This window comes from Kribbella aluminosa, assembly GCF_017876295.1.
Classification (GTDB): Bacteria; Actinomycetota; Actinomycetes; order Propionibacteriales; family Kribbellaceae; genus Kribbella; species Kribbella aluminosa.
Map to the genome: position 1 here is coordinate 849049 of NZ_JAGINT010000001.1, position 225861 is coordinate 1074909.

Sequence of the window (225861 nt, forward strand, 5' to 3'; positions counted from 1 at the left end):
GGAGTCACCTCCCGCGACGGCTGCAGCATGTGGCCCATTGTTCCCATCGGCGGGGGATGCACCCACATCGGGCGGGCGTGGCCTTGGTCTCAGCTGCGGCACAGTGTCTCAGCTACGGTACGGTCTCGAAACTTTCGGTCACCGTCCCGTGACCGGCTGATATGTAAGCATCATCCGCGATGAGCGATCTGGCTTGGCTGGCCACCCAGCGGCTGCCCGAGGTGACCGTGCACGCCTCCGGTGTGCTGGCCCAGACGATCCGGGCCGAGCTGCGGCAGACCCGGCGGTTCCGGACCGACGTGCAGGTGGCGATCTGCACGACGAGCCGGGTCCGCGAGACCACCCTGTGGCCGGAGGTCGAGGCCGCGCTGCCCGAGCACGGGCTCGGCGTCGAGGGCTTCTTGGTGGTGCGACGAGGCAACGACCTGGTGGTCGCGGCCGAGGGCGGGCACGGCCTGCTGTACGGGTACTTCTACCTGCTGCGGTACTTCGAGTGGATGGGCGGCGACTTCACCGTCGTCGAGCGGCCCGCGATACCGATCCGGATGCTGGACCACTGGGACGAGCCGTCCGGTACGGTCCGCCGCGGCTACTCGGGTGGCTCGATGTTCTTCCGCGACGGCGCGGTGCTGCCGGACCTGAGCCGGGTCCGGGCGTACGCGCGGCTGCTGGCCTCGATCGGGATCAACGCGGTCGCCTTCGCGAACGCGGAACTTCCGGACGTCGCGCGGCTGGCCGGCGTGTTCCGGGAGTACGGGATCGCGGTCAGCCTGGCGATCGACTTCATCGACGACCCGCGGGACGAGCGGGTGGCCCGCTGGTGGTCGACGGCGATCTCCCGGGTGTACGACGTGGTGCCGGACCTCGGCGGTCTGGTGGTCCGCTCGGCGGGCGACGTCGAGGGCGCGAACCTGCTCGCCCGGGCGATGGCGCCGTACGGCGGAACCGTTTTCTGGCGGGTTTCCGGCGCGGAACCGGACCGGGACTGGCGGGACCGGCGGGCGGACCGCGCGCGGGCGGCGTACGACGAGTTCATCCCGCTGGACGGGCGGTTCGAGGAGAACGTGGTGCTGCAGGTCCGGCACGGGCCGCTGGACTTCCAGGTCCGGGAGCCGGTCGCGCCGCTGCTCGGGGAACTCCAGGAAACCGTTTCCGGAATCGAGTTGCAGGTCACGCAGGAGTTTTCCGGGCAGCAGCAGGACCTCTGCTACCTCGGGCCGTGGTGGCGGGAGATCCTGCAGTTCGACACCACCGGCAGTGCCGGTCACGGTGCGGCGACGGTTGCCGACCGCATCGGTGCGATCGTTGCCGTGTCCAACGTCGGCGACGACCCGAACTGGACCGGGCACAAGCTTGCGCAGAGCAACCTCTACGCGTTCGGCCGGCTCGCCTGGGATCCGGCGGCGGATCCGGTCAGCCTGCTGCACGAATGGGCGGCCGCGACGTTCGCGATGGACGACCGGACCCGGGGTGAGCTGGTCACGATCCTGGCCGGCTCGTGGCGGACGTACGAGCGGTACACCGCACCGCTCGGCGTCGGGTACATGGTCTCGCCGGAGACGCACTACGGCCCGAACGTCAACGGGTACGAGTACTCCGGGCGTGGGACGTACCACTATGCGGACCGGTACGGCGTCGGGGTGGACCGGACCGTGAAGACCGGATCCGGGTTCACCGGGCAGTACCCGGAGCCGCTGGCGAGCGTGTACGAGGACGTCTACACGTGTCCGGACGAACTGCTGCTGTTCTTCCACCACGTCCCGTACGACCACGTGCTGCAGAGCGGGAGCACTGTGCTGCAGCACATCTACGACACGCACTTCCAGGGGTACGCCGAGGTGGAGGCGATGGTCGCGCGCTGGCGGGTGATCGCCGAGCGCTTCGAGCCCGCCGTACGGGAGAACGTGACGGCACGGTTCGACGGCCAGCTGGCCAACGCCCGCGAGTGGCGCGACCAGGTGAACACCTACTTCTTCCGGCTGAGCGGCGTACCGGACGCCCACGGAAGAACCATCCACGGCTAGGCTGGTCCGAAAGTTTCGGGCTGGGAGGTGTGGTGGGCGAGCGGCCGACGATTGCGAAAATTGCGGAGCAGGCCGGGGTCTCGGTGCCGACCGTGTCCAAGGTGCTGAACGGGCGCTCGGACGTGGCCGCGGCCACCCGGGCGCGGATCGAGAGCCTGATCCAGGAGCACGGGTACCGGCGGCGGAGTGCGAGTACGGCGGCCGGGCCGATGATCGACCTGGTGTTCAACCAGCTCGGCGGCGAGTGGGCGATGGAGATGATCCGCGGCGTCGAGGAGGTCGCCCGGTCCGAGGGCGTCGAACTGGTGCTGTCCGAGTGCGGCGGCGCGCTGCGACCGCGGCAGCAGTGGATCGAGTCGGTGCTGAACCGGCGGCCGGTCGGCGTGATCATGGTGTTCTCGGACCTGGACGCCGACCAGCGGGCGCAGCTGGAGACGCGGCGGATCCCGTTCGTGGTGGTGGATCCGGTCGGCGACGTCGGCGACGACGTACCGTCGATCGGCTCCGCGAACTGGAACGGCGGCCGGCTGGCGACCACGCACCTGCGCACCCTCGGGCACGAGCGGATCGCGATGATCGGCGGCCCGATCGGCACCCTGTGCTCCCGGCAACGCGTCGACGGCTACACCGACGCGCTGCGCTCGAGCGGGGTGGAGGTCGCACCGGAGCTGATCCGCTGGGCGGACTTCGAGGTCGGTGGCGGCTACCGCGAGGCGCTCGCGCTGCTCCGGCTGCCCGACCCGCCCACCGCGATCTTCGCCGGCAGCGACATGCAGGCCCTCGGCGTCTACCAGGCGGCTCGCGAACTGGGCCTCGACATCCCCCGCGACCTGTCGGTCGTCGGCTACGACGACCTCCCCGTCGCCCAGTGGGTCACCCCGGCGCTCACCACAGTCCACCAGCCCCTCCACCAGATGGCGGAACTGGCAGCCCGGGTGGTCCTCGACCTTTCCCGAGGCAAGACCCCCACCGCGCTCCGCCTGGACCTGGCCGTCGACATGCAGGTCCGCCAGTCGACCGCGCAGCCGGGGTAGCCCTGCAGCTCGACAGAACATCTACGCCCACGGCCGCCGGCACCACGTCTGAGCACACGAGGGAGTCGGCGCGATCGGGCCAGACCTCCTAGTCGAGCTGCAGGCCTCCGTTAGTCTTGCTCACATGATCGTCGGCGTGGGTATCGATGTGGTCGACGTGGATCGGTTCATGCGGACGCTGGAGCGGACGCCGGGGTTGCGGGATCGGGTGTTCACGGAGCTGGAGGCGGTGAAGCCGGCGGCTTCGTTGGCGGCTCGGTTCGCGGCCAAGGAGGCGTTGGCGAAGGCGTTGGGGGCGCCGGCGGGGATGCACTGGCACGACGCCGAGGTGCAGACCGACGAGACCGGGCGGCCCTGGCTGGAGATCAGCGGGACGGTCGCGGCGCAGGCGGCCAAGCTCGGCGTACAGAGTCTGCACCTGTCGCTCAGCCACGACGCCGGCATCGCCTCCGCGGTCGTCGTCCTGGAAGGCTGACCGTGCCCGGGGAGGTTTGAGTATGCGCGCGGCGCACACAGTCGAGCAGGTCCGCACAGCCGAGGCCGAGTTGATGGCCAAGCTCCCCGAGGGCACGCTGATGCAGCGCGCGGCGACCGGACTAGCGGTTGCTATCGGCAACTTTCTTGGCGGCACGTACGGCGCGCGCGTGGTGCTGCTGATCGGGTCCGGCGACAACGGCGGTGACGCCCTGTACGCCGGCGCCCGCCTGGCCCGACGCGGTGCCCAGGTCACCGCCGTGCTCCTGTCCCCCAAGTTCCATCCTGCAGGTCTCGAAGCACTGCGGGCGTCCGGTGGCCGGGTCGGCTCAACAGACGAGATCCGGACCGCCGATGTCGTGGTTGACGGCATCGTCGGCATCGGTGGTCGCCCGGGGCTCCGGCCCGACGCGCTTGCGGCAGTGCGGCTGGCCGAGGAGTACGGCGTACCGATCGTCGCTGTCGACACCCCGTCCGGCGTGGACGTCGACACCGGCGAGACGCCCGAGCCGCACGTCCGGGCCGCGCTGACCGTCACGTTCGGCACGCACAAGGTCTGCCACCTGGTCGACCCCGCCGCGTCCGCGTGCGGCCCGGTCCACCTCGTCGACATCGGCCTCGACCTCTCACCCGCCGAGGTCCGATCCCTCCAGGCCGCCGACGTACGCGCCCTCTACCCCGTCCCGCACGGCGAGTCCGACAAGTACTCGCGCGGCGTCCTCGGCCTGATGGTCGGCTCCGCGCAGTACCCGGGAGCCGCCGTGATCGCCACCTCCGGCGCGCTCGCCGGTCCGGTCGGCATGGTCCGGTACGTCGGCCCGGACCCGGTCGCCCACGCCGTACTCGCCGTCCATCCGGAGGTCGTCGTCGGCGAGGGCCGTGTGCAGGCGTGGGCCGTCGGCTCGGGTACGTCGACGGACAACGTCGACCTGGAGCGGTTCCACCGCATCACGCAACAGCAGGACGTCCCGGTGGTCGTCGACGCCGGAGCGATCGCGGCGCTCGACCACGACCGGGCGGGACGGGTCGTCATCACGCCGCACGCCGGCGAGCTGTCGCAGTTGATCGGCGTACGGCGTGAGGAGATCGAGGCGCGCCGGCTGCACTACGCGCGTCTGGTGGCTGTGGATCGGCAACTCGTCGTACTGCTGAAGGGCGCTACCACGATCGTCGCGGCACCCGACGGCGCCGCCCTCGTCAACCCGATCGCCAGTCCGTGGCTCGCCACCGCCGGCTCCGGCGACGTGCTGGCCGGCATCTGCGGCTCGCTGCTAGCGGGCGGCCTGCCGGAGTTCGAGGCCGCCGCGGTCGCCGCCTACCTCCACGCCGCGGCCGGCACCCTGGCCGCGTCTGCCGGCCCGATCACCGCGATGTCCGTCGCGCGCGCACTCCCCGAGGCCACCCGGCTACTCCTCGGCTGATCCGCGCAGGCGCGCGGTCTGGTGCTGCCCACCCGTCACTCGCGTCAGCGTCGCGCGGTGAAGTCCAGCCCGCCGCTCGCTGACCGGAGGCTGAGAACCGAGCCGTCGATCTTGTAGGTCAGGTCGCCCTTCAAGCCGTTCAGCAGCAGGGATTCCAGCTTCGCGGCGTCGCCGGTGCAGGCGCGCCGGGTGGTGGCCAGTTCGCCGAACGTGAGCTTGCCGGTGCCGTTCGCGACCACGCCCTGGAACTCGTTGCAACCGGTCGAGCCGGTCACCCGATCGCCGTTCAGCGTCAGCCACGCCTTTTCGGCCCCGGCCGGATGCGACGCGGTCTGGCCGGCGACGATCGTGGACAGTGCCCACTTCGTGCCGTCCAGCGCGGCGGCGGGCTGGGCGGTCTGCTTGTCGACGAGCGAGATCGTCGTACTGTCCGTGCTGACGACGAGCTTGTCACCGTCGAGCTTCCAGGTCGGCTTCGCGGTGAGGACGCCGCCGATCCACTTGTCCGCACCGGCCGCGTGGCCGAGGCATCCCATCGCCGTGGACGTGATCTCGCTGCCCAGGACCAGACGGTTGCCGGCTGTCGACACCGAGGTCTCGGAGGAGTTGCAGCCGGCGTTCCACGACAGGCGACCGTTGGTGGTGAACTGCAGCCGGACCTCGCTGGGCGGCGTCCGGGGCTTGCCGTTCTCGACGACCGAGGTGGACAGGAACGTCCGCCCGCTCAGGTCCGCGCCGGGCTGCGCCCCAGGGGCGGGCCCGTTGCCACAGGCGGTCAGGGCGAGCAGCCCCGTCCCGACGAGAGCGATCATCCGTGTCTTCACACTCTCAGGACGCCGGTGCTGGCGCTCGCGTTGCAGTTCGAGGCATGGTTTCTTCGGGGAAAGTTATTGGGGGGAACCATGGCTGTCCGATTTCCGCGCCGACGGCTGCTGCTCGTCGCGGCCGCCGTACTGATGGTCGGCGCACTCGTCGCGGTGCCGATCGTCCGCACGAACCAGCACTCACCGGCCGAGACGGCGATCGCCGCCACCGGTCCGAGCAGCAGCTGCCCGAATCCGTCCTTCGTCACCACGTCCCGCGACAACCAGGGCGCGGGCCAGGACTTCGGGCCGTACTACCTGCACAACAACATGTGGAACAACCACAACGGCGTGTACACGATGTCGGTCTGCGACTACGGCAACTGGTACGAGGACGTCACGCAGCCGAAGCCGGGCGACAACGGCGTACAGGCGTATCCGAACGTGCACAAGGACTACGACAACGTCCCGCTGACCAGGATCAGGTCGGCGACCTTCGCCGCGACCACGCCCGGGGACTGCCCGGGCTGTGTCTACGACGTGGCGTTCGACGTGTGGATCGGGGACGGGCTGGACAACGAGCTGATGATCTGGACCGACAACTCGGGACAGGTCCCGGGCGGGGACAAGGTCGGGACGGTCAGCTTCGGCGGATTCACGTACGACGTGTGGCACCAGGACGGGTACACCGCGTACGTCTCCCAGGTCACGCAGAAGTCCGGGACGATGCCGCTGGCCGACTTCTTCACCGACGTGGTCAACCGCGGGTGGGCCCCGAAGGCGACCACCTGGCAGGTCGACTACGGCGTCGAGATCGTCTCCACCGCCGGCCACACCCGCCGCTTCACCTTCACCGACTTCGCCATCCAGGAGGGCTGACACCTAGGGTTCGGGGTGTGATGGGACTGGTGATCTTCGACAACGACGGCGTGCTGGTGGATTCCGAGCGGCTCGCGAACACGATTCTCTCCGAGTTGCTGACCGAGGCCGGGTTGCCGTACACGTTCGAGGAGACGGTGCGGGACTTCATGGGCGGGTCGATGGCGTCGATGCGGCAGAAGACCGAGGCACAGCTCGGGCGGGCCGCTGCCGGCGGATCTCGAGGACCGGTACCACCAGCGGCTGTTCGACGGGTTCGCCCACCTGCAGGCGGTCGACGGTGTGGAGGCTGTCCTCGACCACCTGGACGCGCGCGGCATCACGTACTGCCTGGCGTCCTCGGGCACCCATCGGCGGATCCGTACGGCGCTGACCGCGGTCGGCTTCCTGGACCGGTTCGAGGGGCGGATCTTCAGCGCCGAGGACGTCGCGCACGGCAAGCCCGCGCCGGACCTGTTCCTGCACGCGGCCGCGACCATGGAGGTCAAGCCGGCCGACTGCCTGGTGATCGAGGACAGCCCGCTCGGCGTCGCCGCAGCGGTCGCCGCCGGCATGACGGTCTTCGGGTACGCCGGCATGACCGACCCCGCGAAACTTTCCGATGCGGACAAGGTTTTCCACAACATGGCGGCCCTGACCGATCTGATCGACGCCACCTGAGACACTGGAAAGACCATGTCTACTGTTCAGTCACACCCGGTCCGCGCTGAGGCGGTCGTCGATCTGGCGGCGATCCGCCACAATGTGAGCACGCTGCGTGATCGCGCAGTGGGGGCGCAGCTGATGGCCGTGGTGAAGGCCGACGGGTACGGGCACGGGATGGTGCCGGTGGCGCGCGCCGCTCGCGAGGCCGGGGCCGACTGGATCGGGGCCGCGGTGCTCGAGGAGGCGCTCGGGTTGCGCGCGGCCGGTGACACCGGGCCGATCTTCTGCTGGCTGACCACACCGGGCGAGCCGCTGGCCGACGCGATCGACGCCGGGATCGACCTGTCCGCGGGCGCCCCGTGGGAGATCGACGAGCTGGCCGCCGCGGTGCAGGACCGGCCCGCGCGGGTGCATCTGAAGATCGACACCGGGATGTCGCGCGGCGGCGCCGTACCGGAGGAGTGGCCGGCGCTGATCCGCGCCGCGCTCCGCGAGCAGGCCGCCGGGCGGATCGAGGTCAAGGGCATCTGGTCGCACCTGGCGTCCTCGGACGAGCCGAAGAGCGCGGTCAACGAGACCCAGCTGGCCACGTTCACCGAGGCGATCGACGTGGCGGCCGCGTTCGGGATCGACGCCGAGTTCAAGCACCTGGCGAACTCCGGGGCCACGCTCGCGCTGCCCGGGACACACTTCAACCTGGTCCGGCCCGGCGTCGCGACGTACGGGCTCTCGCCGTTCGGGCACGCGCTGCCGTCGGCCGAGCTCGGGCTGCGGCCGGCGATGACGCTGAAGGCGCGGCTCGCGATGGTGAAGCGAGTGCCGGCCGGCGCGGGCGTCTCGTACGGGCTGACCTGGACCGCGCCGCGGCCGTCGACACTCGGCCTGGTCCCGCTCGGGTACGGCGACGGGCTGCCCCGGCACGCCTCGAACGGCGGCCCGGTCCAGGTCGGCGGCAAGCGCCGTAGGATCGTCGGCCGGATCTGCATGGACCAGTGCGTGGTCGACCTCGAGGACGACCGGGCCGCGGCCGGCGACGAGGTCGTGCTGTTCGGCCCCGGTACGTCGGGCGAGCCGACCGCGGACGACTGGGCCGACGCGGCCGGCACCATCAACTACGAGATCGTCACCCGCCTGGGCGCACGGATTCCGCGCAGGTACGTCGACAGCGAAAGGTAGATCAGCATGTCCAGAGCAGGGCGGACTGCTGGTCTGATCGGGGCCGCGGTCGGAGTGCTGGCCGCGGGTGCCGCGGCCGGGGTCGCGGTCGAGCGCCAGGTGATCGGCCGCCGCTCCGGGCTGCGCAAACAGCTGGCGGCGGAGCCGTTCGGCACGCAGCGGGGCACGCCGTACATCTTCACCGCCGACGACGGCGTCGAGCTGTACGTCGAGGTGGACGAGCTGAAGCGGTCCCGCCGGCCGGCCCCGCCGCCGAAGCGGAGACTGGGCCGGAAGCTTCCCGTGCCGCCCGAGGACCTGACGGTGATCTTCGTCCACGGCTACGGGCTGAACCTGGACCTCTGGCACTTCGAGCGCCGCGATCTGGCCGGGATCGGCACGATGGTGTTCTACGACCAGCGCTCGCACGGGCGGTCCGGCCGGTCGCCGAAGGAAGGCGTCAGCATCGACCAGCTCGGCAAGGACCTGTACGGGATCATCGAGCGGTTCGCGCCGACCGGTCCGGTGGTCCTGGTCGGGCACTCGATGGGCGGCATGACGATCATGGCGCTCGCCGAGCAGCACCCGGAGCTGTTCGGCGACCGGGTGATCGGTGTCGGGCTCTGCTCGACCAGCGCGGGCGGTCTGGACCAGGTGCCGATCGTGTTCCCGGGCAAGGCCGGCATGCTGGCCCGGACGCTGGCGAACCCGGCGGTGGCCGCGCTGGCCCGGATCCCGGAGGTGGTCGAGCACAGCCGGAAGGCCGGGTCGGACCTGATCTACCTGCTGACCCGGAAGTACGCGTTCGGTTCCGAGGTGCCGCCGGCGTTCACCGAGTTCGCGAACGAGATGATCGCGGCGACGCCGATCGAGGTGATCGCGGACTTCTACCCGATCTTCGCGCTGCACGACAAGTTCGACGCCCTGGAGCCGCTGCAGAAGGTCGAGTGCGTGGTGATCGGCGGCGACAAGGACCAGCTGACGCCGTTCTCGCACGCCGAGGAGATCGTCCGCCGGGTGCCCGGCGCCGAGCTGGTCGAGGTGCAGAACTGCGGGCACCTGGGCCTGATCGAGCACCACCGTGAGTTCACCGCGGCGCTGCTTGGGATGATCGAGCGAGCCGAACAGTCCCTGGCACCGTCCTGAATTTGCCTGAACCCTGCGAGATGACCCCCGAGATGACTGCATGACCGACCTGCGCGTCGTGGACGCGACTCCCGAGCACGCCGCGGCGATCGTCGCGGTGATCCACCACGCGTTCGCCGCGCGCCGGGTGCTCGACCCGCCGTCGACGCAGCTGTCCGAGAACGTCGCCACGGTGACCGCGGCGATCGAGCGGCACGGCGGCCTGCTGGTGCTGACCGACGGGACTCCGGCCGGGGCGATGCTGTTCGAGCAGACCGGCGACGTCCTGAACCTGCGCCGCGTCTCGGTCGACCCGCGGAACCAGTCCCGCGGCGTCGCGTCCGCGATGGTCGGCTGCGCCGAGGAGGTCGCCGTACGGCGTGGTCTGAGCCGGGTGAATCTGATCGCGCGCATCGAGCTGCCGGACACCGTGGAGTTCTGGCGCCGCCGGGGGTACTCCGTCGTCGACCGGCAGGCGCACAACCTGATCTACGCGAAGGCGATGCCGGTCGAGCTGACGGTGCCGACCGCCGACGACATGCAGGCGATCGGCGAGGAGCTGGCGGGCCAGCTGCGCGCAGGCGACGTACTCGTGCTGTCCGGCGATCTCGGCGCCGGGAAGACCACGTTCACGCAGGGTCTCGGCGCCGGGTTGAAGGTCCGGGGTGCGATCACGTCGCCGACGTTCGTGATCTCGCGGGTGCATCCGTCGCTCGTCGGCGGTCCGGCACTGGTGCATGTGGACGCGTACCGGGTCGGCGGGTTCGCGGAGCTGGACGATCTCGACCTGGACGCGAGCCTGGAGGACGCGGTCACGGTGGTCGAGTGGGGTCACGGGCTGGCCGAAGGGCTGGCGCCCGACCGGCTCGACATCGTGGTGACGCGCGGCGACGACGACTCCGACGAGACCCGCTCGCTCCGGATCACCCCGGTGGGCCCGCGCTGGGCGGCCTCCGGCGTACGGGTGTCTGCCTTGGAGAAGAACTGACATGTTGCTTGCCTTCGACACCTCGAGTGCTGCTGTCACCGTTGCGCTGGCCACGCCGGACGGGGAGATCGTCGAGTCGTCGACGACCGTGGACGCGTTGCGTCACGGCGAGCTGCTTGCGCCTGCCATCGCGGCTGCGTTGGAGAGTGCCGGCGTGACGCCGCGCGATCTGACCGGGATCGCGGTGGGCGTCGGTCCTGGTCCGTTCACGGGGCTGCGGGTCGGGTTGGTGACCGCGCGGACGATGGGCGAAGTACTCGGGATCTCGGTTGCCGGGGTGTGCAGTCTCGACATTCTTGCGCGGCAGTCGGCGTTGACGCTGCCGGTCGCGGTCGCCACGGATGCGCGGCGCAAGGAGATCTACTGGGCGCTGTACGACGGTCCGGCCGCGGACGGGAGTCGTCGACGGCTGGAGGGACCGGCGGTGGACAAGCCTGCCGAGGTGGCCCACGTACTGTCCGGGCTGCCCGTGATCGGGCGTGGTGCGGTGCTGTACGGCGAGGTGCTGGGCGTGCCGGGTGACGATGTCCTGGAGTACCCGTCGGCCGAGGTACTGGCGACCGGCGTGGCCACTCGCACCCTCGAGGTCGTGGCGCCGGAGCCGCTGTACCTGCGGCGGCCGGATGTGACCATGTCCAGCGGGCCGAAGAGCGTCCTGTGAGACCAGCTGTCCGGGCGGCTGTCGCCGACGACCTGCCGGCGCTCGTGGCGCTGGACGAGGTGTGCTTCGGGTCGGGCGCGTGGGGCGAGGTGGCCTGGGCGGACGAGTTCGAGCGGTTGTCCGAGGACCGGGTGGTGCTGGTTGCGGACGAGGACTCGGTTGTTGCCGGGTACGTCGTACTGCTGCTGCCTCCGGTGGTCGAGGATGTGGTCGAGGTACTGCGGATCGCGGTGGCGCCGGCGGAGCGGCGTACGGGTGTCGGTGGGCAGTTGCTGACGATCGCCCTGGGACGGTGTGCCGGCCGGACCGTACTCCTGGAAGTTGCTGCGGGCAACGAGTCGGCGATCGGGCTGTACGCCGGGTTCGGGTTCGAGGAGATCAGCCGGCGGCGCGGATACTACGCGGGTGGCGAGGATGCGGTGATCATGCGGTGGCGGGAGGAACAATGAACGAGCCTCTGATCCTCGGGATCGAGACGTCGTGCGACGAGACCGGGGTCGGGATCGTGCGGGGGCGGACGTTGCTCGCGGATGCGGTCGCGTCCAGCGTCGAGGAGCATGCCCGGTTCGGCGGCGTCGTACCCGAGGTGGCCAGTCGTGCGCATCTCGAGGCGATGGTGCCGACGATCCGCCGCGCCTGCGAGACGGCCGGGATCACACCGGCCGACGTGGACGCGGTCGCCGTGACCAGCGGACCCGGTCTGGCCGGCGCGCTGCTGGTCGGCGTCGCCGCCGCGAAGGGCCTCGCGCTCTCGCTGGACAAGCCGATCTACGGCGTCAACCACCTGGCCGCGCACGTCGCCGTGGACACGCTGGAGCACGGCGAGCTGCCGAAGGGCTGCGTCGCGATGCTCGTCTCCGGCGGGCATTCCGCACTGCTCGCGGTCCATGACATTACCGACGGCGTCGTACCGATGGGCAGCACCATCGACGACGCCGCGGGCGAGGCGTTCGACAAGGTCGCGCGCGTGCTCGGGCTGCCGTTCCCGGGTGGTCCGTGGATCGACAAGGCGGCGCGGGACGGCGACCGGCTGTACGTGCGGTTCCCGCGCGGGCTGACGTCCCAGCGCGACCTCGAGCGGCACCGGTTCGACTTCTCGTTCTCCGGGTTGAAGACCGCGGTCGCGCGCTGGGTCGAGGCCAAGCGGCGCGACGGCGAGGACGTACCGGTGAACCACGTCGCCGCGGCCTTCCAGGAGGCGGTCTGCGACGTACTGACGCGGAAGGCGATCGACGCCTGCAAGGACCGCGGGTTCGAGCACCTGCTGATCGGCGGCGGCGTCGCGGCGAACTCGCGGCTCCGGGCGATGGCCGAGGAACGCGCGGCCGCGGCCGGGATCACCGTCCGGGTGCCGCGCCCCGGCCTGTGCACGGACAACGGCGCGATGGTCGCCGCCCTCGGCTCCGAACTCGTCCGCGCCGGCCGTGCTCCGTCGCCGCTGGACCTTCCCGCCGACTCGTCGATGCCGATCACGGAGGTACTCAACAGATGAAGTGGACCGGGCCGGAGGGTTTCGAGGCCGACGACGACGCCGAGCGCATCGACCCCGCCGTCGTCCAGGGATTCCTGAGTACGTCGTACTGGGCGGAGGGGATCCCGCGCGAGGTGGTGGAGCGCGCGATCGCGGGCTCTCTGAATCTCGGGGTGTACGACGCGACCGGCGCGATGGTCGGGTACGCGAGGATGGTGACGGACCGGGCCACGTTCGCGTGGCTGGCCGATGTGTTCGTCCTGGAGTCCCACCGCGGCCACGGGCTCGGGCGGTTCGTCGTGTCGACGCTGCTGGAGCATCCGGACCTGAAGGGCCTGCGGCAGATCCTGCTGGCGACTGCCGACGCACACGAGCTGTACCGCTCGTACGGCTTCACCGAGACGCCGCCCGGCCGGATGATGGCGATCCGTAAGAAGTCGGCCGAGCTCTACGCGCAGCCGTGAGGCGTCCGGGTGTCGACCTCGTCCGGCACCCGGCGGGGGCGACTGAGCTCGTGCTGCTGGCGCACGGCGGCGAGGAACGCTCGAAGGCCGACCCACACCTGTGGCGCCCGGCGCTGCTCCGCATGTGGCCGTTCGCCATGGCGGCGCGGTGGGCCGCACCGGACGCCGCGATCGGGTTCGCCCGCTACCGCTTCCGGGGCTGGAACGACGCCGGCGACCCGGCCGTCGACCTGCGCGCGGTCCTGGACGAACTGCCGTACGAGCGGGTGTTGCTGATCGGGCACTCGATGGGCGGCCGCGCGGTGGTTGCCGTCGGCGACCATCCACGGGTGGCGGGAGTACTCGCGCTGGCGCCGTGGCTCCCACCCGGCGAGCCCCTCGTCGCGCTCCGCCCACCCGTCACCTTCGTCCACGGCGCCGACGACACGATGACCGATCCGGCGGCCACGGCGGCGTACGCGGCCCGTCTGCGAGCGGCCGGCGTGCTGGTGACGACGTACGCGCTGGCCGGCGAAGGCCACGCGATGCTGAAACGCCCGAAGGACTGGAACCGCCTGGTGACCGAGTTCGTCCGCGGCGACGCGACCGGAGGCGGCGACGAGCACCTGCCGGCGGCGGGCGCGCAGGTGGTGTCGGCCGTGGCCGAGATCGCGACCACCCGCTTCCGGCTGCCGGTGAAGGAGCGGTTTCGGGCAGAGGCCTGGGGGTGAGGCGCACCGCTTGCTCCCCAGGCGAACGGTCAGCGGCCAACCGGTTCCGGTCCCAGCCTGACCAACGCAGATGAACGTGCGGTGACGGTTTAGTGGCGGGTCTCCGGGGAGCGCAGCAACGGACGCAGCACCTCGTCCGTCGGCAAGTCGCCCGGAGACCCGCACGCAGGGTCGATCATATGTTCGAATGTAGCTCAAGCGCAAGTGTTGCCTACCAGGTGGTGCTGACCCTGCGGCAGGAGTATGCGACCGCGTCGCGGCCGATGCGTGTGACGATCAGCGTCGCCGCCGCGGACCCCTTCGGCGCGAGCTTCTTCCGCAGGTGGGCCGGGTCCAGATCGACGCCGCGCTTCTTGATCTCCAGCGTGCCGATGCCCTGACCACGGACCCACGCACGGAGGGCCTTCTCCTTGTAGGGCAGCTCTTCCAGGACTTCGTACGCCGACGCGAGCGGAGTGCCGACGTACTGCGGTGCCGTGACGTAGGCGATGCGCGGATCCAGCAGCCACCCGTCGACGGCGGCGGCCACCGCGGTGACCAGGCCGGCCCGGACGACGGCGCCGTCGGGTTCGTAGATGTACTGCCCGACCGGACCCGCGTCCGCCTCCGGTGCGTGCGTGACGGTCGCACCGCCCGGTAGGAGCGTCGCGCGGCGCGGCGTACCGCCGTACAGCTCGCCGGACCAGAGTGCGGCCTCCTTCACCTCGCCGGCGTCACTGATCCACTCGGCCTCCACGCCGTCCGGGATCGCGTCGTGCGGGATGCCGGGCGCGACCTTCACGCACGCGGTCCGCTCCAGCAGGCCGGTCACGAACGACCACGGCGGCGAGTAGGCGTTGTGGTCGAACACGCGCCGCCCGTCAGCACGTCGCGCGGGGTCCGCGAAGATCACGTCGTACGGCGTGGGGTCGGTGGACTCGGCGTCGCCCACCAGTACGTCGCCTGGCAGGTCCAGCGCGGCCAGGTTGGCGCGGGCGGTGGCTGCTGTCTCCGGGTCGCGTTCTACGCCGGTGACTCGTAGTCCGGCGCGCGCGGCGGTGATGAGGTCGCCGCCGATACCGCATCCCAGATCGACGACTGTGGCGCCGGGCACAGCTGTTGCCAGGCGTTCGGCGCGGTGGGTGCCCACCGTGGTGCGGGTGGCCTGCTCCAAGCCGTCCGGTGTGAAGTACATGCGTTCCGCATCGGGGCCGAACTTGGCGACGGCACGGCGGCGCAGGGCGGCTTGGGTGACCGCAGCCGTGACAAGTGCCGCGTCGTACCGGCGTCTGAGCTTCTCCACCAGTTGCAGCTCGCCGCCGGGGCGGAACTCGGCGCACGCGGCGGCCAGTACCTCACCGCCCGGCCCGTCGAGCAACGCAGAAACAGTCACTCCGGCAACTCTAGAGGGACCTGCTCCGACTGCGGGTTATGCCTCAGACTGAGATTCGTTTGGCACTCGAGTTGACCGAGTGCTAATCGCGGCCTAGATTCGGTGTTGGCACTCTCCGTGGGAGGGTGCCAGCGGTCCGGCCTCTGACCCCCGCGACGGCAGGGGAGCGCGACCACATGCCACAGACAAGCGAATTCGACCGTGGAGGTCAGCAAGTGTCGGTCACGATCAAGCCGCTCGAGGACCGTGTCCTCGTCGCGCCGCTCGAAGCCGAGCAGACCACGAAGTCCGGCCTGGTGATCCCGGACACCGCCAAGGAGAAGCCGCAGGAGGGCGAGATCCTCGCCGTCGGCCCGGGCCGGATCGACGACAACGGAAACCGCGTCCCGCTGGACGTCGCTGTCGGCGACAAGGTCATCTACTCCAAGTACGGCGGCACCGAGGTCAAGTACGACGGTCAGGACTACCTGATCCTGGGCGCCCGCGACATCCTCGCAGTCGTCAGCAAGTGACGAACGCCCGCTGTTCCTGACTGACACCGCCCCGGGGCCTCTGGCGCCGGGGCGGAGTGGGTCCGGCACCCGATCGGGGTGGTGGGGCGGGGGAGTTGGACACAGGGCTCGAGCCTGCAACGAGACATACGGAAAAGGACTGGTTTTCTTCATGCCGAAGATCCTCGAGTTCGACGAGCACGCGCGGCGCGCGCTGGAGCGTGGCGTCGACAAGCTCGCGAACACGGTGAAGGTGACGCTGGGCCCGAAGGGCCGCTACGTCGTCCTGGACAAGAAGTGGGGCGCCCCGACCATCACCAACGACGGTGTCACCGTCGCCCGTGAGGTCGAGCTGGACGACCCGTTCGAGAACCTTGGCGCGCAGTTGGCCAAGGAGGTCGCCACCAAGACCAACGACATCGCCGGTGACGGCACCACCACCGCGACGGTGCTGGCGCAGGCGCTGGTGCACGAGGGCCTGCGCGCGGTCGCCGCGGGCGTCAACCCGATGGGCCTGAAGCGCGGCATCGAGGCGGCCGTCGAGGCCGTGTCGGCCAAGCTGGTCGAGACCGCGCGTCCGGTCGACGACAAGGGCGACATGGCCCACGTCGCGACCATCTCCGCCCGGGACGCCGAGATCGGCGCCCTGATCGCGGACGCGTTCGACAAGGTCGGCAAGGACGGTGTGATCACCGTCGAGGAGTCGAACACCTTCGGTACCGAGCTCGAGTTCACCGAGGGTATGCAGTTCGACAAGGGCTACATCTCGCCGTACTTCATCACCGACGCCGAGGCCGGCGAAGCGGTGCTGGAGGACCCGTACATCCTGATCCACCAGGGCAAGATCTCCGCGATCGCGGACCTGCTGCCGCTGCTGGAGAAGGTCGTGCAGTCCGGCAAGACGCTGCTGATCATCGCCGAGGACGTCGAGGCCGAGGCCCTGTCGACCCTGGTGGTCAACAAGATCCGTGGCAACTTCACCTCGGTCGCCGTCAAGGCGCCGGGCTTCGGTGACCGCCGCAAGGCGATGCTGGAGGACCTGGCCGCGCTCACCGGCGCGCAGGTCGTCGCCCCCGAGGTCGGGCTGAAGCTCGACCAGGTCGGCCTCGAGGTGCTCGGTTCGGCTCGCCGGATCGTGGTCTCGAAGGACAACACGACCGTCGTCGAGGGTTCCGGCAAGGCCGAGGACATCGAGGGCCGGGTCAGCCAGATCAAGTCCGAGATCGAGCGCACCGACTCCGACTGGGACCGCGAGAAGCTGCAGGAGCGGCTGGCCAAGCTGGCCGGTGGCGTCTGCGTGATCAAGGTCGGCGCGGCCACCGAGGTCGAGCTGAAGGAGAAGAAGCACCGGATCGAGGACGCGGTGTCCGCGACCCGGGCCGCGATCGAGGAGGGCATCGTCGCCGGCGGCGGCTCCGCCCTCGTGCACGCGGCCACCGTGCTGGACAACGGCCTGGACCTCGACGGTGACGAGCTCGCCGGCGTCCGGATCGTCCGCAAGGCGATCGTCGAGCCGCTGCGCTGGATCGCCGAGAACGGTGGCTACGAGGGCTACGTCGTGACCGCCAAGGTCGCGGAGCTGGAGGTCGGCAGCGGGTTCAACGCCGCCACCGGCGAGTACGGCGACCTGCTGGCCCAGGGCGTGCTGGACCCGGTCAAGGTGACCCGGTCCGCGCTCGCCAACGCCGGCTCGATCGCGGCGCTCCTGCTGACCACCGAGACACTGGTGGTCGACAAGCCCGAGGAAGAGGAAGCCCCGGCGGCCGGCCACGGTCACGGCCACTGATCCTCAGGTCGTAGTTCGACAGCACAGCACACACAGCACCGCCCGGCAGCCCCGCTGCCGGGCGGTGCTCTGCTGTACGGCGACCTGTTGGCGGGCGGGTAGGCCGCCGCGGCTGGGGTCCGGAGACAGGTAATGGTGTCTGGAGACAGGCAATAACCTGTTTCCAGACCCCGGTGCTTGTCGTCAGCCGCCGTTGGCGGCGGGTCGGTCGGCGTCTGGTGGAATGGGCGGGTGCTGATTCGTGAGCGGCGTGACGAGGACCTGTCGGTGTGTGTCGAACTGTTGCGTGCTGTGCACGAACAAGCCGGGTATCCGGTCAACTGGCCCGCGGATCCGGGGCTGTGGCTGACGCCGGAGGCCGCGCTGGGATGTTGGGTCGCGGTGGACGGCGAGCGGGTTGTCGGGCATGTCGTGCTGACGGGCGTGGACGAGCCGGCCGGCGTGGGGATGGGCGGGGACGAGCGGGCCGGCGTGGAGCTGGGCGGGGACGAGCGGGCCGGTGTGGGGATGGGCGGGGCCCGGCGGGCCGAGGTGGAGCGGTTGTTCGTGGATCCGGCGGCGACCGGGCGGGGGACCGGGCGGCAGCTGCTCGACCATTGTGTGACCGTGGCCGCCGGGCTCGGGCGGGAGCTGTCGCTGGAGGTCGTGGACAACCGCGGCGCCGCCGAACGCCTGTACCGCCGGGCCGGCTGGACCGAGACGGGCCGCACTCCGATCGACTGGGGCGGCGTACACGCCACCGAACTGATCCGCTTCAGCGCACCCGGGTCCCGCGCGTGACGCTCGGCTGACCGGGAACCGGATCGCGGAGATCGGGCGGACGTGACGTCGTCGTCGCCGGCCACCACGGCCCCGGACTGCGTGCCGGCGACATCTCCACCTCGTACGCCGTCAGCACCCGCATTACCGCGACGCAGCCCGCGGTGAGGTAGCCAACCCGCCAGTAGTGACAGATTGTGATCAAAACAAGGGCTTGACCTTGAGTTGACACTAGGCAACCAGAGATGAGGGCCGTAGCATCTTCCAGGCTGACCGGTCTGAAATCACGAGGGGGCGAGGGGTGACAGAGGTCAAAGTGCCTGACACCCACGACCGGGTCGAGCTCAGGGATCTTGCCGCGCTGGCCGGCGACGGGGACCGTACAGCTCTCAATGACCTGCTGACCAGGGTGCGCGCTGTGGCGCACCGTTACGTACGGTCCCGTCTGTGGACCTATCCGGGCGGCGCCGACATGGTCGACGACGTCGCTCAAGAGGTTTGTGTCGCGGTATTCGGCGCGCTGGGCCGGTACCGCGACGAGGGGAGGCCTTTCGAGGCTTTCGTCTACGGCATCGCCGCCCGCAAGGTCGCCGATGCCCAGCGCGCGTTCGCGGTCGCCGACGTTTCGACGCCGGACCTGCCGGACGGCGCGGACGAGTCACCGACGCCTGAGGAGCGTGCGGTCCGGCACTCGGAGATCCAGCATGCCATCGGCCTGCTGGACCGGTTGCCGGTGAAGCTGCGCGAGATCCTCCGTCTGCGCGTCGTTGCGGGGATGTCAGCCGAGGAGACCGGCCGGGCACTGGGAATGACACCGGGGGCGGTGAGGGTCGCACAGCATCGGGCGTTGATCGCGCTCAGGGGGTTTGTGGGGCATGAAACACAGCTGGAACGAGGAAGAGCAGGGGAGGGGCATCATGGCTGACCGGTTCAACCTGGACGCGATCGAGGCCGATGACGCGCTGCTCGATCTGCTTGCCGCTGGTGGGGAGACGGCCCGTGCCGCGGGTGCGGACGACCCGGCCGTCGCGCTGCTGGCCGAACTGCGGCTGGCCGTGGAGGTCGAGGACGAGCTCCCCGTGGAGACCATCGACGACCCGGAGAGCTTCCTGGCGCGTTGCGCCGCGCTGAACCCGATCACCGACCCGCTGGCCCGCAAGGTGGCCACCCGGGGTCTGGTGTTCGGTGTCGCCGCGGTGGCCGCGCTGTCGGTGTCCGGGGTGGCCGCGGCGGTCACCGGGGACCCGTTGTCGCCGTACGAGAAGGTCATCGAGAAGATGGTCGACGCGGTCCGCCCGCAGACCAGCTTCCCGAAGCAGGACCTGGACGGCCTGCCAGTAATGGACCGGCAGAAGATCGTCAAGGTCGGCAAGGACTTCCAGGCCAAGGTCAGGGTGGAGCACGCCGGCTCGAACGGGACCGGCGACAACTCCGGCAACGACACCCCGCAGGCGCGGGGCAACGTCACGCTTCCGCCGTTGCCGCTGGTGGAGAAGCCGATGGTGATTCCGCTGCCGCCTGAGCAGCAGAAGCCGCAGGACCTGGTCACCGACAACGGCGGCATCAAGACCACGCCGGAGCCGTCCGGGACCAAGACGACGACGCCGTCGGACACCAAGACCGACACGCCGACCAGCGAGCCGACCGGTACGCCGACGGACAAACCGACCGGTACGCCGACGGATCCGCCGTCGACACCGACCGACACCACCGGTACGCCGACGCCGACCCCGACGGACACCACCACCACGACGCCACCGGCGAACGTGGACAACGGGTCCACCGGCACCGGCGGCACGGGTACGACGGACCCGACCACCGCGCCGACCGGCGACTCCGGCACGGGTCAGCCCGCGGCCGGCGCGACGGACGGCACCGGCACGACCGGCGGGACCGGGACCAGCGGCGGCACCGGGACCACCACGCCGCCGGCCGGTGACACGAGCGGTACGGGCGGCACCGGCTCCACCGGGACAGGTTCGACCGGGACCGGGACGACCACCCCGGGTGACGGCGCGACGACAGTCCCGAACGTGCTCGGCGACGTGCTCGACATCACGCTCGGCGCCGTGCCCGTCGACGTACTGCCGACGCCGACCGGCCAGCCGCCCACGCTGGACAGCGCCCAGCAGTACTTCGGCCAGTCGGACGCGACCGCCAAGTCGGCGGCCGCCGGCAAGCCCGCGCCTGCGAAGACCGCGAAGGGCAGGGCGAAGGCCAAGTCGGCCGCCGGGACCAAGGCCGCGAAGCACTCCAGCGGCAAGGTCAGCACCGGCTCGGTCCGGAAGGCCTACGCCAAGGGCAAGCACTCCACCGGTGACTATCCCGAGGGCAAGCACGCCGCGATCGCCCAGACGCACGGCTCCACCGACGAGACCGTGCTGCTGACGATCCTCGGCATCGTGAACACGCCGCTGCTCGAGAACAAGTAACCGGCCGCTCGCCGACCGCCCGCCGCGAATCGTGGCGGGCGGTGGCCTGTGGACGGCGGATTCGGGGCTCTGTTGCGGCGCGGATAGGATGGGGTTCCGTTCTCGCCGTACAAAGGTGCACGTTTTCCCCATGGACATCACCCCCGCTGGAGTTCCCGACAAGTTCGCCGTCCTCGGCCTCACCTTCGACGACGTACTGCTGCAGCCGAACGAGTCCGACGTCATCCCGTCCGAGGCGATCACCCGGTCTCGGGTGAGCCGCAACGTCTGGGTGAACATCCCGCTGGTGTCGAGCGCGATGGACACCGTGACCGAGGCCCGGATGGCGATCGCCATGGCCCGGCAGGGCGGCCTCGGCGTCCTGCACCGCAACCTCTCGATCGAGGACCAGGCCCAGCAGGTCGATCTGGTCAAGCGCTCCGAGTCCGGGATGATCGCGCAGCCGATCACGATCGGCCCGGAGGCGAGCATCGGCGAGGCCGACGCGCTCTGTGCGCAGTACCGGATCTCCGGCGTCCCGGTGGTGGACGACGCCGGCGTCCTGGTCGGCATCGTCACCAACCGCGACATGCGCTTCGAGACCGACCTGTCCCGGCCGGTCCGCGAGGTGATGACCAGGCAGCCGCTGATCACCGGCAAGCAGGGCATCGCCGCGGACGACGCGATGGCGCTGCTCAGCAAGCACAAGGTGGAGAAGCTGCCGCTGGTCGACGAGGCCGGCAAGCTCACCGGCCTGATCACGCTCAAGGACTTCGTCAAGCGCGACAAGTTCCCGCTGTCCACCAAGGACGCCTCCGGCCGGCTGATGGTCGGCGCCGCGATCGGCTTCTTCGGCGAGGCGTACAAGCGCGCCATGACACTGGTCGAGGCCGGCGTCGACGTGCTGGTCGTGGACACCGCGCACGGGCACTCGAAGGCGCAGATCGAGATCATCCGCAAGCTCAAGGCCGACCCGGCGACCCGCGGCGTGGACGTCGTCGGCGGCAACGTCGGCACCCGGATGGGTGCCCAGGCGCTGGTCGACGCGGGCGCGGACGGTGTCAAGGTCGGCGTCGGACCGGGCTCGATCTGTACGACGCGCGTCGTGTCCGGTGTCGGCGTACCACAGGTGACCGCGATCTACGAGGCGTCGCTGGCCTGCAAGCCGGCCGGTGTCCCGGTGATCGGCGACGGCGGCCTGCAGTACTCGGGCGACATCGCGAAGGCCCTGGTCGCGGGCGCGGACACCGTCATGCTCGGCTCGCTGCTGGCCGGCTGCGAGGAGTCGCCCGGCGACCTGGTGTTCATCAACGGCAAGCAGTTCAAGGCGTACCGCGGGATGGGTTCGCTCGGCGCGATGTCGTCCGGCGGCCTCCGCAAGTCGTACTCGAAGGACCGCTACTTCCAGCACGACGGCTCCTCCGACGAGAAGCTGATCGCCGAGGGCGTCGAGGGCCAGGTGCCGTACCGCGGCCCGCTGTCCGCGGTCGCCCACCAGCTGATCGGCGGCCTCCGCCAGTCGATGTGGTACACCGGCGCCCGCACCGTCCCGGAGCTCCAGGACAACGGCCGCTTCGTCCGCATCACCTCCGCCGGCCTGCAGGAATCCCACCCCCACGACATCCAAATGACAGTCGAGGCCCCGAACTACTCCGGCCGCTGACCGCCCGACTGCCTGACCGAAGGAATCACCAGATGACCGAGATCGAGATCGGCCGTGCCAAGCGGGGGCGGCAGGCGTACGCGTTCGACGACATTGCGATCGTGCCGTCGCGGCGGACGCGGGATCCTGAGGAGGTTTCGGTCGCCTGGCAGATCGACGCGTACCGGTTCGAGCTGCCGATCCTGGCGGCGCCGATGGACTCGGTGATGTCGCCGCGGACCGCGATCGCGATCGGGAAGGCCGGCGGGCTCGGCGTCCTCAACCTCGAGGGGCTGTGGACGCGCTACGAGGACCCGTCGGACCTGCTCGCCGAGATCACCGAGCTGGACGCGCAGCAGGCGACGCACCGGCTGCAGGAGATCTACTCGGCGCCGATCAAGCCCGAGCTGATCTCGCAGCGCGTGCAGGAGATCCGCGCCTCGGGGGTGACCGTGGCGGGAGCGCTGTCGCCGCAGCGCACCAAGCAGTTCGCGAAGCATGTCGTGGACGCGGGCGTCGACCTGTTCGTCATCCGCGGTACGACGGTGTCCGCCGAGCACGTGTCCGGCCAGGCGGAGCCGCTGAACCTGAAGCAGTTCATCTACGATCTCGACGTCCCGGTGATCGTCGGTGGCTGCGCGACCCACCAGGCTGCGCTGCACCTGATGCGCACCGGTGCGGCCGGCGTGCTGGTCGGCTTCGGCGGCGGCGCCGCACACACGACCCGCAAGGTGCTCGGTGTCGCGGTGCCGATGGCGTCCGCGGTGGCCGACGTGGCGGCGGCGCGGCGGGACTACATGGACGAGTCCGGCGGGCGGTACGTGCACGTCATCGCGGACGGTTCGGTCGGGCGCTCCGGTGACGTGGCCAAGGCGATCGCCTGCGGGGCGGACGCGGTGATGGTTGGTTCGCCGCTGGCCCGCGCGAGCGACGCCCCCGGCGGCGGGTACCACTGGGGCGCCGAGGCCTGGCACCAGGACCTGCCCCGCGGCGAGCGGGTCGAGGTCGGCGTCACCGGCACGATGGAGCAGATCCTGTTCGGCCCGTCCTGGGTCCCGGACGGCACGATGAACCTGGTCGGCGCCCTCAAGCGCGCCATGGCCACCACGGGCTACACGGAGCTCAAGGAGTTCCAGCGAGTCGAGGTAGTCGTCGGTTGAGTGAGGGCGTACTGCTCCTGCACGGTTCGAGCGGTACGCCGGACCTTGAGCGTGCTCGCCTGCTCGAGGCCGAGGGGTACGACGTGGTCGTGCCGCAGTGGCCGGTGACGTACGAGGTGCCGCTGGAGTCGTTCCCGCTGGACGAGTTGGCGCACCACGATCGGCTGATCGTGATGGGCAGCTCGTGGGGTGCGGAGGCGGCGCTGCTGCTCGGTGCACTCGACGAGCGGGTCGAGTCGGTGATCGCGTTCGCCCCGAGCGCGTACGTCTGGGGCCGGAACGTGGCCGACGGCAGCCAACGGTCCGCATGGACGTGGCGGGGCGAGCCGCTGCCGTTCGTGCCGTTCGACCGGGACTGGCAGCCCGGCACCGACCCGCCGAGCTTCACCGGGCTGTACCGGCAGAGCCTGCGGGTTGCGACGGAGCAGATGCGGATCCCCGTGGAGCGGATCCGCGGCGAGGTCCTGCTGGTTGCCGGTGGCGACGACCAGGTGTGGCCCGCGGTCGAGTTCGCGGACGAGATCGTCCGGCGGCGCGGCGACCGCCCGACCCACGTCGTCACGGTCGCCGCGGCCGGGCATCGCGCCGTACTGCCGGGCGAGGAGCCGAAGACCGCCGGGCAGCGGATGGCACGCGGTGGGGTGGAGGCCGCGGACCGGGAACTCGGCGCACTGGCCTGGGCGGAGGTGCTGCGGGTGCTTGCCGGGAGCTGACGGGCCGGCCTGGGCGGACTGGGTGCTCGCCGCGAGGCGAGAAGTGCCCGCATGCTGGGCGACTTGCTGGTGGCGCTCGCGGTTTTGTGGGTTCTGGAAGGATTGCGGCATGGGATGGTTCAGCCGACGAAGCAGCCAGGACACGGACAACGTTGCCCTTGCCGTAGGGCGGGCGCGGCTGTCCCCGGACGATGTCGACCAGGTGCGGTTCCTGATCACCACGAAGAAGCTGGTGAACGCGGTCAAGCTGGTCCGTGAGCGGACCGGTCTCGGACTGGTGCACGCGAAGGAGCTGGTGGACGAGATCCGGCTCGGGCGGTACGTGCCGCCGACGACCGGGACCCCGGTGGTCCGCCGCCCGAACACCAACCTCGCCGAACGCGCCCGCGCCCTGAAGGCGGCCGGCGAACTCCACCAGGCGACCGCCCTGGTGGTCTCCGAGACCGGCATGACCGAAGCCGAAGCCGGCCTGTTCGTCGGCGTCCTCCGCGCCGAGCCCACCGACTAGGCCCTGTCTGGTAATCCAGACAGGACCTAACCCTTCACGTACGACGCCTTCTCCGCGACCCTGCCGTCCCGCAGGCGCAGTACGTCGACGCCGCGGACGTGCCCGCGGGCACCGGAAGGCTCGGCCCACGAGTACCGCCACCGGACCACGGCCCGATCGCCGAGCACCACGGTTTCCTCGGCGTCGAAGCGCGGCTCGGCGGTAACCGCGAACAGCTTGGCCCACTCCGCCCGTACGGCGTCCGCGCCCTCGAAGCGCCCGCCATCCGGGGCGGGTGACGTGGACTCGAACACGACGTCATCGGTGACGAGCGACATCACCGTGTCCAGGTCCCCCGCGCCGAACGCACTCCCGAACCGCTCGACCACGGACAGCGCCGGAGTCCACCGCGGATCGCGCCCAAAGGCCGCGAGCAACCTGTCGGCCGGATCGGTGAATCCCGCGAGATGCCCGCCGATCATCCCGCCGGACCGGTAGAGCTCCTCCCGATCGGCGAACCACGCCCCGACTTCCGCCACGAGCTCCGCGTCGAGCCGCGGCGGTACGCCGATCGCGACGGCGAGGTCCCACCCGTGGATCAGGTGATCCGCCGCGAGCTGCCGCAGGTACTCCCGCGGATCCTCGTCGCCGTACGACAGGTGCACCTTGTCGATCGACCAGGTCGCCGCGACCTCCGCCTCCCGGGCCGCGGCCGACGCCGCGGCGGCCGGATCCTCCCCGAGCAGATCGCCGTCGAGGCCGTCCCCGACCTCGGCGATCGTCTTGCCCGCCATCAGCGGCGGCGTCCAGCGCTCCTCGCCGACGACGTGGTTCACCAGCGCCCGGACGTCCCAGTCCGGGCACGGCGTCGGCGCCGGCCACCGATCGGCCGCCACCCCTGAGACCAGTTCCGCGAAGTTCGCGACCGCGCGGTTGTGCAACTCCACGACATCCATGTCCGTACCCCCAGCGTCAGCGTCCGCCGCGCGACACAGCGCGTCAAGCAGCGGGACCTGTCAACGGCCGAGCTGGAGTTGTTCCGCGGCCTCGTGGGCGTGGTGCGACGCGGCCACGTCACCGGTCGCGGCGAGCAGGTTGCCGTGGTGCCGGTAGCAGGCGCCGGCCAGGTCCTTCATCGTCTCGTTGTCGTCGGCGTACGGGATCAGCGCGGTCGCGACCTCCGCGCACCAGCCGCCGAGGTCGAGCGCGATCTCGGTCCGGCCGGCCTGGAAGTACGCCTCGGAGATGTCCAGCAGCAGCTGCGCCCAGATCGGTACGTACGTCGCGGTCTGGAACCGCATCCGGTGGGACTCGCGCTCCGACGAGACCGCGAACAGGTAGTGCGCTTCCAGACCGAGCGTCAGCGCGGCGTCCCCGTCCTGCGTCAGCAACGGCTGCACGAGCTCGGCGAGCTCGGTCGCGCGGAGCGCCGCCGACTCCGGGTCCGTCCGGCCCGACACGGTCGCCAGCGTCATCCCGGGCGCGGGCTCGCTCAGCGCCACCAGCCGGTGGTACTGCTCGAACGGCCCGAGTTTGAGCTCCGCGTTCTCCAGCGCGGCAACCAGCGTCAACGGCAGCCCGCGGTCGAGCTCCTCGACCACCCGGGTCGCCGTCTCGGGGTCGGTGTCGTACGCCGTCCGCAGGCACGCCTCACCCTCCAGGCGGCCGACGCTGCCGAGGTGCTTGCCCTTGCGAACCAGGGCCGCGACCAGGGTGCGCATGTCCGTCGTCGACTCCGAGTCGGCGAGCGTGTCGGCCGTGGTCAGCCCGATCTCGTCCGCCTCGAGCGCGAGATCCATCCGCCCCTCGGCGGCGTGGACATCGGCGGACACGGCGGTCGCCGTACACAGGTAGCGGGCGTACGACAGCGACTGCGGGCTCTCGTTGATCTGGTCCGCGAGCTGCAGGAACAGCTGCGTCGCGGCGTCCGCGGACGCGACCGCCAGCGCGGGGTCGCCGTACCGTCGCAGGATCAGCGCGTTCATCGCCAGTACGCGGGCGAAGTCCGGCTGATGCTTCAGCCCGTCCTCGCCGCCGACCAGCCGGCCGTACGCGATCACCGCCCCGTCGATCTCCAGTACGGCGGTTGCTCCGTGACCGCGGTGCGCCTGCGTCATCGCGCGCCGGGCGCGGACGTCCGCGAGGAAGCAGGTGGCGTCGAGGACGCCCGCGTCCTGGAGCTCGGTGTACCCGAGTTGCGCCTCGTGCAGCGCGGTCAGTGCCTCCTCGTGCCGGCCGGAGGCGTTGAGCGAGCCGGCCAGCTCGTACTGCGTCGCGGCCATCAGGTGCTTGGCCTCGTAGTGGTTCGGGCGCGCCTCGGCGCGTTCCCTCGCCAGCTCGATGACCCGCTGCTGGTACGGTCCGGCCTCGTCGGCCCGGCCTTCCTCGATCAGCACCTGGGCTGTCTGCAGCGCCTCACTGAGCTCGTCCTCAGGAGGCGTCCAGAGCCCCCCGCTGTCCACCATCTGTACGTTCCACCCCTTCACCGGTTTCAGCGGATCAGCTTAACCATTCTCTGATACTGACAGTCCCTATTACCGACAGGTAGCCTTCAGTTATGAGTGAGCAGACGTCGATTCCAGCAGATCCGGAGCTCGATCCGACCGCGTCGTACGCGACCGACCAGTCGGTCATCCGCCGGTTGTCCGGGCTGCTGCGCGCGACGGCCGGCACCAGGACGTCGTACGCGCCCGCGACCGGGCAGCCGATCGCGGACCTGCCGGTGTCGAGTGCGGACGACGTGGTGGCCGCGGTCCGGGTCGCGCGGAAGACCCAGCAGACCTGGCGCCGGGTGCCGCTCGCCGAGCGCGCCGCGATCCTGCTGCGGTACCACGACCTGGTCCTCGACCACCGGCACGAGCTGGTCGACCTGATCATCCGCGAGTCCGGCAAGGCCCGGAAGCAGGCGTTCGAGGAGCTCGCGCACGTCGCGCTGACCGCGCGGTACTACGGCCGCAAGGCGTTCGAGCTGCTCGAGCCGCAGCGCAAGCTCGGGATCTTCCCGGTGCTCACCCGCGCCGAGGAACGGTTCGTCCCGAAGGGCGTCGTCGGCATCATCTCGCCGTGGAACTACCCGCTGACGATGGCGATCTCCGACGGCCTGCCGGCGATCCTGGCCGGCAACACGATCGTCCACAAACCGGACAGCCAGACCCCGCTGACCGCGCTGCGCGGCATCGAGCTGCTGTACGAGGCCGGCCTGCCGCGCGAGGCCTGGCTCGCGGTGAACGGCGACGGCCCGACCGTCGGCGGCGCGCTGATCCAGAACGCCGACTACATCTGCTTCACCGGCTCGACCAAGACGGGCCGGCTGGTCGCGCAGCAGTGCGGTGAGCGGCTGATCGGCTGCAGCCTCGAGCTCGGCGGCAAGAACCCGATGCTGGTACTGCGGGACGCCGACATCAACCGCGCCGCCGAGGGCGCCGTCCGCGCGTGCTTCGCGAACGCCGGCCAGCTCTGCGTCTCGATGGAACGCCTGTACGTCGCCGACCAGGTGTACGACGCGTTCGTGACCGCGTTCGTCGACCGGGTGAAGAACCTCAAGCTCTCGGCCGGCACCGGCTGGGACGTCGACATGGGCTCGCTGATCTCGAAGGCGCAGCTCGAGACCGTCACCCGGCACGTCGAGGACGCCCGCTCCCGAGGGGCGACCGTGCTGGCCGGCGGGAAGCCGCGCCCCGACATCGGCTCGCTGTTCTACGAGCCGACCGTGCTGTCCGGGGTGACGCCCGCGATGGAGTGCTTCGACAACGAGACCTTCGGGCCGGTCGTCTCGATCTACCGGTTCTCCGACGAGTCCGAGGCGATCCAGCGCGCGAACGAGGGCGAGTACGGCCTGAACGCGAGCGTCTGGACCCGGGACGGCCGCCGCGGCCGCGCGGTCGCCGCGCAGCTGATGGCCGGCACCGTGAACGTCAACGAGGGGTACGGCGCGACGTTCGGCTCGATCGACACCCCGATGGGCGGCATGCGCTCCTCCGGCCTCGGCCGCAGGCAGGGCGTCGAGGGCATCCGCCGGTACGTCGAACCGCAGTCGATCGCCACCCAGCGGCTGATCCCGATCGCGGCGTCGCACGGGATCTCCGACGAGAAGTTCGCCGAGCTGATGACCGGCGCACTCCGGGTCCTCAAGAAGATCGGCCGACCGTGAGTTGCGACTACGACGTGCTGATCATCGGATCGGGGTTCGGCGGGTCGGTGTCGGCGTTGCGGCTGACCGAGAAGGGCTACACGGTCGGCGTGCTGGAGGCGGGCGCCCGGTTCGACGACGCGTCGTACGCGAAGAACTCGTGGGACACCAAGCGGTTCCTGTTCGCCCCTCGGCTGGGGATGTACGGCATCCAGCGGATCAGCGCGCTGCGGGACGTGATCATCCTGTCCGGCGCGGGCGTCGGCGGCGGCAGCCTGGTGTACGCGAACACGCTGTACGAGCCGCTGCCCGCGTTCTACACCGACCGCGCGTGGTCGCACATCACCGACTGGAAGGCCGAGCTCGCGCCGTACTACGACCAGGCGAAGCGGATGCTCGGCGTCACGACGTACCCCGGCTTCACGCCCGCCGACAAGGTGATGAAGCAGGTCGCCGAGGACATGGGCGTGGGGGAGACGTTCCACCCGACGCCGGTCGGCGTGTTCTTCGGCGAGCCCGGCGTCGAGGTCGACGATCCGTACTTCGGCGGCGCCGGACCGCGGCGTAGCGGCTGTATCGACTGCGGCGAGTGCATGACCGGCTGCCGGCACAACGCGAAGAACACGCTCACGAAGAACTACCTGTACCTGGCCGAGAAGGCCGGCGCGGAGGTCTACTCGCTGACCACCGTCACGTCGGTCGAGCCGCTCCCGGGCGGCGGGTACGCCGTGGACACCCGCCGTACGTCGAACAAGAAGTCCACGCGCCGGTTCACCGCTCAGCAGGTGGTGTTCGCCGCGTCGGCGCTCGGTACGGCGAAGCTCCTGCACCGGCTGCGCGACGAGGGCAAGCTGCCGCGGTTGTCGGACCGGCTCGGCGTGCTGACCCGGACCAACTCCGAATCGTTGCTCGGGGCAATCTCTCGGGAGACCGGCGTCGACTACACCCGGGGCGTGGCGATCACGTCCTCGTTCCACCCGGACGACATCACGCACATCGAGCCGGTCCGGTACGGGAAGGGCAGCAACGCGATGTCGTTGCTGCAGACCGTGCTGACCGACGGCGACGGCGACAAGCCGCGCTGGCGGACCTGGCTGCGCGAGCTCGGGATCCAGCGGAAGAACATCCGCCGGCTGTACGACCTGAAGCACTGGTCGGAGCGGACCGTGATCGCGCTGGTGATGCAGACCGCGGACAACTCGATCACGACGTACGGCAGGCGCGACCGCCTGGGCCGCTGGAAGCTGACCTCCAAGCAGGGCCACGGTGCGCCGAACCCGTCCTGGATCCCGGTCGCGAACGAGGTCGTCCGGCGGATGGCCAAGCTGATGAACGGGACCCCGGGCGGCACGATCGGCGAGCCGTTCAACGTCCCGATGACCGCGCACTTCATCGGCGGCTGCGCGATCGGGGACTCGGCGGCTTCCGGTGTGGTGGACCCGTACCACCGCGTCTACGGGTACGACGGCCTGCACATCGTGGACGGCTCGACGATCTCCGCGAATCTCGGCGTGAACCCGTCGCTGACGATCACCGCCCAGGCCGAGCGGGCGCTGTCGTTCTGGCCGAACAAGGGCGCTGACGACCCGCGCCCGGTGGTCGGCACGGAGTACCGGCGGATCCAGCCGGTGAAGCCCGAGCATCCCGTCGTACCGGACGATGCTCCGGGGGCGTTGCGGCTGCCGATCTTTCCGAAGCAGTCTGTGACGGAGCCGTAACAGAAGGTCGTTGTTCGAGGCAAATGAAAAAGCCTCAGCAGTAAGTTGCTGAGGCTTTCTTAAATGCTCCAGAAAAGGGAGCAGGTCCCTCGGGAACGTTTCCGCCCAAATCGTTTCCCGAGGGACCCACTCAAGCCGGGGTGAGGCGCCCGGCGCTTTGGGATCGGATCGCCAGCCATAGCTGGCGACCCGAGCTCTTGGTTACTACCTTACCTCCGATTTCCGCGAGCTCCAGGCCTTGTGACCACTCTGCGTGCTGACTGTAATGATCAGCTTCAGTTGCTCTTGGTAACCGGGTGGCGGTCTTCCTTGCGGTAACCGCCTCTGCACACATCAACGAGCCCATCTACGGGGGGTTACGAGGTTCCACAGAAAAATCCAGAAACTTTCCGGAGAAGTGCGGAGAGTGGCGATGAGGCACTCCGGCCGGAGGTGTTCCACGTGACGCCCACCGCAGTATCGGAGTCCCCCTCTGACCTACTGTGAAGCCCGACCGTTCTGATGAGGCAGGAGAACTATGAGCGACATCCTGGACGTGGCACGTGAGCAGGTTCTGGGGCAGGGCGCTGGGCTGAGCCAGGAGCAATTGGTCGAGGTGCTCGGCCTGCCCGACGAGCGGCTGCCGGAACTGCTCGCGCTGGCGCACGACGTCCGGGTGAAATGGTGCGGCGAGGAGGTCGAGGTCGAGGGGATCATCTCGCTGAAGACCGGCGGCTGCCCCGAGGACTGCCACTTCTGCTCGCAGTCCGGCCAGTTCACCTCGCCGGTGCGCGCGGTCTGGCTGAACATCCCGGAGCTGGTCGAGGCCGCCAAGGAGACCGCGAAGACCGGGGCCACCGAGTTCTGCATCGTGGCCGCGGTCCGCGGGCCGGACGAGCGGCTGATGTCCCAGGTGAAGGCCGGCATCGACGCGATCAACGCCGAGGTCGAGATCAACATCGCCTGCTCGCTCGGCATGCTCACCCAGGCGCAGGTCGACGAGCTGAAGTCGTGGGGCGTGCACCGCTACAACCACAACCTCGAGTCGGCCCGGTCGTACTTCGGCGACGTCGTCACCACGCACTCTTTCGAGGAGCGCTGGGAGACCTGCCTGATGGTGCGCGAGTCCGGGATGGAGCTGTGCTGCGGCGGCCTGGTCGGGATGGGCGAGTCGCTGGAGCAACGCGCCGAGCTGGCCGCGCAGCTCGCCGAGCTGGACCCGCACGAGGTCCCGCTGAACTTCCTCAACCCGCGCCCGGGTACGCCGTTCGCCGACCTGGACGTGATGGACGGCAAGGACGCGCTGCGGACGATCGCGGCGTTCCGGCTGGCGATGCCGCGGACCGTCCTTCGGTACGCCGGCGGCCGCGAGCTGACCCTCGGCGACCTGGGCACCCGGGACGGCCTGCTCGGCGGCATCAACGCGGTGATCGTCGGCAACTACCTGACCACGCTCGGCCGCCCGGCGACCGCCGACCTCGACCTCCTCGCCGAGCTGAAGATGCCGGTCAAGGAACTCCAGAAGTCGCTGTGACGTACTGCGGCAGATGCGGCCAGACCCTGACCGAGGGCAACCACGCGTCCTGCGCCCAGGCACTCGCGCTGGAGCCCCCGCGGTACTGCGCGGAATGCCGGCGCCGGATGATCGTCCAGGTCCACCCCATGGGCTGGACCGCCCGCTGCTCGGTGCACGGCGTACTGACGGCAGGGTGAACGGGGGCGGGGCCAGCTAGGGTTGGGGTATGTCCGATGCTGCGCCGCGCCTGCTGGTCGCCCTGTACGGGCCGACGTCGGCGGGGAAGACCGCGGTGTCGGTCGATCTCTGCCTGCGGATCCGGGACGAGCTCGGGCTGCCGCCGATGGTGGTCTCCGCGGACTCGCGGCAGGTGTACCGGTACATGGACATCGGCACCAGCAAGACCACGCCGGAGGAGATGCGCGGCATCCCGCACACGATGATCGACGTCACCGAGCCGGTGCGGAAGCTCGAACTGGAGACGTTCGTCGCCGAGGCGCGTCGGCACATGGAGGACTGCTGGACGTCCGGCGGCGTCCCGGTGATCGTCGGCGGGACGAGCGTGTACGTCCGCTCGCTGCTCGAGGGCTGGGAGGTGGACGCGGTCGCCGAGGCCCGGAACGCGATCCGCCGGGACTTCCCGCGGAGCATGGCCGAGGACGCGTACGCCGTCCTCGCCCGCCTCGACCCGCAGGCGGCCGGAAAGATCCACGAGAACAACTACGACGCGATCGTGAACGCCCTGGCACGGGCCATGGGCAACGATCCCGAACGCGCCGTCGCACCGGCCACCCGGCAGGTGGTGTTCGCCGTCGACCGCTCCGCCACGGACATCGACCAGCGCGTCGCCGCGACGTACGACCACCAGGTCGCTCGCGGCCCTGCGCGACGAGGTGCTCGGCCTGGAGGAGCGGTACGACGTACTTGCGCAGTACCGCCGGCTCGGCCAGAAGTCCCCGAACCAGGTCGTCCACACGCACGGGTACACCGAGTGGTTCGACGTGGCCCTGGACCGCGGCAAGTCCGTCCAGAACCTCGACGAGTCCGATCGCGCCGAGGTCCGCACCCGCGTCGTCGACCGCATCCAGACCCACACCCGCCGCCAACGCGCCGCCATCGGAAAACTCGTAGGCGTCCGCCCCATCCGCAACGCCGACGACGCTTTCGCCGCCGTCAAGAAAACCTTGGAAGCCCCCGAATCACCCCGTGAGGGTGGACAGCGCCCCAAACCAGGCTCGGGCGGAACGACCGGAAGGCCGTCAACCGGAACGGGCCAACGCACCGGCGGCAGCAAATCAGCCAAACGCACAGGCGGCGCCTCCGGTCGGCGGGGGTCGCGGCGGCGTGGGGCGTGAGTAGGCCGGGGTCAACCGTTCAGCGGTTGCCCCGGCCCGGGTATTACGAAGGCTCCACGGGCTACTTGGTCTTGCCTTTGTCCTTGTTCTGCTGGATGACCTTCCGCCCGGCCCTGGTGTTGGGGTTCGGGTTCCGCTCCTGGTCCTTCTTGTTGCGAGTCTGACCGTACTGGTGCTTGGTCTCGGTGTTCTTGCCCTTGCCCTTGTGCTCGCGTTCCTTGCCGTCTTTACCAGTAGCCATCGTTTACCCCTTCCGGCACGGCCGCAGTACCGGCTCGTGTGTGAGTGTGTGTGTCAGCAGAGGTCGTGCAGCGAACTAGCGTCCTGGCCCTGGCCACCCTTGCCGTACGACGCCACGCCATCGCCCCTCTTCGCTGCGAGCCGCCGGGCGGCTCCGGATCGTCCTGTTGAAGCAGACGCCGTCTACCGGTCACTGGTTCCCCTCCGGTTCGACGTTTTGGAAACATAACCGCGCCGGGGGTTCACCTCCCGTTCAGCGGATCGGCAGGCCAGGGATCCCTGACCCAGACGGTCGGATAAGGTTCATGCGTGGTAAATGTCGCCGCTGTCAACGTGCTCGCCGGGCTTGGCACAGCGACGTGGACATCGCCGCGCGGGGTCGGGTACGAGACCATGCTGGAGGGGGTCCGGCAGTCGATCGGCTTCTACTCGCAGCTGATCGCGACGGCCGAGCTGGCGGACGAGCCCGACACCGAAACGATCGAGCTCTGGCGGGCGGAACAGCTGGCCTGGGCGAAGCGCGCGCAGGAACTCACCCCGTTGGACAGCCGTTCGATCGAGAGCATCGCCCTCGACGCCGACAACCTTCTCGCCGCCGACGACGAGGACGACGAGGATGACGACGACGACGAAGACGACGACAATGACGACGAGACGGATGACGAGGCGCAGGGACGACCGTGACCGCTCCATGGGGGACTGCGCCGGCCGACGACGACCAGCACCTGCTCGACGAGGCTGAAAGTCGACGGATCTTCCGCGACCGGATCGTTCCGGACCAACTGGCCGGCGTGCCGCAGGAGCAGCCTGTCGTGGTGTTCGTCGGCGGCCAGCCGGGTGACGGCAAGGCCTCGATCACCGCGCTGGCGAAGGCGGTCCTGCAGCGCCGCGGCCGTCCGCTCGTCCTCAGTGCTCTGACCTACGAGCCGTACCACCCGGACTTCTACGAGCAGATCGCCGATACACCGCCGGCCGCCGGACGGTACGTCGCCGCCGACGGCCTCCGCTGGCTCGCACAGGCCGAGGAACTGGCGATCCAGGAGCGGTACGACGTGATCGTCGAAACGGAGCTCGCCGACCCGGACGCCTTCGCGGCCTCGGCTGCCCGTTTCCGCGCGGCCGGCTACCAGGTCGAGGTCGCGCTGCTGGCGGTGCACGAGGCGCGCAGCCTGCTCGGCATCCTCGAGCGGCACATCCGGTCGCTGGAGAAGTTCGGCTTCGGCAGGCTCGCCGAGCGGAGCGCCCACGATGCCGGATACGCGGGCGTCGTCCGGGCAGCGGAGCTGGTGGACGCGGCGGAGTGGGCCGACCGCGTCGCCGTACTGCGGCCGGACGGGCAGTTGGTGTACGGCAACCAGCGCGACGGCAACGGCGGTTGGCAGCAGCCGGCCCGGACCGCGGACGCGATCGCCTGGGAGCGGGAGCGCGCGTGGACCGTGCTGGAGTCGCGCTACTTCCTGGAGGCCGTGGCGCAGATCGAGCCGCTCGGGCTCGTCGCGCCCGTGCAGTGGATCCGGGACGAGGCGGTCGAGGGCACGCGTGCGGTGAACGCGATGGGACGGTCGCGGGTCCACCCCGACGCGTTGACGTTGCACAGGGCGAAGGCCGGGACGTCGTCGTACTAGGGCACTGATCACATCCTGACCATCTGTGGGCCGGGGTGGGAGGTGGAGCGATTACCGTTGTGAATCCTCAGGACGGAGGAGAGCGGTGTCACAGTCGGTCAGTGCTTGGCAACAGCGGGATGCGGAGTTGCTCTGGCATCCGTATTCGTCGCTGAGTGAGCCGTCGCCGGTGCGGCTGGTGCGGGGTGCGTCCGGCGTACGGCTGCGGCTCGACGACGGGGCGGGAGGCAGTGTCGAGGCGATCGACGCGATGGCGTCCTGGTGGTGCATGATCCACGGGTACCGGAATCCGGTGCTGGACGCGGCGCTGAAGCGGCAGGTGGACGAGTTCAGCCACGTGATGTTCGGTGGGCTGACCCACGAACCGGCGATCCGGCTGGCCGAGCGGCTGGTGGAGATCACGCCGGATCCGTTGCGGCACGTGTTCTTCTGCGACTCGGGGTCGGTCTCGGTCGAGGTGGCGATCAAGCTGGCGCTGCAGTACCAGGTTGCCCGCGGCAACACCGGGCGGACCCGGATGCTGACGGTTCGCGGCGGGTACCACGGCGACACGTTCGCACCGATGAGCGTCTGCGACCCGGTCAACGGCATGCACTCGCTCTTCACCGGCGCCCTCCAGGACCAGCTCTTCGGCCCCCAGCCCCCGGCCGACTTCGACAGAACCGAAGCTGACCCCGAACTGCAGTCCTGGGCCGATGCAATGGCAGAGCTGGCTGCGGCCCATTCAGACGAGATCGCCGCGATCATCGTCGAACCGATCCTCCAAGGTGCCGGCGGCATGTATCCGTACAGCCCGGCCTGCCTGCGGGTACTGCGGCAGCTCGCCGACCGCCACGGTTTCCTGTTGATCTTCGACGAGATCGCGACCGGGTTCGGGCGGACGGGAACCCTCTTCGCCTCAGAGCACGCGGGGGTCGACCCGGACATCCTGTGCGTCGGCAAGGCGCTGACCGGTGGGTATCTGACGCTGGCGGCGATGTTGTGTACGTCGGACGTCGCGCAGACGGTGTCCAACGGACCGGGTGCCGCCCTGATGCACGGCCCGACCTTCATGGCGAACCCCCTCGCCTGTGCGGTCGCCCTCGCATCCCTGGATCTCCTGCTTTCCCAGGACTGGGCTACGAGGGTTGCTCAGATCTCGGCCGGCTTGGAGGCAGGATTGAGCAGGGCGCGGGACCTGCCGGCGGTGAAGGACGTGCGCGTGATCGGCGCGGTCGGCGTCGTACAGCTCGGTGGTCCCGTGGATCTGCCGCGGATGACCGAGGCGGTCTTGCAGCGTGGGGTCTGGGTGCGGCCGTTCCGCGACCTCGTCTACACGATGCCGCCGTACGTCTGTACCGACGACGAGATCGCCACCATCGCCGCGGCGATCACCGGCGCGGTCGAGGAGGTCGGCTGATGCTCGACGACTGGCTCGCTCCGAAGGCCGCCGCGCTGGAGGCGCGCGGGCTGACCCGGCGGCTGCGTGCGCGGGCGGCCGCCGAGGACCTGATCGACCTGGCGGGCAACGACTACCTCGGCCTGGCCCGGGATCCCCGCGTCATCGCGGCGGCGGCAGCGGCGGTCGAGACCTGGGGCACCGGTTCGACCGCGTCCCGCCTGGTCACCGGTACGACGGAACTCCACGAGCAGCTCGAGTCCGCGCTGGCGGCGTACGCGGGTCAGGAGTCCGCGCTCGCGTTCTCGTCCGGGTACCTGGCCAACCTCGGCATCGTCACCGCCCTCGGCGGACCGGGCACGGTGCTGGTCTCGGACGAGCACGTGCACGCCTCGCTGGTGGACGCCTGCCGGCTCGCGCGTTCGCGGGTCGAGGTCGTCCCGCACAACGACGTCGACGCCGTCGAGAAAGTACTTGCCGAGCGCAACGAGCCGCACGCGGTGGTGCTGACCGAGTCGGTGTTCAGCGTGCTCAGCGACGAGGCCCCGCTGACCGAACTCGCGGCGGTCGCGCTGGCGCACGATGCAGTACTGCTGGTCGACGAGGCGCACGGGCTGGGCGTCAGCGGCGACGGGCACGGTTCGGTCCGCGGGGCAGGCCTCGCCGGGCTCGACCATGTCGTGGTCACGATGACGCTGTCGAAGTCGCTGGCGTCGCAGGGCGGCGTCGTACTCGGGCCGTCGGTGTTGCGCGATCACCTGATCAACCGCGCGCGCCCGTTCATCTACGACACCGGGCTGAATCCCTCCGCGTGTGCGGCGGCCCTTGCCGCGTTGCGGGTGCTGGAGGCGGAGCCGGATCGCCCTGCCGCGGTACATGCCGCCGCGGCGCGGTTGGCGGCCGCCGCTGGAGTGCCGCCGTCGCGGGGCGCGGTGGTCTCGGTGCCGATGCCAGGTCCGCGGGAGACTGTGCGGGCGGCCGAGCTGTGTCTGGAGAACGGCGTACGGGTCGGGAGCTTCCGGCCGCCGTCGGTTCCGGACGGGATCTCCCGGGTGCGGCTCACCGCGCACGCCGGACTGTCAGCAACGGACCTCGATCGCGCCTGCGCCGTGATCGCCGACGCGATCGGGCGCTCATGATCACCTTCGTCACCGGTACCGATACCGACATCGGCAAGACGATCGTCACGGCCGCGCTCGCGGTGTGTGCGGGGGAGTCGGTCGCGGTCGTGAAGCCGGCGCAGACCGGTGTCGCGCCCGACGAGCCCGGTGATCTCGCGGAGGTCGGTCGGCTCAGCGGCGTGACCGCGTTGCACGAAGGCGTCCGGCTGCCGGAACCGCTCGGCCCGACGACGGCCGCCCGGCGGGCCGGGATCGCGCTGCCGTCGGTCGAGGAGTACGCCGCGTCGATCGACGACCTCGCCCGGACGTACGACACCGTGCTGGTCGAGGGCGCCGGCGGTCTGCTCGTCGGGCTCGATGCCGACGGCAACAACCTGGCGGATCTCGCGGAGCACCTGACGTCCCCGTTCCGGTTCGTGGTGGTGACCCGCGCGGGGCTCGGCACCCTGAACCACACCGGCCTGACCGTCGAGGCGCTCCGGACCCGCGAGCTGCCGGTCGGGGGCCTGGTGATCGGCTCCTGGCCGGCCGAGCCGGACCTCGCCGAACGCTGCAACCTGGACGACCTCCCGGCCACCTCCGGCGTCCCCCTGATCGGCCGCATCCCCGCCGGTGTCGGCACCTGGCCCCAAGACCACTTCCGCTCCACCGCCCCCAGTTGGTTCACATGAGTGGTTGTCCGGCGCGGTACGACGAGGGGCTCGGGTACTGGGTGGTCGACGACCCGGCGATGGCGCGTGAGGTGCTGCTCGACCCGCAGACGTTCCGGCCCGACAACGCCGTACTCGCGCACACCCCGCTCTCCGTGAAAGCACTCCGCGTCCTGTCAGCAGTCGGCTTCGCACTTCCACCGACGCTGGCGAACAACGCCGGCGAGTCCCACCGCCCCATCCGCGCCGCCGTGGCCCGCTTCTTCAGCCCCGCCCGCGTCGCCGCCGTAGAACCGCTCGCCCGCGACCTCAACACCTCCCTCGTAGCAACCGCCTCCGCCCGCCTGGCAGTTGGCGAAGTGGTCGACCTCGTCCAGGCGATCGCCGCCGAGCCCCCCGCCCTCGTCCTAACCCACCTGCTCGGCTTGACCGATGTCGACGTACCGGCCTTGAAAGCCTGGAGCCTCGACTCCCTCGAGCTCTTCTGGGGCCGGCCGGACGAGGACCGCCAATTGGAGCTCGCGCACGGCGCGGCCGAGTTCTATGCGTGGCTCCGTGCGCGTACGACGGCCGCCCGCGAAGCTCCGGCCGACGACCTCTTCGGCGTACTGGTCGAACTCGGCCTCACCGACGAGGAGGTCTGCGCCGTCGGCTACTTCCTGCTGATCGCCGGCCAGGAGACCACCACCCAGCTCATCTCCACCGCGTTCCACCACGCGCTGGGCAAGCCGATCAACTCAGCTGAGCTCGTCGAGGACGTACTCCGGAACGCCTCCTCCGTCCCCACCTGGCGCCGAATCACCGCCGCCCCGACCGCCCTCGGCGCCGTGGACCTCCCCGCCCAGGCGCCGATTCTCCTCGGCCTGACCAGCCATGGCGGCCCCGCCGACCTGGCTTTCGGAATCGGCATCCACCGCTGCCTGGGCGCCGGCCTCGCCCGCTTGGAAAGCCGAGTCGCGCTGGAATGTGCGCAGGAGTTGCTGATCGGCGTCCGGCCGATCGAAGAGCCACCGATGATCGACCTGCTGTCGTTCAAGGCCCCGAAGCGTCTTCGGGTTGTAACGCGCGGTAACACCTCGGACAACTCGCGAGGCTAGCGTCCTGCAAGGTGACCTTCCCAACGCGCCACCGCGTCCGGCTGTGGTTCGGACCGCACCAGCTGGCCGACTACATCGGCGAACCGGCAGGAGCCGCCCGCCACGAGGCCGCGATGCGGCGCCGCTTCCCCGGCCTGAAGGTCACCAACGAGCCGCTCCGGGCGACGGATTACAGCACTGCTGACCTGCACCGATAGGCTTGCCCGGTGGCGGAGCATGAGCTGGTTCTGGTTGTCGACTTCGGGGCGCAGTATGCGCAGTTGATCGCGCGGCGGGTGCGCGAGGCGAAGGTGTACTCCGAGATCGTGCCGCACTCGATGCCGGTCGAGGAGATGCTGGCGAAGGGGCCGAAGGCGATCATCCTGTCCGGCGGGCCGCAGTCGGTGTACGCCGAGGGGGCGCCGCGGGTCGAGTCCGGGCTGTTCGAGGCCGGGGTGCCGGCGTTCGGGATCTGCTACGGGTTCCAGGCGATGGCGCAGACGCTCGGCGGCGAGGTGCGGCGTACCGGGTTGCGCGAGTTCGGCCGTACGCCGGTCACCGTGAGCGCGGCGGGGACGCTGCTCGCGGGCATCCCGGAGGACCTGAACGTGTGGATGTCGCACGGTGACGCGGTGCACGCGCCGCCGGCCGGGTTCGCCGTACTGGCCGGGTCCGAGGGCGCGCCGGTGGCGGCGTTCGAGGACCTGGACCGGCGGTTGGCCGGCGTGCAGTGGCACCCGGAGGTCCTGCACTCGCAGGCCGGGCAGACCGTGCTGGAGCACTTCCTGTACGAGATCGCCGGCTGCAAGGGCGACTGGACCACGACGAACGTGGTCGACGAGCAGGTCGCGCTGATCCGCGAGCAGGTCGGCGGCAAGCAGGTGCTGTGCGCGCTGTCCGGCGGCGTCGACTCCGCGGTCGCGGCGGCCCTGGTGCACAAGGCGATCGGCGACCAGCTGACCTGCGTGTACGTCGACCACGGTCTGCAGCGGGCCGGTGAGTCCGAGCAGATCGAGAAGGACTTCGCCGCCGCGATCGGGATCCGGCTGGAGGCGATCGACGCCGAGGGCCAGTTCCTGGGCGCGCTGGCCGGGGTCACCGACCCGGAGCAGAAGCGGAAGATCATCGGCCGCGAGTTCATCCGGACCTTCGAGGCGACCGCGCGGAAGGTGGACGCCGAGCGGCACATCGAGTTCCTGGTCCAGGGCACGCTGTACCCGGACGTCGTCGAGTCCGGCGGCGGTGCCGGCGCGGCGAACATCAAGTCCCACCACAACGTCGGCGGGCTCCCGGACGACCTCGAGTTCAGCCTGATCGAGCCGCTGCGGACGCTGTTCAAGGACGAGGTCCGCGAGCTCGGGCTGGCGCTCGGCCTGCCGGAGAGGATGGTCTACCGGCACCCGTTCCCGGGCCCCGGGCTGGCGATCCGGATCATCGGCGAGGTCACCCGCGAGCGGCTGGACATCCTGCGCGCCGCGGACCTGATCGCGCGGACCGAGCTGACCGCGGCCGGGCTGGACCGGGACATCTGGCAGTTCCCGGTGGTGCTGCTCGCCGACGTCCGCTCGGTCGGCGTCCAGGGCGACGGCCGGACGTACGGTCACCCGGTCGTGCTGCGCCCGGTGACCAGCGAGGACGCGATGACCGCCGACTGGGCGCGGCTGCCGTACGACGTGATCGAACGGATCTCGACCCGGATCACCAACGAGGTCGACGAGATCAACCGGGTCACGCTCGACGTCACCAGCAAGCCGCCGGGCACCATCGAGTGGGAGTGATCCATCACAGCGCCGGCTCGAGGCGGGGCTGGCGGCGGTCGCCGCGACTCCGTCGGAGCAGCTGACTCGGCGCTGTCGGGCACCCGCTGCCAGCACGTGCAAGGTCGACAGGAGGTGTCGGCGCGTCCCGTCCGATCGGTCGCTCGGCCGAGCGCGACCGCGCCGGCAGTGGACGTATACGTCCTAATGAGAGTTATCGGGTCGCCGTCGGGCAGACTCGGTAGCTGGTAGGCCGCCGGTGGGTGAGCACTCTATACGTCCTGGACTTTGAGTCCTGTCGACAGAGCGTGCCCCTGCCGGTGACCGGGAGAGTTGATCGCTGATGGGATGTCGTGCCTGGCCCCGCCGTGCTGTGTGGTGGGTTGCCGTGAGTACTGCTTCATTAGGTCGCTGATGGTTCTCCCGACCGGCTTGCCTGCGGGTGACTGGCTTGATCGAGAGCGGGAGAACTTAGTGAAGTTGTTCGTGGGTGATGACTGGGCCGAGGCGCATCACGATGTGGAGGTGATGGACCCGGCCGGGCGGGTGCTGGCCAAGGCGCGGCTGCCCGAGGGGATGGTGGGGATGGCCCGGCTGCACGCGCTGCTGGCCGAGCAGTTCGCCGCTGTTGATCCCGATGCCGATCTGGACGAGGTCGAGGTGGTGGTCGGGATCGAGACCGATCGGGGGCCGTGGGTGGCCGCGTTGGTGGCCGCGGGCTACCAGGTGTTCGCGGTGAACCCGTTGCAGGCGAAGGCGTACCGCAAACGGCATGCGGTGTCGGGCGCCAAGAGCGACGCGGGCGACGCGCACGTGCTGGCCGACATGGTCCGCACCGATTCCCACCAGCTGCGCACGGTGGCCGGTGACAGCGCCGGGGCCGAGGCGATCAAGGTCGTCACCCGGATGCACAAGACACTGATCTGGGAACGGACCCGCACCACGCAGCGGCTGCGGCACGCGCTGCGCGAGTACTTCCCCGCCGCGCTGGAAGCCTTCGCCGACCTCGACGCGCCCGACACCCTCGAACTACTGGCCAAGGCCCCCGACCCGGCGTCTGCGGCCCGGCTGACCACCGCGCAGATCACCGCGGCGCTCAAACACGCCCGGCGCCGCAAGATCGACGGCATCGACGGCAGGGCCGCGCGGATCCGGGCCGCGCTGCGCGCCGAGCACCTCGGCCAGCCTGCCGTGGTGACTGCCGCCTACGCCGCCTCGACCCGCGCGCTGGTCGCGGTCCTGGTCGTCCTCGATGAGCAGGTCACGACGCTGCAGGGCCAGGTGGAGGCACATTTTGGCCGGCACCCGGCCGCTGAGATCATCGTGTCCCAGCCCGGGCTGGGACCGATCCTCGGCGCCCGGGTGCTCGCAGAGTTCGGCGACGACCCCGAACGGTACGCCTCGGCCAAAGCCCGCAAGAACTACGCCGCGACCAGCCCGATCACCATCTCCTCGGGCAAGAAGAAGGTCGCCCTGGCCCGCTACGTGCACAACGACCGGCTCATCGACGCCCTCATGACCCAGGCCTTCTCCGCGCTCAACACCTCGCCCGGAGCCCGCGCCTACTACGACAAACAACGAGCCCGCGGAGCCGAACACAACCCCGCCCTGCGCCAACTCGCCAACCGGCTCGTCGGCATCCTCCACGGCTGCCTCAAAACCAGCACCCCCTACAACGAAACAACCGCCTGGTCACAACAGGCCGAATTGCTCGCAGCTTGACACCCTTAGCTCCTGGGATGTCTGTCGAGCCTGCACATCGACTAGGGCTGGATGCCGTCGAGGAGGCGGTCGAGGCCGTAGCGGTAGGCGTCGTGAGCGGTCGACTTGTAGCCGTCGGCGTGCCAGATGGTCGTCATCGCGGGGTGCTGCTCGACGTCGAAGTACGTCTCCCACAGGTCGTTGCGCTCGGACCACCAGGCGTTGTTCGTCTGACCGGTCGTCCGCTCGACGAGGAGGCTCTCCGCCTCCAGGCTGGCGGCCGAGTCGACGTACGTCGTGATTGCGAGCGCCGCCGTGTTCGTCTCGGTCGGGGTCAGGCCGAGGTCGAGCAGCACGGACAGCAGGTACTCCCGCCCCGCCAGCATGCCCGGACCGACCGGCGGGCGGATCGTCGAGACCTGCGACAGCCACAGGTGCCGCTGGAACATCTCCCGCGTCTGCACGGAGTAGATCTCCACCTGCTCGCGCCAGTCCTCCGGCCGCGGCGCACCCGGGCTGGGGAGGCGACGTTCCCCGAGCACCTGGTCGACCATCAGGTCGAGCAGCTCCTCCTTCGACGGCACGTACGTGTAGAGCGTCATCGTGCCGACGCCGAGCTCCTTCGCCAGCCCGCCCATCGACGCGGCCGCCAGGCCCTGCTCGTCGGCGAGCCGGATACCTGCTTGGACGACGTCGTCCACGGTCAGCGAGGGTCGCCGCCCGGCGCCGCGTTTCCGCTGCGGATCTGAGGGCAGTTGACGCTGGTTCCGCCACAGCAACGCCAGCGTCCGGTCCGGCTGCCCCTCGCCACTTCGCCGCTCACTCACCCGGCCTACGATAGGCGCTCGGTCGAATTCTCGTATACCCTACGGGAATTCATCCTTCGAGAGGAGACGGACATGACGATCCTGGTGACGGGCGCGACCGGGAGCGTGGGGCGGTTGCTGGTCGACGAGTTGGCCGCGGCGGGCGCGCCGGTGCGGGCGCTGACGGCGAATCCGGTGCGCGCGGCGCTGCCGGAGGGCGTGGAGGGTCGCGCGCGGGTATCTCGGGAAGCCGGCGACATTGCCGGCGGCGCTCGCGGGCGTCGACACGGTGTACCTGGCGCCGCTCCCGGCGTACGTCGACGACTTCGTCCGCTGCGCGCGGGACGCCGGCGTGCGGCGGGTCGTCGTACTGTCGGGTGAGCCGGCGGAGTACGAGGCGCAGGGGGATCCGGCGAGCTGGCACTACTACCGGCTGGAGCGGGCGATCGAGGCCGGCGGGTTCACGTGGACGTTCCTGCGGCCGGGACAGTTCATGAGCAACACGCTCGGCTGGGCGCCGTCGATCAAGGCCGAGGGCGTCGTGCGGGCGCCGTACGGGACCGCGGTGCAGACGCCGATCGACCTCGCCGACATCGCGGCGGTGGCGCGGGTGGTGCTGCAGTCGGAGCGGTACGACGGGCAGAAGATCACGATGAGCGGTCCCGAGGGAATCAGCCCGCCGGAGCAGGTCGCCCACCTCGCGACGGCGCTCGGCAAGGAGGTCCGCTTCGAGGAGCAGACCCCGGACGAGTACCTCGCGGCACTGGCGCCCGCGGTCGGCCTGGAGACGGCCCAGTGGCTCCTCGACGGCTTCCGCATGATGGCGGAGTGGCCGATGAAACCCGAACCGGCAGTCCTCGAGATCACTGGCCGCCCGGGCGTCACGTACGCCGAGTGGGCCGAGACGAACGCCGACGCCTTCCGCTGACTGGCATGATCGCGGGCGTGAAGGATCTCATGCACGACTACCTCCGCAAGGCCCGCGAAGCCATGGTCTGGAAGCTCGACGGACTCAGTGAGTACGACGTACGCCGGCCGCTGACCCCGACCGGGACCAACCTGCTCGGGCTGATCAAACACCTGGCGAGCGTGGAGGCCTGGTACTTCGGCAACACGTTCGACCGGCCGTTCCCGGATCCGATGTCCTGGTGGGACGACGACGCGGACCCGAACGCCGACTCGTGGGCGACGGCGGACGAGACGCGGGAGGACATCGTCGGTCTGTATCGGCGGGTCTGGGTGCATGCGGACGCCACGATCGAGGCGCTGCCGCTGGACGCGCCTGGCGTCGTGCCGTGGTGGCGGAAGCCCGAGACGACGTTGCACGCGATCCTCGTGCACATGATCGCCGAGACGAACCGGCACGCGGGGCACGCGGACATCCTGCGGGAGCAGCTCGACGGGGCGGTCGGGATGAGCCCGAGCAACTCCAACCTGCCGGAGCAGGACGCGGCCTGGTGGGCGGCGTACCGTGCGCGGGTCGAGGCGGCTGCCGGCGTCTGGAGTTGACGGATGATCGAACATGTGTTCGACTATAGCGCATGAGGTGGGCGGGTCAGCAAATCGACGTCGAGACCCCCGGCACGTTGCCGGGGCTCGGGTCGATCGCGGGGCTGGTGCGGTCGGTGACGACGCCGGAGTTCCAGGGGATCACGTTCCACGAGGTGCTGGCGCGGTCCGCGCTGAACTCCGTTCCCGGTTCGGCGCTGCCGTTCAACTGGACCGTCAACCCGTACCGCGGCTGCACCCACGCCTGCCGGTACTGCTTCGCCCGCCCGACCCATGCGTACCTGGAGCTCGACACCGGGCAGGACTTCGACCGGCAGATCGTGGTGAAGACCAACGTCGCCGAGGTCCTGCGCCGCGAGCTCGCCCGCCCGTCCTGGTCCCGCGAACCGGTTGCCCTGGGCACCAACACCGACCCGTACCAGCGCGCCGAGGGCCGCTACCGCCTGATGCCCGGCATCATCGACGCGCTCGCCTCCTCCGGTACGCCGCTGTCCATCCTCACCAAGGGCACCCTGCTCCGCCGCGACCTGCCCCTGCTCACCGAGGCCGCCGCTGACGTCTCCGTCGGCATCGCCGTCTCCCTGGCCCTGGGCGACGAAGTACTCCGCCGCCGCCTCGAGCCCGGCGTACCGTCGGTCCGCGGCCGCCTCGACTTCATCCGCGCGATCCGCGACGCCGGGCTACCGTGCGGCGTGATGGTCGCTCCCGTTCTCCCGTGGTTGACCGACTCCACGGACCAGCTGGACGAGCTCCTGACTTCGCTGTCCGCCGCCGGCGCGACCGGCGCCACTCCGCTGGTGCTGCACCTGCGGCCCGGCGTGAAGGAGTGGTTCATGAAGTGGCTCGCGTACGACCATCCCGCGCTGGTCAGCCGTTACGAGTCCCTGTACGCCCACGGCGCCTACGCAGCCCCCAGCTACCAACGCGCCTTCACCACCAAGATCCGCCCCCTCCTCGCCAAACACGGCTTCGCCACCCGCACCTCCCACCGCTCCGAACCCATCCGCGGCACGCACCCACCAGCACCACCCCAAGACCCCTTGTTCTGAACGCTTACGGGAGGGTGAGGATGCGGGGACCTTCGGGGGTTATGGCTACGGTGTGTTCGGCGTGGGCGCCGCGGGTTCGGTCGGCGGAGCGGAGGGTCCAGTCGTCGGGGTCGATGTGGTAGGCGGAGCCGGGGCCGGACCAGAACCAGGGCTCGATGGCGAGGACGTGGCCGGTGTGGAGTTTGAGGCCGCGGCCGGGGCGGCCGTCGTTCGGGATGTGCGGATCCTGGTGCATCCGGCGGCCGATGCCGTGGCCGCCGAAGTCGAGGTTGGTGCCGACGCCGGCGCGCTTGCCGATCCGGCCGATCGCGGCGCCGATGTCGCCGATCCGGTGACCCGGCACGGCGGCCGCGATCCCGGCCGCGAGCGCTTCCTCGGTGGTCGCGATCAGCTCCAGGTCAGCGGCGCGCGGCGTACCGACGCAGAAGCTGATCGCCGAGTCCGCGCACCAGCCGTCGATCGACGCGCCGCAGTCCACGTTCAGCAGGTCGCCGTCCTGCAGCCGCAGGTCGTTGGGCAGACCATGCAGCACGGCGTCGTTCACCGACGTGCAGATCACGCCGCTGAACGGCGTCGTCGCGAACCCGGGCTGGTACCCGTCGAACAGCGACACCGCCCCGGCCGAACGCAGTACGTCCCGCGCGACCTCGTCGAGTTCGCGCAGCGAGACGCCGGCCGCGGCGTGCTTCCTCACGGTCTGCAACGCGTTCGCGACCACTCGCCCGGCCGCGCGCATCTGCTCGATCTCCGCCGGCGTCCTCAGCTCGACCATGCTTCCACTTACTACCACACCGCCGCGGGCACGATAGGTTCTCCGTCCCAACCAAGCGCCCGGACCCTGCGTCCTCACCGCCAACGCAACGGGGGTGGGGACGGCCGTACGACGACGCGCAGTACTCGGAGGAATGCTCGCCGGAGCCGTCGCGTCGGCGACCACCGGTTGGCTGGCGGACACGTTCACCGACACGACGAACGCCAAGCCGTCGGCAACGCCGAAGCACGAACCGGAGCGCATCACGGTGATCGCGACCGGCGACGTACTGCTGCACGAACGTCTCTGGACCACCGCGAAACGTGACGGCACCGACGGCCGATGGGACCTCGCCTCGCTGATGAGCAGCGTGAGCTCCCTTGTGCAGAAGGCGAGTCTCGCCATCGCTCACCGGAATACCCCGCTCGCGAATCCCCGCGGTCCCTACCACGACAACCCGCTCGTCCAAGGCTCGCCCAGATCGCGACCGGGCTCGAGCAGACCCCGGGTGCCGGCAACCACAGCTCACGATCGTCGACGTCCGCGGGGGTGAGGGTCGTGTCGCTGAGCTTCACGTTCGGGTTCGACGGTTTGCCGTGTTCGGACGGGGAGACGTGGCGGGCTGTCAAAGATCGGTACGAAGGCGATCCGGCTCAAGGCGCAGGAAGCGCACGACCGGTGCGCGGAACTGGTGATCGTCAGCTGGCGCTGGGGGATGGAGTACTCCGGCCGGCTGGATGATCTGCAGCGCGTGGTCGATCCGGCAATTGCTTGCTGACAGCAACATCGAGCTGGTGATCGGGCATCACGCGCACGTCGTCCAGCCGATGCAGGAGATCGACGGCAAGTGGATCGCGTACGGGCGGGGAGCCTGGGCGATGCGAGCCGGACAGCCGGAAGGTGGACGGGTTGCTGACGCGGTTCACGTTCACGCGGATGGGAAACGGGTGGCGGACCGGGGTGGAGTACGCGCCGCTGTTGATGACGGATGACCTGCCGGTGCGGGTTCCCGGCGTACGGCGGGAGCTCGCGAAGGACACGGCGCGGCGTAGACCGTGACGGCGCTGGGTGTTTTGCCGAAAATGCTTTGAATCGCGGGGGAAGGTGCGTTTAGGGTCGGCGGCATGAATACGTACTTCGTGATGGTCCGTCGTGCCCGCCTACGGGCAGGCGCGGGGTGCCTGGGGATGGCATCCGCTCGATAGTCGTTGGGCCCAACGGGTTGTGGACGCGGCCGGGATCGCACCCGGCGAGCTCGTCCTCGATGTCGGGGCCGGCCTAGGTGCGTTGACCGCGCCGCTGGTCCGGGCCGGCGCCCGCGTGGTCGCGGTCGAACTCCATCCAGGTCGTGCCGACCGGTTGCGCCGGCGGTTCGCGGACGCGCCGGTGACGGTCGTTCGTGCCGATGCCGGTGACCTCAGGTTGCCGTCGCGGCCGTTCCGGGTGGTGTCGAGCCCGCCGTACAACATCTCCACCTTGTTGCTGAAACGCCTGCTGGCACAGGGCTCTCGGCTCGTGTCGGCGGATCTGGTGTTGCAGCGGCAGGTGGCGAACCGGTGGGTACGCGGCGATGTGCCGGGGGCGAACCGGTGGTTCCGCTACTACGACCCGTCGATCGGTCTACGCCTTCCCCGCAAGGCTTTCACCCCACCACCCCATGTCGATTCAGCAGTACTGGTACTGCGCAAACGCTGAAAGAACCCCGCCCCCTCGCTCCGCTCGGGGCGGGGGAAGGAACCAAGCCCACCCCGCGAGCGGCTCAGTCGCGTCCACCGCGTGCGGGCACTCACGGCCAAGCTCGCCTGGGTGGTTCGGTCGGGTCCGCCGCGTGGGGGCGGTTAGCCGTGCCAGGAGGTCCAGAGGGCGGCGTAGGGGCCTTGGCGGGCTACTAGGTCGTCGTGGCTGCCTAGCTCGGTGATTTGGCCGTCTTCTACTACGGCTACCCGGTCGGCGTCGTGGGCTGTGTAGAGGCGGTGGGCGATGGCGATCACCGTTCGGCCCTCGAGTACTGCGGCCAGGGAGCGCTCCATGTGGCGTGCTGCCCGGGGGTCGATCAAGGACGTCGCCTCGTCGAGGACCAGCGTGTGGGGGTCGGCCAGGACCAGCCGTGCCAGCGCCAACTGTTGGGCCTGCGCAGGCGTGAGTGACAGCTGGCCGGAGCCGACCCGAGTGTCCAACCCGGCAGGCAGTCCCTCGGCCCACTCGCGGGCGTCCACCGCACCGAGCGCGTCCAGCAGTTCAGCATCGGAGGCGGACGGACGCGCCATCGACAGATTGTCGCGAAGCGTCCCCACGAACACATGGTGCTCCTGCGTCACCAGCGCGACCTGTTTGCGGAGCTCGTCCAGTGGCAGGTCTGTCATTCCGACACCGCCAACCGTGACCGACCCGGTCCGCGGCGGGTGAATCCCCGCGACCAGCCGACCCAGCGTCGACTTGCCCGCACCCGACGGCCCGACCATCGCGATCCGCTCGCCCGGCTGGATCGTCAGGTCCACGCCGTGCAGCACGTCGCGCCCGTCGACGTACGAGAACCGCACGTCCCGCGCCTCGACCAGCTCGCCGTCCGGCTGCTGACCCGACGGCGTCCGATCATCCGGTACGTCGCTGATACCCAGCAGCCGCGCGAACGCCGCACCACCGGACTGCAGCTCGTCCAGCCAGGACAGCAACCGATCGACCGGATCGATCAACTGGTTCACGTACAGCACCGCAGCCGTCACGGCCCCCAGCGAGACGTGCCCGTTGAGATGCAGCCACCCGCCGAACAGCAGCGTCCCGACCACCGGCACCAGATACCCCAGCTCGGCCGCCGGGAAGTACACGGTCCGCAGGAACAACGTGTACCGCTCAGCGTTGAACGAACCACGGATGTCCTCGTCACCGCGCCGCACCCGGTCGTCGTACCGCCGGAGCGCCTCGACCGTCCGCGCCCCCTCGACCGTCTCCGCGAGCGAACTCGTCATCTGCGCGTACGCCGCGTTCTCGCGAAGGTACCCGTCCTTCGCCCGCCGCAGGTACCACCTCGTGCTCAGTAACAGCAGCGGCACCATCGCGACCAACGGCACCAGCACCCACACGCCCACCAGCAGCGTCGCGATCGCCGTGAACAGCACCGTGACCATCGCGACGATCGTCTCCGGTACGGCGAACCGCACCGTCCGCGACAGCGTGTCCACGTCCCGCGACGTCCGGGACAACAGATCACCGGTGCCGGCCCGCTCGACCGTGCCGATCGGCAGCGCCAGCGCGTTGTCGACGAACTCCTCGCGCAGCTCGGCCAGCACCTGCTCGCCGAGCGCGAACGACTTGTACCGCGCCCAGCGGGTGAGCAGCGACTGCGCGACGATGAACCCGGCGATCACGGCGATCACCAGGTTCACCTTGGCCGCGGTCGTGCCGTGCTGGACGTCCTGGACCAGGTCACCGATCAGCCGCGGCGCCGCCAGTCCCGACACCGCCGCGAGCGCGTGCAGCAGCAACGCGGCCAGCAACGTGCGCGGATGCCGGCGCGCCAGCCGCCGGGCGTGCCGCCGGATCTCGGCCGACCCGGCCACGGGCAGGATCTGCCTCATCGCAGGGCCTCCTCTGCTTCGGTCTGACGGGTGACGGTCCGGCGGTACTGCGGGGTGGACGCGAGCAGCTCGCGGTGCTTGCCGGTGGCAACGACACGGCCGGCGGCGACGAAGATCACCTCGTCGACGCGGTCCAGCAGCAGCGGGCTCGCGGTCATTACGACGGTGCTCCGGCCGCCCCGGTGCTCGTGCAGCCGGTCCGCGATCCGCGCCTCGGTGTGCGCGTCGACCGCTGAGGTCGGCTCGACCAGCACCAGCACCGACGGATCGGCGAGCAACGCCCGCACGAGCACCAGCCGCTGACGCTGGCCGCCGGAGAACGAGCGGCCCTTCTCCTCCACCTCGGAGTCGAGCCCGTCCGGCAGCGCCACGAGCACGTCCTCGGCGGACGCCGTACGCATCGCAGCCAGCAGCTCGTCGTCGGTACGCCGACCGGTCGGGTCCAGCTCCGCGCGCAGTACACCGGTGAACAGCTGGGAGCCGGTGTCGCTGACCAGGATCCGCTCCCGGACATCAGCCCGGGTAGCGCTGGCCAGCGTGACGCCGCCGTACCGCACCTCGCTGGTGTCGTCGTACCTCCCGAGGCGGTCTGCGAGCGTGCCGTAGCTGTCCGGCTCGGCGGACACGACCGCGGTCAGCAACCCGTCGCGGGCGCGGACGCCGGAGGCCGGGTCGACCAGGTCGCCGTGCTCCGGCAGCCGCACCGGGGTCTCCGGCTCGATGATGTCCGGCTCCAGCTTCAGCACCCGGATCACGCGGCTCGCGGCCACGAGCCCCCGCATCAGCTGGTTCGCGAACTCGGTCGCCGTCCGTAGCGGGAGCACCAGGAACGTCGCGTACCCGTAGAACGCGACCAGCGACCCCGCGCTCAGCTGACCGCGCAACGCGAAGTGCGCGCCGAGGCCGACGACCAGCACCACGAAGATGCCGGGCAGCAGTACCTGCGCCGCGTCCAGCACGGACTGGATCCCGGCCACCCGCACACCGGCCTTGCGCACCTGCTGGGACTCGCTCCGGTACCGCTTGGAGAACGACTCCTCGCCGCCGATGCCGCGCAGCACCCGCAACCCGGCGACGATGTCGGAACCCAGCGAGTTCAGCTCGCCGACCGCCTCGCGCTGCGCGGACTGCCGCTTGTGCAGCGGCCGCAGCATCGGGCCGAGGGCGAACAGCATCACCGGTACGCCGATCAGCACCACCAGCCCGAGCACGGTCGACGAGGACAGCAGGATCACCGCGACCACGAAGAACGCGACGATCGCGCCCGCGAACCGGGCCGAGATCTCCATCAGGTTCCCGATGTAGGACAGGTCGCCGGCGCCGATGCTGACCACCTCGCCGGTGGCCAGCTGCTTCGGCAGCGTGGCGCCCAGGTCGGCCGACTTCCGGGTCACGACCTGGACCGTCCGGTACGCCGCGGTCAGCCAGTTGGTGACCGCGAACCGGTGCCGCATGATGCCGGCCGTCGCCTGCACGACCCCGACCACGAACAGCAGCGCGGTCCAGCGCAGCAGTCGCTCGCCGTCCAGCGCCGCGATGCCCTCGTCGATGGCCCGACCGAGGATCGCCGGGATGAACGCCTGGGCGGCCATCCACAGGATGCCGAACGTCATGCCACCGGCGAGCGTGCGGGACTGACCGCGGGCGACCCACCACAGGTAGCGGGCCGGCGAGCGATGGTTCGGGAGGCCGGGGTCGGCGAGGGGGAGTTGTTTCATGGCCCGTTCAGGCTAGGTCCCGGCTCCGACAGTCGCATGCGAATTAATCGCAGTTGTGGACCCCCTGAACCGGCACCATCTAGGACATGACGAGGGGACGGGGCTGGCTGATCGGGTACGGCGTACTGACGGTGGCGCAGCTGGTCACGATCGCGATCGGTGAGACGTGGTCGCAGCTGATCACCAAGGTGCTGCTGATGCCGACGCTGGCGGTGTGGGCGCGGCTGAACGGTGGCCCGGTGACGTTGCTGGTCGCTCTGGTTGCGTCGTTGGCCGGGGACGTCCTGCTGCAGGTGGACCAGCTGCTACCGGGCATGCTGGCGTTCGGGGTGGCGCATGTCTGCTACGTGGTGCTGTTCGCCCGCCGTGCTCGTAAGCGGTCGCTCTTGCTCGTAGCGGCGTACGGTGTGGTCTGGCTGGGGGCTCTGGTGCTGCTGTGGCCCGGTCTTGGCGACAACCAGATCCCCGTAGCGGTCTACTCGTTACTGGTCACGGCTACGGCTGTCACGAGCGGCTGGAACGGCTGGCGCGCGGGTGTGGGCGGTGCGCTGTTCTTGATCTCGGACGGGCTCATCGGCGCGGGTATGGCAGGACATGACTTCACAGCGCGCGACTATCTGGTGATGGCGACGTACTGCGTCGCGCAGTACCTGCTGTCGAGTGGTCTGCTGCGTGGTGACAGTCGGTAGACCTTCACCTTGCGTTGGGCAACGGGTTCCCGTCGTGCAATGTCGGGCCCCTGTCCTGGATCTATGTTGGTGATCGCGCATCGGGGAGCGAGTGGCTACCGCCCGGAACACACTCCGGCGGCCTACCGGCTGGCCGCGGCCCAGGGAGCCGACTACCTGGAACCGGACCTGGTCGCCACCCTCGACGGCGTCCTGGTCTGCCGGCACGAGAACGAGATCTCCGGTACGACGGACGTCGCGGAGCACCCGGTCTTCGCGGACCGGAAGATCACCAAGATCGTCGACGGGACCGCCGTCACCGGGTGGTTCGTGGAGGACTTCACGTACGCCGAGCTGCGCACGCTGCGGGCCCGTGAGCGGATGCCCGCGCTCCGGGCGAACAACACGGCGTACGACGGGCTGGAGGAGATTCCCACCTTCGACGACGTGGTCCGGCTTGCCCGCCGGGAGTCGGCGCGGCTGGGGCGGCCGATCGGGGTGATCCCGGAGATCAAGCACCCGGCGTACTTCCGGCGGCTCGGTCTGCCGCTCGAGGAACTGCTCACCGAGCGCATCCTGGCGCTCCGGCTGCGTCCCGAGGAGATCATGGTGCAGTCGTTCGAGCCGACGAGCCTGCGCCGGCTGTCGGTGATGACCCAGGTGCCGCTGGTGCAGCTGATCGACGCCGAGAGCGCGCCGAACGACTTCCTGCGGACGGGGGACGGACGGACGTACGCCGACCTGATCGAGCCGCGGGGGCTCCGGGAGGTGGCGACGTACGCGCAGGTGCTGGCGCCCCACAAGGACCTCGTCGTACCGCGTACCGCGGACGGCTGCCTCGGGGAGCCGACCAGGCTGGTCGACCACGCGCACCGTGCTGGCCTGGCGGTCCAGGTGTGGACGTTCCGCGCCGAGCGGCGCTTCCTGCCGACAGCTACCGATTTCCCGACCGAACTGACCCGTTTCGCCGCACTGGGGCTGCAGGGCGTCTTCTGCGACCACCCGGACCAGGCGGTCGCAGTACTGCGTAAGTCGGCTCTGAACGTGTAGCAGCGGGGTAACCGCTGCCTGCGGTCACCCCGCCTGGGGTCCTGCGCCTCCGGCGGGCGCAGACGTTGTCACGCCGCCGGGGGCTTGGTGTTGGTGTCGTCGTAGATGCGGGAGGCGATGTCCTGCTCGGTGGAGTCCTGGTTCTGGTGCAGGTTCACCGAGTGCTGGACGTTCTGCCAGACGGCCTTGCCGTCGGACTCGGGGATCACGATCCAGGCGACCGCGTAGCCGATCATCGCGGCGCCACCGGTGATCAGCGTAAGGCCGACCCAGCCGAGGCGGACCAGGGTCACGTCGACGTTCAGGTACTCGGCGATGCCGCCGGAGACGCCGGAGAGCATCCGCTGGTTCGCGGAGCGCCGGAGGACCTTGCCGGAGAGGTTCTGGAACGGTGCGTTGGAGTTCGTCATGGCTCTACTGTCCCGTTCCGGCACCCCTCCGCACATCAGGATCGGTACCGACCGACCCCTGACCCGACCCCGACGACTTTCGTGGAACCCGGGTCACCCGCCAGCCTGTCTCTAAGGGTGAGGAGGGGGAATGGACGAGTTCACCGAGTACGTGACCGCACGCTGGCCGACGCTGGTCCGGTCGGCGGTCCTGCTCGGCTGTACGCCGTCCGAGGCGGAGGACCTCGTCCAGTCCGCGCTGGAGCGCTGCCTGCTCAAGTGGAACCGGGTGCGCATGGCGGAGGACAGGGACGCGTACGTGCACCGCGTACTGGTCAACTGCTTCCGCTCCTCCCGCAGACGCCGCTGGCACGGGGAGCTGCCGTCGTCGCGGCCGCCATCGGTGCGACGACCCTCCTCACCCCGCACCCGCAGACCACGCCTGCCGCACCGCCGCCGACCCGCCTGTTCGGCTTCGGCCACGCTGCGATCGCCGTACCGGCGGACTGGTTGACCAACAAGGCCGCCTGCGGTACACCCCAGCAGGACACGGTCCTGATCGACGACCCGAGCGCGACGCACTTCTGTTCGGCCCGCCGGCCGGACGGCGTGGACAGCGTTCAGCTGAGCGGCCGGCGCTCCCTCGACTTCCACGCCGACGAGGCGTTCGAGATCGACGGAGTGCGTGCCGAGCGCCAGCACACGACCTGCTCGACCTCCTCGCACTCTCCGACGTCCGACTCGGTGCTCTGCAGCGGCGCGGTCGGTATCCCATCGCTCACGGTGTGGTTCCGGGCCGACTCCTCGACGAGCGCCCAGGAGGTCGACCGGATGCTCAGCCGGATCCAGATCGTGCAGGGCCGGCCCGGCGTACCCAGCTATTCGTCGCTCGGCGGCGCGCCGACCGGGCCGCTCGTTGCCGGCTACACGCCGGTGCTCAAGGCCGCCGGGCTGAAGGCACACTCCAAGCCGGTGAAGTCGCTCAGCTATCCGGCCGGGACGATTCTCGGGGTTTCGCCAGCGGTGGGGACGATGTTGCCGGTCGGGGCGATCGTGACGGTGACGGTTGCGAAGTAGGGAAACTGTCGGTAGGACCGCCTAGCGTTTGGGGGTATGGATGTGGCGGCGGTGGTGAAGGTGATGGTTGGGTTGCCGGGGGTGGAGGAGCAGGAGGGGTGGGCTGGGCAGCCGGTGTTCAAGGTGCGGAACAAGAGTTTTGCGTACCTGTCCGAGGACCAGACGCGGATGCACCTGAAGGCGCTCCGCGAGGAGCAGGAGGCGCTGGTCGCGGAGGATCCGGAGGCTTATGCGCCGTCGTGGGACGGCGGGCGGTTCGCGTGGGTCCTGGTTCGGCTGGAGCTGGCCGACGAGGAGGAGCTGGGTGAGCTTGTCACGGAGGCCTGGCGGCTGACGGCTCCGAAGTACCTGATTGCCCAGCTGGACACCTGACCGCCACCGGGCCTGGCTTGCACTCGTTTGGGGCGAGTGCTAATACTTGGTTAGCACTCCAAGGGCGAGAGTGATAAGTGTTCGCGCCCGGCCGGGTGTGCAAGAAGACGGCCTCGATGAGGTGCCGGGCAGCGGCGGGACATGAGCGTCGCGGTCCAGGTGCCGTCCGTCGCGGGCATCGGAGCCGGCTGAACCACCAAGACTCGACGCGGGAGGACTCGCGGAGAATGCCCAAGCTGATTGCTTTCGATGAAGAGGCGCGCCGCGGCCTCGAGCGGGGAATGAACATCCTCGCCGACGCCGTGAAGGTGACGCTCGGCCCGAAGGGCCGCAATGTCGTGCTGGAGAAGAAGTGGGGCGCCCCCACGATCACCAACGACGGTGTCTCCATCGCCAAGGAGATCGAGCTCGAGGACCCGTACGAGAAGATCGGGGCCGAGCTCGTCAAGGAAGTTGCCAAGAAGACCGACGACGTCGCGGGTGACGGTACGACGACCGCCACCGTGCTGGCCCAGGCCCTCGTCCGCGAGGGGCTGCGCAACGTCGCCGCCGGCGCCAACCCGATGGGCCTGAAGAAGGGCATCGAGAAGGCCACCGAGGCGGTCAGCGAGCAGTTGCTGGCGCTGGCCAAGCCGGTCGAGACCCGTGAGCAGATCGCGGCGACGGCGTCCATCTCGGCCGCCGACACCCAGGTCGGCTCGATCATCGCCGAGGCGATGGACAAGGTCGGCAAGGAAGGTGTCATCACCGTCGAGGAGAGCAACACCTTCGGCCTCGAGCTCGAGCTCACCGAGGGTATGCGCTTCGACAAGGGCTACATCTCGCCGTACTTCGTGACCGACACCGACCGGATGGAGGCCGTCCTCGACGACCCGTACATCCTGGTGGTGAACAGCAAGATCGGCAGCATCAAGGACCTGGTCCCGGTGCTGGAGAAGGTCATGCAGACCGGCAAGCCGCTGGCGATCATCGCCGAGGACGTCGAGGGCGAGGCCCTGGCCACCCTGGTCGTCAACAAGATCAAGGGCACCTTCAAGGCCGTCGCCGTCAAGGCGCCGGGCTTCGGTGACCGCCGTAAGGCCATGCTGGTCGACATCGCGGTACTGACCGGCGGCGAGGTGATCTCCGAGGAGGTCGGCCTCAAGCTGGACACCGTCGACCTGGAGCTGCTCGGCCAGGCCCGCAAGATCGTCGTCACCAAGGACGAGACGACCATCGTCGAGGGCTCGGGCGACGCCGACCAGATCACCGGCCGGGTGAACCAGATCCGCGCCGAGATCGAGAAGTCGGACTCCGACTACGACCGCGAGAAGCTGCAGGAGCGGCTGGCCAAGCTGGCCGGTGGCGTTGCGGTGATCAAGGTCGGCGCGGCCACCGAGGTCGAGCTGAAGGAGCGCAAGCACCGCATCGAGGACGCCGTTCGGAACGCGAAGGCGGCCGTCGAGGAGGGCATCGTCGCCGGTGGTGGCGTCGCGCTCCTGCAGGCGTCCGTGGCGGCGTTCGAGAAGCTGGAGCTCGAGGGTGACGAGGCGACCGGCGCGGAGATCGTGCGCAAGGCCGTCGAGGCGCCGCTGAAGCAGATCGCCGTGAACGCCGGCCTCGAGGGTGGCGTCGTGGTGGAGAAGGTCCGCAACCTCGAGCCGGGTCACGGTCTGAACGCCGCGACCGGTGAGTACGTCGACCTGATCAAGACCGGCATCATCGACCCGGCCAAGGTGACGCGCTCGGCGCTGCAGAACGCGGCGTCCATCGCGGCCCTGTTCCTCACCACCGAGGCCGTCATCGCCGACAAGCCGGAGAAGGCAGCAGCCGGTCCGGGTGGCGCGCCCGACATGGGCGGCATGGACTTCTGATCCAGTAGTCCGACAGCACACAGCAGTACCCAGGGCGGCCCCGAACACACGTTCGGGGCCGCTCGCATGCCAGCTCCAGGGGCCGTGAACAGGAACTGAGGGCTAGGCACCCGTTATTACCTGTTCACAGACCCCGGCGCGCCGGCCCGGCCCCCACTTCCGGCCGCCCGGTGCCGGAGCTCAGGTGCCGGAGATCAGGTGGTGCGCCAGCACTGGCGAGAACACCCGGACCGGGAGATCCGGCGTCAGGCCGCAGGGGCCGTCGGATTCGCCGGGGGTGCGGAGCCAGAGGTGGAGGTCGACGGGGGTGGGGGCGGGCGACGGGGGCATGCCCAGCCTGCGGGCGGGTGGGTTGCAGGAGCTGCCGTCGGAGCCGTTGCCGTTGCGGCTGGTGTCGATGACGTAGTGCGAGCCGCCGCCGAGCGCCGCCAGAATGCCGGTGCCGCGGGAGATCGACTGCTCGGTGGTGAAGTAGTTCGCGGTGTTCAGCGCGAACCCGCGAATCTTCCCGACGTCCGCGAGCCGCAGCCGCCGGGCGATCTCCTTCGCGTCACCCGACGTCACGTTCCCGGCGTCCAGGTACGCCCAGGTGTTCGGGTTCTTCGCCGCCAGCACTCCGACGGCGTACTTCAGCAGCGCGATCCGCGCGTTCCACTCCGACGTCGGGTAGCAGTCGAGCCGTGCGAGCGCGTCCGGCTCCAGCACCACCACCGCGGGCCGCGTCCCGATCCCGTCCGACACCGCCGAGATCCAGGTCCGGTACGCCGCATCCGACGCGGCCCCGCCGCCGATCCCGCACTGCCGCCCAGGGAGGTTGTCCGTCACCAGCACCGGCAGTTTGTCCGCCTTGGCGGCAGCGGTCGTGTACGCCGTGACGCCCGCCTGCACGTCGCCGCTCCACGCGCCGATCCACCGCGCCGACGGCTGACCGGCGATCTTCGACGCGAGCTCGGTGTCCTCGGGATGCCGCCGTACGTAGGCCGCCGCGTCCGAGGCGGGATCGACGTACAGGCCGTCGGTCAGCTGCAGTGGGTCGCCGGTCGCTTCGGCCAGCCCGGACGCGGGCCGGCCGAAGACGAGCAGCGCGGCGGTCAGCAACAGGCCGGCGGCCACGGGACGCAGAGTCGGCATCGTGAACAATCCTCCAGATCACTCAACGTGCCGATCACACTACCTTTAGTGTCCTGAGTCGGAGGACCACTAGCTCTTCTCGTCGACCTCACAGAACGAGGCGTAGTGGTCGCTCGTGTAGTAGACGTGCGCGGGCGTGGTCTTCGCGCCGCCCCCGATCAGCCGGCGGGCGCCGCGGTCGGGGGAGCCGGGCGTGATCACGGTGTACTCGTGGTAGTAGCCGGACGACTGGGACGGCAGGATGCCCTCCCGGTTCGAGAAGACGGTGCCGTCCTGCTTGTACGGGAACGGCCCGCCGGAGTGGATCAGGCCGAGGGTGTCGGCGGCCTGCGACGGCAGCGAGCTGAGCGCGCAGGTGCCGATCGCAGTTGCGCTGTACGGCGCGACGTACGAGGTCGGGGCTACGTAAGAAGTCGGGGCGGTTGGGGCGGCGTATGCCGTGGACCCGAAGGCGGCGGTGGTCGCCAGGGTCACGGCAGCGATGAGGGTTCTCATGCTCGGTTCATTCCCCGCTTGAACGACGCTGGTACATCCCAGCTGTGAATAACAGGTGGATTATGACCCCGGCGTACCCCTAAAGTCTGGCGCGGCGAGTACGTCCTGGAGCGGAAGGAGCGACCGATGAACACACTGACCTGTTTCCCGGCGCGTCCTGACCGCTCGCACGGCTCGCACTGAGCGGAGCGCGCCTCCTGCTGGAGGATTCGTGAACATCCGCACCACCGTCGAGGCCGACCTCGGCACCATCCTTGCTCTGATCGAGCAGAAGTCCGTCAACACCGTCACCGCCGAGCGGTACCGCGAGTACGTCGCCGCCGGCTACTACAAGCACGACTGGAGCTGGGTCGCCGAGGAGAACGGCGCGATCCAGGCGCTGGCGATCTGGTGGGGCGTCCCGGACGAGCAGCACCCGTACAGCATCGACGGCCTGTACTACGTCGGCGGCGACGACCAGGTCCCGGTGTGGACCGAGCTGCTGAAGCACGCCGTCGCGTCCCGCCCGGACGGCCAGGAGCCACCGGAGTACCACTTCTTCCTGGACAGCGACTGGGAGAACGAGCCGGACGTCGTCGCCGCGCTCGAGCCGCGGATGGAGGCGGCCGCCGCGGTCGGGATGACCAGCGTCACCGACCGGCTGCGGTACGAGTGGAAGCCGGCGTACGGGCTGCCGCAGCGGTCCACCCGGCTGCGGTTCGAGCCGGCCGACGACGAGGCGTTCGTCGACGTGTTCATGCGGGTCAGTCAGGGCAGCCTGGACGCCTCGACGGCGCGGGAGATCGCCCGGCTGGGCGTCGAACAAGCGGCCCGCGAGGAGCTCGCGATGTACAAGTCGATGCCGGGCGACCGGGGGCTGTGGCGGGTCGCGTACGACGGTGCCGAGCTGGTCGGGTTCGCGATGCCGTCGGCGAACGCGGGCGGGCCGGTCGTCGGGTACCTCGGCGTCGTACCGGAGCACCGCGGGCGCGGGCTGAGCGACGACCTGCTGGCGGAGATCACGCATCTGCTCGCGGAGACCGGCGCCGAGCAGATCCGCGCCGACACCGACTTCGGGAACGTGCCGATGGCGAGGAGTTTCGAGCGCCTCGGGTACCGGAAGTTCGCCGTACGCCGGGTGCTGTCGTTCCCAGAGAACTGAGCCGCACGAGGTAGAGACGCGCGGGGCGGGAATCCCTAAGCTCCCTGACATGTCAGAGAGCTTAGGGAGAGCTCGATGCGTGACATCGCGTTGATCCTGCATGTTCTCGCCGGGGTCGTGGCCGTCCCGTTCGGCCCGGTGGCGATCGCGCTCACGTTGCGCCGCCGTGGGCTGAACTGGGCCGGCGAGATCTACCACTGGGCGATCGCGCTGGTCTGCCTGACCGCGCTGGTGATGGTGCCGTACGACTGGGGCCGGCTCTGGTACTTCTGGCCGATCACGGTGGCGTCGTACCTGTTCGTGTACTTCGGGCAGCGCGCGGCCGAGACGCCGGGCGGGCTGTGGTACCGCGGGGTGCTGCGCGGGTACGGCGGCGGGTGGATCGCGCTGTGGACGGCGATCGCGATCGTCGGTCTACCGGTGCGTCCGTGGGCGTGGGCGATCCCGATCGTGGTCGGTACGGCGCTGATCGAATGGCTGTGCGTACACCCGGCGAAGGGCTGGACCCGGCAGGCCCAGCCCGGCGCCGGTTAGGCCTGGCCGGCTAGTTCTTCCGGGGTGGCCTTGCGGACGACGAGGCGAGTCCAGGCGCCGACGTAGATGCGGTCGTCGGGGTTCAGCTCCTGGCGCTGGCCGGGGACGATCGGGGTTTCCGGGAGCGGGCCGGCGGCGGAGGCGACGTACGTGCCGTTGGAGGACTGGAGGTCCTCGACCCACCAGCGCTGGCCGTCGGTGGTCAGCTGGGCCTGGCGGCGGCTGACGCCGGTGTCGTCGCCGCAGTCGACCTCTGGGGAGATGCCGCGGCTGCGGGACGGGCGGCCGATCAGCAGGCTCTTCTCGACGAGCGGGATGATCGCGGGGAGGCCGGGGGACGGGCAGGGGTCGTCGCTTTGCTGTACGGCGTACCAGTCGGGGTCGACCCACCGCTCCACTACCCACTCGGCTGTTGCCGCCGGTGCTGCCGGTGCCGGCGGGGTGGTGGGAGCCGGGCCACCGGACAGGTCGAGCGGGGAGGCCGGGCGGGGCATCGTGCCGGTGGTGAAGTCGTAGCCGCAGCTCTCGCAGAACAGGGCGTCTGCAGAGGCGGGCTCAGAGCAGTTAGGACACAGCTGCCCAGCACCTGCGTCAGGAGGCGGGACGGCTGCCTGGGGAGGTGCTGGCTGCTGCCCGCCGGCGTCGCCAGGTGTACTGGCGGCGTCGGAGGGGAGGGGGAGGCCGCAGACGTCGCAGTAGTCGGTGGAGGTGGTGGGGTGTCCGCTGGGACAGTTCACGGTCATTTGCGTACCCGGGTCGTCTTGGTGGAGGCCGTGTCGAGTGCCATCTCGTCGGCTTTCTCGACGGTGCGCTTGAGCCGCACCGTACCCGTTTCCTGGTCGTCGATGTCGACAACCTTCCGCAACCGGGTGGTCGCCTCCTCGTTCCCGGTCGCGGCGGCGAGCTGCACCGCACGGCCGAGCTTGGTGGTCGCGGTCGCCGTATCGCCGACGGCCTTCGCGGCCAGACCGTCCTGGATCGCCTGCGCCAGCTCGGTCTGGCCGGTGTAGTGCGCGACCTCCGGACTGATCCGCGTGGTGAGCGCGTCGTCCGCCGACCACAGCGCCTTCACCAGCGACTGCGCGACCGTCTGGTCACCGAGCACCAGTTGGACCCGCGCCGCGAGCTGCTCCTGCCCGACCGCCTTCGCGGCCAGCCGGATCGCCACGTGGTAGTCCCGCGACTCGTCACCCCACGACCCGGTCGGATACGACCCGGTCAGCGGGTTGACCGCCGTACGACGCGACGTCAGGTCCTCGACGGTCGGCGCGACCTGCCGGACGAACAGCACCTCGGCACCCTGCGGCGCCCACACCCGCAGGTCGGCCTGCGCGACGCCGCGGCTCATCGCGTTCTGGATGATCTTGGCGAACTCGGCGGCCAGCTGATCCGGCGCGGGGATGATGTCGACGGTACCGAGCAGGGCCTGAGCGATCCGCCGTACCTCGTCCACCTGCCACGCGACGCCGACACCGCGGGTGTCGCACTGGAACTGACCGGTGACCGACTCGATCGCCTGGGTCAGCGCCTCCGGTGTCTCGTGCTGGTTCTCGCCGTCGGTCAGCAGGATCGCGTGCTTCTGCGACAGCGACGGCACGGTCGCGAACACCCGCGACGCCAGCCGCAGCCAGGTGCCCATCGCGGTACCGCCGTCGGCGTAGAACCGGGACACGGCGTCCTTGGCGGCCTGCCGGGTGTACGGGTCCATCTTGACCATCACCGGCTCCGCGGACGGCGGGAACGCCAGCTGCGCGCGGTCGTTGCCGGAGATCACCGCGAACCAGACACCGTCGAGGATCTGGTCGAGCGCGGTCTGCGCGGCGTACGCCGCGGCCTGCACGCCGTCCCGGCCCATCGAGCCGGAGGTGTCGACGATGATGATCTCGCCCGCGTCCCCGCTCCCGGTCTGCCCGGCGGCACCGGCTCCGGTACAGGTCACGGTGACGATGGCGTGTACGTCGGTCCCGCCGTCCGGCAGGAACTCGTTCTGGTAGACGGTGGCGGTGAAGTCGGCCATCTCGGGTTCCTCCTCAAACGCGCGCGAGCGCGACGGTGATGTTGTCCTGGCCACCCTGGGCGTTGGCCCAGTCGACCAGGGCGGACGCGGTGGCCTTCGGCTCACCGTTGTTGTCCGCAGCTGTCTGACGTACGAGGTCGGCCAGCGGTGCCGCCTCGGAGCAGTAGTTCCACAGGCCGTCCGAACAGACCAGCAGCCAGCCGGCACCGTCGACCTCCAGGGTCGTGGTCCGCGGCGTGTGGTCCGGGGCGTCCTTGCCGAGCCACCGGGTGATCGCGTGCGCGTGCGGACCGGACTCGGCCTCTTCGCGGGGCACGCCGCCGGCGATCAGCTCGGCGGCCCACGAGTCGTCGGTGGTCAGTCCGACCGGCTCGCCCACGTCCGGGAACCAGTACGCCCGGCTGTCGCCGATGTTGCCCGCGACCAGCAGCCCGTCCTCGACGACCGCGGCCACGAACGTGCAGGAGGCCGGGTTCGGACTGTCCGGACTGGTGCTGTCGAGTACGGCGTCACTCGCCGCGTCGGCCGCCGCCTTGAGCCGGGCCGCGATCGCCCCGGCCCGCGACGTCTCGGTACCGATCCCGTGCGCGTGGTCGGCCACCAGTACTTCGAGTGCCGCCCGGGCCGCGGCCAGCGAGGCGACGTCGGAGTCGAGCGAGGAGCTGACGCCGTCGCAGACCACGAGCAGCGCGCGGCTGCCCGGCTCGGGGTCCGCGCCGAGCGCCATCGCGTCCTCGTTCCGGCTGTGCCGGATACCGCGGTCGCACACGCCGGCCACCCACGGAGCGGGCTGCTCCACGAAGTGGTCCCGCGGCTTCGCGGCCTTCGTACCGCAGGTCTCGCAGTACCCGTCGGTGCCGACCGTGCCGCCGCAGGACGCGCACGGCCCGACCGGACCGCCGTCCAGGCTGCCGACCGCGTCGATCTCCACGGTGGGCTCGGTGTCGGTGTCCAGGGCCGGCGTACCCGGTGCGGCGGCTGCCGGGGTGCCCGGCTTCAGCTCGGCGCCACAGGCCTCGCAGAACAGGTCGGCCTCGGCCACCGGTCCGCCGCAGCTGGGGCAGGCCGTGTCGGTCGTACTCGTCATCGCAGCGTCCATCCTCGAACCTCGTTGGCCTGGTCGACCAGGGCGATCCGTTCCGTCCGGGTCTGTGCCTGACCGGCCAGCAACCGGTAGGTGGCCTCGAGCCCGTCCCTCAGGGACGTCTCGGTGGCTGCCCGCCCGTCGATCCGCAGAGCTTCCTGCGGACCGGTCTGCTGGACCTCGGTCAGCGCGGTCCGGAACACGTTCGCGGCCAGGTTGGCCCGGTCCGCCGGGTCGATGGTCAGCGTCGCGATGCTGTTCATCGCCTCGGCGAGCGCGGGAAGGCCACGCCCCGATCCTGCCAGGAGTCCGGCTCGCTGGCGACGAGCACGCACGTACTCGCCGCTGGTTCGCGGCACCAGGTCGACGGCGTTGAGCGCTCCGTCGAGGTCGTTGCGCTGGGTTCTGATGTTGGCCAGACCGAACGCGGACGGTGCGATGTAGTTGGCGTCGGTCCGCGCGCAGGACAGGTAGAGGCCCTCGGCCACGTTGAACTCGCCGCTGTGTTCACAGGCGATCGCCAGCGCGAGCTTCGGCGCCAGCTCGCCAGGCACCTGGCCGTAGACGGCGTTGAACGCCGACTGCGCGGCCTTGAAGTCACCGCGGGCCAGTGCGACCAGTCCGGACATCCAGACCGCACGCCACTCCCACGGGTCCGCACTGAGCAGGTCGTTCACCGCGGTATCGACCATGTCGTACCGCTCCGGCCCGACCTCCAGCGCGGCCTGCGCCACCTCCAGCAGCGTCTGCGCCGACTGCTCGGGCGCGTCGACCAGCAGCTCCAGCCGCTTCGCCGGGTCCGGCACGCTGACGGTCTTGAGCCAGCCGGCCATCTTGTCGCCGTCGTCCGGCGCCAGCGACGGCAGCTGCTGCCACGGCGCGGCTGCGTCGCCCAGCCCGGCGGCCCTGTCACCAGGGGACCCGAAGAGCAGCGACGACGCCGAGTGCTGAGCCGCCTTGACACCCTGCTTCTCCGCAACGACCTCACGCAGTACGCCGAGCAGTTGCACGCGGAACTCGTCCGCGGACTGGAAACGGTCCGCCGGGGACGGCGCGCACGCCTTGGCCAGCAGGCGGTACACCGCGTCGTACTCCTGGAACAGCGGCACCTCGTCGACCGGCGGCAGCGACGCGACGTACCGGCTCTGGTACCCGCGGAACTCCATCGCGAGCACGCACATCGTCCGGCCGAGGGTGTAGATGTCGGACGCGATCGACGGGCCGACCTCGGCCACCTCGGGCGCCTGGAAACCGACCGTGCCGTAGATCGCCGAGTCCAGGTCGTCGATCCGCCGGACGCCACCGAGGTCGATCAGCTTCACCGCGTCGCCGACCTGGATGATGTTGTCCGGCTTGAAGTCGCAGTACACCAGGCCCAGGTCGTGCAGGTACGAGAACGCCGGCAGGATCTCCAGCATGTACGCGATCGCCTGGTCGATCGGGAGTGCGTCGTACCGGCCGTTGTTCGCCTCCATCCGCTGCTTGAGGAGGGACTTCAGCGACGTACCGCCGACGTACTCCATCACGATGTAGCCGGCGCCGTCGTGCGTGACGAAGTTGTAGATCTCGACGATCAGCGGGTGCTCGACCCGGGCCAGGAACTGCTGTTCCGCGATCGCCGCGGCGACCGCGTCCGGGTCCTCGGAGTTCAGCAGGCCCTTCAGGACGACCCAGCGGTTCGACACGTTCTGGTCCTGGGCCAGGTAGATCCAGCCGAAACCGCCGTGCGCCAGGCAGCCGCGGACGAGGTACTGGCCGCCGACCAGGTCGCCGTCCTGCAGCTTCGGCGCGAACGAGAACCGGCTGCGGCACTTCGGGCAGAAGCCCTCGGTACGGCCCGGCTGCCCGTTGCGGGACCGGCCGACCGCGTTGCCGCAGCTCGGGCAGTTCCGCCGGTCCTCGGGGACCATCGGGTTCGCCAGGATCGCCTTGCTCGCGTCGATCGCCGGGATCGACGGGACGTTCGTCAGGCCGGCGCCGAGCCGGGCGCCGCGCAGCCGGGTGGACGACGTACCGAGTTTGCGGGTCAGCTTCGAACCGACCTGAGCGGCGCGGGCCGAGCCGAGCGGCGTGGACGCCAGCCGGTTGGACGCGCGGGACACGGTCGACACCGAGCTGATCGGGTCGGAGTCCGGGGCCGTCCTGGCGTTGGAGGGCGCGGGCGATCCGCAGACGTCGCAGTACCCGTCGGCGTACGTGCCGGTGCAGCCGGGCTGGGTACACGCACCAGTCGCGGCGGCGGGGGCGCTCTGGACCGCGGGGGAGCCGCAGACGTCGCAGTACCCGTCCACGATCGAGCCGGTACAGCCCGGCTGGGTGCAGGTCGTCATCTCGTTCCTTCCAGGTAGGCCTGGTAGGCCGCTACCAATGCACCGAGCCGAGCGAGGTCCACCGGCTCGGTGTCGATCACGGCGCGGCCGCGCCGGTACAGCTCGGCGAGATCTTCGTTGCCTGCGGCAACACTTGCCGCCTTCACCTGATAGGCGTCGAGCAGCTGCGTGAGTTCGTCCCGGCGGCCGAGCGCAGCGCCGTACGCCGCCTGCGCCTGCCCGAGTGCCCGCCGTACAGCGTCCAGCCGGGTCAGGTACTGGGCGAGCCCGGCCGGCGTGTTCGGCACCGGGCCGAGCGCGGTCACATCCGGTACGGCGAGCCGCGGGGCCGGGGTGACCGTTCTGACGGCCTTGTCCGCGAGCGCGCGGACCGCCGTACCTTGGGCCTCGAGCTCCCCGCGCACCGTGCGGGCGCGGGCCACGTCGGCGGCGCGCTCCTTGCGGGTGGCGGCGCCGACGATCAGGTCCCGCTCGGCCTTGGCGGTGTCGAGTTCCAGCGGGCCGATCATGCCGCCGATGTCCGCACCGCGCTTGTTGCGGTCGGCAAGATCCGTCAGCCGGCGGTCCAGGTCGTGGTGCTTGGCGAGAGCGTCGTTGCGGACTCCTGCCGGCTCCTGCTTGACCAGGTCGCCGATCCGCTCCACCTGGGCGCGCAGCTCCCGCAGCCGCGCGGCCAGGTCGGCGTCGGCGGGGTCGAGTGCCAGCTTGGCCCGCAGGCTGGATGCCAGCGCATCCGACAGCTTGCATGCCTCGGGCAACGAAACCGCGAGCGAACCGCCCGCGGCACCGGCATCCAGCCCGCCCCAGATCAGCGACGCGATCCGCTCGATCTCCTGCTGCCCGACCCGACCGGAGTCCCAGGTCACGAGGATCAGCTCGTACCGGTCCGAAACCGCCTTCCAGACCGTCATGCTGAGCACCACGTCCGCGCTCAGCGCATCACCGTCCGGCGAATGCAGAGCAGCCTGATCCAACTCGTCCAGCTCCGCCTTCCGCCGATCCCGCCACTCCCCGAGCGCACTCAGGAACGGCAGCAACTCCGTCGCCGGAACACTGCTCCCCATCTTCCCCGGCGACACCGGCGCCGACACTGTCGGCGTACGAACGGTCATGGGGTCCGGCCGTAGGCGGGTGCCGGGGGAGCCTTCAGCACGCCGAGGTCGCCACCGAGCCACGTGTCATAGGAGGTCATCCAGTCGGACTTCTTCCCGCCGGCCTTCGGCTGCTTCATCTGCTCGAGGACACCGTTCACGAACCGGACGAAGTCCACGTTCGCCTTGTTGATGCCCAGACCGTACGGCTCCTCGCTGAATCTTTCCTTCGGAATCACCTTGGCGTAGGGATCCTGCGCGGCGTCTCCGGCCAGCACGGTGTCGTCGCCGGAGATCCCGTACGCCTTGCCCTGCTGGAAGAGGACCAGGCAGCCGGTGTCGCTGTCCGCCGTGATCGGCTTGACCGCCGGGTTCTTCTTCATCAGGTTCGTCAGGCTGGTCGATCCGGCCGGAGCGCAGATCGTCTTGCCGGACAGTTGCATCACGCTGGTTTCCTTGGCGTCCAGCGGTACCAGCGTCTTCTGGCCCGAGCGGTAGTACTCCGCCGAGAACGCGATCAGCTTCCAGCGTTCGCAGTTGATCGTCATGTTCCGCGCGACGATGTCGACGCCGTTGTTCTGCAGCACCGGGATGCGCTGCGGACTGGAGATCACCCGGAGCTCGAGGTGACCTTTCCAGGCGCCGAAGATCGCCCTGGCGACGGCCTTGAGCATGTCGATGTCGAAACCCTCGATCTCTCCGCTGATCGGGTTCCGGGAGCCGAGGTGCAGGCTGTCCGCGGACACCCCCGCGATCAGCCGGCCACGACTCTGGATCTTCGCCATCGTCGTACCGGTCGGCATCTGCATCGGCGTGGGTAGCGGACCCTGTGGGGCGTACGACTGCAGCTCAGTGGATTTGTCGCATGACGCCGCCGCCGGCGGTGCAGCCGAGGTTGTCGTGGGCGCCGGCTCGGCCGGGAGCTGGGTGGTTGCGTAGTTGCCGGAGCTGCAGGCGGTCAGGAGGAGGGCTGCGGTGGCGGCGAATGGGATCAGCTTCTTCATCGGTACTCCTCCAGGCGCTGCGACATGCCCCACGCGACCAGCAGAGCGGCCGCGATGCCGATCGGTACGCCGAGCCAGCCGATCGGCGGTAGTCCGTTGCGCGCGTCCTTGAGCTTGGACTGCACCGCCGCGCTCGTCGTGGTCAGCTGCTGGTTGGACGAGGAGTCGAACGCGCCGAACGTGTCGACCGAACTGTTGGTCTTGTCCTTGCCGACAGCCATCGCGACGGCGCCGTCCCAGTTGCCCTTGTTGGCGTCCGAGTCTCGCACCTTGCCGTGAATGGTCTTGTAGCTGGACCAGGCGTTCTGCAGTGCGGCGCCGGTGGTGCCGAGCTTGCTGAGTTGGCTGTCGACCTCTGCGGCCGCGGTGTTGTACGCCTTGTCGAACTGGTCGCCGGAACCGCGGGCGATCAGTGTGAGGCTCTCGTTGGAGCGGGCGTCGTACGCGGCGATCCGGGCGCGGGACAGGGCCAGCGTTCGTTCGTACTCCGAGTTGCGGGTGTTCTTCGCGGAGCTGGTCGCACCGGCCAGCGCGATGCCGCCGACGGCGGTGGTGAGCAGTACGAGGACGGCGCCCGCGGCGATCGGGACGTTCATGTAGCGGTGGGTACGGCGGGCCAGCCAGCGCAGGGTGACGCCGAAGACCAGCAGGCTGAGCAGACCGCCGACGACCACCCAGATCGTGCCGTAGCTGATCCCGTCGAACTCGGTGTCGACGCGCTTCTCGTTCGCCTGGACCAGTGCCTTCACCAGCGGCAGCGAGTCGTCCTGGAGCACCGAGTTCGCGTCCTTCAGGTACTGCGAACCGATCGGCAGGCCCTGGCGGTTGTTGGCGCGGGCCTGCTCGATCAGGCCTTCGTACGTGATCAGTGTCTTGTTCAACGCGCCGAGTACGTCGCGGTCGGCGGGCTGGGCGGTCGCGGCCTCGGCGATCAGCCCGGCGGCCGCCGCGAGCGAGTCGACGAAGTGCTGGCGCCGGTCCGGGGGTTCGAGACCGCCGACCAGGAAGGCGTTGGTGGCGTCGGCGTTCGCGCTGACCAGGTTGGTGTGGATCGCCTGGATCCGGACCAGCTGGGCGGCGTTCGCCTGCGCCCGGCCGAGGGCGCCGTCGGACTGGCTGAACCCCTGCGCGGCGGCGAGCCCGAACACCACGCTCATCGCCGCGGCCAGCAGGAGGAACGCGCGCATCCGGCCCGGCGTACCGTCGAACCACTGGGCGACCGCCCCGCGCCTGCTCGGGGTCGGCGCGGCCGGCGCCGACAACGTCGTACCGGATGGCGCGGCCGGCGCCAGGGTGGCCGACGGCGCACTCTGAATCTGGGTCACGCGTCTTCTCCTTGCTGTTGCTCTGTCACGTCCGAAGACGTTGGGGAGTCGACCGGTTCGTCGGTGAGGTCCTCGGCGAGGATCTGACGCAGTTCGTCGGTTGTCGGTGCCGTCACGTCGCGGAGGCGCCAAGCCTGGCGGCCGATCGCGGCCTCCAGGACGTTGCGCGCGAAGCGTCCGTTCCCGAACGAGCCGTCCCGCGCCGTACCCGCGAGGATCTCCTGGAAGTCGTCCATCGCCTCCGGAACCAGCTCGTAGTCCGCGGCGCCGGCGAGCCCGGTAAGAATGTCCGTGAGCTCCTCGTCGCTGTAGTTCTCGAACTCGATCGTGGTCCGGAACCTGCTCGCCAGCCCGGGGTTCGCGGCGATGAACGCCTGCATCGGCTCCGGGTACCCGGCGACGATCACCACCAGGTCGTCGCGCCGGTCCTCCATCTCCTTCACCAGCGTGTCGACGGCTTCGCGCCCGTACTGGTCGGCTCCGTTGTCACCCGCGGTCAGGCTGTAGGCCTCGTCGATGAACAGCACGCCACCGGCCGCGGACTCGACCACCTCGGCGGTCTTCGTCGCGGTCTGCCCGAGATAACCGGCGACCAACTCCGACCGGTCCACCTCGATCAGCTGCCCCTTCGACAGCAGGCCGAGCGCCTTGTAGATCCCACTCACCAGCCGCGCGACCGTCGTCTTCCCGGTCCCCGGATTCCCCACGAACACCAGGTGCCGAGTGATCGTCGCGTTCTTCAGCCCAGCCTCGGCCCGCAACTTCTCCACCCGCAACACAGCCACCTGCCGATGCACTTCCCGCTTGACCCGAGCCAACCCCGTCAGCTCATCAAGCTCCCCCAGCAGCTCCTCAACCGTCTTTTCGGGCTCAGGAGCCAGCTTTTCCTCAACATCTTCGGTTGGCTTGGGTTGTGCCGGCGTACTCGGCTGAGCGCCGGCGACCTGCAGCGTTCGTACGCCGGCAGCTTGGAGTTGTGCGGCTGCCGCGACTGAGGCGTTTCCTACCACTCGCATGGTGGGCTCGCCGAGGGCGCAGGCTGCCGACGCCACCTCGGCGAGGGCTTCGGCGTACGCCGCCTTCTCCTTCGAGTTGCGGGCGATCAGCTCGGTGAGTACGGCGGTAGGAGCGCCCCGCCAGCGCCGGCCACGGACGGCTGCGTCGAAGAAGGACTGAGTTGTTCCGCCCGGGACTGCCTCAGCCCAAGCAGCAGGTGCACCCGGAGCTGATTCAGCGAGCGCGGCCGCGAGGGCGAGCGCCTCGGCCCGTGCGGAATCCTCGGGGACCCCGGCGCGGTCGGCGACCGTGAGCAGCTCGGACAACGCCTGCTGCAGAGAGCCTCCCCCCGTGCCGCTCATGACCCTCCTCGTCCAGCTGGTGGTGACAGTGGTCCTGCCGGGCCCGCTCCGGGGTCCGGGGGTGGGGTCGACTCGGTCGGACCGAGCGCCAAGCCTCCGCCGGTAGAGCCGGTGCCGAACTTCTCCTGCAGGAACCTGCCATGCGTGATCAGCGCCGCCGCATCCGCCCGGTTCACCGCGTCGAACACCTTGTCCATCGTCGCCGCCAACAGGTCCAACTGGTCGATCAGCAGCATCAGCGACGTCTTGCCACGGTCCACCGGCCGGGTGTCGGCCCACTGCCGCGGCAACCGCAGATACCCGCCGATCGCATCCGGCAGATAGTCCGTGCAGGTCGCCATCACGGAGTACGCCTGCGCACTCCCGCCGAGGTTCCCGAGCCGCGGAATCGTCTCCCGTACGACGCGCACCACCCGCCCGACCCGCGACGCCACAACCGCCGGTACGGCGCCACCCGCGACCAGCTGCTCGACCCGGACCAGCGCCGCCAGCAGGTCGTCGTTCGTCGGCGGCGCCGGCACCGGGGCAGGCTCGGGCTCCTCCCTGCGACCGGTCAGCCGCGCGAAACCGGTCAATTTCGAGAAGATGGCACCGAGAGCCATGCATTTCCCCCACGTCAGAGCTGGTTCAGCGACCGAGGTTCAGATCGAGGCTGCCGTGCACGACCTGCTGGTTCTGCTGGGCGACCCGGTCCAGGTACGAACGCGACTTGGTCACCTCGTTCTCCAGCGTGCCGATCGTGGCGGCCATGTTGTCCAGCGCCTCGCCCTTGAACGTGTCGATCGCGTCCATGGTCGCGTAGATGTTCGCGAACGCGGCCTGCAGCTGCGGCAGCCCGATGGTCGCGGACGCGGCCTGCTGCTGGATCGCCACCGAGTTGTCCTTGAGCATCTGCGAGGTGCGCTCGATCATCCCGCTGGTGGTGCTGTTCAGCGCGGTGATCTGGTCGAGTACGAGCTTCTGGTTGCCGAGCGCCTGCGCGACGATGACCGCCGTACGCAGCGCCGAGACCGTGGTGGTGGACGCCCGGTCGACACCCTTGATCAGCTCGATGTTGTTCTTGATCACGATGTCGATGGCCAGGTAGTTCTGGATCGACACGGCCAGCTGGGTGAGCAGGTCCTGGTGCTTCTGCCGGACGTAGAACAGCACGTCCTCGCGGAACGCCTTCGCCTTGTCCGGGTTCGTCGCCTGGAGTTCGGCGATCGCCGCGGACAGCCGCGCGTCCAGGCGCTCGGCGACGTACACGTACTGGTTCAGCCGGCTCATCGCGTCCCAGAGCTGCTGCTTCTCCAGGTTCAGCGCGGCGTTGTCCTTGCCAAGCTCGTCCTGGCCGTTCCGCAGCGCGTGCAGGATGCCTTCGAGGTGGCTCTGCGCGGTCTGGTACTTGCGGAAGTAGTCCTCGATCTTGTCGCCGAACGGGATCATCCCGAGGAACTTCTTCACCCCGGTGGCTTCCTTGGGGTCCAGTTCCTCGACGGTACGACGCAGCTCCAGCAACGTCTTGCCGACGGTCGAACCGTCGGACAGGCCGCCCTCTTGCAGCGCGCGGACCGGCGACTGCAGCAGCCGGTTCGAGCTCTCGGCGGCGGACCGGATGTCGACGTCGCCCATGCTGCGCACGTCACCCGCCTTGGTGGCGAACTCCGGCGACCGCGGCTCGGCCGCCATCAACCCGGTCAGGAACGCGTCCACCTTGCTGTCCAGCCCCGGCAGCGCGGCCGGGTCGACCGCCGGCGCCATACTCGGCGCAGCAGTCTCGGCCACCGGCTGTGACGGCGGCGGCGCGGTCAGTATCAGCCCCGGCGCGGTCGCGGTCGGCGGCTGCAGCGGCATCGCCGCCTGCGCTGCGGGCTGTGCGGGCTGTGCTCCCGCCGCGCCTGCTCCACCTGCTGCGTTGTCTGCTTCGGTCATCGTCGTTCCCCTCCGGTGGCCTCCGCGAGGCGTCCCCTCGCCGCGCGCTGTCTCCTCCGTGACGCGCGCCCAATCTAGTCGGTTCCAGGTCCCCGCGGGACGCCCGTTGCCTACTCGTTGTTAGCTGCGGCGATAACCAACGAACGCGAAGCCGTCGCGCGGGTCGCGGGCGGATTCGGTCCAGTCGGCTGGGGTGAGCTTCGGGAACGTGACGTCGCCCTCGGGTGACTGGTCGACTTCGGTGAGTTCGAGGGCGTCGGCGTACGGGAGGGCCTGGCGGTAGATGTCGCCGCCGCCGGCGACGTACAGGGTGCCGTCGTACTTCCACGCGTCCTCGAGGGTGTGGACGACGTCGACGCCGTCCGCGGACCAGTCGGGTTGCCGGGTGACGACGACGGTACGGCGGCCGGGGAGCGGGCGGCCGATCGAGTCGTAGGTCTTGCGGCCCATGATCAGGGTGTGACCGAGCGTCAGCTGCTTGAAGTGCTGGAGGTCCTCGCGGATCCGCCAGGGCAGGTCGTTGTCCCGCCCGATCACGCCGTTGCGGCCGACCGCGGCGATCAGGATGATCGTCATACCGCGATGGGCGCCTTGATGCCGGGGTGCGGGTCGTAGCCGACCAGTTCGACGTCGGCGATCTCGTAGCCGTCGATCGAGTCGCGCTTCGTGAGTCGCAGCGTCGGCAGCGGGCGCGGCTCGCGGGTGAGCTGCAGCCGCGCCTGGTCGAGGTGGTTCAGGTACAGGTGCGCGTCGCCGAGGGTGTGGACGAAGTCGCCGACCTCGAGCCCGGTCTGCTGCGCGACCATGTGGGTGAGCAGCGCGTACGACGCGATGTTGAACGGCACGCCCAGGAAGACGTCGGCCGACCGCTGGTACAGCTGGCAGGACAGCCGGCCGTCCGCCACGTAGAACTGGAACATCGTGTGGCACGGCGGCAGCGCCATGTCGTCGACGTCGGCGACGTTCCACGCGCTGACGATGTGGCGGCGGGAGTCCGGGTTCTTCTTGATCGACTCGATCAGCTTGGCGATCTGGTCGACGTGCCGGCCGTCCGGCGTCGGCCAGGAGCGCCACTGGTACCCGTACACCGGGCCGAGCTCGCCGTCGGTGTCGGCCCACTCGTCCCAGATCGAGATGTTGTTCTCGTGCAGCCACTTGATGTTCGTGGAGCCGCTGAGGAACCAGATCAGCTCGCCGATCACCGACCGCAGATGCAGCTTCTTCGTCGTCACCGCGGGGAACCCCTGGCGGAGGTCGTACCGCGACTGGTACCCGAACACGCTCAGCGTGCCCGTACCCGTGCGGTCGCCCTTCTCAGCCCCGTTGTCCAGCACATGCCTCAGAAGATCCAGGTACTGCTGCATGCCGCCACGCTAACACCCGGAAGCGGACCCCCATGCAGGCAGAACTGCCCTCGCCGAGGCGTGTCGCGGCCGGAATCGGGACTTCTGCGTGCGTGCAGATCCACTCTGGCAGACTCGCGGCGTGGAACAGGTGCTGACGCTCGTGGTGCGGGTGGAGAAGAAGGCGCGACCGTCTCAGACGGACGCGCTGGAGACGGCGGCGCGGGCGGTGCTCGCGATCCTGGCCGACGAGCGTTCGTACGGCGAGGGGGAGTGGGCGGAGGCGATGAGCGCCTGGCAGGACAACCGCATCCGCAAGATCACCAAACGCGCCCGCGGCATCGAGTGGCGCCGAGCCGAAGCCCTCCCCGGCATCACCATCACCGGAACCGGAGTAGGCGCCGGCGGAAACGAGAGAGCCGACGAGGCCCGGGGCGAGGGGATCGGCGAGGCCCGGGGCGAGGGAGCCGACGAGGCCCGGGGTGAGGGGGCTGGCGAAAGCCGGGGCGAGGGAGCCGGCGAGGCCCGGGGCGAGGGGGCTGGCGAAAGCCGGGGCGAGGGGGGTGTGCCGGCTGAGGTTCGGGTGTTTCCGCCGACGGGGGTGGACGACGTACCGCCGGAGCTCGTCAAGCTCCAGGTCAGCGGCACCGACTTCGAGGACACCGCGGACCTCCCGCCCCTGGAACCCGGCGTACCAGTCCTGTGGATCAACCCGGCCCTGGAGATGTCCAGCGGCAAGGCGATGGCGCAATGCGGTCACGCAGCCCAGCTCGCCTGGTGGTCCCTCCCCGACGCCGCCCGCAAGGACTGGCAGTCATCCAGCTTCCGGCTGTCCGTCCGAACCGCCACCCCCGCCCACTGGTCCGCCCTCCTGAAAACCACCCTCCCCGTAGTCCAGGACGCCGGCTTCACCGAAATAGCCCCCGGTTCGAAGACCGTGATCGCCGATCACCCTTTGCTGACGCGGTAGTGCAGATGTGTGACACGGTCACCTTCGACGACGCGCGGGTGGTCGAGGAGGACTCGGGGCCGACATACTCGCCGAAGAACCTGATGCCGGTGCCTAGGAGGGCGGGCATGAGGTTGTAGGCGACCTCGTCGACCAGTCCGGCGGCGATCGCCTGGCCGGTGATGTTGCCGCCCGTGATGCTGACGTCGGCGAACGCCTGGGCCTGCGCGACGGCTTCTTCGATGCCGTTGACGAAGGTGAAGGGAGCGTCCGGGAACGGCCAGTCGGTCGGCGGTTCGTGGGTGACGACGAAGACGCGTTCGCCGTTGGACGGTACGCGGTTCGAGCCGTTCCAGCCGTTCGTGAGGTCGAACAGCCGCCGTCCGATGATGCAGGTGCGCACCTTCGGCCACGTCGACCGGACGTACTACGCGCTCGCCGGACCGAGATGGAACGCCCGGCCCGGGTCTGTCCCGTACACCTCGACCGGCCCGTTGTTGTACCAGTCGAACAGCGGCCCGACCCGGTCCTCGGGGTCCGCGACGAACCCGTCCGGCGACACCGCCGCCGTCGCGATGACGTTGCCCATGGCTACTTCACGACCCGGTACGTCAGGTGCTGCGCCGCCGGGGTCGACACGGCCTCGACCAGCTCCAGCCCGAAGCCGGCGGACGCCTCCGCCGGGAACAGCCGCGTGCCGTCGCCCAGTACGATCGGCGCCACGTGCAGCCGCAGTACGTCGGCCAGCCCCTCGGCGAGCACCGCGTGGCAGATCTGGCCGCCGCCCATCACGTACACGTCCTTGCCGCCGGCAACTTCCTGCGCCTGGGCGACCGCCGCGGCCGGGCTGCCGACGAAGCGGAACCGGTCCCCGAGCCGGGTCTTCTCCGGCGGTGTGTGCGTGACGACGAAGATCGGCGGGTTGACCTCGCCGGTCGGCAAGGCGCCGTACCCCATCTCGTCGCTCCAGCCGCCCGGGCCGTCGATGACGTCGAAGAGGTTCCGGCCCTGGACGACCGCGCCGCTGGCGTTGAACGCGGCATCCAGGACGGCACGGTCCGCGTCGTTGCCGTTGAAGACCCAGTCGTGCACGGCCGTGCCGCCGTCACCGAGCCCGTTGCCGACGCCGGCGTTCGGCCCGGTGACGTAACCGTCCAGCGACACCGAGATGTCGACGACCACCTGGCTCATGATCAGCTCTCCTTCGCGAGCAGCTCGGCGAGCCGGTCCATCGAGTCGTTGATGCCGTACTCCATCCCGTGCTCGATCGACTGGTCACGGGCCTCGACCGACGGGAACACCGACTGCTGGTGCAGCCGGACACCCTTCTCGGTCGGCTCCAGGGTCAGCTTCTCCAGGCAGACCTCGCCCGGCGCGCCCTCCCACTCGAAGGTCTGGATGACCAGCTTGTCCTGCTCGACGGCGTGGAAGACGCCGCGGAACGCGTACTCACCCTTGTCGTCGCGGTGGATGTAGCGGTACTTGCCGCCGGGGCGTACGTCGTACTCCTCGACCGTCGCCTCGAGCTCGCGCGGGCCGAGCCACTGGGCGACCAGGTCGCGGTCGGTCATGATCCGGAACAGCCGCGCCGGGGTGGCGTCGAACTCCCGGATGACCTCCACGAACGGGGTGCCCGTGGGGGTGTTGATCGTGGTGCCGCTCATGATTGTTGCTCCCTCTCTCATTGCTCTTGCTCTTGCGCGCCGCGCAGCAGCTCGTCCATCCGGCGGAAGCGGCGTTCGGTTTCGAGCCGGTACTCGTCGATCCAGCTCGTCAGTGCCTCGAGGGCGGCCGGCACCAGGTGGCACGGGCGGCGCTGGCCGTCCCGGGTCCGGGTGATCAGCCCGGCGGCCTCGAGCACCTGGATGTGCCGCGACACCGCCTGCTTGGTGATCGGGAACGGTTCGGCCAGCTCGTTCACCGTGGCCGGGCCGCGGGACAGCCGCGCGATCATCGCCCGCCGGACCGGGTCGGCCAGCGCCGCGAACGACCGGTCGAGCTGACCGTCGTCAACCATCATCTTTATCAACCATTCCCTTGATCAACCGATGGGTTGACTATAGGAGCAGGCTGCCGCCGTCGTCAAGGAGGGACTCAGATCGTTTCGAAGCCCGCCATCATCGCCATGTCCTCGTGCTCGAGGTTGTGGCAGTGGATCAGGTACTTGCCCTTGTGCGCGCTGAACCGGACCAGTACCTCGACCACCTCGGCCGGCCGGATGTCCACGGTGTCCTTCCAGCCGTGGTCGTACTCCGAGAGTTTGCTCTTCCCGCCCCGGGTCAGTACCTGGAACGGCGCGAGATGGACGTGCACGGGATGGTGTACGTCGGTCACGAACGTCCAGATCTCGTACTGGTCGAGCTTCACCTGCGCCTGCATCACCTGCGGATCGAAGGCCTTCCCGTTGATCGTCCAGCCGCGGTGGTCGCCGGCGTTCCCGCGCCGGAACCGCCACTCCCGCCGGACGACGCCGCTCGGCCGGGGTGTCACGGCGTACGTCGAGAGCGTCGCCGGGATCCGGGTGTCGTCGGCGGCCTTGCGGGCGATCCTGAAGCGCATGACGTTCGCGTTGCCGTCGAGCTTGTTGACGACCGTGACCTCGTCACCCGGCCGGTACTGCGAGAAGTCCACGATCACGTCGAACCGCTCGGCGGGCGCGATCACCAGCGTGGTGTGCTCGATCGGGGTGTCGAGCAGGCCGCCGTCGCTGCCGATCTGCACGAACCTCGCGGGGCCCTTGTCGAAGGCGAGCTCGTACCGGCGGGCGTTCGCGGCGTTCAGGATGCGGAGGCGGTACCGGACCGCGTCGACCTCGTGCACCGGCCACGGCGCGCCGTTCACCAGCGTGACGTCCGCGACGACGCCTTCCATGTACGCCGGCTCGACGCCGGGGCCGTCCTTCGATGCGGGGTACAGGAACGAACCGTCAGCGTCGAAGGCGCGGTCCGCGATCACCAGCGGGATCTCCCGATCGTCCTTCGGCAGCGGGAGATTGTCCTCCTCGGCATCGCGGATGATGTGCAGGCCGAACAGTCCGTGATAGACGCGCGGAGCGGTGTAGTCCATCGTGTGGTCGTGGTACCAGAGGGTCGCGGCGCGCTGGGCGTTCGGGTACGTGTACGTGCGCTTGCCCATCGTCATGTCGCCGCCCATCATCTGGTGGCCGCCCGTCATGTCATGACCGCCGTTGGCCGGCATGATCAGGTCGACCGGCCAGCCGTCGCTCGGCGCGGGCGTGTGGCCGCCGTGCAGATGGACGACGGTGGACACGTCGAGCTGGTTGACCTGCTCGATCACGCTGGTGCGGCCGCTGCGTACGTCGAACGTCGGTCCGGGCAGCAGACCGTCGTACCCGATGATCTCGGTCTTCAGGCCGGGCAGGATCTCCAGGCTCGCGGCGCGCTGGACGACCTGGTAGTAGTCGGCCTTCGCGTCCGAGCGGAGCGGCTTCTTGACCGGCGGGATCGGGAGCGGGACCTGGAACGGCGCGGGGAGTTTCGCCTTGCTGCGCAGGAGTTCTCCGGCCTGCGCGGGGCTCGCCGCCTGGCCGCAACCTGTCAGCGTGAGCGCGGTACCGGTGCCTCCGGCAACGGCCAGGAACCCGCGGCGGGACATGGTCATTTCATCGCCTCCCGGCGGCCTCGTTGTACTGCCTCCCGGCGATTACCGCGTGCGGTCCGGCGGAACGACCAGACCGTCATCCACAGCACGGTGCCGACGATCGCCGTACCGAGCGGGATGTGGACGGCGAAGTTCTGCAGGTAGCCGAAGGTGAGCTGGACGAACTCGGCGACCACCAGGACCGGCGACAGGATCGCGGGCCAGATCCGGCCGTGGCCGGCGATCGTGTAGCAGGCGGCGACGACGGTCTGCAGGAGCGCGATCATCCAGACGGACCCGCCGATGATGGCGTGGAAGTTGGTCATCGCGTCGACGTTGCCGGACAGAAAGTAGCCCGCGGCGATCGGCTGCGCGACGATCAGGATCGCGTGCAGGACAAGGGCGCCGCGGAGCGCGTACAGGCTGACGCGCGGGCGCCGTACGTCGGCCCGGGGCTGTGGCTGTGGCTCGGGCTCGACCGTGATCATGCCGGCCTCCGGTTGATCCAGAAGGCGAACGCCACCGTGCTCGCGACCAGCGCGACGCCGAGCGGGATGTGGATCGCGAGCTGCCGGCGGTAACCCATCGTCACCTGCACGACCTCGCCGGCGGTGATCAGCAGGCTCGCCGCGGGTGCCGTCCAGCGGCCGCCGGTCCGCCACCAGAACGTTGCCGCGAGCAACTGCGCGATGCCGAGGAAGACCAGCGCCAGCCCGGTCGGCTCGTGCAGCCGCATGCCGGCCGGGGAGCCGTTCAGATAAACCCCGGCGAACACCGGCTGTAGGCAGATCGCCACCGCGTGTAACCCGGCCGCAGCCCGTAGTGCGTAGAGAACCTTCATGTAGACAGACAATAGTAGTCTGGCTACATGTAGATCAATCAGGTATCGCCCGGAGGGTCAGGTCAGGCCTCCCAGGGGTGAGACGGTGATGCCGGCGCGTTCGCAGACCCAGTACGGGTCGGGGCCGAGCTCCGGCTCGATCCGGAGCTCGTGGTCGTGGAGGTCGTCGCAGGCGGTGCAGCGCGGCCAGCGGCTGCCGGAGTCGACGAGGCGGTCCTGGACGTCCTGCGCGACCAGGCCGGCGATGTGCTCGGCGCCGTCCGGCCACTGATCCAGCCACCACTGCCGATCGGCGACGGCATCCTCCAGCAACGACACCATCACCGCATCGTCGAACCCGCGCGCGGCGAGGTCATGCAGCACCAGCGCCCGCGCGGTCAGTAACACCCCTGGCTCGTTCATCGCCCTTCAGAGTGCCAGACCCCACCGACAAAACCCACGCCCGCCGACCGGCGAGCACCTTGGGAAGCCACCAACCGGATTCCGGCGACCGAAACGGTTGGTGGCTGCCCAAAGTGAGGGGGTTGGATCAGCCGGGGGTGGGGGTGGGGTCGATGCGGTTGGCGAGGCGGACCTCGTGGTCGGCGGCGGCGCGGAGTACGGCGCCGATGCGCGAGCGGACGGACGTGCGCGGCACGTCGTACGGCTGCTGGGGAGCGTTCGGGAGTGCCGACTGGCTGAGGCTGCGGGCGTTCTCGACAGCGGTGGTGCCGGCGATGAAGTACGTCATGGTGCTGCTCCCTCCTGAGAGCGTGGTCGGTCGCCCCGGGAACCGAGCGGTTCCGGGGAAGGTTGTGTGGTTGTCAGGGCCGCGGAGCCGGTCCGCTGCTGGAGCGGACGATCAGCTGGGTCGGCATCAGTTGCTGCCGTTCGGTCGTCGCCGGGTCCAGCAGGATCCGTCCGACCGCGCGGCCTTTGTCCTTGATCGGCTGCCGGACCGTCGTCAGCCCGGCGGCCGCGGCGGCCGGGATGTCGTCGAACCCGGCCAGCGACAGATCGCGACCCGGGGTCAGCCCCCGGACCTTCATCGCCTCCAGCGCGCCGAGCGCCTGGACGTCGCTCAGCCCGACGATCGCGGTCGGCCGGTCCTGCGAGTCCAGGACGTACTCCGCTCCGCGCAGCCCGGAGGCGATCGCGTTGTGCCCGCCGGAGACGATCCGCAGCCGGGCGTCCGGCATCGCCTTCTGCAGGCCGCGGATCCGCAGCTCACAGTCGGTGTACCCGACCTCGTCGACGGTCAGCTCCATCGGCCGCCCGCCGGCCGCCTGCGCGTTGTCGACCAGTACGACGACGTCGCGGTGCCCGAGCCGGGCCAGGTGCTCGCCCAGTTGCGCGGCCGCCTCGACCTCGTCGATCGCGACCCAGGACAGGTCCGGGTGGTCGCCCCGATCGGTCGACACCGCGGGAATCCCGCGGTTCGCCAGGATCTCCAGCGCCGGGTGTCCGCCCGGTACGCAGAAGATCGCGGCCGCGTCGATCGCCGCCTGCTGCACGGCGTTGCTGCCGCCGGCGATGTCCTTGGAGCTCAGCGGCATCAGCAACAGGCTGGTCGAGAACTCCTCGGCGACCTCCGCGAGCCCGGCGAGGAAGCCGACCGCGTACGGATCCGAGAACGCGTAGGCCAGCTTGTCGGTGAACAGCACCCCGACCGCGCCCGCCTTCCCGCTCCGCAGCGCGCGGGCCGAGGCGTCCGGTCCGGAGTACCCGAGCTCGTGGGCGGTCGCCAGGATCCGCTCGCGCAGCGCGGTGGAGAGCTGGTCGGGTTTGTTGTAGGCGTTCGACACCGTCGACGGCGACACGCCCACGGCCTTCGCCACGGTCTTCAGCGTCACCCCGGCCATCTTGTACACCTCTTCTGTATCGTTCTTCTAAATCGTTCTAGAAAAACGATACAGAAGCTCGCTGGCGAGTGCAACCCGAATTCGCCGGGAGTGCGAGAGGATGTACGGCATGGGTTCGTTGCTGGAGATCATCGCGTTGCATCCGGCGGACGCGGAGGCGGCGCAGGAGGGTGGGGCGGACCGGCTGGAGCTGTGCGCCTCGATGGAGGCGGACGGGTTGTGCCCGTCGGTGTCGACCGTCAGCGCGATCCGGCGGGTCACCGACCTGCCGTTGCGGGTGATGCTGCGGCTGGAGAACTCGTTCACCACCAACGGCGCCGACCTGAACCGGCTGACCGCGATGGCGCAGTCGTTCCTGTCCGCGGGGGCGGACGGGTTCGTGCTCGGGTTCCTGACCCCGGACAACCAGGTGGACGGCGAGTCGGTCGGCCAACTGGTCAGCACGTTCGCCGGTACGCCGTGGACGTTCCACCGGGCCATCGACGCAGTGCTCGAGCAGCAGCCCGCCTGGCGCGCGCTGCGGACCCTGCCCGGGCTGGACTGCGTACTGACCGCGGGCTCGTCCATCGGCGTCGCCCACGGGCTGGACGATCTGTGCAGGCTCGCGAAGGAGGACCCGGCCGTGGCCGGCGTGATGATGGCGGGCGGCGGCCTGCAGCCGGAGCACGTCCCGTGGCTGTACCAGAGCGGCGTACGCCGTTTCCACGTCGGTACGTCGGTCCGCCAGGACGGGTCGTGGACCAAGGCGTACGTGAACTCCCGCTTCGTCCGCTCCTGGCGCAACCTGCTCGACGCCCAGGACGCCCGCGAATGATCCTGATCGACCCGCCCGCCTGGCCGGCCTGGAACCGGATCTGGTCGCACCTGGTCAGCGACGAGTCCTACGACGAACTGCACACGTTCGCGAAGTCCGCAGGGATCCCGGCCCGCGGCTTCGACCGCGACCACTACGACGTACCGAGCGACCGGTACGACGACCTGGTGGAAGCCGGCGCAGTACAGGTCTCCAGCCGAGAGCTGGTGGAGCGGCTGATCGCGTCAGGCCTGAGGCAAAGGAAAAGGCCCTCAACAGGTTGAGGGCCTTTTCGTTCTAGTCGAGCAGTTCGGTCACGGTGCCGGCGGCGACGGTGTGGCCGCCCTCGCGGACCGCGAAGCCGAGGCCGACGTCCATCGCGACCGCCTTCTCCAGCTCCACTCCGAGCTCGATCGTGTCGCCGGGCATCACCAGGGTGATCTCACCCAGGTCGATCCCGCCGGACACGTCCGTGGTCCGGAAGTAGAACTGCGGCCGGTAGTCCGCGGCGAACGGCGTGTGCCGGCCGCCCTCGGCCGTGGACAGCGCGTGCAGGTTCGCCCGGAACTTCCGGTGCGGCCGCACGCTGCCCGGCAGTGCCACCACCTGGCCGCGACGGACCTCGTCGCGCTTCACGCCACGCAGCAGCACCGCCGCGTTGTCGCCGGCGTCCGCGGACGCCAGCGACTTGCCGAACGTCTCCAGACCGATCGCCGTACTGACCACCGTCGGGCCGAGGCCGACGACCTCGACCTGGTCGCCGAGCTTCAGCGAACCGCGCTCGACAGCACCCGTGACCACCGTGCCGCGGCCGCTGATCGTGAGCACGTTCTCGATCGGCATCAGGAACGGCTCGCCGAGCTCACGGTCCGGCACCGGCACGTAGTCGTCGATCGCGTCCAGCAGCTCGCCGACCGCGGCCGTCCACCGCGGGTCGCCCTCGAGCGCCTTCAGCCCGGACACCCGAACCACGGGTACGTCGTCACCCGGGAAGCCGTACTCCGAGAGAAGCTCGCGGACCTCCAGCTCGACCAGGTCGAGCAGCTCCGGGTCGTCGACGGTGTCGGCCTTGTTCAGCGCGACCACCAGGTACGGCACGCCCACCCGGTGCGCGAGCAGGACATGCTCACGCGTCTGCGGCATGGCGCCGTCCTGCGCGGAGACGACCAGGATCGCGGCGTCCACCTGAGCGGCGCCGGTGATCATGTTCTTCACGTAGTCGGCGTGCCCGGGCATGTCGACGTGCGCGTAGTGCCGGGTCGCGGTCTCGTACTCGACGTGCGAGATGTTGATCGTGATCCCGCGCTGCAGCTCCTCCGGCGCACGGTCGATGCCGTCGAAGGCGACGAAGCGGTTCACGTCCGGGTCGCGCTCGGCGAGCACCTTGGTGATGGCGGCGGTCAGGGTGGTCTTGCCGTGGTCGACGTGCCCCATCGTGCCGATGTTGAGGTGCGGCTTGGTCCGCACGAACTGGCTCTTGGCCATGAGTTTTCCTTTGCTGTTCAGAAGATTCGACAGAGCCAGGACCCTCCGGCAAGCCCGCACGACGCTGTCACCGCGTGAGGGGGCCGGTAGCCAGCCACCCTCCTCCGCGGGTCCTGCTCAGCAGGAGGAGGGTCAGCTTCGAGTGGCCGAATCGACTGATGCAGCCCACGTGGGAGCGCCCGTCAGGCACTGGCCTGACAGGTCGAACTCGAAAACCACGCGGAACATGGGGATCACGGTAGGTATGAACGGAGTCCGGGGCAACAGAATTCCCCGGGGGTCAGTTGAGCGCGAAGAGCCGGGTTCCGTCGGAGAAGATCGGGCGGGCGGCGGCCACCGTGACAGCTGGCTCGTCGCAGGTGACGGTTTCGGACTTGGCCACCGTCTGGGTGTTGGAGCCGGCCAGGATCGGCCGGGCCTGGATGCCGTTGGAGCCGATCAGCACCGGCGAGCAGCTGCCGTTGGCCTGCGGCATCAGCGTGACGACCCGTCCGTCCGGCAGCAGCCCGAACCCGTCGCGCGGGTACTCCGGGTGCTGCAGCTTGGGCGGTACCTGCAGCAGGTGGTGCCACTGCGGCGTACCGTCGGCGGGGCTCGACGCGGACACGTCGTACGTCTGCGGCTGGCCTGAGTCGTTGCCGGTTCGGCAGGTGATCAGTACGAGGGACGCGTGCGTGGCGGCGAGCTGTGCGTCGCAGGACGAGGAGCCGAGCCGTGGGCGTGGAGTGCCTGGCACTGGTGACGTCCAGAGGAGGTTGCCCGTGCTGGTGTCCACGGACCACTGGTAGAGCGTGCCGCCGGCAGCGCCGGTCCAGATCAGCCCGGAGATCTCACGGGTGTCGGGGACGGAGACCAGCTGGCCGACCCAGGTCGACGGGTCCAACTCGGCGCTCAGGTCGATCCGGGCGCCCAGGTTGACCTCCCACTTCTGGGCACCGGTCTGGAGGTCCAGTCCGCGTACGACTGCACCGTTGCCGGCACAGGCGTCGACGACGACCGCCTGGTCGCCGACCAGCGCGCCTTGCGTCACATTGCAGCGCACCTGCGCCCGCCAGTGCGTCGGGTTGCTCACGCCGTGGGAGACGACGTAGTTGCCCTCTGCCACCAGCAACTGGTCCGAGTCGACAGCCAGCGCCGTACCGTCGGAGTCGACCTCGGTCAGCACCTTCCCGCTCACCGCGTCGAGTACGGCGTACGTCGGCAGCTTGATGCCCGTGGGTTCGCCGTACTGGGCCCGGGGGAGGTGCGCAGCGAGGACCTGGCCGTCATCTGACACCACCAGACCCCGTGAGCCGCTGGACGCCGCGTCTTGTACGTCGGCCCGCGAGTAGCGCCACCGGATCTGACCCGTGGCCGCGTCGGACATCACCACACCGTCCGAGCGCAGCTCCGCGACACCACCCGCCGTACCGGTGATGGCACCCGTTGCCGGGACCTCACGGCTCCACGCCAGCGTCCCGTCGAGCTGCACCGGCTGCTGGGTCGGCTGGATCGTCGTGGTCGTGCTGACCGTGTTAGCGGTCTCCAGCCGAGCCTGTACGAAAGGCTCACCAGCAGAGACCACGACCCACGCCAGCAGCGCTCCACAGACAGCCGTGGCGCCAACGCCCATCCAGCGCGGAGGAGCCTGCGCGTACGCCGGTGCGAGCCGCAGCCGGAGCGCCAACGCCAGCAGCGCCCCTGCGAGTACCAGTGCCGCGGACGCGATCAGCAGGTACGGCCAGCGCTCCGACATGGCCGCGCCGGGCTGAGCGGCCGGCCAGCGCCACCAGCACACGCCAACCGCGATCAGCCCGACGGCAGCGAAGACGATCGCCGGGACGGTCACGAGACGCCGCTGCGTCCTGCGGAACCACGCACAGGTCAGGGCGGCCGCTACCGCCGTACCGGCGATTGGTGCCCAGACCGGGAAACCGCTGACGTCGGACGGCTCGGCCGGCCACTTGGCCGCCGCGCCGAGACCACGGCCGAGCAGGACCGAGGACGCGACCACCGCACCGAGTGCGGCGCCGAAGTAGATGACCGGGATCAGCCCGCCGATCGGTCGGGCTGCCCTAGGGCCCAGGGCTTCGACCTCCCGTGTGAGGTTCTCCCTGGCCGGCCTCTCCCACTCCTCGTGACCCCTGGGGGTCACATAGAGCCGGGTCTCGCTCAGCGCCTGCAGGAACGACATCCGCCCGCGGGCGAAGTCCCGGTCGGCGACGTGCTGGTACTCCTGCCGGATCCCGGCCGCGTACTCGTCGTACCGCGACTTCGGCAGGCTCAGGATCCGCAGGTCGGCGTCGCACAGCACGGCGCCGTTGCGGTCGTCCGCGGCGCAGTCGTGCTTGGCGGTCAGCCGGACCAGCCGCCCGATCTCGGCGACCCGGTCGGCGGCCACGCCGTACGCGGCCAGCTCGAGCTCGGCCAGCTGGGCCGAGACCTCCTCGTTCTCACCGGGGTCGGCCTGTGGGTCGTAGATCGCGTCGTGGAACCAGGCCGCCAGCCGGACGGTGTCCGCGTCGTCGGCGTACTCGGCCAGTTCGTCGACCGTGGCCAGTACCTCGGTCAGGTGCTGCCGGTCGTGATAATGCCGATGTTGCTCTGCGTAACGAGCCAGCAGATCGTCGCCCAACGGCTGCGCGTGCGGCAGCAGGCGATTCCACTGGTCGCGCAGGTCCATGGATATGGAGTCTGGCACCCGTTGGGAGTCCGGACGGACGGATCCGGGATTCCCGAATCGGTCCGTGGCCAAAGGGTTATCGGCTCGTCACCTGACCCCCAGGAAGTGCGGTACAGGTCACACTCCGCCGTCAACGAGAGGGGGGTTGACACCCATCGACTACCGGGAGTCACTAACGCAGGGCGATCACGGTGTTCGGGCCGGAGGTGAGTACGAGATTGCCGACCGCCCGCGGGTCCCGGGCGCAGACGATGCCGCTGGGCAGCCGGACCTGGCGGAGGCCGGCCCGGTTGATCACGTTCGCGACGCAGCCGGTGCCCGAACGGCTCAGCGAGACCACCCGGCCGTCCGCGGTCACCGTGACCTTCGCCCGCGGGCTGACCGGTGCCACCGTCTGCCAGGCGGTCAGCCCGGTGTTCGCGTCGATGGCGGTGACCACGGTCCGGCGGCTCTCCACAGTGCTCGGCCCCGGGCAGTCGACGACGATCAGGTACTTCCCTGCGGCGTTCAGGAGCGTGCGGCAGGCCCAGCTCTTCGGCACGTCCCAGCGCCACCGGATGTCGCCCGTACTCGGCTCGATCGCGGTCAGCGCAACCGGTACGTCGGTGTCGCCGCCGGGTTCGGCCACCACGACCAGACCGGCCACGACGACCGGCCGCCGGTAGCTGTCCGGTGAGGTCTTGGTCCACAGCTTCTTGCCGGTCTGGACATCCAGCGCGGTCATCTGGTCCGGCTGATCGTCGCAGGTGTGGCTGACGAAGGCGAGCACCGTCTCGGCCGTGGCGATCGCGCCGAGGTCTGTGCAGTTGCCGGACTCGTACGTCCAGCGCTCATGCCCGCTCGGGTCGACGCCGTGCAGCTTGCCGCTGCGTTCGCCCGTCAGGAGCGGTTGGGACTGCTGGATGAACCTGTCCCGCGTCCGGCCGGGCCACGCGGCCTCACGGCGGCCTGTGTCCGCGTTGAGCAGCAGGTACCCGACGCCGGCGAACAGGGCGAGCACGTACTCGCCGTTGCCGGTGGTTGTGATGACCGGCTTCTCGTCGGAGTCCGAGCGGCTGTAGCGCCAGCGCAGTGCCCCGGTGGCCGCGTCGAGCATCTCCACCACGCCGTCCGGGCGGGGGATCGCTACGCCGAAGCGTGTGCCGATCGCTTCCTCCGCGCCGGTACCGGCGACCGACTCGCTGACCCAGGCGACGCTTCCGTTGAGAACGGACGGGGTGGCCACACCGGCCTGCTGTGGGGAGCCTTCGAGGCGTTCGTTGGACGAGAGCACGTAGTTGCGTGACAACGGCTGGACGATCAGCAGGAGCACGAGGGCAACAGCAACCGGTACGACGAGCCAGGCGAGTTGCTGGCCCAAGTTGCGCGCCGGGAGATAACGGGCGGTCCGGGTGCGAAGCAGGGACGCCACCAGCCCGGCTCCGCTTGCTACGAGCAGCAGGATCAACGCTGAGATCAGGAGCGGCACACGGAGGCCTACGCCGGTGGCGGGGTTGGTTCTTGGTGTCTGGGCCCAGGCGATGAGCAGGCCGGTCACTGCAATCGCCAGTACTGTGCCCGCGATCAGGCGTGCGCGCTGGCTGGCACTGCGGGCGCAGCGGAACAGCATTGGGGCGCTGAAGAACGAGAGAACGGCCAGCGCGACCGTAGGCCACCCGACTTCGTCGTCGGCGGTTGGGATCTGCCAGGACGCGCCAGAGGCGGCAATCGCGACCACGGCGGCCGCGACTGCGCCGAACGTGGCCGTAGCCGTCAGCCCGGCCTGCTGCCAGCCACGCCAGGGTGCCGGCAGCTCAGTGTCCAGTCCGGCGAGCTCTGACTCCAGGTTCAGGCGTGCGACCTGGCCGAGCCGTTGACGCGCCAGTTGCGTGCGGTACAGGTGCCCGTCGAGCAGGTCGCGTACGTCGTCGTACCGGTGCTCGAGGGCGGCTTTCCGCTCGCCCGCGTCACGGCGTACCTCGGCCGTGTGCACGGCGTACCGGGTGGGATCGGAGGCGAGGATGGCGTTCACGGCGTCGAGCAGTACGTCGCCGTTCGCGTCGCGGCGAGGCGGTGCGTAGGAGTCCGGCGGCGGCGCGGCGAGGTCCCCGGTCAGACGGATCAGCCGCGCGACCTCGGCGATCCGGATGGACGGTACGCCGTACTGCGGGAGCCGCTGCTCGGCCAGCCGGGCCGACGCCTCGGCGTCCTCGGGCGGGGTGCCGCCGGGCTCGTGGACCGCCCGGTGGAACCAGGCCGCGAGCCGGACGCTGGTCGGATCGGTGGAGAGCTGGATCAGCGAATCCAGCGCGGTCAGCACGATGTTCAGGTACTGGTCGCGGTACGCGCGGCGGGTGCGGTCGACGTACCGCGCGACCAGGTCGTCCGCCAGCGAGGCAGACCCGGGCAGCAGGTCATCCCAGCGCGCCCGAAGTTCCACCACCGCTTCAGTCTGCCAGCAGCACTACTGCAACCAGCCCACGATCACCCCACCGCCACCTTGCGGTTAGGTCCTGGTTACTGCTGGGCCGACAGAACCCCGGTGAGCAGGCCCGGGTACAGGCCCTCGAGGTCGTCGCGGCGCAGCAGGCTGATTCGCCGGGTGCCGTCGGTGTGGGTGGAGATCACGCCGGCCTCGCGGAGGATCTTCAGGTGGTGGGCGCGTGTGGACGCCGTCACCGGGAGCTCGATCTCGCCGCAGCAGATGCCGGCCGGGTGGTCGGCGAGCGCCCGGACGATGGTCAGCCGGACCGGCTCGCCCAACGCCTGCAGAACCGCCTCGACGCGGATCTCACCCCGCTCCGGCTGCGGGAGGACTTTGGTGGCCATGGGTCCATAGTACGACGCCTGTCGAAGTTCGATGATCTTCGTAGTACGATAACCGTCGAACTACTATCCGATGTCTCCGGAAGGTCGTCATGTCCGCACGGATCTACCTGCTCGGCGCCGGCGCGTTCGCGGTCGGCACCAGCGCGTACGTCGTGTCCGGGGTGCTGCCCGACGTCAGCTCCGAGCTGCACGTCTCGCTGACCGCCGCGGGCCAGCTGGCCACCGCGTTCTCGCTGTCGTACGCGATCGGTGCGCCGATCCTGTCCACGCTGACCGGCCGGTGGGAGCGACGTACCCTCCTGATCGCCGCACTGGTCCTGGCCGCGCTCGGCAACCTGATCGCCGCAGTGGCCGGCAACTACCCGCTGCTGATCGTCGGCCGCATCGTGGCCGCGTTCGGCGCCGCCGCGTACACCCCGGCCGCCACACTCTTCGCCACCAGCTTGCTGCCGCCCGAGGAACGCGGCAGGGCAGTGGCCATCGTGTTCGGCGGCCTCTCGTTCGCGCTGGTTCTCGGCGTTCCAGCAGGAACGTTGCTGGGTCCGACACTCGGCTACAAGGGCGTCTTCGCGCTCATCACCGCAGTCACCGTGCTGGTCGCCGTTGTCGAGCGTGCCGCGCTCACAAAGGTCGACGCGCCACCCGCGGTCAGCCTGCGGGAACGATTCGCCGGAGTCACCGACCGGCGCGTGCAGATCGTCCTGGCGATGACTGTGGTCGCCGTGCTCGCCGCGTTCAGCGTGTACATCTACATCGTCCCGCTGCTCAAGCACACCGCCGGTCTGAGCGGCAATGCAACCAGCCTGCTGCTCGTGCTGTACGGCGTTGGCGCGGTGATCGGCAACTTCCTCGGCGGCCGGATCACTGACCGGTTCGGCAGTCTGCGCGCGCTGGTCGTCCTGATGCTCGGCATTACCGCTGTTCTCGCCACACTCGACCTGACACTGACCACAGAGTTGGGTGCCGGACTCGCTCTGGTCGTGTGGGGCATGTTGACCTGGGCCTTCAACCCGCCGATCCAGAACCTCCTGCTGGAGCTGGGCGGGGGTCTGCTGATCTCTCTCAACGCCTCCGCGATCTACCTGGGCGCCGGTCTGTCCGCTGTGGTCGGCGGACTGGTGATCCAGACGCTCGGCGTCGGGTACCTGCCCGTACTGGCGGCTGCACTGTCCCTGGTGGTGCTGGGCTTGCTCTACCTGCTGTGGCGCGACCCGTCCCTGCGACAGGTGGAACAGCTCGAGCGTGACGAGGACGTCTACGTGACAGCAGCCGCTGACTGAGGAGGGTCAGGCGGTTTCTAGTACCTCTGGGAGGTCCTCACTGTGCAAAACGACCAGTGAGGTGACGGCACGAGTCAGACAGACGTACAGGCGGCGGAGGCCGGTCCGCTCGTCGGCCTCGCCCGCCACGATGCCGGCCGGCTCCACCAGTACTACGTGGTCGAACTCGAGGCCCTTGGCGAGTGAGGCCGGTACGACGTCCAGGTGGGCGTCGACGTCGTCCTCGTCGCCCAGCACCGAGAAAGCCATGCCCTGCAAGGCTTTCCGGGTCGCCGGGACCAGAGCGTCCGGAACGATCAGCCCGATCGACCCGAGCCGCTCGGACGCCTCCTGTACGGCGGTGACCGCAGCGGCGAGGCTGTCCGGTACGCGGGTGATCGTCAGCTCACCACGGGCCCGCCGTACGGCTGTCGGCGGTTTGAGGTGCGGGGCGATCGTTGGGAGCAGACGGGCGGCGTACTCGATCACCTGACCGGGGACGCGGAAGCCGGCGGTCAGCTCCTCGGTGTGAGCGCCGATCTTGCCCAGATGCATCAGGGCCTCGTCCCAGGACGGTGTGGCCCACGGTGTGGTGCCTTGTGCGATGTCCCCGAGCACAGTCATCGACCCGGTGGAGCAGCGGCGGCCGACAGCGCGCAGCTGCATCGCCGAGAGGTCCTGGGCCTCGTCGAGCACCACGTGGCCGAGGGACGGCGTACGGTCGACCAGGTCCGCGATCTCGTCGATCAGCGTGGCATCGGCAACGGACCACTTGGCCGCGCCGGGGGAGCGCGGCACCTTGTCCCAGATCAGCAGCGCCTGCTCCTCGGCGGTGAGGATGCCGTCCGCGTGCTCGGCCAGCAGGTCCGGCTCGGTGAACAGGCGGAACAGCAGCTTCGCAGGGTCGACAGCCGGCCACAGGGCCTCGGCGTACTGCTTGACCGGACGGCTCCTGGCGACAGAATCCTGCACGCGGTCGTCCGGCGAGTCCCCGGCCGCCTCCATCCGCAGCAGCACCGCATGGGCCAGCCGCTGCGGCAGCATCGCCCTGCCGGCGCCGTACCGGATGCCGCGCGTCCGGAGCTCGTCGACCAGTTCCTCGGCCTGGTACGTCGCCACCCGCCAGCGGTGCGCCCCCCGCGGTACGACGAGGGCCTCCTCGGGCTGCTTCACGTGCGCCCACACCGCGCGGTGCAGGAGCTCGGCCATCCGGGCGTCGCCCTTGAGGACGTCGACCGGCGCCGGACCCGGCCCGGCGATCTTGACCCGGGCAACCATCTCCTCGACCGTCGTCTGCTTCGCCTCGATCTCACCGAGAGCCGGCAGGACGTCCCCGATGTAGCGCAGGAAGCTGGCGTTCGGGCCGACCACGAGCACACCGGCGCGGCTGAGCTGGTCCCGGTACGCGTACAGCAGGTACGCCGCCCGGTGCAGCCCGACGGCGGTCTTCCCGGTCCCGGGCGCGCCCTGGACGCAGATGGTCTCGCCGACGCCGGCCCGGACGATCACGTCCTGCTCCGGCTGGATGGTGGCGACGATGTCGCGCATCGGGCCGGAGCGCGGGCGCTCGATTTCCGCATCGAGGATGTCGCTGTGTTGCTCGGCCGCACCGCTCGCGGTCAGGTCCTCGTCCTCGAACGCGGTCATCTCGCCATGCGTGAAGCCGAACCGCCGCCGGACGCCGACGCCCATCGGCTCGGTCTTGCTGGCCCTGTAGAACGGCACCGAGATGTCGGCCCGCCAGTCCACCACGAGCGGCTCGCCGAGCTCGTCGTTGACGTGCCGGCGGCCGATGTGAAACGTCTCGTCGGTCGGCTCGAGGTAGTCCAGCCGGCCGAAGAACAACGGCACGTCCGGGTCGTCCTCCAGCTCCTTCATCCGCCGGAAGATCGCGGCCTGCAGGAACTCCTGGTTGACCCGGTCCGCGCTGTGGATCTCCAGCGAGCCGGTCTTCTCCCGCATCAGCGCCAGCGCGGCCCGGGAGCTCTTCAGGTAGTCCTGCTCCGCCTGAAGGGTGTCGGACGTGTCTGCGGGCATGCTGGAACCTCCGGCGAGTGTGGGGAGCCCAGCCACGTTACTTGACCACCATGCGTCACGGAACCGAATTAAGAGGGCGTCCGAGCGCCCTGCGCCTGGACGCCCTCTCACCCCTTCACCGCGCCGGTCAGGACTCCCTTCGCGAAGTGCCGCTGCAGGAACGGGTAGATGATCAGGATCGGCACGATCGACACCACCAGGATCGCCATCTGGATCGATGCCTGCGGCGGCAGCAGTTCGGTGCCGAGTTCGGCGCTGCCGAGCTGCGTGTCGTTGATGACGTACGTCCGCAGTACCAGCTGCAACGGCCACAGTTTGGAGTCGTTCAGGTACAGCAGCGCGGAGAAGAACGCGTTCCAGTACGCGACCGCGTAGAACAGGCCGATCACCGACAGCACCGCCCTGGACAGCGGCAGCACGATGTACGAGAACGTCATCAGCTCACCCGCGCCGTCGATCCGGGCGCTCTCGGTGATCTCGCTCGGCAGGTTCATGAAGAACGCCCGCAGTACGACGACGTTGAACGCGCTGATCATCGTCGGCACGATCAGCGCCCAGAGGCTGTCCAGCAGCCCGACGCCCTTGACCGTCAGGTACAGCGGGATGATCCCGGGGGAGAACAGCATGCTGAACAGCACGATCATCAGGATCGGCCGGCCCGCCGAGAACCCGGGCCGGGACAGCGCGTAGGCGAGCAGACACGACACGGTCAGGCTGAGCAGCGTGCCGACGATCGTCACGAAGATGCTGACGAACAGCGCCCGGGTCACCACGCCGCCGGCGAACAGCGACTCGTACGCCCGGAGGTTGATCGACTTCGGCAGGAGGACGAGGCCGCCGGACTCGTTGATCTGCTTGTTCGGCGCGACGCTGGTCGAGATCACCCCGACGAACGGGAGGATCACGACCGCGCAGAAGACCAGCAGGACCAGGCCCTTGAAGGCCCGCATCGGCCAGCCGGGCATCGGTACACCCTGAACGATCTTGCGGCTCATCGTTGGTACACCCCCTGCTCACCGAAGATGTGGGCGACCTTGTTCGCGGTCAGCACGAGGATCACGCCGACAACGCCCTTCACCAGGCCGACCGCCGCCGCGACACCCCAAGCCCCGCCGAGTACGCCGTTGTTGTAGACATACGTGTCCAGTACCTCGCTGACGTCCCGCCCGACCGCCTGCTGCTGCAGGACGATCTGCTCGAACCCGACCGTGAGCGAGTCACCGAGTCGCAGGATGAACAGCAGGATGATGATTCCGCGCAGCCCGGGCAGCGTGACGTGCCAGAGCTGCCGCATCCGGGTCGCGCCGTCCACACTCGCCGCCTCGTACAGCTGCGAGTCGATCTGGGACAGCGCGGCCAGGAACAGGATCGTGGCCCACCCGGTGTCCTTCCAGATGATCTGCGACGTCAGCAGCACGTGGAACAGTTCGGAGTTCCCGATGATGTTGATCGTCGACAGGTCGTGCGAGCGCAGGTAGTTGTTCAGCAGGCCGCTGCCGCCGAGCATCTGCTGGAACAGCGCGACCACGATCACCCAGGACATGAAGTGCGGCAGGTACAGGATGCTCTGCGCGATCCGCTTGATCCGCTCGGAGAACAGTGAGTTCAGCAACAACGCCAGCAGGATCGGCGCCGGGAACACGAACACCGACTGCAGGCTGGTCAGGATCAGCGTGTTCTTCAACGCCCGCAGGAACGCCGGGTCGCCGTTGAAGATCACGCTGAAGTTCTCCCAGCCCGACCAGTCGCTGCCACCGATCCCGAGGAACGGCTGGTAGTCCTTGAACGCGATGATGTTGCCCAGCAACGGCACGTAGTGGAACGCGATGATCAGCGCGACCCCGGGCAACGCGAACAGCAGCAGCACCCGGTCCCGCACCAGCCGCCGCCCGAGACTCAGCCGTTCCCGCGACCGCTTCGAAGTCCTTTGCAGCATTACTTCCCTGCCGTGTCGGAGAGCGCCTGCTCGAGCTCGGCGCGCATCTTGTCGCCGCCGGACGACTTCCAGGTCTGCACCGCCGCGGCCCAGTCGGACACCGGCTTCTTGCCCTGCACGATCTGGTTCTCCAGGTCGTCCATGGTCTTCTTGAGCTGGGTCTGCTTCTTCGACACCGTGTCGGAGTACAGGCCGTACGACGCGTCGTACGCGAGGCGTTTCGCGACCTTCTCCTGGATCGCGTGCTGCTTCTGCGGCACGTCAGGCTTGCCGGCCCAGTACAGCGCCAGCGCGGAGTCGCTGATGTACTGCAGACCGATGCCCGTTTCCACCGTGCCGGTCTTCGTCGGGACCGGGTCCGTGCCCTGCAGGGTGTAGTGCCGGCCGGCGACGCCGTACTTGCGGAACAGGTACTCCTCGGTGCCGAACGGCGCGGCCATCCAGTTCGCGATCTTCAGCAACGTCTCGGCCGAGTGCTTGCTGTTCTTGCTGAACGACGTGAGGTTGTTCAGAGCCGAACCCATCCACGGCGCACCTTCACCACCGTCGAAGCCCGGTACGTCGAGCATGTTCACCGCGAACGCGGGGCCGGCGGTGTTGTCGGAGTAGTACTGGTTCCAGGCCACGAAGCTGTCGTAGTCGAACGCCGCGATACCACCGTTGAACCACTGCTTGCGGGCGCTGGCCTTGTCGTTGAAGGCATCCGGGTTCACCACGCCGGCGGCGACCATCTTGCGGCCGGCTTCGAGCGCCTGCTCCTGCGCCTCGTGCTCGTACATCGAGGTGAACTTGCCGCCGTCTTCCTTCCACACGTTCGGGATCGACAGCATCATCCGGATCGTCGACATCGGCACCCGAGTCCAGGCCCACTTGTTCTGCTTGGCCGCGGTCATCTCCTTCGCCAGGTCGAAGAACTCCTGGAAGTTCTTCGGCGCCGGGTCCTTGATGCCCTTCGCCGCGAGCAGGTCCTCACGGTAGAGCGCGAGCGACGTCCGGGACATACCGCGCGGTACTGGGACGCCGTAGATCGCGCCGTTGAAGACGCAGCCCTTCCAGTACTCGGTCGGCAGGTTCGCCAGGAACGGGTACTTGTTCACGGCGTCGCCGGACAGGTGCTCGGTCAGGTCCATGCACTTGGACTTCACCAGGCCCGGGATCTGTGGCGTGTCGGGCGGGATGTTCAGGATGTCGGGCAGATCGCCACCCGCGATCCGCGTCGCGAACTTGTCCTTGTACTCGTCGTTCGACGCCATGCTGATCTGCAGCTCGGAGCCGAGGCGTTTGTCGAGTTCCTGCCAGAACTGGTTCTGGTCGGCGGCCGGCGGGATCGCGCCGGGGATGTTCGTCATGAACGTGATCGGCTTGCCGTCGCCGGGGGCGTCGGCGATCGCCTTCACCGGGTTCGCCGGGTACTTGAGGAAGCCGTCCAGCACCACGTCGGTGCCGGGCAGGTCCGGCTTGATCTCGCCGTACTTGGTGTACGTCGGCAGCTTCACGGCCGCGTTCGCCGCGGCGCTGTTCTTCTTGCCGGACGCGCACCCCGCCAGCAGCGGCGTACCCGTGACCGCGACAGCGGCGGCGGCCAGGCCGCCGCCGAGGAAACTTCTTCTGCTGACCGGCATGAGGCCTCACTTCCATCGGAGGGCCACACCATGACATAGTACGTCCTATGTCTTCAAGAGTCGGCGCTTCGGAAATCTTCGATCCGGCGGGCAGCGGGTACCACACGTTCCGCATCCCGTCGGTGCTGGCGCCTGGCTCGTCGGTGCTCGCGTTCTGCGAGGGCCGGCGGCACGGGGCCGGCGACGCCGGCGAGATCGAGGTCGTGCTGCGGCGCTCGCTCGACGGCGGGCGCACCTGGCTGCCGCTGCAGGTGGTGTCCGCGGCGCGGGGCAAGACCTGTGGGAACCCGGTGCCGGTGATCGATCCGGGGACCGGCGACATCGTGCTCGTGACGGTGCAGAACGGCGCGGACGCGGTCGAGCTGTCGCTTGCCCGGGGCACCGATCCGGTCGACGGACGGCGGGTGTTCGTGCAGCGATCGTCCGACGACGGCGCTTCGTGGTCGCCTGGGGTGGAGATCACCGCGCAGGTCAAGCCGGACGACTGGGGCTGGTACGCGACCGGGCCGTGTCACGGGATCACCTTGCGTACCGGACGGCTCGTCGTACCGGCCAATCATTCTTCGGTGCCGTCCGAGCCTGTGGACGACCTGATCCGGCTGAACGGCGGGCACTGCATCTACAGCGATGACGGCGGTGCCACCTGGTCGGTCGGGTTCGTGGACCGCAACGACGGCCCGGAGATCAACGCGAACGAGACCGCCGTCGCCGAGCTCCCGGACGGGCGTCTCTACTTCAACGCCCGCAACCACCAGGGCACCGGACCGGCCCGCATCCACGCCTGGTCGTCGGACGGGGGTCAGACGCTGGACGCGCCGTACGCCGGGATCCCCGAGATCACCGCACCCGGTATCCAGGGCAGCGTGCTCTGCCTGCCGGACGGGCGGTTGCTGCTGTCCACGCCGGTGCACCCGTCGTCCCGCCGGGAACTGACCGTTTTCGTCTCCGAGGACGCCGGCGAGTCCTGGAAGCCCGCCCTGGTCGTGCACGAGGGCATGGCCGGGTACTCCGATCTGGTGCTGCTTCCGGACGCTTCCGTCGGCATCTTCTACGAGGCCGGTGAGACCTCCTCGTTCGCGACCTTGCGCTTCGCCACATTCGCCCTTTGAGGTTGGGAGACCCCTTGACCGAGTCCGCCCGCTTGACCGGAGTAGTACCGCCGCTCGTCACCCCGCTCACCCCTGAGTACGACGTCGACACCGCGTCGCTCGCCCGGCTGATCCAGTACCAGCTGGCCGGGGGTGTGGACGGGGTGTTCGTGCTCGGCACCTCCGGGGAGGGGACGTTCCTGACGGACGAGCAGCGCCAGGTCGTGCTGGAGACGACTGTCGCGGAGGTTGCCGGTCAGGTGCCAGTTCTTGCCGGTGTCATCGACACGTCCACCGGGCGGGTCGCCGCCCACGTGTCAGCCGCCTTGAAGGCCGGCGTGGACGCACTGGTCGCCACAGCACCCTTCTACGCCGCCACTCACCCCGCCGAGATCGAGCGCCACTTCAAGCGTCTGGCGGCTCAGGCTGAGGGAGTGCCGCTTTACGCGTACGACATCCCACCGCGAGCAGGTACGAAGCTCCCGGCCTCCCTGGTCATGTCTCTCGGCGAGCAGGGTGTAATTGCCGGCGTCAAGGACTCGTCCGGCCAGGAGACCTCACTCCGCGAGCTGGTCATCTCCCGCCGCGAAAAGGCTCTGGATGGTTTCACGATCATGACCGGCTCCGAGGTAACCGTCGACTCCGCGCTGGCCTTCGGCGTGGACGGCGTCGTACCCGGGCTGGGCAACGTGGACCCCGCTGGGTACGCGCGGTTGTTCAAGGCCGCTGTGGGTGGTGATGCGGCTGCTGCGCGGGAGGAGCAGGACCGCCTGTTCCGCCTTTTCGACATCATCAAGGTTCCCGACCGTTCCCGGATGGGCGCCAGTTCCTCGGCGCTGGGCGCGTTCAAGGCAGGCCTCTACCTGCTGGGTGTGATCGACTGCCCGGTCACGGCGTACCCCTGCATTCCTTTGAACGACACGGAGATCGGTGCTGTCCGACCGCTACTGGACCGCGCCGGATTACACTGAGCGGTCCTACTTCAAGGGAGGCCGGCAGTGACAACGGGTGGGCTCAGCCGGGCACGCGGTGCGGCAGGGAACCAGTCCTTCATCCGGGATGCGATGAAGTCGTACATCCTGGAGCGCGGACTGAAGGCGGGTGATCCGCTGCCGAACGAGCAGGAGCTGATGGCCCAGCTCGGCGTCGGCCGGCACCCGCTCCGCGAGGCGATGAAGGCACTGCAGGCCGTCGGGATCATCGAGATCCGGCACGGCTACGGCACGTACGTCGGCGAGGTCAACCTCCAGTCCCTGGAGGACGGGCTGGCCTTCCGCATGTCCCAGTCGATGGCCGGCGACCTCCGCGACGTCCAGAACGTCCTGGAGGTCCGGCAGGCCATCGAAGTAGGCCTGGCCGACGACGTCGTCGAACACTTCAAACACCACGGCTACGAAACCCTGGAACCCATCGTCGAACGCATGGAAGCCCAAGCTGCCGAAGGCAACTACTTCCCCGACGAGGACTGGGCCTTCCACCAGGCCCTCTACGAACCCCTGGGCAACGCCCTCGTCATAGACCTGCTGTCAGTCTTCTGGCGAACCTTCGCCCAGGTAGACGCCCGCCTCCCCGGCGCCCGCTACACCCCCGCAGACGCCGCCGCCTGGCACCGAGACCTCCTCAACACCCTCAAAACGGCCGACCCCACCAGCTACGCCACCTCCATGAAGTCCCACTTCCACGGCATCCACACCCGGCTGGGCGAGTAGGCGCGTGCAACCTCGACAGGACATATACGGCCACTGAAGAGGATCGGCTAGTCAGCTGAGCGTGGGGGCGCCCTCGGGCGTGGACACGTCCTGTCGAGCTTGCCCCTGTGGATAAGCCAACTCATCGGTCGACCCACCTGAGGCACCATCGTCGGATGGAAGCTGTCGCTGAGGTCCTCGCCCGCCATGGCGGCTGGGCGACCCGGGCGGAGCTGGTTGGCGCGACCTCCCGCCGTGCCGTTGAGGCTGCGCTCGCGCGGGGTGAGGTGCAGCGGATCGCGCTGGGGATCTATGCGCTGCCGGGCCTTCCGGCCGACGAGCTGGCCGTGCTCTCGCATCCTCCCGTTCGGTGAGTCGTTGGCCGTGGCGGACGCAGGCCTTGCCGCCGGCCGAATCAGCCAGCCACCGATACGACGAAATGGTGGCGGCGGGATGGCTCGTGCTCCGATTCACCTACGAGCAGGTGGTCGGAGACCCGGCCTGGGTCGTCGCGACTGTCCGGGCCGCGTTGGCACGGCGTCTTGCCGGCTGATCATGTGCAATCTCGACAGGAGATGTCCCTCGAACCTCGCCTGGTAGCGCAGGCGCCGAGCGTGCCGACGAGCTGCTGACACCGACACCTCCTGTCGACCTTGCACATCAGGCGAAGAGGTTTTCGGCGTCGACGATGGTGTAGGCGTAGCCCTGTTCGGCTAGGAATCGTTGGCGGTGGGCGGCGAATTCGGCGTCGATGGTGTCTCTTGCGACGATCGAGTAGAAGCGGGCGGTGCGGCCGTCGCCCTTGGGGCGGAGGACTCGGCCCAGGCGTTGGGCTTCTTCCTGGCGGGAGCCGAAGGTGCCGGAGACCTGGATGGCTACCGACGCCTCGGGGAGGTCGATGGAGAAGTTCGCGACCTTGCTCACCACCAGGCGGGTGATCTCGCCGTGGCGGAACGCGTCGAACAGGCGCTGGCGTTCGCGGACGGTGGTTTCGCCCTTGATCACGGGGCATTCGAGGCGTTCGCCGAGCTCGTCCAACTGGTCGATGTACTGGCCGATGACGAGCAGGGGTTCGTCGGCGTGGTGCTCGGCGATGCGGCGTACCAGCCTGGACTTGGCGGGGGTGGACGCGGCCAGACGGTAGCGGTCCTGGGGCTCGGCCGTCGCGTACACGAACCGCTCGGTCTGCTCGAGGTCCACCCGAACTTCGACGCAGTCCGCCGGAGCGATCCAGCCCTGCGCCTCGATGTCCTTCCACGGCGCGTCGTACCGCTTCGGCCCGATCAGCGAGAACACGTCGCCCTCACGCCCGTCCTCGCGGACCAGCGTCGCGGTCAGCCCGAGCCGCCGGCGGGTCTGCAGGTCCGCGGTCATCCGGAAGATCGGCGCCGGCAGCAAGTGGACCTCGTCGTACACGATCAGGCCCCAGTCGCGCGCGTCGAACAGCTCCAGGTGCGTGTAGACACCCTTCCGCCGCGTCGTCATCACCTGGTACGTCGCGATCGTGACCGGCCGGATCTCCTTGCGCGCACCCGAGTACTCGCCGATCTCGTCCTCGGTCAGCGTCGTACGGCGGAGCAGTTCGTCCTTCCACTGCCGCGCGGACACCGTGTTCGTGACCAGGATCAGCGTGGTCGCGGACGCCTGCGCCATCGCGGCCGCGCCGACGATCGTCTTGCCGGCGCCACAGGGGAGCACGACGACACCGGAGCCGCCGTGCCAGAACGAGTCGGTCGCCTGCTCCTGGTACGGGCGCAGCTCCCATCCGTCCGTCACCAGGGCGATCTGGTGCGCCTCGCCGTCGACGTACCCGGCCAGGTCCTCCGCCGGCCAGCCCAGCTTGAGCAGGGTCTGCTTGAGGTGACCGCGCTCCGACGGGTGCACCACGACGGTGTCGTCGTCGAGCCGCGCGCCCATCATGGGCTTCACCTTGTTGCTGCGCAGCACCTCTTCCAGCACCGGCCGGTCGGTGGTCACCAGCACCAGCCCGTGCTCCGGGTGCTTCTCCAGCCGCAGCCGCCCGTACCGATCCAGGGTCTCCGCGATGTCGACCAGCAACGAGTGCGGGACCGGGTAGCGGCTGTAGCGCAGCAGTACGTCGATCACCTGCTCCGCGTCGTGCCCCGCGGCCCGCGCGTTCCACAGCCCGAGCGGCGTCAGCCGGTACGTGTGCACATGCTCCGGCGCCCGCTCCAACTCGGCGAACGGCGCGATAGCCTTCCGGCACTCACTCGCATCCGCATGCGCCGTCTCCAACAACAAGGTCTTGTCCGACTGCACAATCAGTGGACCGTCCGTCACCCGCAGCTCCTAATCCTCGCCCCGACCTTCCATTGTGCCTGAGCGGTCAATCCACGGGGCGGGCGGCGGAGATTCGGTGGAGGGCGTAGGTACGGGGGGCTTCGGTGGTGTCGTCGTAGGCGGTGAGCCAGCCGTCGGCTACCCGGGCGGGTTCTACGATGCGTTCGGAGGCGTGGCCGTTGTGGTCGACGTACGAGATCCAGGTGCGGGTGTGGGCCTCGGCGGCGTTGGTGAGTACGGCGATGGTTTCGGCGGGGGCTGCTGGTTCGACGAGGCCCTCGTCGCCGGGGCGTTCGGCGGCGATGCGGTCGCCGGTGCGGACCTTTTCGATGACGGCCTTGACCTGGTCGTCGGTGAGGTCGAACGCGCTCTCGTTGAAGTCGCGGCTGGTACGTCGGCGTGGCGCCTCACCCCGGCGTGGCGCACCGGTCACATGCAGCGCGCCGTCGAACGTCTCCGCCAGCGGCGCGAGCCCGGCGTCCCGGAGCCGGCTCAGCACCATGTCGGGCGGTGACGGTGACACCACGACCGTCGGCGCCAACCGGCGGAAGCGCACACCGGGCAGGTTCGAGCTCAGCAGGTGCGTCAGTACGTCCTCGTCGTCACACCGCAGGTACGTCGACGCAGTCCCCAGCCGCAGCACGCCGTGCCGCCGCGCGACGTCGTCCACGAGGTACGCCAGCGGCTGCGGCACCGGAGTGCGTGAGTGTTCGGCCAGCCAAGCGTGCAACTGCTCCGCAGTACGCCCCAGGTCGAAAGCACGTCGCACCGAGCTCTCACTGAACCGGTAGACCCCAGCACCGCCGTCCGACTCCACGTCGGCCATGGCTGACAGCTCGTCCTGCACGGACCGCACCAACGGACCAGGAGCCACAGCGGTGAGGTCAGCCTGCAACAGCACCTCAGAAACCGGCTCTGGCATCAGCGGGCTGATCGCCGCGGCCAGCTCGTCAGCCGTCGGCTCAGCACTCAGCAACGGCTGCGCGTGCTTCGCCCACGACCCCAGCCCGCTCAGCCCGAGCAGTGCCGCCTCAGACACGCTCCACTCGACCAGGTCGTCGCGGAACTGCCCGCCGCGCCGAGGCCGATGCCAGGCCACCCAGGTCACAACAGCCTCCGGAGCAGGCGCCGTACCCGTGCCAGCTGCAGCCAGCGCCTGTAACGCCAGCAGCCGGATCTCCGGCGCCAGCAACCGCTCCAGGTCCGGCGCCAGCGCGTTGATGAGCCGCTCGCGTGCAGCCGCAGTACTGCCCGTACTGTCGCGCCGTCCGATCAGCCCGATCGCCCTGAGCCCAGAGAACCACGCAACGACCAGCTGAGCCCACCGGTGCGCCAGGTCGAGCTCAAGCCAGTCGTCGTAGGCGCTTGTCGGCAGCCAGAGCTCACCGTTACCGACCTCCACCGCGGCAACCAGCCCAGCCGCGTACGCCATCTCCAGCACAGCCGCTGTCGTGTGCTCCTCCGCACCGATCTTCCCGGCCAGGCTGCGCAGGTCCCGGACCCCTACGCCACCAGTGCGCAGTACCGGCAGCGGGTCCGTCCCCAGCTGCTCCAACGCACGGTCGACCAGCCGCACCAGGTCCAGCGCCGCACCAGCCGCGGCCCGGTCCGCGATCGCAGCCGACACCTTCTTGCCGTCCAACGGCGGCGGCACCGGCCGGGTCGACGGCAGCACCCGCCCGCCCCGCAGATGCAGCCCGATCTGCCGCGGCAGTACGACGGTGTTCGGGTCCTTCGGTACGACGAGCCCGCGCGCCAGCAACCGCTCCACCGGCGTACGGGCGGACGCGATCGTGACCGGCCGATCCGCCTTCTCGACGGAACCGGTCGGCGGACCCCAGGTCAGTTTCTCGAGTACGGCGCGCGCGTCCGGCCCGGCGTCCTCGATCAGCTTGTCCAGGTCGCCGAAGTGCCGCGTAGTAGTCGGACCGAGCCCGGCCGGTGTCGGACCGAGCAGTTCGTGCACCGCCCGGATCGTACGCAGGTCGTCCTCGGTGCCCCACACGAGAGCAAGGTCCAGCAGCTCGGCGACCCGCGGCTGGACGATCTCTGCCGGCTGCCCGACGCCCTGCACCAGCGCGGCCAGCTCCACCGGCTCGGGCAGCGCGGACAAAGCCTCCAGCAGGTCCACGCCGAACTCGTCCAGCCGGTTGATGGCGCGCGCCGCCGACGCGTTGCTCGTCGCCCGCGCGGCCAGTTGCCCGGTGTCGGCCGGGAGCGGCAGCGCCAGGTCGGGGCGCCGGCGGAGCAGCTCACCGAGCGCGGCGTCGCCCCAGCCCCGCAGCGCCTCGGCGAGGGTACGGGGGCGGGTCGGCTGGGTGGTGCTCATCCTTCCAAAGATACGGGATGTACGCCGAGGTCGGTCAGGATCCGCTCCACCGTCTCGTCGAGCGCACTGCCCGGACCAATCACGGTCTGCTCGACGCCGCTCGGGACGTCGTGCTCGCGGAGCAGGATGCGGCGGAGGTGGTCCTGCTCGACCCAGGCGGTACCGCGGCCGAGGCGCTCCCGGAGCGTACGGGCGGTGGTGGTCTTGCCGGAGCCCGAGTTGCCACGCAGTACGACGAGGCGGGTGCTCGGGCTTCCGGTCACTCTGCTGCCCCGGTGTGACCGATCCGGTGGAAGCCGACACGTTCGTAGACCGCAGCCACCGCGTCGGACTCGGCGGACAGCAGTACGAGGTCAACGCCGTTGTCCAGCGCGTGCTCCACGAGCGTTGAGGTCACAGCGGCGGCCAGACCGCGTCGCCGCAGCGCGGGCAGCGTACCGACGCCAACGATCTCTGTAGCCGAGCCAACAGGCTGGTGAGTACCGGCAGCGACCAGGCCGTCCTCGGTGAACGCTCCAGCGCCGACCGACACACCACGGCCGACCCGGTCGCGTAGCGTCGCCACCATCTCGTCTGAGAGCTGAGCAGCAGCCGTGTCCCTCTCAGCAGGCCCCGCGTTCCCAACGGCCGTACCGGACTCACCGAAGGCCAGGTTGACGACAGCTCGTGCCTGGCGCACTACGGCCTCGTCAGCAGACAGGACTTCGCAGCGCGCATCAGCCACGACAGGACGGCAGTCAGCACGCTCTAGCACCAGCAACGGGTGCTGGACCACCTCAAGGCCGGCAGCGGCCGCAGCAGGTCCTAGCGACGGACAGGTCTCGACGACCCACTCGAAGCTCAGCGGGATCTCCAGCTCGGCGCAACGCTTCCGTACGAGCTCAACGTCGCTAGGCTCGATTGTTACCCCGGAACCAGGCACAGGGCGCGCGTAGTACGGCCAGATCGTCGTACTGCGGAACAAGGTGAACGGACCGACCTGCTCAGCGTCGGCCCCGGACAGCGGCACGGCGTGGAGGTAGTCGTCGACTCTGGTAATCATCGCGAAGCAGTGAACCACCCGGACGGGTCGTCTGCCACCCGGTATGTCGAAGTACCGGAACCGGCTCCGACGTACCGTCCGACGGCAACAACCAGCAAGGAGCAGCAGCATGGAGAAAGTGACGTCCGCGGACGGTACGACGATCGCCTACGACCGCCTGGGCAGCGGGAGCCCGGTGATCCTGGTCGGTGGAGCCCTGTGCGACCGGAACTCGTTCCGCCCGCTGGCGGACGAGCTGGCGAGCGAGTACGACGTCATCACGTACGACCGTCGCGGCCGCGGTGACTCCGGCGACACGACGCCGTACGACGTCCGCCGTGAGGTGGAGGACATCGCCGCGCTGCTGACCGCGGTCGGCGGTACGGCGGCCATCTACGGGCACTCCTCCGGTGCGGCACTTGCCGCGATCGCCGCGGTCACGCTGCCGTTCGGCAAGGTCGTCATGCACGAGCCGCCGTACGGCCCCGACGATGCGGACACGTCGGACGACGGCGGGCAGGTACTCGAGTCGATCCGCGAGGGCCGGAACCAGGAGGCCGTCGAGCGGTTCCTGCTGATGACGGGCATGCCGAAGGAGGCCGCCGAGCAAGTAGCCGCCGCACCCGGTGTCGCGGACCTGGCCCCGACGCTCGCCTACGACTTCGCCGTGATGGGACACGGCCTCGACCAGGGCGGCACCCCGGTCGCGCTGCTGCGGAGCGTCACGCCGGACACGCTCGTACTGGCCGGGACCGCGACCGCGCCGTTCATGATCGACGCCGCACGCCGCGTCACCGCGATCCTGCCGAACGTCACGTACGCCGACCTCCCCGACCAGCACCACGCCGTACCCCCCGAACTGCTCGCCCCGGTCCTCAAGGAATTCCTGAGGGGGTGAGTGGTGGTCTCACCCCCTAGGCGATGATCTCGATCGACAGCCTGTCCGGGTAGAACGCGACGTGGTCCCGGATGTCGGCGACCGCGTTGTACGGCTGCTCGTACGTCCAGACCGCGTTCTCGATGTCCGGGAGGATCGTGTAGTACGACGCGTCACCCTTGTACGGGCAGTACGTCTGGTGGTCGGTGCGCTCGAGCTGCGTGAAGTCGACGTCCGCGCGCGGGATGTACTGCACCGCGGGGTAGTTCGCCTCCTGCAGCGACAACGCGTCCCGGGTGTCCGCGACGACCCGGTCACCGACCTTCACGACGACACGGTCCGGATTCTTCTCCACGGTGATCGGGTGGTCCGGCCCGGGAATCTTCACAGTCTTCTCCGCCATGACCAGCCACAACCCCGTACCGCCGGGGACCATTCCCGCGCACGCTCACGGCTCAGAAATAGTCGCCCCGGCCGCCTCCGCGAGTTCGGCGCCGAGCGCGCAGGCCGGTGTGTACGCACCACGCAGGCCCTCGCCGCGGGCCAGTCGTACGGCGGTCTCCGCGGCAGCGTTCGAGGTGAAGTCCATCGCGTCGTCGGCGCGCAGCCACGCTTCCCGCGTCGTACCGTCCGCCCACGTCACGACCGCGTGCCCCCACGAGTGCTCCCGCGGCCGCGGTGCGGGCTTGAACTCCATCGCCGCCATCCGCCGTACGGCGAACCGCTGGAGCGCCGGGACCTTCAGCAGCGCACCGGCCGCGGGCAGGATCGCCCGGATCAGCGGGGCCGTCGGCAGCAGCCCGGTCGTCGCCACGACGTCCGGCGCCCCGCTCGCCAGGTGCGCCGCCAGCAGCTCACCGGTCGGGCCGGCCGCGGACTTCGCCGTCTGCCCGTCCGGCAACGCGTGCGTCCGCGGATCCGCGGCGAGCCGGGCCGGGACCATGCGCCCGTCGACGTACCGCCTGCCGCCCGTCGTCAGCCCCGACACGATCGACCGCGCCAGCGCCTCGCCCAGCCGACCGGCCGTGATCGCCACCGACGGCAACGCATCCACCCGTACCTGCCGCGGCGCCGGCCGATCCGCGCACAGCCACGCGACCACGGCCTCGGTCCCGAGGACGCCGAACCCGGCGCCGGTGACGAACGTACTGCCGCCGGCCGCTGCCTCGTCGTGCAGCGCCAGCAACCGCGGCATCGCGACCAGGTCGTTGGCCAGGTCAACGTAATGCCCGCCGGGCAGGCAGGCGCGCGCGATCGGTACGGCGGTCTCGGCATACCCGCCGATCGTGTTCACCACCACGGCCGGCCGCCGGCTGGCGATCTCCGCGGCGGGGTCGTCCGTCGCGATCACGTCGGCGTCGCCGAGCCCGAGGTCCGCGGCGGTCTTCCGCAGCCGCTCAGCAGAGCGCCCGACCAGCACCGGCGTACCGCCGCGCGCCGCCACCCGGGTCGCGATCTCCCTGCCGGTCCGGCCGGTCGCCCCCAGAATCCAGATCATCCGAAGCTCCTTATGTCTCACAGTGTCATCAGCTACGATAACACCCTGAGACATCACTCTTGCTAGACTGCCGGTATGGCGCGATGGGACCCCGGTGCGGAGCAGCGACTACGCAAGGCCGCGCTCGAGCTGTACGCCGCACACGGGTACGACGCGGTCACCGTCAACCAGATCGCCGAGCACGCCGGCCTGACCCGGCGCTCCTACTTTCGCTACTTCCCGGACAAGCGCGAGGTCCTGTTCGCCGGCTCCGAACGGCTCCCGGCCGCGGTGCTCGACGCGCTCCGGGCCGTCGACGCCGACGTTCGCCCGTGGCCCGCCGTACTGCAGGCCGCCGTGGCCGTCGGTGAACTGCTGGCCGACCTGGCCGAGGATTCCGACGTACGCCGGGCCGTCATCGCCGCGAGTCCCGAGCTGCAGGAGCGCGAGCGGACCAAGCTCGCGTCGGTCACCGCGGCGCTGCGCGACGGGCTCGCGGAGCGCGGGCTGGCACCCGAGGACGCGACGCTGGTGGCGCAGATCGGGTCGGCGGTCTTCCAGAACGCGTTCAGCCGCTGGATCGACGGCGGCGGGCAGCAGACCTTCCGGTCCTGCCTGGACGCCGTAGTCGCCTCACTCGGCCGAGAGCTCGACGACTAGGCACGGCCCGCCGTCGAAGGCACCGCCGTCGATGCCCAGCACCAGGCCGTCGGCGTACAGGTGCGGGCCGGTCAGGAACTCCGGGTCGATGTGCAGCTGGTCGGCGATGATGCTGTGGCCGTGCACGATCCGCCGGCCGCCGAGGTGCTGCAGCATGATCCGCGCGACCTCCGGGCCGCCCTCGCCGCGGAACGCGTACCGCGAGGTCATCCGGCGCCAGACCTCCCACCACACCTCGATGTCGTCGGAGTGCAGTTCGGCGCGGGCCGCGGTGTTGATCTGGTCGAGCGTGTCGCCCCACTCGACGTACTCGGCGGTGTCGGAGTGCATCAGCAACTGGTCAACGTCCAGTCCGAGGAACGGCTGGTCGAGCAGCCAGGACACGTCGTCGTCGGTGAGCAGCTCCTGGTCGCGGTCCTGGCCGCCGTTCAGCGCCCAGGAGCGCTCGAAGCTGCGCAGCGTGATGCCGTCGTGCGGGACGAACCTGTCGCCGAACTTGTGCATCCCGAGCGCGAGGATCTCGTGGTTGCCGAGCAGCATCCGGACCGCGCCGGCGGGCGCCTGGCCGATCAGCTCACGGACATAGTGCAGTACGCCGATACCGTCCGGGCCGCGGTCGAAGAAGTCGCCGAGGAACCACAGCCGGGCGTCCCCGCCGGTCCAGTTGCCGTCGGCATCGGTGAGGCCGGCCGTGTGCAAAGCCGGGACCAGTTTCTCCAGGTGGCCGTGGACGTCGCTCACGGCGTACACCCGGCTCACGTCAGCCTCGCACGGTCAGCACGATCAGAACGACGTTGAGGGCCGTGACGGCGGTGGCTACCAGGCATGCGGTGAGAGTAGTCGCCCGGCGGTTGACGAGGTCGCCCATGACGCGCCGGGATGCGGTCAATCTCACCAGCGGCCAGAGCGCGCACGGGATGCCGAAGCTCAGCACCACCTGCGAGATCACCAGCGCGCGGCTCGGATCGATGCCGATCGCAAGCACCAGCAGTGCGGGCACCAGAGTGACCAAGCGCCGTACGGGGAGCGGCACACGGCGCTGCAGGAAACCGTCCAGGATCACCGAACCGGCGTACGTCCCGACCGAGGAGGACGCGAAACCGCTGGCCAGCAGGGCGAGCGCGAACAGCAGCGCCGGGAGGTGGCCGATCCGTTCGCCGATCGCGACGTGTGCGGCGTCGAGCGAGTCCGCGCCTGTGCCCTTCAGCGCAGCTGCTGCCAGCACGACCATCGCGAGGTTGACCGCGCCGGCCAGTGCCATCGCGACGGCGACGTCGAGCCGGGTTGCCCGCAGCACCCGGGATTTGCCGTCCTCGGAGCGGATCGCCTTCCAGTGCCGGTCGGTGACGAGCGCGCCGTGCAGCCAGATCGCGTGCGGCATCACGGTCGCGCCGAGCATGCCGGCCGCGAGGACGAGCGACTGGGTGCCGTCCAGCCGCGGCACCAGGCCGCCGACCACGCCGCTCGCGGACGGGCCGGCCTGCGCGGTGGAGACGACGAAACCGATCAGTACGACGGCGAGCAGGCCGATGATCGCGGCCTCGAACGGGCGCTGCCCGCGCTTGGACTGGTAGATCAGCAGACCGAACGACACCGCGCCGGTGATCACGCCGCCGAGCAGCAGCGGGATGTGGAACAGCAGGTTGAGCGCGATCGCGCCGCCGACCACCTCGGCCAGGTCGGTGGCCAGCGCGACCACCTCGGCCTGTGCCCACAGGCCGGTCGAGGTCGAGCGTTTGAAGTGGTCACGGCAGAGCTGGGGGAGCGTCCGCCCGGTCGCGATGCTCGCTTTGGCGGCCAGGTACTGCACGAGGACGGCCATCAGGTTCGCGCCGACGACCACCCAGCACAGGAGATAGCCGTACGTCGCGCCGGCGGCGATGTTGGTGGCGAAGTTCCCCGGATCGACGTACGCAACGGCCGCAACGAAGGCCGGCCCGAGCAGCAACAGCCCGGACCGACTCAGTTGCCGCCTCAACGGCGCCGGCGCGTACATGAAAGCAGTCTGTACGACGCCACCGACAACGCAACCTTTGTACGCGATTTGAGACGCGCGTTACGCCCAGCTGAACGTCACCTGAAGTGAAACCTCGACCGTGTGCTCACCTGGGGTGATGCTCAGGCTCGACTCGTAGGCCTTCGAAGCCTGCAGCCGGACAACCGGGATCCCGTCCGGGCTGTGGGTCTCGGACACCGTTGTCACCCCGCCGAGCGAGTACCCGGCGAGGCCCGCCAGATGCTCGGCCTTCTCCCGCGCCTGCTGGAACGCCAACTCGCGCGCCTGCACCAGCAGCGCCGACTTGTCCGCGATGTCGAACTGCATCCCGTGCAGCCCGAGATCGTTGCCTGCGGCACCAACAGCCGCATTCAGCAACCCCCCGAACCCGGTCAGGTCCCTGGTCTCCACCTGAATCGTGTGCGCAGCCCGGTACGCCGTCGGCGCCCCCGGCTCCCGGTAGTCCTGGTACACGTTCACCGCACTGGTAGCGAGCTGCCCCCTGTCGACACCCTGCGCACGCAGCGCGGCGACCACCGCATCCGTACGCTCACTCACCTTCGCGACAGCAGCAGCAACATCCACCTCCGCATGCTCGACGGAAAACGTCACCCGCAAGACGTCCGGCGTCCCACTGACCTGCCCTGACCCGACAACCCGCACCCCTGTCTCCATACCCGCCAGTCTGGCATCACCTGCGAGTCACCGGTGGGCTCCAGACGCTCAACGAGGTGTGACGTCCTCCGCGGCTGTCAGCAGGCGCGCCGCCCAGTCGATGCTCTTGGACGCATCCGCGGCGGAGACAGAGGCTGCTTGGTACTGCGACTTCGACTTGAGTCTGAGCAGCCGGGACAGCGTCATACTGCTGTCGCGCCCCGCCGGACCTGCGCTCTTGAGTTCCGCGACCGCCTCAGCATGGTTGTCCGCCTTCCGGGTCCGGCCGATCAGCGCGAGACAGATCGCGTCCTTCGAGTTGATGCCGGAAGTGACCGCATTGGATGCTGCAGCGTTGAACAGTGCAAGATCGTTGGTCATCTCGGCGGCTTCGAGGAACTCGCGGGCCTTCGCCAGGTGGGCTCGGGCTTCGTCGAGTGCGGTCAACTATCCGGCCTTTCGGTTGAGGAGTTGGCGGGGGGTGCTGCCTGTGATGGGTACGGCGTCGCGTCGTAGCTCGGCTACCAGGCGCTCGCCGTGGCTGATCAGGTCGCGGATCTCTTGATCGCTGTATTCGACGACCTCGCAGGAATTGCCCGACCAGAGGCTTGCCTGTGCAGAAAGGGTTTCGAGCTGCCGCAGCCAACGGGGGTCTGAGTCGTCGACGTCGTCGGGCCTGACGATCAGCAGGTCGAGATCACTGTCGGGGCCGCCCTGGCCGCGGGCCGAAGAGCCGAAGAGCCAGATCGCCTTCGCCGGCACGGCCCAGGAGTTGGCCTCTTCCCTGATGCGATCGAGCAACGACTCCCGGAGCCGTGCGAGCTGGTTGATCGCCTGGTATGCGACATGTTGGCGATTGAGGGTGTAGAGCCGGGCACGACCGGCAGGCTCCGCGACCACCACGCCGTTGGTCACAAGGTCGTCCAGCACCTTCTGTACGCCGCTGGGGCTCCCCGGCGAACGCAGCAGTCCGGCCAGCGCTCGCCCGGTCAACGGGCGCTCGGTGCGCGCGAGCACGCCGAGGACACGGCCGTGCAATCCTGGAACGACGCTCGACATCGGCTCCGGGAACTCCACTGCGACCACCTCCTATGCCCACTTTAGCAGGCATATGCCCACTTTTCAGGACATGGTCAACCGGCCCTGCGGATGATGCGGGCGGGGATGTCGTGGAGGTGGCAGAGGGAGAGGAGGGCGGTGCCGTCTATTAGTTGGAGGGGTTTGCCGTTGGCGAACTGGTAGCTGGTGGGGCCGAAGCCTGAGGTGGTGATCAGGATGCCCTTGGTGGCGCCGGCGTCGACGACGGTGCCGAAGAGGTCGCGGACGGCGGAGGGTGGGACGGTGCGGGTCCAGAGCTTGGCCTGGACGACGAACTTGCCGCCGGTGATCGGTCGGGGGTCGTACGCCACGCAGTCGATCCCACCGTCGGTTCCGCGGCGGAACAGGCGGGTCTCGAGGCCCATCCGGGTGAGCAGGTTCTGCACCAGGTGCTCGAAGGACTCCGGACTCAGGTCGAGCAGGTTCGGCCGGGCGTCGATCTCGCTGATCACGTCCACCGCCTCGACGATCCGCGGGTCGGTCAGGTCGAACTCCAGCACCGGCTCCACCGGCTGCAGCTCCTCCGGGTGCCGGGAGACCTCGGCAGCGAAGTAGTGCCGTACACAGGCCACTGGATCGAGCTGGTCCAGCACCAGCGCCTGGTACTGCTCCCTGGTCGCCCGCAGCGTGATGAGGCACGGCCGTACGGTCTGCCCGGTCGTGAGGTCCACCGACTCGACCATGCCGTTGAACACGACCGTTTCGACCACGCCGTACCTGTCACTGCCGAAGACCAGGTGTAGCGCCCGCAACGCCAGCTGCGCGACCAGTTGCTGGTAGAGCCGCCGTAGCTCAGCAGGGTCCCGCGGCACGGCCAGTACGGCGTCCAGTGAGCGGTCGTAGCGGTACGACGCCTCAGCAGGTACGACGCTGACGTCAGGCAGGTCCCACTCCACCGCGAGCAGCGTCGACTCCGGCACGTACCCGACCTTGCGGCGCCGTGGGAAGTCCAGCGGCTCCGGGTGCCGGTCCAGCGCCTTCGTGAAGTACCGCGTCACGGCTGCACGGTCCCGGTTCTCCATGGCCCGTTCGTACGCGTCGATCCGCGCATGCTGTTCCGCGGTCGCCTCGTCGAGCCGGCGCTGTCGCTCGACCTGCTCCCGCAGGGCCTTGGCCACCCGGTCGCGGCGGGTCTCCTCAGCGGCCCGGTGCCGTTCGATCGCCTCCGCGAACCGGTCCTCCGCGTCGGCGAGCCGCCGCGCGAACCGGCGCTGGGCACCCCACCAGCGAAACGGCGGGTGGGGCACGAACGCATCCCAGACAGGTCCGGGACGCGCCTCGAGATCGGCCGGCGACACCGCCGGCGGTGCCCGTCGCGGCGCCCGTTTCAGGGACTGCAGATCGGTACCGTGGACGTCGACGGCGAGTGCACCGGCCAGGATGTTCTCCAGCACCTGGACGTGTTCCCGCGCCGCAGCGGTACGTTGCGCCGCCTCGGCTGTACGTCCGGGCGGACGGTCGCTGCGGGCATGACCTTCGGCAGATCGGCCCATCGCCTCACACCTCTCTGATCCAATGTAACGGTCCAACCACGCTGTGCGACCGAATATGACAGAGAGTTGGTAAGGACATTGCTTGCCGTCCACTCCCTGTTTCCTGCTGCACGTGCAGGTTCACAAGTGGTTGCCGCGCCGCGCGTGGTCTTGCCGGTCGGGTCCGGTCGCGTGACGATGACAACCATGAGCCTGCCGTCGTACGCGTCCGGGGTGTCCGAGGTTTCGTTGCTGGGTGAGACGATCGGCGCGAACCTGAGACGGACGATCGCGGAGTACGGCGATCACGAGGCGCTGGTGGAGGTCCAGACCGGAAGGCGCTGGACGTACGACGAGTTCGGCGCGGAGGTCGAACTCGTTGCCCGTGGCCTGATGGCGCGCGGGATCGCGAAGGGCGACCGGGTCGGCATCTGGGCGCCGAACCAGGCCGAGTGGACGATCACGCAGTACGCCACCGCGCTGATGGGCGCGATCCTGGTGAACATCAACCCGGCGTACCGCACCCACGAGCTGGCCTACGCGCTGAACCAGTCCGGGGTCCGGCTGCTCGTCTCCGCGACCGCCTTCAAAACCAGCGACTACCGGGCGATGGTCGAGGAAGTGAAGCCTGACCTTGCCGCGCTCGAGGAGACGATCTACCTGGGTACCGGCGACTGGGACGCGCTCCGTGACGACGCCGCCCGGATCACCATCGACGAGCTGACCGCCCGCGAGGCCGCGCTGTCCTTCGACGACCCGATCAACATCCAGTACACCAGCGGTACGACGGGGTTCCCGAAGGGCGCGACGCTCAGCCACCACAACATCCTGAACAACGGCTTCTTCGTCACCGAGACGATCGCGTTCACCGCCGACGACCGGCTCTGCATCCCGGTGCCCTTCTACCACTGCTTCGGCATGGTGATGGGCAACCTCGGCTGCACGACGCACGGCGCCTGCATGGTGATCCCGGGCCCGGCGTTCGACCCGGCCGCGACGTTGCAGGCCGTGCAGGACGAGCGGTGCACCGGGTTGTACGGCGTACCGACGATGTTCATCGCGGAGCTCGGCCTGCCGGACTTCGCGTCGTACGACCTCAGCAGCCTCAGGACCGGGGTGATGGCCGGGTCGCCGTGCCCGGTCGAGGTGATGAAGCGCTGCGTCGCGGACATGCACATGGCCGAGGTCGCGATCTGCTACGGGATGACCGAGACCTCGCCGGTGTCCACCCAGACCCGGCGCGACGACGACCTCGACCGCCGTACGTCGACCGTCGGCCGGGTGCTGCCGCACGTCGAGGTGAAACTCGTCGATCCGGCGACCGGGCTCGTCGTGGAGCGCGGCGAGCCGGGGGAGCTGTGCACCCGCGGGTACTCCGTGATGCTCGGCTACTGGGACGAGCCGGAGAAGACCGCGGAGGCGATCGACCGGGCGCGCTGGATGCACACCGGCGACCTCGCGACGATGCGCGACGACGGGTACGTGAACATCGTCGGCCGGATCAAGGACATGGTGATCCGCGGCGGCGAGAACGTGTACCCGCGGGAGATCGAGGAGTTCCTCTACACCCACCCGTCGATCGCCGACGTCCAGGTCGTTGGCGTGCCCGACGAGAAGTACGGCGAGGAGCTGTGCGCCTGGATCAAGCTGAAGCCCGGCGCGGACCCGCTGGACTCGGAGGCGGTCAGAACCTACGCCACCGGCAAGCTCGCGCACTTCAAGATCCCGAAGTACGTCGTCCTCGTCGACGACTTCCCGATGACCGTCACCGGCAAGATCCGCAAGGTCGAGATGCGCGAGAGGTCCGTGGAGCTGCTGGGTCTGGACTGAATTCGTGGTTACACACGCGAAACCTCCCGGGCCGGTTCGGAAACGTGAGTTTGTTCCGGGGGCAATCGCGCGGCAATCGGGCGGTCCTTCACTGGATGTCATCCAGAACGGACCGAAACCCCGGGAGCCGGCATGCAACTCATCGACGGTGCACACGTCCCCGTCGTCGTGGTCGGCGGCGGCCAGGCAGGGCTGGCGACCAGCTGGCACCTGACCGCGCAGGGCCTGGAACACGTTGTCCTGGAGGCGGAAAGCGTCGGCAGTGAATGGCGCAACCGCCGGTGGGACTCGTTCTGCCTGGTGACGCCGAACTGGCAGTGCAGTCTGCCGGGGTTCCCGTACGACGGCACCGATCCGGACGGGTTCATGGTCCGCGACGAGATCGTCGGGTACCTGGAGAGCTACCGGCAGTCGTACGACGTCCCGATCGTCGAGGGTGTCCGGGCGACCCGGCTCGAGCACGGGTTCCGGATCACCACGACCGCCGGCACGATCACCGCCGACCAGGTGGTGGTTGCGACCGGTCCGTACCAGCGGCCCAGCCTCCCCCGGATCGCCGAACGACTCGTGGTCCCTCAGCTGCACTCCTCGCAGTACAGGAATCCTGACCAGTTGCCGCCCGGTGAGATCCTCGTGGTCGGGACCGGACAGTCCGGCTGCCAGATCGCCGAGGACCTGCACCTGGCCGGGCGCACGGTGCACCTGGCGACGGGCAGTGCCCCACGGGTCGCGCGGTTCTACCGCGGGCTCGACGTGGTGGCCTGGCTGGACCGGATGGGCTACTACAGCAAGGGAATCGACGAGTTCGACGACGTCGACGCGGTCCGCTTCCGGGTGAACCACTACGTCACCGGGCGCGACGGCGGCCGCGACATCGACCTGCGGAAGTTCGCCCTGGAAGGCATGCGGCTCTACGGCCGCCTGCTCGACACCGACCGGCAGGAACTGCGGTTCGCCGACGACCTCGCGCAGAACCTGGACCATGCCGACGCGGTCTCCGAAGGCATCAAGGACTCGATCGACGCCTACATCGCGGCCGAGGGAATCGACGCGCCCGAAGAGCCGCGCTACCGACCGGTCTGGGAGCCGACGGAAACGCCGGAAACGCTTTCCTTGCAAGGAATCGGCGCAGTGATCTGGAGTACCGGGTTCCGCCGGGACGACAGCTGGATCCAGGTACCGGTGTTCGACGGCCGCGGGTATCCGACCCATCGGCGCGGTGTGACGAGCGAACCTGGCATGTACTTCATCGGCCTGCCCTGGCAGCACACCTGGGGATCCGGGCGTTTCGGAGGCGTAGCAGACGACGCGCGGTACGTCGTCGACCGCATCGTCGAGCAGCGAGCCGGCGTCCACTGGATCGCCGGCCTTCATCGGACGGTGGCCTGACATGTACGTCTCCGACGCCCACCGCCACCTCGGCGTACTCCCCGCCTATCCCTTCTACGGCGGCCCGCCCGTCAACCCTGACCTCACCGCCCGCGCGACGATCGACGAGTTGATCGCCGACCTCGACGCCGAGGGGACCGACCGGGCGCTCGTGATTCCGAACTACGGCGTTCCCGACGTCGCGGTGTCGTTCGGCTTCAACGACCTCGTGGTCGAGGCGGCGGCGCGCGACGACCGGATCCGCGCCGGCCTCTGGGTGTCGCCACGACCGCAGGACGCCGAGCTCACCGCGAAGGCACTCGCGCTGGCCGGCGAGCCCGCTGTACGGGCCCTCAAGCTCAGCTTCCTGCTCGGTGGCCACCCGACCGACGACGCCGTACGGCCACAGCTCGACGAGATCTTCACGACCGCAAGGGATCACGGGCTCGTTGTCCACGTCCACACCTCACCCGGCGCCGCGTCCGACATCGACCACGTCGGTCACCTCGTCGAGACGTACGCCGACGCCGTACCGCTGCACCTGGTCCACTTCGGCGGCGGGATGAGCGGTCACATCAAGCTGATCGGCTCCCGGTTCTTCGACTGGATCGAGGCCGGCAAGCGGGTCTACACCGATCTGTCCTGGGCGATCGGCTTCGCTCCGGGCTGGCTGGCCGCCGAGATCGAACGCCGCGGCATCGGCCACGACCGGGTGCTGTTCGCCAGCGACCAGCCCTGGGGCGACCACGCCGGCGAACTCGCCCGGATGCGCGCCGCGATGGGCGACGGCGAACTCGCCGACAACGTTTTCCACCACGCCTTCTCCCACCTGTACGACTGACCCAAGGAGTAGCGAAATGCCCGAAACTGCTGAACTGACCGACCTCGAGACCAAGAGCCTGGGAGAGATCCCGCACCCGTCGCTGCCGCAGGGCTCCAGCATCTACGGCGGCACCAAGGTGTTCCCGGACTACCAGGCCGAGGACGGCGAGACCTACTTCACCCTCGTGCACGGCATCGCGCACGAGTCCTCGGTGAGCTTCGTCGCGATCCTGCAGGCGACCCGCGCGCAGCGGAAGGGCTTCGAGTCCGCGATCTACTTCTACGGACCGGGTTCGCTGAACTGCCTGGCCACCCGCGGCTTCCCGACCACCGGCAACTCGGCCTTCCCCGGCGAGCACAACATCAACGAGTCGCTGAAGACGTTCATGGCCGAGGGCGGCAAGGTCTACTGCTGCCGGTTCGGCCTCTCCCTGCACGGCGCCCGCGAGGAGGACCTGATCGAGGGCGTCATCCCGACCCACCCGCTGGACGTGCAGGACGCGCTGATCCACTACGCCCGCAAGGGCGCCATCATCAACTCGACGTACATGTTCTGAGGGGTTCGTCATGAGCGTTGGCACCGAGGAGTCATTGGCGACCCGGGCCGAGATGGCCGTGTACGGCGTCCAGGTGGACGCGCCCGTTCGGCGCAGCAAGGGCGCCGGGCCGAGCGATGACGGGCACCTGGTCGTCGACGGCGCCAACGCCACCCTCCCGATCGTTGCTGACAGCCCCTATCAGGTCCGGGACGGCGCGGTCTTCCGCAACGGCCTGAACCTCGGCCTGTCGGTGGAGCCGGTCCGCCGGCCGAAGTTCTACGACCTGACCACGGCCGACGGCGTACCGTACCAACAGATCGCCTTGCTGCACGGCAAGGACGTCCTCGCCACCACCGTCGTCCAGACCTGCATCCGGTACGACGAATCCACCCGCTGCCGGTTCTGCTCGATCGAAGAGTCGCTCCGGGCCGGCGCGACGATCGCGGCGAAGACGCCGGCCCAGTTGGCCGAGGTCGCCGAGGCGGCGGTCCGGCTGGACGGTGTCACCCAGATGGTGATGACGACGGGTACGACGACCGGCCGTGATCGTGGCGCCCGCAACCTGGTGCGGTCGGTGAAGGCGGTCCTGGCGGCCGTACCCGGGCTGCCGATCCAGGTCCAGATCGAGCCACCCGGCGATCTGTCCGTGCTCACGGAGCTCCGCGACGCCGGGGCGACCTCGATCGGCATCCACGTGGAGTCGCTCGACGACGCCGTACGACGGAAATGGATGCCGGGGAAGTCGACCGTAAGTCTGGCGGAGTACGACGCGGCGTGGGACGAGGCCGTGCGGGTTTTCGGCCGGAATCGGGTGTCGACGTACCTGCTGATCGGTCTCGGCGAGGACCCGGACGAGCTGGTCGCCGGCGCGGGGCGGTTGATCGAGCGCGGGGTGTACCCGTTCGTCGTACCGCTGCGGCCGATGCTCGGGACGCTCGCGCGGGCCGATGGGGTGACGGCCCCGGATCCCGCGGTGGTTCGTGACGTGACGTCACGGGTCGCTGCGTTGCTCGCGGAGGCGGAGATGCGGGGCGCGGACCAGGGCGCGGGGTGTGCCGCGTGCGGTGCTTGCAGTCTGTTGTCGGCGGCCGGAGCATGAGTACGACGGTGGTGCAGACAGCAGGCGTGATGCGGGCGGCTGACGTTCGTGCGCTGTTGGGGGAGCCGCCGCCGGCGTTTTTGATCGAGGAGGCGGATGCCGCGGCCCGGCAGGCGTACCACCGGCTGAGGCACGCGGCGTTCGTCGAGCAGCAGGGCCTCTTCGACGGGTCCGACCTCGACGAGCGGGACGCCGATCCGCGCACCGAGGTACTGGTCGCCCGGACAGCTGACGGGGCGGTGATCGGCGGAGTCCGCCTCGGCCCGGCAACCGCCGGTCCCGACATCGGCTGGTGGCAGGGCGGCCGCCTCGTCACTGCCGCTGCGTCCGAAGATTCGAGGGCTATCGGCCACACGTCTTCGGACGCAAGCGGTGGCGGGAGGATGCGGCGGCCGGTTGGGGTGGGGGCGGCGTTGGTGCGGGCGGCGTCTGCGCGGGCCGAGGCGGCGGGTGCGCTTCGGTTTGATGCGACGGTGCAGCTGTCGACCCACCGGTTCTTCCAGCGGCTGGGGTGGGAGACCGTACGGCCCGTGGAGGCCGCAGGCTCCCCGCATGTGTTGATGCGGTGGCCGATCGGGCGGATCGCGCGGTTGGCCGAGGCGACCAAGAGTGAGCTGGGCCCTTTGCTGCAAGGGATCGGACCGGCCGGGTTCGTCGGGGACGACGGCGCGCCGGTGCCGGGGAGTGATCTGATCGCCGCGTGTGACGCGATCCTGCCGTCGATGGTCGAGCGGGATCCGGAGTGGGCCGGCTGGTGCTCGGTGCTGGTCAACGTCAACGACCTGGCCGCGATGGGGGCCGTACCGATCGGTCTGCTCGACGCGCTCGGTGCCCGGGACGGAACGGAGGCGGCCCGGGTGCTGGCCGGGCTGAAACGTGCGGCCAAGGCGTACGGCGTACCCATTCTCGGCGGGCACACGCAGCTGGGTGTGCCGGCGGCGTTGAGTGTGACCGCGCTCGGCCGGACCACGCATCCGGTCGCCGGTGGAGGCGGACGGCCAGGGCAGCGTCTCAGGCTGACCGCGGACCTCGGTGGTGGTTGGCGGCCTGGTTATGCGGGACGGCAGTGGGACTCGACCAGTCGTCGACGACCGGAGGAGCTGCGCACGATGGTGGCCGCGGTCGGCAAGGCCCGACCGTCGGCGGCGAAGGATGTGTCGATGGCGGGCATCGCCGGGACGCTGGGCATGCTGGCGGAGGCGAGCGGTTGCGGAGCGGTGCTTGACGTCGCCGACGTACCGAAGCCCGAGGCGGCGTCGATGGGGGACTGGCTCACTTGCTTCCCCGGCTTCGCGATGCTCACCGCAGGTCCGCAAGAGCTCGACGCCGGGCCCGCCGTGGGTGCGGTGTGCGGCGAACTGACCGCAGGACAAGGCGTGGTACTGCGTTGGCCGGACGGAGACGTCACCGAGGCGCTGAGCGCCGGCGTGACCGGGATGGGAGCAGCATGACGCTCAGGATGGCGGCCGTGGCCGCGAGCTTCGGCCGGGACCTGGAGGCCGACTTCGCCAAGGTCGAGGCGCTGATCGGCGAGGCCCGCGACGCCGGGGTGAAACTCCTCGCGCTTCCGGAGGGTGCTCTCGGCGGTTACCTGCTCAGCCTCGACGGTACGGCGGAACCGCCGCCGGCGTTCACCGTCGACGGACCCGAGATCGCCCGCCTCGCGCAGTTGGCCGGCGACCTGGTCGTCACCGCCGGGTACGCCGAGGCCGACGACGGACTGATCTACAACAGCGCGGTCTGCGTCACGGGTGACGGCGTACTCGGACATCACCGCAAGGTCCATCAGCCGTTGCGGGAGGACGAGCACTACGCGGCCGGTGACCGGTTCGAGGCGTTCGACACCCCGATCGGGCGGCTCGGCCTGATGATCTGTTACGACAAGGCGTTCCCGGAGGCGGCGCGAACCCTCGCGCTGGACGGGGCCCAGATCATCGTCTGTATGTCGGCCTGGCCGGGCGCGCGGACGAACCCGGATCCGGATCTGGCCAAGGACCGCTGGAAGCGCCGGTTCGATCTGTTCGACCGGGCGAGGGCCCTGGAGAACCAGGTGGTCTGGCTGTCGGCCAACCAGTCCGGGATGTTCGGCTCGCTGCGGTTCGTCGCGAGCGCCAAGGTGGTCGACCCGGGCGGCGACGTCCTCGCGGACACCGGCGTGACCGAGGGAGTGGCGATCGCCGAACTCGACGTACAGCAGGCGCTGGAGCTCGCCCGGCGGTCGATGGGACACCTGCGGGATCGACGGCCGGAGACGTACGGATCACCTGAGCTGGCGACGGTCTGACAGTGCTCAGGATCGGCGCGGTGGCGGCGGGGTTCACCCGGGACCTGGAGTTCGACCTGTCCCGGGTGGAGGCCCTGATCCGGCACGGCCATCGCGAGCAGACCCGGCTGCTGGTGCTTCCGGACGCGGCGCTCGGCGGTTACCTGACCGATCTGAGCAACCCGGCGCTCGACGACCTGCCGCCCGCGCTCGCCCTCGACGATCCGCTGATCGCCAAGGTGATCGCGATGGCCGGCGAGATGGTCGTGTGCTTCGGCTTCTGCGAGGCGGACGGGTCACGGCGCTACAACACCGCTCTGTGTGTCACCGGTGACGGCATCCTCGGCAAGCATCGCAAGGTGCACCAGCCACCGGGTGAACGGGCGATCTATGCCGCCGGCAACGAATTCGCCGCGTTCGACACCCCGGTCGGCCGGGTCGGCATGATGATCGACTACGACAAGACGTTCCCGGAGGCGGCCCGGACGCTCGCGGTCGACGGCGCGGACGTGATCGCTTGCCTGTGCGCGTGGCCGACCAGCATCACCAACCGGGCACCGCGGATGAACGAGGACCGCCAGTCGCGGCTGTTCGACCTCTACGACCGGTCCCGCGCGGCCGAAAACCAGGTCGTGCTGGTCTCGTCCAACCTGACCGGCTCGATCGGCGGCCTGCGGTTCCTCGGTCAGTCCAAGGTGGTCGGCCCGGGCGGGGACATCGTCGCCCGCACCTGGTCGAAGGCCGGGATCGCGATCGCGGACGTCGACGTACGGGCCGAGATCGAGACCGCCCGCCGGGTCCTGCACCACCTCGACGAACGCCGCCCGGAGGTCTACTGATGCGGATCGCCTTGCTCAGCTACTCGACCAAACCGCGCGGCGGCGTCGTGCACACGCTCTACCTGGCGGAGGCGCTGGCCGCCGCCGGCGCAGACGTCACGGTGTGGTCCCTGGCGCGTGGTGGCGACGAGGGATTCTTCCGGCCCGTCGACCCGCGGGTCCGGTTGTCGTTGGTCCCGTTCCCCGACCGGCCCGATGAGGGCGTCGGTGCACGCATCCTCCGGTCGATCTCCGTACTGCGGGATGCGTTCGACGGATCGCAGTACGACGTCGTGCACGCGCAGGACTGCATCAGCGCGAACGCGGCCGGCCGATGCGTCCGGACCGTGCATCACCTCGACCACTTCACCACCCCGGAGCTGGCCGCCTGCCACGAGCGGGCGATCGTCGAGCCGTACGCACAGGTCTGCGTGTCCACGGCGGTCGCCGCCGAGCTGCTGGCCGGATGGGGGCTCAAGGCAACAGTTATCCCGAACGGGGTGGACGCCGCCCGGTTTGCGGCGGCGGCCGCTTCGGACGCCGCCGCCACGGCGGCCCGCGAAGCCTGGCGCGCCAGGCTCGGACGCTACGTCCTCACGGTCGGCGGGATCGAACCCCGCAAAGGTTCGCTCGACCTGCTCGAAGCCGCCGCGGGTCTCGACGGCACGCCCTTGGTGATCGCGGGTGGCGAGACCCTGTTCGACTACCGCGCCTACCGGGCTGCGTGGGACGCCCGCGCCGCCGAACTCGGTATCGCTCCGGTGGTGCTCGGGCCGGTCGACGACGCGGAGCTCCCGGCCCTGGTCGCAGGCGCCGAGGCTTTCGCTTTTCCCTCTGTCGCAGAAGGTTTCGGCCTGGCCCCGTTGGAGGCCCTCGCAGCGGGAGTGCCCCTGGTGGTCTCGGACCTCCCGGTCTTCCGCGAGATCCTGGGCGACGCCGCGACGTACGCGACGGGTCCAGCCGCCTTGGCGGCCGGGCTGCGTACGGCGATGACCGACCGCAGCCGGGTAGACCTCGGCCGCGTCGTCGCCGCGACGTACACCTGGGAAGCCGCCGCGGCCGCGCACCTGGACTTCTACTCGACCCTCAGCTGAGGGGTTGCCCGGATCATGGTGAGCAAGGAGCCCACTCCGAACAGCCCGCCGAGGATGCACACGCCGGTCCAGCCGGCGCGTTCGTACAGCGCGGTCGACGCGATCGCGCCCAGGCCGCTGCCCAGCGAGTAGAACACCATGTACCCACCGATCAGCCGGCTGCCCGCGTCAGGTCGGTAGATCATGCTCTGGTTGGTGACATGGATCGCCTGGACGGCGAGGTCGAGCAGCACCGCTCCGATCGCCAACGCCACCAGGGTGTACGGCGTCCACGCGGTGACCAGCCAACTGGTTGCCAACAGCACCGAAGCGAGCATGGTCACGAGCCGGCCGTGACCGCGGTCGGCCAGTCGTCCGGCCGGTCCGGCAGCGAACGCCCCGGCAGCGCCGATCAGGCCAAAGACACCGATCTCGGCGTGCGACAGGCCGCGTTCGGTGAGCGGCAGGGCGATCGAGGTCCACAACGTGCTGAACGACGCGAAGATGAAGAAGGCGCGGACCGCACTCTCCCGGAACATCGGCTCCCGCCACAGGGTGATGGTCGACCGCAGTACGACGCCGTACGTGAGGCCGACGTCCGACGGCGTCGCGGATCGACCCGACCGCAGCCCGCGCCCCGCTCGGGCCACGCACAGGACAATTCCCACGCAGACGGCAGAAGCGGTCAGGTAGACGGCCCGCCAGCCCGCGAGGTCGGTGAGGATGCCGGACGTGGTTCTCGCCAGGAGGATGCCCAGGACGATGCCGGTGGTGATGGTGCCGACGGTGCGCCCACGTTGGACGGGATCGCTCAGCGCCGCGCCGTACGCGACGAGCGACTGGGTGACGACAGCCAGCGCGCCGACCGACGCGAGGCCGACGAGGAGCATGGCGGCGTTCTGTGCGAGACCGGTGACCAGCAGTGCGACGGCCAACAGCGCGAACTGCAGCCGGATCAGCCGGCGCCGGTCGAGGAGATCGCCCAACGGCACCAGGAACAACAGCCCGAGGGCGTATCCCGCTTGCGTGACGGTGACGAACACGCCGACCGTCCCGGCCGCGATCCCGAGCTCCTGGCCGATCGTGACGAGCAGCGGCTGGGCGAAGTACACGGTGGCGACCGCGACACCGGCGGCCACGGCGAGCAGCAGGCGGCCACGGACAGAGATTGTTGGTTGCATCTTGCTACCGTAAAAGGAATTGGTAGCATGATGCAACCAGGAGGTGTGGGATGGTCAAACGGACCAGGTTCGACGGTGAGAGCTGCCCGGTCGCACGGTCGGTGGACGCGGTCGGCGACTGGTGGTCGTTGCTGATCGTGCAGGACGCGTTCGACGGCAGCCGCCGGTTCGGTGACTTCCAGCGCAGCCTGGGGGTGGCCAAGAACATCCTCAGCGCGCGCCTGCGGGCGCTGGTCGACAGCGGGATCCTCGAGCAGGTTCCGGCCGGGGCGCGTCACGAGTACGTGCTGACGCCCAAGGGTGAGGCTCTGTTCCCGGTCGTCGTGGCGCTACGGCAGTGGGGCGAGGCGTTCGCCTTCGACGCGAACGAACCCCACTCACAACTACTCGACCGCCGCGACCGGCAACCCCTCCGCCCCCTCGAAGTCCACGCCGCCGACGGCCGCCTGCTCACCTCCGCCGACACAGAGGTACGCAAAGAGCTCAGCTGAGGTGCTCCGCGAAGGCGCGGATGGACGGGGTCTCCTCGCCGCGGCGCCAGACGAGGGCGAGGGCGGAGTCCGGGAAGCCTGTCAGTGGGACGGTGGTGATGTCGGCGCGGTGGTTGTTGGCGGCGGTGGATTCGCAGATCAGCATCGCGCCGCGGTCGGCGGCGATCAGTGACAGGCCCTCCTGCAGCGTGGCGACCTCGGGACCGCGATGGATGAGCGCGCCGGCCGGGGTCTGGGTCGGCGCCTGGGCCTGGCGCCAGTACCCGGGCGCCGGGCCGGAGTATGCGATCAGGGTTTCGCCTGCCAGTTCCTCGGCGTCGATCGAGGTCCGCGCGGCCAAGCGATGGCGTTGTGAGACGGCGAGCGTCTGCGGGTGACGTGAGAAGACCGGGCCGACGACCAGATCGTCCTCGGCGACCGGCAGCAGTACGACGGCCGCGTCGATCATTCGGCGACGGAGTCCGCCGGACGGGTCGTTCAGGGGGAGTTCGCAGACGTTGATCAGGCAGTTCGGATTACGCGACTGGAACGCCGACACCGCCCGGAGGATCTCGTCGCTCGCCGCACCCTGGAACCCGATCCGGAGCGTGCCTTTGACGGCGGCGGCGTACTGGCGGGCATTCTCGACCACGCGCTCCAGCGCTGCGTACGCCGGCCGCAGCGAGGTCAGGAACTCCTTGCCCAGCGGCGTCAGGGCCACCCGCCGGCTGGTCCGCTCGAACAACGGGCCGCCGATCCGCCGTTCGAGCGACTGCAGCAGTTGGCTGACCCGGCTTTGCGACAGGTAGAGCCGCTCCGCGGTACGCCCGAAGTGCAGCTCCTCGGACAGCACCAGGAAGCACTCCAGTTCGCGGACGTCGAGCGCCACGTCGCACCCCTTCGATCGATTAGCCCTACTAATACAAGCATCACCAGATCGTCGTTGTTCCACACCGCTCTCCGGCCGCTCACTGGTGACATGACAACAATCTGCGCCGACGCGGTCGAGACGCGCGGGTGGGCCGCGTCCGTGACGATGGCAGCCACCGTCTTCACCGTGGTGACCGCCGAGATGCTCCCCGTCGGCCTACTCACCCCGATGAGCGAATCCCTCCACGTAACGGACGGCGCCGCGGGCCTGGCGCTGACGGCAACAGGTGTGACTTCCGCAGTTGCCGCGCCGGTTCTCCCGTTGATGCTGGGCCGGCTGGACCGCCGCGCAGTACTGGGCGGATTGATGGTGCTGCTGGCTGCGTCGGCGTTCGCCGCCGCCATCACGTCCGACTTCTCCGTGTTGATGGTGACGAGGGTCCTGATGGGCATCTCGATCGGCGGCGTCTGGCTCCTCACGGTCAGCCTCGCCCGCCGCGTAGTACCGCCGACCGCCGCCGGCCCCGCCACTTCCCTGATCTTCTCCGGTATCGGCATCGCCTCCGTCCTCGGCATTCCGGCCGGCGCGTACGTCGGTGAGCTGGCCGGCTGGCGCTGGGCCTTCGCCGGCGTCGGCGTACTCGCCCTGGTGCTAGCCGTTGCCCTGAGCATCAACCTGCCCAGCCTCCCACCGGAGCGCGCCGTCCGGCTACGTGACGTACGACAGGTGCTCAAACGAAGCCAGGTCCGCGTGGGGCTCGTCCTCGTCGCGTTGATCGTGACCGGGCACTTCGCGGCGTACACCTACATCCGCCCACTCCTCGAACCCCGCATCGCCCCAGTGCTGATCGGTGCGTTCCTGCTCGCGTACGGCGTGGCCGGTGTCCTCGGCAACTTCCTCACCGGCGCCCTCCGCCCGCACCGAGCCCTGACCGTCATCGCTGCAGGTATCGCCCTCGCGACGTTGGTCATGCCAACAGTCGGCGCGACGGTCGCCGGATCCCTTGTCCTGCTGGTGATCTGGGGTTTCGCGTACGGCGGTACGACGGTCAGCACGCAGGCGTGGGCGCACGCCGCGGCGCCCAGTGCCCCCGAATCATCGTCCGCTGTCCTGGTGGGGGTGTACAACGGATCGATCGCACTGGGCGCCTTCACCGGCGGCCAGGTCGCCGACCGCTTCGGTGTGGCGACGGTCACCTGGCTCCCCGCGGTCCTCGCGACCGCGGCGCTTGTCGTACTACTGGCGCACCGCCGCCAGCGCGGCTGAGTCCTCGTCGCCGAAGGTGTCCTCGAGCTTCTCCGGCGAGTAGTCCAGGTCGATCCCGGCGACGTCCGCGCCGACCGCCGACTCGATCGCACCGAGCCGGCGGGTGGCGCGGTCACCGGCGTACGTCATCAGGGCGGTCGGGTTGATCTCCGGCGGAAGCTCTGCCGAGTTGTCGAGAGCCCACTGGATCTGCGTCAGCGCATGCGGGAGGAGCTCCTCCATCGTGTCCGTGACGACCTTCCAGTTCGACTCGTCGGCGGCGACGTGCCGGCGGCAGGTGAACGTGCCCCAGGCCATGTGCCGCCGCTCGTCGTCACCGATCCGGCGGATCAGCTCCTGCATTCCGGGCAGTACGCCGCGGGACGTGCAGAGCAGGTTCCACGCGTGGTACCCGGTGAGCGCGAGCGTCCCTTCGACCACATGGTTGTAGGTCACGGACGCGCGCACCTGGTTCGACGGCGACGGGTCGTCGGCGAGCGACTTCAGGGCGACCGGCAGCGCCTCGTAGAAGATCGCGCGGTACCCCGGGTTGTTCTCGACGTACCGATGGAGGTCCTCGGTGACGCCGACCGCGTCCAGCCAGAGCCGGAAGACCGCGGTGTGCTTGGCCTCCTCGAAGCAGAACTGCGTCAGGTACATCTCGTCGCCGAAGCGCCCCTCGGCTGACATCGCCTGCAGGAACGGCTGCAGGTCCTCGGTGACCGCCTCCTCGCCGGCGATGAACTGCGAGCAGAGCAGCAACGCGTTGTCCTTGTCGTTGTCGCCCAGCTCCTGCCAGTCCTTCGCGTCCTGGCTGAAGTCGATGTCCCGCGGGTTCCAGAACTTGCGGTTGCCCTTGTCGAACAGCCGCAGCGGCAGCGCGTCCCAGTTGAGCCCGCCGGCCTTCAGTGAGCTGAAACCCTGCCTGTGCAGTTCGTTCATACGTGCAGCCTCCTGGATTCGGCGGGACGGTGCTGTTTCAAGAGGGGAGAGAGAACGCGAGCCAGCTGCGCCGCCACCACCGCCGGGGGAGGGCCCGGGGTGACGATGTGGCTGATGACGACGCGCAAGGCGACGTCGACGCAGCTGGTCGCGTCCTCTGCGGGTACCTCCGGCCAGTGCTCCCTGACATGGGCATCCAGCCGGAGGTGTGCCAGCTCCAGCACCTGCTGCCCCCGTGTCGTCAGCAGCTGACTGGCCTGGTCCGATCCCGGCCGGCCCAGCGCCGCCTTCACCAGCGGGTTCTCCCTGGCCAGCGTGAGCGCCCGCTCGACCGCGGCCCGGAGGCCGTCGATCGGATCGGACTGCTCGGCGAGCGCTGCGTTCACGTCCAGCAGGAACCGCTCGGTCTCGCGTCCCGCGACGGCCTCCAGCACGCCCCACTTGTCCCCGAACTCGTTGTAGACGGTCTGCCGGGACACCCCAGTACGACGGGCGACCTCGGCCATCCGGAGCCCGTCGTACCCACCTGTCTCGATGGCGTCCTGTGCAGCGTCCAACAACTCGTCACGAAGGCGGCGTCTGGTCCGGTCGGCAAACGAGTCCATGCGGACGAGGGTTTACAAAAATGGTCCGGATGTCAAGAGTCCGGACAGTGTGTCCTCAGTTGTCAAGTGCGGAGAAGTGCGAGGCGTCGCCGGTGCGCGGCGTACTGCGGACCCCGTCGACGCTCACCGGTACGTCGCCGGCGAGCGTGATCCGGTGCAGCCGGCGCGGCAGGTCGTCGTAGTCGGCGACGCCGTAGTGCTGGGTCGCGCGGTTGTCCCAGATCGCCAGGTCGCCGGGCTGCCAGTGCCAGCGGACGGTGTTGTCGTTGTTCGTCACGCGGTTCTGCAGCAGGTTGAAGAGCGCGGTGGTCTCGGTGGAGCTCAGGCCGACGAACCGCCGTACGAAATGACCGAGGACCAGGGAGCGCTCGCCGGTCTCGGGGTGGACGCGGACCACCGGGTGCTCGGTCTCGAACAGCTTGGACTCGAACTGCTTGTGGTGCTCCTCGTACTTCACGTCCACCCCGCCGATCCGCCCCTCGTCCGCGTGGCCGGCGTAGTCGTACACGTTGCTGTGCACCGCCCACAGCCGATCGACCAGCGCCTGCAGTGCCTGCGGGAGATTCGCGTACGCCGTGACGGTGTTCGCCCAGGTGGTGTCTCCGCCGTACGCCGGCAGCGTGACCGCCCGGAGCAGGCTGATCGCGGGGATCCGGTCGATGAACGTGACGTCGGTGTGCCAGCTGTTCGCCTTGCTGTAGTCGGAGTCGATCGGCAGCACGTTCGTGGCGCCGTCGAGGCTCTTCGAGGTCGGGTGCGCGAGCGTCGGCGTCCCGAGCAGCTTCGCGAACGCGAGCTGACCGGCGTCGTCGAGGTGCTGCTGCTCGCGGAAGAAGATCACCTTGTGCTCGAGCAGCGCGCTCCTGATCGCTGCCACGGTCTCCGGCGCCAGGTCCCCACCCAGCCGGACTTTGCCGACTACCGCCCCGAGCGTCCCACCCACCTTGCTGACGGTGATTTCCGGTGCTTGCAGTTGTGCGGTCATGACGTGCTCCCTCCGGTCGCGCCGGCCGGCTCGCCCGGTGACCGGCTGCTGGAAATTCCCCCCGCCCCGGGCGAAGCGAGGGGCGGGGGTCGGTTAACTTCTATTTTTCTACTGATTTAGTAGCTTTTGGGGTTGTTTCGGGATGCGAGACCGGGTGCGTGACGGGTCACGTAGTGTTGGGGGCGTGTCAACCGCCGCTCTTGAATCCGCCCCTGAGACCGCCGACGTGCCGGAGTTGGTCGTCGGGTTCGACCTGGACATGACGCTCATCGACTCCCGGCCCGGGATCCAGGCGGTCTGGGACCTGCTGGCCGCGGAGACCGGCGTACCGATCGACTCCGAGCTGGTCGTCAGCCGGCTCGGGCCGCCGTTGACCTGGGAGATGGCGAACTGGTTCCCGCCCGAGCAGGTCGACGCGATGGTCGCCCGGTACCGCGAGCACTACCCGGAGCACGCGATCTCGGGCAGCCTGCCGCTGCCGGGCGTGGCCGAGTCGCTGGCCGCGATCCGCGCGCTCCGCGGCCGCACGATGGTGGTGTCCGCGAAGTACACCCCGTCGGTCCGGCTGCACCTGGAGCACCTCGACCTGGACGTCGACGAGCCGGTCGGCGACCTGCACGGAGCCGAGAAGGGTACGGCGCTGCGTGAGCACCAGGCGACGGTCTTCGTCGGCGATCACACCGCGGACATCGACGGCGCGCATGCCGCCGGTGCGGTCGCGGTGTCGGTGGCGACCGGCCCGTTCACCGCGGACGAGCTGCGCGCGTACGGCGCCGACGTCGTACTGAACGACCTGACCGAGTTCCCGGCGTGGCTCGAGGAGTACGTGCTCGAGCAGCGGCTCGAGGCGTTGATGCGACGGCTGTCGTCGTACGACAAGATGGTCGTCGCGTTCAGCGGCGGCGCCGACTCGGCGTTCCTGCTGGCGGCCGCGGCGCGGGCGATCGGCCCGGCGAACGTGATCGCCGCGACCGCCGTCTCGCCGTCGTTGCCGGCCGCCGAGCTGGAGCCGGCGGCGCGGTTCGCGGACGGTCTCGGCGTACGGCATGTCACCCCGCACACGCACGAGATGGAGCGCGAGGGCTACCAGGCGAACTCGGGTGCCCGGTGCTACTTCTGCAAGGCCGAGCTGATCGAGACGCTGCAGCCGATCGCGGACGAGTTCGGCATCACCGCGATCGCCACCGGGACCAACGCGGACGACGCGATCGCCGGCTTCCGCCCCGGGATCCGGGCGGCGTTCGAACGCGGCGCGCTGACGCCGCTGCGGGACGCCCGGCTGACCAAGGCGCAGATCCGGAAGGCGTCGCGCAGCTGGGGACTGGACACGTCCGACAAGCCGGCCGCGGCCCTGCCTGTCGAGCCGGATCGCGTACGGCATCCGGATCACCCCGAATCTGCTCGTCCGGGTCGACCGTGCCGAGCAGGCGGTCCGCGACCGGTTGGCGTCGTACGGCGTCGAGAACGTACGCGTCCGCGACCTCGGCGACAGCGCCTCGATCGAGATCGACGCGGCGTTGCTGGACCGGGTGGACCGGCAGGACCTGGTCGACGCGGTGGTCGCGGAAGGGTTCGCGACCGCGCAGGTCGACCCGCGCGGATTCCGCTCCGGGTCGATGAACGAGCGGCTGCCGGAACCTGAGAAGTACCGCAACCTCTAAAGGGTGCGGGAAGACTGCTTGATCAGGTACTTTCCCGGAGGCGCCGTTGCGCCGCTTCACGTACGCTTGGTTTTCGATTCCGAACGATTCACGACTGCTGTGCTTGATTTCTACAGATGGGGTTCCCGTGCCCGTAGGCAAGGTGAAGTGGTATGACTCCGAGAAGGGGTTCGGATTCCTCAGCAAGGAGGAGGGCGGGGACGTCTACGTCCGCGCCGAGGCCTTGCCGTCGGGTGTGACCAACCTGAAGCCGGGCCAGAAGGTCGAGTTCGGCGTCGTCGAGGGCCGCAAGGGCGAACAGGCCCTGCAGGTCCGGCTGATCGACCCGCCGCCGTCGGTGGCGAAGGCGATGCGCCCGAAGCCCGAGGACATGCAGGTCGTCATCGAGGACCTGATCAAACTTCTCGATCGGATCGGCGAGGGCTACCGCCACGGCCGCCAGCCCGACAACAAGTCCGCCCGCCAGGTCGCGACCGTCCTCCGAGGTGTGGCCGACAAACTCGACGTCTGAGGTCAGCTCGTCAGTCGATCGATCCGGGACTGGATGCCGTCCAGGACGGTGTCCAGTCCGAAGCCGAACTCGGCCGCGTCGAAGTCGCCGGCGTAGCCCTCGTCCGGCGGCACCTCGAGGGTTGCGGCGATGCCCGGAAACCGGTCCGGGGTCGCCAGCATCGCCAGCCGCTGGGTGTAGAGCCGGTCGGCTACCTGTACGGCGTCGGGCTCGGTCAGCATGTTCGCGGTGAGTTGCGCCGTACCGCGGACGTAGATGTTCACCAGCAGCATCGCGGACAGCCGGTCCTGCGGTGCCAGCGGCGTACCGTCGAACGCCTGCAGGCCGGCCTCCATCCAGGCCAGCTGGTGCGGTGACAGTGGCGGTTCCTGGATCGGGATCTGCAGGATCCACGGGTGTTGCCGCAGCCCGTCGCGGAACGCCTGCGCCCACGCGGTGACCTTCTCCCGCCAGCCGCGCTCCGGGTCGAATGCCGGCGGTTCGGCGAAGGCGTGCTCGAGCATCACGACGTACAGGTCGTCCTTGGCGTCGACGTACCGGTAGAGCGACATCGTGGTGAAGCCGAGCTCGGCGGCCACCTTGCTCATCGAGACCGCCGCCAGCCCACCCGCGTCCGCCAGCTTGACCGCGGCCCGCGCGATGTCGCTGATGTGGAACGCCGGCTTGGGCCCCGGCCGGCTCCGCCCCTCGATCCCCCAGAGCTGCTGCAAGACCCTCGGTAGCTCTTCCATAGTCACCCACTCTCTCCCTCCGCTCCGCCGAGCGAAGCGAGGCTGCTTTTCCGCATCCTCTCCCTCCGCTCCGCCGAGCGAAGCGAGGCTGCTTTCCTCTCATCCTATCTGTTTACAGCATAGACAGTCGTGTGTATGGTCTGTGTATGGCGCACACAGTGTGCGGCGTAGACAGATAAACCGGAGGGGTGTCATGGGTACGAACCAACGGGCGGGACGCAAGGAGTGGATCGCTCTCGGCGTGCTCGCGCTGCCGCTGCTGCTGGTCTCGATGGACGTCTCGGTGCTGTACTTCGCGGTCCCGTTCATCAGCGCGGACCTCGGCGTGTCGGCGACCGAGCAGCTGTGGATCTTCGACATCTACGGGTTCGTGCTCGCCGGCCTGCTGATCACGATGGGCTCGCTCGGCGACCGGATCGGCCGCCGCCGGCTGCTGCTGTTCGGCGCGATCGGGTTCGGGCTCGCGTCCGTCGCCGCGGCGTACGCGCAGAACCCGGAGCAGTTGATCGCCGCCCGCGCCGTCCTCGGTATCGGCGGCGCGACGCTGATGCCGTCGACCCTGGCGCTGATCCGGAACATGTTCCACGACCCGAAGCAGCGGTCGAAGGCGATCGCGTTCTGGAGCGCGGTGATGATGGGCGGGATCACGCTCGGTCCGGTGCTCGGCGGGTTCCTGCTGGAGCACTTCTGGTGGGGTTCGGTGTTCCTGATCAACACCCCGGCGATGGTGCTGCTGGTGGTGCTCGCGCCGGCGCTGCTGCCGGAGTTCAAGGCGCCGGTGCGCGGGCGGTTCGACCTGCTGGGCTCGGTGCTGTCGCTGGCCGCCGTACTGCCGGTGATCTGGGGGATCAAGGAGTTGGCCGCTCACGGCTGGTCGGCGTCGCCGGTGGTCGCGATCGTCGCCGGGCTGGTGCTCGGGGTGCTGTTCGTGCGGCGGCAGCGGACCGCGGAGCACCCGATGGTGGACCTGTCGATGTTCCGGAACCGTGCGTTCAGCGGGTCACTGGCCGCGAACACGATCGGGACCTTGGCGCTGGTCGGGAACGCAGTGTTCCTCACGCAGTACCTGCAGCTGGTGCACGGGCTCTCGCCGCTGAAGGCCGCGCTGTGGTCGCTGGCGCCGTCGGTGCTGGTCGGTGGCGCCGCTCCCTTGGCGACCGTGCTGGCCGGGAAGCTGGATCGGGCCTACGTCATCGGTTGGGCCTTCGTGCTCGCGGCTTCGGGGTACGGCGTACTCACCCAGGTGCACGTCGACTCGTCGCTGGTGGTCCCGCTGGCCGGCGCCGGTCTGCTCGCGGCGGGCCTGGTGATGGTGATGACGCTGGTGACCGAGGCTGTTGTCGGTTCGGTCGCTCCGGAGCGTGCCGGGTCGGCGTCCGCGGTGATGGAGACCTGCTCCGAGTTCGGTGGAGCGCTCGGGATCGCGGTCCTCGGCTCGATCGGCACCGCGGTCTACCGGTCCGACCTCCCCGCTGGTGTGGCCGGCCCAGTCCGCGAGGGTCTGCCCGCCGCCACCGCCGCGGCCGCCCACCTCCCCGCCCAACTGGCCGGCACGGTCCTGACCACCGCCCGCCACGCCTTCACGCACAGCATGAACGCCGTCGCCCTGGTCGGCGCCATCCTCCTCCTGACCACCGCGATCATCACCACCCTCACCCTCCGCGGCACCACCCACCCGAGCCCGACCGAGGAGCCCGCCCCCGAGGAGGCGGACCTGGCTCCCGCAGCCTGATCCTGGGAACGGCAGCTGTGGGGAAGATTTTGGCTATCGGGGTGGGCGGCGGGGGTCGCCGGGGCGGCGTTTGAAGGGGGAGCGGTTGCGTTCCTCGGTGGGCTCCTCGGACCAGGGCGCCGGTTGTTCTTCGGTGGTGTCCTCGTCGTCCGCGGGCTGGCCGCTCCACCAGCGGCCGACCGGCTGTTCGGGCGGGGGCTTCTGATCGCCCGAGCGCCATTCGACAGTCGGCTCGTCGTGGGAGGTCGAGCGGCGTTCCCGGTTCGCGCGTTGCTCGGCGACGCTGAGGATGGTCCGCGTCGTGCTCTCGGAATGCTCGTCGTACGACGGCTGCCGGTGCGGGTGATGCGGGCCGTCGGTGCGCGGGCCGCCGAGGCCGCCGGGACGGAGCGGGCCTTCGGTCGGGCGGGCCGCGGGGCGCATCCGCAGTACCAGGAAGACGACGATCAGCAGCACGCCGGCGAGGAACCCGAAGCCGAGCCGCGGGATCAACGGCAGCAGGATCCCGCACCCGCCACCGATCACCCACGCGAGCTGCAGCACGGTCTCCGAACGCGCGAACACCGACGTACGCACGGACTCCGGCACGTCGCGCTGGATCATCGCGTCCAGCGACAGCTTCCCGAGCGAGCTGCACAACCCGGCGACCAGGCCGAGCGCCACCAGGATCGGGAGGCCGTACAGCACCGCGACAGCGACCGCGACGGCGGCGTCCGCGAGCAGTACGACGAGGACGACGCCCTCCGGTTTACGGGCCTTGAGCAACGATCCGAGGAGGGTGCCGAGGGTGTTGCCGATGCCGGCCGCGGCGATCACCGCACCGGCCGCGACCGCACCCTTGACGCCGCTGATCGGCTGGTCGCGGAGCAGGAACGCCAGGTACATGGTCAGGAACCCGGACACGAACCGCAGTCCGAGGTTGCAGCGGATCCCGCGCGACACCGCGGCGGTGATAGCGCGCTTGCGGGCCTCGCGGCCCGCCGTGCCGGTGGCCTCTTCTTCGGCGGGGGAGTCGACCGCGCCCGGCAGCCGGATCGCGAGGACCAGGCCGACGATGTACACCAGCGCGGCCCAGCGCAGCGACCACTGCGGGCCGATCGCGGCGAACGCACCCGCGAGTCCCGCGCCGATCGCCCCACCGGCGACTCCCGCGAGCGAGATCCGGGAGTTGGCCGTGACGAGCGTGATCTGTTTCGGGAGCAGCCGCGGTACGGCGGAGGCGCGGGTGACGCCGTACGCCTTCGAGGCCACCAGGCAGCCGAGCGCCGCCGGGTACAGCCAGACGGAGTTGTGGCTGGAGATCGAGGATGCCAGCGCCCAGACCAGGAACGCGCGGGCGCCGAGGGTCGCGCCGATCGCCCACCGGCGGCCGTGCCGGAACCGGTCGAGGATCGGGCCGATCAGCGGCGCCATCAACGCGAACGGGGCCATCGTCAGCAGCAGGAACAGCGCCACCCGGTCCCGCGCCTGGTCGCTCGGCACGGTGAAGAAGACGGTCCCGGCCAGCGACACGGCGAACGCGGTGTCACCGGCGGCATTCACCGCGCCGAGCTCGATCAGCCGCGACAGCCCCGACTCGCCCGCACCCTGCGCACCGGTCAGCCCACGGATCCGCCGCCCGGTCGCCCGCCCGAACTTCCCCCCGACCGTCGCCGCCTTCCGCGAAGCCGACGCAACGCCCTCCGCGCCGACCTTCGAGGCATGCCCGACCTTCTTACTGGCACTGCCGACCTTCTTACTGGCACTGCCGACCTTCTTGCCCGCACTCCCGACCCGCTCCCGGGCATCCCCAAGCCGATCCCCAGCCGACTTCGCCGCCCCACCCCCGTCCCCGCTCCGTGGTGCGCCTCTTGACGGGTTGCCGCCGCGTACGCCGTTGTCCCCCACGTCCCCACCTGACCGCTCGCTCGCGGGCTGTCCGCCCGGAGCGCGCTCGCCGTTCCCCGGCTCGTGTCCACCACCGGACGGCGCGCCGCGGTTGTCGCGGGCGTTCGGGTCGGACGGGCCGGGGGAGTGCATGAAACCATCCTGCCTCTTCCCGGGGACAGACCGCAGTCACCGCGCGTACGAACGTGGACCGTGGGCGGTTCGGCGTACGGCAGGAGGCGTGCGAGAATAGGCGATTGTGACTCCCGTCAAAGCACCGGAATCGGTACGTGCCAAGCCCGACGCCATCTGCGTCGCGGCGGTCGAACCGGCCCGGGAGGCCGCGATCGCCCAGGCCGGTGGTGCCCGGGCCGGTGCCGCCCAGGTCGGGGAACACCTCGGTCACCTGGTCGAGGGCGAGCGCCTCGTCACGCACTACTTCGCCTCCGCCCACCCCGGGTACCGCGGCTGGCGCTGGGCCGTCACGCTGACCCGCGCGTCCCGTGCGAAGACCGTCACGATCAACGAGGTCGTGATGCTCCCCGGCGACGACTCGGTCGTCGCGCCGGAGTGGGTCCCGTGGTCGGAACGCGTCCAGCCCGGCGACCTGCGTCCGGGCGACCTGTTCCCGACGCACCCGGACGACCCGCGCCTGGAGCCCGGATTCACCGACACCGCGGACGCCCCCGAGGACGTGCTCACGGTCGTCGAGGAGCTCGGCCTCGGACGCGAGCGGGTGCTCTCGCAGTTCGGTCGCGAGGAGGCGGCCGAGCGCTGGTACGCCGGCGACTTCGGCCCGGCGTCCCCGATCGCCCAGGCAGTCCCGTACAAGTGCCACTCCTGTGGCTACTGGATCCGCCTCGCCGACAGCCTCGGCCAGGCCTTCGGCGTCTGCGCCAACGAGATGGCCCCCGGCGAGGCCCACGTGGTCGCCTACGACTACGGCTGCGGCGCCCACTCCGACGCCACCATCGACCTCGCCGAACCCCCCACCCCCGACCACGCCTTCGACACCACCGGCTACGACACCCTCGAACTGGCCGAACAAGCAGGCGAGTAGCACTCGCAGCACGCCCCACCGCGCGCTCGGAGCTGGCGCGTGCCTTCGACTGCCTCGTCGGGTGCCCACCCGTAGCGGACAGCTGGATCCAGCCGTTGCGTTTACTGCGATTATTGCGGATGCTTCGAATGAAGGTTCCCGATGCGCCGGGTGATCCAGGAGGAGACGAATGAGCACCGCATCCGTTAGACCGGACGCGACCGAGATCCACGCGGCTGATGTCGCGCTCCGCCGGGTCAAGCGCTATCTGTCCGCACACGTGGACGAACGCGCGATTCGCGTCGTCGTCGGTGGCGATCCTGACGAGACGCTGTCGCTGCCGCGGGGCGTCGTCGAGCTACTTGCGCGGATCCTCGCCCACATGGCAGCAGGCCAAGGCGTGTCGGTCGTTCCGGCTCACGCGGAGCTCACGACGCAACAGGCAGCCGATCTGCTCAACGTCTCCCGCCCGTACCTCATCGGCTTGCTGGACTCCGGTGCGATCGAGTACCGCAAGGTCGGGAAGCATCGCCGGGTTCGAGTCGACTCGCTGCTGGACTACAAGCGCAAGGACGACAGCGAGCGCCGCCAGGCTGCTGACGAGCTCACCGAGCTCAACCGGGAGATGGGTCTGTACTGACGTGCCGTTCACCGTCGTCTATGACGCCAACGTCCTGTACCCGAACAGCCTCCGTGATCTCCTCATCCGCGTCGCGCAAGCCGGCCTCGTGCAGGCAAAGTGGACGGACCAAATCCTCGACGAGACCTTCCGGACGCGGACGATCGGCACGTCCTTGCGGCTGCGATCAAGGTGCATGCGCAGGTAATCGTCACGGAGAACATCAAGGATTTTCGTCGAGCAGTCTGCGGCCATGGAACGTCGAAGCTCGAGGCGCCGACGACTTCGTGTTGGACCTGATTGATCTCAGCCGCCCTGCCGTGTACGCCCAGGTCCAACGGATGGCAGATGCTCGGCAGAATCCACCCGGCACCGTCGATGACGTGCTTAGTTCCCTTGAACATGTGGGGCTCGTCGAGAGCGTCACAGCCCTACGCGATTGAGCCCTCCGCGGCGGCGACCTGGAGGAAGTGGGGGCGGGAGGTGCCTTCGATCTCCAGGCACCAGGTGGGCGTCGTGGAGGGTGCAGTTGGTGCGGTGGTTCTCCTGGTAGGCCTTCGGGGTGTGGCCCAGGTGGTGCAGTAGGTGTGTGGCCATTCGGTGCGGCGTTCTGTGGCGGTTGGCAGGGCGTTTGCGCGGTCTGGGTTGTCCGGGTGGTCTAGGCCCACGCGGCCAGCGAACCCCAGCGCGACCATTCGTAGTCGTGCAGCTCCTCGCGGGTGCTGACATGGCCTTCGGCCGGGTCCGGCCGTCGGTGGTGACGTGGTCGAGTGTGGTGGCGAGGTGTCGAAGTCGCCGGGCATCTCGATCGCCTCGGCTGATGGTGGGTGTTGCCAGAACCCGTCGCCGGCGAGTACGCGCCCGCCCGGCGCCAGCAGCTTTCCGCCGCGGCCAGTGGCCCTCAGGCGTCGAGCGTAGGCGGATTAGTCCTCGGTGGCGGGGCGGTGGCCGGCTTGGATGGCGGTCCAGCGGCGTTTGCAGTACCAGAGGCCGATCAGGCCGAGTCCGAGGCCGGCGACCGGGACCCAGAGCCACCAGTCGAGGCCGTTGTCCTTGAGCTGCCCGCGGAAGATCAGCAGTACGACGAACGCGACCACCCAGAGCGCGATCCCGGTGATCACGCTCGGGATGCCGGACAGGTCGAGCGGCTTGACCTCCGCATGCACCAGCTCCCCCCGCGCCAGCTGACTGGTCGGGTCGCTGCGCTTCTTAGGTCCCCCCTGCTCCTCCGTCACACCCCAACCTTAGCCGCAACGGTTTGACGTAAGTGCTCGCAACTGCCTGGTAGGAACTGGCACTATGCGGGGCATGAGCTCGCCCCAGGCCACGACGGCCCGCTCCGTGTACGGTGCACTCGACTCGTTCTTCAAGATCGGTGACCGCGGATCCACGCTCGGGCGCGAGATCCGTGGCGGGCTGGTCACGTTCTTCACGATGGCCTACATCGTCGTGCTGAACCCGCTGATCATCGGTACCGTGAAGGACGGCTCCGGCCAGTTCGTCGGCGGTGGTACCGACCCGGCGGCCGCGATCGCGAAGATCGCCGTGGCCACCGCACTGGTCGCCGGCGTGGTCACGATCCTGATGGGCGTGGTCGCGAACTTCCCGCTCGCGCTGGCCACCGGCCTCGGCCTGAACGCGTTCCTGGCGTTCTCGGTGGCGACCAAGATGACCTGGGCGGACGCGATGGGCCTGGTGGTCCTCGAAGGCCTGATCATCCTGGTCCTGGTGCTGACCGGCTTCCGGAAGGCGGTCTTCGAGGCCGTACCGCTGCAGCTGAAGATCGCGATCAGCGTCGGCATCGGCCTGTTCATCGCGTTCATCGGCGTGATCGACGCCGGGTTCGTACGCCGTCCCGCCGCGCTCAGTGGCCCGCCCGTCGAACTCGGTGTCGGCGGCAACCTCCGCGGCTGGCCGGTGCTGGTGTTCGTGTTCGGCCTGATCCTGATCGCGATCCTGTACGCCCGGAAGGTGAAGGGCGCGATCCTGATCGGCATCCTGGCCGCGACCGTGCTGTCGATCGTCGTCGAGGCGATCGGCAACATCGGCGCCCGTACCGACAAGAACCCGGGCGGCTGGGGCCTGAGCGTGCCGAAACTGCCGGACCAGTGGTTCACGAAACCGAACCTGGACACGATCGGCGAGTTCAACCTGTTCGGCTCGTTCGGGAAGATCGGTGTGGTGTCGGCGCTGCTGCTGATCTTCACGCTGATGCTCGCGGACTTCTTCGACACGATGGGCACGATGACCGCGATCGGCGCCGAGGCCGGCCTGAACGACGCGGACGGCATCCCGCCGAAGTCGCAGGCGATCCTGATCGTGGACAGCATCGCGGCCGCCGCCGGCGGTGCCGCCTCGGTGTCCAGCAACACGTCGTACATCGAATCGGCGTCCGGCGTCGGTGAGGGTGCCCGGACCGGGCTGGCGAGTGTGGTCACCGGGATCTGCTTCCTGATCTCGATGGTGGTCGCGCCGCTGGTGACGCTGGTGCCGTACGAGGCCGCGACGCCGGCGCTGATCCTGGTCGGGTTCCTGATGATGAAGCAGGTGAAGGGGATCGACTTCGACGACCTCGAGGTCGCGTTCCCGGCGTTCCTGACGATCGTGCTGATGCCGTTCACGTACTCGATCTCGGCCGGTATCGGGGCCGGCTTCGTCTCGTACGTGATCCTCAAGCTGGTCCGCGGCAAGGGCCGCCAGGTGCACCCGCTGCTCTGGGTGGTCTCGGCGCTGTTCGTGGTGTACTTCGCGATCGGCCCGCTGACCGACTGGCTAACCTGAGCAGAGTGGACCCGATCGAGGACTTCCCCGCCCAATCCGCACGCACCGGCCGGTTCACCCACGGCCTGCCCAAGTCCTTCACGCTGGGTAACGACCATGTGTTGTTCCTCCGGACCACCGGCCCGGAGGACCGCACCAGTTGCCTGTGGCAACTCACAGCCGACGGCGAGGAACAGCTCGTGGTCGCGCCGGAGGATCTCGACGCCGACGGGTCGCTCCCGGAGGCGGAGCGGGTACGGCGGGAGCGCACTCGCGAGCGTACGTCGGGCATCGTCGCGTACTCGGCCGACCGGACCGCCCGGCAGATCGTCTTCGCGCTCCAGGGCGTGCTCTACCACCTCGACGGGCCGGCCGCGCTGCCCCGCGAGATCTGGACCGCCGGCCGGGTGGTGGACCCGCGGATCGACCCGACCGGCCGCCGGGTCGCGTACGTCACCGGCCGCCAGGTGCACATCGTGGATCTTGCCGACGGCAACGACCTGGCGGTAGCCGCGGACGACGACCCGGAGGTCGGCTGGGGTCTCGCCGAGCACGAGGCCGCGGAGTCGATGGGCCGGACCCGCGGGCACTGGTGGTCGCCGGACGGGACCCGGCTGCTCGCAGCCCGGGTCGACCAGACCCCGGTGCAGCGCTGGTGGATCGCCGATCCGGCGAATCCGGACCGCCCGCCCCGCGAGGTCGCGTACCCATCCGCCGGTACGCCGAACGCGATCGTCACGCTGCACGCGTTCGACCTCACCGGCGGCGAGGTCGAGCTGCGCTGGGACCGCACGGCGTACGAGTACCTCGCCGCGGTGACGTGGGACGCGCACGGCCCGCTGCTCGCCGTACAGTCCCGCGACCAACGGACGCTCCAGGTCCTCGCAGGTGATCCCGACAGCGGTGTGACGAAGCTCCTGCACGAGCAGCGGGACCCGGCGTGGGTCGAGCTGATCTACGGCACACCCGCGCGTACGGCGTCCGGCAAGCTCGTGCACACCGCCGACGACGGCGGTACCCGGCGGCTGACGATCGACGGCGTACCGGTCACTCAGGACGGTCTGCAGGTCCGCGGCGTCCTGGACGTCACCGGGGAGGAGGTGCTCTTCGAGGCGAGCGACGAGCCGACCGAGTGCCACCTCTGGCTGTACGACGGCGCGCTGCGGCGGCTCAGCGACGGACCGGGTACGCACACCGCGAGCCGATCGGGCGACACACTCCTCGTGGAGTCGAACACCGAGTCCCGCCGGTCCTTCGCCGTACGACGGCCCGGCCGACCGGACCGCACGATCGAGTCCCGCGCCGCCCAGCCGGTTGTCACGCCCAACGTCACCTGGCTGCGCGCCGGCGAACTCGAACTCCGGACCGCCGTACTGCTCCCGTCGTGGTACGAATCCGGCACGCTCCCGGTGCTGATGGCGCCGTACGGCGGTCCCGCGATGCAGCTGGTGATGCGGCGGTCGAGCGGGGCGTTCGCGACCGCGCAGTGGTTCGCGGAGCACGGGTTCGCCGTCGTGATCGCGGACGGCCGCGGTACGCCGGGACGCGGGCCGGCGTGGGAGAAGACCGTGCACCTCGACAACCTGACGGCCCCGCTCGAGGACCAGGTGACCGCACTGCACGCGGCCGCCGAACAGACGGGCGCACTCGACCTCACCCGGGTCGGCATCCGCGGCTGGAGCTACGGCGGCCTGCTCGCCGCGGCCGCCGTACTGCTCCGTCCCGACGACTTCCAGGCTGCCGTCGCGGGCGCCGCACCGGCCGACCAACGGCTCTACAGCACGCACTGGCGCGAGCGGTTCCTCGGGCACCCGGGTGACAACCCCGAGGTCTACGACCGCCTGTCACTGATGACGTACGCCGCCGACCTGCGCCGACCGCTCCTCCTGGTCCACGGCCTCGCCGACGACAACGTTTTCGTGGCCCATACGCTCCGGCTGTCCGCAGCACTGACAGCAGCCGGCCGTCCGCACCAGGTCCTCCCGCTGTCGAACGTCACCCACATGCCCGACAACGCGGCCGCCGTCGGTCTCATGCGCTCGGAGTTGGCGTTCCTGTCGACCCACTTGAGTCCCGCAGCGCCAGGTACTCCGTCCGCGCTGTGAAGAGGTCGCGGAGTTCCGTACCGACGTTGTCGAGGAAGTCGGTGCGGAACGTCGAGTCGGTGAGTAGCGCGATCGAGTAGTAGAGGCCGGTGAAGTTCGCGATGCCGACGGCAACCTTGACCAGTGAGGCGCTCAACACGAGCGGATGGTGCAGCAGCGTGAAGTGGTACGACCAGGAGCCGGGCGTCACGCCCCACTGCTGGTAGACGTGTTCGCTGATCGCCAGCATGCCGAAGCCGATGAAGAACAGCCCGACGCCGGCGCTTACCACCAGGACCTGCATCCACTGCCGCACGACCAGGTTGATGCTGAGGTTCAGGCGCTGGCTCCGGCGCAGTGGTGGGCCGGAGCCCGCGTCGCGCTCGATCGCGTCCACCTCGCGCGGCAGCCGGATCAGCAGGAACAGCGTGCTGAGCGCGGTGAACGCGACCATCGAGAGCACGATGAACGCGGTCGGCATCCCGGCGAAGACCTGCCACATGTCCGCTGTCACGAACAGCACGAGCGAGAAGACCAGCAGCAGGGGCAGGGCGCGGATCAGGCTGGCCACCGAGTTCGCCAGCTCGCCCGCGAGCCGCCGTAGACCCCAGTACGTCGTCGCGATCAGGCCGTAGCCGACCACGACGTACACCAGGCCGACCAGCAGCAGGTTGCCGAGGGCAATCCCGAAGAACTGGCGGATCTGGTCCTGGGTGACCACCGGCAGCAGCGCCGGCAGGAACACGAACACCGCCAGCTCCGGGATCCCGAAGCGGGTCGGCAACGACCAGAACGGCCGCCCGCGGAACCCGTTCAGCAGGCCGAACCCGACGACCAGCACGACCAGCCCGCCGAGCGCGGCCAGCAGGTTCTGCCACCAATGCCAGTCGAGCGAGGTGGCGCCGAGCATCTCGACCAGGAACACCACCACGAGCAGCGGCGCCGCCCGGGTGAAGATGTCGTGCGTCGGCGAGAAGTCCTCGATGAACAGCGGCAGCCCCGCCCGCCGGAACCGCTGCTCGTACCGCTCCAGCTGAGCACTCATGCCGGGAACTCTAGCGGTGCCGGGAATACCAGCCCGTGGGCGCGTGTTTTAGTTAGCAAAGGTAATGAGTTAAGGTAAAGACATGCCCGAAGTCGTAGCGCAGCAGGTGAAGAGTGACGTCGGGCTGGCGAGTGCCCTGCGGTCGTCGACCCTGCGGCTGTCCCGGCAGATCCGCCGGCAGCGCGAGCCCGGTCACGACCTCACCGCGAACCAGCTCAGCGTGCTCGGCGCATTGTCCAAGCACGACGCGATGACGATCGGCGAGCTGGCCGCCCACGAGCAGGTCAAGCCGCCGTCGATGACGCGGATCGTCACCAACATGGAGGAGGCGGGCCTGCTGGTCCGCCGGCCGCATCCGACCGACAAGCGGCAGATCGTCGTCGAGCTCACCGGCCGCGCCGACGAACTGATCCTGGCGAACCGCCGGCGCCGCGACGAGTGGCTGCAGACGAAGCTGAAACAACTGACCCCCGAGGAGCGCGACATCCTGCGCAAGGCAGCACCTGTTCTCGAACGGCTGGCGGCTCGATGAGCCCCACCTTCCGTGCGTTCAAAGTCCGGAACTTCCGGCTCTACGCCTCCGGCGCGATCGTCTCGAACGTCGGCACCTGGATGCAGCGTGTCGCCCAGGACTGGCTGGTCCTGGAGCTGACCCACTCCGGCGCCGCGCTCGGCATCGTCACCGGCCTGCAGTTCCTCCCCGCACTCCTCCTCGGTCCGTACGCCGGTCTGCTCGCCGACCGGATGCCCAAGCGTCAACTGCTGACCTACACCCAGATCGCGATGGCCTTCGTCGCGCTGGTCCTCGGCGGCCTCACGGTCGCCGGAGTGGTCCAGCCGTGGCAGGTGTTCCTGCTCGCGCTGCTGTTCGGCGTCGGCACCGCCTTCGACGCGCCGGCCCGGCAGGCGTTCGTGGTCGAGATGGTCGGGCACGACGAGCTGGCGAACGCGGTCGGGCTGAACTCGGCGTCGTTCAACGCGGCCCGGCTGTTCGGCCCGGCGCTGGCCGGGGTGCTGATCAGCTGGATCGGCACCGGTCCGGTGATCATGATCAACGCCTTCACCTACTCCGCGGTGATCCTGTCGTTGCGGATGATGCGCGTCTCCGAGCTGTACACACCCAAGCCCGCGGCCCGCGAGAAGGGCATGATCCGGGACGGCATGCGGTACCTGTGGCGCCGGCCGGAGCTGATGATGATCCTGGTCACGGTGTTCTTCGCGGGCACCTTCGGGCTGAACTTCCAGATGACGTCGGCGCTGATGGCGACCGAGGCGTTCCACAAGGGCGCGGGGGAGTACGGCCTGCTCGGGTCGGTGCTCGCGATCGGGTCGCTGTCCGGTGCGTTGCTGGCCGCCCGCCGGGTGCGGATCCGGGCGCGGCTGGTGATCGGAGCGGCGGTGCTGTTCGGCCTCTTCGAGATCGTCAGCGCGCTGATGCCGACGTACCTGACGTTCGCGCTGGTGCTGCCGCTGGTCGGGCTGACCTCGCTGACCATGCTGACCTCGGCGAACGCGACCATGCAGCTGAGTATCGAGCCGACCATGCGCGGCCGGGTGATGGCGCTGTACATGACGGTGCTGATGGGCGGTACGCCGATCGGCGGCCCGTTCATCGGCTGGGTCGGCCAGACGATGGGTGCCCGCTGGTCGCTGATCGTCGGCGGCGGGCTGACCGTGGTCGGTGCGGTCGGTTCGGTGCTGTACTTCTCCCGCAAGCGCGGCCTCTCGATCCGCCCGCGGCTGCTCCCACGCCCGCACCTCGAAGTACTCCCACAGACCGAACTACTCGGCGACAAGGCAGCCGTCGACGCGGCCCCCGCACCAGAGCCCGAGCTCGCGCCGGAGCCTGGCCCGGTGCCGGAGCCGACGAGGCCGCGGGTCGCTTAGCTGGACGCCCACGCAGGCAAAACCCGCCCGGCCAGGGCGAAGACCCCTCGAAACGAGGGGTTTTGCCTGCGTGGCGGTCCGCCTACGGGCGGATCCGGGTGAACAGGCGGGCGGCGAAGAAGAGCGCGTCGACGTCGGACCCCCGCCGGGTGACCATCGCGGCCGGGTCGTGCTTGGGCTTCGGCCGCTCGAGCGGCGTCCGCCCGGTGCGGATCCGCAGGTAGCCGCGCCCGCCGATCCCGCCCCGGTCCGGGCGCCACTCCACGTCGAGGATCGTGTCCAGCGGCACCGACCACGGGTTGCCGAGCGCCCGCTTCCTCCGGCCCGCACCCCGGTGATAGGCGAACGTGAGCTGCCCGCTCGCCACCGAAAGCGTCGCGTCCCGGCCCTCGAGCCGATCCGGCGCCGCCGGGGGCGCGAGCAGCCAGCGGGCAGCCGCGGCCGGTACGTCGCGCCGTGCGAGCGTACGGCGGATCTCGCGGCGGACCTGCTCCGCGACCGCTCGGTCGACGTCCGGGAAGTCGTACAGGTCGCCGAGGACGTCCACACCGCTGACCGCCTGAAGCGGGTCGGCCCCGTCCCGCAGCACCAGGCGGAGGCCGTTCCCGACGACCTCGACCGACTGCAACGCCTCGACCGGCAATACCCGTTCCCCCAGGCGGGTCCGCAACGAGCCGGCCAACGGATCGAGCCCCGGCCGCGTCCCGTCGTACCGGATCCGAAGGGTCCCGACGCCGTCCCAGACGACCGTGCCGTACGTGCTCGTCAGCTCACCACCTGCCACCCACCCATCCTCCCTGGTGACCAGGTCCACCGCAGCCTCAGGGGTGTAACGCGCACAATGGGGTGTGACCACTTACGACCTCGTCGTCATCGGGACCGGATCCGGGAACACGATCGTGAACCAGCGGTTCGCGGACTGGAAGGTGGCGATCGTCGAGCGCGGGACGTTCGGCGGCACCTGCCTGAACTTCGGCTGCATCCCGACCAAGATGTTCGTGCACGCCGCCGACGTCGCGGCGACCCCGTCGGTGAGTTCGCGGTACGGCGTCGACGAGCAGCTCCTGGGCGTCCGCTGGACCGACGTCCGGGACCGGATCTTCGGCCGGATCGACCCGATCTCCGCGGGCGGATCGGAGTACCGGCACCACAACCCAGGCGTGCACATGTACGACGGCACCGGACGGTTCACCGGGTTCAAGGAGCTGACCGTCGACAACGTGGACGGCTCGACCAGCGTGTTCAGCGCCGAGCGGTTCGTGATCGCCACCGGCAGCCGCCCGGTGGTGCCGCCGATCCCGGGCCTCGAGGAGACCGGGTACCACACCTCGAACACGATCATGCGGCTGGACGAGCTGCCGCGCCGGATCGCGATCATCGGCAGCGGGTTCGTCGCGGCCGAGTTCGCGCACGTGTTCGCGGCGTTCGGCGTCGAGGTGACGATCGTTGCCAGGTCCACGGAACTGCTCCGGCACGAGGACGCCGAGGTCGCCGCACGGTACACGGAGATCGCGCAGCAGAAGTACGACGTACGGCTGAGCCGGGAAACCGTCCGGGTGGCCCGCCGCGACGACGGCTCGATCGCACTCACGATGCTGCACCCGGACGGCGCCGAGGAACTGGTCGTCGACGAGCTCCTGGTCGCGGTCGGCCGGGAACCGAACTCGGACCTGCTGAACCCGGGCGCGACCGGCGTCGAGGTCGACAGCGCGGGCCGCGTGGTGGTCGACAAATACCAGCAGACCAGCGTCGACGGCATCTACGCACTCGGCGACGTGACGAACCCGCACCAGCTGAAGCATGTCGCGAACCACGAGGCCCGGGTGGTGAAGCACAACCTGCTGAACCCCGGCGACCGGATCGAGTCCGACCACCGGTTCGTCCCGCACGCGGTGTTCAGCTCGCCGCAGATCGCCTCCGTCGGGCTCACCGAGGACCAGGCGCGGGAGCGGGGGATCCCTTATGTGGCAGCGGTTCAGCGGTACGCCGACATCGCGTACGGCTGGGCGATGGAGGACACCACCGGGTTCGCGAAGGTCCTGGCCGACCCGGACAGCGGGCAGATCATCGGCTGCCACATCATCGGCCCGCAGGCCCCGACCGTGATCCAGCCGGTGATCCAGGCGATGAGCTTCGGCCTGGACGCCTACACGATGGCCCGCGGCCAGTACTGGATCCACCCGGCGATGCCCGAGCTGATCGAGAACGCCCTGCTGCAGCTCGATCTACACCCGGAAAGCTGAGATCACGTCGGCGACGGTCTCGATCGTGTCGAGGTCGGGGAGGCTGAGCATCACCTCGGTCACCCCGGCCTCGGAGAGTTCGCGGAAGCGGCCGATCTGGTCGTCGACGGTTCCTGCGTTGACCGTTGCGGCGTACTTCTCCGGGTTCACGTTCCGCGGCCGGAGCTTGCGAATCAACTGGTCGAGCTGATTCTTGTCCTTTCCTGCAAGCGTTGTGGAGAGATGAGTTACCTCGAGCGGCCTCGAGCTCACCTGCCGCAGATACGCCGCCCGCTCACGCACCGCCGCCACATCGCCGAAGACGTTCACGGCATCGGCGTAGCGGCCGGCCAGGCGGAGGGTCCTGCGGCCGCTCCCGCCGACCAGCAGTGGGAGATGGTCCTGCAGCGGACGTGGATAACAGGTGGTGTCAGGTACGTCCAGAACCTTGCCGTGGAACGGTTTGTTGCCCGGTCCCCATAAAACAGGCAGCAACTGCAACGTGTCCTCCAGCAACGCGTACCGCTCGCTCACCGCCGGAAACGGCCACCCGTACGCCTTGTGCTCGGCCTCGAACCACGCCAGCCCGACGCCACACACCGCCCGCCCACCACTCAACACATCAAGCGTCGCCGCGATCTTCCCCAGATGGGCGACGTTCCGGTACGTGACACCCGAGACCAGCGTGCCCAGCCGCACGCGCGTCGTACAGGCAGCGAGAAATCCGAGCGTCGTCCAGCTCTCCAGGAAATCCTCCCAGGCCCGCCCCACCTGCGGAATCTGCCGGAAATGATCCATCACATAGATCGCATCGAACCCGGCCGCCTCGGCCCGCCCAGCAACCTCCCGGATCCACTCGGCCGTAGCCCCCTTGTGCGTATAACTGCTCAACTGCAACCCGAACCGCAACCCCACCGGCGCCTCGGACTGCCGGGCCTGCGCCGCAGCCGACTCGACGAACGCAGTCGGCACCACCCGGGCAGCAGCCGGCTCGAGTACGTCGTCGTACCCCTCCGCCGCCAACTCGTCCTTCACCCGCCGCCACGCCCTCAGCTGCGACGTCAGAGCATCAGCCGGAATCCGCTTCGCCGTACGCTCCCGATTCCGCCGCCGGCACTCCTCGGCCGGCGTGTCGAAACCCACCGCAACACAGGCCATCCCCGCCTCCCGCGCCGCCGCCAACCACCGCACCCGCCGCTCGCGATCCAGTCCCAAGGTGTCGACAACAGTCGTCAGCCCACGCCGGATTCGTTGCCCCACCACCTCTTCCAGCAACGCGAACGCATCCGCACTGGCCGCGATGTCGTCCTCCCCAGCACCCACCAACGCCCGCAACCGATCACTCGAAACGATCAGCTCGCCCCCGAAATGCTCCGCCGCCCACGCCGACTTCCCCGACGCACCCGGCCCGACCAGGATCACCACACACGGCGACGGCAGCTTGAGCTCCATGAAAAGCAGTTTCCTCCACCGATAGCATCTCCGGATGCGATTGTTCGTGGCTGTGGTGCCGCCGACCGAGGTTGTGGAGGATCTGAGCGAGTTCGTCGAGCCGCGCCGGGAGCATCCGGACGACGACATCCGGTGGGCGGCGGACGAGCACTGGCACATCACGCTGGCGTTCCTCGGCGACGTGCCGGACTGGAAGACCGAGGAGCTGGAGGAGCGGCTGGAGCTGGCCGCGGGGCGGCAGCGGCCGTTCGAGTTGCAGATCGCCGGGGCGGGTGCGTTTCCCGGCGTACCGGACGCGCGGGTGCTGTACGCCGGGGTCCGCGACGACACGGAGTCGCTGAAGCACTTGTCCGTGACCACCCGAGCGGCGGCCAACCGGGCTGGGATCGAGGTCGAGGGCCGGAAGTTCACGCCGCACCTGACGCTGGCGCGGTTGCGTCGGCAGCTGGACGTCACCAAGTGGGTGCGGGTCTTCGAGAACTACGAGAGCCCGGCGTGGACCGCGGGCAGCCTGCAGCTGATCGAGTCCCGGCTGGGCGAGGGCCCGGGCCACAGTGCGGCGTACATCACGGTAGGCGAATGGGACTTCTTAGGCTAACCTCATCAAGGTTAGCCGTACCTAAGAAGATGAAGGTTCTCCCGCCATGCTCGCGAACTATCTGATCGGACTGCGTGAAGGACTCGAGGCATCGCTGGTGGTCAGCATCCTCGCGACGTTCCTGGTCAAGTCCGGGCATCGGGATCGGCTCAAACTGGTCTGGATCGGTGTCGTCACGGCCCTCGCCGTGGCGGCCGCCGCCTGGGGACTGCTGCAGTTCGTCACCGCGCTGACCGCGAAGTCGTTCACCACCCAGGAGATCGTCGGCGGTGTGATGTCGATCCTCGCGGTCGGCTTCGTCACCTGGATGATCTTCTGGATGCGCAAGGCGTCCCGGAGCATCGCCAAGGAGCTGCGCGACCGGATGGGGGAGGCCCTCGAGGTCGGTTCCCGTGCGGTCGTCATCCTGGCCTTCCTCGCGGTCTTCCGGGAGAGCATCGAGACCGCGTTCATCGTGTACGCGTCGGCCGCGCTCGCGACCACCGCCGTACCGCTGATCGGCGTGCTGCTCGGCCTGGCCACCTCGGTGCTGCTCGGGATCGCGATCTACAAGGGCGCGGTGAAGATCAACCTCGCGGTGTTCTTCAAGTGGACCGGCGCGGTGCTGGTGCTGGTCGCGGCCGGCATCTTCGCGTACGGCGTCCACGATCTGCAGGAGTCCGGCCTGGTGCCCGGCATCGGTCACCTCGCCTTCGACATCTCGCACGTGATCCCGCCGACCAGTTGGTACGGCGTACTGCTGAAGGGCATCTTCAACTTCAACCCGGCACCGACCGTGCTGGAGGCGACCGCCTGGGTCGTCTACCTCGTCCCTGTGCTGTTCCTGTACTTCCGCCCGGTGAAGAGCTCCACCCCGCCTGCTGTGCCGGCGACGACCGCCCACAAAGCGGCCTGATCTCAGGAGAAACATGTCTGCGTCACTCGGCCGGAAGGCCTCGATTGTTGGTGTCGTCATCGGTCTCGCCGCACTCAGCGCGTGTGCGAAGAACGATCCGGCGGCGAAGGACGACGGCACCGGGCCGGTGTCGGTGCAGGCGACCGACTCGGGCTGCGACCTGAGCCGACGGGACGTGAAGTCCGGCACCAGCACGTTCTCGATCTCCAACGGTGGCAGCAAGATCACCGAGTTCTACGTGTACGCCGACGGCGACCGCGTGATGGGCGAGGTCGAGAACATCGGGCCGGGCCTGAAGCGGGACCTGATCGTCGAGCTGCCGACCGGCAAGTACCAGGCGGTCTGCAAGCCGGGCATGGTCGGCAACGGCATCCGCGGCGACCTGACCGTCACCGGCAACGCACCCGCGCAGGCCTCCGAGGACGCGCTGCTGAAGCAGGCGACGGACAGCTACCAGCGGTACGTGAACTCGCAGACGGTGGCGTTCGTGGAGAAGACGACGGAGTTCGTCACCGCGGTGAAGGCCGGTGACGTGGCGAAGGCGAAGGCGCTGTTCCCGGTGTCCCGGACGTACTGGGAGCGGATCGAGCCGGTGGCGAGTTCGTTCGGTGATCTGGATCCGAAGATCGACGCCCGCGTGAACGACGTGGAGCCCGGCACGGAGTGGACCGGGTACCACCGGATCGAGCAGGCGCTCTGGGTCGGTAACACCACCAAGGGCGTCGAGAAGTACGCCGACCAGTTGCTGTTCGACGTCAAGACGGTGGTGGCGAAGGCGAAGACCGTGAAGCTCAACCCGTTGCAGCTCGCGAACGGTGCCAAGAGCCTGCTCGACGAGGTCGCGACCGGCAAGGTCACCGGCGAGGAGGACCGCTACTCGCACACCGACCTGTGGGACTTCCAGGCGAACGTCGAGGGTTCCCAGGCCGCGATCCAGGCCCTCCGCCCGGCACTGCAGACCCGCGACGCGGCGCTCGTCACCCAGCTGGACACCCAGTTCAAGGCGGTCTTCGCGGCGCTGGACAAGTACCGCGTGGGCGACGGCTTCAAGCCCTATACGGCCACGGAGGCGGAGAAGAAGACCCTCGCCGCGGTGGTAGACGGTCTGGCCGAGCCGGTCAGCCAGGTAGCCGGAGTGATCGCGAAGAAATGACCGACGACACAGCACCTGAGCCCATCGCGGGCGAGCAGCCTGCCACTTCTCCCGCCGCCACCCCGGCGGAGCCGGCGCGGCGGAGAGGCTTTTCTCGGCGCGGGTTGTTCGGCGCGGCGGGAGCTGCGGTGGCGACCGGGGTCGCGGGATACGCCGTACATTCGGCGGTGTCCGCGGAGCCGTCGCAGGCTGTGGACAACAACGGGCCGGTTGAGTTCCATGGGACTCATCAGGCGGGGATCACCACGCCTGTGCAGGACCGGTTGCACTTCGCGGCGTTCGACGTGACGACGACCAAGCGCGAAGAGCTGATCGCGCTGCTGAAGGAATGGACCGCCGCAGCCGCGCTCCTCACCGCCGGCCGTGACATCGGGCAGTACGGCGCGGTGAACGGCCCGGACGAGGCGCCGCCGGAGGACACCGGCGAGGCGGTCGGCCTGCCGCCGGCGCACCTGACCATCACCGTCGGCTTCGGCCCGTCCCTGTTCGACAAACGGTTCGGCCTCGCCGCGAAACGCCCGAAGGCGCTCGTGGACCTCCCGCACTTCATCGGCGACGACCTCGAGGACGCCCGCTCGTACGGTGACATCGCCGTACAGGCCTGCTCCGACGACCCCCAGGTGGCCGTCCACGCGATCCGCAACCTCGCCCGCATCGGCTTCGGGCGTACCGTCGTCCGCTACTCCCAACTCGGCTTCGGCCGTACGTCGTCCACGTCCCGCGCGCAGGCAACCCCGCGGAACCTGTTCGGCTTCAAGGACGGTACGAACAACCTCAAGCTCGAGGACGCCGCCAAGCTCGAGCAGCAGCTCTGGGTCCAGCCCGAGGACGGCCCGGACTGGATGGTCGGCGGCTCGTACCTGGTGTCGCGGCGGATCCGGATGAACATCGAGATCTGGGACCGTACGTCGCTCGGCGAGCAGGAAGGCATCATCGGCCGCGGCAAAGGCACCGGCGCCCCGCTGGGCAAGGCCGACGAGTTCGACGCGATCGACTTCAACGCCAAGCAGGCCGACGGCGAACCGAAGATGCCGGCCGACTCACACGTCCGGCTGGCCCACCCCCAGTTCAACGACGGCGCCGAACTCCTCCGCCGCGGCTACAACTTCGTCGACGGCTCCGACGGCCTCGGCCGCCTCGACGCGGGCCTGTTCTTCCTCGCCTACCAGCGCGACCCCCGCAAACAGTTCATCCCGATCCAGAACCACCTGGCCAAGAACGACAAGATGAACGAGTACATCCACCACGTGGGCTCCGGCATCTTCGCCTGCCCACCCGGCGTCACCCCCGGCTCCTACTGGGGCGAAAAACTCTTCGCCTGACTCGTTGCGTCCGAAGAACTGTGGGTTATCGCCCTCGGATCTTCGGACGCAACGCGATGTCGAGGCTACTTCACCGCGCCGGCCGTTACGCCGGCGACGAAGTGGCGTTGGGCGAGGAGGAAGCCGATGACGACCGGGACGCTGACCACCAGCGCGGCGGCCATGATCTGGTTCCAGTAGATGTTGGTCTGAGTGGAGTACTGGCGCAGACCGACGGAGAGGGTGCGGTTGGCCTCGGTGGTCATCACCGACGCGAACAGGACCTCGCCCCACGCGGTCATGAACGAGTAGATCGCCACCGCGATCACCCCCGGCCGAGCTGCCGGCAGTACGACCCGCCAGAGCGCGCCCATCGGACCGCAGCCGTCGACCAGTGCGGCCTCGTCGAGCTCGCGCGGGATGCTGTCGAAGTACCCGGCCAGCATCCAGATCGAGAACGGCAGGCTGAACGTCAGGTACGTGATGATCAGCCCGAGCCGCGTCCCGACCAGCTGCAGCCCGAACGAGTTGTTGATGTTCACGAAGATCAGGAACAGCGGCAGCAGGAACAGCACGCCCGGGAACATCTGCGTGGACAGCACCGTCGTGGTGAACACGGTCCGCCCGCGGAACTTGAACCGCGACACCGCGAACGCCGCCAGGATCGCGATCGCCACCGAGAACACCGTCGCGGACACCGACACGATCGTCGAGTTCACGAAGTACTTCGCCAGCGGCACCGTCTTCCACATGTCCACGAACGGCGCGAGCGTCAGGTTCGACGGCCACCAGGTGAACGCGCCCTGCACGTCCTTCAGCGGTTTCAGCGACGACGTGATCATCACGTACAGCGGGATCAGCACGAACAGCCCGAGCACGGTCAGCGTGACGCCGCGGTAGATCTTGAAGCCTCTGGTCTCACGCACGACGTGACCTCCTTCCGGTGACGAGCAGGTACGCGCCGGTGACGATCATCAGGAAGACCAGCAGCAGTACGGACATCGCCGCGCCGGTGCCGAAGTTCCAGGTAAGGAACGACGCGTTGTAGATGTGGAACGTGATCAGGTCACCGGCCGGCGGCTGCGCCGTACCGAACAGCACGTACGGCGTGTTGAAGTCGCTGAACGTCCACAGGAACAGCACGAGCACCAGCACCAGGTTGACCGGGCGCAGCGACGGCAGCGTGATGTTGCGCCACTGCCGGAGGTTGCCGGCGCCGTCCACCGACGCGGCCTCGTACAGATCCCGCGGGATGCTCTGCATACCGGCCATCAGCGTGAGGAACGCGAACGTCCACAGCTTCCACCCGGCCACCGTGATCAGCGCGACCAGCGCGTTGCCGCCGATCAGCCAGAACGTCTTGCCGTCGTTCAGGTGCAGCTGGTGCAGTACGTGGTTCACCGCGCCGGTGTCACGCTGGAGCATGAAGTTCCAGGTCAGGATTCCGGCGTACGCCGGGAGCGCGTACGGCACCAGGAACAGCGTCCGGACGACGCCGCGCCCGCGGAACTCGGGCTGCAACGCGACCGCGGCGGCCATCCCGAGCACCCACGAGAACGCGACGGTGACCAGCGAGAACGCGACCGTGACGCCGAAGGACTTCAGCAGCCCCTGCCCGACGGCGTTGTTGAAGTCGAGCGCGACCTTGTAGTTGTTCAGCCCGGCGCCGGGCGCGGCGGACCAGTTCGCGATGAAGAACTTGGTCAGTTTCACGAAGCTCATCCAGATCCCGACCAGCATCGGGATGATGTGGATGAGCAGTTCCAGCAACACCGCCGGGGCCAGCAGTGCGTACGGCAGCCACCGGTTCAGGCCGGGCCGGTGCTCGAGGCGACTCCGGCGCTTGGCCGGCGCCGGAGTCGCGGTTTCGGTTGCGACGGCCATCGTCAGCTGCTCGCCGCCACCTGGTCCTGTGCGGTCTTCAGGGCCGCCTTCACGTCGTCGGCGGTCACCGTCCCGCCGGTCGCGATCTTGGCGAACATCGAGTTCATCGCCTTGCCGACGGTGCTCTCGAACTGGTCCTCGGCCGGCACCAGCGGCAGCGGCTTGGACTTGGTGTTGTAGATGTCCTGGAAGGTCGCGGCCTCGGCGGCGTCGGTGGTGAAGTTCGGCTTCGCGTCCTTCAGTACCGGCAGCGCGGAGAACGGCTTGTCCAGCGTGCTCTGCGTGGTCGCGTCCGTCATGTACTTCACGAACTTCAGCGCCGCGTCCTTGTGCTTGGTGTTCTTGAAGACCGACAGGTTGATCCCCGCGACGTGGCTGGCCACCTGCTCGCCACCGGACGGCGCCGGGAACGGCACGACGCCGTACTCGCCGGCCTTCATCCCGTTGGCGACGATCGAGGAGTCCGCGTTGTTCTGGTTGATCACCATCGCGACCTTCTTGGTGGCGAAGTCGTTCACGGACTTGGTGCCGTTGTCGTACTGCGCGTTCGACGGGTTCGCGACCTTGTCCTTCTGCATCAGGTCGAGGTACCGCAGTACGCCCTGCACGTTGCCGTCACCGGTGAAGGTCGGCTTGCCGTCGCCGCCGAACCAGTCGGCCTTGTTCTGCGCGGCGTTGATGAACGCGAAGTGCACGTTCTCGGTGTAGCTGCCGGCCGCCAGCGCCATACCCCACTGCTTGCCCGGGATGGTCAGCTTCTTGGCGTCGGTGACCATCTCCTCCCAGGTCTTCGGCGGCTGCAGGCCGGCCGCGGCGAACATCGCCTTGTTGTAGTACAGGCCGTACGCCAGACCGTAGAGCGGGACGGAGGTCGGGTCGGTGCCTTCCTTGCCGCCGGTCGCCAGGGCCGTCGGCACGAACTTGTCCTTCCCGCCGATCGCGCTCATCGCACCGCCGTCGAACGGCAGGAACGCGTCGGTGGCCTGCAGCGAGGCCGCCCAGGTGTTGCCGATGTTGACCACGTCCGGCGCCTGGCCGGAGGTGATGGCCGTCTGGATCCGGGTCTGCAGGTCGTTCCAGCCGATCACCTCGAGGTTGACCTTGATACCGGTGTCCTGGGTGAACTTCTGCAGGACCGGGGTCAGCACCTGCTTGTCGTTGTCCAGGCTGGTGCCCTGGTTGCTGGCCCAGTAGGTCAGCGTCTGGTCCCCGGAGCTGCCGCCGGAGGAGCCGTTCTTGTCGCCACCACCACAGGCGGCGAGGCTGACTCCCATGGCGGTCGCAGCCACCGTGGCTACAAGCGAACGCAGTCTCACGTCGGACTCCCTCGTCCCGTCGAGCCCCCGCGGACCTGCGGAGGCGGATCGGCCCCATACTGACCTAACCGGTTAAGTTTCGAAACCCTAACCGGTTCAGTTCCCCGGTCTTCGTTACGACCTCGTGACTCACCCAACCTTCACGAGTCCCCCGGCAAACGCAATCCGCCACACTCCGCGAACACCCGATGTCACACAGTCTTCAAACTCCCCTCCCTCAGCGCCCCACCCACCCCACCCCCGCACTCCCGGCGTACGCCCCGCGCCCGCGCTCCCGGGGTGGGTCCCGCGCCCGCGTTCCCGGCGTACGTCCCGCGCCCGCGCTTCCGGGGTGGGTCTCGCGCCCGCGTTCCCGGGGTGGGTCTCGCGCCCGCGTTCCCGGCGTACGACACGCACCGCCGGCCCCGCACCGCCGGCCCCCGCGGCCCCGCGCCGGCGCTCCCGCCCGCGGGGTTGCCCATTCACTTGGAGGGTTGCCCACTCAAATTGCGAGGGGGCAACCCTCCAGTTGAATGGGCAACCCCCAACGGCCCCCGCGAACCCTCCAGCTCGGGGGATGCCCACTGGAGTGGAGGGTTGCCTATCCCAAATGCGAGGGGGCAACCCTCCACGTGAATGGGCAACCCTTGTGGGGCAGGAGTTAGGAGGGGGCTGGGCCTGAGGACTCCCGGGGGCGGAGTTCGCCCGCGGGGGCCTCCTCGTGGAGGGTGGTGTTGCTGGTGATGATCCGCAGCAGCAGGTCCGCGGCCGCGCGCCCGCGCTCCATCGTCTTCTGGTCGACCGCGGTGATCCCCGGCCGCGTGAGTTCGCACAGCGGCGAGTCGTCCCACGCCACCACCGACACCTGCCCCGGCACCGCAGTACCGAGATCCATCGCGACCCGCAGCGCCGCGACCGCCATCAGGTCGTTCCCGAGCACGATCGCGGTCGGCGGGTTCGGCCCCGTCAGCAGCCGGCGCGTCAACTCGGCGCCGTCGTCGTACCGGTAACTCCCCTCGACGTGCCGCACGGTGACCCCGCGCCGTACGCCGCCCTCGTGCAGCGTCTGCACCCGCGACCGCTCGTGAATGAACGTGAACGGCCCGCTGATGTGCGCGATGTTGGTGTGCCCGAGCTCGACCAGGTGGTCGAGGATCAGGTCGACGGTCTCCACCGTCGAGTTGATCAACCGCCCGACCGCGTCGTTCGGCTCGTTCGAGCTGACCACCACGCACGGCACGCCGAGCTCCTTCAGCAACGGGATCCGCTGGTCGTCCTCGCGTTCGTCGAACAGGATGAACCCGTCCACCCGCCCCTGCTGCGACCACCGCCGCAGTACGTCGAGGTCCTCGCCGTGCTCGCCGGTGAGCCGGAGCAGCAGCGACGAGTCGACCTCGTTCAGGTACTGCTCGATGCCGACCAGCGTGCGCATGTAGAACGCCTCGGTGGAGATCAGCGTGGGGTCCCGCGCGATCACGATCCCGATCGTCCGGGTCCGGCTCGCGGACAGCGCGACCGCGGCGGAGTTCGGGTGGAACCCGAGCTCCTCGGCCAGGTCGAGCACCCGTTGCCGGGTCTCCTCGCTGACCCCGGCGCGGCCGTTCAGTGCGTACGAGACCGACGCCTTCGAGATGTGCAGCCGGCGCGCGAGGTCGCTGATCGTGACCCGGTGACTGCGGCGCGTGCCGCTCGCCGGGCCGTCGCCGCCGGCGTCGCCGTCCGCATCGGGTCCGCTCGTCGTCATCGCCCGGCCGCCCCTCGCACAGACGGAAAAGTGTTCATGTCAGACGGGAGATTAGCAGCGGGGTTTCAGGGCTAGCGGGAGCGCGCGGTTTTGGATAGCGTTTTCCCATGTTGCCGAACGAGCCGTTGCGCCTGGATTTCCTGCCCTGGGAGTACGCCCGGAAGGCCTCCGCTGCCGAGCGGGACCGCCAGTCCGAACGGCAGGCGCGGCTCGGCGGGTCGGTCGAGCTCGCCACCGATGTGTACGTCGCGGAGTCGGCCGCGGTGTACTGCGACGAACTCCGGATGGGGGAGCGTTCGTACATCGCGGCGCACGCCTACGTCACCGGACGGATCACGCTCGGCTCCGACTCCACGATCAACCCGTTCGCGGCCGTCCGCGGCGTGGTCACGATCGGCGACGGCGTCCGGATCGGCGCGCACACCTCGCTGCTCGCGTTCAACCACGGCACCGCGCCGGGCGAGCCGATCTTCAAGCAGCCGCACACCGCGCTCGGCATCACGATCGGCGACGACGTCTGGATCGGCTCGAACGTGACCATCCTGGACGGCGTCACGGTCGGCCCGCACAGCGTCATCGGCGCCGGCGCGGTCGTCACCAAGAACATCCCGGCCAACTCGGTAGCGGCCGGCAACCCCGCCCGCATCCTCCGCTCGCGGACAGGAGCATCCATGTCAGGTGACCTACCCACCCTGCTGACGGCGTTCGCCGCGAAGGCCCGCGCCCAGACCGACGACGTACTCGCGCGCTGCTGGGACGGTACGCGCTTCGTCGACCGCCCCGGTGCCGACCGCGCGCCGGAGATCCGCCCGTGGTGCGACGCCATCGAGATCGCGGACCTGCTGGTACGCCGTGCCCCGGCCGGCCACACCCGCGACGACCTCGTCCGCCGGCTCCGCGAACACCAGGATCCGGCGACCGGACTGGTACCACCGGAAGACCAGCCGGACGCCGAACTCGCTGTCCTGGAAGGGCCCGCCAGCTACCACGTCCTGTGTGTCGGGTATGCGCTCCAGGTCCTCGGAAGCAGCTTCGAGCACCCGATCGACACGACCTTCGAGGTCGGCGACCTGGACAAGTTGCCCTGGGCAAGAAGGGCCTGGTCGTCGGGCTCCGGGATCGACGCTCTCGGTACGGCGCTGGCGCTGCAGAACCGCGGCGAACCCGGCCACCTCGAACTGCTGATGGGCTGGCTCCACACCCGAGTCGATCCCGGGACCGGGATGTGGGGTTCGCCCCATCCGGACGACGGGTTGCTGCAGGTCGTGAACGGCTTCTACCGCCTCACCCGCGGCACGTACGCGCAGTTCGGCCTGCCGCTGCCGTACCCGGAACGAGCAGTCGCCACAGTGCTTGCGCACAGCAACGATCAGCGGATGTTCACCGGCGACAACTACAACGCCTGCAACGTGCTCGACGTCATCCATCCGCTGTGGCTGGCGCGCAAGCAGACGTCGTACGGCGAGGCCGACGGGCGCCGCTGGGCCGAGCAGCAGCTGCGGGCGATCCTGCCCCGCTGGGTCGACGGCGCCGGGTTCGCGTTCGCGCCGGACGGGACCGACGACCGGGCGATCCCGGGCCTGCAGGGGACCGAGATGTGGCTGGCGATCATCTGGCTGCTGTCCGACTACCTCGGCGTGTCCGACGCGCTCGGCTACCGTTCCCGCGGCGTCCACCGGCCGGAGCCGCTCGTCTGACCCAGTACGCGTGGTACAGCCGGGCCATGATGGAACAGCTGCGGGGACGAGTGCTAGCCCGGACTGGGAGCAGGTACGCCGCGGAGCTGGTTGACCAAGGAGGCGCCGGAGTGCGTCACGCTGTGGGCGTACCTCGTTCACTACCCAGCAGCACCGGGCCTGCCGGAGGCGGTCCGGGAGAAGTCGTTCTGCCTGGTCGACGTGATCACTCCGGACGCCTCGGCCGTTGAGCTGGAGCAGGTGCTGTCGATCGTGCGGGCAGCAGGTACGGCGATCTACGAGGTCATCGGGCCGCTGCAGCCGAGTGGGGTGGCAGAGCTCAACTCGCTGTCCACGCAGGCGCTGTCGCTGATCACCAGTCCGTTCCAGGAGGTCGCTCCTGAGCTGATCAGCACGCCGCAGGAGTTCGGGAAGCCGCCGCTCTTCCAGGTGGTCATCTGGCACCTACGGTCCGGCCAAGACGGCCGGTATCCGGGTGTGGCGGCCGCTGACCCACAGGCGTCGTACCTGGTCCTGGCTGTTTCCATCGCGGCCACATCCGACCAACAAGAGCCTGGTGAGCGTGCTCTGCGGGCCTTGCAAGAGGCCCTGTCGCCGTGGCTGGTCGGCCAGAAGACGGCGACCGGGCTGTCCGCCTGGAACACTCTGGAGGATTGCTACAGCTCGGACGACCTCGCCAGGCTCCGGGAGATCAAGCGGCGGGTCGACCCCCACGGCACCTTCGTCGGGAACTTCCGCCTACTCTGACCCCGTGGACCCCCGCACGCGCCGACTGGTGACCTCCCTCGTACTGGCAGCCTTGGTCGCCATCGTCGTCGTGGCAGCCTTCCTCCGGTAACGTCACGCTCCATGGCCCTGCACATGCCGCGACTCCGTCGCGGCGGGTCATGGGGCTGTTGCTCCCGGTCTTCCCTCGTCGCTCCGGTCGCTTCGCTCCCTGCGCTCCTCAGTCCAGACCGGGAGGCCCCATGACCACCACCAGCACTGCCGGTGAACGTTCGTCGTACCTGATGCGGGCCGGGATGGTCCGGAACGTGCGCTCCGGGGAGCACCTGACGACGTTCGTGGTGTCCGGGGTGGCGACGGTGCTGATCACCCGGCTGCTGCTCAGCCTGAGCGGATACCCGCAGATCGGCGGCAAGGGCCTGCACATCGCGCACGTCCTGCCCGGCGGCCTGCTGATGTTCGTCGCGATCTCGCTGCTGCTCGGGTACGTCGGACCGGTCGTCCGGCCGGCGGCGGCGACGATCGGCGGGATCGGGTTCGGACTGTTCATCGACGAGGTCGGGAAGTTCGTCACCTCGGACAACAACTACTTCTACAAGCCGACCGCGGCGATCGTGTACATCGTCTTCGTCCTGATCGTGCTGGGATTCCGCTTCCTGACCACCCGCCGGCCGATCGACCCGCGGGAGGAGCTGGCGAACGTCATCGACCACGCCGTCGAGGGGGTCGCGGGCGGCCTGTCCCGCCGGCGCCGTGCGGAAGCGGCCGAGTTGCTGAACCAGGTACCGCGGGAGGTCGGCGGACGGCGGGAGACCACCGAGCTACTGGCCGCCTGCCCGCCGGACGAGGTGGAGCTGGCCGCTCCGGTGGACGCGGCGTGGCAGGCGGTCCAGCGCGGCTTCGAGCGGCTGGCCACGCACCCGAAGGCTCCGACGGTCGCGGTCGCCGTACTGGCGATCCAGGTGATCGGTGAGCTGGTCATCGCCGCCGTACTGGGGGACGGGCTCAACACCTTGCCTGTGCTTGGTGTCACGGCCGGGAGCTTGCTGTCGGCAACCTTCACGGTGCGTGGTGCGCTGGCCCTGCGGAAGCGTAACCGGGCGCGGGCGGTCCGGCTGTTCGAGCTTGCGGTGCTGGTGTCGTTGCTGATGACACAGGTCTTCCAGTTCGCCGCTACGCAGTTCGCGGCCGCCGGAGGCATGCTGCTGGACCTGGTGATGCTGGGGCTGCTGCGAGCGGAGCGGGACCGCATGCGGCGGGCGGTGGACGACAGTACGAAGGCTATGACGCACCGGCTGCCACCCGAGCCGGACCTGCCGCCGTTCCCGGAGGACCCGTCCGATCCGGTGTAGCTTTCCAGCTCTCGTGGCGGCCGATCAGTACCGGTGACATGGTGGCGATCAGGTAGATCGCACCGCCCGCAATCAGCGCCGGCGCCAGGCCGACCGCGGCGATCGCGGCACCGGCCACAACACCTCCCAGCGGTACGCCGGTCCAGCACGCCGCGTTGGACAGCGAGTTGACCCTGCCGAGCAGGTGCCTGGGGATCCGCTCGACCCGGATCGCGCCGAGCACCGGGTTGATGAAGCCGGCCCCGATACCGCCCACGGCGTACACCGCCATCAGCCCCCACACCGGCGCGTCGGTCGCCATCGCCACGAAGCGCGGCGCACCGGCGATCAGGAATGCCAGCGTGAACACGAGCTTGCGCGGGATGCGGTCGCCGATCGCCGACGCGAGCAGGGCGAACCCGGTCGCGGTCACGCCGAACGAGGTGAGGATCAGGCTGGTGTGGCCGGGGCCGTAGCCGTGCTCTTTGATCCAGACCGGCAGTAAAACGGTGCTGGTCGCGGCGTCGAGCAGGTTGGTGACGGCGATCATCACTACCAGCGGCAGCAGGAGCCTGTCGGTACGGAGGAAGTGCCAGCCCTCCAGCAGGCGGCGTCCGTACGCCTCCTCGTCGTTGACCAGTTGCTTGTCCTGCTTCGGGATCCAGCGTGCGATGAGTACGGCGCAGATCCCGAACGACGCGGCGTCGATCCAGAGCGCGTTGACTGCTCCGGCCAGCGTGATCAGTCCGCCTGCCAGGGCGTACGCGAAGAAGCCGGCCAGGCGTTCCGTCGTACTCTCCAGCCCCGTCACCCGCTCCAGCGGGACCCTGGCGGCTCGGGCGATGTCCGGGATCAGGGTCTCCTTGGCGGAATCACCTGGCCCGCGGAGCGCGCCGGCGACCGCGACGAGTGCCAGCAGCGTCGGGAAGTGCAGCAGGCCGAGTGTGTGCAGGAGCGGTACGAGGGCGACCACGCCGGTACTGGCGGTGTCTGCCAGGACGCTGATCCGGCGGGCGCCGACCTTGTCGATCAGCGGGCCGCCTACGGCCTTCACGACGACCAGCGGCGTCATCTCGGCCAGTGCGACCAGGCCGGTCTTGACGGGCGAGCCTGTGGTGATCAGCACGAACCACGGGATCGCGATCGCGCTGACGCGGGTCCCGCAGATCGACACCACGTTCGCCACCAGGAACGCGATCAGCGGTTTTGCTTGCCTCACCGCTGCACCTCCTACCGCGTCTCGCGGGGGAACGCCTGGAGCTGCACGGTGACCTGCTCGGCGCCCTCCGGCAGGGGAGCGGTCAGGTCGGCCGTCTTGTACTTCTCCAGGACCGCCAGCACCTCCTGCATCATCGCGTCGAGCTGGTCGGCGCGAAGATGGAAGAAGTAGTCCGACAGCACGCTTGCGTCCCGCCAGTCCGCCGGCATCGTCTGCACGGCGTCGATGAAGCTGAAGATGTTCTCGGCGTACGACTGGCCGACACCGTGCAGGAATCCCAGCGCCAGCTCCGGCTCCTGGTCCAGCAGCTCGGCCTTGTCGAACTCGGTCCCCTGGTGCGCTGCCTTCCACCACCTGTCGCGCGCGTTGCCCCGGCTGTCGTCCTCAATCACCAGACCGGCCTCCGCGAGCTGCCTCAGGTGGTAGCTGGTCGCACCGGTGTTCACCCCGAGCCGCCCGGCCAGGGTGGTCGCGGTCTGCGGCCCGTACACCCGAAGCAACCCCAGAATCCGGTTCCGCATCGGATGCGCCAGCGCCCGCACCAACTCCCGATCCAGCCGAACGGTCCGCGGCGCCTCGTTGCTGCTCTCGTCGCTCATGACGCTGACTGTACGACTGCACAGGTTACTTGCAAAGATATTTTGCAAACGAATTGTGCAATCGGTTGTCCACAGCCTCCAGATCGCTCTGCGGAGGTCGTGCGGATCGCGGCATCTTCTCTGTCGACCAGATCCCTCAGGACCGACCGAAAGAGGAACCACAGATGATGCGCGTGATGCTCGACGACGCCGACTACTGCGACGTCGTCGCCGACCTGATGACGTTCGACGACGGGGCGGTGATCTTCTGGCAGAAAGGCGAGGAGGTCGGCCGCCACCGCCAGTCCCGGATCCGCTCCCTCGAGCCCCTGAACCCGAAGTCGATGGTCCGCAAGATCCAGAAGGCCCGCCAGACCGCCCCGAACGCCTTCCGCCAGTGGACCGAGGAAGACACCAAGACCCTCACCGACATGTACAACAACGGCGCCTCCCTCGACGCCCTCACCGAAGCCCTGGGCCGCCAGGAAGGCGGCATCATCACCCGCCTGAGAACCATCGGCATCCTCCTCGAAGAAGACCCCAAACCCGAATAGCCCCCACCACCCCCATATCACCGCCCACCCCGGGTGCTGGTCTGCCGTCGTCGTGGGGCGCTTGCGGGTGGAAGGGCGGCGACTGTTTTCTGGTCGCCTTCGGCGGCGCACGCGCGGTCCGCACCTTGTCATTCCGGACCCAGTAGGTATGGGTTTCCCGAAGCCTCCGCGTGGATACATTTCAAGCCTGTTTACCTGCCGGGTTGGCCGGGGATTGACGGTGGGTGGGCGAGATCGTTTTGTGATCGGGGGTGAGGGTCGGGGACAATGGGGCGGTGCAGCCAGAGGTGTGGTCGGATGAGGTGCCGGTGGGGGCCGGGGTGTTGGGGGAGGTGCGGGCTGCGCTGCTGGAGCGGGACGGGTTGGTTCGGGGGGTCGGGTCCGGGCGGCGGCGGGGAGCAGCGGCGCCGGGGTTTTTGCGGGTCGAGGTGCGGTACGTCGATCTGAAGGGGGAGCGGCACCTGCAGGTCGCCGAGTTCGACGAGCGGCAGGCGCATACGCGTAACGTGCCGGCGGCGGAGTCGGAGAAGGTGGTCGACGAGCTGCTCGGGGCGGGGTACGGGTCGTGGCATGTCGAGATGACCACCGAGACGTTGCGGCTGCGGTACACCAAGAAGGGCAAGGAGCTGCTGCACCGGCAGGAGGACAGCCGGGAGCAGCAGACGAGTCATGACCGGGTGAAGCGGCGGGTGCTGGATCCGGCGGCGCCGTTCCTGGTCGAGCTCGGGATCAGCGATCACCAGGGGCGGGTGAAACCGTCGCGGCAGGCGAAGTACAAGCAGATCGAGGAGTTCTGCAAGCTGCTTGCGCCGGCGCTCGACGAGGCGGTCGCGGCGGGGCGGATCGAGACGGACCGGCCGCTGCAGGTCGTCGACCTCGGCTGCGGGAACGCGTACCTGACGTTGGCGGCGTACCACCTGCTGTCCGCGGCCGGGCACGACGTACGGATGACCGGTATCGACCACAATCCGGCGGCCCGCAAGCGGAACACCCGGGTGGTCGAGGCGCTCGGGTGGCAGCAGCACCTGCGGTTCCTGGATGCGACCATCGAGGGTGCGGAGCTGGACGTGCAGCCGGATGTCGTACTGGCGCTGCACGCCTGCGACACGGCGACCGACGACGCGCTCGCGCGGGCGGTCCGCTGGGAGGCCGCGCTGGTACTTGCGGCTCCATGTTGTCATCACGACATCCAAAAGCAGCTGAAGAGCGTCACACCACCGGCGCCTTATGCGCTGATGACGAGATATGGCATCGTTCGAGAGCGGTTCGCCGACGTCCTGACGGATACCCTGCGGGCGGCGGTGCTCCGACAGGTCGGCTACCGGGTGGAGGTTGTGCAGTTCGTGGACAGTCAGCACACGCCGCGCAATCTGCTGCTCCGTGCCGCGCGGACCGGGGCCGAACCGGCCGCGGACCTGCGGGCCGAGTACCAGGCAATGGTCACCGAATGGCAGGTGACGCCGCGCCTGGCGCAACTGTTGCTCCCCGCGGCTGCTGAGGTGGTCTCGTGAGACAGCTCCGGATCGCCCTCGCGCTGCTGGGTGCGACGCTCTTCGCCCTCGCGGGTACCGCCCTGCCGACCGCCTCGGCGACCGGGACCGCGGACCCGGCGGCGAAGAAGCTGTTCTCGATCAACGACGACCGGATCAAGCATCCGACCGGGCTGGTCAAGAGCAGCAAGCACCAGGGCACGTACTGGGCGGTGAGCAGCTCCGGCTCCACCGGCCGGGTGTTCGCCCTCGACGCGACCGGCAAGGTGCAGGCGGTGTTCCGGTTCGGCGCGAACGTCTCCGACGTCGAGGCGCTCGGCATCGACCGGAACGGCACGCTCTACATCGCCGATATCGGCGACAGTAAGCTGAGCCGGGCCCAGATCGAGATCTACACGATCCCGGAGCCGGCCAGCCTGCAGGACGCGACCAACGTGAAGTACCACCAGTACGACTTCAAGTACCCGGACGGCCCGCACGACGCCGAGGCGCTGCTGATCGAGCCCCAGACCAGCCAGCTGTACGTCGTGACGAAGTCGTCCAAGGGCGCCGGCACCATCTACTCCGCGCCGCCCGCGCCAACCCGTCAGGGCACCAACGACCTCACCAAGCTGGCGTCGGCGCCGACCGGTGTGATCACCGACGGGACGTTCCTGCCGGACGGCCAGCGAGTCGTACTGCGCACCTCGACCGACCTCGCGACCGTGGCCTGGGGCGACAACCCGAACGCCATCGCCCGCGCCACGGCGCTGCCCGGCGAGGGCGGCAGCATCGCGTTGGGCGCCACCGACGGCACCGTGGTGTTCGGCGCGGACGGCACGAGCCCGGGTATCTACGAGCTGGCGGTGCCCGCGAAGGCGACGACCGGTACCAAGACGCCGGGGGCGAGCGCCACGCCGAAGCCCGCATCGACGACCGACAACAGCAGCTCGGACACCTCGGGCAAGAGCCACAACCTGCGCTGGATCATCATCGGCGCCGCCCTGTTCGCGCTGATCATCACCGTCTTCACCTTCCCCCCCGGCCGCCGCGAACGCCGGGACCGCCAGGCCGAGAACGACCGCCTCACCGGCCAGGCCCCCACCCACCCCGCACCGCCGCCAGCATTCCTGACAGCAAACAGCCGCCGCCCCTCCGCGAGGGACGGCGGCTGTTTCACACCAGCAGTTACTTCAGGTTTTCGACGACGTAGTCGATGGCCTGGGTGAGCTTCTCGACGTCGTCCGGGTCGACCGCCGGGAACATCGCCACCCGGAGCTGGTTGCGGCCGAGCTTGCGGTACGGCTCGGTGTCGACGATGCCGTTGGCGCGCAGCGTCTTGGCGACCGCGGCGGCGTCGATCGAGTCGTCCAGGTCGATCGTGCCGATCACCAGCGAGCGGGCGTCCGGGTCGGTGACGTACGGCGTCGCGTACTCCGACTTCTCGGCCCACGTGTACAGCCGGGTGCTGGAGTCCGTCGTACGGCCGACGCTCCACTTCAGGCCGCCCTGGCCGTTGATCCAGTCTGTCTGCTCGGCCATCAGGAACAGCGTGGCCAGCGACGGCGTGTTGTAGGTCTGGTTCTTGCTGGAGTTGTCGATCGCGGTCGCCAGGTCCAGGAACGCCGGGGTCCAGCGGCCGGACGCGGTGATCTCCTCGACGCGCGCGAGCGCCGCCGGGCTCAGGACCGCGATCCACAGGCCGCCGTCCGAGGCGAAGCACTTCTGCGGGGCGAAGTAGTACGCGTCGACCTCGTTGATGTCGACCGGGAGGCCGCCGGCGCCGGAGGTGGCGTCGATCGCGATCAGCGCACCTTCGTCGACACCTTCGACCCGCTTGACCAGCGCCATCACACCGGTGGAGGTCTCGTTGTGCGGCCACGCGTACAGGTCGACACCGGCCTCCGCGACCGCGATCGGGCGGGTGCCGGGCTCGGACTTCACGATCGTCGGGTCACCGAGGTGCGGCGCCTGCTGAGCGGCCTTCGCGAACTTCGAGGAGAACTCGCCGAAGCTCAGGTGCTGGCTCTTCTCCCGGATCAGCCCGAACGTCGCGACATCCCAGAACGCGGTCGAGCCGCCGTTGCCGAGCACGACCTGGTACCCGTCGGGCAGCTGGAACAGCTCCGCGACACCCTCCTGGACCCGCTTCACCAGGTTCTTCACCGGCGCCTGCCGGTGGGAGGTGCCGAGCAGCTTGGCGCCCTCGGTCGCGAGCGCGGCGACGGCTTCCGGACGGACCTTCGACGGACCGGCACCGAAGCGGCCGTCGGTGGGCTTGAGCTCTGCAGGAATCTGAATTTCGCTGGTCACCAGCGTTCCCTTCGTCGTCTGCACTCCACAACGCCGACGACGCTGTCAGCCACCTCCATCTTCGCATACCCCAACGCCCACCCCGGCGCGGGTCCACCTTGGGCACCCACCAACCACTCTTCCCGCAGGAGCATGGTTGGTGGGTGCCCAAAGTGGGTTCATTCGTGTTTGCGGGTGGTGTGCTCGGTGCCCGTCAGGAGGGCTACCGGCCCGTCGGGGGTGTCGGTCCACTCGCCGCAGGCGCCGCCGCCCTCGGCGACCTCGAGCAGGAGCTCGGTCCCGTCCATTCGCAGCGCCGGATGGTAGTACTGCGCGACACGCTCTGCCTCGCCCTGGATGTAGTGCCCGATCAGCGCCCGCCGGAACCGGTCGGTGGTGACGTTCGGGTTGCTCCCGTGGACGAGTGCCCCGTGGAAGAACAGCACGTCGCCCGGCTCCATCTCCACCGGTACGGCGGCCTCGGCCGTCGGCAGCGGGACCGTGACGTCGGTGAAGCTGACCGTGGTGTCGGCCTTCTCGGTGCACAGGATCGGCCAGCGGTGCGAGCCCGGTACGACCTCCAGGCAACCGTTCGCGACGTCGACCTCGTCGAGCGCCATCCAGGCCGCGATGCAGGTCCCCGGGTCCGCCTTCAGGTAGAAGTTGTCCTGGTGCAGCGCCTGCCCGCGCGAACCGGCGGGCTTGAAGTAGAGCATCGTCTGGACCGCGTACGGCGACCTACCGAGCAGCTCGGTCATCACCTGGTCGATCCGCGGGTCGATCATCCACTGCAGCGACGCCTCGTCCCAGCGGTGCATCTGCGCCATCCGCGGGTACCGCTTCAGCGGGTCCCGGTCGGTCGAGGTGTGGCCGGCGAAGTCGTGGTCGCGCGGACCGCGCTGCCGGACCTGCATGTAGTGGTCGCGGAGCCGTTCGGCCTCGTCCGTGGAGAACAGCCCCCGCACCAGCGTGTACCCGGTCTGGTCGAACTCTTCCCGGAGGGTGGAGGTGTTGTATGAAACGCTCATGCATAGCTCCTCTAGGCTTCGGACGGGTTCTATTTTCCGGCCTGCGTATGACTGAAGACCACGGAGGATTCACGCGAGGAGTTGAACTTTTGGTGCAGCGCATTCACCTCGAGAAGATGTCCGCGCCGACCTTCTGGCGCTGTGAGCCGAGCTGGTCCTGGACGTCGCGGCCGCTCGCCGATCATCTGCTGTGGTGTGTGCTCGACGGACGGGGTGAGCTGGAGCTCGCCGGCCGGCGGCAGGAGCTGCACCCGGGCGTCTGCGCGGTCTTCCAACCCGGCGACGAGCCCCGGGCGACACACGACCCGCACCGGCGTCTGCTGGTCTTCGGCATGCACTTCGAGACGGCCTCCACCGCCGCCCCCGATCCGCGTTGGGGCGAGGTGCTGGACCGTGAGTTCCTCGGCGTCCTCGCCCGGACCAGCGACGCGTCGTACCGCCGGGGTGATCCGCTCGGCCGGCATCAGGCCGAGCTGTGCCTCGAGCAGCTCGTCGCGCTGATCTGGGACGCTGTCCACCACCCTGGCCGGACCGTGACGGACTCCGCCGTCGACGAGATCGCCCGGCAGCTCCGGCAGGACCCGAGCCACGACTGGACCGTCAGCGAGATGGCCGGCCGTGCCGCACTCAGCAGGGCCCAGTTCACCCGGCGCTTCATCAAACAGTTCGGGATGTCACCGGCGCAGTACCTGATCCAGGCGCGGATCGACCGCGCCCACCAGTTGCTCACCGAGAGCGGCATGACCGTCACCGCGACGGCCGCCGCCCTCGGCTACACCGACGTCCCGTACTTCAGCCGCCAGTACAAACAACGCACCGGTCGAAGTCCGAGCCAGGACCGTTAGGCCCAGTGGGGATTCCAGCCCTCGATCGAGTCGGCCGGGCGGGAGGACGGGCCGGAGTAGATCGCGGACGGGCGGATCAGCCGGCCGGTGCGCTTCTGCTCCAGGACGTGGGCGCTCCAGCCCGCGGTCCGCGCGCAGGTGAACATCGACGTGAACATCGGCGGCGGCACCTCCGCGAAGTCCAGCACGATCGCCGCCCAGAACTCCACGTTGGTCTCCAGCACCCGGTCCGGCCGCCGCTCGCGCAGCTCGGCCAGCGCGGCCTGCTCCAGCGCCTCGGCCACCTCGTACCGCGGGGCGGCCAGTTCACGCGCCGTACGACGAAGCACGCGAGCGCGCGGGTCTTCCGCGCGGTACACGCGGTGCCCGAAGCCCATCAGCCGTTCGCCCGCGTCCAGCAGGCCCTTCACGTAAGCCCGGGCATCGCCGGAACGCTCGACGCCTTCGATCATCGTCAGCACCCGGGCCGGTGCGCCGCCGTGCAGCGGACCGGACATCGCGCCGACCGCACCCGACAGCGCCGCGGCGACATCGGCGCCGGTGGACGCGATCACCCGCGCGGTGAACGTCGACGCGTTCATGCCGTGCTCGGCCGCGGACGTCCAGTACGCGTCGACCGCGCGAACGTGCTTCGGGTCCGGCTCGCCGCGCCAGCGGATCATGAACCGCTCGGTGATCGTGGTCGCCTTGTCCACCTCACGCTGCGGGACCATCGGATGCCCGATCCCGCGGGCCGCCTGCGCGACGTACGACAGCGCCATCACCGCCGCGCGGGACAGGTCCTCGCGGGCCTGGCTGTCGTCGATGTCGTACAGCGGCCGCAGACCCCAGGCGGGTGCGAGCATCGCCAGCGCGGACTGTACGTCGACCCGGATGTCGCCGGTGTGCACCGGCAGCGGGAACGGCTCGGCCGGCGGCAGGCCGGGTGTGAACGCACCGTCGACCAGCAGGCCCCAGACGTTCTCGAACGGCACCCGGCCGACCAGGTCCTCGATGTCCACACCGCGGTACCGGAGCGCCGAACCTTCCTTGTCCGGCTCGGCGATCTGCGTGTCGAACGCGATCACGCCCTCCAGCCCGTGCTGCACCTCGGTCCTCGGATCAGACATACGACTCCTTAATGTCAGGACGCAGGCCCACCAGGAGAGCCCGCGCACCCTGGGCGCTCAGGCAGCATAGTTCTCCGCGCCGACGGCCGGACAGCTTTGTGACCGGTTCGGCCGGTCGGGGAAGGTGGACCGGTAGTCTCGAATCATGGCAAAGCCCCTCCCCGCCGTTGGGCTAGTGATCGGCGTCGTCACCACGTACGTCGGGATGGTCGGCGCGGCGTTCGCGATCAACCGGCTGATGCTGCGGGTGCAGCTGTACCGCAACGACTTCGGGCAGTTGCCGTGGCTGGCGCTCCTGGTGGCGATCGCGGTCGTCCTGGGTGTGCTGATGATGCTGCCGTCGATCGGTGCGGGTGTGACCACCGGTACGGGTCTGCTGGTGAGCGTGGTCGGGCTGGCCGTCATGCTGCTGCCGATCCGGCAGGCGGTCGACCTGGTCAGACTCTTCGAGTTCTCGGGGTCGCGGATCGGCGGGGCGTATGTGTTCTTCGACGGGACGGCCGTCCTGTTCGGCATTCCGCTGTTGCTGGTCGGGATCCGGCGCTGGGCTCAGGACGCCAAGCTGGCGAAGCTCTCGCAAGGCCCCGGCTACCCGCAGCAACCGCAGCAACCGCAGCAACAGTGGGGCGGCTACCCGGGCCAGCAACCGCAACCACCACAGCAGCAGTACCCACCGCAGTACCCGGGCGAGCAGGACCCGGGCCAGCAGCAGCCCCCGCAGTACCCAGGGCAGCAACCGCGGCGATAACTACGTGCCTCCAGCAACCACGCGCCGACCTCTTACCCCGCTGGATCGCAGGTTGTTCCGGCGAACGTAGGCTCGTCGTGTGGACCTTGCGGAGATGCGGGAGACGTACGGGCTCGGTGAGCTGCTGGAGAGCCAGGTGGCGGCGGACCCCGTCGTACAGTTCGAGACCTGGCTGGACCAGGCGCGGCAGGCAGGCCTGGCCGAGCCGAATGCGATGGTGCTGGCCACGGCCGACGCCGACGGGCGCCCGTCCGCGCGGACGGTACTCCTGAAGCGTATAGACGAGCGTGGCTTCGTGTTCTACACCAACCAGCAGTCCCGCAAGGCAGACGACCTGGCCGCGAACCCGCACTGCGCGCTGGTGTTCCCGTGGCACGCCATGGAGCGTCAGGTCCGAGTCGAAGGGACGGTGACCAAGCTGCCCACCGACGAGGTCGACGAGTACTTCGCTACCCGCCCGCGCGGGTCACAGCTCGGTGCCTGGGCGTCCCAGCAGAGCCGGCCGGTGGAGTCCCGCGAGGAGTTGGACCTCCAGTACGAGTCGTACGAACGGCAGTGGCCGGAGGGCACCGAGATCTCCACGCCGTACTTCTGGGGCGGCTACCTGGTCGCCCCGGAGGCGTTCGAGTTCTGGCAGGGCCGCACCGGCCGGCTGCACGACCGGCTGGCTTACCGCCGCGCTGGCTCCGGCTCCTGGGAACTGGTCCGGCTCCAGCCCTGATCGTCCTCCCGGAAGCCGTGTGACTTCCACCAGCGCGCCAGCGGCGTCGGCGCCCACCAGTTCGCGCGGCCGAGCAGCCGCATCGTCGCGGGGACCAGCAATGCCCGAACTATGGTCGCGTCCAGCGCGATCGCGATCACCAGCCCGACGCCGATCATCTTGACGAACACGATGCCCGAGGTGGAGAACGCCGCCACCACGATGATCAGCAGCAACGCCGCACTGGTGATGATCCCGCCGGTCCGCTGCAGCCCGAGCGCGACCGCCTGGGTGTTGTCGCCGGTCCGGTCGTACTCCTCCCGGATCCGGCTGAGCAGGAACACCTCGTAGTCCATCGACAGCCCGAACAGTACGGCGAACAGCAGCACCGGGTTGGTCGCGTCGAGGAACCCGGCCGGCGTGAAGTCCAGGAACCCGGACAGGTGTCCCTCCTGGAAGATCCACACCATCGCCCCGAACGCCGCGGACAGCGACAGCACGTTCATCACCAAGGCCTTCAACGGCAACACAAAGGAGCCGAAGGCAACGAACAGCAGGATGAACGTGACGATCACGATGAACCCGGCCATGTACGGCGCGCGCTCCTTCAACACGTGCAGCAGATCGATCACCCCCGCGCTCTCTCCACCCACCTGGACCTGCGTACCCGACGGCGCCGGCACCGCACGCACCCCGTGGACGACATCCCGCGCCGGCAACTCCTGCCCGGTGTAGTGCGTGTGTACGACGACCGACGCGACGCCGTGCGCATACCCACCGAGCCGCACGCTCTCCACGTCCCGCACCTGCTGCAGTCGAGCGACGTACGGCGCCAACGCCGCAGACGGGTCGGTCGGAGCAGAGGAGAACCGCACTGCCGCGTAGATGTCCGACCCGCCCGCACCCGGGAAGTCCCGCTGCAGCGTCTCCGTCACGGTCCGCGAGGTCGCACCGGCCGGCAACGACCTGTGGTCGACCCCGCCGAGCTGTGCGCTCAGGAACGGGATGCCCAGCACGAGCAGCAGCGGGACGAGGATGACGACGTACCGCACCGGCCGCCGCATCACGCTGTGCGCGAGCCGGTACCACGCGCCATGCTCGGCAGAAGCCTTACGGGCTTTGAAGATCCGCAGATTGTTCACCCGGTGCCCCAGCACCCCGAGCAGCGCCGGTAGTGCGGTGAGAGCCGCGATCATCGCGATCGCGACGGCGGCCGCACCGCCGTACGCCATCGACTTCAGGAACATCACCGGGAACAGCACCAGGCTGCTGATCGCGACGCCGACGGTGATCCCGGAGAACGCCACGGTCCGGCCCGCGGTGGCCATCGTCGCGGTCAGCGCGGTCTCGACATCGTTGCCGTGCGCAAGCTCTTCGCGGAACCGGGTGACGATGAACAACGCGTAGTCGATGGCCAGCCCGAGCCCGATCATCGTGACGATGTTGATCGAGAAGATCGAGACGTCGGTGACCGCGGACAGCCCACGCAGCAGGACGAACGCGCCGAGGATCGCCAGCGCGCCGACGAACAGCGGCAGCGACGCGGCGACCAGACCGCCGAAGACCAGGACCAGCAGCACGAGCACGATCGGCGTCGAGATCGTCTCGGCCTTCACGATGTCGTGCTCGGTCTGCGTGTTCACCTCGTCGAACACCGCGACCTCGCCGCCGACCTTGGTGTCGAGCCCGTGCGCCTGTGACCGCAGCTGCTCAGACACTTTGTGGAACGTCGTCAGGCGGTCTTCCGGCGTAGCGCCGGCCAGGGTGAGTACGGCGTACGTGCTGTGCTGGTCCTTCGACACGAACGCCGGCGACTTGGTGCTCCAGTACGTCGCAACACCGGTCACGTCGGCGGACGGCAGCGCGGACAGGTGCTGCTCGACCGCCTGCCGGAACGCCGGATCCGCGACTGTCCCGGTCGGGCTGCGGTAGAGCACGATCACGTCGGTGCCGGTCCGGCCGACGTTCTGCTCGATGGTCTTGACCGCGTTCGCGGCCTCGGTGTTCGGCGCGTCGAAGCCGCCGTTCGCCAGCGAGCCGAACACGCCGGTGCCCCAGGCGAGCCCGAGCACCACGAAGACCCCGGTCAGGGCGAGCACCAGACGGCGCCGCCGGTACGTGAAGTGGCCGAGCGTCTCGAACACGAACTCTCCCGAAAGGCGTAGATTGAGCGAAAGGCGTCGAGTGAACAGTGTTAACTGTTAACAGTGTTCACTCTAGGCGCCGGACCCATGCCGATGTCAAGGAGTGTCTTCGAGTGGTGAGCCGGGACCGGCGGCGGGCGGCAACGCTGGCGGAGATCAAGGCGGCCGCCCGCCGGCTGCTGGTCTCCGGCGGTACGCCGGCGGTCGGCCTGCGCGCGGTCGCCCGCGAGCTCGGCCTCACCCCGCCCGCGCTGTACCGGTACTTCCCGAGCCACGAGGCGCTGATCAGCGCGCTGATCGCCGATCTGTACGACGAGCTCACGACCGCGCTGCTGAGCCTGCAGACCGGCGACATCGACCTGAGCAACCGGCTCTTCCTGCTCGCGAACGGACTCCGGGACTGGGCGCTCGCCCATCCGGCGGAGTTCGGGCTGGTGTTCGGCACCGCCGTACCGAATCCGGAGGACGACGAGCACGAGGTGACGCCCGGGCATCAGGCGGCGATGCGGTTCGGGGGGTTGTTCAAGGAACTGGTCGCGCAGATCTGGCACCAGAAGCCGTTCCCGCATCCGACCGACGAGCAGCTCGGGACCGTCCTGGTCGAGCAGCTGACCGCCGAGTCGGAGCACTTCCACGGGATGCCGGCCGGCGCGATCTACCTGTCGCTGAACTACTGGACCAGGCTCTACGGGCTGATCTGCATGGAGGTCTTCGGCCAGCTGCACTGGGTGCTTCCGGATGCCGCCGCGTACTTCGAGGCACAGCTCTTCGAGATCGGCCAGGCGCTCGGCCTGGACTGCCCGGAACCACGGTAACCGCGCCTTCAAAAGAAGAAGCCCGCGGGCGCTTCCAGAGACACGACCGGGTGGCCGAACTCAGGGTCAGGCGGACTCCCTGACTGCCCGCGGGCCCGGTGGCTGGCGTTGAATTGGCCGACCACATGCCCACTAACTTGTGGTTGGCGGTTAGCCCGCCGCCACCTCACGAGTCCGATAGCAATTCATGCGTTGGACCACCTCCCTTCGCGTGTACTGAGAACTTACTGCCGCCCGGTTCGCCCTTCAACCGGATTTCGCGGTTAGTTGAACGCAGCCGGGTCGACCGTGATCCAGGTGTGCTTGGCGCGGGCGAGGACACGGCCGTCGGCGTCGTACAGCGTGCTGGTGGTGAACGTCTTGCGGCCGTCCTCGCCGAGGTAGCGGCCGAGCGCGACGCATTCCTCGCCGATCTGCGGGCGGGCGTCGATGCAGGCGGTCAGCTGGCCGAGTACGGACGGACGTCCTTCGAGGTCGATCGTCCAGCCGCCGGGGCAGTCCAGCGCCGCCCACAGGAACACCTCGTCGACCAGGCCGTCGGTGCCGAGGTCGGCGGCCGGCTGCCACGTGCACGCCGTACGGCCGCTGCCGATCGGGCCGGGCTTCAGTCGCAGGCCGCGCTGGTTCGCGGGTCCGCAGACGAAGCAGGTCGGGAACGGGTGGTCGTGCAGCCCGCGGTACGACGCCTCGGCCGCGCGGGCCTCCGCCGGCGGCACCGGGTCGATCGTCGCGTCGGCCAGGAACTCACTGTCGACCGGCACCGCCTCGGCGACCAGCGCCGCGCCGTCGGTCAGCCGGCCGGCCGACAGGTCGAGGTCGGTCTCCAACGGCGGCGGCATCCGCAGCGTCACCTTGGGCACCTGCGACCCGTCCAGTTGTGCCGCGGTCCCGACCAGACCGGCGACGTATCCGCCGTTCCCCGATCGCTCCGGCCCCTGGAACCGCCGCTCGACCCGCACCAAACTCATGGCCCACGACCCTAGAGCATTAACAGATTCCACCCGCCTGCGCACGGGCCGTGGTGGAGGTGTGAAGGGAGTGGGCGATGGGAAGGAAAGGGGTTCCGGGAAATCTGAGGATTTCTCGGAGATAACCGGGCTGGACCCTGCTTTTCAAACGACCGTTTGAACTATGCTGACTGCAGACTACTGCGCGTGAGCAGGTGGGGTGCCTGCGCGGGCGGTAGCCGGGGGGAAGGAGAACTCTGTGGAAACACCGGTCGAAACGACCAGGGAAAGGTTGCTCAACGTCGCCGAGCAACGGTTCGGCGAAGGGGGCTACGAGGGGACGTCGCTGCGGGCCATCACGGTCGCGGCGGCCGCGAACATCGCGGCGGTGAACTACCACTTCGGTTCCAAGGAAGCGTTGCTGCGCGCGGCCGTGGCCCGCGCGATGGCGCCGGTCAACGCCGAACGGCGGCGCCGGCTGGACCAGTTGGAGACGGCCGGCGAGCCGACGCCGGAGGAACTCATCCGGGCCTTCGTCGAGCCCGGTCTGGAGCTGGTACTGCGGCGTGGCGAGCGCGGCGCGGTGGTCGCGCGGTTCATCGGGCGGATCGCGTTCGACCCGAGCCGGCGGATCCGGGAGCTGTACGCGGCCGAGTCGGACCCGGTCGAGAGCAGGTACCTGGCGGCGCTGCGACGGGCGCTCCCGCAGGCGTCGCCGGACGCGGTCGCCTTCGGGTACCTGAACATGCAAGGCCTGCTCGCGCTGCATCAGTCCCAGGCGCTGTCTCCGGCGCCCGGTGCAGAGGCCCCGGGCAACCTCGCCGAGAGGCTGGTGACATTCCTGGTGGCGGCCTTTCACCACGGCCTCGGCTCGTAGCAATTGGTCCTGGGCAGTTTGTCCAAGTTGTCCGGGATTTGCTCATGGATGTTCGAACCTGGGGTCAACGCTGCATAATGGCGCTCTGTGGACCCCTGTGAAGTCGTGGTTGCCGTCGACCTCGGTGGAACCCGGATGAAGTGCGGCCTGGTCGCCGCCGACGGTGCGGTGCTGCACCGCGAGACCAGGCCGACGCCCCGGGCCGATGCCCGCGACGGCGGCCGCGCCGTGCTCGACGCGCTGCTGGAGACCGTCATAGAGCTCGGTCAGAAGGCGACCGCCGAGGGGCACCGGGTGCGCGCGATCGGCGTCGTCGTACCGGGCGTGATCGACGCCGAGCACGGCACCGTCGGCGCCGAGAACCTGGAGTGGGTCGGTACGCCGGTCCTCGCCGAGCTGACGGCCGCGGTCGGCGCGAACGTCCCGATCGTGCTGGCCCATGACGTCCGCGCCGGCGGGTACGCCGAGTTCCGCCAGGGCGCCCTGGCCGGCACCACGAACTCGATGTTCCTCCCGCTCGGCACCGGGATCGCGGCCGCGATGATCGTCGACGGATCGCTGGTCAGCGGCGACGGGTACGCCGGTGAGCTCGGTCACTCGAAGTTCATCCACGGCGACGCCGCCGAGTTGTGCGCCTGCGGCCAGTGGGGCTGTCTGGAGACCGTCGCGTCCGCGGCGGCGCTGGCCCGGCGGTACGCCGCACGGACCGGGCGGACCGTGGACGGCGCCCGCGAGGTGATGGAGCTGCTCGCGTCCGGTGACCCGGATGCCGCCCTGGTCTGGCAGGACGCACTGACCGCGCTGGTCGACGCTTTGGTCCTCTACACGACACTGGTCGCACCGACCCGGATCGCGATCGGCGGCGGTCTGATCGGTGCCGGTGAAACGCTGCTGCAGCCGTTGCGCGAAGGTGTGCATGCGCGGCTGACGTTCCAGCGCGAGCCGGAGATCGTGGCGGCGGTGCTCGGCGAGGAGGCCGGAATGCTCGGCGCCGCGCAGATGGCCTGGGACCGCGCGCATGAGGAGGAGACGGTATGACGACGTACCGGGTGGGCCGGGTGGTGACGCCGGACGACGTTCTGGAGAACGCCTGGATCCAGGTGGACGGCGAGGACATCCGGTCGTTCGGCCGGCGCTCCGAGGGGATGCCGGCCGACGGCAAGCGGCCCGAGGACCTCGGCGACGTGACCGTCGTACCGGGCTTCGTCGACATCCACACGCACGGCGGCGGCGGGTCGACGTACTCGACGACCGACCCCGAGGAGGCGCGCAAGGTCGCGGCCTTTCACGCCAAGCACGGTACGACGACCACGATGGCGAGCCTGGTGACCGCGTCGCTCGACGACCTGGTCGCGCAGACCGCGTGTCTCGCGGACCTGATCACCGACGGCGTGGTCGCGGGCGTCCATCTCGAAGGACCGTTCCTGTCCGAGGCGCGCTGCGGTGCGCACGAGCCGTCGCTGCTGCGGCCGCCGCTCAAGGACGACGTCGCGCAGGTGCTCAGCGACGCGGTCAAGATGGTGACGATCGCGCCGGAGCTGGAGAACGGGCTGGACGCGATCCGCCAGGTGGTCGACGCGGGCGCGGTCGCGGCGCTCGGGCACACGGACGCGACGTACGAGCAGATGGTCGCCGGCGCGGATGCCGGTGCCACCGTCGCGACACACCTGTTCAACGGGATGCGGCCGTTCCACCACCGCGACCCCGGTCCGGTGGGTGCCGCGCTGAACGACGAGCGGCTGCTGCTCGAGGTGATCAACGACGGCATGCACCTGGACCCGCAGGTGGTCCGGGTCGCGCTGGCGGCGGCCGGGGTGAACCGGATCGCGCTGATCACCGACGCGATGGTCGCGACCGGCATGCCGAACGGGCGGTACATGCTCGGCAGCCTCGAGGTCGACGTCAAGGACGGCCTCGCGACGCTCGCACACGGCAGCCACTCGATCGCGGGGTCCACGCTCACCATGGACGTCGCGTTCCGGAACGCGGTGAAGTCCGGCGTCTCGCTGGTGGACGCGTCGCGGATGGCGTCGACGACTCCGGCGCAGACGTTCGGCTGGTACGACGTGGGCTCGATCGAGACCGGCAAGCGGGCGGACCTGGTGCTGCTGGACTCCGAGTACGCCGTCCAGAAGGTGATGCGGGCGGGTTCGTGGCTGGACTGATCGGAACCGTGACGCTCAACCTCGCGCTGGACGTGACCTACGAGGTCGACGAGCTGCGGGTCGGCGGCAGTCACCGCGTGGACCGGATCCGGCGACGCGCGGGTGGCAAGGGCGTGAACGTCGCCCGGGTCGCCGCGACCCTCGGGCATCAGGCGCTGGTGCTGGGCTTCGTCGGTGGCGTGACGGGGGAGCTGGTCGCGGAGGAGCTGTTCGACGCGGGGCTGACCGCTCTGCTCACCCCGATCGCCGGCGAGACCCGCCGTACCGTTGCCGTTGTCAACGATGTGGACGGGGACGCGACGATCTTCAACGAAGCCGGACCTGTGGTGAGTGCGGACGAGTGGCGGGCGTTCGGCGACCGGATGCCGTGGGGGCGGCTCGGGGTGCTCGCGTGCTCGGGCAGCCTGCCGCCGGGGATTCCGGTCGACGCGTACGCCGAACTCGCTGTGCGGGCGCGGCATCACGACGTACTGTCGGTGATCGACGCCGGGGGAGACGCGCTGAAGGCCGCGGCTCAGGCGGGCGCGGTGGTGCGGGCGAATGCGGCCGAACTGCGCGCCGCCGTGGGGAATGTCGAGGTCGAGGAAGGCGCGTCGGAGCTGGTCGCGCTCGGTGCGACCGCGGCCGTGATCACCGACGGGCCGCGCGGGATGGTTGCCGCCAGCAAGAAAGGCGTGTGGCGGGCGTCGCCGGTCGAGACCGTCCGCGGAAACCCGACTGGTGCGGGGGATGCGTGTACGGCGGTGGTCGCGGCGGCCGTTGCGGAGGCGCCGGAGCCGGACTGGTCCGTCGTACTCAAGTCCGCCGTTGCCGCATCCGCCGCGGCGGTGCTGACGCCCGTTGCCGGAGACATCGATCTCGCTGCTTATCGGCGCTGGCAACCACAGGTCACTGTCAATTGAATCAACTTTCCCTTCGGGGAAAGACCTCAGGTGAGGTTTGAGCGAGGGAGTTCCAATGCCGTTGGTATCCGGTGCTGAGGTTGTTCTGGCTGCTGCGAAGGCGGGTCGGGGTGTCGGTGCGTTCAACGTGATCCAGCTGGAGCACGCGACCGCGCTGATCGCGGGCGCCGAGCAGGCCGGCGCGCCGGTGATCCTGCAGATCAGCGAGAACGCGGTGAAGTACCACGGCGCGCTGAAGCCGATCGGCGTCGCGACACTTGCGGCCGCGGCCGATGCGAAGGTGCCGGTCGTCGTCCACCTGGACCACGCGATGGACCGCGACCTGGTGACCGAGGCGGTGACGCTCGGTTTCACATCGGTGATGTACGACGCGTCGAAGCTGGAGTACGCCGACAACGTGGCCGCGACGACCGAGGTCACGGCGTTCTGCCACGAGCACGGCGTCTTCGTCGAGGCCGAGATCGGCGAGGTCGGCGGCAAGGACGGCGTCCACGCGCCCGGAGCCCGGACCCGTCCCGCCGAGGCTCTCGCCTTCGCCGAGGCCACCGGGGTGGACGCGCTCGCGGTCGCGGTCGGCTCCTCCCACGCGATGACCGAGCGCACCGCAACCCTGGACTTCGACCTCATCACTCAGCTGAAGGACGTCGTACCGGTGCCGCTGGTGCTGCACGGTTCGTCGGGCGTCGCCGACGCCGATCTCACCCGGGCCGTCGAGGCCGGCATGACCAAGGTCAACATCGCCACCCACCTCAACAACGTCTTCACCGGCGTGGTCCGCGAGGTCCTCGCGGACAACCCGAAGCTGGTCGACACCCGCAAGTACCTGGGCCCCGCCCGCGACGCCGTCGCCACCGAGGTCGCCCGCCTACTCGGCGTACTCCGGGCCGTCTGACCCACCAACCACGGCGCCCACTGCCGTACGCCTGGGGCAGGTTCGCCGGTGCGCCAGTGGACATGTACGTACTGTCGAACTGCAGGTGCCCTCAGGAGCTCGCTTGGCGAAGCACCGGCGCGGTCGTGCTTGGCGCGGGGTGTTCGGCGCGGCGGTGTTGGGTTGACCTCTGAGGTTGTGGGTTGGCACCCGGCATGTGACCAGCCAACCCGCCATCTCGAGGGCCAACCCCGGGGCACCACCGGCTCTGACCATCCGGCCCTGATCATCCGGCCCCGTCGGCACGACTGCCGATGGGAGGTGAGGTGGATCTCCCCTGGTGCGGGGAGGAGTTGGTGCGGGGAGGAGGCGGCGGTGAGTGGGAGGGAAGGTCAGAGGGTTGCGGCGCCGCGGATCCAGTGCGCGCGGAGGTCGTCGCGCGCTCGCTGGACCTCCTCACGGGCGGCCGGGTCCGGTACCTCGAAGTCGTCGATCAGGCGAGTCAGGGCGTGCTCCAGCGCCGCGACCAGCGCGTCCTCCTCGGAGAGGTCGGACTCGGCTACTCCGCGCAGCCCGGCGGCGAGCGCCGCCAGTCCGGCTCGCTCCGGCTCGGTGAACTGCACCCGGACCTCGGTCCTGTTCAGGCCCGCGCCCCCTCGACCCTGAATCCGACTGCTCCGGTCGTCCACGCCGTCGCCTCGACTGTTCACGCTGTTGCCTCCCCGGGTGACACTTCGTCGCTTGGTACAGTCATCGTGCAGTGCAACAACCGTGTTGCACAAGGGCAAGGGGTCGCGAGTGGACGAGACGCTGCGTACGGCGACCATCGCCGTCCTGTCCGAGCACGGCTGGGCGGGCGTGACGCTGGAACGGGTCGCGGAGCAGGTCGGCCGGTCCCGGGTGACGTTGTGGCGGCAGGGGATCACGGTCGAGGCGTTGCTGAGCTCGTTGCTGGACGCGTTGTCCGACGACTACCGGGACACGATGTGGCCGGTGCTGACCGGCTCGGGTACGGGACGAGAAGGGCTGGTCCGGACGCTCGAGGCGTTGTTCGACGTGATCGACCGGCATCTGCCGTTGATGCTGTCGTCGGATCTGGTCTTCCACCAGGAACAGGCGCGGAACGGGCCGGTGTCGTTCCTCGACCCGTTCGAACGGTTCCTCCGCGACGGCGAGGCGGACGGGACGCTGCATCCACACGGGCGGATCGGCGACGTCGCCGAGGTGCTGCTGGTGTCGGCGGCCTTCACCTACGTGCACATGCGCGGCCGGCACCACTGGTCGCGGTCGCGCGCGCGGCGGCTCACGCTCGACCTGGTACTGCGCGGCGTCGTCGAGGCATGAAACATGGCTGTTGCGTTTCTTGCAACATGCATGTTTCACTGGCGGGATCATCACCGTCTTGCGCTGGAGATCGCCATGACTCTTCCGTACGCCGAACCGCTGGTCCGCCTCGAACCGCAGCCCCGCGTGATCCCCGAACCGCCGCGCGTCGGCGAGCCAGGCGGCGCCCCTTGCAGCCTGTGTGACTGGCTGGCCGACTTCGAACACTCCGACCACGAGAAGCCGATCTGGTACGACGACAACTGGGTGCTGTGCCGCGCCACGGGCGTCACCATCCCCGGCGTGGTGTGGCTGGCCAGCCGGAGCCACCACGACTCGTTCGCCGACCTGCCGGACGAACTCGCCCAGAGCTACGGCCCGGTGGTCGCCCGCATCGAACGCGCCATCCTCGGACTCGGCGACATCGCCCGGGTCCACGTGTACCGCTGGGGTGACGGCTCCGCTCACTTCCACGTCTGGTTGTTCCCGCGGCCGCTGGGCATGCTCGAGGCCAAGCGGGAGATGCTGGCCCTGTGGGCGAACGTGCTGCCCGAAGCCCCCAAGGAGGTGGTCGCCGATGCCGAAGCCAAGATCGCGGCTCTACTTTCTGCCGGGCCTTCGGCGCCGGCGTGATCATGGGGCCTCCCGGCCTTCCCTCGCCGCTCTGGTCGCTTCGCTCCTCCGCTCCTCAGTCCTGGCCGGGAGGCCCCATGATCGCTGACTCGGCGAAGGCCGGGCCCGAGTTGGCGCGGCGGCTTGGGGTGGGGGACGCCGTGGTGATCGGCCTCGGCTCGATGGTCGGGGCGGGGGTGTTCGCCGTCTGGGCGCCTGCTGCTCGGGCTGCTGGATCTGGGTTGATCGTGGGGCTGGTGGTTGCGGCGGTTGTTGCTTACTGCAACGCGGTGTCGTCGGCGCAGTTGGCTGCGGTTTACCCGGTGTCGGGTGGGACGTATGTGTACGGACGTGAGCGCCTGGGGGAGTGGTGGGGGTTCGCGGCCGGGTGGTGCTTTCTGATTGGGAAGACTGCCTCGTGTGCCGCGATGGCGTTGACGTTTGCTACCTACGTCGTGCCTGAGCACTGGCTTCAGCGGGTGGTTGCGTTGGCGGCGGTTGTGGTGTTGGCGGGGGTCAACTACCGGGGTGTTACGAGGACTGCCCGGTTGACGAGGGTTCTTGTCACCTGCACGTTGCTGGTGCTCGCGGTGGTGCTGGTGCTGTTGTACTCGAGCCACCCGACTCACCACAGCACCACGAGCACCACGAGCACCTCGCCGTACGGCGTGCTCCAGTCAGCCGGGCTGTTGTTCTTCGCGTTCGCCGGGTATGCGCGGATCGCCACGATGGGAGAGGAGGTCCGCGACCCCGCCCGGACCATCCCGCGCGCGATCGGCATCGCGTTGGTGGTTGCCATCGGCATCTACCTCGCGGTCGCCTTCGCGCTGCTCAGGACGGGCGACCCCGCGTCGACCGCGGCGCCCCTCGCGGCCGCGGTCGACGGGGTCGGTGCGGCCTGGGCGGCACCGGTCGTCCGGATCGGTGCCGCGCTGGCCAGCCTCGGCGCCCTGCTCGCCCTGATCGCCGGCATCGGCCGCACCACACTCGCGATGGCCCGCAACCGCGACCTGCCGCGCTGGCTGGCCGCCGTACATCCCCGCTACCAGGTCCCGCACCACGCCGAGCTCGCACTCGCCGTGGTGGTCGGGATCCTCGTCCTCACCACGGACCTCCGCGGTGTCATCGGCTTCTCGTCGTTCGGCGTCCTGCTGTACTACGCGATCGCGAACGCCTCCGCGTTCACCCAGCCGCCCGACCAGCGGCGCTGGCCACGCGCGGTGAACGTCCTCGGCCTGACAGGCTGCGTGGTCCTCGCGGTCACCCTGCCGTGGACGTCCGCGCTCGTCGCCGCGGCCGTTCTCGCCGCCGGGCTGCTGGTACGCCGGTTCACGACAGGTCGCGCCGGATCCGCCAGAAGCTGAAACCGGTCAGCAGCAACGCGAGCACCACGAAGAACCCGAACTCCCGCCACTGCAACGCCCAGAACTTGTCCGCCGCGAAGTACCTGACGTGCTGCTTGTACCCCTCGTCCGCGAGCCGCTGGAAGCAGGCGTTCTGCTCGGCCGCGTTCGGTGCCGACATGCCCGGTCCGGCGCCGCCCGGTGCGCATTGCGTTGTCCAGCTCGGCACGCCGCTCAGCTCCTTGCCCGACTTGTCGACGGTCCGGTCGGACAGCTTCCACGCGGCCACTGCGCCGGTCGCGACCTCGATCTGTGTCACCGGGTTGCTGCCGGCGCCGCTGGTCCCGAACCCCCGCAGGTTCTGCGCGGTGGCGACGATGTACAGGTCGGTCGGCTTCATCAGGTGCGGGCGGATGAGCGACGGCGCCAGGACCTCGACGAGAATCACCACCGCGAGCGTGACGGCCAGCGCGACGACTGTACGGCGTACCACCAGGCCGACCGCGACGCCGAGCGCGAACGCGAACGCGGCGTACCCGATCGGCACCAGCGCGCGGGCGCCGAAGGTGATCGGGAACATCCGCGGCAGGTAGATGTTGGAGTCCTGCCCGGCGTCGAGCGCGCGGTCGATCGGCGCCGACCACCAGGTCGCCGCGAGACTGAGCAGTCCGGCGACGCCGACCGCGGACAGTCCGGTGACGCCGAGCTTGACGGCCAGCCAGCGCGACCGCGGGATGCTCTGGCTCCACACCAGCCGGTGCGTGCCGGTCTCCAGTTCGCGGGCGACCAGCGGTGCGCCCCAGAAGGCGCCGATCACCGGAGGGACGACGTACGGCAGCACGATGCCGAACTGGTACAGGATCGGGTTGAGGCGTTCGTACCCGAGGTTGTTGAGGAAGTTGCCGGCCGCCCGGTGGTACTCGGCGAGCAGCCCGGGACCGGTCGCCGCGAGGAAGACCACGGCCGCGAGGATCACGGCCGCCACCACGAGGAACTGGACCCGGAACTGCCGCCAGGTGAGCCAGATCATCGGTGTACCTCCAGGACCGGGCGCTCGGGCTGTACGTCGCGGCCCATGTAGGCCAGCACGAGGTCCTCGAGCGTGAGTTGGGAGACCGTCCAGGCCGGATCGTGGATCGGCCCGTCGGTCCGGATCAGGTACGTCGACTGCCGGTCGGTGTGGCTCGCTGTGACGACGTGCTGGTCCCGCGGCAGGTCCTTCTGGTCGCGCCGCGGACCGGTGATCCGGAAGTGCGTGGCGAGCAGCGTGTCGATCTCGCCGCTGACCTGCACCCGCGAGTCGACCAGCACGATCAGGTAGTCGCAGGCCCGTTCCACGTCGGAGACAAGATGCGAGGACAGTACGACGCTGAGCTCCTGCTCGGCGACCGCCTGCATCAGGTCCTGCAGGAACTCGCGCCGGGCCAGCGGATCGAGTGCGGCCACCGGCTCGTCGAGGATCAGCAGCTCGGGCCGTTTCGCCAGCCCGAGCGTGAGCGCGAGCTGTGCGCGCTGCCCACCGGACAACCGCCCGGCCCGTTGCTTCGGGTCCAGCTTGAGGTGCTCGATCCGCTGCTGGGCAAGGGAGTCGTCCCACGCCGGGTTGAGTCGCGCACCGAGCTTCAGATGATCCGCGACACTCAACCGCCCGTACGTCGGCGTGTCCTGCGCGACGTACCCCACCTTCGCCTGCTGCGCGCCCGCCGCCGACCCGAGCACCTCGACGGCCCCGGCGCTCGGGGTGAGCATGCCGACGGCGAGGTTCAGGAAGGTGCTCTTGCCTGCCCCGTTCGGCCCCACGAGTCCGACCACGTGCCCGGCCGGAACCTCCAGATCGCAATCGGTCAGCGCCCAGCGCCGCCCGTACTTCTTCCCCAGCCCGTGGGCCTGCAGGACGCTCGTCATGCTATGTCCTCCTGAGCGGCGGACCGAAAGGTTGTCAGGAACAACGCCTCGATGCTCTCGTCGTCGAGACCCGCCTTACGGGCCTTCGCGAGCCAGCGGCGGAGGTCCTGGCGGAGGGGGCCGTGGGCGGCGAGGGTGTTGTCGGTGAGCGTGCGGGTGACGAAGGTGCCGCGGCCGGGGCGGGCCTGGACCAGGCCTTCGTGTTCCAGCTCGCGGTAGGCCTTGAGCACGGTGTTCGGGTTGATCGCCAGCGCCGCGACGACATCCTTCACGGTCGGCAGCTGGTCACCCTCACGCAGCAGCCCGAGCCGCAACGCGTTCCGGACCTGCTGAACGATCTGCTGGTACGGCGAGACCCCGGACCGGCCGTCCAGATGGAACTCGATCATCAGTTACCTCATTCATCTAGGTAACTAGCACTATAGAGATATGAGCTGAGTGCCCGTCAAGAGCGCGAAATTGGGTAAGGCTTGCCTGCATAGGTGAGAATGGTTGTCGTGAGCGAGCTGATCGATACCACCGAGATGTACCTGCGGACCGTCTACGAGCTGGAAGAAGAAGGCATCCTGCCGCTGCGGGCGCGGATCGCCGAGCGACTGCACCAGTCCGGTCCGACGGTCAGCCAGACGGTCGCGCGGATGGAGCGGGACGGTCTGATCAAGGTGGAGGGCGACCGCCACCTGGAGCTCACCGACGTCGGCCGCAAGCAGGCGGTCCGGGTGATGCGCAAGCACCGGCTGGCCGAGCGGCTGCTGGTCGACGTGATCGGGCTCGAGTGGGAGGACGTGCACGCCGAGGCCTGCCGCTGGGAGCACGTGATGAGCGACGCGGTCGAGCTGCGGCTGCTGCAGCTGCTCGGCAACCCGACCGAATCGCCGTACGGGAACCCGATCCCCGGCCTGGAGGAGCTGCAGACCACCAGCCAGGCGAGCGGCATCGAGGACTTCCGGATCGGCGTCGAGCCGCTCGACCAGGTGCTCGACACCGCGACCGGGGAGAGCGTGCGGGTGCTGGTCCGCCGGATCGCCGAGCCGGTGCAGACCGACGACGGCGCGATGGCCGTGCTGCGGAAGGCCGGCGCGCTGCCCGGTCGCGAGGTGGACTCGACGCTGGACGCCGAGGGCGTGCTGGTCGGCAGCCGGGAGGCCGGCGGCGTGATCAGCGACGAGACCGCCGGCCACATCTTCGTCAGCCGGGTCTGAGCGGGCGTCTGACCAGCGTCAACTCTCGGTTAACGCACTGCACCCGATGCGGTACGTCGGGTGTTCTGCCGGTAGCGTCGGGCCGCGATGTCTGAGAATCCTGTCGATTGGCCGCAGTACCTGCGGGAGTTCCATACCGCCACACCTGGTAGCACGGAGGCGTTGCTGTCCCGTGCGGTGGCCGGCGATCACACGCCGTACCGCTGGCTGGTCCGTGCGGTGTCCGCCGAGGCGCGCCGGGTCCTCGACCTGGCGTGCGGCAACGGGCCGGTCGCGCGGGAGCTGCACGGGCGCTGGGTGGTCGGCGTCGACAACAACCCGGCCCAGCTCGCGGGCGCGCCCGGCCCGAAGGTACGGGCGGACGCGCTGCACCTGCCGTTCGCGAACGAGGTCTTCGACGTCGTCACCTGCTCGATGGGGCTGATGGTGCTGCAGCCGCTGCCGGACGTGCTCGCGGAGGCGGCCCGGGTGCTGCGGCGGGGCGGCGTACTGGCGGCGATCGTGCCCGCCGTCCGGCCGCTGCGGCGCGGTGACATCCGGACGCTGAGCGGGCTGACCACCCGGCTGCGGTCGACGCCGCAGTTCCCGGCGGGTGGCGAGATCACCGAGCTGAAGGATCAGCTGAAGCACGCCGGGTTCGACGTGATGGAGAGCCAGCGCGAGCGGTACGTGTACACGATCCGCAGCCGCGACGACGCTCTTCGCCTGGTCAACGCGCTGTACCTTCCCGGCACTCCCGACGTACGGCGGGACACCGCGGCCGCCTGGCTCGCGGACCGGGCCGAGTCCAAGGACGGACTCGAGGTGGCGATCCCGATCCGCCGGATCACCGCGATGCGGACGAAGCTCGCACTGACTGTCTGAGGTTCCCCGGTGTCGGTACGGTGTGCCTGTGAGTGCGCTGCGCTGGTCTGTCCGGACGCTCGACCGGGCGCTCGACGGTGAGACGGTCTACCGCGAGCTGCTGGCTGCCGAGCCGGTCGCGTTCTGGCTCGACGGCAGCCTGACCGACAGGGCGCCCCGCCGCGTCTCCGTCCTCGGGACCAGCGCAGGTGCGGAGGTCATCACCCGGGACGTCGCCGACGGTGACGTCTTCGCCGAGCTGAACGAGCTGCTCTCCGAGCGAGCCGCCGAGCCGCCGCCCGAGCTCGCCGGACTGTTCTGCGGCGGCTACGTCGGGTACTTCGGCTACGAGCTGAAGGCGCTGACCGGAGGGGTGGCCGCGCACGAGGCCACGACGCCGGACGCGCTCTGGATCTGGGCAGACCGGTTCGTCGTCATCGACCACGACCGTGACCGCACGTACCTGGTCGCGCTGGACGGCGGCGACGAGTGGCTGGACCGCGCCGAGGAGGCCGCCTCGAACTGGTGGATGGGACGGGTCGACGCGCCCGCGATCGCCCGGCTCGACCTCGAGTCGCACCTGGAACAGGACCGGACGACGTACCTGGCCGGCGTCGCGCGGGTGCTCGCGGAGCTCGAGGCCGGCGAGTCGTACGAGGTCAACCTGACGAACCGCGTCCGGCTGCCCGCCGTCCCGGACCCGTTCGACTTCTTCTGCTGGCAACGCTCCGCGAACCCGGCGCCGTACGCCGCCTTCGTCCGGTACGGCGACCTCGCGGTGGCCAGCTCCTCGCCGGAGCGGTTCCTGACCGTGGACGCGGACGGGTGGGCCGAGTGCCGCCCGATCAAGGGCACCGCGCCGCGCGACGACGACCCGGTCGCGGACCAGCTCGCCGCGAAGGCGCTGGCCGAGGACGACAAGACCCGCGCCGAGAACCTGATGATCGTCGACCTGATCCGCAACGACCTCGGCCGGGTGAGCGTCCCGGGGACCGTGAGCGTGCCCCAGCTGATGCAGGTCGAGAGCTACCGCACGGTGCACCAGCTGGTGACGACTGTCCGCGGACGGCTGCGCGCCGGGGTGACCGCGGTGGACGCCGTACGGGCGTGTTTCCCGCCGGGGTCGATGACCGGGGCGCCGAAGATCCGGACGATGCGGATCATCGACGAGCTGGAGTCGAGCGCGCGCGGGGTGTACTCCGGGGCGCTCGGCTACCTGACCGTGGACGGGCGGGCGGACCTGAGCGTGGTGATCCGGACGGCGGTGCTGACCCCGGACGCGACCGTGATCGGGGCCGGGGGTGCGATCGTGCTCGACTCGGACCCGGTCGCGGAGTACGACGAAATGGTGCTGAAGGCAACGGCTGCCGTCGGCGGATCGGTTGGGGGAGCCAATGAGTGACCTGGTGGTGGCGGACTCGTTCCTGGTGGCCAACGGCAAGGTCCGGGGGCTGGACCTGCACCGGGACCGGTTCGTCAGGTCGTGTGCGGCGGCGGGGGTTGCCGCGGAACGGTTCTGGGACGAGCAGCTGGGGCGGTTGCCCGGGTTCGGGCGGTGGTTCCCGCGGTTCGAGCTCCATGCGTCCGGGGACCTCGCGGTGCAGTTGCGGCCGGCGCCGCCGACCGGGGGCCGGGTGCGGGTCGCCGTACACGAAGGGCCGGATCCGCGGACCGCGCCGCGGGTGAAGGGGCCCGACCTGGAACTGCTGGGCAAGCTGAAGGAGTCCGCACCGGACCGCGCGGACGAGATCCTGCTGCTGGACGCCGACGGGACGGTGCTCGAGGCGGCGTACTCCGCCGTCGCCTGGTGGGAGGACGACACGCTCTGCTTCCCGCCGTCCGGTCGCCCGCTCCTCCCGTCCGTCACCGCCCAGTTGCTCCGCCGGATCGCCGCCACCCAGGGCATCGAGGTCGCCGAGCACCCCATCACCCCCGACGTACTGCGGAACACCACCGAGGTCTGGCTCGTCAACGCCCTGCACGGCATCCGCCCCGTCCACGCCTGGGGCCCGTCGCCCATCGACCCGCTCCCCAACTCGCACTCCACCGAGTGGCAGACCCACCTGGAGTCTCTCGCCACCCGCCTGCCCTGACCCGCCTTGCTAAATGTGATATCAGTTTGCTACCTTTGGGCTATTCGAGAGGAGCGTGTGATGACTGATGTCGTGGTGGAGATGCCGGATCCGAAGGTGGTCGAGCGGGGCGGCTGGGAGCGGAACGGGTGGCCGTTCGTAGGACTGGCGTTCGTGCTGGCGGTGATCGGGGTGGTGGTCCTCGTCCTCGGCGCCGGGAACGGCTGGATCGTCGGGCTCGGGATCCTGGTGTTCCTGGTCGCGGTGATCGTCGCCGCCGGGCTGACCGCGGTGTCGCCGGGGCGGGCGCGGGTGCTGCAGTTCCTCGGGCAGTACGTCGGGACCGTCCGGACCACCGGTCTGCGCTGGGTGATCCCGATCGCGACCCGGCGCGAGGTGTCGACCCGGATCCGCAACCACGAGACCGCGGTCGCCAAGGTCAACGACGCCGACGGCAACCCGACCGAGATCGCCGCGGTGGTGGTCTGGCAGGTCGAGGACACCGCGCAGGCGATGTTCGAGGTGGACGACTTCGTCGAGTTTGTGGCGATCCAGACCGAGACCGCCGTCCGGCACATCGCCAACAGTTATCCGTACGACGTGCACTCCGAGGAGGACGTGCTGTCGCTGCGGGACAGCACCGACGAGATCACCGAGAAGCTGTCGGCCGAGATCGGGGCCCGGGTGCAGGCTGCTGGGGTGCGGGTGATCGAGTCCCGGATCACGCACCTGGCATACGCGCCGGAGATCGCCCAGGCGATGCTGCGTCGCCAGCAGGCGGGCGCCGTGATCGCGGCCCGGCGGCAGATCGTCGAAGGCGCGGTCGGCATGGTCGAGCTGGCGCTGGAGCGGCTGTCCGAGCACCAGGTGGTCGAGCTCGACGAGGAACGCAAGGCGACCATGGTCAGCAACCTGATGGTCGTGCTGTGCGGCGATCGGGACGCACAACCGGTCGTCAACGCCGGCTCCCTGTACCAGTAAGTCGTCGACGTGGCCGTCGAACGGAAGAAGGTCCTGCTTCGGCTGGATCCCGCGGTGCACGACGCGCTCGCCCGCTGGGCGAACGACGACCTGCGCAGCACCAACGCCCAGATCGAGTACCTGCTTCGTCGCGCCCTGGGCGACGCCGGCCGCCTTCCGGCCGGCGTGACCAAACAACGCCGCCCGGGCCGCCCGTCCAAGGAGGATGAGGATGAGTAGAGCTGTGGTGACGCCGCTACGGCGGCCGGAACGCTCGACGCCGGCCAGGCGACCTGCCCGACCACGCAAGACCGTTGCGCTCGGCAACGCAGCGGCCCCGGAATCCTTGGCTGCAAGGCTTTTCCTGCTCGCGTACGATCCGGCGCGCGGCCGGCTGACGGCTCGGTCCAAGCTGGGGAAGGTGTTGCGGGCTGCTGTGCTCGTCGACCTGCAGCTCAACGGAAACGTCGATGACGACAACGGGCGGGCCCGGGTGACCAGCGGCCCGGTGCCGCTGGATCCTGTGCTTGCGGGCGTGCTGGAGGAGCTGCGGGCGGTCGGGCCGCGGCGCTGGCGGTACTGGATCGATCGGCGGGGTGGCGCGACCGTCCGCCAGGTCCGTGACGAGCTCGCCCGCGCGCATCTGATCAAGGTGGAGCCGCATCGTGTGCTCGGCATCATTCCGGCGGATCGCATCACGCTCCGGCACGCGTTGGTACGGCGTGACGTCCTGCGGACCGCGCAGGACACGCTGCGGCCGTCGCGGTTGGTGTCCCGCGTGGACCTCCGGGACGCGGCCGTCGTCGTACTCGCGGCGACCGCGGACCTGCGTACGGTCGTCACCAAGGACCAGAGCACGCGCCACAAGGACCGCCTGGCGCAACTCGCCGTTCGCGTCGGCCCCGCCGTACCGGCCCTGAAGAAGTCTCTCCAGTCCGCCAACGCCGGCTGACCCACCACGGTGCTACGGTCCGTCACTCAACTAATGGACCGAGGAAGGGGGTGGATGGTGTTCGACGACCGGAGTCCGATCTACCTGCAGATTGCCGAGCAGATCAAGAACGACATCGTCAGCGGTGCGCTCGCTGAGGGGGAGCAGGTGATGTCGACCAACCAGTACGCCGCCTTCTACCGGATCAACCCGGCGACCGCGGCCAAGGGATTCGCGCAGCTGGTCGACGACGGCATCCTCTACAAGAAGCGTGGGATCGGGATGTTCGTCGCCGCGAACGCCCGCGACCTGCTGCGGACCGGCCGCCGCGACTCGTTCTTCGCCGAGGTGGTCGACCCGATGGTCCGGGAGGCCAAAGCGATCGGCATCCCGCTCACGGACATCGTCCAGCACCTCGGGGGTGCGGCCCGATGACCACCGCGCTGACTGTGCGCACCGAGGAGCTGTCGGTCCGGTTCGCCGGGGTGCCCGCGCTGGACCGGCTCGACCTGCGGCTGGCGCCGGGGAAGATCCACGGGCTGCTCGGCCGGAACGGCTCCGGCAAGAGCACTCTGGCCGCGACGCTGGCCGGGTTCCGCCGGCCTGACGCCGGCCGGGTGCTGATCGAAGGCGGTGACCTCGGCGCAGCTCAGGAGCCGTACGAGAACGCGATCGTCACCAGCCGGGTGGGCCTGATCCGCGAGTCCGGCGACGTACCGGACAGTGTGCCGGTGAAGCACGCGGTCAGGCTCGCGGCGGCGCTCCGCCCGTACTGGGACGCCGACCTGGCCGCCGAGCTGCTGGACCGCTTCGAGATCCCGCTGAACAAGAAGATCCAGAAGCTCTCCCGCGGTAAGAAGTCCGCGCTCGGCGTCGTGCTCGGTCTCGCCGGCCGCGCTCCGCTGACGATCTTCGACGAGAGCTACCTGGGCATGGACGTCCCGTCCCGGAACCTGTTCTACGACATGCTGCTCGCCGACTACGCCGAGGTGCCGCGCACGATCGTGCTCTCGACGCACCTGGTCAACGAGGTCAGCACGATGCTGGAGGAGGTCGTGATCCTCGACAAGGGCCGCCTGGTCACCCAGTCGCCGGTGGACGCGCTCCGCGGCCGCGGCGCCTCGATCGTCGGCCCGGCCGCGGCGGTCGACGAGTTCACCGCCGGGTTCACGGTGCTCGCGGAGGAGCGGCTGGGCGGTACGAAGTCCACCACCGTCCTCGGCGACCTCGACCCGGCCCTGCTCGGCCAGGCGACCGCGGCCGGCCTGGAAGTCGGTCCGGTCGGCCTGCAGGATCTGTTCGTCCACCTCACGGGAGCGCAGTCGTGAGTACGGCGGTGCTGCCGCGCGGAGTCACCGACACGCAGCGGCTGAAGCAGGTGGTGCTGTCGATGGCGATCGGGCTGCGGCCGATGCTGGTCGGCTACTGGGCCGTGATGGTGTTCGCGCTGTTCGTCGTCGGGCTGCTCATCCAGTTGGTGTCCGGCGGCGTCACCGCGAGTGCCTGGGACTACGGGACGCAGTCGCCGAAGTACTTCTCGATGGCGGTCGGCATCACGATCACCCCGGCGTACTTCTCGCTGCTGATCTCCCAGGGCGTCACCCGGCGGATGTTTTCGGTTGCCGCAGGCATCTATCTGACCGGCGCGGCGGTCGCCACCTCGGTGCTCTGGGTGCTGGTCTACCAGGTGGAACGCGGGTTGTACTCGTGGCAGGGCTGGCCGGACAAGCTGACCAACGCGCACCTGTTCGGCAACCCGTCGCAGGCCGGCCTGATCTTCGCGGAGTACTTCCTGATGATCCTGTCCCACGAGGTGACCGGCTGGTTGCTCGGGATCACGTTCGTCCGGCTCGGGTTCTGGCGCGGTGTGATGCTACTGCCGCTCGCGCTGCTGCCGGCCGTGGCGGCCGAGCTGCTGCTGGTCGCGCAGTGGCTCGCGGGCATCCTGAACAACGTCGGCTACCACCGTCCGCCGCTCGCCGTCGCCGTGCCGACGGTCCTCGTCGTCAGCGCCCTCGGCCTGTACGCCGGGTACCGCATCCTGCAGCCGATGGCGGTCAAACCCCCTAAGGGCTAAGGCGAGTTATGCACAGGGGGTGTGTATAACTCGGGTCGTTCCTGTGGATGGTGGTGCGATCACTGTGGACGACCCAATCTGATGTCTGGAAAAGCTTGTGCCGACCTCGCCGACGGGCGTAGAAATGTCGATACGTTGCTTCGGATCGGGGCAGCGGGTCGAACGGAAACCGAGGGCCCTCGCGGTGGGGATCCCCACCGAGGTAGACCGGTGACGGGGTCTGCCGGCCTCCACGGACCCGGCTCGGGAAGCTGGAGACGTCACTATCCTTCAGCTGTGCGGGCCCCTCCGACTCATACTCGGAGGGGCCCGCCATCTGGCCTCTACAAGAACTTCGCAGTACCGGAAACGACGAACCGGCCGGTGCGCATCCGTTCTGCACACCGGCCGGTTCGTCTCGAAAACTACTGCAGTGTGATCACCAGCGCCGTGTGCGCACCGCGCGCCGGCACCTGGACCTCCGTCCCGCGGCTGGTGGTGACGAGCTGGTACGACGCTGCGTGGCCGTTCACCGTCACGCTCCGGACCTTCGCCCCGGACGGCAGGACCGCGCCGGCCGTCAGCGCCGCGCCGATGCCCTTCGCGGTCACGTCAGTCGTCAACGCCTTACCTGCAAGGCTCGCGGACACGTCGACGGACCCGCGGCCGACCCGGATGTTGCTGCCGGCCACCTTCGGCTGACCCTGCGGGAGCTGCGGTACGACGGAGATCCGCCCGTGGCCCAGGTCCGGATCGACACCGAGCTGCTGGTGGATCACCGGCCAGAGGATGCCGTACGTACCCCAGGCCTGCAGCGCCATCGAGCGGTCGTAGAACGCCCGGCCGATGTTGGCGGGGGAGTCCGGCGACGGCGCGATCTCCGGCATCGCGCCCGGAGTCTCCCACACCGACGGGTCGAGCTGGATCCGTGCGTTGCCGGTGGTGTACACCTGCTGCTGCTTCGTGCCCAGGCGGCCGAAGTTGCCCTCCGCAACCGCCATGATCGAGGTGTTCAGGCCGAAGATGCTGCGCTCGCTCGGCACCTGCGACAGCACGCCGTCACAGGACGCGCCCGGATTGCCCTTCGGGTCCGAGGTCGGCCCGGTGCCGGTGTGGAACAGGCCGAACTCCCCGGTGTAGCAGGGCTTCTCGCGCTGGTCGAGGGCGACGTTCGCGTGCTCGGTCGAGGCGAGCGGCGATGTCCCGCCCGGGCGGGACAGTACCGCCTCCATCGGGGTCACGCCGATCCAGTGCCGCTGGAAGATCGGGGTGTTGTCGTTCGCCGGGTTGGCCGGGTCGTCGATCGAGTCGGCGTACCCCATCGCCTTCGGCACCCACCACTGCGCCTCGAAGCGGGACTCCAGGTCGTTCGCGCGGCTGGTCGCCCACTGCTGGATCTTCGTGTCGTGCTTGGACGCGGCCAGGTCGGCGAGGTCGCGCAGACCGCGCATGAGGTAGACCGCGTTGTCGAGCTTCTCCACGCCCATCCCGGACCGCTCGACGTTCCCGAGACCCTCGGGCCAGCCGTCGCCGTCCTTGTCGAGGTTCTTGTAGACGTACTGCAGGTTCCGGACGCTGAAGTCGTACATCTCGTCGCGGAACTTGTTGTCGCCGGTCCACCGCCAGAGCAGCGCGACCGTGCTCGGGAACTTCACCGTCTCGTCGGTGTTGCCCGCGCTCTGGTTCGAGCCGAAGTACACGTCGCCGGTCGGCGTCACCTCGTGCGCGACCTTGCCGCTGCGGTTATTCAGGATGTCGCTGACGTCGCGGAGCGCGCGCAGGTGCTGCTTCACGGTGTCGAACTGACCGGCCGCGACGGCCGCGAAAGCGGTGTACTCGCCGTCGGTCGCGAACAGCCACGGATAGTCCGGGAAGCCGGCCCCGAACCAGCGGGCCGTCGGCACGGACCCGAGCGGCGCCGGGTAGTCCTTGCCCTCGTTCACGTCCCGGATCTGCAGATTGTTCGCCTGCTGCACCGAGTCGGCCAGGTTCTGCTTGCTCCACTCGACGCTCTGCTGCAGCAGCCGGTCACCAGGAAGGTCCACTGCGGACTGCGCGTCGAGCTGCTGCCGCGCCGCGGTCTTTGCCCGGAGCAACATGTCCGGGTTGCGCAAGGCGTTTCGGAACTCGTTTTCCGCGGCCTTGCTGCCCTGGTCCGATCCGGCCACGGCGAACCAGATCGTCTTCTGCTCGCCGGCCTTCAGCGGTACGTCGTACGTCAGCCCGCCGCCGGTGCCCTTACCGGTGAGCGAGTCGTCGCACCGCGCGGGCGTCGTACCGTCCTTCGGGCAGATCACCGCCGGGCTCTGCGGACCGCGGTGGTCCGGGCCGAGCTCGTGGCCCGTCGGACGCAGGGACGATCCGACGAAGGCGGCGAAGTCGTGCGGCTTCGCGTTCGGGTACGACGGGGTGCCCTGCTCGCGGAACCGCAGCGAGCCATCGACGAAGGCACCGGTGTCCGGCAGGTTGGCGTCGATCGCGGTCGGGGCGGTCCAGTCCCACGGGTACGGCTGCATCAGCTCGGAGTGCGCGTCGACGTTCAGCTTGACCGTCTTCGCCGTACTCGAGCTCAACGTCAGGCCGACCAGCGTGGCGCGGATCCCGTCGGGGACGAAGTCGGTACGGCGGACGTTCACGGAGCCGGAGTAGTCGATCCGGCTGTAGCCGTGTCCGCTGGTGTACTTCGCGGCCGGCACCTGCTTGCCGAGCCAGTTCCCGTCGAGGCCGAACCAGATGCCGTCCAGGAGCTTGATCGGCTGCGTCCAGAAGCCGCCCATCTCGCCGCGGACGTGCCAGCCGGCCGCGGGGTAGAGGCCGGACTCGTCGCCCATCGCGTACGCGCGATCGCCGACCACGAGTGAACGCCGGTCCGCAAGCCTTGTGGTCTCGGAGAGCTCGGACGGGGCCGACGCTGTCGTCGCGGCGGACGAGGCGGCGCTGGACGGGCCGGTTGTGGACGGGCCGGCCAGGGCCGACGCTGAGCCGGCGAGGACGGTCGCGGTTGCGAGCAGCACGATGCCGACGGAGCGTCGTACCGGCCCTCGCCTGTGCGGGGGTGAGCTACTTCGGGTCGGATGGGGAGTCATGGCGGTTCCTCCTTCGCGGCGCCCGGGGGAAGCGCCGGAATCAGCCAGGGGCGGAGCTGCCCCTGATCACCAGTTCGGGCAGCAGCAGGCGTTCGGCCGGCGAGCCGTCGCCGGGGCTGCCGGTGAGGATCGTGATCAGCTCCTCGGCGATCCGTTCCATCGGTTGCCGGAGGCTGGTCAGGCCCGGGGAGACGACCTCCGCGAGCGGCGAGTCGTCGTACCCGACGACGCCGACGTCGGCGCCGGGGGTGAGCCCGCGGGCAGTCAGTTCGCGAAGCGCGCCGAGCGCGAGAACGTCGCTCAGGGCAACGATCCCGTCGAACCCGCGACCGGAGTCGAGCAGCCGCGCGGTGCCGCGGGCGCCCTCCTCGATACTGTCGGCGCGGCAACGGACGGCCAGGCCGGTGGTCGGTACGCCGAGGCTCTTGCAGGCGGTACGCCAGCCGGCCAGCCGGTCCTCGGCGAGCCCGGACGACTTCGGCCAGCCCAGGAAGGCGATCCGGCGGCGGCCGGTGTCGTACAGGTGCCGGACCGCGATCGCGGAACCGGTCGCACCGTCGACGTCCACCCACGGGCCGGGCTGCATGGTCTGCTTCCACACCCGGCCGAAGCTCACGAACGGGATGCCCTGCTGCTTCAGCCAGCCGTGCCGCGGGTCGTGCGTCTCGGTCTGCGACAGTACGAACCCGTCGACCATCCGGCGGGCGTGCAGATCGTCGTACGTCGGCATGCCGTCGACGCCGGGCGGCGCGGTGAACAGCAGGATGTGCCGGCCGGTCCGTTCGGCGGCGGCGCAGAGGGCGTGCAGGAACTGGTCCATCACCAGGTGTGTCTGGTCCGGCCAGCTCGGCACGCAGTACCCGATCAGCTCGACCGCGCTGGTGCGCAGGCTGCGCGCGTTACGATTGGGGCGGTAGTTGAGGAGTTCGATCGAGCGGTTCACCCGTTCGAGGGTGTCGGCGCGCAGCCGGTGCGGGGCGTTGAGAGCGTTCGACACCGTTTGGACGGACACCTCGGCGTGAGCAGCCACCTGCTTCAACGTAGCCAAGGCGCCCTCCCGCAGGTTTGAACGTTCAAATCACCCGCAGTCTCTCCCCAGCCCTGTCCTGCTGTCAACGGTTCAGAGCGCGGGCGGCCCTTGCCGGACGATCCCCAGCGTGTCCGCGACAGGCCCCGGCGCGATCCACCTCCCCCACCACGCGGCCCCCGCCGCGGCAAACGCCGCCGGATCCCCGCCACTCACCTTCACCTCGATCTCCCGCCCGGCCCGCAACCGCCGTACATCATCCGGCGTGACCTCCTGCGGAGCGCCCGTATTCCCTTTGTACGCACACGATCCACCCCACCGCCAAACCCTCCGTCGTACCGCGGGAACCAGCATGTTGCCACCCACCCAGATCGGCACCCGAGGCCGCTGCACCGCCCGCGCCGCCAGCCGCACGTTGTCCAACGTGTAGTACTTCCCGCTGAAACTGACCGCCTCACCGCTCCACAACCGCTCAATGACCTCCAGCCCTTCATCAAGCATCTCGGCCAGCACCCGCGCACTCCGCCGCTCCATGAACGGATCCCCGGGATCACCGCTCCCGACCCCGAGGATCATCCGCCCGTCCGACAACTGATCCAGCGCCACGACCTCGGCCGCCACCTTCCACGGATGCCTGCGCGGCAGCGGCGTCACCGTCGTACCGATCCGGATCCGCTCGGTGGCCGTCGCGATCGCCGCCAGGCAGACCCACGGGTCGTACGTCGGCAGGCTCGCATCCCCCTGGTAGACGAGGTAGTCCTCCAGGAACAACCCGTCCCAGCCGGAGCCCTCCACCACCCGCGCCAACTCCGCCAACCCCCGCGGGTCCCGCCCCAGGCCCGCCGCCCCGACCGTCACCGAGAACTTCATGTCCCGCACGCTACGACGCGCCACCGACAGGCCGGAGCGGATCTCCAGGCCATCACAATTGCGGCCTTCGGTTGTGGTCTCCGCGGGACGGGCGGCTGGCGGCTCGATTGTGATGGCCTGGGGGTCCGGGGTCAGGCGGTGTGGCCGCCTGCGATGGTTAGTTCGGTGCCGGTGATGTAGGCGGCTTGGGGGCCGGCCAGGTAGGTGATGGCGGCGGCTACTTCGGCGGGGGTGCCGAAGCGGGGGAGGGCCAGGTTGGTGAGTTGGGGTTCGGCCGAGGGGGCGTCGGCGGGGTTCATGTCGGTGTCGATGGGGCCGGGCTGGACGACGTTCGAGGTGATGGCGCGCGGGCCGAGTTCGCGGGCGAGCGCCTTGCTGAGGCCCGTCAGTGCCGACTTGCTCATCGCGTACAGCGTCATACCGGCGAAGGGAACCCGCTCGGCGACGCAGCTGCCCAGGTGGATCAGGCGTGCTCCGTCGGCGAGCAGCGGTACGGCGGCCTGCGTGGTCGCGTACACGCCGCGGACGTTCACCGCCAGCACCCGGTCGATGTCCGCGGCCGCGAGCTCACCGATCGGTGCGATCGCCCCGACGCCCGCGTTGTTGACCAGAATGTCCAACCCACCAAGGGCTTCCGCGGCCAGCCGTACGCCGTCCGCCGCTGCCACCACGTCACCCGCGTCGACCGCGAACGCGAACCCGCGCCGCCCGAGCCCCTCGATCTCCTTCACCACCGTCGCCGCGGCGTCCGCGGACGTGCTGTACGTGATCGCGACATCGGCCCCGCGCTCCGCCAGCGCGACGGCGGTCGCCGCGCCGATCCCGCGGCTGCCGCCGGTCACCAGTGCCTTCTTGCCAAGTAGTTCGTTCATGTTTCAATCTCACCTCCCCGCGCTCCGCGAAGCTGGCGAGAATCCGACACCGGATCCTGGCGTCGCATAACCGCGGATGCCGGTCCCACCTCCACGTCGTAAATCCGCTAGTGATTGTCGGTGGCGGCAGGGATGCTGGACAGCGTGTACGAATGCAGGGAGCGATGCGTCCGCGCGGTCCAGTCGAAGGACGCCCGGTTCGACGGGTGGTTCTTCACGGCGGTGCTGACCACGAAGATCTACTGCCGGCCGAGCTGTCCGGTGGTGCCGCCGAAGGTCGAGAACATGCGGTTCTACCCGAGCGCGGCCGCCGCCCAGCAGGCCGGGTTCCGCGCCTGCAAGCGGTGCCGGCCGGACGCCAGCCCGGGATCGCCGGAGTGGAACGACCGCGCCGACCTGGTCGCCCGGGCGATGCGCCTGATCGCGGACGGCGTCGTCGACCGTGACGGCGTACCGGGGCTGGCCACCCGGCTCGGGTACAGCGTGCGGCAGGTGCAGCGGCAACTACTCGCCGAGCTCGGCGCCGGGCCGCTCGCGCTCGCCCGCGCGCAGCGTGCGCAGACCGCGCGGCTGCTGATCGAGACGAGCGAGCTGCAGATGGCGGACGTCGCCTTCGCCGCCGGGTTCTCGAGCGTACGGACGTTCAACGAGACCGTGCAGGAGGTCTTCGCGCTCGCCCCGACGGACCTCCGTCGCCGAGCCCGCAGAGGTACGTCGGCCACCGCGCCCGGCACGATCTCGCTGCGGCTCCCGTTCCGCGCACCGCTGACGCCCGACAACCTGTTCGGCCACCTGATCGCGACCGGCGTACCGGGAGTGGAGGAGTGGCGCGACGGGCACTACCGCCGTACGCTCCGGCTCCCGCACGGTCACGGTGTCGTCGCGCTCCGGCCGATGCCGGACCACATCGCCTGCCAGCTCTCGCTGACCGACCAGCGGGACCTCGCGATCGCGATCAGCCGCTGCCGCCGGATGCTCGACCTGGACGCGGACCCGGTCGCCGTCGACGACCTGCTCAGTACCGATCCCGTGCTCGCGCCACTGATCGCGAAGGCGCCGGGGCCGGCGCGTTCCGCACACGGTCGACGGCGAGGAGTTCGCCGTCCGCGCGGTCCTCGGTCAGCAGGTGTCGACCGCAGCCGCTCGCACGCACGCGCATCGCCTGGTCCTGCAGCACGGCGAGCCGATCGAGGATCCGGGCGGCGGGCTCACGCATCTGTTCCCGACGATGCAGGCGCTGGCCGGGCTGGACCCGGAGGCGCTGGCGTTCCCAAAGACCCGACGTACGACGCTCACTACGCTGATCGGCACGCTCGCGAACGGCGACATCGACCTGAGCGCCGGCGCCGACTGGGATCGGGCCCGCGAGCAACTGACCGCACTCCCCGGGATCGGGCCGTGGACGGTGGAGTCGATCGCGATGCGCGCGCTGGGTGACCCGGACGCCTTTGTGGCCAGCGATCTAGGTATCCGTTACGCCGCGCGTGATCTAGGCTTGCCCGAGGCCCCCAAACCACTGACCGACCACGCTCGCGCGTGGCGGCCTTGGCGTGCGTACGCGGTGCAGTACCTGTGGGCCACCGGCGACCATGCGATCAACAAGATCCCAGTGGAGTGATGGATGACCGAGCTGTCCACAGACCGTCTGCTGCTGCGCCAGTGGCGGGATTCCGACCGGGATCCGTACGCCGCGCTGAATGCGGATCCGGCGGTGATGGAGCATTTCCCGGCGCTGCAGACGCGGGAGCAGAGCGACGGGCTGATCGACCGGAACATTCCGCTGATCGACGAGCGCGGCTGGGGGCTGTGGGCGCTGGAGGTGCGGGAGACCGGCGAGTTCATCGGGTTCACCGGGCTGTCGGTGCCGAGCTTCCAGGCGCCCTTCATGACAGCGGACAGCAGCCTGCCGGCCGTCGAGATCGGCTGGCGGCTCGCGAAGGGGGCCTGGGGCAACGGCTATGCGAGTGAGGCGGCGCGGGCCGCGCTCGGGCACGGGTTCGGGCCGGGCGGGCTGGACGAGATCGTGTCGTTCACCGCGACCACGAACGTGCCGTCGCAGCGGGTGATGCAGCGGATCGGCATGGTGCACGACGAGGCCGGCGACTTCGACCACCCGCGGATCGAGGACGGGCACCGGCTGAAGCGGCACGTGCTCTACCGGATCGACCGCGCGCAGTGGGAGTCCACCCGGTGACGTACGCCGTCGTCGACAGCCCGCTCGGTCCGCTCACGCTCGTGGGGACCGATGCGGGTGAGTTGACGGGGCTGTACCTGGATCGGCAGCGGTACCGCCCGGACGAGGCGACGTTCGGCGACCGCGACGACACGATCCTGCCCGCGGTCGCGGAGCAGCTGGACGAATACTTCCACCACGGGCGGAGCACGTTCGACGTACCGCTGCGTCTTGCCGGTACGGCGTTCCAGCGGCAGATCTGGTCTGCCCTGCAGGACATCCCGTACGGCGAGACAACGACGTACGGCGGGCTGGCTGCCGCGCTCGGGCTGAAGCCCCAGTCGGCGCGGGCGGTCGGGCTGGCGAACGGGAAGAACCCGATCAGCATCATCGTCCCGTGCCACCGGCTGGTCGGGTCGACCGGGAGCCTGACCGGGTACGGCGGGGGCATCGAGCGGAAGCGCGCGCTGCTCGATCACGAACGCGGGGACGCCTTGTTCTAAACGGCGGACGCCAGCCACTCACCAACCCGAGCGCTCTCGGTGCGCTCACGCTCGCTGAAGGCGGTAGCCCCGGTTGCAAGGGACGTTGGTGAGTGCTGGCGGTCCGTCACCTGGGGGTGTTCACGGTGTCGTCGAGTCGTTCGGCGGCCGGGGCGTCGGTGACTGCTGCTGGTTTGCGGGTGAGGCGGCGGGCGATGGGTTCTGTGTAGCGGGCGGCTACCGGGCCGAGGATGACCAGGATCAGGACGTAGGCCGTCGCGAGTGGGCCGAGTTTCGGCTCGACGCCGACCGCCAACCCGGCGATCACGATCGAGAACTCACCGCGCGCGACCAGCGTCCCACCGGCCCGCCAGCGCCCCGCGCGGGAGATGCCCGCGCGCCGGGCGGCGAACCACCCGGTCGCGATCTTCGTCAGCATCGTCAGTACGGCGAGGCCGAACGCGACCGCGAGTACCGGCGGGATCTTCCGCGGATCCGTGCTCAACCCGAAGAACACGAAGAACACCGCCGCGAACAGGTCCCGCAACGGACTCAGCAGGTTCCGCGCGCCGTGCGCGACCTCGCCCGACAACGCGATCCCGACCAGGAACGCCCCGACCGCCGCCGACACCTGCAACTGCTGGGCGATACCCGCGACGAGCAGTGTCAGTCCGAGTACGACGAGCAGCAGCATCTCCGGGTTGTCCGACGACACCGCCCGGCTGATCACCCGCCCGTACCGCAGCGCGATGAACAGTACGACGCTCACCGTCCCGAGCGAGATCAGCAACGTGATACTCCCGCCGGCCAGCCCCACGCCCGCGAGCAGCGCGGTCAGGATCGGCAGGTAGACCGCCATCGACAGGTCCTCGAGCACCAGAATCCCCAGCACCACAGGCGTTTCGCGATTACCCAGCCGCCCGAGATCGCCGACCACCTTCGCGATCACCCCGGACGACGAGATCCACGTGACACCGGCAAGCGCGACCGCCGCCACCGGACCCCACCCGAGCAGCAACGCCACAGCCGCACCGGGCAACGCGTTCAGCAGGAAGTCGACCGCTCCCGACACGTACTGCGTCTTCAATGTGCCGACCAGATCGGACGCCGTGTACTCGAGACCGAGCAGCAACAGCAGCAGGATGACGCCGATCTCGGCGCCGGTGGCGACGAACTCCTCGCTCGCGGCCAGCGGCAGGATCCCGCCGTGCCCGAACGCCAGCCCGGCCAGCAGGTACAGCGGAATCGGGGAGAATCCGAGCCGCCCGGCGATCCGCCCGAGCACCCCCAGGGCAAGGATGACCGCGCCGAGCTCGATCAGCAGCGCGGTGATGTTCTCGTGCATGGTCAGCCCCCCGCGATCAGATCGGCCACCGCGTCCACGCCCTCACGAGTGCCGACCACGACGAGCGTGTCCCCGATCGCGAACCGGAAGTCCGGCGTCGGCGACGGGGTCGCCCCGATCCGCCGCAGGACGGCCACGATCGAGGCACCGGTACGGCTGCGGGCCTGGGTGTCGCCGAGCGTCCGCCCGGAGTACGGCGACTTGGCCGTGACCGGGATGTGCTCGGTGACCAGGTCGATCTCGATCTCACCGCGGACCGGGTCGATCCGCTCCGGGAGCAGCAGTTGCGCGAGTGCCGCCGCCTCGCCCTGGCCTAAGGGGACCGACGCCTGGCACTCGTCGTCGTCCTCCGGTTTGTGGAACCCGAGGAACCGGCGGCCGTCGTTGTGCGCCACGACCGAGACGTGTTTTCCGGACTCGGTGACCAGGTCGTACCGGAGACCGATGCCGGGCAGCGTCGTCTTCGTCGGGTGGGCCTGGGCGTCCATGAGGTACTCCGAATCCATTGGTCGTTAATACAAGGCGTCTGCAATCAATTCTCTCAAACCGGACAAGCCACGTGCGGACAAACGATGTGACATGGGATGCAATCAGGTGCAGTGCAACGAGTTGCATAGGTAGCCTCGGTTCATGGCGCTGGAGCACGCGATCCTGGTCTCGCTGACCGAGCGGGCCGGTTCCGGGTACGAGTTGGCCCGCCGGTTCGACCGCTCGATCGGGTACTTCTGGCCGGCCACCCACCAGCAGATCTACCGGGTGCTGCGGCGGATGGACGACGCCGGCTGGGTGAAGCACACCGAGATCGCGCAGGACGGCCGCCCGGACAAGAAGGTCTACCGGATCGCGGCGGCCGGCCGTACCGAGCTGACCCGCTGGCTGGCCGAGCCGGCCGATCCCGCCGTACTGCGGGACGGTCTCGGCGTGAAGCTCCGCGGCGCCTCGGTCGGCGACGTGGACGTGGTGCTGAAGGAGGTCGAGCGGCACCGGGCGGAGCACGCCACCCGCCGCGAGGTGTACCGCGGGATCCAGAAGCGCGACTTCCCGAAGCCGGCCACGTTGCACGGCCGTGAACTGCACCAGTACCTCGTACTTCGCGGCGGCATCCGTGCCGAGGAGTCCTTCGTCGCCTGGTGCGACGAGGTGATCGACGCCTTACGGAAGGACTCGGCGTGACCGCGTATCCGCACCTGCTGGAACCGTTGGACCTCGGCCATGTGGTGCTGCCGAACCGCGTGATCATGGGCTCGATGCACACCGGGCTCGAGGACCGGTTGAGCGATCTGCCCAAGCTCACGGCGTATTTCGCCGAGCGGGCCCGGGGTGGCGTCGGGCTGATGGTGACCGGCGGCTACGCGCCCAACTGGCAGGGCTGGCTGACGCCGTTCGGGTCGAAGCTGGCCAGCAACCGCCAAGCCCGAGCTCATCGCCGGTTGACCGATGCGGTGCACGCCGAAGGCGGCCGGATCGCCCTGCAGATCCTGCATGCCGGCCGGTACTCGTACCACCCGTTCAGCGTCTCCGCGTCCGCGCTCAAGGCCCCGATCAACCCCTTCAAACCCCGCGCCCTGTCCGACGGCGGCGTGCTGAAGCAGATCACGGCGTACGTCGACTGCGCGGCGCTCGCTCGCGAGGCCGGGTACGACGGGGTCGAGATCATGGGCTCCGAGGGGTACTTCGTCAACCAGTTCCTGTCCGAGCGGACGAACCAGCGGACCGACCGCTGGGGCGGCAGCCCGGAGAACCGGCGGCGGATCGCGGTCGAGATCGTCCGGCGGACCCGGGAGCGGGTCGGCAAGGACTTCCTGATCATCTACCGGCTGTCCATGGCCGACCTGGTCGAGGGCGGTCAGAGCTGGGACGATGTGGTTGCGCTGGGCAAGGAGATCGAGGCGGCCGGGGCGTCGATCATCAACACCGGGATCGGCTGGCACGAGGCGCGGGTGCCGACCATCGTCACGTCCGTACCGCGAGCGGCGTTCACGTCCGTGACCGCGGCGTTCAAACCGCACGTGAACATCCCGGTCGTCACCTCGAACCGGATCAACCTGCCACAGGTCGCCGAGGAGGTGCTGGCCCGCGGTGACGCAGACATGGTCAGCATGGCCCGCCCCTTCCTGGCCGATCCGGAATGGGTGCTGAAGGCAACTACACGGCGCCGCGCGGTCGCTGGGTCGCCCTGCGGCCGGACCGGGACCCGCGGTACGCGAAGGCGCTGCTGAGCTTCCGGTCGCCGGTCCTGAGCTACGACCGGCGTGACATCGACGCTCAGAAGCGGCCGGCGACTTCTACCTCGACACCACCAGCCGCGTCGTCGTACCGGACTGGTCGCGTGGGCGGGTCGCGCTGGTCGGTGACGCCGGGTACTGCGGTTCGCCGATGGCCGGTCACGGTACGGCGCTGTCGCTCGTCGGGGCGTACGTACTGGCGGGGGAGCTGGCCGCGGCGGCGGGCGATCACGTCCGGGCGTTCCCGGCGTACCAGCGGCGGATGCAGGCGTACGTCGCACAGCGGATGGAGCTTCCGCCGGGCGGGATCAAGATGGCGATGCCGATGTCGGCGTTCGGGATCGCGTACCGCGACTTCGTGCTGCGGGTGATGACGTCGCGGATGATGACCGGCGCGCTGAAGAAGCTGGCGGGCGGTACGCCGGACGCGATCGACCTGCCCGAGTACTCAGTCGAGCGGGGAGACCCACTCCGGGTTGCGGCCGAGGAGGCCGAGTAGCTGGTCGAGGTCGGGGGCCGTGCCGGAGACCTTGACGCTGCGCTCGAACGCGTAGCCGGAGCCGCGGTTCGTCTCGGTGTCGGGGATCCGGCGGGCCAGGGTGAGGGCCTGTTCGACCATGTCCGGCGGCGGCTTGTACGGGACGTCGATCGCGCGGGCCAGGTCCCAGGCGTGCACGATGCAGTCGAGCTGGTGGAAGGTCAGCGCGATCCGGCGCGGGAACGAGCCGAACTCGCGGACCTCCACCAGCCGGTCCAGCGCGCCGCCGTCGGCGAACGCGTCGGCGACCCGCACGTTCGAGCGGCGGTACGCACCGGCCGGGTTGTCGGCGAGCCGGCCGCCGTTCCAGCTGTGGAACGACGCCGAGCCGTTCAGCGCCGCGGCGGCGAGGCCCTCGTTCTGGCTGACCAGGTGCCGCATCAGCCCGCGCACCGTCCAGTCCGGGCACGGGGTGGGGAACCACAGCTGCTCGGGCCGCACCTGCATGACAACTTCCCCGAGCACTGCACCGGCCCGACGATCCAGATCCCGGATGTCCATCCGCGCTCCTCCCGTTGCCTTAGTAACCATAAGGCTGGAAGGCTGACTTCGCAGGGAATCGCGTGGAGTACAAGGGACATCCCGCGCCGAGCTGGAACAGATCGGGTCCGGGTGTCGCGCGGATCAGGCCTTGGCGGCGGCTTTCGCGGCCTTCTTGAAGTTGCGGACCTGCAGCAGCGAGGTGGCGTCGGTGACATCCGCGATCGAGCGCCGGGAGCCGCGGTCGCCGTAGTTGCCGGCCGCCTCGCGCCAGCCCTTCGGGGCGACGCCGCGCTGCTTGCCGAGCAGCGCGAGGAAGATCTTCGCCTTCTGCTCGCCGAAACCGGGCAGTGCCTTCAGCCGCTTCAGTACCTCGGTGCCGTCCGGCTTCGGGCGGCCGGCGAGCCAGATGTTGGCGGCGTCACCGTCGTACTTCTCGATGATCTCCTGGGCGAGCGCATGCACCCGGCGGGCCATCGAGCCGCCGTACCGGTGGATGGCCGGCGGGGTGACGCTGAGCTCGACGAACGTCTCGAGGTCGGTCGCCGCGATCTTGTGCAGGTCGAAGCCGTCCATCCGGTTCGCGATCTTCAGCGGGCCGGAGAAGGCGTGCTCCATCGGGTACTGCTGGTCCAGCAGCATGCCGACCAGCAAGGCGAACGGGTCGTCGTTGAGCAACTTGTCGGCGTCCGGATTGCCGGTGAGGTGCAGTTCGCGCAGCATGCCGCCCATCTTGACACGGAGCAGGCCCTCCCGCCCCTAGTGCGCGTACGATGTATGCGCACTAGTTGGGGAGGGATCGGATGACCGAGGCGCCGTACCAGGTGATCGCGGCCGCGCTGCGTCGGCGGATCGAGGCGGGGGAGTTGCTGCCGGGTGACCGGGTGCCGTCGACGCGGGCGTTGACGCGGGACTTCGGGGTGGCGATGGCGACCGCGACCAAGGCGTTGCAGGTACTGCAGGCCGAGCGGCTCGTGCACGCGTCACCCGGAGTCGGGACCGTCGTGGGCCCGCCGCCGCGGGCCCGGCGTACCGCTGCCGCCGACGGCGCGCTGGATCTGAACCGGGACGAGGTCGTCCGGATGGGCGTCGCGATCGCGGACACCGAGGGGCTGGCGGCGCTGTCGATGCGGCGGATCGCGGCCGAGCTCGGGGTGTCGACGATGGCGCTCTACCGGTACGTCGGCGGCAAGGACGCGCTCGTCGTCCAGATGGTGAACGAGGTGATCGCGGAGTTCCCGCTCGGCGAGATCCCGGAGTACTGGCGGGACGCGGTGGCGATGGTGGCGCGCGTGCACTGGGCGGCGTACCGGAAGCATCTGTGGCTCGCGAGTGCGATCAGTCTGAGCCGGCCGCAGCTGGTGCCGCGGTTGTTGCCGCACACGGACGCGGTGCTCGGCGCGCTCCGCGGGTTCGAACTGTATCGATTGGACAAGGGCGCCGCGATGTCGACGATGATCAGCCTGTTCGCGTACGTCCGTGGGATCGCGCTGGTGATGGAGTCCGAGGCGCAGGCCGAGCAGGACACCGGCGAGACCGCGGACGAGTGGGTGACGCACCAGACCGACCAGTTGGCGGCGATGATCGCGGCCGGGAACCTGGGGGCGTTCCGTGAGTTGCTGGCGGACGGGTTCGACTACGAGTACGACCTGGATCAGCTGTTCGAGTTCGGCCTCGGCGTGTTTCTGGACGGCTTGGAGGCGCGCAGGTGAGCGACCCGACCCATTACGCTGAGTGGTGACGACTTCTCCGGAGGTGGCGATGGAGCCTGTGTTCGCGCCGGATGTGCCGGCGGGAGTACGCCGGTTGTACGAGCGCAGGCCGGAGTTGTTCGTGGCGGCCGACGCGCCGAGGCCGAAGCGCGAGACGTCCTGGTCGGCGGCGCCCGGCAACACGTTCGGCACGTTGCTGGTGTGGGTCGCGGTGTGTGTCGGCGGGTGGATCCTCGCGCTGCTCGTGATGGCGGCGACGTTGCCGACCGCGGTGGCGGCGTGGGGAGCGGTCGCGCTGGCCGGGGTCGCGGTGCTGGCGACCGGCGGGATCCTGGCCAAGTCGATGGTCGAGGACCGCGGGCACAAGGCGGTCCGGAAGCAGCACCGGAAGTACCTGCTGCCGGAGGACTTCGACAGCGAGGCCGGGTGGTTGCTCGGGCGGGCGCAGCGCGCGGTGAAAACGGTGCTAGAGGCAACTGTCACGCGGCGCGGGCTGCTCGACGACGTGAAGAACGAGCTGGTCCTGCCGGAACAGCTGTGGGACATCGCGCAGGTGCTCCGGGAGCAGACGGTACTGCGGGCCCGGCAGAAGGACATCGCCCGCGGCGCGAAGTCCGCCGAGCTGGACGCCGTACTGGGTCCGCAACGCCGCGCGCTCGCGCTGTCCGCCGAGGCGATCAAACGCAAGGTCGACCTCCTCGACCAGTACGCCGACCGAGTCCGCTCCGCCGACGCCGCCCTCCGCGCCGAGGCCGCCCTCGAGGACGGCGACCGCTACATCGAACTCCTCGCCCGCACCGAACCAGCCGGCGACACCGCGGTTGTAGAAGGCTTCACCGACGAAGCCACGGCCTTGAAGGACACCCTCACCCGCTCCATCAACGCCGCAAGAGACGCCGGCCGAACGCTGGCCCTCCCCGAGTAACGCGGTCCTCCTGGCCGGGGCGGAAGGTGGCGGGGGCGGCAGCCGCTGGTCGGGAGGTTGGCGGAGCCGCTGGTCCGGAGGACGGCGCGGACGCGCCGCAGCTATTGGGCGGCGAGGAGCTGCTGCTCCTGTTCGGGGGTGAAGCCGTAGTCCAGCTCTGGGGTTCCGCGGTCTTGGTCCCACAGCAGCAGGTCGGCGACGGTCTGGCGGAACGGGGTGACCGACATCCCTGCGGCCCGTGCCTTGGCCGGATCGCGGCGTCGTCCGCCCCACTCGGCCTCGGGCTCCAGCAGCGGAAAGCGCGCCGGTGCGGCGTCCCGCGGCACCTGGACGAGGTCGACCGTGGTGCCGGACAGCTCGGCCGACGTCTCGATCAGTTCGGCGATCGTGCTGAACGGCCCGACCGCGTTGTACCCGCCGGACCGGGCGTCGGTGATCAGCTGGACCACCAGTCGCCCGACGTCACGGCTGTCGACGAACTGCAGCGGTTGCTCCGGCTTCGTCGGAAGCGCGACCCGGCCGCCGGCGGCGCCACGCCGTACCCAGTAGAAGACCGTGCTCGCGGTGTCACCCGGACCCGTGACCCGGCCCGGACGGACGATCGTCGCGCGGTCGCCGTAGCGCTCGAGGACGTCGTCCTCGCAGGCGACCTTGCACGGGCCGTAGGTCTCGTTGGTGAGTTCGTCGGCGGCGCGCAGGGGCTCCCGGCGCGGCGCGGTCTCGTCGGTACCGGGTGGCAGGCCGCGAGCGTAGGCCGCGTGGCTCGAGACGAACACGTACCGCCCGACCCGGTCGCCGAGCACGTCCATCGCCGCGTCGACCTCGTTGGTCTGGTAGCCGCTCAGATCGACGACCGCGTCCCACTCACCGGTCTTCAGCGCCGAGTAGTCCCCGCTCGCCCGATCGCCGAGCAGCTGCACGACGCCGGGCGGCAGCGGCGTACCGCTCACCCCTCGGCTGAACGACGCGACCTGCGCGCCCTGCTCCAGGGCGTCGTCCACGACCGCACGCCCGACAAAACCGTTCCCACCCAGAATCAGTATCCGCACAGCCGCCCAACCTATCCCCGCCCCCCGGCGGCCGCGACTGGATTGATCGACAACCGAATGACCCTGTAACACGTCTGAACAGGTGAAGGTCCGGTCTGTACCGCACACTGGTTCTGAGGTGTGGAACGGCGACAGGGGAGCCGATGGGGAGTGCGCGCGCGACGGCGAGGCGGCCGCGGTCGATGCCGAAGTTGCTGGGGTTCACCCTGCTGGGCGCACTGCTTCCAGGACTCGGACTGATCGTCGGCGGGCGCCGTAAGCTCGGTGCGTTCGTGCTCACGGTGTTCCTCGCGCTGGTCGGCGTCGCGGCGTACGTCGCCCTGACCCGGCGCGACGAAGTGATCGCGGCCGCCGTCGTCCCGAGCCGGCTGCTGATCACCTCGGTCCTGATCGCGGCGCTCGCCTTCTTCTGGATCGTCGTGGTCGTCGGCTCGCACCGGTCGTTGCGTCCGGCAACGGGTGGTACCGGCGGGCGGGTGGGCGGCGCGCTGTTCGTCGGCGTGCTGTGCTTCGCGATCGCGGCGCCGGCGGCGGTCGGCGTACAGACCGTGCTGGCGCAGCGGACGCTGGTGCAGGACGTGTTCCAGGCGCAGGGCGAGAGCAAGAGCGCCACCCGGCCGACCACCGTCAACGTGAAGGATCCGTGGGCGGACCGGCCGCGGCTGAACCTGCTGCTGCTCGGCGGTGACGATGCGCCGAGTCGCCAGGGCGTGCGGACCGACACCGTGATCGTCGCGAGCATCGACACCAGGACCGGGAACACGTCGCTGATCTCGATGCCGCGGAACCTGACGTTCATGCCGTTCCCGGCGGACTCGCCGCTGCGCAGGTTCTACCCGGACGGGTTCGGCAAGGAAGGGCTGAGCCTGGACGGGCGGCTGGAGTGGATGCTGACCGCGATGTACCAGAACATCCCGGACGCGCACCCCGGAATCCTCGGCCCGTCGGACAACGAGGGCGCGGACGTGGTGAAGCAGTCGGTCGGTGAGGCGACCGGGCTGAAGCTCGACTACTACCTGCAGGTGAACCTGCAGAGCTTCCCGGAGATCGTCGACGCGCTCGGCGGGATCACCGTGAACGTCAACGAGCGGGTCGCGATGGGCGGCATCAGCAGCTCGCACATCCCGCCGAAGGAGTGGATCGAGCCGGGGCCGAAGCAGCACCTGGACGGGCGGCACGCGCTGTGGTTCGCGCGCGGGCGGTACGGCGCCGACGACGACCAGCGGCAGGTGCGGCAGCGGTGCGTGATCAAGGCGATCGTTGACGCGGCGGATCCGCAGACGCTGGTCACGAAGTACAAGGCGATCGCGAAGGCCGGGCAGCATCTGCTCCGGACGGACATCCCGCAGGAGCTGCTGCCCGCGATGGTGGAGCTGGCGCTGAAGGTGAAGTCGGCAACGGTCTCGAACGTCACGCTCGACGCCGAGAAGCTCCGCCTCAAGTACCTGCACCCCGACTACAAGGCCCTCCGCGACACCGTCCAGACAGCCATCGACGCAGACCCCGCCCCGGCCAACACCCCGGTCACCCCCAACACCCCGGTCACCCCCACAACCCCGACCGCCACCCGTAAGCCCACCACCCCAACCACCACCCCGCCCCCGGGGCCTACCCAGAACCTCGCGGACGCCTGCGCCTACCGCCCCTCCGGCGACCAGCCGAGGTAGTGGATCCGCACGCCAGCAGAACCCCCGTCTCAGCGTGGTTTCAGCCCGTGATCGAGGGGTTCTGCCTGCGTGCAGATCCGCCTACCGAACTGACTCGGCATCCGGTGTCGATCCGGGCCGGCCCCGCTCGACGTGAGAGTAAGTGATCGACCCACACGAGGAGCAGCGATGCGTTACATGATCATCAACAAGGCGGATGCGGGCAGCGAGGCCGGGAAGTTCCCGCCGCCGGAGGTGGCCGAAGGGGTCGGCAAGGTCGTCGAGGACCTGTCCAAGGCCGGCGTACTGCTGTTCGCCGAAGGCGTGCACCGCAGTTCGCTCGGCGCCCGGGTGAAGGTCGACGGTGGTAAGCGCACCGTCACCGACGGCCCGTTCGCGGAGACCAAGGAGCTGGTCGGCGGCATGATCGTCGTCGAGGTCCGCAACCGCGACGAGGCCATCGAGTGGGCGGCCCGGCTGGCCGAGGCGCTGCAGGACGAGGTCGAGGTACGGCGGGTCGTCGAGGAGGCCGACTTCGGCCCGGATTCGGACGTGTTCGCGGGCTGATGTCCATTCCTGCCCCTTCCATCCGTGGGAGGGGCATGAGCACATACGAGGTATCCGACGCAGAGCTGTACTACGAAGTGCGCGGCAGCGGCCCGTTGGTCGTCCTGGTCGGCGCACCGATGGACGCGGACGCGTTCGCCCCGCTGGCCGACCTGCTGGCGCCCCGCCACACCGTCCTGACCCTGGACCCGCGCGGCGTCAAGCGAAGCACGCTGGCACCCGGCGGTACGTCGCGCCCGGAGCAGCGCGCCGACGATCTCGCCCAGCTGATCCGGCACGTCGACGCGGGCCCGGCCGTCGTACTGGGATCGAGCGGCGGAGCCGTCACCGCGCTGGCGCTCGCGCAGTACCACCCGGAGGTCGTGCGCACGGTGATCGCGCACGAGCCCCCGCTCGACCGGCTGCTGCCGGACGCGGACGAGCTGCTCGCCAAGTCCGAGAAGCTGATGGCCGACTACCGCGCCGGGGACGTGGTCGGCGCCTGGAAGCAGTTCTTCCAGCTCGCGAACATCTTCCTCCCCGGCGAGGTGGCCGAGGCGATGTTCGGCGGCGACCGGGACCCGAAGCAGGTGGCCGACGAGCGATTCTGGTTCGACCACGAGATGCGCGAGAGCATCACCTGGCTCCCGGACGTCGACAGGCTCCGTGAGGTCGACATCGTGGTCGGGATCGGCGCGGACTCGACCGGCCAGCTCTGCGAGCGTACGTCGACCGCACTCGCCGGTCTGCTGGGCGTCGAGCCGGTCCGCTACCCGGGCGGTCATACCGGGATGGTCGACGCTCCGGAGACGTTCGCGGAGGCGTTCCGTGCGGAGCTGGAAGCCCGAGGTGAGACTCGCCCGTAGGCTGCTGGGGAGAGTATGTGAAGCTGGAGGTGTCCGGTGGGTGCGCAGGGGTGTGATCGCGGTCGTACCGGGCACCGGTCCGAGTGCCGCGTCGCCCGCGTGGCTACTTGACCTCAACCGTGGTTGAAGTTTCAAGCTGGTGTCGCTGAACCAGGACATCGGAGAGATATCGGCCCCCGCTGGGCCCCGACGAAGGAGCAGAGTTGACCACGTACACGCTTCCCGACCTCCCCTACGACTACAGCGCGCTCGCGCCGAGTATCGCCGGCGAGATCATGGAGCTGCACCACGACAAGCACCACGCGACCTACGTGAAGGGTCTGAACGACACCCTGGACAAGCTGGCCGAGGCCCGCGACAAGGGTGACTTCGGCTCGATCGTCGGGCTGGAGAAGACGCTGGCCTTCAACCTCGGCGGGCACGTCAACCACTCCATCTTCTGGAAGAACCTGTCCCCGGACGGCGGCGACAAGCCGGACGGCGAGCTGGGCGCGGCGATCGACGAGTTCTTCGGGTCGTTCGACTCCTTCCAGGCGAACTTCACCGCGAGCGCGACCACCATCCAGGGCTCCGGCTGGGCGATCCTCGGCTGGGACGCGCTGGGCGGCCAGCTGCTGATCCACCAGCTGTACGACCAGCAGGGCAACCTGCCGGCCGGGCAGATCCCGATCGCGATGCTGGACATGTGGGAGCACGCGTTCTACCTGCAGTACAAGAACGTGAAGCCCGACTACGTCAAGGCGTGGTGGAACGTCGTCAACTGGGCCGACGCGCAGGCCCGCTTCGACGCGGCCCGCTCCGGTGCCGCGGCGCTCATCACCGGCGCCTGAAGCAGCACGTAGTACGACGAAGGGCGCCCGGCTCCGGCCGAGCGCCCTTCGCAGTTGTCAGCCACAGAAATCCGCGATCACCGGAGCGATCGCCGACGCCTTGATCACGTGGTTCTGACCCGGTACCTCGGAGTGCTCGGCGTCCGGGACTGCGTCCGCGAGCGCCCGCGTCGACGCCTTCATCCAGGCGGGGCTCTTGCCGCCGCTCACCACCAGCACGGGCTGGTCGATCGACGCCCACTGCGCCGCGTCCATCGGCTCGCCGAAACAGTTCTCGCCGACCACCTGCGCGTCGTACGGCAGCGTGTGCGCGATCGCCCGCATGTTCTTCCAGGCCGGCATCAGCTTCATCATCGTGACCAGGATCCCGGGCAGCCCGATGCCCTTGGTGAAGAAGTACTTGATCGCGTCGTCCGGCCCGAGCGCGGTCAGGTCCGCGACCCACGTGCGCGGGATCTGCTTGCGGCTGCCGTCGACGACGTACGGCGGCTCGAAGGCGACCAGCTTCTCGACCGGCAGCCCGGCCGCGGTGGCCCGGAGCGCGAGCGCCGCGCCGGACGACGAGCCGTACACGTACGCCGACCCGCCGGCCGCCTCGATCACCGCGGCCAGGTCCTCGATCTCGCGGTCCACGGCGTACTCGCCGCTGTCCCCGGAGTCGCCGCGCCCGCGCCGGTCGTAGTTGTAGACCGTGAACCGGTCCGCGAGCGCCTCGGCGAGGTCGGGCATCGGACCCTGCGCACGCGAGCAGAGCGCGCCGTCGACGAGAACCAGTGCAGGCCCGCTGCCGCGCCGGTCGTAGGCGATGGTGGTGCCGTCTTTCGAGACAACGGTTTCCATGGTGGGTTCCTCCTGGGTGAGTAGGTCTTCACCCCTGCGTCGAGGGTTCGCGGACCGGATCGACACCGTGTGACCTAGATCACTCCGAACAGGTCGCCGCTCGTTCCAGGAGGAGTTTGCGTTCGCGTTCGTTGCGGGTGAGGGCGGCGGGCCTTCTCGAACTCGGTGCGGGCCTCGTCGAGGCGGCCGAGCTTGAACAGCAGGTCACCGCGGACGCTCGGCAGCAGGTGGTAGTCCTTCAGCGACGGGTCGTCGGCGAGCAGGTCGACCGCCTGGAGTCCGCGTTCCGGGCCGAACGCCATCGAGATCGCGACCGCCTGGTTGAGCTCGATCACCGGAGACGGCGTGACCTGTGCGAGGACGGCGTACAGGCCGGCGATCCGGGCCCAGTCGGTGTCGTCGGGGTCGGCGGCGCGGGCGTGGCAGGCGGCGATCGCAGCCTGCAGGAGGTACGGGCCGGGTGGGGTCTCCAGGGCCCACGCGCGGTCGATGCCCTCGAGGCCACGGCGGATCAGCAGGCGGTCCCACCGGCGGCGATCCTGCTCGAGCAGCAGCACCGGCTCGCCGTCCGGGCCGGTACGGGCGTTCGCGCGGGAGGACTGCAGCTCCATCAGGGCGAGCAGGCCGAGTACTTCGGGTTCGGTCGGCATCAGCTCGACGAGCAGCCGGCCGAGGCGCATCGCCTCGTTGCACAGCGCCGGGCGCATCCAGTCGTCGCCGGTGGTGGCGGAGTACCCCTCGTTGTAGACGAGGTACACGACCTCGAGGACGGACTGCAGCCGGGCGAGCAGTTCCGGGCCGGACGGCACCTCGAACTCGACGCCGGCCTTCGCCAGGTTGCGCTTGGCCCGCACGATCCGCTGCGCGATCGTCGCCTCCGGGGCGAGGAACGCGCGGGCGATCTCGTCGGTCTTCAGGCCGCCGAGCAGCTTGAGCGTCAGCGACACCCGGGCGTCCATGGTCAGCACCGGGTGGCAGGCGGTGAACACCAGCCGGAGCAGGTCGTCCTCGATGTGGTCCTCGAGGATCGCCTCCACCCTGTCTTCTACGCTGTCCTCGACGCTCTCGCCGCCGATCTCCAGCTCGTGGCCCAGCTCGGCGAGCTTGCGCTGGTACGTCTCCTTGCGCCGGATCAGGTCGATCGCCCGGCGCTTCGCGATCGCCATCAGCCAGGCGCCCGGATTCTTCGGTACGCCGGACTCCGGCCACTGCTCCAGCGCCGCCACCAGCGCGTCCTGCGCGAGTTCCTCGGCCAGCCCGACGTCCCGGACGATCCGCGCGACCCCCGCGACAATCCGCGCCGACTCGATCCGCCAGACCGCGTCGACCGCCCCCTGCGCCTCAGCTACCGTCACCCCGCCGATAGTAGACACTGCCGAAGTGGACCCGCTGCACACCGCACTGACCCCGCTAGCCCGAGACCTCCGAACCACCGACGGAACCCCCCTGCGCCTGCTGGACAAGCCGGCGTACGACGGTCCGGCGTACTTTCAGGGGTTCACCTCTCCCATTGCCCGTTCACCAAGGGTGTGCAGGGGGTGAAGGGGCAATGCGAGAGGTGAACCCCTGAACTTGCGGTCGGTGTGGCGCACCCCGGTTGCCGTGGACGGCCGACCGTCCACGGATCTGAGCTGAGCGCCTGTAACTGTCGGAGCGTGCGCGGGTTCCGGAGCGGCCGCAGTTGCCCGAGGGAGGTGGCTTCACCGGATCGCGCGCGGCGGTGCCGTGGCAGCACATCCCGGCGCCCGGCGCCCGCCAACCCGTCGGCCCGGACCAGCTGCAGGAGCTCGGCCCGCGTCCTGAGCCGAAGGAGCTCGGCCAGGTCCGACAGCATCAAGCACACCTCACCTCCCGGTCGCAGGTGCTCACGGTCCGTACGTAGGAATTCGCGGAGCATGCGGCTGCCCTCGTCGTACACCGCCTGGTCGAGGAGCGTGAGGGGCTTCGCGGGGATCCACGGCGGGTTGCACACGATCAGGTCCGCCGTACCCGGCGGGAACAGATCGGTCTGCACGACTTCGGCGTCTCCTGCGAGGTGTTGCAGGTTCGCGCGGGTGGAGGCGGCTGGGTGGCAGCGAGGTCGGCGTACTCGGATCTGGTTGGTGCGAAGACGCCGTACTGCGGGGCACCCGGGGAGCGGACGACGGGACTAGCGAACTGCCGCCGCATGTCTGGGCGAGGTCACCGGATGAGGGTAGACCCCTAGGCGTGAAGGGTTGTGCGGAGCGTGTGGAGGTTGCCGATTGACGGGTGTTTTCGGCCGAGGGGACCTGCTGCCATGCCGCGCAGGAGGTTGAGGGTTACGGTGCGGGCGAACGCCACGGTGGCCGATGGCGGGCCGGCGAGGCTGGAGATCCAGTTCATCGATCCGGTGTTGAAGACTGCGGCTCCGGAGTGGACCGTGTAGTACGCCGCGTCCGTGTAGACAGGCCTGGTTCCGCACCTCACAGGCGAGTGCGCCACCACTTCGAGATTGGCCGGTGTGCCCGGGATCGAATAGGCACGGTCGACCTCGGCGCTTGCCAGTCCGGGGTACGACGACCCGTTGACGGCGTGTGTTCCGGCGAAGAGGAAGAACTTCGGCTCGTGGACGACGAACGAGCCGCTGCGGGAGTAGCAGACGTAGAGCATGCCGTTCAGGGAGTTCTCCGGATTCGGGTACGGCTTGCTCATCCACCTGACCGTGGTGCTCCGCCGGTTCCGCACCGGATCCAGGGTCGCGTCCTTGTAGCAGATGATGATGCGGTCCGGGCCGAGGCGGCCGGGGGCGTAGCGCACTCGCCAGTAGACCGAGTTCCCGCCGAGGAACCCCAGATTCGTCCCCACGTCGCGCGCGTGCGTGACGGCGGCGCGCATCGGCAGGCTCCAGTACTCGTCGTGCCCGAGCGACAGGAACCCCCGGGCGCCGCTCAGCGCGGTCCGGTCGGTGTCCAGGTCGGTGCTGGTCAGATAGGCCAGATGTACGCCGCTCCGGTCGGCCAGCTGGAGCAGCGGCAACTCGAACCGGAACAGCAGCGGCGCACCGTTGCCTTCGTACGGGCGATCGAAGCTGACCCGGTGCGAACGGCTGGCGTACGACATGTCCGGGCCGTGGTAAAGCGAGTAGCCGCCCCAGGCGTTGTAGGCCTGGTAGGTGTTGACGGCGTTCACGATGACCACCGCGCCACGGACCGAGTTCGAGCGGACCGTGATCGGGACGTACTTCTCCTTGCCGTTCGCCGCGGTGAGCAACAACAGGTAGGTGCCGGTCGTCCATCCGGTCGTCGGGACGGTCAGCGAGGGCTTCCAGTTCGTGCTGACCATGCCGTCCGGCGCGACGACCGGCGCCGGTTGCGGCACCCCGGGGACGGAGGCCGAGGTCCAGACCAGCCGCGCGCCGGCGCCGCCGTACCAGCCGATGCGGAAGGCGCGGACGGTGAACGCGCCGTCGGTCGAGGTCACGTACAGCCGGAACGGCTGACCGCTGCGGACACTCGTCCGGTCGGTGTAGCCGGCGAGCTCCATCGGCCCGGCGAGCCGGGCCGGGGCTATCTGCCATTGCTTCGAGGTCGACGTCCCGATCCCGACTTTCTGCCCGGTGCCCGGCGAACCCAGCGGGGTCGGAACGGCTGGTGTACTTCGCACAGCCCGAGCGGGCGAGCCGGAGCAGCCCGCGACTGCGAGCAAGGTCACCGTCAACCACAAGATCCAACGTTGCATCGTGTCCCCCTGCACGCAGGGAAGCAGCCCGATGCTTGGTAAACGCTGAGAGCCGCGACCAGCAGGCTGCCGGGAGAAGCCCTCTAATAGACTTCGTGACCGGAAACCCCCACACGATGGCATGAGGTTTGCTGTGCTCACCATGCAGGACGCGCTGCTCGCGCTGACGAAGTACTGGACCGACCGGGGCTGCATGGTCGTTCAGCCGTTCAACACCGAGGTCGGTGCCGGAACGCTGAACCCGGCGACCATCCTGCGGGTGCTCGGTCCCGAGCCGTGGCGGGTGGCGTACGTCGAGCCGAGTGTCCGGCCGGACGACAGCCGGTACGGCGAGAACCCGAACCGCCTGCAGACCCACACCCAGTTCCAGGTGGTGCTGAAGCCGGACCCGGGCAACCCGCAGGAGCTGTTCCTGGACAGCCTCGAGGCGCTCGGGATCGACATCGACGCGCACGACGTCCGGTTCGTCGAGGACAACTGGGCGAACCCGGCGACCGGCTCCTGGGGGCTCGGCTGGGAGGTCTGGCTGGACGGCCTGGAGATCACCCAGTTCACGTACTTCCAGCAGGCCGGCGGGATGACGCTTGACCCGGTGTCGGTGGAGATCACCTACGGCATCGAGCGGATCATGATGGCGCTGCAGGGCGTCTCGCACTTCAAGGACATCGCCTACGCGCCCGGCATCTCGTACGGCGAGGCGTTCGGCCAGGCGGAGTACGAGATGAGCCGGTACTACCTCGACGACGCGGACGTGGAGTCGCAGAAGAGGCTGTTCGAGGAGTACGCGAACGAGGCCCGCCGGATGATCGACGACCGGCTCCCGGTGCCCGCGCACATCCAGGTACTGCGGTGTTCGCACACGTTCAACGTCCTCGACGCCCGCGGTGCCGTCAGTACGACGGAACGTGCGAAGGCGTTCGGCCGGATGCGGACGCTGGCGCGCGAGGTGTCGCGGCTGTGGGCGGAGCGGCGCGAGGAGCTGGAGTACCCGCTCGGACTCGCCGAACTTCCGGCCGCGGCGGCCGAACCGACGGAGTTCCCCAGGATCAGCGGTACCCGGCAGCTGACCTTCGAGATCGGCACCGAGGAGATGCCGCCGTCCGAGGTCACCAAGACCGCCGCGGCGGTGCAGGCCGCGCTGGAGGAGAAGCTGGCCGCGACGCGGCTCGAGCACGGCAGGATCACGACGTACGCGACCCCGCGCCGGGTCGTCGCGTTCGTCGCGTCGGTGCACGCCGGTGAGCCGGACGCGGAGCGGGTGGTGCGGGGTCCGCGGAAGTCGGCCGCGTACGACGCCGACGGCAACCTGACGAAGGCCGCCGCCGGGTTCGCCCGCGGCCAGAAGGTCGACGAGAGCGAGCTGCACGACCTGGACGTCGACGGTGTCGAGTACGTCGCGGTCACGAAGCCGGACCCGGGTCGTGGTGCGGCCGAGGTGCTGAGCGGCGTACTGAGCGAAATCGTCGCCGGCCTGCGCTCCGACAAGAACATGCGCTGGAACGACGCCAAGCTGTCGTTCACCCGCCCGATCCGCTGGCTGGTCGCGTTGCTCGGCGACGAGGTCGTCCCGGTCTCCGTGTCGAGCCTGGCCGCCGGCCGGACGACGCGGGTGCATCGGACCGCCGCGCAGCCGAAGGTCGAGATCGCGTCCGCCGAGGGGTACCTGGACCTGCTCCGGATCCACGGCATCGAGGCCGACCCGGCCCGGCGCCGGGCGACCGTCGTCGAGGCGGCCGCCGACCTGTCCGCGAAGGTGCAGGGCACGGTGGACGTCGAGGGTGAGGCCGCGCTGGTCGACCAGATCGTCAACCTGATCGAGGAACCGGCCCCGATCCTCGGCGGGTTCGCGCCGGAGTACCTGGACCTGCCGAGCGAGATCCTGACCACCGTGATGCGCAAGCACCAGCGCTACCTGCCGGTCCGCGACCATGACGGCAAGCTGCTTCCGCATTTCGTTGCCGTGGCCAACGGTTCGGTGGACGAGGACCTGGTGCGGGCCGGGAACGAGGCGGTACTGCGGGCCCGCTACGAGGACGCCGCGTTCTTCTGGCGGGCCGACCTCGACACGCCGCTGGAGTCGATGAAGGCCGAGCTGGAGAAGCTGGCCTTCGAGGAGCGGCTCGGTTCGATGGCCGACCGGGCGGGCCGGATCGGGCGGATCGCTGTCAAGCTCGCCGAAACGGTCGACGTCGACGGTGACGACCTCACCACGCTGAAGCGGGCGGCCGAGCTGGCGAAGTTCGACCTCGGTTCGCAGATGGTCGTCGAGCTGACCAGTCTGGCCGGCACGATGGCCCGCGAGTACGCCAAGCGTGCGGGCGAGACCGAGGCGGTCGCGCAGGCGCTGTTCGACATGGAGCTGCCGCGGTCGGCCGGTGACCCGGTCCCGTCGACGACTCCTGGTGCGCTGCTCGCGCTGGCGGACCGCTTCGACCTGCTCGCCGGGCTGTTCGGCGTCGGCGCGAAGCCGACCGGCAGCTCGGACCCGTTCGCGCTGCGGCGTGCGGCCGCGGGGGTGGTCGCGATCCTGCGCGAGCACCCGGAGCTGCGGGCGATCACGCTTCCGATCGGGCTGCAGGCGGCCGCGGACGAGATCGGTGCCCAGGGCATCGACGTACCGGCGGAGTCCCTGGACGAGGTCGCCGAGTTCACCGTACGGCGGTACGAGCAGCAGCTGCTCGACCGCGGCGACGACCACCTGCAGGTGGCTGCGGTGTTGCCGCTGGCAACTGCTCCGGCGGCCGCGGACGAGACCCTGAAGTCCCTGCAGGACCTGGTCGGCAACAGCGACTTCGCCGACCTGGTCGCGGTCCTTCAGCGGGTCCGGCGGATCGTCCCCGAAGGTACCGCGGCGGAGTACGACTCGACCAAGCTCACCGAGCCGGCCGAGGTCGCCCTGCACGAGGCCGTCCAGAAGATCGGCCAGGCGCCGAGCGCCCTGTCCGACTTCGTCGCAGCCACGTCCGTCCTGGTCGACCCGGTGAACGCCTTCTTCGACGACATCCTCGTGATGGCGAAGGAGCCGGACCTCCGCGCCGCCCGCCTCGGCCTGCTGGCGACGATCAGCAAACTCGCCGCCCCGGTCCTCGACTGGCAAGCCCTCGGCACCAGCCTGAGCCCGGCGGAGTGAGCGCCCGATGAGCGCCCACCCGGCGCGCAGGAGCGCCGCGTGGGTCCGCAGGAGCGTCGCGTGAGCACCGTGCGGCCGGAGGAGATCGCGGAGCAGGCGGAGCGGGTAGCGCCCCGCCTGCTCGAGCACCTGCCGCCGACGGCGTTCGTGCGGTACGACGCGTTCAGCGAGGAGCTCGGCGCCGACGTGCTCGTCAAGTGCGAGCACCAGCAGCGCACGGGTTCGTTCAAGGCCCGCGGCGCGATGGCGAAAATCCTGACGCTCTCCGACGAGCAGCGCGCGGCAGGTGTGGTCACCGCGTCCACCGGCAACCACGGGCTCGGTGTCGGCAACGCGCTGGCGACGCTCGGCGGCCACGGCATCGTGTATCTGCCGGAGAACGCCGCGCCGGGGAAGGTCGCCGCGCTCCGCCGGCTAGGTCTCGAACTGCGGGCCGAGGGCAACGACACCGGCGTACTGGAGCTGAAGGCCCGCGCGTACGCCGCCGAGCACGGGCTGACCTACGTCCCGCCGTACAACGACCCGGAGATCATCGCCGGGCAGGGCACCGTCGGTGTCGAGATCGTCGAGCAGCTCGCCGGTGCACCGCTCGACGCGGTCGTGGTCGCGGTCGGTGGCGGGGGACTGGTCAGCGGTGTCGCCGCCGTACTGCGGAAACACCTGCCCGGGATCACCGTGTACGGCGCGCAACCGGCCGTCGACGATGCGATGGCGGCGTCCGTGCGGGCCGGCGAGATCGTGCAGATCGACGCCGGACAGACCTTGTCGGACGGTACGGCGGGCAGCGTCGAGCCCGGGAGCATCACGTTCGAGCTGTGCCGGGACCTGGTCGACGACTGGGTGCTCGTGCCCGAGGACGCGATCCGGGACGCGTTGCGGCTGGTGATCGACACCGAGCACCAGTTGATCGAGGGCGCGGCGGCGCTCGCGTTCGCGGCCGCGCGCGAACGGCGTACCGAACTCGCCGGGAAGCGGGTGGCGGTGGTGTCCTGCGGCGGCAACATGTCGTCCTCGACCTTGGTGCGCGCACTTGCGTGAGCTCGTCGTCCTCGGCACCGGCAGTCAGGTGCCGTCGCGGGAGCGGACGCAGAACGGGTACTTTCTGCGGTGGGACGACGAGGGGTTCCTGTTCGATCCGGGGGAGGGCACGCAGCGGCAGATGATCTTTGCCGGGCTCTCGGCCGGGGCGATCACGCGGTTGTGTGTGACGCATTTCCACGGGGATCACTGCCTCGGGGTGCCAGGAGTGGTGCAGCGGTTGTCGCTGGACGGGGTGCCGCATCCGGTCCGGGCGCACTATCCGGCGTCGGGGCAGGCGTACTTCGACCGGTTGCGGAACGCCGCGTCGTTCTTCGAGCGGGCCGAGCTGGTCGAGGAGCCGGTGGAGGAGGACGGGCTGCTGTCGGTGGGGTCGTTCGGGCAGTTGTGGGCGCGGCGGCTGGAGCATTCGATCGAGTCGTTCGGGTACCAGCTGGTCGAGCCGGACGGGCGGCGGATGCTGCCGTCCAAGCTCGCGGAGTACGGCGTGACGGGACCTGCCGTCGGGCGGCTCCAACGGGCCGGTTCGATCGAGGTGGACGGCCGGATCGTGCGAGTGGAGGACGTCAGCGAGGTACGGCGCGGGCAGCGGTTCGCGTTCGTGATGGACACGCGGTTGTGCGAGAACGTGCTGCGGCTGGCCGCGGACGCCGACCTGCTGGTGATCGAGTCGACGTACCTGTCGGCGGAAGCGGAGCTGGCGCGCCGGTTCGGGCATCTGACCGCGCGGCAGGCGGCGCGGGTCGCGGCCGAGTCCGGCGTACGGAAGCTGGTCCTGACGCACTTCTCCCAGCGGTACCTGGAGCCCGAGCGGTTCCACGAGGAGGCGGCGAAGGAGTTCTCCGGCGAGGTCGTGGTGGCGTCGGATCTCAGCAGAATCTCAGTTCCAACCCGTCGCTAGCGAACAGTTAGTAACGGGTGGGCGAACAAGCCTGAACCCTTGCGGCGGCATCATCGGTCAGCATTAGCATTGCCCGCGAATGCAACGCCGATCCCCCAGGAGCAACCTCTCGTGCGCACTCCCCGTCCAGTTCCGGCGGCTGTGGCGCTGGTTGTTCTGGGAGCGGCGGCAGGCGTGACGGTATGGCGGCCCTGGGAAGGGGCGGCCGATGCGACCGGTGGGCCGAGTGGGATCAGCGTGTCGCGGAGCCAGTGCGGGCAGGGCTGGTCGGATGCGCGGACCGGGCGGCAGAAGGTCACGGTGCGCAACACCGGGGACGCGCCGGCGGAGGTGGACCTCGTCGAGGTCGGCAGCGGCAAGGTGTACGGCGAGGTCGAGGGGCTCGGGCCGAACACGAGCGCGCAGCTGGACGTGCAGCTCGGTGCCGGGAAGTACGCGATCCGCTGCCTGATCGAGGACACCGACCCGATCACCGGCCCGGCCGTCACGGTCACCGGCGACGGGCAGGGCGGACCGGGCGTGGTGCCGGTGACCAAGAACGACATGCTCCCGCTGGTGAAGAAGTACGAGGCCGGCGTCGCGCGCGGTGTCGCGGACCTGGTGACGAAGACGGACAAGCTGCGCGCCGACGTGGACGCCGGCCACCTGGACGCGGCCCGTACCGACTGGCTGGCCGCGCACCTGGCGTACAACTCGCTCGGGGCGGCGTACGGCGCGTTCGGGGACTTCGCCGGCAAGATCGACGGCTCCGGCGCCGGGTTCCACCCGCTGGAGAAAGGCCTGTGGCACAACGCATCCGCCGCGGCCCTGAAACCGATCGCGGACCAGCTGGCCGTCGACGTGCACGGCGTACAGAAGGACCTGCCGAACGAGCAGGTCGATCCGAACGACCTCGGCCTGCGCGCCCACGAGATCATGGAGAACGCGCTCCAGTTCGAGCTCACCGGCGAGAACGACCAGGGCAGCGGTACGTCGCTGAACACCGCGCTGGCCAACCTGAACGGTACGGCGACCGTGCTGGCCGTCCTCGACCCGGTCCTCAAACCCCGGTACGCCGACCTGCCGCAGGTGCAGAAGTGGGAGACCCGCGTGCGCGTGCTCCTGACCGCGCACCAGAACACGCCCGTCGACAAGCTGGACCACACGACACGGCAACAGCTCAACGGCGCGGTCGGCGAACTCCTGGAGAAGCTGGCCCCGGTAGCCGCAATCTGCGACGTCCGGAGGGTTTCATGAGTGACGTCGGCCGCCGGTCGTTCCTCCGGGGTGCACTTGCCGGCGCGGGCGCTGCGGCGGTAGCGGGTGCCGGTGCGGTGGCGGCCGACGGGCTGACCGGGGTTGCCGCGAACGCCGACGCGGCGACGCCGACGGCCGTGCCGTTTCACGGCGTACATCAGGCGGGCATCGTGACGCCGCAGCAGAAGAGGGCGGTCTTCGCGTCGTTCGACGTGATCGCCGCGGACAAGGGCGAGCTGACCGACCTGTTCAAGACGCTGACCGAGCGGGCGCGGCTGCTCACCACGGGCGGTTCGCTGCCGCCGCTGGGTATCACCGCTCCGCCGGCCGACTCAGGCGTACTCGGGCCGGACATGCCGGGCGACGACCTGACGGTCACCGTCGGCGTGGGCGCCTCACTGTTCGACGCGCGGTACGGCCTCAAGAACCTGAAGCCGGCGAAGCTCACGGCGATGAAGGAGTTCCCGAACGACAGCCTCGACGAGGCCTTGTG

Annotated in this window: 229 protein-coding genes and 2 pseudogenes (2 of these 231 cut by a window edge); 137 read left to right on the forward strand and 94 right to left on the reverse strand. The window is 69.5% G+C overall.

The features are described from left to right. Positions 1-29: the 5' end (the start) of a type I pantothenate kinase gene (gene coaA, locus JOF29_RS04195; protein ID WP_209692896.1), read on the reverse strand. The gene continues 925 nt to the left of window position 1, outside the view; 29 of the gene's 954 nt are visible here — the first part of the coding sequence; the start codon lies at positions 27-29; its stop codon lies off the left edge, out of view. 150 nt (positions 30-179) lie between these two features. On the opposite strand from coaA, the gene JOF29_RS04200 reads away from it, so the two are divergent. The 4 genes from JOF29_RS04200 (at position 180) to JOF29_RS04215 (ending at position 4953) form a co-directional block, all read left to right on the forward strand. Next, a complete protein-coding gene (locus JOF29_RS04200; RefSeq protein ID WP_209692897.1) occupies positions 180-2024 on the forward strand; it encodes a hypothetical protein in 1845 nt (614 codons plus the stop codon). Between the two features lie 32 nt (positions 2025-2056). Continuing rightward, on the forward strand, positions 2057-3058 hold the full coding sequence (locus JOF29_RS04205; protein ID WP_307863139.1) for a LacI family DNA-binding transcriptional regulator: 1002 nt from the start codon (positions 2057-2059) through the stop codon (positions 3056-3058). Between the two features lie 124 nt (positions 3059-3182). Then, positions 3183-3533, forward strand: a complete 351-nt coding sequence (locus JOF29_RS04210; RefSeq protein ID WP_209692899.1) for a holo-ACP synthase — start codon at positions 3183-3185, stop codon at positions 3531-3533. Between the two features lie 22 nt (positions 3534-3555). Next, positions 3556-4953 carry an NAD(P)H-hydrate dehydratase gene (locus tag JOF29_RS04215; protein ID WP_209692901.1) on the forward strand — a complete coding sequence of 466 codons (1398 nt, stop codon included), beginning with the start codon at positions 3556-3558 and terminating at the stop codon, positions 4951-4953. A 44-nt stretch (positions 4954-4997) separates the two neighbouring features. Here the strand turns inward: JOF29_RS04215 and JOF29_RS04220 are convergent, their stop codons facing one another. Then, complete coding sequence (locus JOF29_RS04220) at positions 4998-5765, reverse strand: META domain-containing protein (RefSeq protein WP_209692902.1); 768 nt, start codon at positions 5763-5765, stop codon at positions 4998-5000. Between the two features lie 90 nt (positions 5766-5855). Between JOF29_RS04220 and JOF29_RS04225 the strand changes: the two genes are divergently transcribed. The 10 genes from JOF29_RS04225 to JOF29_RS04270 all read left to right on the forward strand — a co-directional run bounded on the left by JOF29_RS04225 (position 5856) and on the right by JOF29_RS04270 (position 13854). Next, positions 5856-6635 (forward strand): GH12 family glycosyl hydrolase domain-containing protein, encoded by a 780-nt coding sequence (locus JOF29_RS04225; RefSeq protein ID WP_209692903.1) that lies wholly within the window; start codon positions 5856-5858, stop codon positions 6633-6635. Between the two features lie 264 nt (positions 6636-6899). Further along, positions 6900-7295, forward strand: coding sequence for an HAD-IA family hydrolase (locus tag JOF29_RS42705; protein WP_245357877.1), 396 nt, complete (start codon positions 6900-6902; stop codon positions 7293-7295). A gap of 15 nt (positions 7296-7310) precedes the next feature. Next, positions 7311-8456 (forward strand): alanine racemase, encoded by a 1146-nt coding sequence (alr, locus tag JOF29_RS04235; protein WP_209692904.1) that lies wholly within the window; start codon positions 7311-7313, stop codon positions 8454-8456. A gap of 6 nt (positions 8457-8462) precedes the next feature. Beyond that, positions 8463-9581: an alpha/beta fold hydrolase gene (locus tag JOF29_RS04240; protein ID WP_209692905.1), complete on the forward strand. Its 1119-nt coding sequence runs from the start codon at positions 8463-8465 to the stop codon at positions 9579-9581. A 40-nt stretch (positions 9582-9621) separates the two neighbouring features. After that, a complete protein-coding gene (gene tsaE, locus JOF29_RS04245; protein WP_209692909.1) occupies positions 9622-10548 on the forward strand; it encodes a tRNA (adenosine(37)-N6)-threonylcarbamoyltransferase complex ATPase subunit type 1 TsaE in 927 nt (308 codons plus the stop codon). 1 nt (position 10549) lies between these two features. Then, positions 10550-11209: a tRNA (adenosine(37)-N6)-threonylcarbamoyltransferase complex dimerization subunit type 1 TsaB gene (gene tsaB, locus JOF29_RS04250; protein ID WP_209692911.1), complete on the forward strand. Its 660-nt coding sequence runs from the start codon at positions 10550-10552 to the stop codon at positions 11207-11209. Then, a complete protein-coding gene (locus JOF29_RS04255; protein ID WP_209692913.1) occupies positions 11206-11658 on the forward strand; it encodes a GNAT family N-acetyltransferase in 453 nt (150 codons plus the stop codon). Before tsaB ends, JOF29_RS04255 begins: the two co-directional genes overlap by 4 nt. Next, positions 11655-12701 (forward strand): tRNA (adenosine(37)-N6)-threonylcarbamoyltransferase complex transferase subunit TsaD, encoded by a 1047-nt coding sequence (gene tsaD, locus JOF29_RS04260; RefSeq protein ID WP_209692914.1) that lies wholly within the window; start codon positions 11655-11657, stop codon positions 12699-12701. Before JOF29_RS04255 ends, tsaD begins: the two co-directional genes overlap by 4 nt. After that, positions 12698-13144, forward strand: coding sequence for a GNAT family N-acetyltransferase (locus tag JOF29_RS04265; RefSeq protein ID WP_209692916.1), 447 nt, complete (start codon positions 12698-12700; stop codon positions 13142-13144). The genes tsaD and JOF29_RS04265 overlap by 4 nt, the downstream gene beginning before the upstream one ends. Then, on the forward strand, positions 13141-13854 hold the full coding sequence (locus tag JOF29_RS04270) for an alpha/beta fold hydrolase (RefSeq protein ID WP_209692918.1): 714 nt from the start codon (positions 13141-13143) through the stop codon (positions 13852-13854). Before JOF29_RS04265 ends, JOF29_RS04270 begins: the two co-directional genes overlap by 4 nt. Before the next feature lie 211 nt (positions 13855-14065). Here the strand turns inward: JOF29_RS04270 and JOF29_RS04275 are convergent, their stop codons facing one another. Further along, positions 14066-15226, reverse strand: a complete 1161-nt coding sequence (locus JOF29_RS04275; protein WP_209692920.1) for a class I SAM-dependent methyltransferase — start codon at positions 15224-15226, stop codon at positions 14066-14068. A 215-nt stretch (positions 15227-15441) separates the two neighbouring features. Between JOF29_RS04275 and groES the strand changes: the two genes are divergently transcribed. From groES to JOF29_RS04320, 9 genes are all read left to right on the forward strand, one after another. Then, complete coding sequence (gene groES, locus JOF29_RS04280) at positions 15442-15738, forward strand: co-chaperone GroES (protein WP_130384566.1); 297 nt, start codon at positions 15442-15444, stop codon at positions 15736-15738. Positions 15739-15889: 151 nt separating this feature from the next. Continuing rightward, positions 15890-17503, forward strand: coding sequence for a chaperonin GroEL (gene groL, locus JOF29_RS04285; protein ID WP_209692922.1), 1614 nt, complete (start codon positions 15890-15892; stop codon positions 17501-17503). A 231-nt stretch (positions 17504-17734) separates the two neighbouring features. After that, positions 17735-18283 (forward strand): GNAT family N-acetyltransferase, encoded by a 549-nt coding sequence (locus JOF29_RS04290; protein ID WP_307863140.1) that lies wholly within the window; start codon positions 17735-17737, stop codon positions 18281-18283. A 280-nt stretch (positions 18284-18563) separates the two neighbouring features. Further along, a complete protein-coding gene (gene shbA / locus JOF29_RS04295; protein ID WP_209692924.1) occupies positions 18564-19187 on the forward strand; it encodes an RNA polymerase sigma factor ShbA in 624 nt (207 codons plus the stop codon). Then, the gene (locus JOF29_RS04300; protein WP_209692926.1) at positions 19180-20694 is read left to right on the forward strand and encodes a hypothetical protein; all 1515 of its coding nucleotides are present in this window, start codon (positions 19180-19182) and stop codon (positions 20692-20694) included. Before shbA ends, JOF29_RS04300 begins: the two co-directional genes overlap by 8 nt. 130 nt (positions 20695-20824) lie before the next feature. Then, complete coding sequence (gene guaB / locus JOF29_RS04305; RefSeq protein ID WP_209692928.1) at positions 20825-22336, forward strand: IMP dehydrogenase; 1512 nt, start codon at positions 20825-20827, stop codon at positions 22334-22336. A 32-nt stretch (positions 22337-22368) separates the two neighbouring features. Beyond that, positions 22369-23475 carry a GuaB3 family IMP dehydrogenase-related protein gene (locus tag JOF29_RS04310; protein WP_209692930.1) on the forward strand — a complete coding sequence of 369 codons (1107 nt, stop codon included), beginning with the start codon at positions 22369-22371 and terminating at the stop codon, positions 23473-23475. Beyond that, positions 23472-24188 carry an acyl-CoA thioester hydrolase/BAAT C-terminal domain-containing protein gene (locus JOF29_RS04315; RefSeq protein WP_209692932.1) on the forward strand — a complete coding sequence of 239 codons (717 nt, stop codon included), beginning with the start codon at positions 23472-23474 and terminating at the stop codon, positions 24186-24188. The genes JOF29_RS04310 and JOF29_RS04315 overlap by 4 nt, the downstream gene beginning before the upstream one ends. Before the next feature lie 109 nt (positions 24189-24297). Next, positions 24298-24696: a hypothetical protein gene (locus tag JOF29_RS04320; protein WP_209692934.1), complete on the forward strand. Its 399-nt coding sequence runs from the start codon at positions 24298-24300 to the stop codon at positions 24694-24696. Between the two features lie 26 nt (positions 24697-24722). Here the strand turns inward: JOF29_RS04320 and JOF29_RS04325 are convergent, their stop codons facing one another. Continuing rightward, the gene (locus tag JOF29_RS04325) at positions 24723-25631 is read right to left on the reverse strand and encodes a TIGR03086 family metal-binding protein (RefSeq protein ID WP_209692935.1); all 909 of its coding nucleotides are present in this window, start codon (positions 25629-25631) and stop codon (positions 24723-24725) included. Between the two features lie 60 nt (positions 25632-25691). Further along, entirely contained in the window at positions 25692-27140 is a 1449-nt protein-coding gene (locus JOF29_RS04330) for a hypothetical protein (protein WP_209692937.1), read from the reverse strand. A gap of 92 nt (positions 27141-27232) precedes the next feature. Here JOF29_RS04330 and JOF29_RS04335 point away from each other — a divergent pair, with 92 nt between their 5' ends. From JOF29_RS04335 to JOF29_RS04355, 5 genes are all read left to right on the forward strand, one after another. Next, positions 27233-28825 (forward strand): succinic semialdehyde dehydrogenase, encoded by a 1593-nt coding sequence (locus JOF29_RS04335; protein ID WP_209692939.1) that lies wholly within the window; start codon positions 27233-27235, stop codon positions 28823-28825. Continuing rightward, the gene (locus JOF29_RS04340) at positions 28822-30522 is read left to right on the forward strand and encodes a GMC oxidoreductase (protein ID WP_209692940.1); all 1701 of its coding nucleotides are present in this window, start codon (positions 28822-28824) and stop codon (positions 30520-30522) included. The genes JOF29_RS04335 and JOF29_RS04340 overlap by 4 nt, the downstream gene beginning before the upstream one ends. Before the next feature lie 517 nt (positions 30523-31039). Further along, entirely contained in the window at positions 31040-32035 is a 996-nt protein-coding gene (gene bioB / locus JOF29_RS04345) for a biotin synthase BioB (RefSeq protein ID WP_209692942.1), read from the forward strand. Further along, entirely contained in the window at positions 32032-32214 is a 183-nt protein-coding gene (bsaP, locus tag JOF29_RS04350) for a biotin synthase auxiliary protein BsaP (RefSeq protein ID WP_209692944.1), read from the forward strand. The genes bioB and bsaP overlap by 4 nt, the downstream gene beginning before the upstream one ends. Positions 32215-32243: 29 nt before the next feature. After that, positions 32244-33227 (forward strand): isopentenyl transferase family protein, encoded by a 984-nt coding sequence (locus tag JOF29_RS04355; protein WP_209692945.1) that lies wholly within the window; start codon positions 32244-32246, stop codon positions 33225-33227. Positions 33228-33433: 206 nt separating this feature from the next. Here the strand turns inward: JOF29_RS04355 and JOF29_RS04360 are convergent, their stop codons facing one another. Then, complete coding sequence (locus JOF29_RS04360) at positions 33434-33613, reverse strand: hypothetical protein (RefSeq protein ID WP_209692946.1); 180 nt, start codon at positions 33611-33613, stop codon at positions 33434-33436. Positions 33614-33921: 308 nt separating this feature from the next. Here JOF29_RS04360 and JOF29_RS04365 point away from each other — a divergent pair, with 308 nt between their 5' ends. The 9 genes from JOF29_RS04365 to JOF29_RS04405 all read left to right on the forward strand — a co-directional run bounded on the left by JOF29_RS04365 (position 33922) and on the right by JOF29_RS04405 (position 42941). Continuing rightward, positions 33922-34296, forward strand: a complete 375-nt coding sequence (locus tag JOF29_RS04365; RefSeq protein WP_209692947.1) for a hypothetical protein — start codon at positions 33922-33924, stop codon at positions 34294-34296. Further along, positions 34293-35237, forward strand: coding sequence for a zeta toxin family protein (locus tag JOF29_RS04370; protein ID WP_209692948.1), 945 nt, complete (start codon positions 34293-34295; stop codon positions 35235-35237). Before JOF29_RS04365 ends, JOF29_RS04370 begins: the two co-directional genes overlap by 4 nt. Before the next feature lie 127 nt (positions 35238-35364). Beyond that, complete coding sequence (gene bioA, locus JOF29_RS04375) at positions 35365-36636, forward strand: adenosylmethionine--8-amino-7-oxononanoate transaminase (RefSeq protein ID WP_245357884.1); 1272 nt, start codon at positions 35365-35367, stop codon at positions 36634-36636. Continuing rightward, a complete protein-coding gene (locus JOF29_RS04380; protein ID WP_209692950.1) occupies positions 36636-37754 on the forward strand; it encodes an 8-amino-7-oxononanoate synthase in 1119 nt (372 codons plus the stop codon). The genes bioA and JOF29_RS04380 overlap by 1 nt, the downstream gene beginning before the upstream one ends. Continuing rightward, complete coding sequence (gene bioD, locus JOF29_RS04385; protein ID WP_209692951.1) at positions 37751-38407, forward strand: dethiobiotin synthase; 657 nt, start codon at positions 37751-37753, stop codon at positions 38405-38407. Before JOF29_RS04380 ends, bioD begins: the two co-directional genes overlap by 4 nt. Beyond that, positions 38404-39483 (forward strand): cytochrome P450 family protein, encoded by a 1080-nt coding sequence (locus tag JOF29_RS04390; protein ID WP_209692952.1) that lies wholly within the window; start codon positions 38404-38406, stop codon positions 39481-39483. Before bioD ends, JOF29_RS04390 begins: the two co-directional genes overlap by 4 nt. 11 nt (positions 39484-39494) lie before the next feature. Beyond that, the gene (locus JOF29_RS04395; protein WP_209692953.1) at positions 39495-39680 is read left to right on the forward strand and encodes a hypothetical protein; all 186 of its coding nucleotides are present in this window, start codon (positions 39495-39497) and stop codon (positions 39678-39680) included. Positions 39681-39689: 9 nt separating this feature from the next. Next, complete coding sequence (gene guaA, locus JOF29_RS04400; protein WP_209692954.1) at positions 39690-41240, forward strand: glutamine-hydrolyzing GMP synthase; 1551 nt, start codon at positions 39690-39692, stop codon at positions 41238-41240. Positions 41241-41699: 459 nt separating this feature from the next. Further along, positions 41700-42941, forward strand: a complete 1242-nt coding sequence (locus tag JOF29_RS04405) for an IS110 family RNA-guided transposase (protein ID WP_281067286.1) — start codon at positions 41700-41702, stop codon at positions 42939-42941. Between the two features lie 41 nt (positions 42942-42982). Here the strand turns inward: JOF29_RS04405 and JOF29_RS04410 are convergent, their stop codons facing one another. After that, a complete protein-coding gene (locus tag JOF29_RS04410) occupies positions 42983-43747 on the reverse strand; it encodes a TetR/AcrR family transcriptional regulator (protein ID WP_209692955.1) in 765 nt (254 codons plus the stop codon). Positions 43748-43819: 72 nt separating this feature from the next. On the opposite strand from JOF29_RS04410, the pseudogene JOF29_RS44315 reads away from it, so the two are divergent. The 4 genes and pseudogenes from JOF29_RS44315 to JOF29_RS04425 form a co-directional block, all read left to right on the forward strand. Then, positions 43820-43873: pseudogene (locus JOF29_RS44315) on the forward strand (hypothetical protein); the annotation flags it as partial. A 112-nt stretch (positions 43874-43985) separates the two neighbouring features. Then, positions 43986-44654 (forward strand): NmrA family NAD(P)-binding protein, encoded by a 669-nt coding sequence (locus JOF29_RS04415; protein ID WP_281067209.1) that lies wholly within the window; start codon positions 43986-43988, stop codon positions 44652-44654. A gap of 17 nt (positions 44655-44671) precedes the next feature. Further along, positions 44672-45235: a DinB family protein gene (locus JOF29_RS04420; protein WP_307863141.1), complete on the forward strand. Its 564-nt coding sequence runs from the start codon at positions 44672-44674 to the stop codon at positions 45233-45235. Between the two features lie 32 nt (positions 45236-45267). Next, a complete protein-coding gene (locus tag JOF29_RS04425; protein WP_245357439.1) occupies positions 45268-46284 on the forward strand; it encodes an Rv2578c family radical SAM protein in 1017 nt (338 codons plus the stop codon). Between the two features lie 4 nt (positions 46285-46288). Here JOF29_RS04425 and map read toward each other — a convergent pair whose 3' ends face one another. Beyond that, positions 46289-47056 carry a type I methionyl aminopeptidase gene (gene map / locus JOF29_RS04430; RefSeq protein ID WP_209692957.1) on the reverse strand — a complete coding sequence of 256 codons (768 nt, stop codon included), beginning with the start codon at positions 47054-47056 and terminating at the stop codon, positions 46289-46291. 133 nt (positions 47057-47189) lie between these two features. Here map and JOF29_RS04435 point away from each other — a divergent pair, with 133 nt between their 5' ends. The 4 genes and pseudogenes from JOF29_RS04435 (at position 47190) to JOF29_RS04445 (ending at position 48730) form a co-directional block, all read left to right on the forward strand. Next, the gene (locus JOF29_RS04435) at positions 47190-47588 is read left to right on the forward strand and encodes a CapA family protein (protein ID WP_209692958.1); all 399 of its coding nucleotides are present in this window, start codon (positions 47190-47192) and stop codon (positions 47586-47588) included. Between the two features lie 184 nt (positions 47589-47772). After that, a pseudogene (locus JOF29_RS45880) lies at positions 47773-47892 on the forward strand (CapA family protein); the annotation flags it as partial. 52 nt (positions 47893-47944) lie between these two features. Further along, positions 47945-48094, forward strand: a complete 150-nt coding sequence (locus JOF29_RS42710) for a hypothetical protein (RefSeq protein WP_245357440.1) — start codon at positions 47945-47947, stop codon at positions 48092-48094. Positions 48095-48187: 93 nt separating this feature from the next. Continuing rightward, on the forward strand, positions 48188-48730 hold the full coding sequence (locus JOF29_RS04445) for a 23S rRNA (adenine(2058)-N(6))-methyltransferase Erm(C) (RefSeq protein ID WP_209692960.1): 543 nt from the start codon (positions 48188-48190) through the stop codon (positions 48728-48730). A 143-nt stretch (positions 48731-48873) separates the two neighbouring features. Here JOF29_RS04445 and JOF29_RS04450 read toward each other — a convergent pair whose 3' ends face one another. Then, positions 48874-50610: an ABC transporter ATP-binding protein gene (locus JOF29_RS04450; RefSeq protein ID WP_209692961.1), complete on the reverse strand. Its 1737-nt coding sequence runs from the start codon at positions 50608-50610 to the stop codon at positions 48874-48876. Next, positions 50607-52328 (reverse strand): ABC transporter ATP-binding protein, encoded by a 1722-nt coding sequence (locus JOF29_RS04455; protein WP_209692962.1) that lies wholly within the window; start codon positions 52326-52328, stop codon positions 50607-50609. The genes JOF29_RS04450 and JOF29_RS04455 overlap by 4 nt, the downstream gene beginning before the upstream one ends. A gap of 86 nt (positions 52329-52414) precedes the next feature. Here JOF29_RS04455 and JOF29_RS04460 point away from each other — a divergent pair, with 86 nt between their 5' ends. Beyond that, complete coding sequence (locus tag JOF29_RS04460) at positions 52415-53017, forward strand: lysoplasmalogenase (protein ID WP_209692963.1); 603 nt, start codon at positions 52415-52417, stop codon at positions 53015-53017. 63 nt (positions 53018-53080) lie between these two features. Beyond that, the gene (locus JOF29_RS04465) at positions 53081-54046 is read left to right on the forward strand and encodes a glycerophosphodiester phosphodiesterase (RefSeq protein ID WP_209692964.1); all 966 of its coding nucleotides are present in this window, start codon (positions 53081-53083) and stop codon (positions 54044-54046) included. 68 nt (positions 54047-54114) lie between these two features. On the opposite strand, the gene JOF29_RS04470 is transcribed toward JOF29_RS04465, so the two are convergent. Then, positions 54115-54456 (reverse strand): PspC domain-containing protein, encoded by a 342-nt coding sequence (locus JOF29_RS04470; protein ID WP_209692965.1) that lies wholly within the window; start codon positions 54454-54456, stop codon positions 54115-54117. Positions 54457-54586: 130 nt separating this feature from the next. Between JOF29_RS04470 and JOF29_RS04475 the strand changes: the two genes are divergently transcribed. The 4 genes from JOF29_RS04475 to groL (JOF29_RS04490) all read left to right on the forward strand — a co-directional run bounded on the left by JOF29_RS04475 (position 54587) and on the right by groL (JOF29_RS04490) (position 57737). Beyond that, on the forward strand, positions 54587-54949 hold the full coding sequence (locus JOF29_RS04475) for a sigma factor (protein ID WP_209692966.1): 363 nt from the start codon (positions 54587-54589) through the stop codon (positions 54947-54949). Further along, positions 54946-55512 carry a PASTA domain-containing protein gene (locus JOF29_RS04480; protein ID WP_209692967.1) on the forward strand — a complete coding sequence of 189 codons (567 nt, stop codon included), beginning with the start codon at positions 54946-54948 and terminating at the stop codon, positions 55510-55512. The genes JOF29_RS04475 and JOF29_RS04480 overlap by 4 nt, the downstream gene beginning before the upstream one ends. A 36-nt stretch (positions 55513-55548) precedes the next feature. After that, complete coding sequence (locus tag JOF29_RS04485) at positions 55549-55884, forward strand: MmcQ/YjbR family DNA-binding protein (protein ID WP_209692968.1); 336 nt, start codon at positions 55549-55551, stop codon at positions 55882-55884. Positions 55885-56111: 227 nt separating this feature from the next. Further along, positions 56112-57737 (forward strand): chaperonin GroEL, encoded by a 1626-nt coding sequence (gene groL, locus JOF29_RS04490; RefSeq protein ID WP_209692969.1) that lies wholly within the window; start codon positions 56112-56114, stop codon positions 57735-57737. Between the two features lie 180 nt (positions 57738-57917). Here the strand turns inward: groL (JOF29_RS04490) and JOF29_RS04495 are convergent, their stop codons facing one another. Beyond that, positions 57918-58868 (reverse strand): glycoside hydrolase family 6 protein, encoded by a 951-nt coding sequence (locus JOF29_RS04495; RefSeq protein WP_209692970.1) that lies wholly within the window; start codon positions 58866-58868, stop codon positions 57918-57920. Positions 58869-58937: 69 nt separating this feature from the next. Further along, positions 58938-59363, reverse strand: a complete 426-nt coding sequence (locus JOF29_RS04500; protein ID WP_209692971.1) for a guanyl-specific ribonuclease — start codon at positions 59361-59363, stop codon at positions 58938-58940. Positions 59364-59574: 211 nt separating this feature from the next. Here JOF29_RS04500 and JOF29_RS04505 point away from each other — a divergent pair, with 211 nt between their 5' ends. Together JOF29_RS04505 and JOF29_RS04510 are read left to right on the forward strand one after the other, a co-directional pair. Next, complete coding sequence (locus JOF29_RS04505) at positions 59575-60504, forward strand: GNAT family N-acetyltransferase (RefSeq protein WP_209692972.1); 930 nt, start codon at positions 59575-59577, stop codon at positions 60502-60504. Positions 60505-60579: 75 nt separating this feature from the next. Continuing rightward, positions 60580-61038 carry a hypothetical protein gene (locus JOF29_RS04510; protein WP_209692973.1) on the forward strand — a complete coding sequence of 153 codons (459 nt, stop codon included), beginning with the start codon at positions 60580-60582 and terminating at the stop codon, positions 61036-61038. Here the strand turns inward: JOF29_RS04510 and JOF29_RS04515 are convergent. From JOF29_RS04515 to JOF29_RS04570, 12 genes are all read right to left on the reverse strand, one after another. After that, positions 61035-61532 carry an FHA domain-containing protein gene (locus tag JOF29_RS04515; RefSeq protein WP_245357441.1) on the reverse strand — a complete coding sequence of 166 codons (498 nt, stop codon included), beginning with the start codon at positions 61530-61532 and terminating at the stop codon, positions 61035-61037. The two genes, JOF29_RS04510 and JOF29_RS04515, sit on opposite strands and share 4 nt — an antisense overlap. 245 nt (positions 61533-61777) lie before the next feature. Then, positions 61778-63055 carry a vWA domain-containing protein gene (locus JOF29_RS04520; protein WP_209692975.1) on the reverse strand — a complete coding sequence of 426 codons (1278 nt, stop codon included), beginning with the start codon at positions 63053-63055 and terminating at the stop codon, positions 61778-61780. Positions 63056-63068: 13 nt separating this feature from the next. Further along, the gene (locus JOF29_RS04525) at positions 63069-64154 is read right to left on the reverse strand and encodes a PP2C family protein-serine/threonine phosphatase (protein WP_209692976.1); all 1086 of its coding nucleotides are present in this window, start codon (positions 64152-64154) and stop codon (positions 63069-63071) included. Further along, positions 64139-66469 carry a serine/threonine-protein kinase gene (locus JOF29_RS04530; protein WP_209692977.1) on the reverse strand — a complete coding sequence of 777 codons (2331 nt, stop codon included), beginning with the start codon at positions 66467-66469 and terminating at the stop codon, positions 64139-64141. The genes JOF29_RS04525 and JOF29_RS04530 overlap by 16 nt, the downstream gene beginning before the upstream one ends. Then, positions 66466-67581, reverse strand: a complete 1116-nt coding sequence (locus JOF29_RS04535; RefSeq protein ID WP_209692978.1) for a hypothetical protein — start codon at positions 67579-67581, stop codon at positions 66466-66468. The genes JOF29_RS04530 and JOF29_RS04535 overlap by 4 nt, the downstream gene beginning before the upstream one ends. Further along, a complete protein-coding gene (locus JOF29_RS04540; RefSeq protein WP_209692979.1) occupies positions 67578-68564 on the reverse strand; it encodes a glutamate ABC transporter substrate-binding protein in 987 nt (328 codons plus the stop codon). Before JOF29_RS04540 ends, JOF29_RS04535 begins: the two co-directional genes overlap by 4 nt. Continuing rightward, positions 68561-69889, reverse strand: a complete 1329-nt coding sequence (locus JOF29_RS04545; protein WP_209692980.1) for a GlnX family signal transduction membrane protein — start codon at positions 69887-69889, stop codon at positions 68561-68563. The genes JOF29_RS04540 and JOF29_RS04545 overlap by 4 nt, the downstream gene beginning before the upstream one ends. Next, entirely contained in the window at positions 69886-71247 is a 1362-nt protein-coding gene (locus JOF29_RS04550) for an AAA family ATPase (protein WP_209692981.1), read from the reverse strand. The genes JOF29_RS04545 and JOF29_RS04550 overlap by 4 nt, the downstream gene beginning before the upstream one ends. After that, on the reverse strand, positions 71244-71849 hold the full coding sequence (locus JOF29_RS04555; protein WP_209692982.1) for a hypothetical protein: 606 nt from the start codon (positions 71847-71849) through the stop codon (positions 71244-71246). The genes JOF29_RS04550 and JOF29_RS04555 overlap by 4 nt, the downstream gene beginning before the upstream one ends. 25 nt (positions 71850-71874) lie before the next feature. Then, positions 71875-73161: a toxic anion resistance protein gene (locus JOF29_RS04560; RefSeq protein WP_245357442.1), complete on the reverse strand. Its 1287-nt coding sequence runs from the start codon at positions 73159-73161 to the stop codon at positions 71875-71877. 120 nt (positions 73162-73281) lie between these two features. Then, positions 73282-73737 carry a dihydrofolate reductase gene (locus JOF29_RS04565; RefSeq protein WP_209692983.1) on the reverse strand — a complete coding sequence of 152 codons (456 nt, stop codon included), beginning with the start codon at positions 73735-73737 and terminating at the stop codon, positions 73282-73284. Further along, complete coding sequence (locus tag JOF29_RS04570) at positions 73734-74525, reverse strand: thymidylate synthase (protein WP_209692984.1); 792 nt, start codon at positions 74523-74525, stop codon at positions 73734-73736. Before JOF29_RS04570 ends, JOF29_RS04565 begins: the two co-directional genes overlap by 4 nt. 121 nt (positions 74526-74646) lie before the next feature. Between JOF29_RS04570 and JOF29_RS04575 the strand changes: the two genes are divergently transcribed. Beyond that, the gene (locus tag JOF29_RS04575) at positions 74647-75474 is read left to right on the forward strand and encodes a peptidyl-tRNA hydrolase (protein WP_307863144.1); all 828 of its coding nucleotides are present in this window, start codon (positions 74647-74649) and stop codon (positions 75472-75474) included. Here the strand turns inward: JOF29_RS04575 and JOF29_RS04580 are convergent. From JOF29_RS04580 to JOF29_RS04630, 11 genes are all read right to left on the reverse strand, one after another. Continuing rightward, positions 75413-75856, reverse strand: coding sequence for a dihydrofolate reductase family protein (locus JOF29_RS04580; RefSeq protein ID WP_209692986.1), 444 nt, complete (start codon positions 75854-75856; stop codon positions 75413-75415). The two genes, JOF29_RS04575 and JOF29_RS04580, sit on opposite strands and share 62 nt — an antisense overlap. Positions 75857-75880: 24 nt before the next feature. Continuing rightward, entirely contained in the window at positions 75881-76042 is a 162-nt protein-coding gene (locus JOF29_RS04585) for a hypothetical protein (protein WP_209692987.1), read from the reverse strand. Between the two features lie 2 nt (positions 76043-76044). After that, positions 76045-76644, reverse strand: a complete 600-nt coding sequence (locus JOF29_RS04590) for a dihydrofolate reductase family protein (protein ID WP_209692988.1) — start codon at positions 76642-76644, stop codon at positions 76045-76047. Positions 76645-76646: 2 nt separating this feature from the next. Further along, positions 76647-77117: an SRPBCC domain-containing protein gene (locus JOF29_RS04595; protein ID WP_209692989.1), complete on the reverse strand. Its 471-nt coding sequence runs from the start codon at positions 77115-77117 to the stop codon at positions 76647-76649. Positions 77118-77134: 17 nt separating this feature from the next. Next, positions 77135-77473, reverse strand: coding sequence for an ArsR/SmtB family transcription factor (locus JOF29_RS04600; protein ID WP_209692990.1), 339 nt, complete (start codon positions 77471-77473; stop codon positions 77135-77137). Positions 77474-77547: 74 nt separating this feature from the next. Continuing rightward, the gene (locus tag JOF29_RS04605; protein WP_209692991.1) at positions 77548-79074 is read right to left on the reverse strand and encodes a multicopper oxidase family protein; all 1527 of its coding nucleotides are present in this window, start codon (positions 79072-79074) and stop codon (positions 77548-77550) included. After that, positions 79071-79541 carry a hypothetical protein gene (locus JOF29_RS04610; protein WP_209692992.1) on the reverse strand — a complete coding sequence of 157 codons (471 nt, stop codon included), beginning with the start codon at positions 79539-79541 and terminating at the stop codon, positions 79071-79073. Before JOF29_RS04610 ends, JOF29_RS04605 begins: the two co-directional genes overlap by 4 nt. After that, complete coding sequence (locus JOF29_RS04615; protein ID WP_209692993.1) at positions 79538-79894, reverse strand: hypothetical protein; 357 nt, start codon at positions 79892-79894, stop codon at positions 79538-79540. Before JOF29_RS04615 ends, JOF29_RS04610 begins: the two co-directional genes overlap by 4 nt. Before the next feature lie 57 nt (positions 79895-79951). After that, a complete protein-coding gene (locus JOF29_RS04620; protein ID WP_209692994.1) occupies positions 79952-80296 on the reverse strand; it encodes a DUF8819 family protein in 345 nt (114 codons plus the stop codon). A 127-nt stretch (positions 80297-80423) separates the two neighbouring features. Next, entirely contained in the window at positions 80424-80624 is a 201-nt protein-coding gene (locus JOF29_RS04625) for a hypothetical protein (protein ID WP_209692995.1), read from the reverse strand. Positions 80625-80697: 73 nt separating this feature from the next. Continuing rightward, positions 80698-81735 carry a LacI family DNA-binding transcriptional regulator gene (locus JOF29_RS04630; protein ID WP_209692996.1) on the reverse strand — a complete coding sequence of 346 codons (1038 nt, stop codon included), beginning with the start codon at positions 81733-81735 and terminating at the stop codon, positions 80698-80700. Between the two features lie 109 nt (positions 81736-81844). Here JOF29_RS04630 and JOF29_RS04635 point away from each other — a divergent pair, with 109 nt between their 5' ends. After that, positions 81845-82549 carry a copper homeostasis protein CutC gene (locus JOF29_RS04635; RefSeq protein ID WP_209692997.1) on the forward strand — a complete coding sequence of 235 codons (705 nt, stop codon included), beginning with the start codon at positions 81845-81847 and terminating at the stop codon, positions 82547-82549. After that, positions 82546-82812: a DUF4031 domain-containing protein gene (locus tag JOF29_RS04640; RefSeq protein ID WP_209692998.1), complete on the forward strand. Its 267-nt coding sequence runs from the start codon at positions 82546-82548 to the stop codon at positions 82810-82812. The genes JOF29_RS04635 and JOF29_RS04640 overlap by 4 nt, the downstream gene beginning before the upstream one ends. Before the next feature lie 13 nt (positions 82813-82825). Here the strand turns inward: JOF29_RS04640 and tuf are convergent, their stop codons facing one another. The 4 genes from tuf to JOF29_RS04660 form a co-directional block, all read right to left on the reverse strand. Further along, positions 82826-84013, reverse strand: a complete 1188-nt coding sequence (tuf, locus tag JOF29_RS04645) for an elongation factor Tu (protein ID WP_209692999.1) — start codon at positions 84011-84013, stop codon at positions 82826-82828. 280 nt (positions 84014-84293) lie between these two features. Beyond that, entirely contained in the window at positions 84294-86675 is a 2382-nt protein-coding gene (locus JOF29_RS04650; RefSeq protein WP_209693000.1) for a PQQ-binding-like beta-propeller repeat protein, read from the reverse strand. Positions 86676-86847: 172 nt separating this feature from the next. Continuing rightward, positions 86848-89097 carry an outer membrane protein assembly factor BamB family protein gene (locus JOF29_RS04655; RefSeq protein WP_209693001.1) on the reverse strand — a complete coding sequence of 750 codons (2250 nt, stop codon included), beginning with the start codon at positions 89095-89097 and terminating at the stop codon, positions 86848-86850. 74 nt (positions 89098-89171) lie between these two features. Further along, a complete protein-coding gene (locus JOF29_RS04660; protein ID WP_209693002.1) occupies positions 89172-89483 on the reverse strand; it encodes an ArsR/SmtB family transcription factor in 312 nt (103 codons plus the stop codon). Between the two features lie 89 nt (positions 89484-89572). Between JOF29_RS04660 and JOF29_RS04665 the strand changes: the two genes are divergently transcribed. Then, entirely contained in the window at positions 89573-90763 is a 1191-nt protein-coding gene (locus JOF29_RS04665) for an MFS transporter (protein ID WP_209693003.1), read from the forward strand. Positions 90764-90769: 6 nt separating this feature from the next. Here the strand turns inward: JOF29_RS04665 and JOF29_RS04670 are convergent, their stop codons facing one another. From JOF29_RS04670 to JOF29_RS04685, 4 genes are all read right to left on the reverse strand, one after another. Continuing rightward, positions 90770-92779, reverse strand: coding sequence for a HelD family protein (locus JOF29_RS04670; protein ID WP_209693004.1), 2010 nt, complete (start codon positions 92777-92779; stop codon positions 90770-90772). Between the two features lie 107 nt (positions 92780-92886). Continuing rightward, positions 92887-93774 carry a carbohydrate ABC transporter permease gene (locus JOF29_RS04675; protein ID WP_209693005.1) on the reverse strand — a complete coding sequence of 296 codons (888 nt, stop codon included), beginning with the start codon at positions 93772-93774 and terminating at the stop codon, positions 92887-92889. Beyond that, positions 93771-94715 carry an ABC transporter permease gene (locus JOF29_RS04680; RefSeq protein WP_209693006.1) on the reverse strand — a complete coding sequence of 315 codons (945 nt, stop codon included), beginning with the start codon at positions 94713-94715 and terminating at the stop codon, positions 93771-93773. The genes JOF29_RS04675 and JOF29_RS04680 overlap by 4 nt, the downstream gene beginning before the upstream one ends. After that, complete coding sequence (locus tag JOF29_RS04685; RefSeq protein WP_209693007.1) at positions 94715-96337, reverse strand: type 2 periplasmic-binding domain-containing protein; 1623 nt, start codon at positions 96335-96337, stop codon at positions 94715-94717. The genes JOF29_RS04680 and JOF29_RS04685 overlap by 1 nt, the downstream gene beginning before the upstream one ends. A 47-nt stretch (positions 96338-96384) precedes the next feature. Here JOF29_RS04685 and JOF29_RS04690 point away from each other — a divergent pair, with 47 nt between their 5' ends. From JOF29_RS04690 to JOF29_RS42720, 5 genes are all read left to right on the forward strand, one after another. After that, positions 96385-97446, forward strand: a complete 1062-nt coding sequence (locus tag JOF29_RS04690; protein ID WP_209693008.1) for a sialidase family protein — start codon at positions 96385-96387, stop codon at positions 97444-97446. A 14-nt stretch (positions 97447-97460) separates the two neighbouring features. Next, on the forward strand, positions 97461-98396 hold the full coding sequence (locus tag JOF29_RS04695) for a dihydrodipicolinate synthase family protein (RefSeq protein ID WP_209693009.1): 936 nt from the start codon (positions 97461-97463) through the stop codon (positions 98394-98396). 27 nt (positions 98397-98423) lie between these two features. Further along, positions 98424-99134 carry a FadR/GntR family transcriptional regulator gene (locus JOF29_RS45160; protein WP_307863145.1) on the forward strand — a complete coding sequence of 237 codons (711 nt, stop codon included), beginning with the start codon at positions 98424-98426 and terminating at the stop codon, positions 99132-99134. A gap of 155 nt (positions 99135-99289) precedes the next feature. Continuing rightward, positions 99290-99487, forward strand: a complete 198-nt coding sequence (locus JOF29_RS42715; protein WP_245357443.1) for a type IV toxin-antitoxin system AbiEi family antitoxin domain-containing protein — start codon at positions 99290-99292, stop codon at positions 99485-99487. Further along, positions 99484-99666, forward strand: a complete 183-nt coding sequence (locus JOF29_RS42720) for a putative endonuclease domain-containing protein (protein WP_245357444.1) — start codon at positions 99484-99486, stop codon at positions 99664-99666. The genes JOF29_RS42715 and JOF29_RS42720 overlap by 4 nt, the downstream gene beginning before the upstream one ends. Before the next feature lie 107 nt (positions 99667-99773). Here JOF29_RS42720 and JOF29_RS04710 read toward each other — a convergent pair whose 3' ends face one another. Genes JOF29_RS04710 through JOF29_RS04725 form a run of 4 tightly spaced genes read right to left on the reverse strand, consistent with a single transcriptional unit; the run spans position 99774 to position 104785 of the window. Further along, positions 99774-101414, reverse strand: coding sequence for a DNA repair helicase XPB (locus JOF29_RS04710; protein ID WP_209693011.1), 1641 nt, complete (start codon positions 101412-101414; stop codon positions 99774-99776). A 46-nt stretch (positions 101415-101460) separates the two neighbouring features. After that, complete coding sequence (locus JOF29_RS04715) at positions 101461-103743, reverse strand: helicase C-terminal domain-containing protein (RefSeq protein WP_209693012.1); 2283 nt, start codon at positions 103741-103743, stop codon at positions 101461-101463. After that, positions 103740-104006 (reverse strand): AAA family ATPase, encoded by a 267-nt coding sequence (locus tag JOF29_RS04720; RefSeq protein ID WP_209693013.1) that lies wholly within the window; start codon positions 104004-104006, stop codon positions 103740-103742. The genes JOF29_RS04715 and JOF29_RS04720 overlap by 4 nt, the downstream gene beginning before the upstream one ends. Next, on the reverse strand, positions 104003-104785 hold the full coding sequence (locus tag JOF29_RS04725; protein WP_209693014.1) for a GNAT family N-acetyltransferase: 783 nt from the start codon (positions 104783-104785) through the stop codon (positions 104003-104005). The genes JOF29_RS04720 and JOF29_RS04725 overlap by 4 nt, the downstream gene beginning before the upstream one ends. Positions 104786-104894: 109 nt before the next feature. Between JOF29_RS04725 and JOF29_RS04730 the strand changes: the two genes are divergently transcribed. After that, positions 104895-105662 (forward strand): alpha/beta fold hydrolase, encoded by a 768-nt coding sequence (locus tag JOF29_RS04730; protein ID WP_209693015.1) that lies wholly within the window; start codon positions 104895-104897, stop codon positions 105660-105662. Between the two features lie 16 nt (positions 105663-105678). Here the strand turns inward: JOF29_RS04730 and JOF29_RS04735 are convergent, their stop codons facing one another. Beyond that, entirely contained in the window at positions 105679-106044 is a 366-nt protein-coding gene (locus tag JOF29_RS04735) for a DUF427 domain-containing protein (protein ID WP_209693016.1), read from the reverse strand. A gap of 45 nt (positions 106045-106089) precedes the next feature. Further along, positions 106090-107139, reverse strand: coding sequence for a saccharopine dehydrogenase NADP-binding domain-containing protein (locus JOF29_RS04740; RefSeq protein ID WP_209693017.1), 1050 nt, complete (start codon positions 107137-107139; stop codon positions 106090-106092). A gap of 75 nt (positions 107140-107214) precedes the next feature. Between JOF29_RS04740 and JOF29_RS04745 the strand changes: the two genes are divergently transcribed. Then, the gene (locus JOF29_RS04745; protein WP_209693018.1) at positions 107215-107778 is read left to right on the forward strand and encodes a TetR/AcrR family transcriptional regulator; all 564 of its coding nucleotides are present in this window, start codon (positions 107215-107217) and stop codon (positions 107776-107778) included. Here JOF29_RS04745 and JOF29_RS04750 read toward each other — a convergent pair. From JOF29_RS04750 to JOF29_RS04775, 6 genes are read right to left on the reverse strand one after another with little or no spacing between them, the layout of a single operon-like run. Next, positions 107752-108519: a metallophosphoesterase gene (locus JOF29_RS04750; RefSeq protein WP_307863146.1), complete on the reverse strand. Its 768-nt coding sequence runs from the start codon at positions 108517-108519 to the stop codon at positions 107752-107754. The two genes, JOF29_RS04745 and JOF29_RS04750, sit on opposite strands and share 27 nt — an antisense overlap. Before the next feature lie 19 nt (positions 108520-108538). After that, positions 108539-109774, reverse strand: coding sequence for an Nramp family divalent metal transporter (locus JOF29_RS04755; protein WP_209693020.1), 1236 nt, complete (start codon positions 109772-109774; stop codon positions 108539-108541). A 60-nt stretch (positions 109775-109834) separates the two neighbouring features. Then, on the reverse strand, positions 109835-110449 hold the full coding sequence (locus JOF29_RS04760; protein WP_209693021.1) for an SIMPL domain-containing protein: 615 nt from the start codon (positions 110447-110449) through the stop codon (positions 109835-109837). Positions 110450-110497: 48 nt separating this feature from the next. Next, entirely contained in the window at positions 110498-110875 is a 378-nt protein-coding gene (locus JOF29_RS04765; RefSeq protein WP_209693022.1) for a hypothetical protein, read from the reverse strand. Further along, positions 110876-111505, reverse strand: a complete 630-nt coding sequence (locus JOF29_RS04770; protein ID WP_209693023.1) for a nucleotidyltransferase family protein — start codon at positions 111503-111505, stop codon at positions 110876-110878. A 56-nt stretch (positions 111506-111561) separates the two neighbouring features. Further along, positions 111562-113019: a restriction endonuclease gene (locus JOF29_RS04775; RefSeq protein ID WP_209693024.1), complete on the reverse strand. Its 1458-nt coding sequence runs from the start codon at positions 113017-113019 to the stop codon at positions 111562-111564. A gap of 186 nt (positions 113020-113205) precedes the next feature. Between JOF29_RS04775 and JOF29_RS04780 the strand changes: the two genes are divergently transcribed. The 9 genes from JOF29_RS04780 to JOF29_RS04820 all read left to right on the forward strand — a co-directional run bounded on the left by JOF29_RS04780 (position 113206) and on the right by JOF29_RS04820 (position 122831). After that, positions 113206-114828: an AMP-binding protein gene (locus JOF29_RS04780; RefSeq protein ID WP_281067210.1), complete on the forward strand. Its 1623-nt coding sequence runs from the start codon at positions 113206-113208 to the stop codon at positions 114826-114828. A 132-nt stretch (positions 114829-114960) separates the two neighbouring features. Then, positions 114961-116217, forward strand: coding sequence for an MSMEG_0569 family flavin-dependent oxidoreductase (locus JOF29_RS04785; RefSeq protein ID WP_245357445.1), 1257 nt, complete (start codon positions 114961-114963; stop codon positions 116215-116217). A gap of 1 nt (position 116218) precedes the next feature. Beyond that, the gene (locus JOF29_RS04790; protein ID WP_209693025.1) at positions 116219-117037 is read left to right on the forward strand and encodes an amidohydrolase family protein; all 819 of its coding nucleotides are present in this window, start codon (positions 116219-116221) and stop codon (positions 117035-117037) included. A 16-nt stretch (positions 117038-117053) separates the two neighbouring features. After that, a complete protein-coding gene (locus JOF29_RS04795; protein ID WP_209693026.1) occupies positions 117054-117575 on the forward strand; it encodes an MSMEG_0572/Sll0783 family nitrogen starvation response protein in 522 nt (173 codons plus the stop codon). A gap of 10 nt (positions 117576-117585) precedes the next feature. Next, the gene (locus JOF29_RS04800; RefSeq protein ID WP_209693027.1) at positions 117586-118656 is read left to right on the forward strand and encodes an MSMEG_0568 family radical SAM protein; all 1071 of its coding nucleotides are present in this window, start codon (positions 117586-117588) and stop codon (positions 118654-118656) included. After that, positions 118653-120107, forward strand: coding sequence for an MSMEG_0567/sll0787 family protein (locus JOF29_RS04805; RefSeq protein WP_245357446.1), 1455 nt, complete (start codon positions 118653-118655; stop codon positions 120105-120107). Before JOF29_RS04800 ends, JOF29_RS04805 begins: the two co-directional genes overlap by 4 nt. Next, on the forward strand, positions 120104-120940 hold the full coding sequence (locus JOF29_RS04810) for a carbon-nitrogen hydrolase family protein (protein ID WP_209693028.1): 837 nt from the start codon (positions 120104-120106) through the stop codon (positions 120938-120940). Before JOF29_RS04805 ends, JOF29_RS04810 begins: the two co-directional genes overlap by 4 nt. Before the next feature lie 2 nt (positions 120941-120942). Beyond that, entirely contained in the window at positions 120943-121758 is an 816-nt protein-coding gene (locus JOF29_RS04815) for a carbon-nitrogen hydrolase family protein (RefSeq protein ID WP_307863147.1), read from the forward strand. Continuing rightward, positions 121758-122831, forward strand: coding sequence for an MSMEG_0565 family glycosyltransferase (locus tag JOF29_RS04820; protein ID WP_209693029.1), 1074 nt, complete (start codon positions 121758-121760; stop codon positions 122829-122831). Before JOF29_RS04815 ends, JOF29_RS04820 begins: the two co-directional genes overlap by 1 nt. On the opposite strand, the gene JOF29_RS04825 is transcribed toward JOF29_RS04820, so the two are convergent. Then, a complete protein-coding gene (locus tag JOF29_RS04825) occupies positions 122813-123991 on the reverse strand; it encodes an MFS transporter (RefSeq protein WP_245357447.1) in 1179 nt (392 codons plus the stop codon). The two genes, JOF29_RS04820 and JOF29_RS04825, sit on opposite strands and share 19 nt — an antisense overlap. A 50-nt stretch (positions 123992-124041) precedes the next feature. Here JOF29_RS04825 and JOF29_RS04830 point away from each other — a divergent pair, with 50 nt between their 5' ends. Beyond that, a complete protein-coding gene (locus tag JOF29_RS04830) occupies positions 124042-124482 on the forward strand; it encodes a winged helix-turn-helix transcriptional regulator (RefSeq protein ID WP_209693030.1) in 441 nt (146 codons plus the stop codon). Here JOF29_RS04830 and JOF29_RS04835 read toward each other — a convergent pair. Further along, positions 124475-125350 (reverse strand): LysR family transcriptional regulator, encoded by an 876-nt coding sequence (locus JOF29_RS04835; protein WP_209693031.1) that lies wholly within the window; start codon positions 125348-125350, stop codon positions 124475-124477. The genes JOF29_RS04830 and JOF29_RS04835 overlap by 8 nt on opposite strands. 90 nt (positions 125351-125440) lie before the next feature. On the opposite strand from JOF29_RS04835, the gene JOF29_RS04840 reads away from it, so the two are divergent. Then, the gene (locus JOF29_RS04840) at positions 125441-126598 is read left to right on the forward strand and encodes an MFS transporter (RefSeq protein ID WP_209693032.1); all 1158 of its coding nucleotides are present in this window, start codon (positions 125441-125443) and stop codon (positions 126596-126598) included. On the opposite strand, the gene JOF29_RS04845 is transcribed toward JOF29_RS04840, so the two are convergent. From JOF29_RS04845 to JOF29_RS04855, 3 genes are read right to left on the reverse strand one after another with little or no spacing between them, the layout of a single operon-like run. Then, entirely contained in the window at positions 126569-127519 is a 951-nt protein-coding gene (locus tag JOF29_RS04845; RefSeq protein WP_209693033.1) for a R2-like ligand-binding oxidase, read from the reverse strand. The genes JOF29_RS04840 and JOF29_RS04845 overlap by 30 nt on opposite strands. Further along, positions 127516-128124: a TetR/AcrR family transcriptional regulator gene (locus JOF29_RS04850; protein WP_209693034.1), complete on the reverse strand. Its 609-nt coding sequence runs from the start codon at positions 128122-128124 to the stop codon at positions 127516-127518. The genes JOF29_RS04845 and JOF29_RS04850 overlap by 4 nt, the downstream gene beginning before the upstream one ends. Positions 128125-128179: 55 nt before the next feature. Further along, a complete protein-coding gene (locus tag JOF29_RS04855) occupies positions 128180-129109 on the reverse strand; it encodes a TauD/TfdA dioxygenase family protein (protein ID WP_209693035.1) in 930 nt (309 codons plus the stop codon). A 184-nt stretch (positions 129110-129293) separates the two neighbouring features. Between JOF29_RS04855 and larE the strand changes: the two genes are divergently transcribed. Next, positions 129294-130751 (forward strand): ATP-dependent sacrificial sulfur transferase LarE, encoded by a 1458-nt coding sequence (gene larE / locus JOF29_RS04860; protein WP_307863148.1) that lies wholly within the window; start codon positions 129294-129296, stop codon positions 130749-130751. A gap of 146 nt (positions 130752-130897) precedes the next feature. Continuing rightward, complete coding sequence (locus JOF29_RS04865) at positions 130898-131281, forward strand: cold-shock protein (protein WP_209693036.1); 384 nt, start codon at positions 130898-130900, stop codon at positions 131279-131281. A gap of 2 nt (positions 131282-131283) precedes the next feature. Here JOF29_RS04865 and JOF29_RS04870 read toward each other — a convergent pair whose 3' ends face one another. Next, positions 131284-132012 carry a TetR/AcrR family transcriptional regulator gene (locus JOF29_RS04870; protein ID WP_245357897.1) on the reverse strand — a complete coding sequence of 243 codons (729 nt, stop codon included), beginning with the start codon at positions 132010-132012 and terminating at the stop codon, positions 131284-131286. Between the two features lie 193 nt (positions 132013-132205). Here JOF29_RS04870 and JOF29_RS04875 point away from each other — a divergent pair, with 193 nt between their 5' ends. Beyond that, positions 132206-133744, forward strand: coding sequence for an MFS transporter (locus tag JOF29_RS04875; RefSeq protein ID WP_209693038.1), 1539 nt, complete (start codon positions 132206-132208; stop codon positions 133742-133744). Between the two features lie 33 nt (positions 133745-133777). Here JOF29_RS04875 and JOF29_RS04880 read toward each other — a convergent pair whose 3' ends face one another. Further along, positions 133778-135763, reverse strand: coding sequence for an MFS transporter (locus JOF29_RS04880; RefSeq protein ID WP_245357449.1), 1986 nt, complete (start codon positions 135761-135763; stop codon positions 133778-133780). Between the two features lie 106 nt (positions 135764-135869). On the opposite strand from JOF29_RS04880, the gene JOF29_RS04885 reads away from it, so the two are divergent. From JOF29_RS04885 to JOF29_RS46295, 4 genes are all read left to right on the forward strand, one after another. Beyond that, positions 135870-136670: a DUF3027 domain-containing protein gene (locus JOF29_RS04885; RefSeq protein ID WP_209693039.1), complete on the forward strand. Its 801-nt coding sequence runs from the start codon at positions 135870-135872 to the stop codon at positions 136668-136670. Positions 136671-136839: 169 nt separating this feature from the next. Then, complete coding sequence (locus tag JOF29_RS04890) at positions 136840-137289, forward strand: helix-turn-helix domain-containing protein (RefSeq protein ID WP_209693040.1); 450 nt, start codon at positions 136840-136842, stop codon at positions 137287-137289. Between the two features lie 99 nt (positions 137290-137388). After that, entirely contained in the window at positions 137389-137568 is a 180-nt protein-coding gene (locus JOF29_RS45885) for a PIN domain-containing protein (protein ID WP_209693041.1), read from the forward strand. 20 nt (positions 137569-137588) lie between these two features. Continuing rightward, entirely contained in the window at positions 137589-137711 is a 123-nt protein-coding gene (locus JOF29_RS46295; protein ID WP_504739543.1) for a VapC50 family PIN domain-containing toxin, read from the forward strand. A gap of 480 nt (positions 137712-138191) precedes the next feature. Here JOF29_RS46295 and JOF29_RS04900 read toward each other — a convergent pair whose 3' ends face one another. Beyond that, the gene (locus JOF29_RS04900) at positions 138192-138503 is read right to left on the reverse strand and encodes a DUF2530 domain-containing protein (RefSeq protein WP_209693042.1); all 312 of its coding nucleotides are present in this window, start codon (positions 138501-138503) and stop codon (positions 138192-138194) included. A 73-nt stretch (positions 138504-138576) separates the two neighbouring features. On the opposite strand from JOF29_RS04900, the gene JOF29_RS04905 reads away from it, so the two are divergent. Further along, positions 138577-140049 (forward strand): NCS2 family permease, encoded by a 1473-nt coding sequence (locus JOF29_RS04905; RefSeq protein ID WP_209693043.1) that lies wholly within the window; start codon positions 138577-138579, stop codon positions 140047-140049. Positions 140050-140054: 5 nt separating this feature from the next. Continuing rightward, positions 140055-142133: a S9 family peptidase gene (locus tag JOF29_RS04910; RefSeq protein ID WP_307863149.1), complete on the forward strand. Its 2079-nt coding sequence runs from the start codon at positions 140055-140057 to the stop codon at positions 142131-142133. Here the strand turns inward: JOF29_RS04910 and JOF29_RS04915 are convergent. Beyond that, the gene (locus JOF29_RS04915) at positions 142060-143157 is read right to left on the reverse strand and encodes a hypothetical protein (protein WP_209693044.1); all 1098 of its coding nucleotides are present in this window, start codon (positions 143155-143157) and stop codon (positions 142060-142062) included. The genes JOF29_RS04910 and JOF29_RS04915 overlap by 74 nt on opposite strands. An 82-nt stretch (positions 143158-143239) precedes the next feature. Between JOF29_RS04915 and JOF29_RS04920 the strand changes: the two genes are divergently transcribed. Next, positions 143240-143689, forward strand: a complete 450-nt coding sequence (locus JOF29_RS04920) for a MarR family winged helix-turn-helix transcriptional regulator (RefSeq protein ID WP_209693045.1) — start codon at positions 143240-143242, stop codon at positions 143687-143689. Further along, positions 143686-145044, forward strand: coding sequence for an MFS transporter (locus JOF29_RS04925; RefSeq protein ID WP_209693046.1), 1359 nt, complete (start codon positions 143686-143688; stop codon positions 145042-145044). Before JOF29_RS04920 ends, JOF29_RS04925 begins: the two co-directional genes overlap by 4 nt. Positions 145045-145126: 82 nt before the next feature. On the opposite strand, the gene JOF29_RS04930 is transcribed toward JOF29_RS04925, so the two are convergent. Then, a complete protein-coding gene (locus JOF29_RS04930) occupies positions 145127-145828 on the reverse strand; it encodes a DUF4429 domain-containing protein (RefSeq protein ID WP_209693047.1) in 702 nt (233 codons plus the stop codon). Positions 145829-145892: 64 nt separating this feature from the next. On the opposite strand from JOF29_RS04930, the gene JOF29_RS04935 reads away from it, so the two are divergent. After that, complete coding sequence (locus JOF29_RS04935) at positions 145893-147287, forward strand: mycothione reductase (RefSeq protein WP_209693048.1); 1395 nt, start codon at positions 145893-145895, stop codon at positions 147285-147287. Here the strand turns inward: JOF29_RS04935 and JOF29_RS04940 are convergent. Next, positions 147270-148718, reverse strand: coding sequence for an LLM class flavin-dependent oxidoreductase (locus JOF29_RS04940; RefSeq protein WP_209693049.1), 1449 nt, complete (start codon positions 148716-148718; stop codon positions 147270-147272). The genes JOF29_RS04935 and JOF29_RS04940 overlap by 18 nt on opposite strands. 34 nt (positions 148719-148752) lie before the next feature. Between JOF29_RS04940 and thpR the strand changes: the two genes are divergently transcribed. Genes thpR through efeB (JOF29_RS04960) form a run of 4 tightly spaced genes read left to right on the forward strand, consistent with a single transcriptional unit; the run spans position 148753 to position 152686 of the window. Further along, entirely contained in the window at positions 148753-149316 is a 564-nt protein-coding gene (gene thpR, locus JOF29_RS04945) for an RNA 2',3'-cyclic phosphodiesterase (RefSeq protein WP_209693050.1), read from the forward strand. A gap of 46 nt (positions 149317-149362) precedes the next feature. After that, on the forward strand, positions 149363-150211 hold the full coding sequence (efeU, locus tag JOF29_RS04950; protein ID WP_209693051.1) for an iron uptake transporter permease EfeU: 849 nt from the start codon (positions 149363-149365) through the stop codon (positions 150209-150211). A 13-nt stretch (positions 150212-150224) separates the two neighbouring features. After that, a complete protein-coding gene (gene efeO, locus JOF29_RS04955; protein WP_209693052.1) occupies positions 150225-151364 on the forward strand; it encodes an iron uptake system protein EfeO in 1140 nt (379 codons plus the stop codon). After that, positions 151361-152686: an iron uptake transporter deferrochelatase/peroxidase subunit gene (efeB, locus tag JOF29_RS04960; RefSeq protein WP_209693053.1), complete on the forward strand. Its 1326-nt coding sequence runs from the start codon at positions 151361-151363 to the stop codon at positions 152684-152686. The genes efeO and efeB (JOF29_RS04960) overlap by 4 nt, the downstream gene beginning before the upstream one ends. Before the next feature lie 65 nt (positions 152687-152751). Here efeB (JOF29_RS04960) and JOF29_RS04965 read toward each other — a convergent pair whose 3' ends face one another. The 4 genes from JOF29_RS04965 to JOF29_RS04980 all read right to left on the reverse strand — a co-directional run bounded on the left by JOF29_RS04965 (position 152752) and on the right by JOF29_RS04980 (position 157588). Then, a complete protein-coding gene (locus JOF29_RS04965; protein WP_209693054.1) occupies positions 152752-153591 on the reverse strand; it encodes a carbohydrate ABC transporter permease in 840 nt (279 codons plus the stop codon). Then, complete coding sequence (locus JOF29_RS04970; RefSeq protein ID WP_209693055.1) at positions 153584-154549, reverse strand: carbohydrate ABC transporter permease; 966 nt, start codon at positions 154547-154549, stop codon at positions 153584-153586. Before JOF29_RS04970 ends, JOF29_RS04965 begins: the two co-directional genes overlap by 8 nt. Positions 154550-154551: 2 nt before the next feature. Then, the gene (locus JOF29_RS04975) at positions 154552-155865 is read right to left on the reverse strand and encodes an ABC transporter substrate-binding protein (protein WP_209693056.1); all 1314 of its coding nucleotides are present in this window, start codon (positions 155863-155865) and stop codon (positions 154552-154554) included. 640 nt (positions 155866-156505) lie between these two features. After that, complete coding sequence (locus tag JOF29_RS04980; protein WP_209693057.1) at positions 156506-157588, reverse strand: LacI family DNA-binding transcriptional regulator; 1083 nt, start codon at positions 157586-157588, stop codon at positions 156506-156508. A gap of 107 nt (positions 157589-157695) precedes the next feature. On the opposite strand from JOF29_RS04980, the gene JOF29_RS04985 reads away from it, so the two are divergent. The 3 genes from JOF29_RS04985 to JOF29_RS04995 all read left to right on the forward strand — a co-directional run bounded on the left by JOF29_RS04985 (position 157696) and on the right by JOF29_RS04995 (position 161363). Further along, positions 157696-159285 (forward strand): acyltransferase, encoded by a 1590-nt coding sequence (locus JOF29_RS04985; RefSeq protein WP_209693058.1) that lies wholly within the window; start codon positions 157696-157698, stop codon positions 159283-159285. Positions 159286-159375: 90 nt separating this feature from the next. Continuing rightward, positions 159376-160032 carry a hypothetical protein gene (locus JOF29_RS04990; RefSeq protein WP_209693059.1) on the forward strand — a complete coding sequence of 219 codons (657 nt, stop codon included), beginning with the start codon at positions 159376-159378 and terminating at the stop codon, positions 160030-160032. 221 nt (positions 160033-160253) lie between these two features. Then, entirely contained in the window at positions 160254-161363 is a 1110-nt protein-coding gene (locus JOF29_RS04995; protein ID WP_245357450.1) for a hypothetical protein, read from the forward strand. On the opposite strand, the gene JOF29_RS05000 is transcribed toward JOF29_RS04995, so the two are convergent. Next, positions 161293-162561, reverse strand: coding sequence for an MFS transporter (locus JOF29_RS05000; protein WP_209693060.1), 1269 nt, complete (start codon positions 162559-162561; stop codon positions 161293-161295). The genes JOF29_RS04995 and JOF29_RS05000 overlap by 71 nt on opposite strands. An 11-nt stretch (positions 162562-162572) precedes the next feature. Further along, a complete protein-coding gene (locus JOF29_RS05005) occupies positions 162573-163160 on the reverse strand; it encodes a winged helix-turn-helix domain-containing protein (protein WP_209693061.1) in 588 nt (195 codons plus the stop codon). 164 nt (positions 163161-163324) lie between these two features. On the opposite strand from JOF29_RS05005, the gene JOF29_RS05010 reads away from it, so the two are divergent. The 3 genes from JOF29_RS05010 to JOF29_RS05020 all read left to right on the forward strand — a co-directional run bounded on the left by JOF29_RS05010 (position 163325) and on the right by JOF29_RS05020 (position 166391). Then, the gene (locus JOF29_RS05010) at positions 163325-163693 is read left to right on the forward strand and encodes a hypothetical protein (RefSeq protein WP_209693062.1); all 369 of its coding nucleotides are present in this window, start codon (positions 163325-163327) and stop codon (positions 163691-163693) included. A gap of 275 nt (positions 163694-163968) precedes the next feature. Continuing rightward, positions 163969-165204 carry a class I SAM-dependent methyltransferase gene (locus JOF29_RS05015; protein ID WP_307863150.1) on the forward strand — a complete coding sequence of 412 codons (1236 nt, stop codon included), beginning with the start codon at positions 163969-163971 and terminating at the stop codon, positions 165202-165204. Beyond that, positions 165201-166391, forward strand: coding sequence for a hypothetical protein (locus JOF29_RS05020; protein ID WP_209693063.1), 1191 nt, complete (start codon positions 165201-165203; stop codon positions 166389-166391). The genes JOF29_RS05015 and JOF29_RS05020 overlap by 4 nt, the downstream gene beginning before the upstream one ends. Here the strand turns inward: JOF29_RS05020 and serC are convergent. Together serC and JOF29_RS05030 are read right to left on the reverse strand one after the other, a co-directional pair. After that, a complete protein-coding gene (gene serC / locus JOF29_RS05025) occupies positions 166351-167475 on the reverse strand; it encodes a phosphoserine transaminase (RefSeq protein ID WP_372446224.1) in 1125 nt (374 codons plus the stop codon). The two genes, JOF29_RS05020 and serC, sit on opposite strands and share 41 nt — an antisense overlap. Before the next feature lie 158 nt (positions 167476-167633). Further along, positions 167634-168482 carry a phytanoyl-CoA dioxygenase family protein gene (locus JOF29_RS05030; protein ID WP_209693064.1) on the reverse strand — a complete coding sequence of 283 codons (849 nt, stop codon included), beginning with the start codon at positions 168480-168482 and terminating at the stop codon, positions 167634-167636. Positions 168483-168574: 92 nt separating this feature from the next. Between JOF29_RS05030 and JOF29_RS05035 the strand changes: the two genes are divergently transcribed. After that, positions 168575-169327 carry an AraC family transcriptional regulator gene (locus tag JOF29_RS05035; protein ID WP_307863151.1) on the forward strand — a complete coding sequence of 251 codons (753 nt, stop codon included), beginning with the start codon at positions 168575-168577 and terminating at the stop codon, positions 169325-169327. Here JOF29_RS05035 and JOF29_RS05040 read toward each other — a convergent pair. Then, positions 169324-170436, reverse strand: a complete 1113-nt coding sequence (locus tag JOF29_RS05040; RefSeq protein WP_209693066.1) for a citrate synthase 2 — start codon at positions 170434-170436, stop codon at positions 169324-169326. The genes JOF29_RS05035 and JOF29_RS05040 overlap by 4 nt on opposite strands. 145 nt (positions 170437-170581) lie before the next feature. Between JOF29_RS05040 and JOF29_RS05045 the strand changes: the two genes are divergently transcribed. Together JOF29_RS05045 and pdxH are read left to right on the forward strand one after the other, a co-directional pair. Beyond that, the gene (locus tag JOF29_RS05045; RefSeq protein WP_209693067.1) at positions 170582-171184 is read left to right on the forward strand and encodes a hypothetical protein; all 603 of its coding nucleotides are present in this window, start codon (positions 170582-170584) and stop codon (positions 171182-171184) included. A 79-nt stretch (positions 171185-171263) separates the two neighbouring features. Next, a complete protein-coding gene (gene pdxH, locus JOF29_RS05050; protein ID WP_307863152.1) occupies positions 171264-171905 on the forward strand; it encodes a pyridoxamine 5'-phosphate oxidase in 642 nt (213 codons plus the stop codon). On the opposite strand, the gene JOF29_RS05055 is transcribed toward pdxH, so the two are convergent. Then, the gene (locus tag JOF29_RS05055) at positions 171854-174028 is read right to left on the reverse strand and encodes an MMPL family transporter (protein WP_209693068.1); all 2175 of its coding nucleotides are present in this window, start codon (positions 174026-174028) and stop codon (positions 171854-171856) included. The two genes, pdxH and JOF29_RS05055, sit on opposite strands and share 52 nt — an antisense overlap. 113 nt (positions 174029-174141) lie before the next feature. On the opposite strand from JOF29_RS05055, the gene JOF29_RS05060 reads away from it, so the two are divergent. Beyond that, positions 174142-174843, forward strand: a complete 702-nt coding sequence (locus JOF29_RS05060; protein ID WP_209693069.1) for a TetR/AcrR family transcriptional regulator — start codon at positions 174142-174144, stop codon at positions 174841-174843. Between the two features lie 263 nt (positions 174844-175106). On the opposite strand, the gene JOF29_RS05065 is transcribed toward JOF29_RS05060, so the two are convergent. Continuing rightward, entirely contained in the window at positions 175107-175811 is a 705-nt protein-coding gene (locus JOF29_RS05065) for a hotdog family protein (RefSeq protein ID WP_209693070.1), read from the reverse strand. 238 nt (positions 175812-176049) lie between these two features. On the opposite strand from JOF29_RS05065, the gene JOF29_RS05070 reads away from it, so the two are divergent. The 5 genes from JOF29_RS05070 to JOF29_RS05090 all read left to right on the forward strand — a co-directional run bounded on the left by JOF29_RS05070 (position 176050) and on the right by JOF29_RS05090 (position 180626). After that, positions 176050-176667, forward strand: a complete 618-nt coding sequence (locus tag JOF29_RS05070) for a TetR/AcrR family transcriptional regulator (protein ID WP_209693071.1) — start codon at positions 176050-176052, stop codon at positions 176665-176667. A gap of 87 nt (positions 176668-176754) precedes the next feature. Further along, a complete protein-coding gene (locus JOF29_RS05075; RefSeq protein WP_307863153.1) occupies positions 176755-177705 on the forward strand; it encodes an ROK family protein in 951 nt (316 codons plus the stop codon). Next, the gene (gene nagA, locus JOF29_RS05080) at positions 177702-178832 is read left to right on the forward strand and encodes an N-acetylglucosamine-6-phosphate deacetylase (RefSeq protein WP_209693072.1); all 1131 of its coding nucleotides are present in this window, start codon (positions 177702-177704) and stop codon (positions 178830-178832) included. The genes JOF29_RS05075 and nagA overlap by 4 nt, the downstream gene beginning before the upstream one ends. Beyond that, the gene (locus JOF29_RS05085; RefSeq protein WP_209693073.1) at positions 178820-179734 is read left to right on the forward strand and encodes a 1-phosphofructokinase family hexose kinase; all 915 of its coding nucleotides are present in this window, start codon (positions 178820-178822) and stop codon (positions 179732-179734) included. The genes nagA and JOF29_RS05085 overlap by 13 nt, the downstream gene beginning before the upstream one ends. 55 nt (positions 179735-179789) lie before the next feature. Further along, on the forward strand, positions 179790-180626 hold the full coding sequence (locus JOF29_RS05090; RefSeq protein ID WP_209693074.1) for a class II fructose-bisphosphate aldolase: 837 nt from the start codon (positions 179790-179792) through the stop codon (positions 180624-180626). Between the two features lie 371 nt (positions 180627-180997). Here the strand turns inward: JOF29_RS05090 and JOF29_RS05095 are convergent, their stop codons facing one another. Continuing rightward, complete coding sequence (locus tag JOF29_RS05095; RefSeq protein WP_209693075.1) at positions 180998-181315, reverse strand: hypothetical protein; 318 nt, start codon at positions 181313-181315, stop codon at positions 180998-181000. 88 nt (positions 181316-181403) lie between these two features. On the opposite strand from JOF29_RS05095, the gene JOF29_RS05100 reads away from it, so the two are divergent. The 3 genes from JOF29_RS05100 to JOF29_RS05110 all read left to right on the forward strand — a co-directional run bounded on the left by JOF29_RS05100 (position 181404) and on the right by JOF29_RS05110 (position 183904). After that, positions 181404-181949 carry a TetR/AcrR family transcriptional regulator gene (locus JOF29_RS05100; RefSeq protein ID WP_209693076.1) on the forward strand — a complete coding sequence of 182 codons (546 nt, stop codon included), beginning with the start codon at positions 181404-181406 and terminating at the stop codon, positions 181947-181949. 75 nt (positions 181950-182024) lie between these two features. After that, entirely contained in the window at positions 182025-182561 is a 537-nt protein-coding gene (locus JOF29_RS05105) for an HIT family protein (RefSeq protein ID WP_209693077.1), read from the forward strand. Positions 182562-182638: 77 nt separating this feature from the next. Next, on the forward strand, positions 182639-183904 hold the full coding sequence (locus JOF29_RS05110) for an APC family permease (protein ID WP_209693078.1): 1266 nt from the start codon (positions 182639-182641) through the stop codon (positions 183902-183904). Here the strand turns inward: JOF29_RS05110 and JOF29_RS05115 are convergent. Genes JOF29_RS05115 through JOF29_RS05125 form a run of 3 tightly spaced genes read right to left on the reverse strand, consistent with a single transcriptional unit; the run spans position 183870 to position 186177 of the window. Then, positions 183870-184913: an ABC-2 membrane transporter-related protein gene (locus JOF29_RS05115; RefSeq protein ID WP_209693079.1), complete on the reverse strand. Its 1044-nt coding sequence runs from the start codon at positions 184911-184913 to the stop codon at positions 183870-183872. The two genes, JOF29_RS05110 and JOF29_RS05115, sit on opposite strands and share 35 nt — an antisense overlap. Then, complete coding sequence (locus JOF29_RS05120; protein WP_209693080.1) at positions 184910-185788, reverse strand: ABC transporter ATP-binding protein; 879 nt, start codon at positions 185786-185788, stop codon at positions 184910-184912. The genes JOF29_RS05115 and JOF29_RS05120 overlap by 4 nt, the downstream gene beginning before the upstream one ends. Continuing rightward, positions 185785-186177, reverse strand: coding sequence for a GntR family transcriptional regulator (locus tag JOF29_RS05125; protein WP_165549724.1), 393 nt, complete (start codon positions 186175-186177; stop codon positions 185785-185787). Before JOF29_RS05125 ends, JOF29_RS05120 begins: the two co-directional genes overlap by 4 nt. A 99-nt stretch (positions 186178-186276) precedes the next feature. Between JOF29_RS05125 and JOF29_RS05130 the strand changes: the two genes are divergently transcribed. The 10 genes from JOF29_RS05130 (at position 186277) to JOF29_RS05175 (ending at position 193873) form a co-directional block, all read left to right on the forward strand. Further along, positions 186277-186990, forward strand: a complete 714-nt coding sequence (locus tag JOF29_RS05130) for an iron-dependent transcriptional repressor DtxR (RefSeq protein ID WP_245357919.1) — start codon at positions 186277-186279, stop codon at positions 186988-186990. An 87-nt stretch (positions 186991-187077) separates the two neighbouring features. Further along, a complete protein-coding gene (locus JOF29_RS05135; protein ID WP_209693082.1) occupies positions 187078-187854 on the forward strand; it encodes a class I SAM-dependent methyltransferase in 777 nt (258 codons plus the stop codon). Positions 187855-187882: 28 nt separating this feature from the next. Further along, complete coding sequence (gene pabB, locus JOF29_RS05140; RefSeq protein WP_209693083.1) at positions 187883-189235, forward strand: aminodeoxychorismate synthase component I; 1353 nt, start codon at positions 187883-187885, stop codon at positions 189233-189235. Continuing rightward, the gene (locus JOF29_RS05145; RefSeq protein ID WP_209693084.1) at positions 189228-189926 is read left to right on the forward strand and encodes an aminotransferase class IV; all 699 of its coding nucleotides are present in this window, start codon (positions 189228-189230) and stop codon (positions 189924-189926) included. The genes pabB and JOF29_RS05145 overlap by 8 nt, the downstream gene beginning before the upstream one ends. Positions 189927-189986: 60 nt before the next feature. After that, positions 189987-190886 (forward strand): SPFH domain-containing protein, encoded by a 900-nt coding sequence (locus tag JOF29_RS05150; RefSeq protein WP_209693085.1) that lies wholly within the window; start codon positions 189987-189989, stop codon positions 190884-190886. Between the two features lie 9 nt (positions 190887-190895). Further along, a complete protein-coding gene (locus JOF29_RS05155) occupies positions 190896-191105 on the forward strand; it encodes a type II toxin-antitoxin system antitoxin (RefSeq protein WP_209693086.1) in 210 nt (69 codons plus the stop codon). Continuing rightward, positions 191098-191817, forward strand: a complete 720-nt coding sequence (locus JOF29_RS05160) for a GOLPH3/VPS74 family protein (protein WP_209693087.1) — start codon at positions 191098-191100, stop codon at positions 191815-191817. Before JOF29_RS05155 ends, JOF29_RS05160 begins: the two co-directional genes overlap by 8 nt. 54 nt (positions 191818-191871) lie before the next feature. Next, complete coding sequence (locus JOF29_RS05165; protein WP_245357451.1) at positions 191872-192231, forward strand: GntR family transcriptional regulator; 360 nt, start codon at positions 191872-191874, stop codon at positions 192229-192231. Next, a complete protein-coding gene (locus tag JOF29_RS05170) occupies positions 192228-193124 on the forward strand; it encodes an ATP-binding cassette domain-containing protein (RefSeq protein ID WP_209693088.1) in 897 nt (298 codons plus the stop codon). The genes JOF29_RS05165 and JOF29_RS05170 overlap by 4 nt, the downstream gene beginning before the upstream one ends. Next, on the forward strand, positions 193121-193873 hold the full coding sequence (locus JOF29_RS05175; RefSeq protein WP_209693089.1) for a hypothetical protein: 753 nt from the start codon (positions 193121-193123) through the stop codon (positions 193871-193873). The genes JOF29_RS05170 and JOF29_RS05175 overlap by 4 nt, the downstream gene beginning before the upstream one ends. Positions 193874-194277: 404 nt before the next feature. Here JOF29_RS05175 and JOF29_RS05180 read toward each other — a convergent pair whose 3' ends face one another. The 4 genes from JOF29_RS05180 to JOF29_RS05195 form a co-directional block, all read right to left on the reverse strand. After that, entirely contained in the window at positions 194278-196866 is a 2589-nt protein-coding gene (locus JOF29_RS05180) for a glucosidase family protein (protein ID WP_307863154.1), read from the reverse strand. A 112-nt stretch (positions 196867-196978) separates the two neighbouring features. Beyond that, positions 196979-197986, reverse strand: coding sequence for a LacI family DNA-binding transcriptional regulator (locus tag JOF29_RS05185; RefSeq protein ID WP_209693090.1), 1008 nt, complete (start codon positions 197984-197986; stop codon positions 196979-196981). Between the two features lie 72 nt (positions 197987-198058). After that, positions 198059-198835, reverse strand: a complete 777-nt coding sequence (locus JOF29_RS05190; RefSeq protein WP_209693091.1) for an LLM class flavin-dependent oxidoreductase — start codon at positions 198833-198835, stop codon at positions 198059-198061. Positions 198836-198966: 131 nt separating this feature from the next. Continuing rightward, positions 198967-199707: an SDR family oxidoreductase gene (locus JOF29_RS05195; protein ID WP_209693092.1), complete on the reverse strand. Its 741-nt coding sequence runs from the start codon at positions 199705-199707 to the stop codon at positions 198967-198969. 144 nt (positions 199708-199851) lie between these two features. Here JOF29_RS05195 and JOF29_RS05200 point away from each other — a divergent pair, with 144 nt between their 5' ends. From JOF29_RS05200 to JOF29_RS05210, 3 genes are all read left to right on the forward strand, one after another. Continuing rightward, positions 199852-201144 (forward strand): bifunctional transcriptional activator/DNA repair enzyme AdaA, encoded by a 1293-nt coding sequence (locus JOF29_RS05200; protein WP_307863155.1) that lies wholly within the window; start codon positions 199852-199854, stop codon positions 201142-201144. Between the two features lie 184 nt (positions 201145-201328). After that, a complete protein-coding gene (locus JOF29_RS05205; protein WP_209693093.1) occupies positions 201329-201901 on the forward strand; it encodes a GNAT family N-acetyltransferase in 573 nt (190 codons plus the stop codon). Then, on the forward strand, positions 201898-202383 hold the full coding sequence (locus JOF29_RS05210) for a methylated-DNA--[protein]-cysteine S-methyltransferase (RefSeq protein WP_307863156.1): 486 nt from the start codon (positions 201898-201900) through the stop codon (positions 202381-202383). The genes JOF29_RS05205 and JOF29_RS05210 overlap by 4 nt, the downstream gene beginning before the upstream one ends. A gap of 106 nt (positions 202384-202489) precedes the next feature. Here JOF29_RS05210 and JOF29_RS05215 read toward each other — a convergent pair whose 3' ends face one another. Next, positions 202490-203707 carry a cation:proton antiporter gene (locus tag JOF29_RS05215; RefSeq protein ID WP_209693095.1) on the reverse strand — a complete coding sequence of 406 codons (1218 nt, stop codon included), beginning with the start codon at positions 203705-203707 and terminating at the stop codon, positions 202490-202492. A gap of 2 nt (positions 203708-203709) precedes the next feature. Beyond that, the gene (locus JOF29_RS05220; protein ID WP_245357452.1) at positions 203710-204213 is read right to left on the reverse strand and encodes a cation:proton antiporter regulatory subunit; all 504 of its coding nucleotides are present in this window, start codon (positions 204211-204213) and stop codon (positions 203710-203712) included. Between the two features lie 124 nt (positions 204214-204337). Here JOF29_RS05220 and JOF29_RS05225 point away from each other — a divergent pair, with 124 nt between their 5' ends. From JOF29_RS05225 to JOF29_RS42725, 3 genes are all read left to right on the forward strand, one after another. Further along, on the forward strand, positions 204338-204880 hold the full coding sequence (locus JOF29_RS05225; protein ID WP_209693096.1) for a PadR family transcriptional regulator: 543 nt from the start codon (positions 204338-204340) through the stop codon (positions 204878-204880). Further along, positions 204877-205926: a 2,4-dienoyl-CoA reductase FMN-binding domain-containing protein gene (locus JOF29_RS05230; RefSeq protein ID WP_307863157.1), complete on the forward strand. Its 1050-nt coding sequence runs from the start codon at positions 204877-204879 to the stop codon at positions 205924-205926. Before JOF29_RS05225 ends, JOF29_RS05230 begins: the two co-directional genes overlap by 4 nt. A gap of 124 nt (positions 205927-206050) precedes the next feature. Beyond that, positions 206051-206431 (forward strand): Rossmann-fold NAD(P)-binding domain-containing protein, encoded by a 381-nt coding sequence (locus tag JOF29_RS42725; protein WP_245357926.1) that lies wholly within the window; start codon positions 206051-206053, stop codon positions 206429-206431. On the opposite strand, the gene JOF29_RS05240 is transcribed toward JOF29_RS42725, so the two are convergent. Beyond that, on the reverse strand, positions 206381-206971 hold the full coding sequence (locus JOF29_RS05240; RefSeq protein WP_209693097.1) for a TIGR03086 family metal-binding protein: 591 nt from the start codon (positions 206969-206971) through the stop codon (positions 206381-206383). The genes JOF29_RS42725 and JOF29_RS05240 overlap by 51 nt on opposite strands. 123 nt (positions 206972-207094) lie before the next feature. Continuing rightward, positions 207095-207673 carry an HhH-GPD-type base excision DNA repair protein gene (locus JOF29_RS05245; RefSeq protein ID WP_209693098.1) on the reverse strand — a complete coding sequence of 193 codons (579 nt, stop codon included), beginning with the start codon at positions 207671-207673 and terminating at the stop codon, positions 207095-207097. 80 nt (positions 207674-207753) lie between these two features. On the opposite strand from JOF29_RS05245, the gene JOF29_RS05250 reads away from it, so the two are divergent. Together JOF29_RS05250 and JOF29_RS05255 are read left to right on the forward strand one after the other, a co-directional pair. After that, complete coding sequence (locus tag JOF29_RS05250) at positions 207754-208662, forward strand: GntR family transcriptional regulator (protein WP_209693099.1); 909 nt, start codon at positions 207754-207756, stop codon at positions 208660-208662. A 25-nt stretch (positions 208663-208687) separates the two neighbouring features. Next, positions 208688-209587 carry a hypothetical protein gene (locus tag JOF29_RS05255; RefSeq protein ID WP_307863158.1) on the forward strand — a complete coding sequence of 300 codons (900 nt, stop codon included), beginning with the start codon at positions 208688-208690 and terminating at the stop codon, positions 209585-209587. 101 nt (positions 209588-209688) lie between these two features. Here JOF29_RS05255 and JOF29_RS05260 read toward each other — a convergent pair whose 3' ends face one another. After that, positions 209689-210636, reverse strand: coding sequence for an NAD-dependent epimerase/dehydratase family protein (locus JOF29_RS05260; protein ID WP_209693100.1), 948 nt, complete (start codon positions 210634-210636; stop codon positions 209689-209691). Between the two features lie 182 nt (positions 210637-210818). Between JOF29_RS05260 and JOF29_RS05265 the strand changes: the two genes are divergently transcribed. The 4 genes from JOF29_RS05265 to JOF29_RS05280 all read left to right on the forward strand — a co-directional run bounded on the left by JOF29_RS05265 (position 210819) and on the right by JOF29_RS05280 (position 214524). Continuing rightward, positions 210819-212303: an LCP family protein gene (locus JOF29_RS05265; protein WP_245357453.1), complete on the forward strand. Its 1485-nt coding sequence runs from the start codon at positions 210819-210821 to the stop codon at positions 212301-212303. A 168-nt stretch (positions 212304-212471) separates the two neighbouring features. Further along, a complete protein-coding gene (locus tag JOF29_RS05270; protein ID WP_209693101.1) occupies positions 212472-212849 on the forward strand; it encodes a YciI family protein in 378 nt (125 codons plus the stop codon). Between the two features lie 35 nt (positions 212850-212884). After that, positions 212885-213694 carry an alpha/beta fold hydrolase gene (locus JOF29_RS05275; protein WP_209693102.1) on the forward strand — a complete coding sequence of 270 codons (810 nt, stop codon included), beginning with the start codon at positions 212885-212887 and terminating at the stop codon, positions 213692-213694. Between the two features lie 203 nt (positions 213695-213897). After that, a complete protein-coding gene (locus tag JOF29_RS05280; protein WP_209693103.1) occupies positions 213898-214524 on the forward strand; it encodes a superoxide dismutase in 627 nt (208 codons plus the stop codon). 57 nt (positions 214525-214581) lie between these two features. On the opposite strand, the gene JOF29_RS05285 is transcribed toward JOF29_RS05280, so the two are convergent. Next, positions 214582-215364, reverse strand: a complete 783-nt coding sequence (locus tag JOF29_RS05285) for an alpha/beta fold hydrolase (protein WP_209693104.1) — start codon at positions 215362-215364, stop codon at positions 214582-214584. A 74-nt stretch (positions 215365-215438) separates the two neighbouring features. Next, on the reverse strand, positions 215439-216719 hold the full coding sequence (locus JOF29_RS05290; RefSeq protein ID WP_209693105.1) for an RNA polymerase sigma factor: 1281 nt from the start codon (positions 216717-216719) through the stop codon (positions 215439-215441). Positions 216720-217045: 326 nt separating this feature from the next. Between JOF29_RS05290 and JOF29_RS05295 the strand changes: the two genes are divergently transcribed. Beyond that, entirely contained in the window at positions 217046-217246 is a 201-nt protein-coding gene (locus tag JOF29_RS05295; RefSeq protein ID WP_209693106.1) for a hypothetical protein, read from the forward strand. A 320-nt stretch (positions 217247-217566) separates the two neighbouring features. On the opposite strand, the gene JOF29_RS05300 is transcribed toward JOF29_RS05295, so the two are convergent. Further along, positions 217567-218988, reverse strand: coding sequence for a N,N-dimethylformamidase beta subunit family domain-containing protein (locus JOF29_RS05300; protein ID WP_209693107.1), 1422 nt, complete (start codon positions 218986-218988; stop codon positions 217567-217569). Positions 218989-219184: 196 nt separating this feature from the next. On the opposite strand from JOF29_RS05300, the gene JOF29_RS05305 reads away from it, so the two are divergent. From JOF29_RS05305 to efeB (JOF29_RS05325), 5 genes are all read left to right on the forward strand, one after another. Then, positions 219185-222193, forward strand: a complete 3009-nt coding sequence (locus tag JOF29_RS05305; RefSeq protein WP_245357454.1) for a glycine--tRNA ligase — start codon at positions 219185-219187, stop codon at positions 222191-222193. 60 nt (positions 222194-222253) lie between these two features. Continuing rightward, positions 222254-223231, forward strand: coding sequence for a pyridoxal-phosphate dependent enzyme (locus JOF29_RS05310; protein ID WP_209693108.1), 978 nt, complete (start codon positions 222254-222256; stop codon positions 223229-223231). Continuing rightward, positions 223224-224132: a ribonuclease Z gene (locus JOF29_RS05315; RefSeq protein WP_209693109.1), complete on the forward strand. Its 909-nt coding sequence runs from the start codon at positions 223224-223226 to the stop codon at positions 224130-224132. The genes JOF29_RS05310 and JOF29_RS05315 overlap by 8 nt, the downstream gene beginning before the upstream one ends. 174 nt (positions 224133-224306) lie before the next feature. Then, positions 224307-225368, forward strand: coding sequence for an EfeM/EfeO family lipoprotein (locus tag JOF29_RS05320; protein ID WP_209693110.1), 1062 nt, complete (start codon positions 224307-224309; stop codon positions 225366-225368). Continuing rightward, positions 225365-225861: the beginning of an iron uptake transporter deferrochelatase/peroxidase subunit gene (gene efeB, locus JOF29_RS05325; RefSeq protein WP_209693111.1), read on the forward strand. Its footprint extends 730 nt past the window's final position; the window shows 497 of its 1227 coding nt (coding positions 1-497); its start codon is at positions 225365-225367; the stop codon falls past the right edge of the window. Before JOF29_RS05320 ends, efeB (JOF29_RS05325) begins: the two co-directional genes overlap by 4 nt.

Coding starts and splice junctions, on each gene's coding strand:
- JOF29_RS04200 (WP_209692897.1), top strand. CDS start 180: ATGAGCGATCTGGCTTGGCTGGCCACCCAGCGGCTGCCCGAGGTGACC.
- JOF29_RS04210 (WP_209692899.1), top strand. CDS start 3,183: ATGATCGTCGGCGTGGGTATCGATGTGGTCGACGTGGATCGGTTCATG.
- JOF29_RS04215 (WP_209692901.1), top strand. CDS start 3,556: ATGCGCGCGGCGCACACAGTCGAGCAGGTCCGCACAGCCGAGGCCGAG.
- JOF29_RS04220 (WP_209692902.1), bottom strand. CDS start 5,765: ATGATCGCTCTCGTCGGGACGGGGCTGCTCGCCCTGACCGCCTGTGGC.
- JOF29_RS04225 (WP_209692903.1), top strand. CDS start 5,856: ATGGCTGTCCGATTTCCGCGCCGACGGCTGCTGCTCGTCGCGGCCGCC.
- alr (WP_209692904.1), top strand. CDS start 7,311: ATGTCTACTGTTCAGTCACACCCGGTCCGCGCTGAGGCGGTCGTCGAT.
- JOF29_RS04240 (WP_209692905.1), top strand. CDS start 8,463: ATGTCCAGAGCAGGGCGGACTGCTGGTCTGATCGGGGCCGCGGTCGGA.
- tsaE (WP_209692909.1), top strand. CDS start 9,622: ATGACCGACCTGCGCGTCGTGGACGCGACTCCCGAGCACGCCGCGGCG.
- tsaB (WP_209692911.1), top strand. CDS start 10,550: ATGTTGCTTGCCTTCGACACCTCGAGTGCTGCTGTCACCGTTGCGCTG.
- tsaD (WP_209692914.1), top strand. CDS start 11,655: ATGAACGAGCCTCTGATCCTCGGGATCGAGACGTCGTGCGACGAGACC.
- JOF29_RS04265 (WP_209692916.1), top strand. CDS start 12,698: ATGAAGTGGACCGGGCCGGAGGGTTTCGAGGCCGACGACGACGCCGAG.
- groL (WP_209692922.1), top strand. CDS start 15,890: ATGCCGAAGATCCTCGAGTTCGACGAGCACGCGCGGCGCGCGCTGGAG.
- JOF29_RS04300 (WP_209692926.1), top strand. CDS start 19,180: ATGGCTGACCGGTTCAACCTGGACGCGATCGAGGCCGATGACGCGCTG.
- guaB (WP_209692928.1), top strand. CDS start 20,825: ATGGACATCACCCCCGCTGGAGTTCCCGACAAGTTCGCCGTCCTCGGC.
- JOF29_RS04310 (WP_209692930.1), top strand. CDS start 22,369: ATGACCGAGATCGAGATCGGCCGTGCCAAGCGGGGGCGGCAGGCGTAC.
- JOF29_RS04320 (WP_209692934.1), top strand. CDS start 24,298: ATGGGATGGTTCAGCCGACGAAGCAGCCAGGACACGGACAACGTTGCC.
- JOF29_RS04325 (WP_209692935.1), bottom strand. CDS start 25,631: ATGGATGTCGTGGAGTTGCACAACCGCGCGGTCGCGAACTTCGCGGAA.
- JOF29_RS04330 (WP_209692937.1), bottom strand. CDS start 27,140: ATGGTGGACAGCGGGGGGCTCTGGACGCCTCCTGAGGACGAGCTCAGT.
- JOF29_RS04335 (WP_209692939.1), top strand. CDS start 27,233: ATGAGTGAGCAGACGTCGATTCCAGCAGATCCGGAGCTCGATCCGACC.
- bioB (WP_209692942.1), top strand. CDS start 31,040: ATGAGCGACATCCTGGACGTGGCACGTGAGCAGGTTCTGGGGCAGGGC.
- JOF29_RS04355 (WP_209692945.1), top strand. CDS start 32,244: ATGTCCGATGCTGCGCCGCGCCTGCTGGTCGCCCTGTACGGGCCGACG.
- JOF29_RS04360 (WP_209692946.1), bottom strand. CDS start 33,613: ATGGCTACTGGTAAAGACGGCAAGGAACGCGAGCACAAGGGCAAGGGC.
- JOF29_RS04380 (WP_209692950.1), top strand. CDS start 36,636: ATGCTCGACGACTGGCTCGCTCCGAAGGCCGCCGCGCTGGAGGCGCGC.
- bioD (WP_209692951.1), top strand. CDS start 37,751: ATGATCACCTTCGTCACCGGTACCGATACCGACATCGGCAAGACGATC.
- JOF29_RS04390 (WP_209692952.1), top strand. CDS start 38,404: ATGAGTGGTTGTCCGGCGCGGTACGACGAGGGGCTCGGGTACTGGGTG.
- JOF29_RS04425 (WP_245357439.1), top strand. CDS start 45,268: ATGAGGTGGGCGGGTCAGCAAATCGACGTCGAGACCCCCGGCACGTTG.
- map (WP_209692957.1), bottom strand. CDS start 47,056: ATGGTCGAGCTGAGGACGCCGGCGGAGATCGAGCAGATGCGCGCGGCC.
- JOF29_RS04435 (WP_209692958.1), top strand. CDS start 47,190: ATGCTCGCCGGAGCCGTCGCGTCGGCGACCACCGGTTGGCTGGCGGAC.
- JOF29_RS04450 (WP_209692961.1), bottom strand. CDS start 50,610: ATGAGGCAGATCCTGCCCGTGGCCGGGTCGGCCGAGATCCGGCGGCAC.
- JOF29_RS04455 (WP_209692962.1), bottom strand. CDS start 52,328: ATGAAACAACTCCCCCTCGCCGACCCCGGCCTCCCGAACCATCGCTCG.
- JOF29_RS04460 (WP_209692963.1), top strand. CDS start 52,415: ATGACGAGGGGACGGGGCTGGCTGATCGGGTACGGCGTACTGACGGTG.
- JOF29_RS04465 (WP_209692964.1), top strand. CDS start 53,081: ATGTTGGTGATCGCGCATCGGGGAGCGAGTGGCTACCGCCCGGAACAC.
- JOF29_RS04470 (WP_209692965.1), bottom strand. CDS start 54,456: ATGACGAACTCCAACGCACCGTTCCAGAACCTCTCCGGCAAGGTCCTC.
- JOF29_RS04475 (WP_209692966.1), top strand. CDS start 54,587: ATGGACGAGTTCACCGAGTACGTGACCGCACGCTGGCCGACGCTGGTC.
- JOF29_RS04485 (WP_209692968.1), top strand. CDS start 55,549: ATGGATGTGGCGGCGGTGGTGAAGGTGATGGTTGGGTTGCCGGGGGTG.
- groL (WP_209692969.1), top strand. CDS start 56,112: ATGCCCAAGCTGATTGCTTTCGATGAAGAGGCGCGCCGCGGCCTCGAG.
- JOF29_RS04495 (WP_209692970.1), bottom strand. CDS start 58,868: ATGCCGACTCTGCGTCCCGTGGCCGCCGGCCTGTTGCTGACCGCCGCG.
- JOF29_RS04500 (WP_209692971.1), bottom strand. CDS start 59,363: ATGAGAACCCTCATCGCTGCCGTGACCCTGGCGACCACCGCCGCCTTC.
- JOF29_RS04510 (WP_209692973.1), top strand. CDS start 60,580: ATGCGTGACATCGCGTTGATCCTGCATGTTCTCGCCGGGGTCGTGGCC.
- JOF29_RS04515 (WP_245357441.1), bottom strand. CDS start 61,532: ATGCCCCGCCCGGCCTCCCCGCTCGACCTGTCCGGTGGCCCGGCTCCC.
- JOF29_RS04520 (WP_209692975.1), bottom strand. CDS start 63,055: ATGGCCGACTTCACCGCCACCGTCTACCAGAACGAGTTCCTGCCGGAC.
- JOF29_RS04525 (WP_209692976.1), bottom strand. CDS start 64,154: ATGGACGCTGCGATGACGAGTACGACCGACACGGCCTGCCCCAGCTGC.
- JOF29_RS04530 (WP_209692977.1), bottom strand. CDS start 66,469: ATGACGACCTGCACCCAGCCGGGCTGTACCGGCTCGATCGTGGACGGG.
- JOF29_RS04535 (WP_209692978.1), bottom strand. CDS start 67,581: ATGACCGTTCGTACGCCGACAGTGTCGGCGCCGGTGTCGCCGGGGAAG.
- JOF29_RS04540 (WP_209692979.1), bottom strand. CDS start 68,564: ATGAAGAAGCTGATCCCATTCGCCGCCACCGCAGCCCTCCTCCTGACC.
- JOF29_RS04550 (WP_209692981.1), bottom strand. CDS start 71,247: ATGAGCGGCACGGGGGGAGGCTCTCTGCAGCAGGCGTTGTCCGAGCTG.
- JOF29_RS04555 (WP_209692982.1), bottom strand. CDS start 71,849: ATGGCTCTCGGTGCCATCTTCTCGAAATTGACCGGTTTCGCGCGGCTG.
- JOF29_RS04560 (WP_245357442.1), bottom strand. CDS start 73,161: ATGACCGAAGCAGACAACGCAGCAGGTGGAGCAGGCGCGGCGGGAGCA.
- JOF29_RS04565 (WP_209692983.1), bottom strand. CDS start 73,737: ATGACGATCATCCTGATCGCCGCGGTCGGCCGCAACGGCGTGATCGGG.
- JOF29_RS04570 (WP_209692984.1), bottom strand. CDS start 74,525: ATGCAGCAGTACCTGGATCTTCTGAGGCATGTGCTGGACAACGGGGCT.
- JOF29_RS04585 (WP_209692987.1), bottom strand. CDS start 76,042: ATGGGCAACGTCATCGCGACGGCGGCGGTGTCGCCGGACGGGTTCGTC.
- JOF29_RS04590 (WP_209692988.1), bottom strand. CDS start 76,644: ATGAGCCAGGTGGTCGTCGACATCTCGGTGTCGCTGGACGGTTACGTC.
- JOF29_RS04595 (WP_209692989.1), bottom strand. CDS start 77,117: ATGAGCGGCACCACGATCAACACCCCCACGGGCACCCCGTTCGTGGAG.
- JOF29_RS04600 (WP_209692990.1), bottom strand. CDS start 77,473: ATGATGGTTGACGACGGTCAGCTCGACCGGTCGTTCGCGGCGCTGGCC.
- JOF29_RS04605 (WP_209692991.1), bottom strand. CDS start 79,074: ATGACCATGTCCCGCCGCGGGTTCCTGGCCGTTGCCGGAGGCACCGGT.
- JOF29_RS04610 (WP_209692992.1), bottom strand. CDS start 79,541: ATGATCACGGTCGAGCCCGAGCCACAGCCACAGCCCCGGGCCGACGTA.
- JOF29_RS04615 (WP_209692993.1), bottom strand. CDS start 79,894: ATGAAGGTTCTCTACGCACTACGGGCTGCGGCCGGGTTACACGCGGTG.
- JOF29_RS04620 (WP_209692994.1), bottom strand. CDS start 80,296: ATGAACGAGCCAGGGGTGTTACTGACCGCGCGGGCGCTGGTGCTGCAT.
- JOF29_RS04625 (WP_209692995.1), bottom strand. CDS start 80,624: ATGACGTACTTCATCGCCGGCACCACCGCTGTCGAGAACGCCCGCAGC.
- JOF29_RS04630 (WP_209692996.1), bottom strand. CDS start 81,735: ATGGCCGGGGTGACGCTGAAGACCGTGGCGAAGGCCGTGGGCGTGTCG.
- JOF29_RS04635 (WP_209692997.1), top strand. CDS start 81,845: ATGGGTTCGTTGCTGGAGATCATCGCGTTGCATCCGGCGGACGCGGAG.
- JOF29_RS04640 (WP_209692998.1), top strand. CDS start 82,546: ATGATCCTGATCGACCCGCCCGCCTGGCCGGCCTGGAACCGGATCTGG.
- tuf (WP_209692999.1), bottom strand. CDS start 84,013: ATGGCCAAGAGCCAGTTCGTGCGGACCAAGCCGCACCTCAACATCGGC.
- JOF29_RS04650 (WP_209693000.1), bottom strand. CDS start 86,675: ATGGACCTGCGCGACCAGTGGAATCGCCTGCTGCCGCACGCGCAGCCG.
- JOF29_RS04660 (WP_209693002.1), bottom strand. CDS start 89,483: ATGGCCACCAAAGTCCTCCCGCAGCCGGAGCGGGGTGAGATCCGCGTC.
- JOF29_RS04665 (WP_209693003.1), top strand. CDS start 89,573: ATGTCCGCACGGATCTACCTGCTCGGCGCCGGCGCGTTCGCGGTCGGC.
- JOF29_RS04670 (WP_209693004.1), bottom strand. CDS start 92,779: ATGCCCGCAGACACGTCCGACACCCTTCAGGCGGAGCAGGACTACCTG.
- JOF29_RS04675 (WP_209693005.1), bottom strand. CDS start 93,774: ATGAGCCGCAAGATCGTTCAGGGTGTACCGATGCCCGGCTGGCCGATG.
- JOF29_RS04680 (WP_209693006.1), bottom strand. CDS start 94,715: ATGCTGCAAAGGACTTCGAAGCGGTCGCGGGAACGGCTGAGTCTCGGG.
- JOF29_RS04685 (WP_209693007.1), bottom strand. CDS start 96,337: ATGCCGGTCAGCAGAAGAAGTTTCCTCGGCGGCGGCCTGGCCGCCGCC.
- JOF29_RS04690 (WP_209693008.1), top strand. CDS start 96,385: ATGTCTTCAAGAGTCGGCGCTTCGGAAATCTTCGATCCGGCGGGCAGC.
- JOF29_RS42715 (WP_245357443.1), top strand. CDS start 99,290: ATGGAAGCTGTCGCTGAGGTCCTCGCCCGCCATGGCGGCTGGGCGACC.
- JOF29_RS04715 (WP_209693012.1), bottom strand. CDS start 103,743: ATGAGCACCACCCAGCCGACCCGCCCCCGTACCCTCGCCGAGGCGCTG.
- JOF29_RS04725 (WP_209693014.1), bottom strand. CDS start 104,785: ATGATTACCAGAGTCGACGACTACCTCCACGCCGTGCCGCTGTCCGGG.
- JOF29_RS04730 (WP_209693015.1), top strand. CDS start 104,895: ATGGAGAAAGTGACGTCCGCGGACGGTACGACGATCGCCTACGACCGC.
- JOF29_RS04735 (WP_209693016.1), bottom strand. CDS start 106,044: ATGGCGGAGAAGACTGTGAAGATTCCCGGGCCGGACCACCCGATCACC.
- JOF29_RS04740 (WP_209693017.1), bottom strand. CDS start 107,139: ATGATCTGGATTCTGGGGGCGACCGGCCGGACCGGCAGGGAGATCGCG.
- JOF29_RS04745 (WP_209693018.1), top strand. CDS start 107,215: ATGGCGCGATGGGACCCCGGTGCGGAGCAGCGACTACGCAAGGCCGCG.
- JOF29_RS04755 (WP_209693020.1), bottom strand. CDS start 109,774: ATGTACGCGCCGGCGCCGTTGAGGCGGCAACTGAGTCGGTCCGGGCTG.
- JOF29_RS04760 (WP_209693021.1), bottom strand. CDS start 110,449: ATGGAGACAGGGGTGCGGGTTGTCGGGTCAGGGCAGGTCAGTGGGACG.
- JOF29_RS04775 (WP_209693024.1), bottom strand. CDS start 113,019: ATGGGCCGATCTGCCGAAGGTCATGCCCGCAGCGACCGTCCGCCCGGA.
- JOF29_RS04780 (WP_281067210.1), top strand. CDS start 113,206: ATGAGCCTGCCGTCGTACGCGTCCGGGGTGTCCGAGGTTTCGTTGCTG.
- JOF29_RS04785 (WP_245357445.1), top strand. CDS start 114,961: ATGCAACTCATCGACGGTGCACACGTCCCCGTCGTCGTGGTCGGCGGC.
- JOF29_RS04790 (WP_209693025.1), top strand. CDS start 116,219: ATGTACGTCTCCGACGCCCACCGCCACCTCGGCGTACTCCCCGCCTAT.
- JOF29_RS04795 (WP_209693026.1), top strand. CDS start 117,054: ATGCCCGAAACTGCTGAACTGACCGACCTCGAGACCAAGAGCCTGGGA.
- JOF29_RS04800 (WP_209693027.1), top strand. CDS start 117,586: ATGAGCGTTGGCACCGAGGAGTCATTGGCGACCCGGGCCGAGATGGCC.
- JOF29_RS04805 (WP_245357446.1), top strand. CDS start 118,653: ATGAGTACGACGGTGGTGCAGACAGCAGGCGTGATGCGGGCGGCTGAC.
- JOF29_RS04810 (WP_209693028.1), top strand. CDS start 120,104: ATGACGCTCAGGATGGCGGCCGTGGCCGCGAGCTTCGGCCGGGACCTG.
- JOF29_RS04820 (WP_209693029.1), top strand. CDS start 121,758: ATGCGGATCGCCTTGCTCAGCTACTCGACCAAACCGCGCGGCGGCGTC.
- JOF29_RS04825 (WP_245357447.1), bottom strand. CDS start 123,991: ATGCAACCAACAATCTCTGTCCGTGGCCGCCTGCTGCTCGCCGTGGCC.
- JOF29_RS04830 (WP_209693030.1), top strand. CDS start 124,042: ATGGTCAAACGGACCAGGTTCGACGGTGAGAGCTGCCCGGTCGCACGG.
- JOF29_RS04840 (WP_209693032.1), top strand. CDS start 125,441: ATGACAACAATCTGCGCCGACGCGGTCGAGACGCGCGGGTGGGCCGCG.
- JOF29_RS04845 (WP_209693033.1), bottom strand. CDS start 127,519: ATGAACGAACTGCACAGGCAGGGTTTCAGCTCACTGAAGGCCGGCGGG.
- JOF29_RS04850 (WP_209693034.1), bottom strand. CDS start 128,124: ATGGACTCGTTTGCCGACCGGACCAGACGCCGCCTTCGTGACGAGTTG.
- JOF29_RS04855 (WP_209693035.1), bottom strand. CDS start 129,109: ATGACCGCACAACTGCAAGCACCGGAAATCACCGTCAGCAAGGTGGGT.
- JOF29_RS04870 (WP_245357897.1), bottom strand. CDS start 132,012: ATGGAAGAGCTACCGAGGGTCTTGCAGCAGCTCTGGGGGATCGAGGGG.
- JOF29_RS04875 (WP_209693038.1), top strand. CDS start 132,206: ATGGGTACGAACCAACGGGCGGGACGCAAGGAGTGGATCGCTCTCGGC.
- JOF29_RS04880 (WP_245357449.1), bottom strand. CDS start 135,763: ATGCACTCCCCCGGCCCGTCCGACCCGAACGCCCGCGACAACCGCGGC.
- JOF29_RS04890 (WP_209693040.1), top strand. CDS start 136,840: ATGAGCACCGCATCCGTTAGACCGGACGCGACCGAGATCCACGCGGCT.
- JOF29_RS04905 (WP_209693043.1), top strand. CDS start 138,577: ATGAGCTCGCCCCAGGCCACGACGGCCCGCTCCGTGTACGGTGCACTC.
- JOF29_RS04915 (WP_209693044.1), bottom strand. CDS start 143,157: ATGAGTGCTCAGCTGGAGCGGTACGAGCAGCGGTTCCGGCGGGCGGGG.
- JOF29_RS04920 (WP_209693045.1), top strand. CDS start 143,240: ATGCCCGAAGTCGTAGCGCAGCAGGTGAAGAGTGACGTCGGGCTGGCG.
- JOF29_RS04925 (WP_209693046.1), top strand. CDS start 143,686: ATGAGCCCCACCTTCCGTGCGTTCAAAGTCCGGAACTTCCGGCTCTAC.
- JOF29_RS04940 (WP_209693049.1), bottom strand. CDS start 148,718: ATGGAGCTCAAGCTGCCGTCGCCGTGTGTGGTGATCCTGGTCGGGCCG.
- thpR (WP_209693050.1), top strand. CDS start 148,753: ATGCGATTGTTCGTGGCTGTGGTGCCGCCGACCGAGGTTGTGGAGGAT.
- efeU (WP_209693051.1), top strand. CDS start 149,363: ATGCTCGCGAACTATCTGATCGGACTGCGTGAAGGACTCGAGGCATCG.
- efeO (WP_209693052.1), top strand. CDS start 150,225: ATGTCTGCGTCACTCGGCCGGAAGGCCTCGATTGTTGGTGTCGTCATC.
- efeB (WP_209693053.1), top strand. CDS start 151,361: ATGACCGACGACACAGCACCTGAGCCCATCGCGGGCGAGCAGCCTGCC.
- JOF29_RS04970 (WP_209693055.1), bottom strand. CDS start 154,549: ATGGCCGTCGCAACCGAAACCGCGACTCCGGCGCCGGCCAAGCGCCGG.
- JOF29_RS04980 (WP_209693057.1), bottom strand. CDS start 157,588: ATGACGACGAGCGGACCCGATGCGGACGGCGACGCCGGCGGCGACGGC.
- JOF29_RS04985 (WP_209693058.1), top strand. CDS start 157,696: ATGTTGCCGAACGAGCCGTTGCGCCTGGATTTCCTGCCCTGGGAGTAC.
- JOF29_RS04995 (WP_245357450.1), top strand. CDS start 160,254: ATGACCACCACCAGCACTGCCGGTGAACGTTCGTCGTACCTGATGCGG.
- JOF29_RS05005 (WP_209693061.1), bottom strand. CDS start 163,160: ATGAGCGACGAGAGCAGCAACGAGGCGCCGCGGACCGTTCGGCTGGAT.
- JOF29_RS05010 (WP_209693062.1), top strand. CDS start 163,325: ATGATGCGCGTGATGCTCGACGACGCCGACTACTGCGACGTCGTCGCC.
- JOF29_RS05030 (WP_209693064.1), bottom strand. CDS start 168,482: ATGAGCGTTTCATACAACACCTCCACCCTCCGGGAAGAGTTCGACCAG.
- JOF29_RS05040 (WP_209693066.1), bottom strand. CDS start 170,436: ATGTCTGATCCGAGGACCGAGGTGCAGCACGGGCTGGAGGGCGTGATC.
- JOF29_RS05045 (WP_209693067.1), top strand. CDS start 170,582: ATGGCAAAGCCCCTCCCCGCCGTTGGGCTAGTGATCGGCGTCGTCACC.
- JOF29_RS05065 (WP_209693070.1), bottom strand. CDS start 175,811: ATGAGTTTGGTGCGGGTCGAGCGGCGGTTCCAGGGGCCGGAGCGATCG.
- nagA (WP_209693072.1), top strand. CDS start 177,702: ATGACGACGTACCGGGTGGGCCGGGTGGTGACGCCGGACGACGTTCTG.
- JOF29_RS05090 (WP_209693074.1), top strand. CDS start 179,790: ATGCCGTTGGTATCCGGTGCTGAGGTTGTTCTGGCTGCTGCGAAGGCG.
- JOF29_RS05105 (WP_209693077.1), top strand. CDS start 182,025: ATGACTCTTCCGTACGCCGAACCGCTGGTCCGCCTCGAACCGCAGCCC.
- JOF29_RS05110 (WP_209693078.1), top strand. CDS start 182,639: ATGATCGCTGACTCGGCGAAGGCCGGGCCCGAGTTGGCGCGGCGGCTT.
- JOF29_RS05115 (WP_209693079.1), bottom strand. CDS start 184,913: ATGATCTGGCTCACCTGGCGGCAGTTCCGGGTCCAGTTCCTCGTGGTG.
- JOF29_RS05120 (WP_209693080.1), bottom strand. CDS start 185,788: ATGACGAGCGTCCTGCAGGCCCACGGGCTGGGGAAGAAGTACGGGCGG.
- JOF29_RS05125 (WP_165549724.1), bottom strand. CDS start 186,177: ATGATCGAGTTCCATCTGGACGGCCGGTCCGGGGTCTCGCCGTACCAG.
- JOF29_RS05130 (WP_245357919.1), top strand. CDS start 186,277: ATGGTTGTCGTGAGCGAGCTGATCGATACCACCGAGATGTACCTGCGG.
- JOF29_RS05135 (WP_209693082.1), top strand. CDS start 187,078: ATGTCTGAGAATCCTGTCGATTGGCCGCAGTACCTGCGGGAGTTCCAT.
- JOF29_RS05145 (WP_209693084.1), top strand. CDS start 189,228: ATGAGTGACCTGGTGGTGGCGGACTCGTTCCTGGTGGCCAACGGCAAG.
- JOF29_RS05150 (WP_209693085.1), top strand. CDS start 189,987: ATGACTGATGTCGTGGTGGAGATGCCGGATCCGAAGGTGGTCGAGCGG.
- JOF29_RS05160 (WP_209693087.1), top strand. CDS start 191,098: ATGAGTAGAGCTGTGGTGACGCCGCTACGGCGGCCGGAACGCTCGACG.
- JOF29_RS05165 (WP_245357451.1), top strand. CDS start 191,872: ATGGTGTTCGACGACCGGAGTCCGATCTACCTGCAGATTGCCGAGCAG.
- JOF29_RS05170 (WP_209693088.1), top strand. CDS start 192,228: ATGACCACCGCGCTGACTGTGCGCACCGAGGAGCTGTCGGTCCGGTTC.
- JOF29_RS05190 (WP_209693091.1), bottom strand. CDS start 198,835: ATGAAGTTCTCGGTGACGGTCGGGGCGGCGGGCCTGGGGCGGGACCCG.
- JOF29_RS05195 (WP_209693092.1), bottom strand. CDS start 199,707: ATGAACGAACTACTTGGCAAGAAGGCACTGGTGACCGGCGGCAGCCGC.
- JOF29_RS05205 (WP_209693093.1), top strand. CDS start 201,329: ATGACCGAGCTGTCCACAGACCGTCTGCTGCTGCGCCAGTGGCGGGAT.
- JOF29_RS05215 (WP_209693095.1), bottom strand. CDS start 203,707: ATGCACGAGAACATCACCGCGCTGCTGATCGAGCTCGGCGCGGTCATC.
- JOF29_RS05220 (WP_245357452.1), bottom strand. CDS start 204,213: ATGGATTCGGAGTACCTCATGGACGCCCAGGCCCACCCGACGAAGACG.
- JOF29_RS05225 (WP_209693096.1), top strand. CDS start 204,338: ATGGCGCTGGAGCACGCGATCCTGGTCTCGCTGACCGAGCGGGCCGGT.
- JOF29_RS05240 (WP_209693097.1), bottom strand. CDS start 206,971: ATGGACATCCGGGATCTGGATCGTCGGGCCGGTGCAGTGCTCGGGGAA.
- JOF29_RS05245 (WP_209693098.1), bottom strand. CDS start 207,673: ATGCTGCGCGAACTGCACCTCACCGGCAATCCGGACGCCGACAAGTTG.
- JOF29_RS05250 (WP_209693099.1), top strand. CDS start 207,754: ATGACCGAGGCGCCGTACCAGGTGATCGCGGCCGCGCTGCGTCGGCGG.
- JOF29_RS05265 (WP_245357453.1), top strand. CDS start 210,819: ATGCCGAAGTTGCTGGGGTTCACCCTGCTGGGCGCACTGCTTCCAGGA.
- JOF29_RS05270 (WP_209693101.1), top strand. CDS start 212,472: ATGCGTTACATGATCATCAACAAGGCGGATGCGGGCAGCGAGGCCGGG.
- JOF29_RS05275 (WP_209693102.1), top strand. CDS start 212,885: ATGAGCACATACGAGGTATCCGACGCAGAGCTGTACTACGAAGTGCGC.
- JOF29_RS05285 (WP_209693104.1), bottom strand. CDS start 215,364: ATGGAAACCGTTGTCTCGAAAGACGGCACCACCATCGCCTACGACCGG.
- JOF29_RS05305 (WP_245357454.1), top strand. CDS start 219,185: ATGAGGTTTGCTGTGCTCACCATGCAGGACGCGCTGCTCGCGCTGACG.